The 220,012-nt window shown below is 63.1% G+C and carries 242 protein-coding genes, 2 tRNA genes and 1 riboswitch (2 of these 245 cut by a window edge); of the genes, 146 read left to right on the plus strand and 98 right to left on the minus strand.

What is annotated here, in order from left to right; genetic code table 11:
- The 3 genes in view from HJO_RS08870 to HJO_RS08880 are tightly spaced (at most 11 nt apart) and all read left to right on the plus strand, a layout consistent with a single transcriptional unit that may run on beyond the window.
- On the plus strand, positions 1-934 hold the 3' portion of the coding sequence (locus HJO_RS08870) for a phosphotransferase family protein (RefSeq protein ID WP_084141909.1). 140 nt of this gene lie to the left of the window's left edge; 934 of the gene's 1,074 nt are visible here — the last part of the coding sequence; its start codon lies beyond the left edge, outside the window; it ends in the stop codon at positions 932-934.
- Positions 931-2,634 carry a class I adenylate-forming enzyme family protein gene (locus HJO_RS08875; protein ID WP_035616294.1) on the plus strand — a complete coding sequence of 568 codons (1,704 nt, stop codon included), beginning with the start codon at positions 931-933 and terminating at the stop codon, positions 2,632-2,634. Before HJO_RS08870 ends, HJO_RS08875 begins: the two co-directional genes overlap by 4 nt.
- Positions 2,635-2,645: 11 nt before the next feature.
- Positions 2,646-3,050 (plus strand): nuclear transport factor 2 family protein, encoded by a 405-nt coding sequence (locus tag HJO_RS08880; RefSeq protein ID WP_162173808.1) that lies wholly within the window; start codon positions 2,646-2,648, stop codon positions 3,048-3,050.
- 35 nt (positions 3,051-3,085) lie between these two features.
- On the opposite strand, the gene HJO_RS08885 is transcribed toward HJO_RS08880, so the two are convergent.
- The 6 genes from HJO_RS08885 to HJO_RS08910 all read right to left on the minus strand — a co-directional run bounded on the left by HJO_RS08885 (position 3,086) and on the right by HJO_RS08910 (position 10,833).
- Positions 3,086-3,784: a GntR family transcriptional regulator gene (locus HJO_RS08885; RefSeq protein WP_051618447.1), complete on the minus strand. Its 699-nt coding sequence runs from the start codon at positions 3,782-3,784 to the stop codon at positions 3,086-3,088.
- 54 nt (positions 3,785-3,838) lie between these two features.
- A complete protein-coding gene (locus HJO_RS08890) occupies positions 3,839-4,597 on the minus strand; it encodes an SDR family NAD(P)-dependent oxidoreductase (RefSeq protein ID WP_035616298.1) in 759 nt (252 codons plus the stop codon).
- Positions 4,594-5,964: a spinster family MFS transporter gene (locus HJO_RS08895; protein ID WP_084141865.1), complete on the minus strand. Its 1,371-nt coding sequence runs from the start codon at positions 5,962-5,964 to the stop codon at positions 4,594-4,596. The genes HJO_RS08890 and HJO_RS08895 overlap by 4 nt, the downstream gene beginning before the upstream one ends.
- Entirely contained in the window at positions 5,945-8,362 is a 2,418-nt protein-coding gene (locus HJO_RS08900; protein ID WP_162173809.1) for a TonB-dependent receptor, read from the minus strand. The genes HJO_RS08895 and HJO_RS08900 overlap by 20 nt, the downstream gene beginning before the upstream one ends.
- A gap of 59 nt (positions 8,363-8,421) precedes the next feature.
- Complete coding sequence (locus tag HJO_RS08905; protein WP_035616304.1) at positions 8,422-9,267, minus strand: SDR family NAD(P)-dependent oxidoreductase; 846 nt, start codon at positions 9,265-9,267, stop codon at positions 8,422-8,424.
- A gap of 549 nt (positions 9,268-9,816) precedes the next feature.
- Positions 9,817-10,833, minus strand: a complete 1,017-nt coding sequence (locus HJO_RS08910; RefSeq protein WP_084141869.1) for an Lrp/AsnC family transcriptional regulator — start codon at positions 10,831-10,833, stop codon at positions 9,817-9,819.
- Positions 10,834-11,029: 196 nt separating this feature from the next.
- Between HJO_RS08910 and HJO_RS08915 the strand changes: the two genes are divergently transcribed.
- From HJO_RS08915 to HJO_RS08925, 3 genes are all read left to right on the plus strand, one after another.
- Entirely contained in the window at positions 11,030-12,781 is a 1,752-nt protein-coding gene (locus HJO_RS08915; RefSeq protein ID WP_051618448.1) for an N-acyl-D-amino-acid deacylase family protein, read from the plus strand.
- 68 nt (positions 12,782-12,849) lie between these two features.
- A complete protein-coding gene (locus HJO_RS08920) occupies positions 12,850-13,881 on the plus strand; it encodes a DUF7064 domain-containing protein (protein WP_035616309.1) in 1,032 nt (343 codons plus the stop codon).
- 37 nt (positions 13,882-13,918) lie between these two features.
- The gene (locus tag HJO_RS08925) at positions 13,919-15,031 is read left to right on the plus strand and encodes a phosphotransferase family protein (protein WP_035616312.1); all 1,113 of its coding nucleotides are present in this window, start codon (positions 13,919-13,921) and stop codon (positions 15,029-15,031) included.
- On the opposite strand, the gene HJO_RS08930 is transcribed toward HJO_RS08925, so the two are convergent.
- From HJO_RS08930 to HJO_RS08945, 4 genes are all read right to left on the minus strand, one after another.
- Complete coding sequence (locus HJO_RS08930) at positions 15,028-16,023, minus strand: DUF7064 domain-containing protein (RefSeq protein WP_035616315.1); 996 nt, start codon at positions 16,021-16,023, stop codon at positions 15,028-15,030. The genes HJO_RS08925 and HJO_RS08930 overlap by 4 nt on opposite strands.
- Entirely contained in the window at positions 16,020-17,111 is a 1,092-nt protein-coding gene (locus HJO_RS08935; protein ID WP_162173810.1) for a phosphotransferase family protein, read from the minus strand. Before HJO_RS08935 ends, HJO_RS08930 begins: the two co-directional genes overlap by 4 nt.
- Before the next feature lie 68 nt (positions 17,112-17,179).
- Complete coding sequence (locus HJO_RS08940; protein ID WP_035616319.1) at positions 17,180-19,282, minus strand: TonB-dependent receptor; 2,103 nt, start codon at positions 19,280-19,282, stop codon at positions 17,180-17,182.
- Positions 19,283-19,687: 405 nt separating this feature from the next.
- On the minus strand, positions 19,688-20,323 hold the full coding sequence (locus HJO_RS08945) for a porin family protein (protein WP_035616321.1): 636 nt from the start codon (positions 20,321-20,323) through the stop codon (positions 19,688-19,690).
- Positions 20,324-20,599: 276 nt separating this feature from the next.
- On the opposite strand from HJO_RS08945, the gene HJO_RS08950 reads away from it, so the two are divergent.
- From HJO_RS08950 to HJO_RS08990, 8 genes are all read left to right on the plus strand, one after another.
- Complete coding sequence (locus HJO_RS08950; protein ID WP_051618449.1) at positions 20,600-22,297, plus strand: putative bifunctional diguanylate cyclase/phosphodiesterase; 1,698 nt, start codon at positions 20,600-20,602, stop codon at positions 22,295-22,297.
- 53 nt (positions 22,298-22,350) lie between these two features.
- Complete coding sequence (locus tag HJO_RS08955) at positions 22,351-22,980, plus strand: phosphoribosylanthranilate isomerase (RefSeq protein ID WP_035616323.1); 630 nt, start codon at positions 22,351-22,353, stop codon at positions 22,978-22,980.
- Between the two features lie 45 nt (positions 22,981-23,025).
- The gene (gene trpB / locus HJO_RS08960) at positions 23,026-24,237 is read left to right on the plus strand and encodes a tryptophan synthase subunit beta (RefSeq protein WP_035616325.1); all 1,212 of its coding nucleotides are present in this window, start codon (positions 23,026-23,028) and stop codon (positions 24,235-24,237) included.
- Between the two features lie 403 nt (positions 24,238-24,640).
- Positions 24,641-24,961 (plus strand): divalent-cation tolerance protein CutA, encoded by a 321-nt coding sequence (gene cutA / locus HJO_RS08970; RefSeq protein WP_035616329.1) that lies wholly within the window; start codon positions 24,641-24,643, stop codon positions 24,959-24,961.
- Positions 24,961-25,788: a tryptophan synthase subunit alpha gene (trpA, locus tag HJO_RS08975; RefSeq protein ID WP_035616332.1), complete on the plus strand. Its 828-nt coding sequence runs from the start codon at positions 24,961-24,963 to the stop codon at positions 25,786-25,788. Before cutA ends, trpA begins: the two co-directional genes overlap by 1 nt.
- A 29-nt stretch (positions 25,789-25,817) precedes the next feature.
- The gene (locus HJO_RS08980) at positions 25,818-26,795 is read left to right on the plus strand and encodes an acetyl-CoA carboxylase carboxyltransferase subunit beta (protein ID WP_035616334.1); all 978 of its coding nucleotides are present in this window, start codon (positions 25,818-25,820) and stop codon (positions 26,793-26,795) included.
- Complete coding sequence (locus HJO_RS08985; protein WP_084141877.1) at positions 26,792-28,045, plus strand: bifunctional folylpolyglutamate synthase/dihydrofolate synthase; 1,254 nt, start codon at positions 26,792-26,794, stop codon at positions 28,043-28,045. The genes HJO_RS08980 and HJO_RS08985 overlap by 4 nt, the downstream gene beginning before the upstream one ends.
- Before the next feature lie 84 nt (positions 28,046-28,129).
- Positions 28,130-28,966, plus strand: coding sequence for an isocitrate lyase/PEP mutase family protein (locus HJO_RS08990; protein WP_035616336.1), 837 nt, complete (start codon positions 28,130-28,132; stop codon positions 28,964-28,966).
- Here the strand turns inward: HJO_RS08990 and HJO_RS18395 are convergent.
- Complete coding sequence (locus HJO_RS18395) at positions 28,963-29,130, minus strand: hypothetical protein (protein WP_156945529.1); 168 nt, start codon at positions 29,128-29,130, stop codon at positions 28,963-28,965. The two genes, HJO_RS08990 and HJO_RS18395, sit on opposite strands and share 4 nt — an antisense overlap.
- Before the next feature lie 264 nt (positions 29,131-29,394).
- On the opposite strand from HJO_RS18395, the gene HJO_RS08995 reads away from it, so the two are divergent.
- The 5 genes from HJO_RS08995 to HJO_RS09015 all read left to right on the plus strand — a co-directional run bounded on the left by HJO_RS08995 (position 29,395) and on the right by HJO_RS09015 (position 33,432).
- Positions 29,395-30,141, plus strand: coding sequence for an electron transfer flavoprotein subunit beta/FixA family protein (locus tag HJO_RS08995; protein ID WP_035616338.1), 747 nt, complete (start codon positions 29,395-29,397; stop codon positions 30,139-30,141).
- On the plus strand, positions 30,141-31,070 hold the full coding sequence (locus HJO_RS09000) for an electron transfer flavoprotein subunit alpha/FixB family protein (RefSeq protein WP_035616340.1): 930 nt from the start codon (positions 30,141-30,143) through the stop codon (positions 31,068-31,070). Before HJO_RS08995 ends, HJO_RS09000 begins: the two co-directional genes overlap by 1 nt.
- 204 nt (positions 31,071-31,274) lie before the next feature.
- Positions 31,275-32,153 carry a 3-hydroxybutyryl-CoA dehydrogenase gene (locus HJO_RS09005; protein ID WP_035616342.1) on the plus strand — a complete coding sequence of 293 codons (879 nt, stop codon included), beginning with the start codon at positions 31,275-31,277 and terminating at the stop codon, positions 32,151-32,153.
- A gap of 162 nt (positions 32,154-32,315) precedes the next feature.
- Positions 32,316-32,870, plus strand: coding sequence for a hypothetical protein (locus HJO_RS09010; RefSeq protein WP_156945531.1), 555 nt, complete (start codon positions 32,316-32,318; stop codon positions 32,868-32,870).
- Between the two features lie 79 nt (positions 32,871-32,949).
- Positions 32,950-33,432 (plus strand): thermonuclease family protein, encoded by a 483-nt coding sequence (locus HJO_RS09015; protein WP_156945533.1) that lies wholly within the window; start codon positions 32,950-32,952, stop codon positions 33,430-33,432.
- 2 nt (positions 33,433-33,434) lie between these two features.
- On the opposite strand, the gene HJO_RS09020 is transcribed toward HJO_RS09015, so the two are convergent.
- The gene (locus HJO_RS09020) at positions 33,435-34,112 is read right to left on the minus strand and encodes a Fe2+-dependent dioxygenase (protein WP_035616351.1); all 678 of its coding nucleotides are present in this window, start codon (positions 34,110-34,112) and stop codon (positions 33,435-33,437) included.
- A gap of 100 nt (positions 34,113-34,212) precedes the next feature.
- Between HJO_RS09020 and HJO_RS09025 the strand changes: the two genes are divergently transcribed.
- Positions 34,213-35,013 carry a hypothetical protein gene (locus HJO_RS09025; RefSeq protein ID WP_035616354.1) on the plus strand — a complete coding sequence of 267 codons (801 nt, stop codon included), beginning with the start codon at positions 34,213-34,215 and terminating at the stop codon, positions 35,011-35,013.
- Here the strand turns inward: HJO_RS09025 and HJO_RS09030 are convergent.
- Positions 34,996-35,601, minus strand: coding sequence for a TlpA family protein disulfide reductase (locus HJO_RS09030; protein ID WP_051618450.1), 606 nt, complete (start codon positions 35,599-35,601; stop codon positions 34,996-34,998). The genes HJO_RS09025 and HJO_RS09030 overlap by 18 nt on opposite strands.
- 39 nt (positions 35,602-35,640) lie before the next feature.
- Between HJO_RS09030 and argH the strand changes: the two genes are divergently transcribed.
- Genes argH through HJO_RS18400 form a run of 8 tightly spaced genes read left to right on the plus strand, consistent with a single transcriptional unit; the run spans position 35,641 to position 43,357 of the window.
- Positions 35,641-37,038, plus strand: a complete 1,398-nt coding sequence (gene argH / locus HJO_RS09035; protein WP_156945535.1) for an argininosuccinate lyase — start codon at positions 35,641-35,643, stop codon at positions 37,036-37,038.
- Positions 37,039-37,042: 4 nt separating this feature from the next.
- On the plus strand, positions 37,043-37,282 hold the full coding sequence (gene lptM / locus HJO_RS09040) for an LPS translocon maturation chaperone LptM (protein WP_035616359.1): 240 nt from the start codon (positions 37,043-37,045) through the stop codon (positions 37,280-37,282).
- Positions 37,283-37,284: 2 nt separating this feature from the next.
- A complete protein-coding gene (locus tag HJO_RS09045; protein ID WP_035616361.1) occupies positions 37,285-37,557 on the plus strand; it encodes a hypothetical protein in 273 nt (90 codons plus the stop codon).
- Between the two features lie 5 nt (positions 37,558-37,562).
- Positions 37,563-38,837, plus strand: a complete 1,275-nt coding sequence (gene lysA / locus HJO_RS09050; protein WP_035616363.1) for a diaminopimelate decarboxylase — start codon at positions 37,563-37,565, stop codon at positions 38,835-38,837.
- The gene (locus tag HJO_RS09055; RefSeq protein WP_156945536.1) at positions 38,816-41,572 is read left to right on the plus strand and encodes a DUF4175 domain-containing protein; all 2,757 of its coding nucleotides are present in this window, start codon (positions 38,816-38,818) and stop codon (positions 41,570-41,572) included. The genes lysA and HJO_RS09055 overlap by 22 nt, the downstream gene beginning before the upstream one ends.
- A gap of 50 nt (positions 41,573-41,622) precedes the next feature.
- A complete protein-coding gene (locus HJO_RS09060; protein ID WP_035616369.1) occupies positions 41,623-42,213 on the plus strand; it encodes a carboxymuconolactone decarboxylase family protein in 591 nt (196 codons plus the stop codon).
- Complete coding sequence (locus HJO_RS09065; protein WP_051618452.1) at positions 42,206-43,168, plus strand: MBL fold metallo-hydrolase; 963 nt, start codon at positions 42,206-42,208, stop codon at positions 43,166-43,168. Before HJO_RS09060 ends, HJO_RS09065 begins: the two co-directional genes overlap by 8 nt.
- A 45-nt stretch (positions 43,169-43,213) precedes the next feature.
- Complete coding sequence (locus HJO_RS18400; protein ID WP_206741834.1) at positions 43,214-43,357, plus strand: VOC family protein; 144 nt, start codon at positions 43,214-43,216, stop codon at positions 43,355-43,357.
- A 51-nt stretch (positions 43,358-43,408) separates the two neighbouring features.
- On the opposite strand, the gene HJO_RS18820 is transcribed toward HJO_RS18400, so the two are convergent.
- Together HJO_RS18820 and HJO_RS09075 are read right to left on the minus strand one after the other, a co-directional pair.
- The gene (locus HJO_RS18820) at positions 43,409-43,639 is read right to left on the minus strand and encodes a GDCCVxC domain-containing (seleno)protein (protein ID WP_084141881.1); all 231 of its coding nucleotides are present in this window, start codon (positions 43,637-43,639) and stop codon (positions 43,409-43,411) included.
- Positions 43,621-43,986 (minus strand): hypothetical protein, encoded by a 366-nt coding sequence (locus HJO_RS09075; protein WP_035616371.1) that lies wholly within the window; start codon positions 43,984-43,986, stop codon positions 43,621-43,623. The genes HJO_RS18820 and HJO_RS09075 overlap by 19 nt, the downstream gene beginning before the upstream one ends.
- A 6-nt stretch (positions 43,987-43,992) precedes the next feature.
- Between HJO_RS09075 and HJO_RS09080 the strand changes: the two genes are divergently transcribed.
- Positions 43,993-44,433 carry a MerR family transcriptional regulator gene (locus HJO_RS09080; protein ID WP_241764705.1) on the plus strand — a complete coding sequence of 147 codons (441 nt, stop codon included), beginning with the start codon at positions 43,993-43,995 and terminating at the stop codon, positions 44,431-44,433.
- Between the two features lie 61 nt (positions 44,434-44,494).
- Here HJO_RS09080 and HJO_RS09085 read toward each other — a convergent pair whose 3' ends face one another.
- From HJO_RS09085 to HJO_RS09105, 5 genes are all read right to left on the minus strand, one after another.
- The gene (locus HJO_RS09085) at positions 44,495-46,171 is read right to left on the minus strand and encodes a M20/M25/M40 family metallo-hydrolase (RefSeq protein WP_035616376.1); all 1,677 of its coding nucleotides are present in this window, start codon (positions 46,169-46,171) and stop codon (positions 44,495-44,497) included.
- A gap of 76 nt (positions 46,172-46,247) precedes the next feature.
- The gene (locus HJO_RS09090) at positions 46,248-46,820 is read right to left on the minus strand and encodes a cob(I)yrinic acid a,c-diamide adenosyltransferase (protein ID WP_035616378.1); all 573 of its coding nucleotides are present in this window, start codon (positions 46,818-46,820) and stop codon (positions 46,248-46,250) included.
- A 9-nt stretch (positions 46,821-46,829) separates the two neighbouring features.
- Positions 46,830-47,042 (minus strand): HIG1 domain-containing protein, encoded by a 213-nt coding sequence (locus HJO_RS09095; RefSeq protein WP_035616381.1) that lies wholly within the window; start codon positions 47,040-47,042, stop codon positions 46,830-46,832.
- 84 nt (positions 47,043-47,126) lie between these two features.
- Complete coding sequence (locus HJO_RS09100; RefSeq protein WP_035616383.1) at positions 47,127-47,435, minus strand: cell division protein ZapA; 309 nt, start codon at positions 47,433-47,435, stop codon at positions 47,127-47,129.
- A complete protein-coding gene (locus HJO_RS09105; RefSeq protein WP_051618453.1) occupies positions 47,436-47,759 on the minus strand; it encodes a DUF4164 family protein in 324 nt (107 codons plus the stop codon).
- Positions 47,760-47,859: 100 nt separating this feature from the next.
- On the opposite strand from HJO_RS09105, the gene tkt reads away from it, so the two are divergent.
- Positions 47,860-49,830, plus strand: coding sequence for a transketolase (gene tkt, locus HJO_RS09110; protein ID WP_035616384.1), 1,971 nt, complete (start codon positions 47,860-47,862; stop codon positions 49,828-49,830).
- A gap of 9 nt (positions 49,831-49,839) precedes the next feature.
- Here tkt and HJO_RS09115 read toward each other — a convergent pair whose 3' ends face one another.
- Both HJO_RS09115 and HJO_RS09120 read right to left on the minus strand, forming a co-directional pair.
- Positions 49,840-50,616 carry a hypothetical protein gene (locus HJO_RS09115; RefSeq protein ID WP_035616733.1) on the minus strand — a complete coding sequence of 259 codons (777 nt, stop codon included), beginning with the start codon at positions 50,614-50,616 and terminating at the stop codon, positions 49,840-49,842.
- A complete protein-coding gene (locus HJO_RS09120; protein WP_241764706.1) occupies positions 50,613-51,854 on the minus strand; it encodes an MFS transporter in 1,242 nt (413 codons plus the stop codon). Before HJO_RS09120 ends, HJO_RS09115 begins: the two co-directional genes overlap by 4 nt.
- A gap of 137 nt (positions 51,855-51,991) precedes the next feature.
- On the opposite strand from HJO_RS09120, the gene HJO_RS09125 reads away from it, so the two are divergent.
- Positions 51,992-52,669, plus strand: coding sequence for a nitroreductase (locus tag HJO_RS09125; RefSeq protein WP_035616385.1), 678 nt, complete (start codon positions 51,992-51,994; stop codon positions 52,667-52,669).
- Positions 52,670-52,748: 79 nt separating this feature from the next.
- Entirely contained in the window at positions 52,749-53,756 is a 1,008-nt protein-coding gene (locus tag HJO_RS09130) for an SDR family oxidoreductase (RefSeq protein ID WP_035616386.1), read from the plus strand.
- On the opposite strand, the gene HJO_RS09135 is transcribed toward HJO_RS09130, so the two are convergent.
- The gene (locus tag HJO_RS09135; RefSeq protein ID WP_035616389.1) at positions 53,753-54,583 is read right to left on the minus strand and encodes a class I SAM-dependent methyltransferase; all 831 of its coding nucleotides are present in this window, start codon (positions 54,581-54,583) and stop codon (positions 53,753-53,755) included. The genes HJO_RS09130 and HJO_RS09135 overlap by 4 nt on opposite strands.
- Positions 54,584-54,755: 172 nt before the next feature.
- Between HJO_RS09135 and HJO_RS09140 the strand changes: the two genes are divergently transcribed.
- The 3 genes from HJO_RS09140 to HJO_RS09150 all read left to right on the plus strand — a co-directional run bounded on the left by HJO_RS09140 (position 54,756) and on the right by HJO_RS09150 (position 56,276).
- A complete protein-coding gene (locus HJO_RS09140) occupies positions 54,756-55,241 on the plus strand; it encodes a flavodoxin family protein (RefSeq protein ID WP_035616392.1) in 486 nt (161 codons plus the stop codon).
- An 80-nt stretch (positions 55,242-55,321) separates the two neighbouring features.
- Positions 55,322-55,699: a hypothetical protein gene (locus HJO_RS09145; protein ID WP_156945540.1), complete on the plus strand. Its 378-nt coding sequence runs from the start codon at positions 55,322-55,324 to the stop codon at positions 55,697-55,699.
- 124 nt (positions 55,700-55,823) lie between these two features.
- Positions 55,824-56,276, plus strand: a complete 453-nt coding sequence (locus HJO_RS09150; RefSeq protein ID WP_241764707.1) for an ABA4-like family protein — start codon at positions 55,824-55,826, stop codon at positions 56,274-56,276.
- On the opposite strand, the gene HJO_RS09155 is transcribed toward HJO_RS09150, so the two are convergent.
- Positions 56,273-56,707, minus strand: coding sequence for a hypothetical protein (locus tag HJO_RS09155; RefSeq protein WP_035616395.1), 435 nt, complete (start codon positions 56,705-56,707; stop codon positions 56,273-56,275). The two genes, HJO_RS09150 and HJO_RS09155, sit on opposite strands and share 4 nt — an antisense overlap.
- A gap of 8 nt (positions 56,708-56,715) precedes the next feature.
- Positions 56,716-57,201: an MmcB family DNA repair protein gene (locus tag HJO_RS09160; protein WP_035616397.1), complete on the minus strand. Its 486-nt coding sequence runs from the start codon at positions 57,199-57,201 to the stop codon at positions 56,716-56,718.
- A gap of 195 nt (positions 57,202-57,396) precedes the next feature.
- On the opposite strand from HJO_RS09160, the gene HJO_RS09165 reads away from it, so the two are divergent.
- Complete coding sequence (locus HJO_RS09165; RefSeq protein ID WP_035616399.1) at positions 57,397-58,284, plus strand: RNA polymerase factor sigma-32; 888 nt, start codon at positions 57,397-57,399, stop codon at positions 58,282-58,284.
- A gap of 3 nt (positions 58,285-58,287) precedes the next feature.
- Here the strand turns inward: HJO_RS09165 and HJO_RS09170 are convergent, their stop codons facing one another.
- From HJO_RS09170 to HJO_RS17710, 3 genes are all read right to left on the minus strand, one after another.
- Positions 58,288-59,997: a DUF2207 domain-containing protein gene (locus HJO_RS09170; RefSeq protein WP_035616400.1), complete on the minus strand. Its 1,710-nt coding sequence runs from the start codon at positions 59,995-59,997 to the stop codon at positions 58,288-58,290.
- Positions 59,998-59,999: 2 nt separating this feature from the next.
- Positions 60,000-60,554 carry a LemA family protein gene (locus HJO_RS09175; RefSeq protein ID WP_156945578.1) on the minus strand — a complete coding sequence of 185 codons (555 nt, stop codon included), beginning with the start codon at positions 60,552-60,554 and terminating at the stop codon, positions 60,000-60,002.
- 66 nt (positions 60,555-60,620) lie between these two features.
- Positions 60,621-61,373, minus strand: coding sequence for a thermonuclease family protein (locus tag HJO_RS17710; RefSeq protein WP_051618455.1), 753 nt, complete (start codon positions 61,371-61,373; stop codon positions 60,621-60,623).
- A 143-nt stretch (positions 61,374-61,516) separates the two neighbouring features.
- On the opposite strand from HJO_RS17710, the gene HJO_RS09185 reads away from it, so the two are divergent.
- The 10 genes from HJO_RS09185 (at position 61,517) to HJO_RS09235 (ending at position 71,647) form a co-directional block, all read left to right on the plus strand.
- A tRNA-Arg gene (locus HJO_RS09185) sits at positions 61,517-61,593 on the plus strand.
- A gap of 286 nt (positions 61,594-61,879) precedes the next feature.
- Positions 61,880-61,966, plus strand: a tRNA-Leu gene (locus HJO_RS09190).
- Positions 61,967-62,161: 195 nt separating this feature from the next.
- The gene (locus tag HJO_RS09195) at positions 62,162-63,367 is read left to right on the plus strand and encodes a tyrosine-type recombinase/integrase (protein ID WP_035616403.1); all 1,206 of its coding nucleotides are present in this window, start codon (positions 62,162-62,164) and stop codon (positions 63,365-63,367) included.
- Positions 63,368-63,468: 101 nt separating this feature from the next.
- Positions 63,469-64,140, plus strand: a complete 672-nt coding sequence (locus tag HJO_RS17715; protein ID WP_051618456.1) for a hypothetical protein — start codon at positions 63,469-63,471, stop codon at positions 64,138-64,140.
- Positions 64,141-64,300: 160 nt separating this feature from the next.
- Complete coding sequence (locus HJO_RS09205; protein WP_035616405.1) at positions 64,301-64,504, plus strand: helix-turn-helix transcriptional regulator; 204 nt, start codon at positions 64,301-64,303, stop codon at positions 64,502-64,504.
- The gene (locus HJO_RS18950) at positions 64,494-64,970 is read left to right on the plus strand and encodes a helix-turn-helix domain-containing protein (protein WP_051618457.1); all 477 of its coding nucleotides are present in this window, start codon (positions 64,494-64,496) and stop codon (positions 64,968-64,970) included. The genes HJO_RS09205 and HJO_RS18950 overlap by 11 nt, the downstream gene beginning before the upstream one ends.
- Positions 64,971-64,973: 3 nt before the next feature.
- Entirely contained in the window at positions 64,974-66,077 is a 1,104-nt protein-coding gene (locus HJO_RS09215; RefSeq protein ID WP_035616407.1) for a site-specific integrase, read from the plus strand.
- A gap of 828 nt (positions 66,078-66,905) precedes the next feature.
- Complete coding sequence (locus tag HJO_RS09225; protein ID WP_162173811.1) at positions 66,906-67,151, plus strand: hypothetical protein; 246 nt, start codon at positions 66,906-66,908, stop codon at positions 67,149-67,151.
- Entirely contained in the window at positions 67,115-68,983 is a 1,869-nt protein-coding gene (locus HJO_RS09230) for a site-specific DNA-methyltransferase (RefSeq protein WP_206741835.1), read from the plus strand. The genes HJO_RS09225 and HJO_RS09230 overlap by 37 nt, the downstream gene beginning before the upstream one ends.
- A gap of 3 nt (positions 68,984-68,986) precedes the next feature.
- A complete protein-coding gene (locus tag HJO_RS09235; protein ID WP_035616415.1) occupies positions 68,987-71,647 on the plus strand; it encodes a DEAD/DEAH box helicase in 2,661 nt (886 codons plus the stop codon).
- A gap of 165 nt (positions 71,648-71,812) precedes the next feature.
- On the opposite strand, the gene HJO_RS17725 is transcribed toward HJO_RS09235, so the two are convergent.
- Genes HJO_RS17725 through HJO_RS09255 form a run of 3 tightly spaced genes read right to left on the minus strand, consistent with a single transcriptional unit; the run spans position 71,813 to position 73,482 of the window.
- Positions 71,813-72,457 carry a MotE family protein gene (locus HJO_RS17725; RefSeq protein ID WP_051618458.1) on the minus strand — a complete coding sequence of 215 codons (645 nt, stop codon included), beginning with the start codon at positions 72,455-72,457 and terminating at the stop codon, positions 71,813-71,815.
- 4 nt (positions 72,458-72,461) lie between these two features.
- Positions 72,462-72,953: a DUF6468 domain-containing protein gene (locus HJO_RS09250; RefSeq protein ID WP_035616421.1), complete on the minus strand. Its 492-nt coding sequence runs from the start codon at positions 72,951-72,953 to the stop codon at positions 72,462-72,464.
- Positions 72,954-72,957: 4 nt separating this feature from the next.
- On the minus strand, positions 72,958-73,482 hold the full coding sequence (locus HJO_RS09255; protein ID WP_035616423.1) for a flagellar basal body-associated FliL family protein: 525 nt from the start codon (positions 73,480-73,482) through the stop codon (positions 72,958-72,960).
- Positions 73,483-73,611: 129 nt separating this feature from the next.
- On the opposite strand from HJO_RS09255, the gene fliF reads away from it, so the two are divergent.
- Genes fliF through HJO_RS09280 form a run of 5 tightly spaced genes read left to right on the plus strand, consistent with a single transcriptional unit; the run spans position 73,612 to position 77,960 of the window.
- A complete protein-coding gene (fliF, locus tag HJO_RS09260) occupies positions 73,612-75,120 on the plus strand; it encodes a flagellar basal-body MS-ring/collar protein FliF (RefSeq protein WP_035616425.1) in 1,509 nt (502 codons plus the stop codon).
- Positions 75,113-75,757: a hypothetical protein gene (locus tag HJO_RS09265; protein ID WP_035616427.1), complete on the plus strand. Its 645-nt coding sequence runs from the start codon at positions 75,113-75,115 to the stop codon at positions 75,755-75,757. The genes fliF and HJO_RS09265 overlap by 8 nt, the downstream gene beginning before the upstream one ends.
- 4 nt (positions 75,758-75,761) lie before the next feature.
- On the plus strand, positions 75,762-76,085 hold the full coding sequence (locus HJO_RS09270; protein ID WP_051618459.1) for a FliM/FliN family flagellar motor switch protein: 324 nt from the start codon (positions 75,762-75,764) through the stop codon (positions 76,083-76,085).
- Complete coding sequence (locus HJO_RS09275) at positions 76,072-76,851, plus strand: flagellar type III secretion system pore protein FliP (RefSeq protein WP_035616430.1); 780 nt, start codon at positions 76,072-76,074, stop codon at positions 76,849-76,851. Before HJO_RS09270 ends, HJO_RS09275 begins: the two co-directional genes overlap by 14 nt.
- Entirely contained in the window at positions 76,848-77,960 is a 1,113-nt protein-coding gene (locus HJO_RS09280; RefSeq protein WP_035616431.1) for a FliG C-terminal domain-containing protein, read from the plus strand. Before HJO_RS09275 ends, HJO_RS09280 begins: the two co-directional genes overlap by 4 nt.
- Before the next feature lie 10 nt (positions 77,961-77,970).
- Here the strand turns inward: HJO_RS09280 and HJO_RS09285 are convergent, their stop codons facing one another.
- From HJO_RS09285 to HJO_RS09305, 5 genes are all read right to left on the minus strand, one after another.
- Positions 77,971-79,080: a flagellar basal body P-ring protein FlgI gene (locus HJO_RS09285; protein WP_035616434.1), complete on the minus strand. Its 1,110-nt coding sequence runs from the start codon at positions 79,078-79,080 to the stop codon at positions 77,971-77,973.
- 4 nt (positions 79,081-79,084) lie between these two features.
- Positions 79,085-80,062: a flagellin gene (locus HJO_RS09290; RefSeq protein ID WP_035616436.1), complete on the minus strand. Its 978-nt coding sequence runs from the start codon at positions 80,060-80,062 to the stop codon at positions 79,085-79,087.
- Positions 80,063-80,066: 4 nt separating this feature from the next.
- The gene (gene flgK / locus HJO_RS09295) at positions 80,067-81,515 is read right to left on the minus strand and encodes a flagellar hook-associated protein FlgK (protein ID WP_035616441.1); all 1,449 of its coding nucleotides are present in this window, start codon (positions 81,513-81,515) and stop codon (positions 80,067-80,069) included.
- 28 nt (positions 81,516-81,543) lie between these two features.
- The gene (locus HJO_RS09300; RefSeq protein WP_035616444.1) at positions 81,544-82,848 is read right to left on the minus strand and encodes a flagellar hook protein FlgE; all 1,305 of its coding nucleotides are present in this window, start codon (positions 82,846-82,848) and stop codon (positions 81,544-81,546) included.
- A gap of 80 nt (positions 82,849-82,928) precedes the next feature.
- A complete protein-coding gene (locus HJO_RS09305) occupies positions 82,929-83,753 on the minus strand; it encodes a flagellar motor protein MotB (protein WP_035616447.1) in 825 nt (274 codons plus the stop codon).
- Between the two features lie 155 nt (positions 83,754-83,908).
- Here HJO_RS09305 and HJO_RS09310 point away from each other — a divergent pair, with 155 nt between their 5' ends.
- Genes HJO_RS09310 through HJO_RS09345 form a run of 8 tightly spaced genes read left to right on the plus strand, consistent with a single transcriptional unit; the run spans position 83,909 to position 90,674 of the window.
- Positions 83,909-84,808: a FliM/FliN family flagellar motor C-terminal domain-containing protein gene (locus tag HJO_RS09310; RefSeq protein WP_156945542.1), complete on the plus strand. Its 900-nt coding sequence runs from the start codon at positions 83,909-83,911 to the stop codon at positions 84,806-84,808.
- A 41-nt stretch (positions 84,809-84,849) separates the two neighbouring features.
- Positions 84,850-85,716, plus strand: a complete 867-nt coding sequence (gene motA / locus HJO_RS09315; RefSeq protein WP_035616451.1) for a flagellar motor stator protein MotA — start codon at positions 84,850-84,852, stop codon at positions 85,714-85,716.
- On the plus strand, positions 85,713-87,479 hold the full coding sequence (locus HJO_RS09320) for a hypothetical protein (protein WP_035616453.1): 1,767 nt from the start codon (positions 85,713-85,715) through the stop codon (positions 87,477-87,479). The genes motA and HJO_RS09320 overlap by 4 nt, the downstream gene beginning before the upstream one ends.
- The gene (locus tag HJO_RS09325; protein WP_035616455.1) at positions 87,479-88,192 is read left to right on the plus strand and encodes a flagellar hook-basal body complex protein; all 714 of its coding nucleotides are present in this window, start codon (positions 87,479-87,481) and stop codon (positions 88,190-88,192) included. The genes HJO_RS09320 and HJO_RS09325 overlap by 1 nt, the downstream gene beginning before the upstream one ends.
- Positions 88,193-88,220: 28 nt before the next feature.
- On the plus strand, positions 88,221-89,006 hold the full coding sequence (gene flgG, locus HJO_RS09330) for a flagellar basal-body rod protein FlgG (RefSeq protein WP_035616457.1): 786 nt from the start codon (positions 88,221-88,223) through the stop codon (positions 89,004-89,006).
- A 4-nt stretch (positions 89,007-89,010) separates the two neighbouring features.
- Entirely contained in the window at positions 89,011-89,418 is a 408-nt protein-coding gene (gene flgA, locus HJO_RS09335; protein WP_035616460.1) for a flagellar basal body P-ring formation chaperone FlgA, read from the plus strand.
- Entirely contained in the window at positions 89,415-90,116 is a 702-nt protein-coding gene (locus HJO_RS09340; protein WP_241764708.1) for a flagellar basal body L-ring protein FlgH, read from the plus strand. The genes flgA and HJO_RS09340 overlap by 4 nt, the downstream gene beginning before the upstream one ends.
- A gap of 9 nt (positions 90,117-90,125) precedes the next feature.
- On the plus strand, positions 90,126-90,674 hold the full coding sequence (locus HJO_RS09345) for a flagellar basal body-associated FliL family protein (RefSeq protein WP_156945544.1): 549 nt from the start codon (positions 90,126-90,128) through the stop codon (positions 90,672-90,674).
- A 33-nt stretch (positions 90,675-90,707) separates the two neighbouring features.
- Here the strand turns inward: HJO_RS09345 and HJO_RS09350 are convergent, their stop codons facing one another.
- Together HJO_RS09350 and HJO_RS09355 are read right to left on the minus strand one after the other, a co-directional pair.
- Positions 90,708-91,388 carry a flagellar hook assembly protein FlgD gene (locus tag HJO_RS09350; protein ID WP_035616467.1) on the minus strand — a complete coding sequence of 227 codons (681 nt, stop codon included), beginning with the start codon at positions 91,386-91,388 and terminating at the stop codon, positions 90,708-90,710.
- An 11-nt stretch (positions 91,389-91,399) separates the two neighbouring features.
- Complete coding sequence (locus tag HJO_RS09355) at positions 91,400-92,896, minus strand: flagellar hook-length control protein FliK (protein WP_035616469.1); 1,497 nt, start codon at positions 92,894-92,896, stop codon at positions 91,400-91,402.
- 115 nt (positions 92,897-93,011) lie between these two features.
- On the opposite strand from HJO_RS09355, the gene HJO_RS18545 reads away from it, so the two are divergent.
- From HJO_RS18545 to HJO_RS09385, 6 genes are all read left to right on the plus strand, one after another.
- On the plus strand, positions 93,012-93,326 hold the full coding sequence (locus tag HJO_RS18545; RefSeq protein ID WP_035616470.1) for a hypothetical protein: 315 nt from the start codon (positions 93,012-93,014) through the stop codon (positions 93,324-93,326).
- Entirely contained in the window at positions 93,323-93,703 is a 381-nt protein-coding gene (locus HJO_RS09365) for a hypothetical protein (protein ID WP_035616472.1), read from the plus strand. Before HJO_RS18545 ends, HJO_RS09365 begins: the two co-directional genes overlap by 4 nt.
- Positions 93,704-93,848: 145 nt before the next feature.
- On the plus strand, positions 93,849-95,096 hold the full coding sequence (locus HJO_RS09370; protein WP_035616473.1) for a flagellin: 1,248 nt from the start codon (positions 93,849-93,851) through the stop codon (positions 95,094-95,096).
- A gap of 74 nt (positions 95,097-95,170) precedes the next feature.
- A complete protein-coding gene (gene flaF / locus HJO_RS09375) occupies positions 95,171-95,551 on the plus strand; it encodes a flagellar biosynthesis regulator FlaF (RefSeq protein ID WP_051618460.1) in 381 nt (126 codons plus the stop codon).
- The gene (gene flbT, locus HJO_RS09380; protein WP_035616475.1) at positions 95,551-95,985 is read left to right on the plus strand and encodes a flagellar biosynthesis repressor FlbT; all 435 of its coding nucleotides are present in this window, start codon (positions 95,551-95,553) and stop codon (positions 95,983-95,985) included. The genes flaF and flbT overlap by 1 nt, the downstream gene beginning before the upstream one ends.
- A 3-nt stretch (positions 95,986-95,988) precedes the next feature.
- Positions 95,989-96,822, plus strand: coding sequence for a DUF1217 domain-containing protein (locus tag HJO_RS09385; RefSeq protein ID WP_035616476.1), 834 nt, complete (start codon positions 95,989-95,991; stop codon positions 96,820-96,822).
- Here the strand turns inward: HJO_RS09385 and HJO_RS09390 are convergent, their stop codons facing one another.
- Positions 96,823-98,172: a FliI/YscN family ATPase gene (locus tag HJO_RS09390; protein WP_241764709.1), complete on the minus strand. Its 1,350-nt coding sequence runs from the start codon at positions 98,170-98,172 to the stop codon at positions 96,823-96,825.
- Between the two features lie 84 nt (positions 98,173-98,256).
- Between HJO_RS09390 and HJO_RS09395 the strand changes: the two genes are divergently transcribed.
- The 8 genes from HJO_RS09395 to HJO_RS09430 all read left to right on the plus strand — a co-directional run bounded on the left by HJO_RS09395 (position 98,257) and on the right by HJO_RS09430 (position 103,857).
- The gene (locus tag HJO_RS09395; protein ID WP_035616478.1) at positions 98,257-98,616 is read left to right on the plus strand and encodes a flagellar biosynthesis protein FlgB; all 360 of its coding nucleotides are present in this window, start codon (positions 98,257-98,259) and stop codon (positions 98,614-98,616) included.
- 12 nt (positions 98,617-98,628) lie between these two features.
- Complete coding sequence (locus HJO_RS09400) at positions 98,629-99,012, plus strand: flagellar basal body rod C-terminal domain-containing protein (RefSeq protein WP_035616480.1); 384 nt, start codon at positions 98,629-98,631, stop codon at positions 99,010-99,012.
- Between the two features lie 17 nt (positions 99,013-99,029).
- Entirely contained in the window at positions 99,030-99,326 is a 297-nt protein-coding gene (gene fliE / locus HJO_RS09405; protein WP_035616483.1) for a flagellar hook-basal body complex protein FliE, read from the plus strand.
- 16 nt (positions 99,327-99,342) lie between these two features.
- Positions 99,343-99,606 (plus strand): flagellar biosynthetic protein FliQ, encoded by a 264-nt coding sequence (locus HJO_RS09410; RefSeq protein WP_051618461.1) that lies wholly within the window; start codon positions 99,343-99,345, stop codon positions 99,604-99,606.
- Between the two features lie 67 nt (positions 99,607-99,673).
- Entirely contained in the window at positions 99,674-101,692 is a 2,019-nt protein-coding gene (locus HJO_RS09415; protein ID WP_035616745.1) for a flagellar biosynthesis protein FlhA, read from the plus strand.
- On the plus strand, positions 101,692-102,447 hold the full coding sequence (locus HJO_RS09420; protein WP_051618462.1) for a flagellar biosynthetic protein FliR: 756 nt from the start codon (positions 101,692-101,694) through the stop codon (positions 102,445-102,447). The genes HJO_RS09415 and HJO_RS09420 overlap by 1 nt, the downstream gene beginning before the upstream one ends.
- Positions 102,448-102,455: 8 nt before the next feature.
- A complete protein-coding gene (locus HJO_RS09425) occupies positions 102,456-103,529 on the plus strand; it encodes an EscU/YscU/HrcU family type III secretion system export apparatus switch protein (protein ID WP_035616485.1) in 1,074 nt (357 codons plus the stop codon).
- A gap of 7 nt (positions 103,530-103,536) precedes the next feature.
- Complete coding sequence (locus HJO_RS09430; RefSeq protein ID WP_035616486.1) at positions 103,537-103,857, plus strand: hypothetical protein; 321 nt, start codon at positions 103,537-103,539, stop codon at positions 103,855-103,857.
- Between the two features lie 29 nt (positions 103,858-103,886).
- On the opposite strand, the gene HJO_RS09435 is transcribed toward HJO_RS09430, so the two are convergent.
- Positions 103,887-104,948 carry a sensor domain-containing diguanylate cyclase gene (locus tag HJO_RS09435; protein ID WP_162173812.1) on the minus strand — a complete coding sequence of 354 codons (1,062 nt, stop codon included), beginning with the start codon at positions 104,946-104,948 and terminating at the stop codon, positions 103,887-103,889.
- Positions 104,949-105,407: 459 nt separating this feature from the next.
- On the opposite strand from HJO_RS09435, the gene bcsA reads away from it, so the two are divergent.
- The 4 genes from bcsA to HJO_RS09455 are packed head-to-tail and all read left to right on the plus strand — an operon-like array spanning position 105,408 to position 113,786.
- Entirely contained in the window at positions 105,408-107,606 is a 2,199-nt protein-coding gene (gene bcsA, locus HJO_RS09440) for a UDP-forming cellulose synthase catalytic subunit (protein WP_051618464.1), read from the plus strand.
- Complete coding sequence (locus HJO_RS09445; RefSeq protein ID WP_035616488.1) at positions 107,603-109,795, plus strand: cellulose biosynthesis cyclic di-GMP-binding regulatory protein BcsB; 2,193 nt, start codon at positions 107,603-107,605, stop codon at positions 109,793-109,795. The genes bcsA and HJO_RS09445 overlap by 4 nt, the downstream gene beginning before the upstream one ends.
- Positions 109,792-112,350 carry a cellulose synthase subunit BcsC-related outer membrane protein gene (locus tag HJO_RS09450; protein ID WP_035616489.1) on the plus strand — a complete coding sequence of 853 codons (2,559 nt, stop codon included), beginning with the start codon at positions 109,792-109,794 and terminating at the stop codon, positions 112,348-112,350. Before HJO_RS09445 ends, HJO_RS09450 begins: the two co-directional genes overlap by 4 nt.
- Complete coding sequence (locus tag HJO_RS09455; RefSeq protein ID WP_035616490.1) at positions 112,347-113,786, plus strand: PAS domain-containing protein; 1,440 nt, start codon at positions 112,347-112,349, stop codon at positions 113,784-113,786. The genes HJO_RS09450 and HJO_RS09455 overlap by 4 nt, the downstream gene beginning before the upstream one ends.
- Before the next feature lie 30 nt (positions 113,787-113,816).
- Here HJO_RS09455 and HJO_RS09460 read toward each other — a convergent pair whose 3' ends face one another.
- The gene (locus HJO_RS09460; RefSeq protein ID WP_051618465.1) at positions 113,817-114,437 is read right to left on the minus strand and encodes a sigma-70 family RNA polymerase sigma factor; all 621 of its coding nucleotides are present in this window, start codon (positions 114,435-114,437) and stop codon (positions 113,817-113,819) included.
- A gap of 237 nt (positions 114,438-114,674) precedes the next feature.
- Here HJO_RS09460 and HJO_RS09465 point away from each other — a divergent pair, with 237 nt between their 5' ends.
- The gene (locus tag HJO_RS09465) at positions 114,675-115,427 is read left to right on the plus strand and encodes a PhyR family response regulator anti-anti-sigma factor (RefSeq protein ID WP_162173813.1); all 753 of its coding nucleotides are present in this window, start codon (positions 114,675-114,677) and stop codon (positions 115,425-115,427) included.
- A gap of 201 nt (positions 115,428-115,628) precedes the next feature.
- The gene (locus tag HJO_RS09470; RefSeq protein WP_162173814.1) at positions 115,629-115,937 is read left to right on the plus strand and encodes a PilZ domain-containing protein; all 309 of its coding nucleotides are present in this window, start codon (positions 115,629-115,631) and stop codon (positions 115,935-115,937) included.
- 4 nt (positions 115,938-115,941) lie between these two features.
- Here the strand turns inward: HJO_RS09470 and cobB are convergent, their stop codons facing one another.
- Positions 115,942-116,667 carry a Sir2 family NAD+-dependent deacetylase gene (gene cobB, locus HJO_RS09475; protein WP_035616492.1) on the minus strand — a complete coding sequence of 242 codons (726 nt, stop codon included), beginning with the start codon at positions 116,665-116,667 and terminating at the stop codon, positions 115,942-115,944.
- A gap of 84 nt (positions 116,668-116,751) precedes the next feature.
- Here cobB and HJO_RS17730 point away from each other — a divergent pair, with 84 nt between their 5' ends.
- The 4 genes from HJO_RS17730 to HJO_RS18640 are packed head-to-tail and all read left to right on the plus strand — an operon-like array spanning position 116,752 to position 121,500.
- Positions 116,752-119,061 (plus strand): S8 family peptidase, encoded by a 2,310-nt coding sequence (locus HJO_RS17730; protein WP_051618467.1) that lies wholly within the window; start codon positions 116,752-116,754, stop codon positions 119,059-119,061.
- Between the two features lie 2 nt (positions 119,062-119,063).
- Positions 119,064-119,687, plus strand: a complete 624-nt coding sequence (locus HJO_RS09485) for a hypothetical protein (RefSeq protein WP_156945551.1) — start codon at positions 119,064-119,066, stop codon at positions 119,685-119,687.
- Complete coding sequence (locus HJO_RS09490) at positions 119,684-120,334, plus strand: hypothetical protein (protein ID WP_051618468.1); 651 nt, start codon at positions 119,684-119,686, stop codon at positions 120,332-120,334. The genes HJO_RS09485 and HJO_RS09490 overlap by 4 nt, the downstream gene beginning before the upstream one ends.
- Positions 120,331-121,500 carry a M23 family metallopeptidase gene (locus HJO_RS18640; RefSeq protein ID WP_051618469.1) on the plus strand — a complete coding sequence of 390 codons (1,170 nt, stop codon included), beginning with the start codon at positions 120,331-120,333 and terminating at the stop codon, positions 121,498-121,500. Before HJO_RS09490 ends, HJO_RS18640 begins: the two co-directional genes overlap by 4 nt.
- 1 nt (position 121,501) lies before the next feature.
- Here HJO_RS18640 and msrB read toward each other — a convergent pair whose 3' ends face one another.
- The 3 genes from msrB to HJO_RS09510 form a co-directional block, all read right to left on the minus strand.
- Entirely contained in the window at positions 121,502-122,017 is a 516-nt protein-coding gene (gene msrB / locus HJO_RS09500; protein WP_035616496.1) for a peptide-methionine (R)-S-oxide reductase MsrB, read from the minus strand.
- Between the two features lie 65 nt (positions 122,018-122,082).
- Positions 122,083-122,322 carry a DUF2164 domain-containing protein gene (locus HJO_RS09505; protein WP_035616497.1) on the minus strand — a complete coding sequence of 80 codons (240 nt, stop codon included), beginning with the start codon at positions 122,320-122,322 and terminating at the stop codon, positions 122,083-122,085.
- Positions 122,319-123,260, minus strand: a complete 942-nt coding sequence (locus HJO_RS09510) for a prephenate/arogenate dehydrogenase family protein (RefSeq protein ID WP_035616499.1) — start codon at positions 123,258-123,260, stop codon at positions 122,319-122,321. The genes HJO_RS09505 and HJO_RS09510 overlap by 4 nt, the downstream gene beginning before the upstream one ends.
- Positions 123,261-123,442: 182 nt before the next feature.
- On the opposite strand from HJO_RS09510, the gene HJO_RS09515 reads away from it, so the two are divergent.
- Positions 123,443-123,826, plus strand: a complete 384-nt coding sequence (locus tag HJO_RS09515; RefSeq protein ID WP_051618470.1) for a DUF983 domain-containing protein — start codon at positions 123,443-123,445, stop codon at positions 123,824-123,826.
- On the opposite strand, the gene HJO_RS09520 is transcribed toward HJO_RS09515, so the two are convergent.
- The 3 genes from HJO_RS09520 to HJO_RS09530 form a co-directional block, all read right to left on the minus strand.
- Positions 123,823-125,256: a putative bifunctional diguanylate cyclase/phosphodiesterase gene (locus HJO_RS09520; protein ID WP_051618471.1), complete on the minus strand. Its 1,434-nt coding sequence runs from the start codon at positions 125,254-125,256 to the stop codon at positions 123,823-123,825. The genes HJO_RS09515 and HJO_RS09520 overlap by 4 nt on opposite strands.
- Positions 125,257-125,430: 174 nt before the next feature.
- Positions 125,431-125,775: a P-II family nitrogen regulator gene (locus tag HJO_RS09525; protein WP_035616500.1), complete on the minus strand. Its 345-nt coding sequence runs from the start codon at positions 125,773-125,775 to the stop codon at positions 125,431-125,433.
- Between the two features lie 56 nt (positions 125,776-125,831).
- Positions 125,832-126,575: a class I SAM-dependent methyltransferase gene (locus tag HJO_RS09530; protein ID WP_035616501.1), complete on the minus strand. Its 744-nt coding sequence runs from the start codon at positions 126,573-126,575 to the stop codon at positions 125,832-125,834.
- Between the two features lie 62 nt (positions 126,576-126,637).
- Between HJO_RS09530 and gloB the strand changes: the two genes are divergently transcribed.
- Both gloB and HJO_RS09540 read left to right on the plus strand, forming a co-directional pair.
- Positions 126,638-127,399: a hydroxyacylglutathione hydrolase gene (gene gloB, locus HJO_RS09535; RefSeq protein WP_035616502.1), complete on the plus strand. Its 762-nt coding sequence runs from the start codon at positions 126,638-126,640 to the stop codon at positions 127,397-127,399.
- A complete protein-coding gene (locus HJO_RS09540; protein ID WP_035616503.1) occupies positions 127,399-127,845 on the plus strand; it encodes a cupin domain-containing protein in 447 nt (148 codons plus the stop codon). The genes gloB and HJO_RS09540 overlap by 1 nt, the downstream gene beginning before the upstream one ends.
- 281 nt (positions 127,846-128,126) lie before the next feature.
- Here the strand turns inward: HJO_RS09540 and phbB are convergent, their stop codons facing one another.
- Complete coding sequence (phbB, locus tag HJO_RS09545; protein WP_035616761.1) at positions 128,127-128,852, minus strand: acetoacetyl-CoA reductase; 726 nt, start codon at positions 128,850-128,852, stop codon at positions 128,127-128,129.
- Positions 128,853-129,003: 151 nt separating this feature from the next.
- Between phbB and phaR the strand changes: the two genes are divergently transcribed.
- Positions 129,004-129,576, plus strand: a complete 573-nt coding sequence (gene phaR / locus HJO_RS09550) for a polyhydroxyalkanoate synthesis repressor PhaR (protein ID WP_035616504.1) — start codon at positions 129,004-129,006, stop codon at positions 129,574-129,576.
- A 48-nt stretch (positions 129,577-129,624) separates the two neighbouring features.
- On the opposite strand, the gene HJO_RS09555 is transcribed toward phaR, so the two are convergent.
- From HJO_RS09555 to HJO_RS09565, 3 genes are all read right to left on the minus strand, one after another.
- On the minus strand, positions 129,625-129,885 hold the full coding sequence (locus HJO_RS09555; protein WP_035616505.1) for a hypothetical protein: 261 nt from the start codon (positions 129,883-129,885) through the stop codon (positions 129,625-129,627).
- Positions 129,886-130,037: 152 nt separating this feature from the next.
- On the minus strand, positions 130,038-130,616 hold the full coding sequence (locus HJO_RS09560) for a hypothetical protein (RefSeq protein WP_241764710.1): 579 nt from the start codon (positions 130,614-130,616) through the stop codon (positions 130,038-130,040).
- Positions 130,617-130,765: 149 nt separating this feature from the next.
- A complete protein-coding gene (locus HJO_RS09565; protein ID WP_241764711.1) occupies positions 130,766-131,497 on the minus strand; it encodes a glycosyltransferase family 2 protein in 732 nt (243 codons plus the stop codon).
- A gap of 155 nt (positions 131,498-131,652) precedes the next feature.
- Here HJO_RS09565 and HJO_RS18685 point away from each other — a divergent pair, with 155 nt between their 5' ends.
- Both HJO_RS18685 and HJO_RS09575 read left to right on the plus strand, forming a co-directional pair.
- Positions 131,653-133,728, plus strand: coding sequence for an ArnT family glycosyltransferase (locus tag HJO_RS18685; protein ID WP_035616506.1), 2,076 nt, complete (start codon positions 131,653-131,655; stop codon positions 133,726-133,728).
- Positions 133,729-133,782: 54 nt separating this feature from the next.
- Positions 133,783-135,099: an amidohydrolase gene (locus HJO_RS09575; protein WP_035616766.1), complete on the plus strand. Its 1,317-nt coding sequence runs from the start codon at positions 133,783-133,785 to the stop codon at positions 135,097-135,099.
- Here HJO_RS09575 and HJO_RS09580 read toward each other — a convergent pair.
- From HJO_RS09580 to HJO_RS09590, 3 genes are all read right to left on the minus strand, one after another.
- The gene (locus HJO_RS09580) at positions 135,096-137,336 is read right to left on the minus strand and encodes a TonB-dependent receptor (RefSeq protein WP_035616507.1); all 2,241 of its coding nucleotides are present in this window, start codon (positions 137,334-137,336) and stop codon (positions 135,096-135,098) included. The two genes, HJO_RS09575 and HJO_RS09580, sit on opposite strands and share 4 nt — an antisense overlap.
- A 104-nt stretch (positions 137,337-137,440) precedes the next feature.
- The gene (locus HJO_RS09585) at positions 137,441-138,013 is read right to left on the minus strand and encodes an ActR/PrrA/RegA family redox response regulator transcription factor (RefSeq protein WP_241764712.1); all 573 of its coding nucleotides are present in this window, start codon (positions 138,011-138,013) and stop codon (positions 137,441-137,443) included.
- Between the two features lie 17 nt (positions 138,014-138,030).
- Positions 138,031-139,431 (minus strand): ActS/PrrB/RegB family redox-sensitive histidine kinase, encoded by a 1,401-nt coding sequence (locus HJO_RS09590; RefSeq protein ID WP_035616508.1) that lies wholly within the window; start codon positions 139,429-139,431, stop codon positions 138,031-138,033.
- 62 nt (positions 139,432-139,493) lie between these two features.
- Between HJO_RS09590 and HJO_RS09595 the strand changes: the two genes are divergently transcribed.
- Positions 139,494-140,132, plus strand: a complete 639-nt coding sequence (locus HJO_RS09595) for an SCO family protein (RefSeq protein ID WP_035616509.1) — start codon at positions 139,494-139,496, stop codon at positions 140,130-140,132.
- 10 nt (positions 140,133-140,142) lie between these two features.
- Here the strand turns inward: HJO_RS09595 and HJO_RS09600 are convergent, their stop codons facing one another.
- The gene (locus HJO_RS09600) at positions 140,143-140,925 is read right to left on the minus strand and encodes a 3-hydroxybutyrate dehydrogenase (RefSeq protein WP_277813163.1); all 783 of its coding nucleotides are present in this window, start codon (positions 140,923-140,925) and stop codon (positions 140,143-140,145) included.
- A gap of 96 nt (positions 140,926-141,021) precedes the next feature.
- Here HJO_RS09600 and HJO_RS09605 point away from each other — a divergent pair, with 96 nt between their 5' ends.
- From HJO_RS09605 to HJO_RS09630, 6 genes are all read left to right on the plus strand, one after another.
- The gene (locus tag HJO_RS09605; RefSeq protein WP_035616511.1) at positions 141,022-141,453 is read left to right on the plus strand and encodes a DUF350 domain-containing protein; all 432 of its coding nucleotides are present in this window, start codon (positions 141,022-141,024) and stop codon (positions 141,451-141,453) included.
- 21 nt (positions 141,454-141,474) lie between these two features.
- Positions 141,475-142,296, plus strand: coding sequence for a S1 family peptidase (locus HJO_RS09610; protein ID WP_035616514.1), 822 nt, complete (start codon positions 141,475-141,477; stop codon positions 142,294-142,296).
- Complete coding sequence (pyrF, locus tag HJO_RS09615; RefSeq protein WP_051618473.1) at positions 142,293-143,204, plus strand: orotidine-5'-phosphate decarboxylase; 912 nt, start codon at positions 142,293-142,295, stop codon at positions 143,202-143,204. The genes HJO_RS09610 and pyrF overlap by 4 nt, the downstream gene beginning before the upstream one ends.
- A 103-nt stretch (positions 143,205-143,307) precedes the next feature.
- Positions 143,308-145,464 carry a PQQ-dependent dehydrogenase, methanol/ethanol family gene (locus tag HJO_RS09620; RefSeq protein WP_035616515.1) on the plus strand — a complete coding sequence of 719 codons (2,157 nt, stop codon included), beginning with the start codon at positions 143,308-143,310 and terminating at the stop codon, positions 145,462-145,464.
- A gap of 59 nt (positions 145,465-145,523) precedes the next feature.
- Entirely contained in the window at positions 145,524-146,063 is a 540-nt protein-coding gene (locus HJO_RS09625; RefSeq protein WP_035616516.1) for a tellurite resistance TerB family protein, read from the plus strand.
- Between the two features lie 63 nt (positions 146,064-146,126).
- Positions 146,127-146,951 (plus strand): hypothetical protein, encoded by an 825-nt coding sequence (locus HJO_RS09630; RefSeq protein ID WP_035616517.1) that lies wholly within the window; start codon positions 146,127-146,129, stop codon positions 146,949-146,951.
- Here the strand turns inward: HJO_RS09630 and HJO_RS09635 are convergent.
- Positions 146,935-147,615 carry a glutathione S-transferase gene (locus HJO_RS09635; RefSeq protein ID WP_035616518.1) on the minus strand — a complete coding sequence of 227 codons (681 nt, stop codon included), beginning with the start codon at positions 147,613-147,615 and terminating at the stop codon, positions 146,935-146,937. The genes HJO_RS09630 and HJO_RS09635 overlap by 17 nt on opposite strands.
- The gene (locus tag HJO_RS09640) at positions 147,612-147,908 is read right to left on the minus strand and encodes a YciI family protein (RefSeq protein WP_035616519.1); all 297 of its coding nucleotides are present in this window, start codon (positions 147,906-147,908) and stop codon (positions 147,612-147,614) included. Before HJO_RS09640 ends, HJO_RS09635 begins: the two co-directional genes overlap by 4 nt.
- 138 nt (positions 147,909-148,046) lie before the next feature.
- On the opposite strand from HJO_RS09640, the gene HJO_RS09645 reads away from it, so the two are divergent.
- Entirely contained in the window at positions 148,047-148,652 is a 606-nt protein-coding gene (locus HJO_RS09645; RefSeq protein ID WP_035616520.1) for a TetR/AcrR family transcriptional regulator, read from the plus strand.
- Positions 148,653-148,893: 241 nt separating this feature from the next.
- On the opposite strand, the gene tsaD is transcribed toward HJO_RS09645, so the two are convergent.
- Positions 148,894-150,000 (minus strand): tRNA (adenosine(37)-N6)-threonylcarbamoyltransferase complex transferase subunit TsaD, encoded by a 1,107-nt coding sequence (gene tsaD, locus HJO_RS09650; protein ID WP_035616769.1) that lies wholly within the window; start codon positions 149,998-150,000, stop codon positions 148,894-148,896.
- Positions 150,001-150,145: 145 nt separating this feature from the next.
- Here tsaD and HJO_RS18645 point away from each other — a divergent pair, with 145 nt between their 5' ends.
- On the plus strand, positions 150,146-150,721 hold the full coding sequence (locus tag HJO_RS18645; RefSeq protein WP_051618474.1) for a thermonuclease family protein: 576 nt from the start codon (positions 150,146-150,148) through the stop codon (positions 150,719-150,721).
- Between the two features lie 20 nt (positions 150,722-150,741).
- On the opposite strand, the gene lepA is transcribed toward HJO_RS18645, so the two are convergent.
- A complete protein-coding gene (lepA, locus tag HJO_RS09660) occupies positions 150,742-152,547 on the minus strand; it encodes a translation elongation factor 4 (protein WP_035616771.1) in 1,806 nt (601 codons plus the stop codon).
- A gap of 214 nt (positions 152,548-152,761) precedes the next feature.
- On the opposite strand from lepA, the gene HJO_RS09665 reads away from it, so the two are divergent.
- The 7 genes from HJO_RS09665 to HJO_RS09695 all read left to right on the plus strand — a co-directional run bounded on the left by HJO_RS09665 (position 152,762) and on the right by HJO_RS09695 (position 157,836).
- A complete protein-coding gene (locus tag HJO_RS09665) occupies positions 152,762-153,223 on the plus strand; it encodes a protease inhibitor I42 family protein (protein WP_035616521.1) in 462 nt (153 codons plus the stop codon).
- A 9-nt stretch (positions 153,224-153,232) separates the two neighbouring features.
- Positions 153,233-154,333, plus strand: coding sequence for an aromatic ring-hydroxylating oxygenase subunit alpha (locus HJO_RS09670; RefSeq protein ID WP_035616523.1), 1,101 nt, complete (start codon positions 153,233-153,235; stop codon positions 154,331-154,333).
- Between the two features lie 157 nt (positions 154,334-154,490).
- Positions 154,491-155,075, plus strand: coding sequence for a fasciclin domain-containing protein (locus HJO_RS09675; protein ID WP_051618475.1), 585 nt, complete (start codon positions 154,491-154,493; stop codon positions 155,073-155,075).
- 81 nt (positions 155,076-155,156) lie between these two features.
- Positions 155,157-155,660, plus strand: coding sequence for a crossover junction endodeoxyribonuclease RuvC (gene ruvC, locus HJO_RS09680; protein ID WP_035616524.1), 504 nt, complete (start codon positions 155,157-155,159; stop codon positions 155,658-155,660).
- A gap of 109 nt (positions 155,661-155,769) precedes the next feature.
- Complete coding sequence (gene ruvA, locus HJO_RS09685) at positions 155,770-156,393, plus strand: Holliday junction branch migration protein RuvA (protein WP_199285757.1); 624 nt, start codon at positions 155,770-155,772, stop codon at positions 156,391-156,393.
- Complete coding sequence (gene ruvB / locus HJO_RS09690) at positions 156,390-157,418, plus strand: Holliday junction branch migration DNA helicase RuvB (RefSeq protein WP_035616526.1); 1,029 nt, start codon at positions 156,390-156,392, stop codon at positions 157,416-157,418. The genes ruvA and ruvB overlap by 4 nt, the downstream gene beginning before the upstream one ends.
- A gap of 1 nt (position 157,419) precedes the next feature.
- Positions 157,420-157,836 (plus strand): GFA family protein, encoded by a 417-nt coding sequence (locus tag HJO_RS09695; RefSeq protein WP_035616528.1) that lies wholly within the window; start codon positions 157,420-157,422, stop codon positions 157,834-157,836.
- On the opposite strand, the gene HJO_RS09700 is transcribed toward HJO_RS09695, so the two are convergent.
- Positions 157,833-158,195 carry a DUF983 domain-containing protein gene (locus HJO_RS09700; RefSeq protein WP_241764714.1) on the minus strand — a complete coding sequence of 121 codons (363 nt, stop codon included), beginning with the start codon at positions 158,193-158,195 and terminating at the stop codon, positions 157,833-157,835. The genes HJO_RS09695 and HJO_RS09700 overlap by 4 nt on opposite strands.
- Positions 158,196-158,312: 117 nt before the next feature.
- On the opposite strand from HJO_RS09700, the gene HJO_RS09705 reads away from it, so the two are divergent.
- From HJO_RS09705 to HJO_RS09715, 3 genes are all read left to right on the plus strand, one after another.
- Positions 158,313-158,864, plus strand: coding sequence for a lipocalin family protein (locus tag HJO_RS09705; RefSeq protein ID WP_035616775.1), 552 nt, complete (start codon positions 158,313-158,315; stop codon positions 158,862-158,864).
- A 17-nt stretch (positions 158,865-158,881) separates the two neighbouring features.
- Complete coding sequence (locus HJO_RS09710; RefSeq protein ID WP_035616531.1) at positions 158,882-159,337, plus strand: YbgC/FadM family acyl-CoA thioesterase; 456 nt, start codon at positions 158,882-158,884, stop codon at positions 159,335-159,337.
- Positions 159,338-159,572: 235 nt separating this feature from the next.
- Positions 159,573-160,142, plus strand: coding sequence for a PadR family transcriptional regulator (locus HJO_RS09715; protein WP_162173815.1), 570 nt, complete (start codon positions 159,573-159,575; stop codon positions 160,140-160,142).
- A gap of 63 nt (positions 160,143-160,205) precedes the next feature.
- On the opposite strand, the gene HJO_RS09720 is transcribed toward HJO_RS09715, so the two are convergent.
- On the minus strand, positions 160,206-160,952 hold the full coding sequence (locus tag HJO_RS09720; protein ID WP_035616532.1) for an endonuclease/exonuclease/phosphatase family protein: 747 nt from the start codon (positions 160,950-160,952) through the stop codon (positions 160,206-160,208).
- Between the two features lie 61 nt (positions 160,953-161,013).
- On the opposite strand from HJO_RS09720, the gene cls reads away from it, so the two are divergent.
- The 9 genes from cls (at position 161,014) to ftsH (ending at position 171,140) form a co-directional block, all read left to right on the plus strand.
- Complete coding sequence (gene cls, locus HJO_RS09725) at positions 161,014-162,471, plus strand: cardiolipin synthase (RefSeq protein WP_035616533.1); 1,458 nt, start codon at positions 161,014-161,016, stop codon at positions 162,469-162,471.
- A gap of 222 nt (positions 162,472-162,693) precedes the next feature.
- Entirely contained in the window at positions 162,694-163,407 is a 714-nt protein-coding gene (locus HJO_RS09730) for a MotA/TolQ/ExbB proton channel family protein (protein ID WP_035616534.1), read from the plus strand.
- 3 nt (positions 163,408-163,410) lie between these two features.
- On the plus strand, positions 163,411-163,848 hold the full coding sequence (locus HJO_RS09735) for an ExbD/TolR family protein (protein ID WP_035616535.1): 438 nt from the start codon (positions 163,411-163,413) through the stop codon (positions 163,846-163,848).
- Positions 163,849-163,867: 19 nt separating this feature from the next.
- Positions 163,868-164,827, plus strand: coding sequence for a hypothetical protein (locus HJO_RS09740; RefSeq protein WP_035616536.1), 960 nt, complete (start codon positions 163,868-163,870; stop codon positions 164,825-164,827).
- A gap of 32 nt (positions 164,828-164,859) precedes the next feature.
- Positions 164,860-166,215, plus strand: a complete 1,356-nt coding sequence (gene tolB, locus HJO_RS09745; RefSeq protein ID WP_035616538.1) for a Tol-Pal system beta propeller repeat protein TolB — start codon at positions 164,860-164,862, stop codon at positions 166,213-166,215.
- A gap of 219 nt (positions 166,216-166,434) precedes the next feature.
- Positions 166,435-166,983: a peptidoglycan-associated lipoprotein Pal gene (pal, locus tag HJO_RS09750; RefSeq protein ID WP_035616539.1), complete on the plus strand. Its 549-nt coding sequence runs from the start codon at positions 166,435-166,437 to the stop codon at positions 166,981-166,983.
- 99 nt (positions 166,984-167,082) lie between these two features.
- The gene (gene ybgF, locus HJO_RS09755) at positions 167,083-168,102 is read left to right on the plus strand and encodes a tol-pal system protein YbgF (RefSeq protein ID WP_162173816.1); all 1,020 of its coding nucleotides are present in this window, start codon (positions 167,083-167,085) and stop codon (positions 168,100-168,102) included.
- Positions 168,090-169,124 (plus strand): tRNA lysidine(34) synthetase TilS, encoded by a 1,035-nt coding sequence (tilS, locus tag HJO_RS18205; RefSeq protein WP_162173817.1) that lies wholly within the window; start codon positions 168,090-168,092, stop codon positions 169,122-169,124. The genes ybgF and tilS overlap by 13 nt, the downstream gene beginning before the upstream one ends.
- A 93-nt stretch (positions 169,125-169,217) precedes the next feature.
- A complete protein-coding gene (gene ftsH, locus HJO_RS09765; RefSeq protein WP_035616541.1) occupies positions 169,218-171,140 on the plus strand; it encodes an ATP-dependent zinc metalloprotease FtsH in 1,923 nt (640 codons plus the stop codon).
- Between the two features lie 83 nt (positions 171,141-171,223).
- Here the strand turns inward: ftsH and HJO_RS09770 are convergent, their stop codons facing one another.
- The 4 genes from HJO_RS09770 to HJO_RS09785 form a co-directional block, all read right to left on the minus strand.
- Complete coding sequence (locus HJO_RS09770; protein ID WP_206741839.1) at positions 171,224-171,700, minus strand: DUF2721 domain-containing protein; 477 nt, start codon at positions 171,698-171,700, stop codon at positions 171,224-171,226.
- Positions 171,701-171,788: 88 nt separating this feature from the next.
- Complete coding sequence (locus HJO_RS09775) at positions 171,789-172,400, minus strand: glutathione S-transferase family protein (RefSeq protein WP_035616542.1); 612 nt, start codon at positions 172,398-172,400, stop codon at positions 171,789-171,791.
- A 53-nt stretch (positions 172,401-172,453) separates the two neighbouring features.
- Positions 172,454-172,933, minus strand: a complete 480-nt coding sequence (locus HJO_RS09780) for a DUF4262 domain-containing protein (protein ID WP_035616543.1) — start codon at positions 172,931-172,933, stop codon at positions 172,454-172,456.
- Positions 172,934-173,008: 75 nt separating this feature from the next.
- Positions 173,009-173,425: a VOC family protein gene (locus HJO_RS09785; RefSeq protein ID WP_035616544.1), complete on the minus strand. Its 417-nt coding sequence runs from the start codon at positions 173,423-173,425 to the stop codon at positions 173,009-173,011.
- A 239-nt stretch (positions 173,426-173,664) separates the two neighbouring features.
- On the opposite strand from HJO_RS09785, the gene HJO_RS09790 reads away from it, so the two are divergent.
- From HJO_RS09790 to HJO_RS09800, 3 genes are all read left to right on the plus strand, one after another.
- Positions 173,665-174,156 (plus strand): YybH family protein, encoded by a 492-nt coding sequence (locus HJO_RS09790; protein WP_035616546.1) that lies wholly within the window; start codon positions 173,665-173,667, stop codon positions 174,154-174,156.
- 326 nt (positions 174,157-174,482) lie between these two features.
- Positions 174,483-175,190 (plus strand): DUF5343 domain-containing protein, encoded by a 708-nt coding sequence (locus HJO_RS09795; protein ID WP_156945553.1) that lies wholly within the window; start codon positions 174,483-174,485, stop codon positions 175,188-175,190.
- 16 nt (positions 175,191-175,206) lie between these two features.
- Positions 175,207-175,776: a Swt1 family HEPN domain-containing protein gene (locus HJO_RS09800; protein ID WP_051618481.1), complete on the plus strand. Its 570-nt coding sequence runs from the start codon at positions 175,207-175,209 to the stop codon at positions 175,774-175,776.
- 279 nt (positions 175,777-176,055) lie between these two features.
- On the opposite strand, the gene HJO_RS17755 is transcribed toward HJO_RS09800, so the two are convergent.
- The 4 genes from HJO_RS17755 to HJO_RS09820 all read right to left on the minus strand — a co-directional run bounded on the left by HJO_RS17755 (position 176,056) and on the right by HJO_RS09820 (position 179,749).
- Positions 176,056-176,925 carry a type II toxin-antitoxin system death-on-curing family toxin gene (locus tag HJO_RS17755; protein WP_051618482.1) on the minus strand — a complete coding sequence of 290 codons (870 nt, stop codon included), beginning with the start codon at positions 176,923-176,925 and terminating at the stop codon, positions 176,056-176,058.
- Between the two features lie 48 nt (positions 176,926-176,973).
- Positions 176,974-178,947 carry a phosphomethylpyrimidine synthase ThiC gene (gene thiC, locus HJO_RS09810; protein ID WP_035616548.1) on the minus strand — a complete coding sequence of 658 codons (1,974 nt, stop codon included), beginning with the start codon at positions 178,945-178,947 and terminating at the stop codon, positions 176,974-176,976.
- On the minus strand, positions 178,944-179,366 hold the full coding sequence (locus tag HJO_RS09815) for a DUF1801 domain-containing protein (RefSeq protein ID WP_035616549.1): 423 nt from the start codon (positions 179,364-179,366) through the stop codon (positions 178,944-178,946). Before HJO_RS09815 ends, thiC begins: the two co-directional genes overlap by 4 nt.
- On the minus strand, positions 179,363-179,749 hold the full coding sequence (locus tag HJO_RS09820; protein WP_035616550.1) for an MmcQ/YjbR family DNA-binding protein: 387 nt from the start codon (positions 179,747-179,749) through the stop codon (positions 179,363-179,365). Before HJO_RS09820 ends, HJO_RS09815 begins: the two co-directional genes overlap by 4 nt.
- Positions 179,746-179,844: riboswitch (TPP riboswitch) on the minus strand. (Overlaps the previous gene by 4 nt.)
- A gap of 108 nt (positions 179,845-179,952) precedes the next feature.
- On the opposite strand from HJO_RS09820, the gene HJO_RS09825 reads away from it, so the two are divergent.
- The 3 genes from HJO_RS09825 (at position 179,953) to HJO_RS09835 (ending at position 181,717) form a co-directional block, all read left to right on the plus strand.
- Positions 179,953-180,309, plus strand: a complete 357-nt coding sequence (locus HJO_RS09825; RefSeq protein WP_035616551.1) for an ArsR/SmtB family transcription factor — start codon at positions 179,953-179,955, stop codon at positions 180,307-180,309.
- Complete coding sequence (locus HJO_RS09830; RefSeq protein ID WP_035616553.1) at positions 180,306-180,767, plus strand: SRPBCC domain-containing protein; 462 nt, start codon at positions 180,306-180,308, stop codon at positions 180,765-180,767. The genes HJO_RS09825 and HJO_RS09830 overlap by 4 nt, the downstream gene beginning before the upstream one ends.
- Before the next feature lie 116 nt (positions 180,768-180,883).
- Entirely contained in the window at positions 180,884-181,717 is an 834-nt protein-coding gene (locus HJO_RS09835; protein WP_051618483.1) for a hypothetical protein, read from the plus strand.
- A 4-nt stretch (positions 181,718-181,721) separates the two neighbouring features.
- Here the strand turns inward: HJO_RS09835 and HJO_RS09840 are convergent, their stop codons facing one another.
- From HJO_RS09840 to HJO_RS09850, 3 genes are read right to left on the minus strand one after another with little or no spacing between them, the layout of a single operon-like run.
- On the minus strand, positions 181,722-182,078 hold the full coding sequence (locus HJO_RS09840) for an ArsC/Spx/MgsR family protein (protein ID WP_035616555.1): 357 nt from the start codon (positions 182,076-182,078) through the stop codon (positions 181,722-181,724).
- Between the two features lie 29 nt (positions 182,079-182,107).
- The gene (locus tag HJO_RS09845) at positions 182,108-182,488 is read right to left on the minus strand and encodes a hypothetical protein (protein ID WP_035616556.1); all 381 of its coding nucleotides are present in this window, start codon (positions 182,486-182,488) and stop codon (positions 182,108-182,110) included.
- 59 nt (positions 182,489-182,547) lie between these two features.
- The gene (locus HJO_RS09850) at positions 182,548-183,333 is read right to left on the minus strand and encodes a phosphodiester glycosidase family protein (RefSeq protein WP_084141893.1); all 786 of its coding nucleotides are present in this window, start codon (positions 183,331-183,333) and stop codon (positions 182,548-182,550) included.
- A 204-nt stretch (positions 183,334-183,537) separates the two neighbouring features.
- Between HJO_RS09850 and HJO_RS09855 the strand changes: the two genes are divergently transcribed.
- The 3 genes from HJO_RS09855 (at position 183,538) to HJO_RS09865 (ending at position 187,864) form a co-directional block, all read left to right on the plus strand.
- The gene (locus HJO_RS09855) at positions 183,538-185,967 is read left to right on the plus strand and encodes a putative bifunctional diguanylate cyclase/phosphodiesterase (RefSeq protein ID WP_162173818.1); all 2,430 of its coding nucleotides are present in this window, start codon (positions 183,538-183,540) and stop codon (positions 185,965-185,967) included.
- A gap of 112 nt (positions 185,968-186,079) precedes the next feature.
- Complete coding sequence (locus tag HJO_RS09860; protein ID WP_035616557.1) at positions 186,080-186,259, plus strand: hypothetical protein; 180 nt, start codon at positions 186,080-186,082, stop codon at positions 186,257-186,259.
- Between the two features lie 114 nt (positions 186,260-186,373).
- Positions 186,374-187,864 (plus strand): tryptophan halogenase family protein, encoded by a 1,491-nt coding sequence (locus tag HJO_RS09865; protein WP_051618485.1) that lies wholly within the window; start codon positions 186,374-186,376, stop codon positions 187,862-187,864.
- Between the two features lie 23 nt (positions 187,865-187,887).
- Here the strand turns inward: HJO_RS09865 and rlmN are convergent, their stop codons facing one another.
- Positions 187,888-189,042 carry a dual-specificity RNA methyltransferase RlmN gene (rlmN, locus tag HJO_RS09870; protein ID WP_035616558.1) on the minus strand — a complete coding sequence of 385 codons (1,155 nt, stop codon included), beginning with the start codon at positions 189,040-189,042 and terminating at the stop codon, positions 187,888-187,890.
- 168 nt (positions 189,043-189,210) lie between these two features.
- Here rlmN and HJO_RS18825 point away from each other — a divergent pair, with 168 nt between their 5' ends.
- Positions 189,211-189,846, plus strand: a complete 636-nt coding sequence (locus tag HJO_RS18825) for a YiaD family glycine zipper/OmpA-like lipoprotein (protein ID WP_035616559.1) — start codon at positions 189,211-189,213, stop codon at positions 189,844-189,846.
- Between the two features lie 67 nt (positions 189,847-189,913).
- Here the strand turns inward: HJO_RS18825 and HJO_RS09880 are convergent, their stop codons facing one another.
- On the minus strand, positions 189,914-190,570 hold the full coding sequence (locus tag HJO_RS09880) for a DJ-1/PfpI family protein (protein ID WP_035616560.1): 657 nt from the start codon (positions 190,568-190,570) through the stop codon (positions 189,914-189,916).
- Positions 190,571-190,674: 104 nt separating this feature from the next.
- On the opposite strand from HJO_RS09880, the gene HJO_RS09885 reads away from it, so the two are divergent.
- The gene (locus HJO_RS09885; protein WP_051618486.1) at positions 190,675-191,307 is read left to right on the plus strand and encodes a 1-acyl-sn-glycerol-3-phosphate acyltransferase; all 633 of its coding nucleotides are present in this window, start codon (positions 190,675-190,677) and stop codon (positions 191,305-191,307) included.
- Here HJO_RS09885 and HJO_RS09890 read toward each other — a convergent pair.
- A complete protein-coding gene (locus HJO_RS09890) occupies positions 191,304-191,807 on the minus strand; it encodes an invasion associated locus B family protein (protein WP_035616787.1) in 504 nt (167 codons plus the stop codon). The two genes, HJO_RS09885 and HJO_RS09890, sit on opposite strands and share 4 nt — an antisense overlap.
- A gap of 183 nt (positions 191,808-191,990) precedes the next feature.
- Between HJO_RS09890 and HJO_RS09895 the strand changes: the two genes are divergently transcribed.
- Together HJO_RS09895 and HJO_RS17760 are read left to right on the plus strand one after the other, a co-directional pair.
- Positions 191,991-192,572, plus strand: coding sequence for a sigma-70 family RNA polymerase sigma factor (locus tag HJO_RS09895; protein WP_241764715.1), 582 nt, complete (start codon positions 191,991-191,993; stop codon positions 192,570-192,572).
- A 45-nt stretch (positions 192,573-192,617) separates the two neighbouring features.
- Positions 192,618-193,262, plus strand: a complete 645-nt coding sequence (locus tag HJO_RS17760) for a ChrR family anti-sigma-E factor (protein WP_162173819.1) — start codon at positions 192,618-192,620, stop codon at positions 193,260-193,262.
- A gap of 18 nt (positions 193,263-193,280) precedes the next feature.
- Here the strand turns inward: HJO_RS17760 and HJO_RS09905 are convergent, their stop codons facing one another.
- The 4 genes from HJO_RS09905 to HJO_RS09920 all read right to left on the minus strand — a co-directional run bounded on the left by HJO_RS09905 (position 193,281) and on the right by HJO_RS09920 (position 195,961).
- Positions 193,281-194,186: a sulfotransferase domain-containing protein gene (locus tag HJO_RS09905; protein ID WP_035616561.1), complete on the minus strand. Its 906-nt coding sequence runs from the start codon at positions 194,184-194,186 to the stop codon at positions 193,281-193,283.
- A gap of 71 nt (positions 194,187-194,257) precedes the next feature.
- Positions 194,258-194,770, minus strand: a complete 513-nt coding sequence (locus HJO_RS09910; protein WP_035616562.1) for an RNA methyltransferase — start codon at positions 194,768-194,770, stop codon at positions 194,258-194,260.
- Between the two features lies 1 nt (position 194,771).
- Entirely contained in the window at positions 194,772-195,092 is a 321-nt protein-coding gene (locus HJO_RS09915) for a hypothetical protein (RefSeq protein ID WP_035616563.1), read from the minus strand.
- Positions 195,089-195,961 carry an isoaspartyl peptidase/L-asparaginase family protein gene (locus HJO_RS09920; protein WP_035616564.1) on the minus strand — a complete coding sequence of 291 codons (873 nt, stop codon included), beginning with the start codon at positions 195,959-195,961 and terminating at the stop codon, positions 195,089-195,091. Before HJO_RS09920 ends, HJO_RS09915 begins: the two co-directional genes overlap by 4 nt.
- Before the next feature lie 90 nt (positions 195,962-196,051).
- Here HJO_RS09920 and HJO_RS09925 point away from each other — a divergent pair, with 90 nt between their 5' ends.
- Together HJO_RS09925 and HJO_RS09930 are read left to right on the plus strand one after the other, a co-directional pair.
- A complete protein-coding gene (locus HJO_RS09925; protein ID WP_035616565.1) occupies positions 196,052-197,044 on the plus strand; it encodes an NADPH:quinone oxidoreductase family protein in 993 nt (330 codons plus the stop codon).
- Between the two features lie 145 nt (positions 197,045-197,189).
- Complete coding sequence (locus tag HJO_RS09930; RefSeq protein WP_035616566.1) at positions 197,190-197,486, plus strand: PilZ domain-containing protein; 297 nt, start codon at positions 197,190-197,192, stop codon at positions 197,484-197,486.
- Between the two features lie 97 nt (positions 197,487-197,583).
- Here HJO_RS09930 and dnaK read toward each other — a convergent pair whose 3' ends face one another.
- A complete protein-coding gene (gene dnaK, locus HJO_RS09935; protein ID WP_035616567.1) occupies positions 197,584-199,491 on the minus strand; it encodes a molecular chaperone DnaK in 1,908 nt (635 codons plus the stop codon).
- A 342-nt stretch (positions 199,492-199,833) separates the two neighbouring features.
- Between dnaK and HJO_RS09940 the strand changes: the two genes are divergently transcribed.
- The 4 genes from HJO_RS09940 to HJO_RS09955 all read left to right on the plus strand — a co-directional run bounded on the left by HJO_RS09940 (position 199,834) and on the right by HJO_RS09955 (position 203,621).
- A complete protein-coding gene (locus tag HJO_RS09940) occupies positions 199,834-200,670 on the plus strand; it encodes a sterol desaturase family protein (RefSeq protein ID WP_035616568.1) in 837 nt (278 codons plus the stop codon).
- 96 nt (positions 200,671-200,766) lie between these two features.
- Positions 200,767-201,855 carry an aldo/keto reductase gene (locus HJO_RS09945; RefSeq protein ID WP_035616569.1) on the plus strand — a complete coding sequence of 363 codons (1,089 nt, stop codon included), beginning with the start codon at positions 200,767-200,769 and terminating at the stop codon, positions 201,853-201,855.
- 8 nt (positions 201,856-201,863) lie between these two features.
- Positions 201,864-202,688, plus strand: a complete 825-nt coding sequence (locus HJO_RS09950; RefSeq protein WP_035616571.1) for a protein phosphatase 2C domain-containing protein — start codon at positions 201,864-201,866, stop codon at positions 202,686-202,688.
- A gap of 90 nt (positions 202,689-202,778) precedes the next feature.
- Positions 202,779-203,621, plus strand: coding sequence for an SMP-30/gluconolactonase/LRE family protein (locus HJO_RS09955; protein ID WP_051618488.1), 843 nt, complete (start codon positions 202,779-202,781; stop codon positions 203,619-203,621).
- Between the two features lie 3 nt (positions 203,622-203,624).
- Here the strand turns inward: HJO_RS09955 and HJO_RS09960 are convergent, their stop codons facing one another.
- The 4 genes from HJO_RS09960 to HJO_RS09975 form a co-directional block, all read right to left on the minus strand.
- Positions 203,625-204,260 carry a nucleotide exchange factor GrpE gene (locus HJO_RS09960; protein WP_035616573.1) on the minus strand — a complete coding sequence of 212 codons (636 nt, stop codon included), beginning with the start codon at positions 204,258-204,260 and terminating at the stop codon, positions 203,625-203,627.
- The gene (gene hrcA, locus HJO_RS09965; RefSeq protein ID WP_241764716.1) at positions 204,260-205,318 is read right to left on the minus strand and encodes a heat-inducible transcriptional repressor HrcA; all 1,059 of its coding nucleotides are present in this window, start codon (positions 205,316-205,318) and stop codon (positions 204,260-204,262) included. Before hrcA ends, HJO_RS09960 begins: the two co-directional genes overlap by 1 nt.
- Before the next feature lie 72 nt (positions 205,319-205,390).
- Complete coding sequence (locus tag HJO_RS09970; RefSeq protein ID WP_035616574.1) at positions 205,391-206,104, minus strand: SdpI family protein; 714 nt, start codon at positions 206,102-206,104, stop codon at positions 205,391-205,393.
- Complete coding sequence (locus tag HJO_RS09975; protein ID WP_035616575.1) at positions 206,101-206,397, minus strand: metalloregulator ArsR/SmtB family transcription factor; 297 nt, start codon at positions 206,395-206,397, stop codon at positions 206,101-206,103. Before HJO_RS09975 ends, HJO_RS09970 begins: the two co-directional genes overlap by 4 nt.
- Before the next feature lie 137 nt (positions 206,398-206,534).
- Here HJO_RS09975 and rph point away from each other — a divergent pair, with 137 nt between their 5' ends.
- Complete coding sequence (rph, locus tag HJO_RS09980; RefSeq protein WP_156945555.1) at positions 206,535-207,260, plus strand: ribonuclease PH; 726 nt, start codon at positions 206,535-206,537, stop codon at positions 207,258-207,260.
- On the opposite strand, the gene HJO_RS09985 is transcribed toward rph, so the two are convergent.
- The 6 genes from HJO_RS09985 to HJO_RS10010 form a co-directional block, all read right to left on the minus strand.
- Entirely contained in the window at positions 207,257-207,697 is a 441-nt protein-coding gene (locus HJO_RS09985) for a group III truncated hemoglobin (protein WP_035616576.1), read from the minus strand. The two genes, rph and HJO_RS09985, sit on opposite strands and share 4 nt — an antisense overlap.
- Positions 207,694-208,137: an Rrf2 family transcriptional regulator gene (locus HJO_RS09990; protein ID WP_035616577.1), complete on the minus strand. Its 444-nt coding sequence runs from the start codon at positions 208,135-208,137 to the stop codon at positions 207,694-207,696. Before HJO_RS09990 ends, HJO_RS09985 begins: the two co-directional genes overlap by 4 nt.
- A 2-nt stretch (positions 208,138-208,139) precedes the next feature.
- Positions 208,140-208,421 carry a hypothetical protein gene (locus HJO_RS09995; RefSeq protein WP_035616578.1) on the minus strand — a complete coding sequence of 94 codons (282 nt, stop codon included), beginning with the start codon at positions 208,419-208,421 and terminating at the stop codon, positions 208,140-208,142.
- Positions 208,422-208,573: 152 nt separating this feature from the next.
- A complete protein-coding gene (locus HJO_RS10000) occupies positions 208,574-209,065 on the minus strand; it encodes a CreA family protein (protein WP_035616580.1) in 492 nt (163 codons plus the stop codon).
- 51 nt (positions 209,066-209,116) lie between these two features.
- A complete protein-coding gene (locus tag HJO_RS10005; protein WP_035616581.1) occupies positions 209,117-209,356 on the minus strand; it encodes a helix-turn-helix domain-containing protein in 240 nt (79 codons plus the stop codon).
- A gap of 11 nt (positions 209,357-209,367) precedes the next feature.
- A complete protein-coding gene (locus HJO_RS10010) occupies positions 209,368-209,889 on the minus strand; it encodes a DUF2975 domain-containing protein (RefSeq protein WP_241764717.1) in 522 nt (173 codons plus the stop codon).
- Between the two features lie 126 nt (positions 209,890-210,015).
- Here HJO_RS10010 and rdgB point away from each other — a divergent pair, with 126 nt between their 5' ends.
- Both rdgB and hemW read left to right on the plus strand, forming a co-directional pair.
- The gene (gene rdgB, locus HJO_RS10015) at positions 210,016-210,633 is read left to right on the plus strand and encodes an RdgB/HAM1 family non-canonical purine NTP pyrophosphatase (protein WP_035616583.1); all 618 of its coding nucleotides are present in this window, start codon (positions 210,016-210,018) and stop codon (positions 210,631-210,633) included.
- 2 nt (positions 210,634-210,635) lie between these two features.
- Entirely contained in the window at positions 210,636-211,802 is a 1,167-nt protein-coding gene (gene hemW, locus HJO_RS10020; protein WP_277813166.1) for a radical SAM family heme chaperone HemW, read from the plus strand.
- A 10-nt stretch (positions 211,803-211,812) separates the two neighbouring features.
- On the opposite strand, the gene HJO_RS10025 is transcribed toward hemW, so the two are convergent.
- Entirely contained in the window at positions 211,813-212,712 is a 900-nt protein-coding gene (locus HJO_RS10025; protein ID WP_035616586.1) for a tyrosine recombinase XerC, read from the minus strand.
- Between the two features lie 163 nt (positions 212,713-212,875).
- Here HJO_RS10025 and HJO_RS10030 point away from each other — a divergent pair, with 163 nt between their 5' ends.
- The 3 genes from HJO_RS10030 (at position 212,876) to HJO_RS10040 (ending at position 214,249) form a co-directional block, all read left to right on the plus strand.
- A complete protein-coding gene (locus HJO_RS10030; protein ID WP_035616587.1) occupies positions 212,876-213,295 on the plus strand; it encodes a VOC family protein in 420 nt (139 codons plus the stop codon).
- A 116-nt stretch (positions 213,296-213,411) separates the two neighbouring features.
- Complete coding sequence (locus HJO_RS10035; RefSeq protein ID WP_035616588.1) at positions 213,412-213,777, plus strand: ArsR/SmtB family transcription factor; 366 nt, start codon at positions 213,412-213,414, stop codon at positions 213,775-213,777.
- The gene (locus HJO_RS10040) at positions 213,752-214,249 is read left to right on the plus strand and encodes an SRPBCC family protein (RefSeq protein ID WP_035616589.1); all 498 of its coding nucleotides are present in this window, start codon (positions 213,752-213,754) and stop codon (positions 214,247-214,249) included. Before HJO_RS10035 ends, HJO_RS10040 begins: the two co-directional genes overlap by 26 nt.
- A 109-nt stretch (positions 214,250-214,358) precedes the next feature.
- On the opposite strand, the gene HJO_RS10045 is transcribed toward HJO_RS10040, so the two are convergent.
- From HJO_RS10045 to HJO_RS18210, 4 genes are all read right to left on the minus strand, one after another.
- Positions 214,359-214,832: a YcgN family cysteine cluster protein gene (locus tag HJO_RS10045; protein WP_241764719.1), complete on the minus strand. Its 474-nt coding sequence runs from the start codon at positions 214,830-214,832 to the stop codon at positions 214,359-214,361.
- Positions 214,811-215,110: a GNAT family N-acetyltransferase gene (locus HJO_RS10050; RefSeq protein ID WP_084141895.1), complete on the minus strand. Its 300-nt coding sequence runs from the start codon at positions 215,108-215,110 to the stop codon at positions 214,811-214,813. The genes HJO_RS10045 and HJO_RS10050 overlap by 22 nt, the downstream gene beginning before the upstream one ends.
- The gene (locus HJO_RS10055; RefSeq protein WP_035616591.1) at positions 215,089-215,376 is read right to left on the minus strand and encodes a GNAT family N-acetyltransferase; all 288 of its coding nucleotides are present in this window, start codon (positions 215,374-215,376) and stop codon (positions 215,089-215,091) included. Before HJO_RS10055 ends, HJO_RS10050 begins: the two co-directional genes overlap by 22 nt.
- A gap of 110 nt (positions 215,377-215,486) precedes the next feature.
- Positions 215,487-215,660 carry a CsbD family protein gene (locus tag HJO_RS18210; RefSeq protein WP_084141897.1) on the minus strand — a complete coding sequence of 58 codons (174 nt, stop codon included), beginning with the start codon at positions 215,658-215,660 and terminating at the stop codon, positions 215,487-215,489.
- 157 nt (positions 215,661-215,817) lie between these two features.
- Here HJO_RS18210 and HJO_RS10060 point away from each other — a divergent pair, with 157 nt between their 5' ends.
- The 4 genes from HJO_RS10060 to mnmC all read left to right on the plus strand — a co-directional run bounded on the left by HJO_RS10060 (position 215,818) and on the right by mnmC (position 219,722).
- Positions 215,818-216,189: a hypothetical protein gene (locus HJO_RS10060; RefSeq protein ID WP_035616593.1), complete on the plus strand. Its 372-nt coding sequence runs from the start codon at positions 215,818-215,820 to the stop codon at positions 216,187-216,189.
- 59 nt (positions 216,190-216,248) lie between these two features.
- Positions 216,249-217,328: a transporter gene (locus HJO_RS10065; RefSeq protein ID WP_035616594.1), complete on the plus strand. Its 1,080-nt coding sequence runs from the start codon at positions 216,249-216,251 to the stop codon at positions 217,326-217,328.
- Positions 217,329-217,425: 97 nt separating this feature from the next.
- Positions 217,426-217,815 (plus strand): C40 family peptidase, encoded by a 390-nt coding sequence (locus HJO_RS10070; protein ID WP_156945557.1) that lies wholly within the window; start codon positions 217,426-217,428, stop codon positions 217,813-217,815.
- A gap of 53 nt (positions 217,816-217,868) precedes the next feature.
- A complete protein-coding gene (gene mnmC, locus HJO_RS10075; RefSeq protein ID WP_035616596.1) occupies positions 217,869-219,722 on the plus strand; it encodes a bifunctional tRNA (5-methylaminomethyl-2-thiouridine)(34)-methyltransferase MnmC2/FAD-dependent 5-carboxymethylaminomethyl-2-thiouridine(34) oxidoreductase MnmC1 in 1,854 nt (617 codons plus the stop codon).
- Here mnmC and HJO_RS10080 read toward each other — a convergent pair.
- Both HJO_RS10080 and pspC read right to left on the minus strand, forming a co-directional pair.
- Positions 219,719-219,904 carry a hypothetical protein gene (locus HJO_RS10080; RefSeq protein WP_035616597.1) on the minus strand — a complete coding sequence of 62 codons (186 nt, stop codon included), beginning with the start codon at positions 219,902-219,904 and terminating at the stop codon, positions 219,719-219,721. The two genes, mnmC and HJO_RS10080, sit on opposite strands and share 4 nt — an antisense overlap.
- 46 nt (positions 219,905-219,950) lie before the next feature.
- Positions 219,951-220,012, minus strand: the 3' portion of a protein-coding gene (gene pspC, locus HJO_RS10085) for an envelope stress response membrane protein PspC (protein ID WP_035616598.1). It continues 370 nt past the right edge of the window; only the last 62 of its 432 coding nucleotides appear in the window; its start codon lies beyond the right edge, outside the window; it ends in the stop codon at positions 219,951-219,953.

Below are 220,012 nucleotides of genomic sequence, written 5' to 3' on the forward strand. Positions count from 1 at the left end.
AGGGGGCCAGTCCAACCCGACTTTCCGGCTCTCCACTGCGCACGGCGACTATGTTCTTCGGCGCAAGCCGCCGGGTGCCTTGTTGCGGTCGGCGCACGCCATCGAGCGGGAATATGAAGTCATGGCGGCGCTTGGCCCCAGGGGTTTCCCTGTTCCCCGCACCTTCGGTATCTGCCTGGATGAATCGGTTATCGGGTCGGCCTTCTATGTGATGGAGCTGGTCGAAGGCCGTATCCTGTGGGACCCCAAATTGCCCGGCATGGCGCCATCCGAACAGCGCGCCATCTATGATGCGCAGATTGATGCCCTTGCCGCACTTCACCGGATCGACCCGGAAACGGCCGGATTGTCGGACTTCGGCAAGCCGGGCAATTATTTCGCCCGGCAGGTTTTCCGCTGGACCAGTCAGTATCAGGCCTCCGAACCGGCAGATGACGAACACATGCAGCGTTTGATGGCCTGGCTGCCTGAAACGATGCCGCCCGAGGTGCCTGCCCGGATTGTCCATGGCGACTACCGTATAGACAACATGATCCTGAAGCCTGACCGGCCCGAGATTGCGGCCGTGCTGGACTGGGAATTGTCCACACTGGGCGATCCCATCGCTGATCTGACAAATTTCCTGATGATGTGGCGCATGCCTGCCGGCGAACGCACTGCGCTGCACGCGGTCGATTTCGATACGTCGGGCATTCCGACAATGGAGGAAGCACTCGACCGATACCTGGCGGCATCGGGCAGCGTGCTTGATCGACCGGTGGACTGGTACATTGCCTTCAACCTCTTCCGGCTCGCTGCCATCCTGCAGGGTGTGGCCGGTCGTGCGGCCAGGGGGCAGGCGAACAATGAGCGAGCCCTGGCGGCGCAGAGCCGGGTTGGGCCACTGGCGCGTGCCGCCTGGGAGAGCGCTCGCCGGGCTGGAGCACCGGCATGAACTGGCCAGTTTGCAGTATTGCCGAAGCCCGCGCCGCCCTGACGAAGACGGGCGCCCCTTTCGAGACGCGCGACGAAAAAATCGGCGACGATGTGTTGCGGACATACGTTCATGCCCCGTCGCATATAAGGCAGGTTCTCGATGACAGTCGTCGTTTCGCGGATCGCGATTTCCTTGTCTATGAAGGTGACCGCGTCACTTTCGAGGCTCATTGGCGTGCCGCCAATGCATTTGGCAGGGCGCTGGCCGAGCGTTACGGAATCGAGAAGGGTGACCGTGTGGCAGTGGCCATGCGGAATTTCCCGGAATGGCCGGCCTGTGCTTTTGGCGCATTGGCGATTGGTGCCATCCTCGTGCCGCTGAATGCGTGGGAAACAGGTGCGGGGCTGGCGCGCATGATCCGTGACAGCGGCGCGAAAGTGACGGTTGTTGACAGTGAACGCCTCGAGCGCCTGCAGGGCGAGGAGCATGGCTCGACCCTGATCACGGTCCGCGACGGCGGCGGGGATGACCGCTTCGAGCGGCTGGTCGGCCCGGTTGCCGAATGGTCAATGCTTCCGGACCGGCCCGCGCCCGACCGCACACTTGCCCCGGACGACCTCGCGACAATCGGGTTCACATCCGGCACGACGGGCGCGGCAAAGGGCGCGCTCGGCACGCATCGCGGCGCCATGACAAATCTCGTCAGCACGCAGTACCGCGCTGCGCGGGCGGCGTTGCGCAGAGGCGATTCCTGGCCGCCTGCTGCCGCGAAAGAGCAGCTGGTCGTGCTGCTGCCGCTGCCCTTCTTCCATGCGACGGGCATGCATTCCGGACTGGTTCCCGCTCTGGCGCGCGGCACGCGGCTTGTGGGGATGCACCGCTGGGACCTGGAAAAGGCGCTGGCACTGATTGAAGCGGAACGCGCCAACATTCTCGTGCTTGTGCCGACATTGGTCGAACAGCTGCTGCAACATGTGCCTGACGGGGGCATGGAGGGACTGGAGAGCGTGCACACCGTGACATATGGCGGGGCACCGGCCTCGGCCGATCTTGCCGCCGGCGTGCAGTCGCGCTTCCCGGGCGCGTCTCCGGCACAGGGGTACGGGGCGACAGAGGTGACGTCGCTGATTGCGTCGAACAGCCATGAAGACCTGATCGCACGCCCGGATAGCGTCGGCACGGTGGTGCCATGTTGCGATATCAGGATTGTTGACGACCACGGCAACGACGTCGCCACGGGCGCGCCTGGCGAACTCTGGGTCAGGGGGCCAAACGTGTTCCGAGGATACTGGGAACTTGAAGATGCAACGTCGGCAGTCAAGCAAGGCGCCTGGTATCGAACCGGCGATATCGTGACGATGGATGAGGAGGGGTTCATCTTCGTCAAGGATCGGAAGAAAGACATGGTGATCCGTGGCGGCGAGAACATCTACTGCGCCGAGGTGGAGCAGGCGATCGGTCGCATTTCGGGTGTCGTCGAATGCGCGGTATTCGGGTTGCCCGACAAGATCATGGGCGAGATTGTCGCTGCGACCGTGGTTGCACACACGCAAGCGGGCCTGACGGCGCAGGGCGTCCGGGACCGCCTCGCGGCCGACCTGGCCGCGTTCAAGGTGCCAACGGTCGTCTCCGTGGTCGACGCGCCTCTTCCACGCAACGCCGCAGGCAAGGTCCTGAAGCACAAACTTCGTGACGAAATGCAGGTTGAACAAGCATGACGGGAAGCAAGATGACCAATGTTGATGAAACGCCAGAGATGGCGGCGGGAAGGTTGCTGTTTGACACAGTCGAGAATGGAGACCTTGAGCAACTTCACGATATCTTCGCACCGGGTGCTGTGGTGTGGCACAATACGGACAATGCGTTGACGGACATTCCGACAACGATCCGCAACCTGGAAACCATTCGCGCCAGCGCGACCGAATTCCGGTATGAAGATATCCGGCGCAAGGCCACCGTCGATGGGTTCGTGCAGCAGCATACATTGGTTGTGAAAATGCCGGGCGGGCGCACCATTCACGACATGGGGTGCTGCATATGCACCGTCGTGGATGGCCGCATTACGCATATGGACGCCTATCACGACTCCGCGGCAACAGGCGCGATGGCCCACAAGGCTACTGACGAGGTGTGAGTTAGCCGGGGCAGGCACAAAGTGCAGGCGCCCGGCTAGTCGCTGGAGTCCTCGTCGTGGGTGTCCTCTTCCGGCTCGCTTCCGGACATCGTGGTTTTGCCTGCATTTTTCATCAAGGTATTCCGCGCCGAAAGAATGTGCGCTGTCATGATCGCACCCGACCAGTCCCGATCCTTTGCCTCGAGGGCGTTGGTCAATTCGATATGCTGTGCGGCCGACCGCCGAATCTGTTCAACCGAATAGGACCGGAACGTGTTGAGGACCAGAGGGACCTCGACGATGCTGCCGAGCAGGGTGCGTAGGCGTTCGTTCCCGCTCGCATCCAGTACCAGTTTGTGGAACTCGTCATTCAGCGCGGTAACCTGTTCCGGATCAGGTTTCTCCGTCAGCGTGATGGCCTGCATCTCGTCAGCGATCCGCCGCAATTCCTGGAGTTGCAGATCCGAGATCTGCGATGCCGCTTCGCGCGCGGCGAAGCTCTCGAGCAGGATACGGAGATCGTATATCTGTTCGATCTCGCGCTTGCTCCACGTCGCGACAAACGCGCCGCGATTGGGAATGAACTGGATCAGCGCTTCGGCGTGCAGGCGGCGCATCGCCTCTCGGACGGGCGTCCGACTCAAACCGGATTCTTCGGCCAGGGCCTGGGCGGTCAGGTGGGAACCCGGGGGATATTTCCCCTCGCGAATGCCGTCCCGAATTGTTTCGTAGGCGATGTCTACTGCTTTGACCAAGAGTCTCTGCCTTTGCGATTGCGTTCGTGCCTTGTCGGCGTCGATCCGGTTAATCTATTGAATCCACCACTCATGCTGTCCTCGCGGCACCCGGTAGGCACCGTCCAGCCGGATAACGCTCCCATTCAGCATCCGATTGCATCCGATATGCTCCACCATTTCAGCAAATTCAACTGCTTGGCCGGGCCGGTCGGGATAGACGACCTGTTCGCGCAGCCAATCTACCATGGGGCCGCGCGCTTTAGAGAACATCGGCGTTTCGAAAATTCCCGGCGCGACTGTCATCACCCGGATGCCGTATCGGGCAAATTCACGGGCGAGGGGAAGGGTCATGGCATTTATCCCTCCCTTGGCCGCAGCATAGGCCGCCGTGCCGATCTGGCCCTCCATGGCGACGATCGAGGACGTGTTGATGATCACGCCCCGTTCGCCCTGATCGTCAGCCTCGTTCTCCATCATCCGTCCGGCGGCCGCTCTGGCAAGATTGAAGCTGCCCAGGGTGTTGACTTCCAGGACGCGGCGAAAGGTTGCGCCGTCGACCCGTGAGTCCGGTCCGGCGCTCAACCCGGAGCCTCCGGTGCCCGTAGTGTTCAACACCAGGCGCAGTGGGCCCAATTGGTCTGCCAGGGCGTTCACCGCTTCTGTCACCTGCGGCTCGTCTGAGATATCCGCAGCGACGAAAGGGGCGTCGTCGCAAGGGTTCAGGTCCATGACCCCGACCTTCATCCCCTTCCGAACGAGATGGCGGACTGTTTCCGCTCCAAGACCCGACGACCCGCCCGCGACGATCGCGGCTGCTCCATTCAAGTTCATTCCGTTTCACCCTTTTCAGCAAGAGAGATCTGCCGCCGCAAACCAATGCTTGCAGCAAAGTAGCAGGCGGCCGACAGCAAGCCGGCCAACGGGGCGCACAGCAGGGCGGTCCGCAGGCCATCCGCTTCCCCCTGGATCGCGGCAAAATGATCGCTCAGGATCCCGATCAGGAATGGTCCCAGGCCAAGGCCGATGGCGCTGCTGACGAACAGGTTGATCGCCAGTGCGGTGGCGCGTGTCGGCGCTTCGGCAAGGCGTTGCAGGGCGAGGGTGCCCGGGCCGGCCCACAGGTTCGAGAAGAAGCCTGCAATGAAAAAGATGCAGAGCGATGCGCGCACGTCCGGAACCGAGAACATCGCAAAATAGCCGGCCGCACACAGCGCTGACCCGATGGCTGAAATGAAGACCAACCAACGTGCGTCGATGCTGCCGAGCCGATTACCGAGCTGTCCGCCGACGATTGCGCCGATTGCGCCTCCGGCGCCGCCCAGCAGGCCGAGGCCGAGACCGATTATGGCGATCGGCTCGAGACCGAGCGAGGTGCTCAGGGTCTCAAGCTGTGCCTTGTGGACACGCAGGTAGAATGATGCCGCAAAGGCCATGGATGCGTAGTTTGTGAAACTCAGCAGCCCGCAGCCCAGCATGACCAGCACGAACGGACGCCGGCTGAGCAAGCGGCCAAGGACGGTCTTCAGGGGAGGCGGGGCAGGGGGCGCCTCACGCCGGGACAGGCGTGGGTCGCGCAAGGTTCGAAGCACCAGTGCGCCAACCAGCAGACCGGGCACGCCAGCGGCCACAACTGTCCAGCGCCAACCGATTTGTGAGACAAGAAGCCCGCCGGCAACAAGGCCGAGGGCTGCCCCGACGGGTGCGCCGAGCCAGAAAATGGCGAGTGCACTGGAGCGCTTCTCGGGCGGAAACTCGTCGGCGATCAGGGATTGCGAAGGCGGGCCGCAACCCGCTTCGCCGACACCGACGCCAACGCGCATGGCCAGCAACTGCACGAAGTTGGTCGCCGCACCGCTCGCCGCAGTGAACGCGCTCCAGACAAGCACCGCAATCCCGATGACACGGACGCGATTGCCGCGATCTGCCACGCGCGCAATGGGAACGGCAACGACGGAATAGAGAAGCGCGAACGACAGGCCGGTCACCGCGCCGAGTTGCGCGTCGGAAAGGCCGAGATCCCGCTTGAGAGGCTCGGCGACGATGTTGATGATTTGCCGGTCCAGCAGGTTGAGCGCGTAGGCAGCAGCCAGCAGGCCCAGCATCCAGGTGCGATACGTGCCCTTGCCGGACATGTGAGGCGCCGCCGGGCTGGTTGGCCCGGCGGCGACAGGGTGGCTTTTAGCTTCCGAAGAAGACATTCAGCTTCACTCCCAGGGTCCGATTGGAGTCAAGCGCGGGTATGTTCGAATACCCCAGTGTAGACAGTGGATCCGTCCCGTAATTGCCCGAGTCAAAGGGTGTACGGAAAATACCGGCGACGAACTTCTCATCCAGAAGGTTCCGCCCGAACACGGCAATCCGCCAGGACTGGTCGTTGGGCATATAGCTAATCTGTCCGTTCAGAAGGCCATATCCCTCGTTGATCGCATTTGTGTCTGCGACAACGCCGTAGGTTTCCGAGCGATAGTTCCAGTCAGCATGGAAATCGAGCGTGCCCTGGGTTCCAACTGGAACGGAGTAGTCACCGCTAAGCGTGTAGGTCCATTCCGGGGAATAGATCTGAGGATAACCGCTTGCGTTGAACTGGGGTGGCGCATCGGCCGGCAGGCCCGGTTGGATGTAGTTACATTCTCCGATCGGGTTTGCCGGGTTCGTGTACTGATCGTAGCACTGCACGGCAAACTCGGTGAACTCGGTCGGAATGTAAGAGACGCTGGCTCCGAATTGCAGGTTCGGTGTGGCCTGCCATTGAGCATCTGCTTCGATGCCCTTGGTTTCCAGGCCACCAGCGTTGGTCGTCGTATAATAGTAGACCGGCGGTGTGCCGACCCGTTGCTGCCCCTGGAAATCATCGTAAGTCGTTTTGAAGACGTCGACATTCAGGTTGAGTGTGCCGTCGAGCAGCGTCGACTTGATGCCAGCCTCCCAGGACTTGGACGTTTCCGGGCGAACCAGTTCCTGCGGCCTGTTTGCCGGATAGGCGATCAGCGGGCCTTTGTATCCTCGGGCATAGCTCGAGTAGATGTTGATATTAGGCGTGACATAGTATTGCGCAGTGAGTTTGTAGGTAAATTCATCCGCACTGGTCGCCGCCGTTGTGGGGGTCGGCGGTGTGTCGGATGGATGGCAGTCACCGCCAAATGCGAAAGCCGTTGCGCACATGAACGGCAGGTCGAAATACCTGATCGTCTGCTCCACGTCGTCGCTCGTGTAACGGCCACCAGCGATCAGTGTAAGGCCCGGAGAAACTTCCGCTTCAAGCTGGCCGAAAATGGCCGTGCTCTCGGTTTCTGCCTGAACGTCGACAGCATAGCCGCTGGCCGCGCCTGGCCCGATCGCCACCGCTGAAAGAATAAAGGGGCTTTCGTCCGGCAGGAACGTCAGTTTGCCGCCGTTCGTGCCGCGCTGGAATGGCGTGGCGTGGTAATAATAAGCACCTAACGTGTAGTTGAATATGTTCCGTTCACCGTTGAGGCGCAGTTCCTGTGTAAACTGGTCGCCGCCCGAAGTGTTGTGGTTGTAGCTGTATACTTCAGTCGGTGTAGCGTCCGTGTCGACAGCGATCCGCTGTTCCAGGTCGCGATAGGCGGAGATGGAGGTTATCGTTCCGATCGGGGTGTCCCAATTGGCTTCCATTGAAAGGGATGTGTTGGTCTGGCGCGTGTAGTTCTTGCCGTCCCAGGCTCCTGCCATATTCTCCGGACCGGCTACGATGTCGAACGCGGCCAGTTCATCGCACGGCACAAAGCCGAGGAACCCGCTACCGCATTCACGCAACGTCCATGCGCCGTTCGCATCATCGATCAGGCGGCGGTATTCGCCGGTGAACAGCAGTGACAGCGAGTCGGTTGGCTCGACGAGCAACTTGCCCCGGAAGCCAAGGCGCTCATGGCTCCAGATGTCCTGATTGGTGAGGCGGTTCTCAACGAAACCGTCGCGCTGTTGGTAGACGCCGTTCACGCGCAGCGCGGCTTTCTGGCCCAAGGGGACATTGAGCGTGGCGGACGAGTTGGTCTCGTTGTCCGTACCGTAGGAAATTGCGGCTTCCAGAGTCGTTTCGTTCAGCTGCGGATTTTTCGTGATGATCTGAATAATACCGGCAGAGCTGTTTTTCCCGAAAAGCGTGCCCTGGGGCCCCTTGAGAACCTCGATCCGCTCAATGTCAGTCATCGTCTGGTAGCTTGGGCCGGCGAACGAGACTTCCGGAAGGCCCTGCACCACGCCGTCAATGACCAGTCCGACGGACTGTTCCGCGGTCATGAGAAGGGATTGCGTGCCAATGCCGCGGATATTGAAGCCGCCGCCGAAATTGGAGTTGAAATTGACGCCCGGAGACAGGTACTGGATGTCGGCGATCGCGGTGTAGTTCGAGTCAGCGAGCGCAGCTGCATCAATCACCGAAATCGCGATTGGCACGTCCTGCAGGCTTTCTTCGCGGCGCTGGGCCGTAACGGTGACTTTCTTGAGGTGGGTCGTCGCATCTTCAACGACTTCGTTTGTCTCGGCCTCGTTTGCGGCCTGGGCTTTCGCCTCTGTCGACAATACCAGCAGACTTACGCCTGCCAGCAGTAACGCTCTTTGATACCTGGTCTTCACTTTCTTCCTCCCATTGATTTTCTGATAGTCCGGCACGGGGTGCTGGCGTGTTTCAGGCGCTAGACCCGCATGCCTCCGTCCACGATTAGAGTCTGTCCGGTCATGAAGCTGGCATCGGAGCTGCCAAGAAACGCAGCAACGGAGGCCATCTCATCCGGTCTCGCCGCCCGTCCGAGCGGAATCCTCGCCGATATGAATTTCGCCATGATGTCTTCCGGCGAGGAATTCGGGTCCTGCTGCGCGAGCGTTTCGTAGCGCTGGCGAACGTAGGGTGTCAGGGTAATGCCGGGCGCGAAGGCGTTGACACGAATGCCGTCTCCCGCGACTTCGAGCGCCAGGCTGCGGGTCAGCGCGGTAATGCCGAACTTCGCTGTCGAATAGGCTGAAAGGCCCGCAACACCGTGGTAGGCGCTTGCCGAGGAGGTGCTTACAATTGCGCCCCCCGGTCTCTTTCGCATGATCGGGATCGCGTGTTTCGCGCACAGGTATACTGACGACAGGCTGATATTGAGTGTGTAGTCCCAGTCCGTCCGCGTCAGGTCCGTTACGGGCGTTTGCTCGACCGGGCCGGCGCCGGCACCGCCACCGGCATTTGCGAACAGGACATCAATACCGCCCAGTTCCCTGGATATTTGCACCATCGCCGCAGCGATTTCGGCTTCGTCGGTGACGTCGGCGCGGACAGCCAGTCCTGCCTCACCGACGTCGCTCAGGGATGCGGCGACCTCTTGCAGCGACTCAAAGCTTCCAAACCTGGCGTTCGGCACCGCGGGATCGTCACGGCAGATGTCGATGACAGCGACCCGTCCACCTTCGGAGGCAACGCGGCGGGCAATCGCCTCACCGATCCCTCCGATCCTGCCTGCTCCGGTAATGACGGCAACTTTCCCCTCGAAGCGTCGCATCAGATCCGCTCGATAGTCAGTGCGCTGCCTGTACGGGAGGCAGTCGATCGAACGGGTGCCTGCTTCGCCGTGATGGCGAGCGTTCCGAGGCGTTCGCGAGGAGGAAGGCAATTAACCTGCAGGGGCACGTTCAGTATCTCCCCGATGTCCGATTTGTTGAAAACAGAAGGCTTGTGGTTTCTCGTTGGAGCGACCCTACCCAATAGCCAAATTGCATGCAACATCAATTATCAATTTGGATACAATTTTCGATTTTGTGTGATAAAAATATAAAAAATCAAATAAAAACAAAGATTAAAAGAGCGGGTCCGAATTCAGGAACCTCACGGAAACTGAGATGAGGCGCCTGTATCGAATGCAATCGAGCAAAATTTCGAGGGTGGAACCTGCTTGGAATCCAGATCGCCATTCGCGCCGCCCGGCGCGATTGGCACGCATGGGTTGCGCCCCAAGGCGTGTGCTCTTTCGTGAAGTGTGGAGGTCGGATCGAATCCCCCGACCCAGCGGGCGGGCCTGGCGTCCAGTACCTGTCGGGCGGATCGCGTCCGTCTAGCGGATTCGCGCCAGGTCGTGACGGTGCAGGAAATTGTCGATCAACATCGTCACGCGGTACTGCTTGATCCCATCAAGCGTCGAAACAACCTCGTCGCAGAAATCGGCGATGGCCGCGCTGTCTTGCATTTGCACGAGCGCCCACAGGTCGTGGGCGCCCGTCATGGTTCCGACAAACGTAACCGCGTCGTGTGCTGTGAGGCGCTCAATCGCGTCTGCGCGACGGGTGGGCCGGCTGGCGATGCGCACAATGGCGATCGCCGCCTGGTTCAAGGATACCGGATCGCAGACGACACGAAGCTGCATCTGCTTGGTATCGTACATCTTCTTGATTCTCTGCCGCACGCTCCCCTCGGAAATGTCCAGCCTGCGCGCGATTTCCCGATTGCTGGTTCGTCCGTCTTCCAGGAGAATCCGCGTGATCTCGCCATACTTGGACTCCATCTGCTCCAGAGGGCGTGTTCGGAGTGACGTCGACAGCTCTCCGTACCCGCTTTCCATCTTTATGATGGTCATGCAGACGTTGCTCCGGATTCGTTCGATGCCGGGGATGCTGCCGATTTTCTCGAAGAGGATCGTGTTTAGGTGTGCCCGGTCCCTGGCGCGCACGTTCACCAGGATCTGCGGCGCCTCGATGCATCGCGATACGCTGATCGCTTCATCCAGCAGCGCGATCCTGGCGGCAATTCCGGCCGCATCGCCCACTGTATCGACGTCCGAAAGGCACATGAGCGTATAGCCGTCGGAGTAGACATCCCGCTGCGCCACAACGCGCATGATGTTATTGTCGGACATGTCCCGGATGCGCTGCGCGACAGTGGATTCCGAAACGCCGACCAGGGATGCGATCGCCTTGTTCGTCACCTGGGGGTCATTTTGCAGGGCCTTGATGATCCCGTGATCGATATCGTCCGGCTGTTTTACCAAAGCGCTCCCCTTATGGTTCCAAATCGCCGACCGGACGCCTGATGCGTGCCCGGAGGCTAGTTCTTGCGAGTTTCCAGTCGTTTTCATGACTGGATCGCTGGCGGCCGAATGTCCAGCACTATGGAGAATGCGTCACGATTCAAAGGGTATTTGAACGCAAAACGCCATTTCCCTTCCGCTTGGGGGGAAAATTGCGTCCAACTAGGCATTGCGTGAGTCGTATAATGCGTATATTGATGGCAAATAATAAACGCAAAATGCCAATCATTGCGGAGAAATTGCCATGCATACCAAGAAATTCGATACGATCATAAAAGGCGGAACCATCGTCGATGGAACGCGGTTCCCGCGATTTCGCGGCGACATAGGGATCGTTGGCGACGAGATCGTCGAGATTGGAAATCTTGCCGGCAGGGAGGCCGACACAACGATCGATGCGGCGGGCATGATCGTTGCGCCCGGGCATGTCGATTTGCACACGCACTATGATGCACAGATCTTCTGGGATCCGTATTGTTCGAATTCCGGAGAGAATGGCGTGACAACCGTGGTGACGGGAAACTGCGGATTTGGCTTTGCACCCTGCAAGCCGGAAGACCGGGAGCGATCGATGCTGATGATGGAGAACACCGAACAGGTTCCGATCAAGCAGCTGAAACTGGCCCTGCCCTGGACATGGGAGACCTATCCTGAATGGCTGGATGCGCTTCGGGCAGTTCCGAAGGGGATCAACCTTCTCATGTTCCTCCCCGTCAATCCGCTGTTGATCTACGTGATGGGGCTGGAGGCGGCAAAATCGCGACGCCCTACCGGCGAGGAACTCGCCGAGATGAAGCGTTTGATCCATGAGGCCATGGATGCAGGGGCGTGTGGCATCGGGATGTCCTATGTCGGGCATGCCAACAGCCACACCGACTATGACGGCACGCCCATGCCGTCCGATACGATGCACAAGGAGGATGCCACCGCGCTGGCGTCGGTCCTGGGCGAGCGTGACGAAGGGTTTATCCAGCTCCTGCCACAGCTCGGCATGACAAAGGACTTCGAACTGGCCGAACTGATGGCCGCAGCGTCCGGGCGGCCCATCGTCGTCAATGTGATCGCGCCGTCAACCATGATGCCTGACTTTCATTTGCCCCAGCTCGAATGGCTCGACGAGATGCGTGCGAAGGGCCATCAGATATTTGGCCAGGGGTTTCTTCATCGTGCCTGGTCCGAGTTCAATCTGCTTGAGGTCAACATCAATGACCACATTCCGACATGGCGGCGCCTCTCGGCTGTCCCCACGGTTGCGGAGAAGCTCGCGCTGATTGCCGATCCCGCGTTCCGCAAGGAAATGATCGAAACCTACGACCCCATGCAGACCGCGACAGGAAGCGGACCGCTGGAGCTGATCAAGGTTTCCGTCGTCAAAGGCTTCCCGGACCTTGAGCACTATGTTGGCCAAACCCTGGGAGAGATCGCCACGGCAGAAGGAAAGCATGTCGTCGAAGCGATGTTCGACATATCGATCGCAACGGAGGGCACGGCCGATTTCCGCACCATCGCGCCATCCGGCGATGATGCAACCCTCATGGCCACGGCGCTCAACCATCCCCTCGTGCTGGCCGGCACGTCGGATGGTGGCGCCCACAGCAAGTTCTACATTGGCGGACACTGGCCGACGGAACATATCAGCTGGCTGCACCGCGAGAGCGGGGTGATCAGCCTGGAAGACCTGCATGCGAAGATGTCGATGGATCCGGCGCGCGTGGCCGGAATTCCCGACCGGGGGGGCCTGCGCCCCGGCATGAAGGCCGACATCATAATCTACGACTATGACGAGCTTCGCGTGGCAGACGGCCCGTACGAACTGAAGTATGATCTTCCAGGGGGTGACTGGCGGCGATATCGCCAGTCTTTCGGTTACAAGTTCATACTGGTGAATGGCGTGGTGACGCACAAGGACGGACAGTCGACAGGCGCACATCCGGGTGGCTTTGTTCAGGTGACGCAGAACCGTCCCGAACTGCGCGTGCCCGTCGCTGCCGAATAGCATTGGATGATTCGCCGCGCGTCAGGCTGGCAATGGTCGGCCGATGCCCGCGTGCAGGGGAGGAATGAGTGTCGATCTATTCTGAAGTCGATTTTCCGCACAAGCCCGGTGCCCATCCGGACTGGCAGGAATCATGGGTGCTTATCTTTCGGGACCCACTCACCGGCGCCGTAGGCTTTCTCAGAACGGGCGCCTACGTCAATCAGGCTCTGACCCAGACCCATTGGGGCATGGCGCTTCCCGACGGAACGCGGTTCCGTCGGCATGTCCTGGACCGAAAGCTCGAGCCCGGTGATCTGACCGATACCACGATGAATTCCGGCAATATGCAGTTTTCCATTCCGAACATGGAATATTGCCGGTTCGAAGCCCAGGACGAGGATGCCGACGTCGATCTGAGAATCTATGACTGGTTTCCGTCACAGGACTGGGCGTTTGTTGGCGGCCCGCTTCATGGCAAGCTCCTGGCAGATGCCGGCCCGGCGGGGCAGGGGGATGTCGGTGCGACCGGCCACCCGGAAAGCGCCGGTCGCGTCGAGGGTCGCATCCGCATCGGTGACCGTGTCATCGAAATCGAGAACGGCATCGGGTATCGCGACCACGGGTATGGTCCGCGCGCCCACACGATATTTCGCGCCGCACGCTGGCACGCCGGGACGGTCGGCCCGAACCTGTCCTACTCCCTGATCAGCATGCTCGATAATGGCGGTGCATTCCACAAGTTCGGCTGGGTCATGCTGAATGGTAAAAGGGAAGTGGTCAAAGATCTCCACACCGTAAGCTGCACGCTTGCTGATGGCTGTTCCGTCATCGGCGGCTGGACGGTTGTCCAGCTCGAGAATGGCCAGACGCTTCGCATCAATGCCGAGACGGTCGATGGAGTCGTCACGTCGACCCACCTGAACAATGGCGGACCAGGGTCTTCCCCGGCCGGCATCGAGGCCTTGTCCATTCCGCGCTGGAACGGCCAGGCCGGCGTTTGCGATTTCAACATGATCGACAATGCGCATCGCGGTGAGCAGGAAGTGTCCCATACTTTCCTCGCCAACTGCCAGGACGGACTCAGTCAGCGGACATTCGATGCGTCCTGGATACGATAAGACACGCGCCAACAGCGCACCACAGAGAGGATTTACGATGGATGCGGAACAGCTTGGCAGTGACATTGTCCAGTCGCAGCGTGCAGCACGCTTTGCCGACACGACCGCCGATCAATGGGCCGAACGCCTGACGGCGTTGATAAAGGCGCAGCCCGGCACCAGTGGACCGGTTGCCGTGACAAATGTGCGGCCCGTCGGAACAGCCGCAGGTGGCTCCAACGGAACGATGTTGTTTGATGCCAGCTATAGCGAGAGTGGCGCCCGGCAGGACCGCGCGCTGGTCCTGCGGTTCCTCCCCGCTGAGGGCCTGTTTCACAAATATGACGTCGAGGGTCAGTACGCGCTTCAGCGCGAACTCGGGAAAGCGGGGTTCCCCGTCCCCGAGCAGCTGTGGCTGGATAGCGCGGGCGACCATCTCAAGGTGCCGGGCTATGTCATGGAGCAGGTGGCTGGTAACGGACCGCCCATGGTATGGAAGGCATCCGGCCTGATTGCCGAGGCGTCGCCGCCCAGCCGGCGAAAAATGACGACCTCGTACGTCGCGCACCTGGCAAAGTTGCACGCGATCGACTGGCAGGCTGCCGGGCTTGACTGGCTCGCCAATCGCGCGGCTGGAGCCAATCCTGTCGAGCGCGAAGCCAATTGGTATTGGGATGCGCTGAAATGGGCGGACTTTGAAGATACGGTCGCCATGTTCGCGCCGGTCCGCGACTGGCTGATCGCCAAGGAACCTGCGAATATCGACGTGGTGCTTTGCCATGGTGACATCAATCTCGGGAACTATCTTTTCAAGAATGATGCTGTCAGCGCGGTCCTCGATTGGGAAATGGCGTTCCTCGGGACGCCGGAATGCGACTTGGCGATGATAAATGTCGGAGACGCAGCCCTGCAGGGCCATGTGCCCACACCGGAAGGCGCGCTGACCAATGCCGAAATCTGCGCGGAGTATGAGCGCATAACCAACCGCAAGCTGCGACATATGGATTATTTCGAGCTATTCGGCAGCTACCGCGCGACGATTATCACCACGCTTGCCATGAAGCACTATCCGGCGGCCATGACGGATGCGATGCGTCCGCTCTACGAATCGACCCTGAAAATGTGTTTCGACCGGGCACGCGCTCTGGGCGCCGTAGCGGGAGAAGTCTAGAGATCGTAGTCGACGCTTCGGGAGAGTCCCTGGTCGACCGCGAGGAATGTAACATCGTCCTGGGTCGGAATGTAGGTGCCGCGGCCCGGATTGTTGCAGAATTCCAGGTCGGCAAAGCCGCGAAGGCCTGAGTGGGTGATCGTCGATATGTGATCCTGGGTCGCGCAGCCGATATCCCGCAGGGGTGTCAGGAAGCCCTGAACAGGCGTCGCATTCACCTCGATTTCGTCACCACGTTCCAATGTGAGGATGGCTCGTGCGGCGAGCGGCGTCAGGCCGTCATGGTCGGTTGTGGTGATGACGCGCAGTTTGCGCACGTCTTCCTGGACGCCATTGCGAACAACGAAACCGGCACACATGGCCGGGCCGTCCTTCACATCCAGCAGGAAACTCGCAAAGCTCAGTTCCGGGCCGACAGTTCCGGAGAACATGCGATAGCGATGCAGGCTGACGCGCGCATGATCGCGGATGCCCCAGGACCGGTCCCTGTGTGCCAGGGCCGACACGTCATGTGTTTCCTGTCCGATCCGAACGGTGCCGCGTATCCGGCCGGAGCACTCCAGGTGGCCCTGCGAGTTGATGCTCTGCATGAACTCGTCGGAATGGCCGGACATCGACCAGTCTCGCGGTTCGTAGAACGATTCGTGGAATTCGAGATCGAGTGAACAGTCCGGTGTCTCGGCGCCATAGCGCATCCGTCCTCCGCCTAACGATTCGACGACATGCCCGCCGACGGATTGCCCGTGTTCGCGCCGGTCGCCGGATCGAATGTCGAACTCGGTGGCGTCGCCATCACTCAGGACAAAACGTTCCGCGCCGCGCTTGAAGACAAAGAGAGTGGCCTGTCCCGTGCCCTGAGCCGGCTTTTGCCCGATGCGGTGAAACCCGCCTATTCCGGCTGCTTCATCATAGAACCAGTAGCAATCGCTTTCCTGCCAAAGCGCAGTGTCGACGGGTGTGTGAGGCCGGTCCCAGCTGTCGTCATAGGTCATGATGGCGCGCCTGTCCCTGCCACACCTGTTTCGGCGATGGTCCAGTAGAATTCGGCCATCGCTTCGTACTGGGCGACGACATCGTCCGGAAGGTACGTGCACATGGACCCCAGGCAGATGATGATCTGGTAGGCAGCCTGAACCCGGAAATACTCAAAGTGCCTGAGCGGGCGTCCGCCGACCTGCGCGTACAGGGCCAGCCATTCAGCCTGAGTGGGCGGTATAACCGGCAAGTGCTCGGCGAAGGGCAAGTGAGCCTCCATCGACAGGACCTGTATCGCCAGATCGAGCTCGGGACTGCCAATCGAACTCAACTCCCAGTCAAGAATGGCCGAGACCTCGCCATCGCGCAGCAGGTAGTTTCCGAGATTGGGGTCACCGTGCATCAGAACCGGCGACTCTTCGATGGGGGCGTTGGCGAGCAACCATTGGCGTATCGGAACCAGGCGGTCGGCGTCTTTCGGCTCGGCCCAGTCCCACGTTTTCCACCACCAGTTAATCAGCCGCTCCTGCGCCGTATCGCCCGCGGCATCCTTGACAAAGTCGCCGAGCCCGAGGGCCACGTGGTCCAGAGCGTGGATGGATTGCAGGGCCTTCAATATGTTCAGGTAGAGGGTGTTGCGTTCGTCATCACTGGCGTCCACCAACAGGCCGGACCCGAACAGTGATGTCGGGATCGTGTCCCCGTCTATGCACGCCATGACGAAACCCGCCACGCCGAGATCCTTCCCCGTTGCATCAAGTCCGTATACGGCTGGGATGGGCAGGCCAGTGCCGGACAGGCGCTCCAGGACGTCATACTGGCTCTTCAGATCATACTCGAAAAAGATCCGGTTCTCCGTTTGCGGGTCATACCTCAGGACGAGGCGTTTTGTTTCCCGCAGGCCGGCCCTGTCGATGTTTGCGGTAAACACAAGAATGCCCGATGAGGAGCCGGACTGTTCGGAGCCGGCCCCTGTGCCGGTAATCGTCACGTCCGCGCGGAACACCTTGCCCAGGAAAAGCGCCAGCCTGTCCAGGTCGATCCGGGCAAAGGAGGACTTTGCCACTGCAACGGCGCTTTCGACGGCATTGGCCGTGTCGCTCATGAAGGTCTCCATGGGGCCCCTTAGCAGGGGCCGCTCAATCCAGATTGCGGTTTGATGTCAGCGCATCGCTACCATTTCGCCGACAACTCAAGTCCCCAGCTTGCCGGGCGCGCATAATGCCCGTCCAGGCCATCAATCAACGAGATGATATTGGTGATGTAGCCTTCATCCGTGACATTCTTTGCATAGAAGCTGACCGTCAGCCGATCGTCGGCCAGTGGCAGCGACGCGTACAGGTTCACAACGCTGTAGCTGTCCTGCATATCGTCTGCCGCGTTCCTGGGACGATAGAAGACATCGTCTGACACAAACACTTCTGCGCGCAGCCTGGGATCACCGAACAGGGAACTGTTGACAGGCACAGTGTATTCCAGCGCGCCCGACAATGTGTATTCGGGGGCACGGTTGAGGGTATTTCCGGAAAAGTCGCTTCCCGCGCCGTCGATAAATGCATCATAGGTGGCATCCAGGAACGAAATGGCTGCCTCCGCCTGCAGGTTGTCGGTCACGGCAATTATTGCTTCCAGCTCAGCGCCCGTGATCGTGGAATCGGCTGCGTTCTCGACGAAACCTGTATTGTTCCTGATCTGCAGAACTTGGAGATTGGTATAGTCGTAGGTGAACGCGGATGCGGCCAGATAGAGGCGGCCATCGAAATACTGGCCCTTCATGCCGGCCTCGATGGACGTGACTTCCTCCGGTTCGAACGAGCCGCAGCCAGCCTGGTTGAACCCGCCGGATTTGAAGCCTTCCTGGTATTGCGCGTACAGCATCGTCGACTCAGCGACGTCCCATTCGATACCGGCCTTGGGTGTGGTGTCGTGAAAGGAGATGTCCGAAACCTGGTCGCCGCAAACGACAACGGTGTTGTCAAAGAACGTGACAGTCTGGCTCCCTTTTTTCTTTTCTTCGCTGTAGCGAAGCCCGCCCTTGAGGCGCACTGTGTCTGAAACGTTGAAGGTCACGTCGCCGAACAGGCCAAACGCCTCGAGGTCTTCGACCAGCTGGTTCACGGTGAACGAGATTTCGGGCGGCAGCATCAGGATCGCACTGTCACTGCCCGTGTCCACATCCGTGCGGGAAGAACTGTCTTCCTGCATCCAGAATGCGCCTACAATCCAGTCCAGACGCCCGCCTTCATTGCCGATCAGGTTGAATTCCTGCGACCAGGCTTCCGCATCTTCGGTCCGGCCACTGGTCAGGACATCCAGCGCCGTGACATCGCCGTCGAAAAAGTCGACACGGTCAAACGTGGTATAGCCTGTAATCGACCGCAGCGTGGCAAAGTCGGTTTTCCAGTCCAGCGTCAGGCCAGCGACATCCATCCCGATATCCGACCATGGCGTCCGGTTGTTGAGAATGTTGTTCGGGCGGTCATCGAAACCCGCCAGTCCCGCCAGGAAGCCCGGTCTGATCTTCTCAAAGCTCGGGCCGACACGGTCCTGGTCAATGGTCAGGAAAAAGATGTCCGATGTCAGGTTTTCCGTAATGTCCCAGCTGAGGTCGCCCTTGAGGGTCGTGGCCTCGAGCCCACCTTCGGTTTTGCCCGTCGTTCTGTTGTCGATATAGCCGTCATCTTCCTCATAGGCGATGGACAGGCGGCCCCGCACGGTGTCCGAGAATGGCCCGGACACGTATCCTCGCGCCAAGCGGCGTTCGAATGAACCCGCCCCGATTGTCGCCCCGGCTTCAAAAGCGTCCGTCGGCTTGTTTGTCGTGAAGTTGACGACGCCCCCCGTCGCGTTGCGCCCGTAGAGTGTGCCCTGCGGTCCGCGCAGCACTTCCACGCTGGCCAGGTCGGCCAGGCCGAGTGCAGCTGCGTTTGAACGGCCGAGGAATACGCCATTGAGGTGGACTGCAACAGCTGGTTCCGCGAACCCGGTCTCTACGTTCAGGCCAATACCGCGAATGGTAATCTGCGAGGCGCCGGCGACTTCGCCATATTCGACGTTGGGAACGCTGTTCGAGATGTCGGACATGTTCGCCAGATCACGGAATTCGAGTGCGTCACCGCCGATGACCGACACTGCCGCGCCAACATCGAGAAGGGATTGCTCCCGCTTCTGCGTCGACACCACGATCGTGCCGAGTTTCCGGACGCCGTCTTCCGGCGGGGCGTCCGTTTCAGATGACTGCGCATAGGCGGGCAATGCGCCAATGAGAAAGCTCACAAGGCATATGCCTTGTAGAAGGCGTTGTTTCATAATTTCCTCCCGATGGGTCTTTGCGACCTTCGATCTGTTATTCATGGCGCGCAGACCGTGGATCGTTCTGCAAACGCCGGGCATTCACCACAAAATTCCCGTTTTGGCCTGATCTCCATCCCCGCGTGGATTAGAAATCCACCAATAAAGGCGCAATATGTCAGTAGAAACCGGATACGGCAATATATCACGGGTAAAATACATTCATGTTGTGCGCATTATGCGGTTTTGGGGTGTCATCCGACACAACGCGAGCCTTGCTCATGCGGGCAGGTGCGCCCGACCGGAATGCGTTGCCGCCAGGTTTGCTGACACGAAAACGCCGGCCCCCTTGCGGGGACCGGCGGCTTCATTGTGGCGATCAGGGGCGGTCTAGAACTTGTAGCCAACCGCGATCGTGGCGGCGCCCGTGTCGGTGTCTTCGAAGTTGTAATAGGTATAGTCGCCGCGAAGCGTCCAGTTTTCGGTCATGTCAAAGCTGAGACCTGCCCCAAAGGCGGGGCCATCGGCCGAATCTTCGACCACGCCGAGCGGCGTGCCGCCGGGCGTGACGACCGTGGCGTCCACGTCAATATAGGCGTAACCGGCGCGGGCCGAGATATCGAGACGCTCGGTAATCGGCACGGTGGCGCGGCCATACAGGCCGACCAGGTAGTTCAGGCCGAGGTCGCCCGACCCGGCAATGACGTCATTGAGGTCGGTATCGTCATTGTCGTCGAGATTGAAGTCGTCCTCGTCGACATTGTAGTCGAACTCGCCGTCATCGATGCCGGTGGTCAGGTCGGCCTCGAGCGAAAACATCGGCGTGAACTGGTAGCCGGTACGCGCGGTGATCGCGTTTGTATCAACGCCGGAATCGGCGTCGTCAGGTTCGATGTTGAGATAGGTATAGCCGCCCTCGGCATAGAAGCCGGTGTCTTCAGCACCATAGGTCTGTGCGGCGGCCGGAGCGGCAAGGCCGAATGCAATGGCCAGCGCCGAGGAAGAAACGATCAATAGCTTGTTCATGGGAGGATCCTTGGTTTTGCTGTCCCGACCCGTTCGGGACGTGTGAGGCCAACGGCTGGCCTGACGGCCCCGTTCCCCTCCGGCGCACGCGCCGGGCCCGCCTGTTGCAATCAGGGCACAGGCGCCAGGTGCGCCATGCATCAATTTCCCGGTCTCACGGGCGATCACGCACCGGCGCCGCGCCCGGCCCCGCGCGGTTCCTGCAAATCTGCAGCAACTACTGCGAATTTGATCCTTCTGTTTAAACCACCTCTAAGAGGACGCGTGCGATTGAAAGTGGAAGCACTTGCCCCGGAGTCCGTCATCACCGCCCTTGTTGCCCCTTTCCTTGCAGCGGTTGACCGCTGGCTGAGCCGCCTTGCGCCGTCATGGGTGCGGATCGAGGTCCTGTTCCTGGCACTCGGGTGCCTGGTGACGCTCGTGGTCGGCTACCAGGTCGATCTCTTTGCCGCTTTCCTCGCCTTTTCCGGCCGTCACCCGGCCTGGAACCTCGACAAGTTCGCCGCCGTCGTGGTGACCCTGGCCCTGCAGGCGCTGGTGCTCGCCGCCTTCCGCTATCGCCAGATGCGGCGCGAATACGCCAAGCGCGTCGACGCCGAGCAGACCATGGCTGACCTGGCCCTCAAGGATTCCCTTACCGGCCTTGCCAACCGGCGCGCCTTCCACCAGCGGCTGGACGCACTCGTCAGTGCCGGCACCGGCTGCGCGCTGATGATGATCGACCTCGACCGGTTCAAGCCGGTCAACGATCTCTACGGCCATGATGCCGGCGATGAACTGCTGCGCCAGCTGTCCTCGCGCATCGGCGAGGCGGCCGGTGGGTTCGACTGCCTGGCCCGGCTTGGCGGCGATGAATTCGGTATCCTGCTGAGCGAGACCGACGAGATCGACGTGCTCAACCACAAGGCAGCCGCGATCCTCGAAATGATCGACAGGCCGGTCAATATCGGTGCGGCGAACTGCACTGTCGGCGCCAGTATCGGGATTGCCGTCGCGCAGGCGGGCATGGAGGTCAGCAGCGACCAGCTGGTCAAACGCGCAGACCTTGCGCTCTACGAAGCCAAGGATTCCGGCCGCGGCAAGTACCGCTACTTCCGCTCGCAGATGGCCGAGCCGCTGGCCAAGCGCTCGCGCCTTGAAGTCGACTTCCGCAATGCCCTCCTGCGCGGCGAGATCGAGCCTTATTACCAGCCGCTCATCAATCTCTCGACCGGCAATATCGAGGGTTACGAAATCCTCGCACGCTGGCAGCATCCCGAGCTTGGCATGATCCTGCCGGACGTCTTCGTCCAGATCGCCGAGGATACCGGCACGATCGGCGAAATGACCCTGCGCCTGCTGCGCCAGGCCTGCCTCGATTCCGACGAATGGCCGCACAGCCATTACCTCGCGCTCAACATCTCGCCGGTGCAGCTGCGCAATCGCGACCTCCGCGCAGACCTTTGCGACGTGTTGAAGGAAACCGGCTTCGAGGCCCACCGCCTGGAAATCGAAGTGACGGAAAACGCCCTGATCTACGATCTCGAAACCGCGCGCCTGATCCTCTGGGATCTCAAGATCGCCGGCATGACCATCGCGCTCGACGATTTCGGCACCGGCTATTCCAGCCTGCATCACCTGCGCAAGCTGCCCATCGACAAGCTCAAGATCGACCAGTCCTTCATCCGCACCATGTCGCACAGCGCCAAGAGCCGGAAGATCGTCAACGCCGTGATCGCGCTCGGCTCCAGCATGGGCCTTGCGACCACTGCCGAGGGCGTCGAGACCGAGGAATCGGCCCTGTGGCTGTCGCAGGCCGGCTGCACCAGCGCCCAGGGCTATTATTTCGGCCGGCCGCTGCCCTCGTCTGAGGCGTGGCTGCTCGACACGACCGAGCGCCAGCTGATGGCCCTGCGCCAATGGCTGAGTCCGACACGCGACTGGCGCGAGCAAGAAGAGGTCGTCCCCAGCCTGTTGCGGGTCATCAATGACTAGGCGGGCTCACGCTCCGGCTTGACGCCGGGCGCGCCATCGCTCACCTGCCCGCCATGACCAGCGTCAAGATCTGCGGCCTGACCGATCCGGACCTCGTGGGCTTTGTCGCGCGCGAAGGCGCCGACTGGATCGGCTTCAACTTTGCACCGGGCAGCCCGCGCCGCGTGACGCCGCAGGCGGCCGCCACACTGTTGATGCAGGTCGGCCGGGCGCGGCCCGTGGCGCTGCTGGTCGATCCGGACGATGCCGAGATCGACACGATCGCCGCGCTGGGCTTTCCCGTGCTCCAGCTGCACGGCGCCGAAACCCCCGGGCGCGTTGCGGCCATCAAGGCGCGCACGGGGCTCGAAATCTGGAAAGTGCTTGGCGTGGCGCAGCGCGCCGATCTGGATGGCGCCGCGGCCTACACGGCCGCCGACCGTCTCCTCATCGACGCCAAGCCGCCGGAAGGGGCCACCCGCGCCGGCGGTCACGGCCAGGTCTTCGACTGGACCATCCTCGACCACTGGACGGCGCCCGGGCCCTGGATGCTCGCTGGCGGGCTGACGCCGGGCAATGTCGCCGCGGCAATTGCTGCAACAGGTGCACCAGCCGTCGATGTCGCCTCTGGCGTCGAGCGGATACGGGGGTTAAAGGACAGGGATCTGGTGCGGGCCTTCATCCGTGCCGCAAAGCAGCCCTGAACGCGATCCGTCGCGCCCGGGGGATCCTGGATAGAGGCTTGAGACATGGACCTGCGCAATACCTGGGACAAATGGCCTGACGCGAACGGCCGGTTCGGCGAGTTCGGCGGACGCTATGTTGCCGAAACGCTGATGCCGCTGATCCTCGACCTCGAAAAGGAATACCGCGCGGCCAAGCTCGACCCGGCCTTCAAGGCGCAGATGGACGACATGTGGGCCCATTATGTCGGGCGCCCCTCGCCGCTCTATTTCGCCGAGCGCCTGACCGCGCATTTCGGCGGGGCCAAAATCTATTTCAAGCGCGACGAGCTGAACCATACCGGCGCGCACAAGATCAATAACTGCCTCGGCCAGGTCTTGCTCGCCATGCGCATGGGCAAGACGCGCATCATCGCCGAAACCGGCGCCGGCCAGCACGGCGTGGCCACGGCCACCATGTGTGCGCGCTTCGGCCTGAAATGCGTCGTCTTCATGGGCGAAATGGATGTCGAGCGCCAGAAGCCCAACGTGTTCCGCATGCGCCTGCTTGGCGCCGAGATCGTTCCGGTCTCCTCCGGCACCGGCACGCTGAAGGACGCGATGAACGAGGCCCTGCGCGACTGGGTGACGAATGTCGACGACACGTTCTACTGCATCGGCACGGCGGCGGGCCCGCACCCCTATCCGGAAATGGTCCGAGACTTCCAGAGCGTCATCGGCACCGAAGCGCGCGCGCAGATGCTGGAGCGCGAAGGCCGCCTGCCGGACGCCGTGATGGCCTGCATCGGTGGCGGCTCCAACGCGATCGGCCTGTTCCATCCCTTCATCAATGACGAAGGCGTGCGCCTGATCGGCGTCGAGGCCGCCGGCCACGGCATCGAGACCGGCGAGCATGCCGCGGCCCTGAACGGCGGCCGGCCCGGCATCCTGCATGGCAACCGCACCTACTTGCTGCAAACCGATGACGGCCAGATCCTCGACGCGCACTCGATTTCCGCCGGGCTCGACTATCCGGGCATCGGGCCGGAACATGCCTTCCTGCGCGATACCGGCCGGGCTGAGTATCTTTCTTGTACTGATGACGAGGCGCTGGCTGCATTCCAATTGTGTACCCGGCTCGAAGGCATCATCCCGGCGTTGGAGCCCGCTCACGCCATCGCGCGCCTCGGCGACGTGGTCGCGGGCATGGACAAGGATGGCCTGCTGATCATGAATCTCTGCGGCCGTGGCGACAAGGACGTGTTCAGCGTGGCGAAAGCGTTGGGAGTGGACATGTGAGGCTGCGACTAGGTGTAATCTTGTTAGCCGTCTGCTTCCTGCCGGAATTTGCAGGAGCAGAAAACGCGGCTGAAAATGCCGTCCGGTTCTCTCCGAGCGAGGGTTTCGCATTTCGTTCCCCGTGCCGGGCAGGGCGCTTCGACCCAAAATCGGGGCCTTCGGCGAGCCTATTCGACGGTTGCCTCCTGCGGACCGACGGAACGGCTGACGGCCTGGATGTGGAGTTCGAGCGTCTTATGGCTTTGGCCGACCCGGATCAGAACATGTGCGGCAGCAATATTGAGGCGAGCAGCCAACGCGGAGTGCTGTTTGACACGTCCGGTGTCTGTGGCACTCCGGAATCCGACGAAATAGATATGATCACCTTCAATCTCGATCGATCAACCAGTTGCGGATTCACACAATGACCAACCTCCTCCTCATCCGCATCACCTGCCCGTCGCGCCGCGTCGCCGAGGAAATCGCCGACGCCGCGCTCGAGCAGCGCCTCGCCGCCTGCGCCAATCTCGAAGGGCCGGTCACGTCGACCTATCGCTGGAAAGGTGTGGTCGAACACGCTTTCGAGTTCGTTCTCTGGATAAAGGCGCCGGACGCGCACTGGTCCGATATCGAAGCGCTGGTGAACACCCTCCACCCCTATGACGTGCCGGCGATTGTCGCCCTGCCATGCGCGCATGCCTCCAAGCCTTACGAGGCCTGGGTCAACGAAAATACGGACGCATAATGCCTACTTCCCGAATAACGGCGCGCTTTGACAAGGTTAAGGCGGAAAATCGCGCGGCGCTCGTCGCCTACCTGATGGCGGGCGATCCGGACCTTGAAACCAGCTATGCCTGCATGTGCGCCCTGCGCGACAAGGGTGCCGACATTATCGAGATCGGTGCCCCGTTCAGCGACCCGATGGCGGACGGCCCGGCCATCCAGCGCGCGGGCCTGCGCGCCCTTGCCCGCCACACCACGCTGATCGACGTGCTGGGCCTGGCTGCCCGCTTCCGCGAGACCGACCAGGAAACGCCCCTGATCCTGATGGGCTATGCCAATCCGGTCCATTCGCTGGGCTATGCCGCCTTCGCTGAAGCGGCCCACGCTGCCGGCATCGACGGCACCATCCTCGTCGACCTGCCACCCGAGGAAGACGCCGAGCTGCGCGCCGAATATGCCAAGCACGATATTTCCGTTATCCGCCTTGCCACCCCGACCACGCACGAGGCCCGCATGGCCAAGGTCGCCGATGGCGCCTCGGGCTTCATCTATTTCGTTGCTGTAACAGGCGTTACAGGGGCCGGCTCTGCCGACCCGAAAGCCATTGCCGGGAACGTCGATATGGTCCGCCGCGTATCGGGTTTGCCGGTCTGCGTCGGGTTTGGTGTGAAAAACGGCACCCAGGCTGCAGAAATGGCTAAAATTGCCGAGGGGGTTGTCGTAGGGTCTGCTTTCGTGGAGCATGCACAGTCAGCCCACGAATCGGGTGATTTTGCGGCCGCGCCGCGGGGAATGGGCGCGTTGGCAGGGGAACTGAGCGTGGCGATTGCAAGCGTCGCGAAACTGTAGGGACTGTTACAGTCTTAAGGAGTTGAGGCATGAACTGGATCACGAAGGTCACCCCGCCGGGCCTTAAGACCATGCTCGCCAAGAAGGAAACGCCTGACGACCTCTGGGTCAAATGCCCGGTGTCAGGCGAACTCGTCTACAAGACAGACCTTGAAGAGAACTGGTGGGTGACGCCCGCTGGCGCGCACATGCGCATCAGCCCGCGAACCCGCATGCGCCTCTTGTTCGACGAGGAGCGCTGGGAGCCGCTGGCCCTGCCGCCGGTCCAGATCGATCCTTTGAAATTCAAGGACGACAAGCCCTATCCGGCCCGCCTGAAGGCGGCCAAGGCCAAGATCGCCGCGCGCGAGAAGCGCGAGACCGAAGGCGGCGGCGCACCGCTGCTGCAGGATGACTGCATGGTCGCGGCCTATGGCAAGATCGGCGGCGTGCCGACCGTGCTGCTGGTGCAGGATTTCGATTTCATGGGCGGGTCGCTCGGCATGGCGGCGGGCGAAGGCTTCGTCACGGCTGCGCAGATGGCGCTCGCCCGCAAGGCGGCCTTTGTCGTCTGCACGGCGTCCGGTGGCGCGCGCATGCAGGAAGGCACGCTCAGCCTGATGCAGATGCCGCGCACGACCCTGGCAGTGAACGACCTGGCCGAGGCCAAGCTGCCTTATGTCGTCGTTCTCACCGATCCGACTTCGGGCGGCGTGTCGGCCTCCTATGCGATGCTCGGCGACGTGCACCTGGCCGAGCCCGGCGCGATGATCGCCTTCTCCGGCCCGCGCGTGATCGAACAGACCATCCGCGAAAGCCTGCCCAAGGGCTTCCAGCGGTCCGAGTTCCTGCGCGAGAAGGGACAGGTCGACATCGTCGTTGACCGGCGCAAGCTGAAGGACACGCTGTCGCGGGTCCTGTCCCATCTGTTGCCGAACTCCCGCCGCCGGGAAGACCTGCGCTCTGCGCCCCTCACCCAGCCGAAGACCCATGCGCCCAAGGCCGCGTCCAAAGGCAAGACTGCTTGATCGGAGACAGCGTGGCCGTTGCCGAAGCGCTCGCGCGGTTCGAGGGGCTCTATCCGGAAAAGATCGAACTGTCGCTCGGGCGGGTCGAGGCGGCGCTTGACGCGCTTGGCCGGCCGCAGGACCGTCTGCCGCCGGTGATCCATGTCGCCGGCACCAATGGCAAGGGATCCACCACCGCCTTCATGCGCGCCATGGCCGAGGCTGCCGGCCTGCGGGTCCATGTCTTCACCTCGCCCCACCTCGTCCGCTTCAACGAGCGGATCCGCCTGGCCGGCGAGATCGTCGATGACGCGCGCCTGGTCGCCTGGCTCGACCGCACGTACGCGGCCCTGACCGGCCTGCAGATCACCCATTTCGAGGCCACCACGGCGACCGCCCTCCTTGCCTTCAGCGAAGTGCCGGCCGACCTCCTCATTCTTGAAGTCGGGCTCGGCGGGCGCTTTGACGCCACCAATGTGATCGAGAACCCGGCGCTCTGCGTCATCACGCCGATCGACTTCGACCACAAGGCCTTCCTCGGCTCCGACATCCGCAAGATCGCGGGCGAGAAGGCCGGCATCATCCGGCCCGGCCGCCCCGTCCTGACGGCCATCCAGCGGCGGGTCTGCGACGAGGTCATCGCGAAGGAGGCCGAGCGGCAGGGCGCGCCGCTTTACCGGCTGAAAGCCCATTTCATCGACGCCATGCCGGCCGACATTTCCCTCATCGGCGAACACCAGCGCGGCAATGCGGCGCTCGCCGCCATCGCCATGCAGCTCTTCGGCGGATCCACGCTCGTCGACCAGGCCGCGATCTTCGAAGGCGCCCGCACCGCTGTCTGGCCCGCCCGGATGCAGCGGCTGCAGGCCGGCCCTGTCACCGCGCTGGCCCCGCAGGCCGAGGTCTGGCTCGATGGCGGGCACAATCCGCACGCCGCCCGCGCCATCGCCCGGCACCTGACCAGCCTGCCTGGCAAGACAGTCCTCGTCACGGCGATGCTGGCCTCCAAGGACGCGACCGGCTTCTTCCTGCCGTTCCGCCATCTCGACCCCGCCGTGTTCACGCTGCCCAACGCCCCCGGCCATCGCGGCGCCGAACCGCATGACCTTGCCGAGGCCGCGCGCACTGCAGGGCTGACGGTTACCACCTGCGCCAGTCTCGAAGCGGCTGTCACGGCCGCCGCCGCCACCGGTGCGGACCGCATCCTGATCTGCGGATCGCTCTACCTTTCCGGCGAAGTGCTGGCCAAGAACGAGGAAGCGCCCGCCTAGGCCCGCCCGTCATGCGCAGGAATCGGGTGGATTGCGTTCGCCGCTTCGTGCCAGCAAACTGGTGCGCAAACGGAGGGACGCAGCATGACGACGCAGAAAGACAAGGCTTTCGCCTTCAAGGCCCTGCACGACGGGCCGGACATGTTCGTGATTCCCAATCCCTGGGATGTCGGTTCGGCCCGCATCCTGTCCGGGCTGGGCTTCAAGGCGCTGGCCTCGACCAGTGCCGGCTTTGCCGCCAGTACCGGCGTTGCCGACTACCACATCACCCGCGACCTGAAGCTCGCCCATGTCCGCGCCCTCGCTGCGGCGACGCCGCTGCCGCTCAGTGCTGATCTCGAGAACGGTTTCGGCCACAGCCCGGCAACCTGCGCCGAGACGATCCGCCTCGGGGCCGAGGCCGGCCTTGTCGGCGGCTCGATCGAGGATTTCACCGGCGATGCCGCCAAGCCGCAATACGATATCGCCGCGGCAGCAGACCGTGTGCGCGCCGCTGTCGAGGCCGCCAATGCGCTGGATTTCCCGTTCCTTGTCACCGCCCGCGCCGAGAACTTCTTCACCGGCGTGCCAGACCTGGCCGACACGATTGCCCGCCTGCAGGCCTACCAGGAAGCCGGTGCGCACGTGCTCTATGCGCCGGGCTTGCGATCGATGGACGATATCAGGACCGTGGTCACCGCCGTCGACCGGCCGGTCAACGTGCTGATGGGGCCGCGCGCCGGCGGCTTCGTGCCGATGGCAGATCTGGCGGCCGCCGGCGTCAAGCGTGTCAGCATGGGCTTCGTGCTCGCCAGTGCGGCCTATGGCGCGCTGATCCGGGCGGGCGAGGAACTCATGGCCACGGGCACACTCGGCTTCCTCAAGGGCGCCGTGCCGGGCAAGACCCTCGCCGACCTGATGACAAAGGGCGCCGACAGCTAGCCGTCATCTGCCCCGACATCCTTCAGCAGGTGCGGCGGGAGCGTCGTCTGCAGGCGGGCGCGCACGCGCTGCCGGTCATGGTGGGCGTCTGGTGGACCCTTTGGCTTACGGGCAAAGGGCCAAAACCGGCTGGCGACCCGCGCCAGCACGATGTGAATGTTCATGTGAACCTGAAAGCTGGATGTGGAAACGGGGGCTGGACATGGCTCGGGTCTCCTTTCCTGGCTTCAAGGCCGCGGCGCACGCTGCGCCGGGTGAACGAAGATGTGGCATATAATGGATCGCGTCAGAGGGGAAGTGCGGTGGGAAAAACCGCGACCAACCGCGCCAAACTGACCTGAACGTCAACGTAAACCTTGCGTCTTTCGCGGCGGACGTTTAGTCACGCCGCAATATCTCAAACCCCTAGAACCCAAAGGGAGCACCGCATGAAGGTCCTCGTGCCCGTCAAACGCGTGATCGACTATAACGTGAAAGTTCGCGTCAAGCCGGACAAGTCCGGCGTCGACCTCGCCAATGTCAAAATGTCCATGAACCCGTTCGACGAGATTTCCGTCGAGGAAGCGGTCCGGATGAAGGAAGCCGGCACGGCGACCGAAGTGGTCGTTGTCTCGATCGGGCCCCAGCAGGCCCAGGAAACGCTGCGCACGGCGCTCGCCATGGGCGCAGACCGCGGCATCCTGATCAAGACAGATGTGGCCGTCGAGCCGCTGGCCGTGGCCAAGCTGCTCGCCAAGGTCGTTGCCGAAGAGAGCCCCGAACTGGTCCTGCTCGGCAAACAGGCGATTGATGACGATTCGAACCAGACCGGCCAGATGCTCGCCGCCCTGCTCGACTGGCCGCAAGGCACGTTCGCCTACAAGCTCGAAAAAGACGGCGACAAGCTGACGGTCACCCGCGAAGTCGACGGCGGCCTGCAGACGGTCTCCCTCGCCCTTCCGGCCATCGTGACGGTCGACCTGCGCCTCAACGAGCCGCGCTATGCATCGCTGCCGAACATCATGAAGGCGAAGAAGAAAGAGATCGTCGAGAAGTCGCCGGAAGACTATGGCGTCGACGTTTCGCCGCGCCTGACGATTGTCCAGGTCACCGAACCGCCGGTCCGTCAGGGCGGTGAGAAGGTCGAAGATGTCGCCACGCTGGTTGCCAAACTCAAAACTGCAGGAGCTGTGTAATGGCTGTCCTCGTAATTGCTGAACATCACCATGGCGGCCTGTCGGACGCGACCCACAAGGTCGTCACGGCGGCGTCGAAATTCGGCGGCGACGTCGATATCCTCGTGGCAGGTGAAAACGCCGGCGCAGTGGCCCCGGAAGCGGCCAAGGTGTCCGGTGTGCGCAAGGTGCTGAAGGCCGAAGGCGAGACCCTGCGCAAGCAGACCGCCGAAGCCATGGAAGCCCTCGTCGTGCCGCTGATGGCCAATTATGACGCCGTCTTCATCGCGGCCTCGACCACCGGCAAGAACTTCGCACCGCGCATCGCCGCCAAGCTCGACGTCATGCAGCTGTCCGAAATCGTCGAAGTCGTCGACCAGTCCACGTTCGTGCGCCCGATCTATGCCGGCAACGCGATCATGACGGTCAAATCCGCCGACGCCAAGAAGGTCATCACCGTGCGCGGCACGGCCTTCCCGGCCGCCGGCAATGACGGTTCGGCCTCGATCGAGGATGTTGCGGCGCCGTCCGGCCCGTTCAAGTCGGAATTCGTCTCGGAAGAAATGGTCAAGTCGGACCGTCCGGAACTCACCGGCGCCAAGCGCGTCGTGTCCGGCGGCCGGGCCCTCGGCTCGTCCGAGAAGTTCCAGGAATTCATCATCCCGCTGGCTGACAAGCTCGGCGCTGCCGTCGGTGCCTCGCGCGCTGCCGTCGATGCCGGCTATGCCCCGAACGACTACCAGGTCGGCCAGACCGGCAAGATCGTGGCACCGGAACTGTACATCGCCATCGGCATTTCCGGCGCGATCCAGCACCTTGCCGGCATGAAGGATTCCAAGATCATTGTTGCCATCAACAAGGACGAGGAAGCCCCGATCTTCCAGGTCGCCGATTACGGCCTCGTGGCGGACCTGTTCGTCGCCGTGCCGGAATTGACTGCTGCGCTCTAGGGCGCACCCGGCACCCGCAAAAGACAAACCCCCGGCCCCGTGGCCGGGGGTTTTTTCTTGCGCCCGGCCACCTGTGCCCCGCACGCCACACCCGGCGGAACTCGCAAACCGGAACCGATGGCAGCGCTTGATATTTGACGCACTGCACAATCAGGATATGAGCTAGATACAGAAGAACAAACTCAGGCCCGGGACACTTCCAGAATGGCAGAATTGAAAACAATCGGCGTGATTGGTGCGGGCCAGATGGGCAACGGCATTGCGCATGTTGCCGCGCTCGCCGGCTATGATGTCATCATGAGCGATATTTCCGATGACGCCCTCAGTCACGGCATCACCACGATCGAAGGCAACATGCGCCGCCAGGTGATGCGCGACATGATCACCGCCGACGACATGTCCGCCGCCCTGAAGCGGATTCGCACCACGTCCTCGATCAAGGCCCATGAAGCGGCCGACCTGGTCATCGAGGCAGCCACCGAAAAGCGCGAGATCAAGGAACAGATCTTCCGCTCGATCTGCGAGATTGTCCCGGCGCACACCTATCTTGCCACCAATACGTCCTCGATTTCCGTCACGCGCCTCGCTTCGGTCACCGACCGGCCGGACAAGTTCATCGGCATGCACTTCATGAACCCGGTGCCGCTGATGAAGCTGATGGAGGTCATCCGCGGCCTCGCCACCAGCCAGGACACGTACGAAACCGCCATCACCTTCGCCAAGCGCCTCGACAAGACCACGACCAATGCCGAAGACTACCCGGCCTTCATCGTCAACCGTATCCTGGTGCCGATGATCAACGAGGCGGTCTACACGCTGTATGAAGGCGTCGGCACCGTGGAATCCATCGACACCGCCATGCGCCTCGGCGCCAACCACCCGATGGGCCCGCTGACACTGGCAGACTTCATCGGCCTCGATACCTGCCTCTCGATCATGCAGGTCCTGCATGACGGCCTCGCCGACACCAAGTACCGGCCATGCCCGCTGCTGGTGAAATATGTCGAGGCCGGCTGGGTCGGCAAGAAGGTCGGCAAGGGCTTCTACGACTATTCCGGCGAACACCCCGTCCCGACACGCTAGGTCGCCCGCACCGGCGCTTTATCTCAACGCACTGGAAAGCCGACGACCCTTCGTCTGGCACCGCCAAACGATCTGCATTCCCTGTATCTGTTAGGGGGTAATACATATTGTTGGCGCCGTCTGGAGGGCGCTACGATCCTGCCAATCGAAAAAGGTACCCACGTGATCAATCCGAAAGTCAGAAGAACACTCGTCCAGGTCCATATGTATTTTGCCGCATTCATGGCGCCTGCCTTCCTGTTGGTCGCCCTGTCGGGCGGGCTTTACCTTCTGGGAAACAAGGGCGCTGTCCAAAGTGACCCCCTCACGCTGCCGGCGGGTTCGGCCCTGGATTTTCAGAGTGAAACGCTGGAAGCGGATATCCGGGCCTTGCTGGAATCGGCGGGTGTCGATCACACGTTCGAGTACGTGAAAGCGAAGGGGCAACAGGCCGAAACACGCCCGACATCCAGAACACATATTGAATTTTCGCAGTCTGGTCAGGGCCTTCAAGCCAAGGTCAACAAGCCGAACCTCCAATACGCGATGATGGAGCTTCACAAGGGGCACGGCCCGAAACTGTTCAAGCTGTACCAGATGCTTGTTGCCCTGGCATTGTTGGGTGTCGTGCTCGGCGGGCTGGCTGTCGGTCTTCTGGCGCAAGCCTATCGCCGAAAGGTCCTGGTCACATCTGCTGTTGGGCTTGCGGCGTTCCTGGCCCTGTCGTTGCTCGCTTGAAACCCGGCCCGCGGGCCAAACCTTAACCGCCGCTTAACCTCCCCGGCCCACCCTTGCCTCCTTGTTCGAGGAGGCCGTCATGGCGTTAAGACTTTCCGCGCCAGCCTGGCTGGTGTCCGCCCTTGTTCTAGCTGGAACCGGCGGAATCATCGCCCTTGCAGCGCACGCCGCGACCGAAGATTCCGGCGCCGTCTACTGGTCGGATGGCGACAGTGGCCGCCTGCCGGATGGCACCAAGTTCCGCCTGCACGATGTCGATTCCCCTGAAACCGGCAGCATGAAGCAGCGCGGCGGCGCGAAGTGTGAATCCGAACGCATCCAGGGCTATGAAGCCAAGGAAGCCGCTGTCGACCTGACCCGCGACCAGACCGTCAGGGTCTCGCAATCCTACGGGCCAGACCGCTATGGCCGGCTCGTCGTCGATCTCGAGATCGGTGGCCAGGATGTCGCCCGCACGCTGATCGAGGCCGGCACGCACAAGGCCTGGGACTATGACGGTGGCGAGAAAAAGCCTGACTGGTGCGGCCGCCAGGCCCGCGCGCCCGTGCCGATCCTGCCCTGACCTCAGCCTGCCGACCAGCGCCGCACGAGGTTCGAGATTACCTTGTCGAGTGCCAGGTGGTCCGGCGCATCCGGCGGCAGCTTTGCGCCCAGTGATGCCCTGATGTTTTCCAGTTCAAACAGGGTCGTGCGCGCCTGCGCGTCACGCACGCGGCTTTCGATCCAGCCGACACAGGCGAGCCGCTCGCCGCGCGTGACCGGCTTCACTTCGTGGATGTCGCCGGACGGGTATAGCACCAGGTCGCCGGCTGCAGGCTTGGCGGAATGGTTGCCGGAAACGCCCTCCACCACCAGATCGCCGCCGTCATAAGTTGCCGGGTCGCTCAGGAACAGCGTGAAGGACAGGTCCGTGCGCAGCCGGTCCGGCCCTTCGCCCATCAATGGATTGTCGACATGCCGGCCATACCGGCCGTCCGGGCCGGTCTTGCTCAGCATCAGGCGCGAGAATCGCGCCGGCTGGGCGGCGGCGACCAGCACAGGATGCGCCGAAAGCGTCGTCATCAGGAAGTCGTGCAGCGCCGCGCCTGGCCCCGACCGCAGGTTTGCCTGCAGGTTGCGCTTCACCGCCCGGGCCCGGCCACCAGCCGTGCGGGCGCCGTCCTGCCAGTCGAGGTCGCCGGTCTTCTTCAGGACCCGCGCAAGGTCACGCGCGTTGAGGACACTGGAAAGGGTCAGGAACATGGGGGTGTAAAAACTCGGATGCTGAATTTGAGAATGACTTGCAATCTCCAGCGTATCGGGCGTAGGAACGATGTGCAATCGAAACTCCGGAGGTGCGACAATGACCTACACTCCCAGACGCTGGATCGGCCTTGGCCTCGGCGCCGCCCTGCTCGGCACGACCAGCCTCGCCGCATGCGGCGGACCGACGGAACCGGTCCATGCCAACGCGCCGAAACCGGCCCCGGCAGCCACGCCGGCGGCCGTCTCGGGTGAAGGCGGTGAGGGCGGCGGCGAGAGCGGCATGGCCGCAATGGCGCATCCCGACATGCAGACCCTGCCGGTCGACAAGCGCATCGCCTTCATGTCCGGCCACGTCGCCGCGGGCCTCGCCCTTTACCGGGCCGGCGCGCCTGACCAGGCCGCCCGCCACCTCCTGCACCCGGTGTCCGAGACGCATGCCGCCGAACGCGCCGGCATCGACGCGCTCGGGTTCGACGGCCCGCTGTTCGTCAAGCTGTCTGAAGACCTCGCCGCCGGAAAATCCGCTGAAGAGGTCGAACCGGAACTCGCTGCCGCCGACGCCAATATCAAGCTGCTGCAGCAGAACGCCGCCTCCGACCCTGTCGGCCAGATCGATTTCCTGATGACCACCTGCATCAATGAATACAAGGTCGGCGTCGTCGACGGCGCGATTGTCGAGGCCGGTGAATACCAGGACGCTTACGGCTTTGCCGTCGTTGCCCGTGACATTGCCAAGCGGATGGACAATCCGGGCGCCGAACAGGCCCTGATGGAACTGGAACTGCTTGTGCGCATGTGGCCCAATAACGGCCCGCTCGCCGACTCGATCCCCGCCCCGGTCAGCGAGATCGCCGCCCAGGTGTCCCGTGTGAAGCTCGAACTATCCAGCCTTGGCTAGGGCGGCCTTCGCCAGGATCGCATCAATGAACCCGATCGCTTCCAGCGATGCCCAGTCGGCATCGCCCTCGAGGCGGGCAATCTCCTTGCCGTCCGGGCCGTAGAGGATGCTGGTCGGGAAGCCCTTCACGCCGGCATCATAGACGATCTCGTAGTTTTCCGGCGGTGCGATATGGAAGGAAATGTCCGACGCGCCCAGTTCGTTCAGGCGCTGGACCGCATAATCCTTGTCTTCGCTGGCATCGACACTGATCGCCACCACTTCGAACGCGTCACTGCCGCGGGCCTTCTGCAAGGCGCCCAGCGAGGGCATTTCCCGCTCGCATGGCGAACACCATGTGGCCCAGAAATTCACCAGCACGGTCTTGCCTTTCCACGCGTCCAGTGTGACGGGAGTGCCGTCGGCGGCAAACACGGGGGCGGTCGGCTCGGCGTCACCTGCCGTGGCAAAATTCAGCTTCGCCAATTCGCCCCTGGCATGGGCCTCGAGCGGATTGGACGCCGGCTTTCCGCCGGCTGCACTGAACGCCACATAGACAATTGCGACGAGGGCGACCAAGAAGAGGCCGATAAAAGCTAGGCGGGTCATCGGATAAGGGTCTCCTCGCGTCGGATAAAGGATATGGCAATGAACCAGGGCAAAGGCCAGACAATGTGGGGGGGACGCTTTGCCGCGACCCCGTCCGAGATCATGGACGAAATCAATTGCTCCCTCGATGTGGACCGCCGGATGGCCGAGGAAGACATTGCCGGATCGCGTGCCCACGCTGACATGCTGGCCGAACTGGGCATCATTTCCGCCGACGACAATGAGGCCATCCAGTCCGGTCTCGACGGCGTCCTCGGCGAGTTGCGCGATGGCAGTTTTCCGTTCCGGCGCGAGCTGGAAGACATTCACATGAACATCGAGGCGCGCCTGAAGGAGCTGATCGGCGAACCGGCCGGCCGCCTGCACACCGCCCGCTCGCGCAATGACCAGGTCGTCACCGACTTCCGCCTCTGGACGCGCAGCGCGCTGGATGGCGCCGGGGCGCTGCTCGCCGGCCTCCAGACCGCGCTGGTCACCCGCGCCGACGAAAACGACGCCACCATCATGCCGGGCTTCACCCACCTCCAGACCGCCCAGCCGGTCACCCTCGGCCACCATCTCCTCGCCTATGTCGAGATGGCCGGGCGCGACCGCTCGCGCCTCGCCGATTGCGCCGTGCGCCTCAATGAAAGCCCGCTCGGCGCTGCTGCGCTTGCCGGTACCGGCTTTCCCATCGACCGCGACATGACCGCCGAAGCCCTCGGCTTTTCCCGCCCGATGGCCAATTCCCTCGACGCCGTCGCCTCGCGCGATTTCGCCCTTGAAGCGCTTGCCGACCTGTCGATCGCCGCGACACACCTGTCCCGGCTCGCCGAGGAAATCGTGCTCTGGACCAGCCCGCAATTCGGCTTCGCCACGCTGACCGACGCCTGGTCGACCGGCAGTTCGATCATGCCGCAGAAGCGCAACCCGGATGCGGCCGAACTGGTGCGTGCCAAGGCCGCCCTGATTACGGCCAATTTCAGCGCGCTGCAGGGCGCGGTAAAGGCCCTTCCGCTCGCCTATGCCAAGGACCTTCAGGACGACAAGCGCCTCACGTTCGAAGCCTTCGACACGTTCAACCTGTGTGTCCGTGCCATGACCGGCATGATCGAGACGATCCGGTTCAGGCCCGACGCCATGCGCGCAGCCGCCGCAAAGGGTTTTTCCACGGCGACAGACCTTGCCGACTGGCTGGTGCGCGAACTCGGCCTGCCGTTCCGCGAGGCCCACCACGTGACCGGCACGCTGGTCGCCAAGGCCGAGGAACAGGCCTGCGACCTTGCCGACCTGTCGCTGGCCGACATGCAGGCGGAACATGCCGGCATCACCGCCGCCGTTTTCGATGTGCTGACAGTTGAGGCATCTGCCTCATCTCGGACATCATATGGCGGTACAAGCCCTGTTCGTGTTGCCGAACAGGTGGCACAGTGGAAACAGAGACTGCGACTGGAGTAGAGACATGAAACGCCCTCTTTTGCTTGTTGCGGCCCTGGTGGGTCTCAGCACTGTGTCGGCCTGCGGCCTGACCGGCGACCTCAAGCGCCCCGCACCCCTGTTCGGGCATCCCGGACAGGACGTCGAGCCGGCCGACCTGCCCCAGACCAAGGGGTCGGACCTGCCGCCGCTGCCGGAGCGCGAGCCTGCGGCAGATCCTGAATCTGCCGACGACGAGTTGCTCGGCGGCCCTTCGGGAGGCTGAACATGCTGCAATCCAACCTGACACGGCGTCGTCTGGCGCCACTTGGCGCGCTTGCCGCGGGCGTGCTCCTTGCCGCCTGCGCACCATCGCGCGCGCCTGGCGTCTACCTCGACCAGCAGGCCGCCACGCCGCCGCCCCCGGTTGTTGCGCCGGTCGATCCGGAAGCCCTCGCCCTCGCCGAGCTGGAGACCAATGAGCTCGGCGGCATCATTCCCGATGCGAAGCCCGTCATTCCCATCGAGAATGGCGCGCTTGGCGAAGTGGAACCGCAATAGCCCGGATGCACCATTTCAATTATCTCGACGGCCAGCTTCATTGCGAGAACGTCCCGCTCGACACCATCGCTGACGCTGTGGGCACGCCCTGCTATGTCTATTCCTCGGCGACGCTCGTGCGCCATGCCCGCGTGCTGGCCGAGGCCTTCCAGGGCCAGGACTGCCTGATCGCCTATTCGGTCAAGGCCAATGGCAACCTCGCCGTCCTGTCGACCCTTGCCCGCGAGGGCTGCGGTGCGGACGTGGTCAGCGGCGGGGAATTGCAGCGCGCCCTGAGGGCAGGCATCCCGGCAGGCCGGATCGTGTTTTCCGGGGTCGGCAAGACGGCGCCGGAAATGCAGCTGGCCCTCGAAACCGGCATCCACCAGTTCAACGTCGAAAGTGCCGGCGAATTGCGCCTCCTGTCCGGCGTGGCCGAACGCCTCGGCAAGACCGCGCCGATTGCCCTGCGGGTCAATCCGGACGTTGCCGCCGGCGGGCATCCGAACATTTCCACCGGCAAGAAGGGTGACAAGTTCGGTATCCCGTGGAGCGAGGCGGAAGACCTTTACGCCGAAGCCGCGCGCCTGCCCGGCATCGCGGTCGTCGGTGTCGACGTCCATATCGGCAGCCAGATCGGTGATCTCGTGCCGATGCGGGCGGCATTTGAGAAAATTGTCGGCCTCGCCCAGCGCCTGCGCACGGCCGGCCACAAGATCACCCGTATCGACGTCGGCGGCGGTCTCGGCATTCCCTACAAGGCCGGTGACGCCCCGGCCCCGCCTTCGGCCTATGCCGGCATGATCGCGGAGGTCATGGACGGTCTCGGCGTCCAGGTCATCCTCGAGCCTGGCCGCGTGATCGCGGGCAATGCCGGCGTGCTGCTTGCCACCGCGCTGTTCGAAAAGCCCGCGCCGGACCGGACATTCCTGATCCTCGATGCCGGCATGAACGACCTGATGCGCCCGGCGCTGTACGATGCCCACCACGACATCCTGCCGCTCCGGGAACCGTCGGAATCGACCCCCAACAAGCGCTATGACGTGGTCGGGCCGATCTGTGAATCCACCGACAAGTTCGCCGTCGGGCGCGACCTGCCGGAGATCGCGTCCGGCGACCGCGTCGCGTTCATGTCAGCCGGGGCCTATGGCGCCGTGCTGTCTTCGGCTTACAATGCAAGGCCGCTGGTGCCGGAAGTCCTGGTCAGCGGCGAAACGTTCGCTGTCGTGCGCAGACGGCCGACATTCGACGAGATGGTAGAGTTGGAAAAGGTTCCCGATTGGCTGACGCAGACGGAATGAAGGCGGTCAACGCCCGGGTTTCCGCGACATGGCGGAATCTGACCCTGCTCGCCCTGGGGCAGGCTTTCTGGCCCCTGTTCGTCTTTGTCTGCCTGTTCCTGTCCGCCGCGCTGGTCGGCCTTTTCGACCGGGTCGAGCCGGCCATCGGCGCCGTGATGACGCTGGTTGTCTTCGTCGGCTCTGCAATCCTTCTCTTCCGCGGCCTGCGCCGCTACCGCCCGCCGACCCGCGCGGAAGCGTCGGAGCGCCTCGACCGCCAGTCGGACCTGCGTCCACTGACTTCGCTTGCCGACCGTCCGGCCGATCCGACACGCGGCGCCCAGCGCCTGTGGGCCTCCCACCGCGCCCGCCTGATGGCGGAATTGAAAAATCTGCGCCCGCCATCGCTTTCCGCAGCCTGGAAGGCGCTCGACCCCTTCCTGCTCCGCGCCATTCTTCCCCTTGCCGTCGTTGCTTTCGCGGTGCTCGCGTCCAGCCAGGCGCCGGGCCGTGTCCTGCGCGCCCTGTCGCCTGATTATGGCGCCCTTGTCGGCGCCGATGACATGGTCGTCGAGGCCTGGATCACGCCACCCGAACATACCGGCCGGGCACCGATCTTCCTCAAGCCGGGCCTCGAAGGCGTGCGCGTACCGAAAGGGTCGGAAGTGACGCTGCGCACCGAAGCGCCGTCCGCGCCGCGTCTCGTCCTCAAGGGGAAAAAGCGCCACAGCCAGGCCTTTGTCGCGACACCCGACGGTGCCTACGAGGCCAAGGCGAAGGTCATGGAAGATACCCGTCTCTCGGTCGACTGGTGGGGTGAGCGGGCGGCCTGGAAACTGCTCGCCTCGCCGGATGACCCGCCAACCGCGCGATTCGTCGCGATACCCTCGATCGGCACGCAGGACCGGATCGAGTTCACCTGGGGCGCCACGGACGATTACGGCGTCAAGACGCTGGAACTGGCGATTTCCCTGCGCGAACCGAACCCCGCCGCGCCGGCCGCTGAAGATCGTGTCTCCGTGCCGCTGCCCGGTGTCACGCCGACGGAAGGGGCTGACACGGTCCAGCTTGACCTGACGCGCCACCGCTGGGCCGGCCTGCCGGTCAATGTCCGCCTGATCGCCACCGATGGCGCAGGCCAGGAGGGCACCAGCGAGACCGTGCCCTTCATCCTGCCGGAAAAGCTGTTCCTCGAGCCGGTTGCCCGGGTCGCCCAGGAAGTGCGCGTCACGGTCCTGCGCGAACCCCGCGAATATGCCGAGCAGCCGACCAACGAACAGGCCCTGCAGCAGGACGCGCTCAACACCAACGCCGCCAACCGGCTCGCAACGGCCCCGCCTGATGTCCAGAAGGCCGCCCTGATGCTCGATGCGGTCACCCTCCACGGCGAGCGCTACATGCCGGACATCGCCGCCTTCCTCACCTTCCGCACGGCTGAGGGCATCCTCAGGGCGGCGGGATCGAAAGCCGAGGCGGACGCCATTGATCCGCTGCTCTGGGCGCTCGCGCTCAAGTCGGAATATGGCAGCTCCGCTGATGCGCTGCGCCGCCTGGAAGCGGCCCGCCGCGCGCTGGAACAGGCGCTGCGCGACGGCGCCTCGGAAGAAGAAATCAAGCGGCGCATGGAAGCGTTCCGGGATGCGGCCAACAATTACCTCGCCGCCAAGATGGCCGAAGCAATGGCCAACGGGCTCGACGCGCCGCCCTCGAACGAGGATGGCCAGGCCGCTGCCGGCGGGCCGAACCTTGGCGGGCAGGATTTCGAGGACATGCTGCAGGCCCTGCAGGACCTGACCGAGACCGGCGCCACCGACCAGGCGCGCCAGTTGCTCTCTGACATCACCAACATGCTGCAGAACCTCGAATTCCAGAAAGGCAGCGGCTCCGGCAAGGGCATGCCCGGCATGCCGGGCCAGAATGCCGACAATGAAGACGAACCCCTGCCGCCGGAGGAACAGGAACTCACCGATGCAATGAAGCGCCTGTCCGACATCCTGCGCGAACAGCGCGAGCTGAACGATGACACGCTGGCCCAGGAGCGCGGCGAACGCCCCTCACAGGGCAGCGAACAGCCGGGTGAAGGCGCCGAACCGGGCGAGCAGGCCGGCACCCAGCCCGGTCAACAGCCGGGCGGGGCGGAACCAGGCGGCGACCAGCAGGCCGGCAATGGTTCGCAGCCCGGAGACACGCCCGGCGCCGGCGCAGGCGAGGGCGATCAGGCCGACACGGACCAGGCCGGCACCGGCCCGGGCTCGCGGCCATCGAACGAGACACTGGCCGAGCGCCAGGCCCGCCTTGGCGAACTGGTCGAGAAGTTCGCGCGCGAACAGGGCCTCGGCGAGACCGGCGTGCCCGGCGAGAATGCGCTTGAAGGCCATGTCGATTCCGATGCGCTGGCAGATATCCGCGACGCCCAGCGCCGCGCCCAGGGTGCACTCGAACAGGGCAACGAGCGCGCCGCCGCACGCGAGCAGGAACGCGCGACGCAGCTTCTCTCCGACCAGTCGAGCAGCCTCGCCAGCACACTTGATGCCATGCGCGAGGCGCGCACCGGAGACCGCAGCGCCGGCGACTCGACCGATCCGCTCGGCCGCAACGCCAATGGCGGCGGAAACAATGGCGACAATGTCAACATTCCGGACGCCGGCGAACGCCAGCGCGCCAAGGACATTCTCGACGAACTGCGCCGGCGCTACAATGATGCCGACGACGAGGAAGAGCGCGAATACCTGCGCCGCCTGCTCGAACGGTTCTAACTTGAACTATCACCCGTTCCCTGCCTTGATGGGGAAAACGGGAGACGCCAATGCGCAGGATCACCCCCGCCTCCGAGGAGGCCTTGGCATCGGTTGCGCCGATATTGTCGATGGCGGAAGCCGCCATGGGTTTTGTTCCGAACTCGATGAAAGTGATGGCCCGCCAGCCTGCCATGCTGCAGGGCTTTGCGGCGCTTGCCGGTGCCATCATGGGGCCGGGCAGTGCCATTCCGCGCGACCTGGTCCAGATGATCGCCAATGTGACGAGCCAGGCGTCCGGGTGCCGCTATTGCCAGGCCCATACGGCACATGGCGCCGAGCGCCAGATGGTGCCTGCAGACAAGATCGCGGCGCTCTGGGACTATGAAACCAGCGCCCTGTTCACGCCTGCCGAACGGGCGGCGCTATCCCTCGCACAGGCCGCCGGAAGTGTGCCGAACGAAACCACGGATGCGCATTTCGAGGCTTTGAAGCAGCATTTCAATGAAGACGAAATTGTCGGCATCGTCGGTGTGATCGCGCTGTTCGGTTTCCTCAACCGCTGGAACGACACCTTGGCCACCACGCTCGAAGACGGCCCGCTGGACTTTGCGCTGTCGCATCTCACTGCGAAGGGATGGGAGATTGGCAATCATGGCTGAGCGCTGGGAATTCACGCATGGCCTGAAGGATATCGGCAACCGCCTCTATGCCTGGCTGCAGCCGGACGGCGGCTGGGGCTGGTCGAATGCCGGCCTGATCACCGACGGCGACGAGTCGCTGCTTGTCGACACCCTGTTCGACATGAACCTGACTGCCGACATGCTGGCTGCCATGCAGGACGCCACCGGCCTGAAACCCCGCGACATCGCCACCATCGTCAACACGCATGCCAATGGCGACCATTGTCACGGCAATGGCTGCTGCCCGCAGGCCGAGATCATCGCGTCCGAGACGAGCTATCGGGAAATGGCCGAAGTGCCGCCCGCCATGCTGGCCCAGCTGAAGAAGGCCGGCGCCCAGCTCGGACCTGCCGGGGCCTATTTCGCCGACATTTTCGCGCCCTTCGATTTCGACGCCGTCGACGAACGCCTGCCGACGCGCACCTTTTCCGGCCAGCTCGACATTCGGGTCGGCGACAAGGCGGTGGAGCTGATCGAAGTCGGCCCGGCCCATACCGGCGGCGACGTCATCGTGCATGTGCCGGGCGACCGCGCCGTGTTCACAGGCGACATTCTCTTCATCGACGGCACGCCGCTGATGTGGGCCGGCCCCGTCGCCAACTGGATCCACGCCTGTGACCGGATTTGCGAGATGGATGTCGACGTCATCGTGCCGGGACATGGTCCGATCACGGACAAGGCAGGCGTGCAGCGCGTCGCCGCCTATCTCAAATTCGTTGATGCCGAAGCCCGCAAGCGCTTCGATGCCGGTCTCAGCGTCCGCGATGCCGTGCACGATATTGCCCTCGGCGACTATGCTGCCTGGGGCGACGCCGAACGCATCGCCGTCAATGTCGACAGTCTCTACCGGGAGTATCGCGCCGACGGCATGGTCACTCCCGTCATGGAGTTGTTCGCCCTGATGGCCGACACACGCGAGGCGATGCGGAAGTAGGGTGATGACGGCCCTGGCACGGAACTGCCCGGCATCTCGATCGGCGTGGACGATCTGGACGCCACCGTGGCGGCCGTTCGGGCGACGGGTGCAAAAGTGGTGTACAGGCCTGTCAGGGAAGCCTGGGAACTTCGCCGCTTCGACTTCCGCGACCCCGCCGGCAACCGTGTGAATGGCGTCGACAACTGAGAGCCCATGCCGCGCAGGATATCGCGCTGGGCGACTGAAAGCACAGCGTCTCTAGCCGCGGCAATCGTCTCCCAGCTGAATGGATGGGCATGCCACGTCGCCAAATGAACAGTAGACGCAACAGTCCCCGGGTTTTGGCTTGAGTAGGGCGCCGCACCCTTTGCAGTCATAGAAATACTGGCAGGCGTTCGTTGGCATGGCCTCCTTCGAACGATGCCCGCACTCAGGGCAGGTGAGTGTGGAGGCGGCAACAAACGAACCGTCTATCTCGGATTCAGCCAACGTAACATCTCCCCTTCATAGAGCGGCAGCATATGTGCTGCAGTGACCAAGACGATGCCGATGCCGAGCCAAACCAGTGTGCGTGGCTGCGGACGACCGCGTCGAAACGTGATGATTGTGGCGGCGACCAACAGTGCGACGGCGCCCCACTGAAACCAGCTCTGGTAGCGCGCCAGTACCGCCAGCCTGGATACGAGGGCCGTGCTCACGCCAATGTTCACGAGAACAATGGGCAGGACACAGCAGGATGCGCCGATCAATGACAGCAGGCTCGCGAAGACGCCGCCGCGTGCCAGCCATCTGGTCTTCGGATTCGGTGGTCCGGCTGGTTTGGTTTCGCTGGTCATGAAAACATGCTAAAACCTGTAGTCACTATAGGTGCAAGCATGACAGACATCACAATCGGGCGATTGAGTTCGGCGACCGGCGTCAAGGTCGAAACGATACGGTACTACGAGAAAATCGGGCTGATGCCGGACCCGCCTCGCACGGAGGGCGGACAGCGTGTCTACAGCCCGGACCATCAGGATAGGTTGGCGTTTATCAAACGCAGTCGTGATCTCGGATTTCCGATTACGGCCGTGCGTTCCTTGCTTGGCCTGAACGATGAACCGCCCTCGTGTGGAGAGGTTCAGGCGATCACCATGTCGCACCTGGAAACGATCAAGACGAAAATCGCGGACCTGAAGCGCCTGCAAAAGACGTTGAATGCGATCGTTTTGGACTGCGAAGACGGTGAATCGCCGGATTGTCCAATCATTCACGCGCTGTCGGCGACCGCATCAAGCAAATGACCCCCGCACGCCACGTCGGCTTGCATGCGATCATGCGCTTCGACTGTCTCCTGCGGTGCCGTCACTGCCGTGAGGCGGCACTCGCATCCCGCAATCCCTTGAATTCGGACGTCGCCTTCAATTCCGGCCATGCTGTCGAATTGCCGAGCTGCCGGGTCATGTCCAGGAACAGTTCGACATCCTGCGCGGCGCCGCGCAGGTCCCAATCGGCATCCCAGACGTCGTTCTGGTTGTGATAGCGGTTGTCGATATAGTCCTTGACCCAGGCGTCTCCTGCCTCGCGGCCGCCGTCCACCAGGTCAGAGCCACCGGCAATCCCCATGATCAGGAGAACCGGAACCCCGCGCCGGGCGAGCGAGAAATGGTCGGCGCGAAAGAACAGGCCGTTTTCCGGCAGGCCTTCCGGCGAGATGACCCGGCCCTGCGCGCCAGCGGTTTCCGCCAGCATCTCTTCCAGTTCGCTTTGCCCCTCTCCGACCTGGATCACGTCACGGGCGAGGCCGGCTGTCTGCAGGATGTCCAGCGTCAGGTTGGCGACGGTTGTTTCCAGCGGATAGATCGGGTCCTGCGCATAGGCCTCAGAGCCCAGCAAGCCGCTCTCCTCTGCCGTCCAGGCGGCAAAGACGACCGTGCGGTCCAGGCCAGGCCCGGCTTTCAGGTTGCGGGCGATTTCCATGATCCCGGCCAGCCCCAGTGCGTCATCATTGGCGCCCGGCCGGATGGTCCGGCCCGTGGCATCGGGCTCGCCGACGCCATAGGCATCCCAGTGGCCTGACAGCATGATGGTCTCATCGGGGCGTGCCTTGCCGGTGATCTTGCCGAGGACATTCTGGCTTTCGACGGTCTCGACCGACAGCGCCAGGTCCGCGTTGAAGCGGAGGTCGCCCAAGGTGAAGGCCGTGAAATCGCGTTGCCGCGCCGCCGTCCGCAGGGCGTCGAGATCATAGCCGGCCTGTTCGACCCATTGCCTGGCCATGTCTTCGTGCAACCAGCCCTGCAGGTCGACCGATGCTTTCGCGGAGCCCTTTCCGGCGACGGCATAGTTTTCACCCGGCGCCGAGGCGGCGACATTCCAGCCATAGCCGGCCGCCTTCGTTTCATGGATGACAAGCGCGGCAACGGCGCCGCGGCGGGCCGCTTCCTCGAACTTGTACGCCCAGCGACCGTAATACGTCATCCGCCGGCCACCGAACACGCCGCTGACAGGGTGATCCTCCGCGACACCGAAGTCCGGGTCGTTGACCAGGAACAGGGCGACCTTGCCCGTCAGGTCCACATCGCCGAAATCATCCCATTGCCGTTCCGGTGCGCTGACGCCGAAGCCAACGAACACGACCGGGGCGTCGTCCACCGTGATGACAGCGCGCGGGTTTGCGGAACTGATGTCGATATCGCGGCCCTGTTCCATCTCGATCGTGGTGCCGGCCTGGCTGACGTTCAGTGTGCGCGCTTCGGTGATGACCGAATGGTTGAGCGTCACCGGATCCGTCCACGCGCCATCGCGCCCGCCGGGTTCGAGGCCGAGGTCCGTGAAACGCTTGATCAGGTAATCGACTGTTTTGGTTTCCCCCTCGGTTCCGGGCGCGCGGCCCAGGAAGGCATCGGAGGCCAGCGTCCTGGCGGTTTCGGACATGTTCGCGGTGTCGATGGGCGACACATCGCCTGCGATGTCCGGGGTGTGCGCGCAGGCCAGCAGGACCATGCCCGCACTCACCGATGCCAGTATTGCCTTGATCATGTATATGTCCCTTGTTCTGCATGCCGTCGTCATCACCGAAAGCGGACGTGTTGGCCGACGGGCCGCGGGGGCCGTCCTACCTATTCGCGCCGGGCACCCATTTGATGTCATCAATTCCGTTATTGTTGGCCACCCGCCCGGCGACGAACAGCCAGTCCGACAGGCGGTTGGCATAGGCCAGCGCCTCGGGGCTCAGCGTCTCGTCGGGCGCGGCGAACAGTTCGGCGATCTGCCGTTCAGCCCGCCGGCACAGGGTGCGGGCGACATGCAGCTGCGCCGCCAGCGGGCTGCCGCCCGGCAGGATGAAACTGTCCAGCGGTGCGATATTCGCGTTCATCGTGTCGATCTCGGTCTCGAGGCGTTTCACCTGTGACTCGACAATGCGGAGCGGTGTCCATTCCAGCTTCTTGCCCCGGTCGGGCGTCGCCAGGTCTGCGCCAAGGTCGAACAGGTCGTTCTGCACCCGGCGCAGCGCCGCCAGCATGTCGCCCCCGGCATGCAGTGCCGCGACGCCGAGCGCCGCATTCACTTCGTCCACCGTGCCATAGGCGGCGACACGCGGATGCCACTTGTCCACCGGCTCGCCGGTTGACAGGCGGGTCTTGCCGGTGTCGCCGGCCTTTGTGTAAATCTTGTCGATCTTGACCATGAAGGCCCCCTAGAAGCCGATCTTGATGGCGCCGGCCAGGATGCCGATCACGACCAGGATCAGGATGGCGATGGCCTGCACGAAAATGCGCAGGCGCATAAGCTGGTTCGACCGGCTGGCCTGCTTGGCATCCGTCCGCGCAAGATTGGCGACGCCAAGTCCCAGCACCACGAGAAGCGCGGCCAGGGCGAGATAGAATGCGATGGAGAGGAAGCCTTGCATGGAATGTCTGCCTTTCCGGCTGGTTTGGCCCCCTTATGGGCCTAGCACGCTGGCGACGCCATGCGCAAAGGGTCGCGCCACCCGCTAGTGTCCGGCCTCGACACGCGCGGCGAGCGCCTCGATCCGGTCGGCTGCCTCGGAAATCACTGACGCGACCTTGCGTTCCAGTTCAGCCGTCCCCGGCACGGCGCGCCGCGACGCATCCAGCTCGTCGAGCAGGGCCAGTGCCGCGATCAGCAACAGGCGTTCCTCGCCAATATCGCCAACCGCCCCGGCAATCTGGTTGACCCGTGAATTCAGCTGTTCTGCCAGCAACTGGATACGGGTTTCCTGCCCTGGCGCGCAGGCGATGGAATAGGCGCGGCCGCGCAGGGTGATATCCGCTTTTGCCATCTATTCCGGCTCGTCCTGCAAATCCGCTTCCACCACAGGGGCGGGTGCCGCCGCCGTTTCGTCCTGCCCCAGCGCCGCGCGCACCTCGTCAATCGCCGCGCCAAGGGCCGCGCTGGCTTCGTCTGCCAGGGCCTGCAATTCCTCCTCGCGGGCGAGTGAAGCATCGAGTTCTTCGGCCATCCGGGCACGGTCCTCGACCAGGGCGGCCATCTCGGCGCGCGTCACCGCCGGGTCGCCTGTCCGCGACATCAGCGAGTCCAGCGCCCCTTCAAGGCGCTTCAGGGCGGCATCAAGCCGGGCAGCAGATGGATCAAGTTCAGTCATTTCCCCAATGAACTAACGGCATTGGTTCGATCCGCCAAGCGGCTTGACGTCGCTTCGGGAGTCTGGCCTACGACGATTGAAGATTTTTGGAGATAGCAGAATGGCTGTGACGAACCGGGATATGGCGAATGCCGTGCGTGCCCTGTCGATGGATGCGGTTGAGGCGGCCAAGTCCGGCCATGTCGGCCTGCCGCTTGGAATGGCGGATGCCGCGACAGTTCTCTTCCGTAAATTCCTGAAATACGACCCGGCAAATCCGGCCTGGCCAGACCGTGACCGTTTCGTCCTGTCGGCCGGCCACGGTTCGATGCTGATCTATTCGCTGCTCCACCTGACCGGTTACAAGTCCGTCAGCCGCGACGATATCCGCAATTTCCGCCAGCTGGGTGCCAACACGCCCGGCCACCCGGAGAATTTCGTCACCGCCGGTGTCGAGACCACGACCGGCCCGCTCGGCCAGGGCATTGCCACCGCTGTCGGCATGGCAATCGCCGAACGCCACCTGAATGCCCGCTTCGGTGACGACCTCGTCAACCACAAGACCTATGTCATCGCCGGCGACGGCTGTCTCATGGAGGGCATCAGCCAGGAGGCCATCACGCTTGCCGGCCACCTCAAGCTCAACCGCCTGATCGTCCTCTTCGATGACAACCAGGTCACCATCGACGGCAATATCGGCCTGTCCGACAATACTGCCCAATGCGCCCGTTTCGAAGCCTCCGGCTGGGCCACCCGCAAGGTCGACGGCCATGACGAGAAAGACATCGCGTCTGCGCTCAAATGGGCCCAGAACCAGAAGAAGCCCACCTTCCTCGCCGTGAAGACGATCATCGGTTATGGCGCGCCAAAGCTCGCCGGCACCGGCAAGGCGCATGGCGGCCCCTATGGCCCCGAGGAAATCGCCGGCATCCGCGAGAATATCGGCTGGCCGCACGAGCCCTTCGAAGTGCCCGCCGCCATCGAGGACGCCTGGGCCAAGGCCGGCACGCGCGGCAAGCCCGACCATGATGCCTGGAAGAAGCGCCTGGCCGCCTCCCCGCAAAAGGGCGAGTTCAATGCGGCGATCGCCGGCAGCCTGCCGAAAAACCTCGGCAAGGCGATCATCAAGCACAAGCAGGCCGTCGCCGCTGGCGGCGAGACCAAGGCAACCCGTCAGTGGAGCGGCGCCGCGCTGGAAGTGATCACCGGCCTCGTCCCGGAAATGGTCGGCGGCTCGGCAGACCTCACGGGTTCGAACAATACCCAGACCTCGCACACAACGGCCCTCACCCCCACCAGCTGGGGCGGACGCTACATCCATTACGGCGTGCGCGAACATGCGATGGCGGCCGCCATGAACGGCATGGCCCTGCACGGCGGGATCATTCCCTATTCGGGCACCTTCCTTGTGTTCGCAGACTACAGCCGCGCCGCGATCCGCATCGGCGCCCTGATGGGCACGCGCGTCATCCATGTGATGACCCATGATTCCATCGGCCTCGGCGAAGATGGCCCCACCCACCAGCCGGTCGAACAGGTCGCCAGCCTGCGGGCCATGCCGAACATGCATGTCTTCCGCCCGGCCGACGGTGTCGAAACGGCCGAATGCTGGGAACTCGCGCTCGAGAATGAAGACGGCCCCGCCGTCATGGCGCTCACCCGCCAGGGCGTGAAACCGGCCCGCACCACGCATACGGACGAAAACCTCTGCGCCAAGGGTGGCTATGTCCTGTCAGACTGCAAGGGCAAGGCCCAGGCGGTCATCATCGCCACCGGGTCTGAAGTCGAGGTCGCCCTCGCCGCGCAGGACCAGCTGGCAAAGGACGGCGTGAAAACCCGCGTCGTCTCGATGCCCTGCATGGAACTGTTCGAGGCGCAGGACGCGAAATACCAGCAGGCCACCCTCGGCGGCGACGTGCCGCGCGTGGCGGTCGAGGCTGGCGTCCGCTTCGGCTGGGACCGCTGGATCGGCCATGATGGCGGCTTTGTCGGCATGACCGGCTTCGGTGCCAGCGCCCCGGCCAAGGAGCTTTTCAAGCATTTCGGCATCACGGCAGACGCTGTCGCCGCCGCCGTCAAGGCACGGGTCTAGGCCCGCCCTTCACACCGGCCGCCGTAACCGGTCCACGGCAATCGCTGTGCCGGGCCGTCTGTGTCCGGCCAGCAGGCGCTCGGTCAGCCGCTGGTAATGCAGGATGAAATCGGCGACCCAGTCGCGCCTCGCCGCGTCCAGCGTGCCGGGCGCGAGGCCCCGTGTGGTTTCTTCCTGTTCCATCCGCCAGTCATGCACCGTCGCAAAGCCGGGTGCGTCGAGATAGATGAACGCATCCGCCATGTCCCAGAGGCGCGCATAGGGCCCGGCCAGCTCAGCCTCCTGATAAGCCCGCCATGTGCCGTCCGGATCTTCCGCCTCCACCGCGTTGAGCGGCGGCGCTCCAGCCGCTGCCGGGTCTGCCGCCACGCCCAATAGCCAGCCCTCCACGAAGATCACGCGCGGCGCGCCCCGCACCACGGTCCAGTCCGCCGGCGCCCGCCTGTCATCGGCGCGCTTGTCAAAGGCGGGTATGCGCGTGCTGTCACCCGGCCCGGCCGCCATCAGGCGCGCCAGCGTGTCCGTCAGCAGGGTCATGTCATGCGTGCCCGGCGGCCCGCGCGTGGCGAACAGGGGATGCACGTCGCGGGCAAGCGCCTCCCGCTCAGTGCGTGTGAGGTAAAAGTCATCCAGCGCCAGGGCGACGGATCCCGGGATGGCGGCCGTCAGCGTGGTCATCGCGGTCGATTTGCCGACACCCTGCGGCCCGGCAATGAAGATGAGCCGCGCGCCTGCGTCGACCGCCTCGGTGGCAACCGCCAGCAACCGGTCCGCCAGCGCCGTCACGCCACCCGCCCACCATCCTTCACCCGCAGGCTGACCAGGCACAGCGTCCACAGGCATATCCCCATCCCCAGTGCCAGCACGGCATTGCCGTGCCATCCGGCCAGGTCATAGGCCGTCGTCCCTGCCCAGCTCGCCGCCCCGGCGCCGAGGAACATGATCACGATGTAGACCGTCATCAGGCGCGTGCGGATGTCCGACGCCTTGCTCAGGAAGGTCATGCGCGTGGTGATGTCGATCAGCGGCCCGCCGATATTCATGATCACGATCGGGATCATCAACAGCCACAGGCTGTTGCCGAAGAAGAACAGCAGCGTCACGCCCAGCAGCTGTGTCGACGCCACTGTCAGGCGCGCCCGTTTCGGGCCCACCTTGTCGGCCCACGCGCCAAGGCGCGGCGTCGTCACCAGGTTGATGATCGAAAAGATCGCGAGATAGCCGACCACGTCGACGCCATAGCCCATTTCGGGACTGGTCAGGTGCAGGCCGAGGCCCAGCCAGATCGACAGGAATATCCCGAAGCTCAGCGCCTGGATCGCGCCCGACAGCAGGATTTCCGGATAATTGCGCACGATCGGAACGATTGACGCGATCAGCCCGACATAGGAGCGTCCGGCCGGTGCGTCCGCGCCCTCCCGCCGCTTCTCCAGGATCAGGGGCAGGGCAAAGCTCACCGCCAGCATCAGGCCCGTGGCGGCGAAATAGACCGCGCGCCAGCCGAAATGCTCCGCGATCACGCCGGCCCCGGCGCGCGCCACCAGGATGCCGGCAATGATGCCGGTCGCGATGATGGCCGTCGCCCGGCCCAGGTCGCCCGGCGCCACGCGCTTCGACACATAGGCCGGCAACAGGTAGGGCGCGATGGTGAAGAAGCCGAGCAGCGTCGAGCCGGTCACGAACAGCCAATAGTCCTGCGCAAAGGTCATCAGGGCGATCGACAGGAACTGCGCCGCCACGAAGATCGAGACCAGCTTGCGGTTGCTCACCCAGTCGCCCAGCGGCAGCAGCAGCAGGATGCCCAGCGCCAGCGCGATCTGGTTGAGCGCCGGCACCAGGCCGATCATCGATTCGCTGACACCGAAATGTTTCGCCACCAGCGAGATGATCGGGTGGATGTAATAGGCATTCGCCGTCACCACGGCCGTCGCGGCTGCCAGGATGTAAAGGTCACGGTCGGACATGTAGGCCGGCGCGGGGGCGTCAGGCGGGGGCATGTCCTTGCGCGGCGGGCCAATATCCATGCCCTGACCCAGCCCCAATGCGCCAGCGAAGGCAAGCCTTGACCATGAGGCAGGTGCGGCAAAGGGCAGAACCTGTTTGGAACCCGGCCGGAAGGCGGCTAGGAAACCCGCAAAACAGCGAAAAAGGAGAAGCAATCGTGGAATTCGAAGACGTGGTCATGGGCCGGCGCAGCATTCGCGGCTACCAGAAGAAACCCGTTCCCAAGGCACTGATCCGGGACGTCCTCGAACTGGCCATGCGCGCGCCCACGTCGCTGAACACCCAGCCGTGGAATTTCTACGTTGTCGCCGGCGACGTGCTCGACCGTATCCGCAAGGGCAATGTCGAACGCAACCTTGCCGGTGTGCCGCACTCGCGCGAGTTCCGCATGGGGCCCGACTATGCCGGCGTCCACCGCGAACGCCAGATCGGCATCGCCATCCAGCTGTTCCAGGCCATGGGCATCGAGCGCCACGACAAGGAGGCGCGCCAGGACTGGGTGCTGCGCGGCTTCCGCCAGTTCGACGCGCCGGTCTCCATCGTCATCACCTATGACAAGGCGATCCAGGGCAGCGACATCGCCCCGTTCGATTGCGGCGGCGTCGTCAACTGCCTCGTCAATGCGGCCTGGTCGAAGGGCCTCGGCTGCGTGATCAACTCGCAGGGCATCATGCAGTCGCCGGTCGTGCGCGAACATGCCGGCATTCCCGACGACCAGGTCATCCAGACCTGCGTTGCCATGGGCTGGCCCGATGACAGCTTTCCCGCCAACGCCGTCGTCTCGACCCGCAAATCGGTCGATGAAGCCGCGACCTTTGTCGGTTTCGACGATTGACCTGCCAAAGCCGATAGTCCGCCCTGCGTGACCTGCGGGTCACGCGCTGTTACGTTGCCACAAACACCGGAGCCCCCTCATGTCGAACAAACTGGAACTCAACCGCCGTCACCTGATGATGGGCGCCGGCCTGGCAGCGACGGCCTTTGCCGCCGGTGCAACGCAGGCCCATGCCGAAACCGGCACCACCGCGCCGGACCTGACCGGCAAGTCCATCCTGATCACCGGCTGCTCGTCCGGCTTTGGCCGCCTTGGTGCAGAACATTATGCCCGCCTCGGCGCGAAAGTGTTCGCGACCATGCGCAACCTGCCGCGGCCGGAGGCCGACGAACTGACGGCCCTCGCCGCCAGCGATAATCTCGATATCACCGTGATCGAAATCGACGTCACCTCGGACGAGCAGGTCGAGGCTGGCGTTGCCGAGGCGCTCAGTGCCGCCGGTGGCGCGATTGATGTCCTCATCAACAATGCGGGCATTGCCTTTGCCGGGCCGATCGAAGTGCAGGACATGGCTGCCACGCAGCTGATCTTCGACACCAATGTCTTCGGGCCCCAGCGCATGATCCGCGCGGTGCTTCCCGCCATGCGCGCCGCCGGCAGCGGGCAGGTCTTCAATATCGCCTCCCAGCTCGGCCGCGTCATCGTTCCGGGCTACGCGCACTACTCACCGACCAAGTTCGCCCTCGAGGCGCTCAGCGAACAGCTCGCCTATGAGACAGTCACGCAGGGCATCGACGTGACGATCATCGAGCCCGGCGGCTATCCGACCGAAATCTGGGAAAACCAGGTCGCCCTGTCCGCCGCGCTCAAGGCCCGGCTGCCGGAAGAATTGCTGACCGCCTATCCGAACATGACGGCCCAGATGGGCGTCGAGAACGGCGGCGGCGGCGGGGATACCGACCCGATGGACATTCCGCGCAACATTGCCGGGATCATCGCCATGCCCGCCGGCACACGCCCCCTGCGCCGCGCCGTGCATCCGGTGTCCCGCCCGCAGGAAGCCATCAATGCGGTGTCGGCCCAGCAACAGCTGGCCATGCTCGGCAATTCGCCCTACGGCCCGCTGGTCAAGGCCGTGCTCGACTAGGCCTGCGCGCGGATCATCCAGCACGCTGCATTGAAGCGCACCTCGTCGCCGTGCACATAAGGCGCGAAGGCGGCCCGCGCGGTTTCGATCACGCGGGCCCTTGTCGCGTCATCCACGTCCTGCAGCGCCGCGCCGACCGGCCCGCGCTGGATCAGGAACCCGTCAATCGCCGCCGCCGGCATGGTGCAGGCAAAGTCCACAGGCACGAATGCGATTCCGGTCCATCCGCTGTCAGCCAGGATGCGGCGGGTGCGGTCTGCATCCGCCAGCCCGAATTGCCCGGGCACGTCCTCCTCGCGGGCAGGCATGTCCGGCAGCAGGGGGGCCGCCGCCCGCTCGGCCGTCGTCATGAAGGGATTGTCCGCCATGCTGCGCCAGGCGATGCAGCGCAGGCGCCCGCCGGCTGCGCAGGCCCGTCTCAGGTTGCTGAAGGCGGCGACCGGATCGTCAAAGAACATGATCCCGAACCGCGACACGATCGTGTCGTATTGCCCTGGCGCGAAGGCATGGGTCTGGGCATCGGCGCGAATGAACTGCGCTGTCGCGCCTGCATCCTTCGCGCGGGCCCGGGCGAGCGCCAGCATGGGCTCTGATATGTCGAGGCCCGTGCAGGCGGCGCTGTCGCCCAGCGCGCGCGAGATCGCCAGCGTTGTGGCGCCGGTGCCGCACCCGACATCCAGCACATTGCGGGCCGGGGCTTCCGTCACCGTCTCGACGATCCGCTCCGCAACGGGGGCAAACATGCCGTCCAGCATGGCCTGCCCCTTCACCCAGCCTTCGGCCGCCGGACCGTTCCAGAATCTCGCCTGTGCTTCATTGATCGTCATGGCCGTCTCCCCGGGCGTGAATGCCCGTTTCCGAACCGCACTCTGCCACGCCAGGCCAGCCCGAGGTCAAGCCCGTGCCGGATTTTGACGGGGCTCGCGGCCAGGGTGGGCGAACCGGGCAAGGCCATCTCCCGGCTGGCAAGCGGACGGATTTGCCCCTATGAGGCTGGGCATGGCGCAGCTCCTCATCGTCTGGCATTCCCGCACCGGCGGCACCCTGCAAATGGCAGAAGCCGCTGCCGATGCGGCGCGTGCCGAGACCGAAACCGTCCTGAAGCGCGCTGACGAAGCGACAACCTTCGACGTCTTCTCCGCCGACGGCTATCTTTTCGCGGCCCCGGAAAACCTCGCGGCCGTGTCCGGCGAGATGAAGGAATTCTTCGACCGGTGCTATTACCCGCTGCTCGGGCGCATCGAGGGGCGACCCTATGCCCAGATGGTCTGTGCCGGTTCCGACGGCGAGAATGCCGCCCGCCAGATGCGCCGCATCGCGACCGGCTGGCGCCTGAAGGAAGTCCAGCCGCCCCTCATCATCTGCACGCATGCGCAGACCCCGGAAGCCATCCTCGCGGTGAAGACCATCACTCCCCGCGACATTGCCCGCTGCCGCGATGTCGGCACGGCCCTCGGCGCCGGCCTCGCGATGGGCGTTTTCTGAAGGCCCTGCGCCCCGTCTCCCCCGGACAATCGCCCGCAACCCGCCGCCGCCACAGGCCGCGTCGCAATCGTATCCCACACTTGCGCCAGCCGATTATACTTGCGGGCATGAACCCGCTCTACGCTCCGTTATATGCCCATGTCATGGTCCTGTTCTGGCCGTGGCTGTGGTGGCAGTTGCACGTGATCGAGCGCTGGCGCCGGCAAACCGGGCGCGGCCTGCTGATCGCTGTCGATCAATGGGGCAATGTCCATGTCCGCTTTGTGGAAGACGCTCCGTGTGCGGCGTCCGGGGCCGCTCGTGCGCCGGTCTCCCGCCGGCTCGCGCTTGCGCTGGGCGACGCGGTCGCCCCGCTCTGGGCCATGCTCGCGCCGCGTGCGGATCGGGCTGCCCATCCGGCCAGCGGTCCCGCGTGTCGCCGGGAATGCGGCTATCTCTGCCCCGCCCCCGAAACCTGACCGTCGGCCAGTCCCTGCCAATCCAGTCCGTCTCCCAAGCGCCCTCGCAGGCGCCGCACGCGCAGGCGCAAAGGCTTGCGCTGCGGTCGCCGCCACGTCACGGTAACAAAAAAGGGGGAGGCACATGATGACTTACGAGACTCTGTTTTCGCTGATCAATCTCAGCGTGCTGCCGGCCTGGCTCCTGCTGGCCATCCTGCCGCGCGCCGGCCTCACCAGGACGATTGTCCATTCCGGTCTCTATCCGCTCGCGCTCGGCCTGTTCTATGTCGTCACCATGTCGATGACGCTGTTCTTCGGCATGGGGGCAGAGGGTGGCGGGTTCGGCAGCGCCGCCGGCGTCTCGCAGATCTTCTCCCACCCGCTCGGCATCCTGGTCGGCTGGTCGCACTACCTCGTGTTCGATCTCTTCGTCGGCAGCTGGCAGGCGCGTGACGCCCAGCGCCGCGGCTTGCCCCACTTGGCGCTGGTGCCCTGCCTGTTCTTCACGCTGATGTTGGGCCCGGTCGGGCTCCTGCTCTACCTGATCGTCCGCAAGCTGGCCGGCAAGGGGGGCTGGAGCCTCGTCGAGGCCTAGGCCTCGGGCGGGGTCTCGAACAGGTCCATCTGGCGCGGGTCGACAAACCGCTTGCGCGACGGTTTCGTCCGCCCCGAGCGGAAATACAGGTCGTCCGTATGGTCGTCGCCCTCTGGCGCCGGTTTCGCGGCCTTTGCCGGTGCCGGCTTCTTCGCCTTCGCCGCCTTCACCAGCCGCCAGAAGGTCACCGCCAGCACCGGCGCGCCCTTGTCGTCCTCGTAGCGCTGCAGGAAGCCGTGCGCGACACCGCCGGAATTGGCCGCCATCTGCTCGGTCGCATCGGCATCGCTCAGGCTCAGCCATTCGGTGTGCAGCGACTCGACCACCAGGGCTCCGGCCAGCTCCTCGGCCTCGGCGCGCGTACGGGCGGCTTTCACGCCGGGTTTCAGCGCGTCCTTGACCGTTGCGGCGAGGGGATAGGCTTGGCTCATCAGCGCGCTCAGGTAGGCGACAGCGGCCCCGGCGTCCAGCCCGTATCCTGGCTTGCCTGCAATCGTCCCGCTGCCAGCCGCGCCAGCCGCAGGGTCACCGCCTTGCGCCGCGCCCCGGCCAGCTTGTCCAGCGGTGCCTCGCGGATCACCGCCGCGCCGAAGGCATCGGCAATGATCAGGCCCGCCTCTTCGGGGATCAGGGCCTGCGGGAAATCCTCGCCCACGGCGAAGTAGAACCGGTCGCAGAAGGGCATGTATTCGGGCCATTTGGAATCCGACCGGAAATCGGCGACCGACGACTTGATCTCCACCATCGCCACTTCGCCAGCCGGCCCCAGCGCGGCAATGTCGGCCCGCCGGTTATTGGCCAGCGTCATTTCCGTCACGCCGAAATAGCCGAGCCCCGCCAGCAGGCGCAGCGTGCCGCGCGCAATCTCGCCCGCGCGGGTCTGTGGCAGGTCGGCAGGGAGGGCGCGTATATCACCGTCCGGCATGGGATCAGGGCTTTCCGTTCTGGAATTGTTCCTGTGCAACCCTAAGCCCGCCGCCCGCAGCCGGTCAAGCCGCCGGGCCGGCCGCAATGCCCTTCACCGAAATGTTAACGCCGCGAGTGGTCCAATTCGGGGCCTGAGTACGTAGAAACATCACACAGGCGGGCGCCCGCCTGCCTCGCTCAGGAGACCGGCAACATGGCAAGTGCCTATGATTTCAATGGTCCGGCCGACCGCAGGTTCGTCAAGGCCGCGATGAAAACGCCAATGCTGGAGCCGGACCGCGAGTTCGACCTCGCCCGCCGCTGGCGCGAGGACAAAGACGAATCCGCCCTGCATGAACTCACAACCGCCTATATGCGCCTCGTCGTCGCGATGGCGGCGCGCTTCCGCCATTATGGCCTGCCGATGTCCGATCTCATTTCCGAGGGCTGTGTCGGCCTGATGCAGGCGGCTGGCCGGTTCGAGCCGGCTCGCGAAGTGCGCTTCTCGACCTATGCCAGCTGGTGGATCCGCGCGGCCATCCAGGACTATGTCCTGCGCAACTGGTCGATCGTGCGCACCGGCACCACGGCGGCCCAGAAATCCCTGTTCTTCAACCTGCGCCGCCTGCGCGCCCAGATCGACGATACCGGCGACGGCGTCATGACGCGGGACAACAAGGCCTGGATCGCCGACCATCTCGGCGTGCCCCTGCGCGATGTCGAAAACATGGCGTCGCGCCTGTCAGCGGCCGACCGTTCTCTGAATGCGCCGCTGTCGGTCGACGGGGATGGCGAATGGCAGGACCTGATCGTCGACACGTCCGCTATCCCGGAAGACCAGGTCATGGCCCGCCGCGACGATACACGCCGCAAGCAATGGATTGCCGACGCGCTGAAGGCGCTGAACGAGCGTGAGACGCACATCATCCGCCAGCGCCGCCTCTGCGAGGAAACCGTCACGCTGGAACGGCTGGGCGACGAACTCGGGATTTCCAAGGAGCGCGTCCGCCAGATCGAGCACCAGGCCCTCGGCAAGCTGCGCCGCGCGCTGGAACAGATCGTCGGGGATCCGGCTGCGTCGGGCCTGATCCCGAACGCCTGATTGCTACCAGCCGCCGCCGCCGCCGCCTCCGCCGCCACCACCGGAAAAGCCGCCGCCGCCCGATCCGGACGAACTGGAACTCTGCGGCAGGGCCGTCGTGACACCCGAACTCATGCTGTCCACCATGCCGCTGGTCATCCGCCCGACATCGCGGAATCCGTCGGACGCCATATTGGTCCAGACCGGGTTGTAGGCCGCTGCCTCATCCGGGATCAGCCGTTCGAAATGCTTGGTCCACGGCTTCTCGACACCCAGCGCCACGGCATAGGGCAGGAAGGTCTCGTAGCGCTCTGTCGTCATCGGCGGCGGCGCCTCGCTGCCCACCTTGACGGCGTTCAGCTGCAGCTTCTCGGCCGTCTCCATGTACAGTCGGAACCCTTCGATCTCGGTGCGCACATCCTGGCCGAGCCTGGTCGGCGCCGGCATCAAATACATGAACCAGCCATTGAGCACGGCCAGCGCCAGCAGCACGCCGGTATGCCACCAGGACCAGTTGGTCGCCTGCGTGATGGCCAGGGCAATCGCCCCGCCCGTCAGGGCCACAGCGGCCACCGTATAGAGCGCATTCCACCTGAAATACTTGCGGCCATACTTGCGGCCCAGCGCCGTGCGGAAACTGGCATAGGCGGCCGTGAAGGCTGCGTTGTACTTGTCGCCCAGCGTGAACGTGTCCCGGCCGCCGAACACGCCCTGCTCCAGCGCCAGGTCTTCGGCCGTGAACTGGCCCGGCGTGCTGGCCGCGTCGGCGCGAACCAGCCGTGTTTCCTTTTTCTTCTTGCCGGCATCAATCCGTATCTGCCCCTTGACGGCCAGGTTCATCAGCGTCGCGATCAGCGCCTTGTGGCCGGAAACGCTGCGATAATAGATGTGATGTACTGCGGCCGGGGAATAGCCTTCCGGCGGTGCGTAGCGCGGGAAGACAGGCCCCTTCGCGGGGTCCCGGCCGACGCGATCGAAGCTGCGCCAGTAGAAGGTGAACACGCCCAGCAGCGAGACGAGCAGGATCGCCAGCGAACCGTTGCGCTGCCACCAGCGCCGGGTCCTGTCGGCGCTCGACGGCGGATCGATCAGGCCCTTGGCCAGGCTGACCACGATGGACAGCCCTTCTTCGCGCTCCAGCGTGCGGGTCGTCCGGAAGACCAGCTGGTCCCCTTCACGCCGGTAGGAATAGTCGCTGCCGGTTTCACCCTGGCCGCCGGTAAAGGCGATCGAATCGGTCACCCGCCCGCCCGGCGGCAGGATCACGGTGGCCGTCGCTTCCTCGATCGGGAAGGCCCAGTAATTGCCGGTGGCGTTCCAGTAGACCTCGTCATGATCCTCGAAATAGCGGACCTGGTTGCGCACCCGGTAGGTAATGTCATAGCGGTGAGCGCCGTTCTCCAGGTACACGCTGGCAGACCCGATGCGCACGCGCACGGCATTGTCCACGACGCTTTCCTCATAGGGTTCCGGGGCGCCGTCGCGCTGGACGCTCAGGATCTTGTAGTCGAAGGGCAGGCGGTTGGCGCCGTCCATGTAATAGCGAGGCAGGTCCCGGAAGATGCCGCGCTGGATCTGGTTGTCCTCGGACGTGACGGCGATCGACTCGGTGACGACGATATCGCCGTTGGTCTCGACATGGAGCGTGACATCGAACCGGTCGATCCGTTCCGCCGCGCTGGCGGCCATGACCAGGGTGAGCGCTGCAAGCGCGAGGACAAGGCGGCGGATCATGATCAGGTTCCCTTGAAGTCCACGGAAGGCAGGGCCCGGTCAGCGGTCTCGATCTCGAAGAAATCCCGTTGGCGAAATCCGAACAGGCTGGCCACCAGATTGGCCGGGAAGCTTTCCACAGTGGTGTTCAGTTCGCGCACGGCGCCATTGAAGAACCGCCGCGCCATCTCGATCTTGGTTTCGGTGTCCGACAGTTCGGTCTGCAGCTCGAGGAAGTTCCGGCTCGCCTTGAGGTCCGGATAGGCTTCGGCAACCGCCATCAGGCGTGCCACCGGCTGCGACAGCGCCGTTTCCGTCTTGCCGCGCTCGGTCGTATTGTCACCGGCGGCCAGCGCCGCCGAGCGCTTGGCCACGACATCCTCGAACAGGGACTTCTCGTGCGCCGCGTAACCGCGCACCGATTCCACAAGGCGCGGGATCAGGTCTGACCGGCGCTTCAGCTGGACATCGATATCGGCCCAGCCATTTTTCACCATCTGGCGCTTGTGGACCAGCCGGTTGAAGATCAGCACCAGGCCAACCAGCATGAATGCGGCCAGTGCGATCAGGAATAGTATTATGCCGATCATCGTGTTCCTCCCGGTGAACCTGCCTTGCCTGTATCGGGCAAAGCGGCGGAATTGTCACTCGCCCGCCAGGCGCGAGACATTCAGCGGATGCGAAATCTCCATGCGCCCGTCGCGGACATAGCCGCGCGCCAGCAGGCCCGTCCCGGCCGGTGTCTGGCAGAGCGCGGCAGCCGCGCGCTCGATCTCGAGGACCAGCGCCGACCCGGCCAGCGTCAGGTCACACGCGGTCCCCGGCGCATCGCTGCGCTCCCGGCGCGCGACATGGCCCTCGACCAGCTGGAACCGCTCGAATGGCTCCGGCAGGTCATCCGCAGCGGGAATGCGATAGGCCCGCTCGCCCCAGAGGCCGGTCCTGGCGGCCCGTGCCTTCGCCTCCAGCGGCACCAGCGGCGCATTGGCCCCGGCAGTATCGGGATACACCCGCACCCGCGCCCCGCCTCGCGCCACCATCTCCCGGTTCAGCCACAGGTCCGGCCCCAGCGCGTCCGTCGTCACCACTTGCGCCAGCGCCCGGTCATAGCGGTCGCGCGTCAGGCCGGCATAGTGCAGCTGCACCTCCCGCCCCAGCGCCATGTCTTCCAGCAAGCGCCGGGATTCCTTGAAGTAGGGCGCACCCTCCCGCTCCTTGTAAGGCCCGGCAGGTGCCTCGATGCCGACCAGGCGCACGCTCTGCCCGGTGTCCAGCACCAGTGCGTCGCCATCGATCACCCGGACGACGCGGCCGCGCTCGCCCGGTGCCGTGCCCTCCAGCGGATCGGGCGCGCTGCAGGCGGTCGCCAGGCAGAACGCGGCCAAGGCAAGATACATCCCCCGTCCCACGTCCCTGCCACTCCCCTGCAACCCCTGCTACTCCGCCCGGGCCGGCCCCGGTCCAGGCACGCTGCCACACCGGCGCACGCCGCGCAAAGGGCTTCAAACCCGCGCCGCTTTGCCCTATAGGCAGACCCGATGATCCCGTAGCTCAGCAGGATAGAGCAACAGATTCCTAATCTGTAGGTCGCGCGTTCGAATCGCGCCGGGATCACCAATAATTTCAAGATACTGTGGAGGTTTCATCTGCGTGGACGCCGGCGCGTACGGTTCGTCGCCAGAGCGGACAACTCACATGAGCGCCCTGTTCGGCACGGGTTCGGAGCCCCGGGCAGCGAGTGCCCGCGCCCAGTATGAAACGGGCGAAACATGCCGGGCAAGTGTGCTGACCTGATCAAATTGCGCCGGGGTGGTCATAAGGCGGTGCTGACCTGTTGTGCGTCGCGGCGTTTTCCCGTTGACGTTTTCCGGCCCGGGTTATAAGTCCCCCCTTCCAAACCCGTGCCCAGATGGCGGAATTGGTAGACGCGCTACGTTCAGGTCGTAGTGATCGCAAGGTCGTGGAGGTTCGAGTCCTCTTCTGGGCACCATTAGCTTCTCCGAGACAGTCCGAGAAACTCCAAAAACCACTGAAAAACATAGAGTTTTTGGCCAGAAAGGCCGAATTGTTGTCCGATATGGGTTGGGGGTATGTGCCTGCATCCGGCTTTATTGGGGGTAGATTCGGGGGTATGGTGGCATTTTCGCCCCTCAAATTGACAAGCCGATACCCCCAAAAGCCCACGATGCCTCTTACCGACACGCGATTGCGCCAACTCAAATCAGACGCCAAGCCGTACAAGGTTTCGGACGGTGGCGGGCTGTATGTCCTGGTGAACGCCAACGGATCAAAGCTGTGGCGGCTCAAGTATCGGTTCAATGGCAAGGAAAAGGTGCTGTCGTTTGGCTCCTACCCCGAAACCACACTTGCGCGGGCGAGAGAACGGCGAAGTGACGCCAAGACGTTGTTGGCCGACGGCATAGATCCCGCCGCGCATGCCAAAGCCGAAAAGGAAGAAGACGAGGCTTTGAACGAACACACGTTCGCGCTTATCGCCGCCGAACTTATGGAAAAGCTGCGCAAGGAAGGCAAAGCCGAAACCACGCTTCACAAGAAGCAATGGCTTCTGGACAAGGCGAACGATGATTTTGGAAGCCTGCCGATCCGCCTGCTGACACCAGCCACTGTTCTGGAAACCGTTCGGAAGGTGGAGGCGCTTGGCAATTATGAAAGCGCCAAAAGGCTGCGCTCTACCATTGGTCAGGTTTGCCGCTATGCCGTCGCCACAGCGCGCGCTGACAATGACCCGACCTATGCGCTGCGTGGTGCGCTGATCGCGCCGAAGGTGACGCACATGGCGGCAGCAACCACCCGTGATGAGTTTGCGGAAGTTGTGCAGGCGGTTTGGGAATACGATGGCGGTGCGCCGTCCACCCGCGCGGCCCTGAAACTGATGGCCTTGCTCTATACCCGCCCCGGCGAATTACGGCTGGCGCTTTGGGAAGAGTTTGACCTGGAGGCTGCGACCTGGACTATTCCGGCCAGCCGCACGAAGATGCGCCGCGAGCATGTCAAACACGTCGCCCCGCTGGCCGTCCAAATCTTGCGAGATCTTCGCCGCGAAACGGGAAGCAATTATCGCGTATTTCCGTCTTCTATCGCGCGAGACAAACCGATCAGCGAGAACACGTTGAATCAGGCTTTACGGCGCATGGGGTTTGAGAAGGATCAACACACGTCGCACGGGTTTCGCGCCAGCGCGTCCACCCTGCTGAATGAAAGCGGACTATGGGACAAAGACGCAATCGAAGCCGAACTTGCCCACGTCGGCGCTGACCAAGTGCGGCGCGCGTATCATCGCGCGCTATACTGGGACGAACGTGTGAAGATGGCGGAGTGGTGGGCCAGCGAGATCCAGCAAATGCTAAATGGTAACCGGGGTCTAGGTTGAACCTGAAGGCATTGCCCATCATCGACGATCCACCAAGAATTGCCACCTAAAGGAGAATCGCTATTTCTAACGCTTTCCGATGCAGAAAACGTTCAAGATAGATGCGCGACTCTAATTATGATTATGACGTGTCGCCTTGGTGGCGGCTGACGGACAAGTTGAGCGTTGTAGAAGCAAGTTTGCTTGTACTGGGCATTGAGCCACAAGGCCTCGCCGAATACATCGAAAACCATGAAGCCCACCAACGCCCCAAAGGATATGCAGCGGTCAAAGCAGGAATAGTCGCCGGCCTTCAGAACGAAACGCTGAAGGGACATCTGAGCTTTGTTCAATACCAAGAGCACGGTGGCGGGTGGGAGACTGATTATACTCGCCACGATCTAAGTGCATCGGCGGTCGAGGTCGACAGTCTGATCAATTGGCTGACATCCCGGGGAGTATCAGAAGGCTACTTTTTCTCAACTGACAATTCGAAGGGTGGGCTACGTGATGCGTCGCATCCACGCTACGCACCAAAACTGGCCGCTGCGGTTCGGGCATGGGAATCCTTTGACGAATCATCTTCGGCACCGGGAACCGCAAAGCAAAGGCTGGCAAAGTGGTTGAGGTTGCACGCAGCCGAGTACGGTTTGACGGATGACGATGGAAAATCGAGGGAGTCTGTCATTGAGCAACTGGCTACGATTGCGAATTGGGCCACCAAGGGGGGCGCTCCGAAAGCGGAATCCCCAGAACCCTTTGATAATGACCTTGATGATAAAATCCCATTTTAACTGGGTGCTATGAACATCTTGCGGGGAACCTCCACGAGGTCTTGCGTTTTCGATGGTTAGGTTAGCCGCAAAATTCAGCCGACCTTTTTGAAACCTCCCCTCCTATTATCCGCCACCTACAAGCCGGATGTTTTCGTCTCCAAACCGATGGAGATGAACCATGTCGAACCAATCCGCGCTACCCGTTACCGGCTTCCTGCGTATCAGGCAGATACTCGCCCCGACTGGGCCTATCCCCGTCAGCAAATCGACCTGGTGGGCTGGCGTAAAGGATGGGCGGTTTCCCAAGCCGCTCAAACTCGGCAAGCGCGTCACCGTCTGGCGCGCTGAAGACATTCGCGCGCTGATCGAAAATGGCGCGTAGGCCGAACTGGCGCGCGATCCGAATCCATCGCAGCTATTCAGTTGATGAGGCGGCCCGCGCACTTGGGGTTGCCAAGGTGACTGTAAGGCGATGGATCGCGTCGGGTGGCCTTCCCGTCATTGACGATTGCAAGCCAACGCTGATCCTGGGCGCTGAGCTGTCTGCCTTTGTCAAAGGAAAGCGCGCCCCGAGGCACAAGCTCCGCCTTGATCAGTGTTACTGCATGCGATGCCACGCACCGAAAGGCGCCGCGCTTTGCGAAGCGGAATTGATCCCGGCCAAGGGCGCGAGCGCGATGGTTCGAATGCTTTGTGAGACATGCGCGGCGGTGATGCACAAGCGTGTCAGCTGGAAGCAGGTTTCGCAGCTATCCGCCCTTGTCAGACTTTCAGGGGCGCAGCGCGTCAAACACCTAGGTGAGACCACTCAGCCCTGCGTGAATGATCACTGCCAGAAGGAGGTTTGAAGAATGAAAAAAGCGCACCCCAAAAATGAGCGGATCAAGCGGAAATATCTGCAATGGCTGGAGACCGCCAAGGGCATGACGCCCGCCACGGCCGATCAAGTTGCCGGCGCTATTTCCGCCTTCGAGAAATCGACGAATGGCAAGGACTTCGCCGCCTTCCATATTGAACAGCCACAGAAGTTTCAGCGCGACCTGAAGGCGGCAATCAATGCGAAGACTGGCAAGCCATTAGCCAAATCCACGATCCGCTCGCGGCTGATGGCCGTGAAGGCGTTCTTCAAGTGGCTGGCAGATCAGCAGGGTTACAAGAGCCGGATCAGCCATTCTGATTGCGAGTATTTCAACGTGACCGCCAATGATCGCCGGATTGCCACCGCGCGGCGCGAGCGGCCTGTGCCGAGCGTCGAACAGCTGCACCACGTCATTGCCGCCGCTCCGCATGAAACCGCTATCCAGAAGCGTGATCGCGCCTTAATCGCCTTTACCCTGCTGACAGGCATGCGTGACGCGGCGATTGCATCCTTGCCTTTGGGCAAGGTGAACTTGGAGCGCCGCGAAGTGTTCCAAGATGCGCGCCTGGTGAAGACGAAGAACGCCAAGACCATGACGACCTATTTCTTCCCTGTGGGCGGCGAAGCGGAGGCGATTTTCATTGACTGGGTAAGGTTCCTGCGTGACGAACTGCTGTTTGCGGACGCTGACCCGTTGTTTCCCAAAACTGAGACGGGCGTAAACGAAGCTGGGTTTCTTGGGCCTATCGGCCTGTCGCGGCTGTACTGGAGAAGCGCTGACGCAATCAGACGAATCTTTCGCGAGCGGTTTGAAGCGGCTGGGTTGCCGTATTTCCACCCGCACAGCCTGCGCCATACGCTTATGCAAGTAGCATTCCGCAAGAATCTCGACCCGGAAGCCCTAAAGGCCTGGAGTCAGAACTTGGCGCATGAAAATCTCGCCACTAGCCTCAACTCATACGGTAAGATTCAGGATCAGCGCACGGCGGAGATCATGGCGGGTCTTGCTTTGGCTGACGTTGAAGGAGCCAGTTCCAGACTACCGCCAGAAGTGCTTGAATGGATGGCGAAAGAACTGAGCCAGCGGAAAATCTAAGTTTGGAACGCGCCAACCTTGCCGTTTTCAAGATTAGGCAACTTTTCGCCAATTGAGTGAATGTTGGAAGTGAGAGGGTGGCAGGCAAACCGAAGTTAAACGGTATAGCAACAGAGATTTTTAATCTTTGCGTCTTCACGGTTGCGCTCGCAGAGCCCTGAAAAGGTTCTCGCTATTTGAAGGACAGCAAAAAATGATGCGTAATGTAACTATTTCGATCGTATTAATTGGCCTTACTGGCTGCGCGTCAACAGAGCAGGCAAAGTCGCAAGTGGAGCCAGAAGTCCAAATTGCAAGCCAAGAGGAAATCGACGGCGCTACTCAAGGCGTTCTCAACTGCGCGAGGGCGGCAATTCATCTATATGACGACAAAGTCTCCCCCGCGGACACTGTAGGGCGAGCGATTTCTGGTCACTGCCGACAGGAGATTACCACATTGATAGCCGCCTCGACGAAGGGAATGGATAGATACACTCGATCTGGGTTCTTGGAGGCATTTGACGCAGAGGAAATCTTTACCAGTCTAGTATTGCAGGCGCGGGCCCGGCGCTGACCGCACACCACTCGGATCCACCCAACCCTGAACGCTAATATGCGGCGTCCCGAGCGGCGACCGCGGAGAGAACCCTAGAGCCCGGCCCGCATAATGAACCGCAGAAAGATAAGCACTTGACCATGGCGATTAGAGAACTGCCCGGGACGTGACCACCGACTTGCTTGATACGAGACTACTGGAGCGACGCAGCCGGGATTCGGCGTATTTTCCGCGAACGCTTTGAAGCGGCGGGCCTGCCCTATTTCAACCCGCATACCGTTCGCAAGACGCTGATGCAGGTTGCCTTTCGCAAGCAGTTGGACCCCGAAGCGCTGAAAGCGTGGAGCCAAAATCTGGGCCATGAAGACCTGGCAACCAGTTTGAATGGCTATGGCACGGTTCAGGATCAACGGACTTCTGAGATTATGGCGGGCCTTGCGGCAACGGAATCAGAGGAAAACGGCGCTGATGCAAACGGAGATCTGCCGCCAGAAATGCTCGCATGGATGGAAGAGCAGGTGCGCCGGCGAAAGGGCTAGGCTGTGAATACGCTACTTGGGGCGTTGCGGCGCATTCGCCTTTCCTGCACTACGGTAACGGCAAATGGAATCAGATAGGGGCAGGTATGCCGACACTGGACTGGATCGGGAAGCAGGCGGTTGTGAACCATCACCGCGAGGTGCCTTACCGGCTGGTGCATTGCGATTCGGATCTGTCAGCGGGTGACCCGGACGCGGGCAATCTTCTGGTGCAGGGAGACAATCTGGAGGCCCTGCGCGCGCTGCTGCCTTACTATGCGGGCAAGGTGAAGTGCATCTACATTGATCCGCCTTACAACACCGGCAATGAGGGCTGGGTTTACAACGACAATGTGAACTCCCCGGAGATCAAGGCTTGGCTGGGCAATGTTGTGGGCAAGGAAGCGGAAGACCTATCACGCCATGATAAATGGCTGTGCATGATGTATCCGCGCTTGCGGCTACTGCGAGAGTTTTTGAGAGACGATGGAGTTATGTTCGCTTCGATAGATGCGAACGAAGTTGCTCACTTCGAAGTGCTGCTTAGAGAAACGTTTTCAAATTTTGAGATCATCTCGATTCCTATCGTGAACAATATGAAAGGGCGCAATGATCGTGATTATATTGCAACCTGCCACGAGTATTTGGTTTTGGTTGCGCGCCACAATTTTGTTTCCCACGGCATTCCATTGAGCCAGAAGCAGCTGAAGGAATTTAAGTACACGGACGAACAAGGCTATTTGTTTGCATCTCGTGACCTTAGAAAGCGTGGTGGTGCAGATACGCGTGATGAGAGACCCCAACTATGGTTTCCAATCTATAAGTCACCCGAAAGTGATGAGTTGTCGCTTGAAGCCCAAGAGGGGTGGATAGAAATCTATCCGATGAAGAAGGACGGGACAGAGGGCGCATGGCGATGGGGAAAGTCACGCGTTGCTAAGTATCTGAGCACACTCATTCCATCGTACGCAAAGGCGAACGAAAAATGGAATGTTTCCTATCGCGTTTATTTAGACTCTGAACGAGAAGACGAGTTATTTGACGATGACCCGGAAGACTTCACCGAGGACTATGACGATGAATCGGGAGAAGCAATTGAAAGGACGACCAAGCCAAAGTCATTTTGGTGGGGACCTGAACTCTCAACTGATAACGCTGGAAAGGAACTGAAATCCATTTTTGATGGAAAGAAGCCGTTCGAATACCCAAAGTCTGTTTCATTAATTCAAAAAATCTTGAGTATGACGGGTGGTAAAGATGATCTGATCATGGACTCGTTTGCAGGATCAGGCACCACGGGCCATGCCGTCCTGGACTTAAACAATCAAGATGGCGGCAGTCGCCGCTTCATCCTTGTCGAAATGGATCAAGCCATATCGGAGGAGGTAACCGCCGAACGAATGCGCCGGGTGATCAACGGCTTCGACAAGAATGGAAACGCAGCGACGCCTGTTGAGGGCCTTGGCAGCGGCTTCCGTTTCTGCCGTCTCGGCGTCCCGCTCTTCGATGAGTTTGGCGATGTGGCGCGCGAGGTGACGTTCCCGGACCTTGCCGCACACATCTTCTTTTCTGAAACCGGCGTTCCCATTCCGCACCGTGCGCAGAGCGACTTTCTCGGCGTGTTTCAGGATCGCGCCGTCTATCTTCTGTTTGACGCAGCCCACGCCGAAACACCGCGCGAGGCAGCCGGGAATGTTCTCACGCCGGACCGACTGGACGCCCTGCCGCCCGTACCGGAAGCCTTTGACGGAACGCGCGTCATCTATGCCGAAGGCTGCACGGTTTCGGCGGCGCGCCTGAAGCGCGCTGGCGCCGTGTTCAAGCAAATCCCCTATCAGATCGATGGGGTATAGCGCATGGCGGCGGTGAACTTTGAACTGCGCAGCTACCAGAGCGATGCGCTGAATGCCTTTGGCGACTACCTGCGAAAGGTGCCGAATCTCGGCGCACGCACGGCGTTTATGGCGCAGGCCAACCTGCTCTACACGCCTGCGCCCTTCCTCAACGAGGAGGCACCGTATGTGTGCATCCGCATCCCCACGGGCGGCGGCAAGACCATCGTGGCTGCGCATGCTGTGGGTGTGGCGGCAGCGGCCTACCTGCAAGCCGAGAATCCCATGGTGCTCTGGCTGGCGCCGTCCAAGGCCATCCTGGACCAGACGCTAAAGGCGCTGCGCAACCTGGAGCATCCCTATCGCGCCGCTCTGGCAGCCGACTTTGGCCGCAACCTAACTGTGCTGACGGTCGATGAGGCCTTGTCGCTCTCGCGGCCTGATGCGTCCGGCGGCGCGTGCATCATCGTGGCCACGATTCAGTCCTTCAAGATCGAAGACAAGGACACCGACGCGCGCCGGGTTTACCGTGACGCCGGATCGCTGATGGATCATTTCAGCGGGCTGACGGATACTCAGATTGCACGGCTGGACAAGGTGGAAGGCACGCACCGCCCGGTAGCGTCCCTCGCCAACGTGCTGAAGCTGCATCGCCCGATGGTTATTGTGGATGAGGCGCACAACAATCAGACGCCCTTGTCATTCGATACGCTTAGCCGGTTTGATCCGTCGCTGATCCTTGAATTGACCGCGACACCGCAGACAAAGAGTGACCCGACGAAAGAGCTCTATCCATCGAATGTGCTCTACCATGTCTCGGCGGCGGAGCTGAAAGTTGCCGAAATGATCAAATTGCCGATCCGTCTGCAGACGGATGCGGATTGGAAAAAGGTCATCGGGCAGGCGCTGGACTGCCGTGAAGCTTTGGAGCTGGAGGCCAAGGCGGAAGAGGCGGAGACGGGAGAGTATATTCGCCCGATCATCCTGTTTCAGGCGCAATCAAAATCGAAGACAGACCCGGACCGGCTGACGATAGAAGCCGTCGCGCAATACCTGACCGATGAAATGCGGATCCCGCGCACGCAGATCGCTTTGCATGGTGGTGGGCACAGGGAGCTGGATGGCCTGGACGACATTGCGTCCAAGACGTGTGAGGTGCGCCATGTCATCACCATTCAGGCCTTGCGCGAGGGATGGGATTGTCCGTTTGCTTATGTCCTGTGTTCCGTCGGCGAGCTGAAGTCTCCTACGGCCGTTGAGCAGATCCTTGGCCGCGTGCTGCGCATGCCAAGCGCACGCCGCAAGAGCCGCGATACTCTGAATCGCGCATATGCATTTGTGGCGTCTAAAAACTTCAATGATACGGCGGGGAATCTGAAAGACGGTCTTGTAGTTGGTGCGGGCTTTGACCGCCTGGAAGCCGAAGAACTGGTGAAGGCCCATAGCGGTTTTCAATTCTCAGAAGATCGTAGCGACTATCAGCATGAGTCTGATGCAATCGAAGATACGCCCGACTCCAAGCTCGCAGACGTGATTAACGCCATACAGAAGCTACCGCCATCGATTAGGGCCAAGGTGAAATTTGACACTGAAAGCCGAAAATTGAAGGTCACAGGCGTTGTCTCCAGAGATCAGCGAAACACAATGCTGATGGCCTTCCACAAGGTGCCCGGCGCAGAAAAGGCCGTTGAGAGCCTGTTTATTCGCAGTAACCGCATACAGGCGAGCGAACTTCCCCAAGGCGATAAGGTGCCCTTTATTGTGCCGCAGCTTTGCATTTACAGCCAAGGCGAGCTGGAGCTACTGACCCGGGACCATTTCCTGGACCTGCCCTGGAATCTCGCCAATTGCGACCCGGCAAACTTCGTGGACCGCTACAGGATCAAGGACGCCTCTACCGTTGGGCTGATCGACACAAGCAATGAGGGACGGATGACCGTTGCGTTTGTCGGTGACGTTCAAGAACAGCTTTCCATGCTGGTGCATGAGCCCGCGTGGACGTTGCCGCGTCTGGTAAACTGGATTGATCGCGGGATACCCCACCCTGACGTAACCAAGCCTGCCGCCAAGGTGTTCATTAGCAAAGCTCTTGAAGGGCTTATGCAGCGCAAGAACTATGCGCTTGATGAACTGGCGCGCTATCGCGCGGAGATCCGGCGCGCCCTGAAGGAGGAGATAGATAAGCTGCGCAAGGAGCGCGAAGCCGGAAGTTATGACGCGCTGTTTGCCGCTGATGCGCAGACGTTCGAGACCGCCGCCGATAATGCCATCGTGTTTGACGATCAGAGCTACGCCTACAACCAGCCGTATCGCGGCGGACACAGGTTCCAGAAGCACTACTTCAAGGAAATCGGCGACCTGAATGAAAGGGGCGAAGAGTTCCAGTGTGCTCAATACCTGGATAATCACAAAGACGTTCGCTATTGGGTGCGCAACGTGGATCGCAAGCCGAACGCATTCTGGCTGCAGTTGCCGAGCGGCAAGTTCTACCCCGACTTCGTAGCACTTCTAACAGATGGCCGGATTATGGCTGTCGAATACAAGGGCGCGCACCTCATGGAAGAATCCCGCGACAAGCTTAGAATTGGCGAGCTATGGGCCGATGCAAGTGCTGGAAATTGCCTCTTTGTCATGCCTACGGATAGAAATTTCACGGTCATCGACGACGCGATCAAAGGCGTGTGACCTAGCCTAAGAAAATCCATTTGGGGGTATAATTGGGGGTATCAAACAAGAATATATTTTTATTATGCAATAAATACAGGCTATTATGACGAGCCTTCGATGCCTCTTCTGGCGCCAACGGTTTGATTTCATTCGGTTGAATTCAAGTCCGATTCCTCGGCGCAGTCAGTTCGGCGGGGCCGTGGGGGTTGCGGAATTGCGCACGTCCTCGTTCAGTTCCGCCAGCTTGACGCTGACCGCATAGGCCTTGCGTGTTTCCATGTTCGCCAGAATCAGGCCGGCCTGTTCACTCCGCATCAGGCGCAGGAAGCTGCCGGCGAAATCGGGATCCATCTGGTTGAAGATCGCCGCGGCCTGGTCAGGCTTCATGGTGCCATACATCCGCGCGAGGTGGACGAGGTCGTCGTCAGATACCGTCTGCATTTCCTGCCAGCGGGCGTCGAGGGACGCCTGCAGCGCTTCGAGTTCTGCCGACCGGTTCTCGAGGTCCTGCTGGCGCGCCTGCAGCGTCAGTTCCAGCTCGCGCAGGTCTTCTTCCTGCGTCGTGATTTTTTCCTGGTCTTTTGCGAGCAGGGCGGCTGTCTCAGCGGTGAAGCAGACCTGGTCGATCGCCTGCACGGCCGGGGCCGGCGAGGCCGCGGCCTCGGGGTCTGCAGCGGTGGTCGCGGTAGCAGACGCGGCAGAGGCCGTTGCCTCTGTCGATTCGGCCGTGGCGAGGTTGTTCGGCAGGAACCGCACCGCCGCGCCGACCGTGAACAGGAAGCCAAGCGTGATCAGGACGTAGGAGCTTCTTTTGTCGAGGGCTTTCATGGCGCTAACCTGAACGCTGGGAGACGGCTTTTCGCTGCTCCGGTACAGGTGGCTGGCCTTGCGCGCCAGCACCGCCTGCCTCCGCAAGGTCGCGCAGCTGCTGCATCATGTTGGTCATGTCCATGACGCGGGTCTTCGACTGGTCGAGGATGATGCGCATCATGATGCCGAGTTCGGTCTGGGTCGCCGTGACCTGGTCGACCGCGTTCTGCTGGGTTGTCTCCAACTCTGCCTTGAGAGTCTCGAGCCGCTTGCACATCTGGTTGGCCTCATCCAGCTGTCGCTGCAGGCGTGTCGCCATTTCACCGACATGCGAGCGGGTTTCCTGGGTCGAACTGGACATCGCGGAGATTGATTTGGACATGGCCATGATCGTCGCCCCGAGGCCGTCCTTGGTGTTCTGCAGGGCTTTCAGGCGCCGATTCAGCACGAAGCAGTAGGCGCAGGCCGCAAGCGACACCAGGACAATGACGATATCTGTCGGTTCAAAATTCATCGTGTCATCTCAACAGAAATTCGGTGATCAGGACGCCGTCCGAGACGTCGCCGCCCAGCACGAGTTGCGAGCGTCGTCCCAATTGTTCGCGCATCAGGGAGTAGAAGCCGGGATTCTCGAAGTCGCTCACTTCGACGGAGCGAAGGTAGTTGGTATAGGCGTCGATCAACACGGGCTCCGCTTTTTCGACAGTGGCGACATTGCTCTTGTCGCTGATGACGGCAACCTTCAATTTAAGGTAGCGTGTCGCGGGTGCGCTCCCGATCGTTATCAGGATGTCTCGCAACTCCACATAAGCTTGATTCGGTTCGATGCGTGAACCGGTGTCGACAAGCAATTGCGGCGTCACGCACGCTGCGCTGTCCGGCACTGATGCCGGCGACAGGAAATACACGGTTGCAAATGAGCTCACCAATGCGCCTGCAGCGAGGATTGCGATTGCAGCCATGCCGCCACTGGCCTTGGAAGGCTCTGGCGCGCCATCCTTGGCGGGCGCCTTGCCGCCTTTCCCAGCATTCTTCTCAGACATCCGAATCCAACCCGACACTAAAGCCCACGCACCAGTTAAACAAATCTTCAGGTAAAGGAACCGTTAACAATTACCCGGATAAAATTAACCATTGCTGTAATGTTGGGCTAAAATTGGAATCGGCGGGTCATGAGTTTCATTGGTACACTGAAAGCGCTGCCTTTGCCGCGGCAATTGATGCTTGCCGGGGCCGTACTGGGCGTCGTGCTGGTCATGACATTCATGGTGCGCGGGGTCGTGCAACAGCCGATGGCCCTGCTCTATTCGGGGCTTGAGCCGGCGAGCACGGGCGAAGTCATCGAAGAACTCGACAAGCGCGGCACGCGCTATGAGATTCGCGGCGATGCCATCTTCATTCCCGCCAACGAGCGCGACGGCGTGCGGTTCGCGCTCGCCAGTTCCGGCCTGCCGCAGCAATCGGTTCAGGGCTATGAACTGCTCGACGAGGTCAACGGTTTCTCGGTGACATCGGAAATGTACAACGCGGCCTATTGGCGCGCGAAGGAGGGCGAGCTTACCCGCACAATCCTGGCCATTCCGGGCATCAAGTCGGTTCGGGTGCATATCGGGGCAAGCCTGCGGTCAGGGTTCGCACGATCGGACCCGAAGCAGACTGCGTCGGTGTCGCTGTCGACAACCCGGGACCTGACCGGCAACCAGGCTGAAGCGATCCAGTATCTCGTCGCCCTGGCGGTTTCCGGTCTGAGCCCCGATGAAGTCGCGGTGATTGATTCGACCAAGGGCATCCTGGCCGGTCCGGGTGTCGAATCGGCAAACCAGGCAGGTTCCACCGCCGAAACCCAGGAAGGCGCGCTGGAACAGAAGATCCGCCGTTTGCTGGAAGCCCGGGTTGGTCCCGGCAATTCACGCGTTTCGGTGACAATGGATGTCAGCCACGAGCGGCTGCGCACAACCGCAGTGTCCTACGATCCGGACTCGCGGGTGGTTCGCAACCGGTCCAGCGGCGATGTCAGCGAATCCAGCGGTGGAAGTACTGCCGGCATCACGGCGGCCAGCAACCTGCCCCAGACAGCCGGCGAGGCGAATGGCCAGTCCACCACCAGCACGACCCGGAATTCCTCGGAAACCGTTTCCTATGAAATCAACGAAGTGCGCACGGAGAGCGAGCGCATGCCAGGGGCAGTCGAGCGCATCTCGGTGGCTGTGCTCCTGAACGACCAGGTGCTGGGTATCGACCCGGCTGCGGCCGATGCCGGCGCCCTCACCGAACAGATGGCCGAAGACTTCAAGCAGTTGATCGCATCGGCTGCCGGTCTCGACACCAGTCGCGGGGACGACCTGACGGTCGAATTCATGCCGTTCCAGATTGCCGTTGCCGGTGACATGGTTGAAGCACCCGGCGTGATCGCCCAGTTGCTGGAACGCTATCTCTGGTCGGGTGTGAAGGTGATTGTCCTTGGCATCGTGGTCATCGTCCTGGCATTTGGCGTAATCCGTCCACTGTTGAACCAGAAGCCGGAAGTCCAGAGCGCCACGGGCGCCGACGGCCAGCAATATGCTGTCGGCGCTGATCCGTTCCTGTCCCTGAAAGACTTCACGATGGATCGACAGGATGATGCGGCAGCCATCCTGCAGGAATGGCTGAATGAAGACAGGAAGGCGGCCGTGAATGAGTGATTCATTCCTGTCGAGCCTGCCCCGGTTTGATCGCGTTGGCGCGCCGATGGCCGTCGACAAGCGCAGGCTGCTGCTCGGCAAGGGGCCTGCGCCCGTCGAGACGGCAACCGACGAAGAGCCGGAAGAAGAAGCGCCCGCGCCGGACGATCATGCCGCGCCGACCGGCATCGGTGAATACACGGCCGAGCAGGCCTTTTCCGGGTCTGTTGCGCGCGTTCCCGAGTTTGAAGAAATCGAGATATTGCTGAAGGTCCTGTCAGACACGATCGACAAGGTGGAACAGCAATCACGCGATCACACCGTCCAGGTCATCCAGGCCATGGCGTCGCGCCTGTTTCCGGAACTCGCGCGCCAGTTTCTGGCCGAGGAAATCGGCCGCCACCTGCCAATCATGATTCCGGCGTCGGTCCAGGGCGTGGAAATCCATGCGCAGCCGGAGATGGCTGACAAACTCCAGAAGGTGATCGATCATTCCGTGTCGCTCGCCGAACGGTGTTCCTTTGTGCCGGTTACCGACCCGGACGATGCGCAGGTCCGCATTTCATGGGGGTCAGGCGGGCTGACATTCGATTTCGACAGACTGATGCAGGCCTGCCTTGCTCAACTGAATTCAACTCAAGCCACGATTGACGAGTAACCCAATGGCAAATCCTGAAGAATCCCTCCCACCGACCGTCGAGGTCGACCGCCGCGAACCGTCCGGTTCAAACAAGTATCGCCGGTCGATCTTTTCCGTGCCGGTCACGGTGACCGTATCGATCGGACAGGCCCGGCTCAGCGTTTCGGAAATCCTCGAACTGCGGACGGAATCGGTTGTTCCGCTGACTTCGCGCATCGACGACCCGGTCGACCTGACGATCGACAACAAGGTGATTGCACGGGGCGAGTTGGTGGAAACCGACGACGGATGCCTCGGTGTCAAGATCACGGAGATTCCGGAGCAAGCACAAGATGCGATTGGGTAAGATAGCCGGCGCCAGCCGCTCCTTTGCTATCCTGACCCTCGTCGCAGTATGCATGGCATCTGCGGCGCACGCCCAGGGCGTGCCTGCTGAACAACTCCCCGGCGGCCTCGACAGCGTGCTGAACGGATCCGGCGGCGGCCTCAGCCGCTCGACCATCCAGCTGTTCCTGCTCGTATCTGTCCTCAGCCTGGTGCCGGCCATCGCCATGATGGTGACGTGCCTGCCATTCATGGTCATCGTCTTTTCCTTCATGCGCCAGGCGATCGGCGTGCCGCAGGCGCCGCCAAACATGATGATCATGGCGCTGGCAATGTTCCTGACCTTCTTCGTCATGGAGCCGGTCTTCATGGACGCCTGGAACTCGGGCATTTCACCTTACATGGACGGTGTCCTGAGCGAAGAGCAGGCCTGGTCGCTGACCACAGAGCCGTTCAGGACATTCATGACCGCGCGAACCGAACCGGAAGCTATTGCCGTGCTCGGAGACGCCGTCAACCGCCCGGTCGCTGAAGGCGATACGCCGGGCTTCTCGCTGCTGGCGACGGCTTTCATGCTGTCGGAAATCAAACACGCTTTCCAGATCGGATTCGTGATCTTCCTGCCCTTCATGGTAATCGACCTGGTCGTGTCGTCCGTCCTCATGGCAGTTGGCATGATGATGGTGCCGCCGACCGTTGTGTCACTCCCCTTCAAGCTCGGCTTTTTCGTGCTGGCTGACGGGTGGCTGAAAATTACCGAGGCAGTGCTCAGAGGATATGCAACATGAACGCGATACCGAAACCCGAGCTTGGCCCGAAACTGGTGCCACAGCGAACCGACACACCGCCGGAACGGGCTCCAAGGGTGTCGTCAATCACGCCGTCGCAACGCGCCGCGGTGATTATCGCCATTCTCGGCGAAGCGGCAGCCAAACCGATCGTCGACAAGCTCGATGACAGCGCCCTGGCCAAGGTGGCCATCGCCCTGGAGGACCTGTCATTCGTCGCACGCGACGAGATGGTCGATATCGCGATCGATTTCCTCTCGCGCCTGCGTGACACCAATGGTGCCCTGCGCGGCGGCAAGGGCAAGGCGCGCGAAGTGCTCGCGAACGTCCTCGACCCGGCGCGCCTGATCGCGATCCTTGGCGAGCAATCGACAAATGCGGCCGCGCCGAAAACGGCGGACGGCCCCTGGACGCGGCTCGAGCAGCGTGACCCGGCACAGATCGCCCAGTATCTCAACGGCCTGTCACCGAACATCATCGCACTGATCCTGCGCAAGCTGAACGTCACGGTCGCGTCGAGCATCCTCGGCCAGATGGACAGTTCCAAGCTTGAGCCGGCAATGGGCTTCCTCGTCGAAGGTCGCAAGCCGGATCCGGGTATCGACCTCGTGCTGGCGCGAATGATCGAGATGGAATTCCTCAACGTCGTCCAGGTCGACAGCGGGGTTGATGCCGAGACTCTCGAAGCGGTCGGAGAATTGTTGAGCCTCATCCCGTCAGACCGGCGCGACAGCCTGGTCAAGTTCCTCGCGACTCAGCACGAAGACAAGCTCGCCGGCATCCAGAAATCGCTGTTCACGATCGAGGGCCTGCCGGAGCTTCTGTCTAAGCGCGCCGTGCCGATCGTTTTCCGCGAAATGCCCGAGGAGATGACGCTGAAGCTGCTGGACAGCCTGAAGAGCGCCTTTCCGGAAGTCTTCGAGTACCTGCTGGCAAACGTCTCGTCGCGCCTGGCCGACAAGCTTCGCGATGACCTGTCGGATTTCGAAAGCCTGCCGCCAGAGCAGGGCGAAACGATCCAGCGGGAATTCCTGACATTCCTGATGACGATGAAGCGCAACGGGCTCATCGAGATCGACAAGCCCGGATCAACGCCGGCCAGCGCCTGAACGCCGTAACCTAACGAACGACGAGTTCGGCGTGTATCGCCCCGGCGGCTTTCATCGCGCGGATGATGTCGGCCATTTCCTGCGGTGACACCCCAAGGGCATTGAGGCCGCCGATGAGTTCCGACAGGGAGACATTCTGCTCGAGCATGGCGATGTGGCCGCTGCCGGTCTGACCGATCGATATCTGTGAGCGGGGCAGGACGACGGTGTCGCCTGAAGAGAACGGATTGGGCTGTGACACGACCGGTGATTCTGAAATCTTGATCGAGATATTGCCCTGGGCGATCGCAACTTTCGAGATCGTGACATCTTCGCCCAGAACGATCGTGCCGGACTTCTCGTCGATCACGATCCGTGCCGGCGTCGCAACGGTCACCGGAAGGTTCTCGATGCTGGCCAGCACGCGCGAAGGGGATTCTGAAATTGTTGTCAGGTCGAGTTCGATGGTGCCGGGATCGCGCATGAAGGCGATGCGTTGTCCCAGGGCCCCATTGATCGTGTCTTCGATGCGGGCGGCCGTCGTGAAGTCAGGGTTGCGCAGTGCCAGCGTGACGGACTCGCGCTGATTGAACTCGTATTTGATCTCGCGTTCGATATGGGCGCCATTGGGCACGCCCCCTGTCGTCGGTGAGCCGCGCATCTCGCGCGCACCGTCGGCCTTCACGTCCAGGCCGCTGACCACGATGCTGCCTTGTGCGACGGCGTAGATCTCGTTGTCGGCACCTTTCATGGGCGTCAGGATCAGTGTCCCGCCCTCGAGACTGTCAGCGTCGCCTATCGAGGCCACGGTCACGTCGATTGTCGAGCCATTGCGCGCGAATGAGGGCAGCGTTGCCGTCACCAGGACTGCCGCAACGTTCTTCGGCTTGATGTCTTCGCCCTGAACGTTCACGCCGAGGCGTTCGAGCATGTAGGACAATGAATCCTCGGTGAAGGGCGAGTTCTTGACCGAATCGCCGGTGCCATTGAGGCCCACCACGATCCCGTAGCCGACAAGGTCGTTGTCCCGGACGCCCTCGACATTCACGATATCGCGGATGCGTGGTTGCGCGGAGACTGGCGCGGGCAGGGCGAATACCGCAACCGAAACGAGGGCGAGAACGAGAGCGGAAAATTTCATGTCACTACCTTAGGAAATTCAGCAAGCTGAGATTCGCCAGACGCGAGGTCAGCAAGTAGGACGCCTCCAGGTTGCTCTGGAGTTCGCGCAGTTCGGATGCGGCCTCGTACTGGTCGCGTGCCGTCAATTCATTGAAGTTCGCTGTCAGCACGGTCTCTTCGAGATCGAGCGACTCTTTCGTACGGGCAATGCCGGCTTGCGAGATGCCGACTTCGGCGCGCAGGTTTGTCAGGCCGGTCTGGCCGGCCGACAGGGTTTCCGCGGCCGTATGGACGGTCGGGCTGTCGCCGGCGAGCAGTGTCAGGTTTTCACTGGGCGCCGACAGCGCCATGACGGTCAGGCCGCGCACGATGTTGATGATGCTGGCATGCGAGCCGGGGGTCGCATCGGCATCTGATACCGTGTCCGTGCCGGAATAGATGTTCTGGCGCCAGCCGCCACCGGGCGTGTTGAAATAGGTGTCGAGGTCGGCCTCGAACGTGGCGGCATCCGGCGCAGCGGCAGCCAGGCTTCGGACGTCGTCGATCAGGTCGGAGACATTTCCGAAGGGCGGCGTTGCTGTTGCGTCACCGGCGAACAGGTAGCGATCGCCATAACGTGCGTTGAGGGCCGCGAAGGATTCCTCGAGGGCGCCCAGGGCGTCCCGGGCCGTCGCGGTCTTCGATGCCTGGTCGCTTGAGCCCAAGGCAGCCTGCATGCGTGCGGAGAGGCCGTTGGCCCGTTCCTGGACCAGAGTCAGGCTGCGTTCGGCGACATCCAGCCGGCCTTCACGAATTGTCAGGTGGACACGGTCCTGGGCGATGTCATCGAGGGCCTTCTTGCCCAGCATGGCTTGGCTGATACGGCCGGACAGATGCGCTGTCAGATCTGCGTACCGTCCGGTCACCGCTTCCTTGGATGTATTGCCGACCTGCTCGCGCAGCGCCTTGATCTCATGGCTTAGGCCCGACGTCAGCAGGCTCGAGGGGAGCGGAATGCGCATGAACTCAGATCTCCATCAGCCGGTCGATCATCTGACTGGCAACTTCAATGACTCGGGCGTTCGCCGCGTAGGATTGCTCGATCAGCAGGAGGTCCTGCATCTGGGCATCGATGTCGACGCCGCTGGCCTCCTGCTCGGCGTCCAGCAGCATGGTGTGCTGAGTCGACGTCGAGGACAGGACGCTTTCATTGTTGACCCGTTGCTGACCCGCGAGAGAGGCAAACTGGGCGACCATACCGGTGGAGGAAAAGGCTCCCTGGATTCCACTGGCATTGACCGGGCGCACCGAGGTGATCGCATTGTACATGCCGTCGAGGATTGTCGAATCACTGGCCAGGCCCTGCGTCGCCGCACCCAGACCGTCCCGCAGCCGCCAGGTGGCGCCGCCCTGTGCGGGGTCGATGGCTGCGTTGATGGCGATACGCCCTGCCAGGCCGGGCGGGTTGGTCACGTCGGGGTCGACGAAGATGCCCGGGTCACCGGGGGTCTTGGTCGGGTCGATCGAGTCATTCGACAGGCGGGAGACGAGATCGCCCGCCAATGTGTCGAGCTGTGCGCTGAAATTGGGGATGTCCTGGTCGCGCAAGGTGAACAGCGCGCCAAACAGGCCGCTCGAAACCGCGCCATAGGAGGACGATCCCGGTGTCAGGTCGATGCCGTCAACCGACAAGCCCGACAATGTCCCGCTCGCGATGCTTTCATTGGGGCCGAAGGCATAGGATGGGTTGAATTCGACCTGCCGGGCCTTGCCGGCAAGCAGGAACACGCCTTCCGGCGTCATCACGTCGATCGTGCCGCTCTCGCGGGGGACAGCCTGGACGGGAAGGTATTCCGAGATGGTGTCGAGCAGGCGCTGACGCTCATCGATCAGCCCGGCCGCTTCGCTGGAGGTCCGGTTGATGGATGCGATACGGCCGTTGATCGCCTCAATGCCCTTCAGGGCGCTGTTGACGACATCGCGTCCCCGCACGATCTCCTGGTCTGCGGCATAGCGCAGGTCCGAGGCGAGTTGCGACAGGCCGTGGAATTCATTGACGATGGACTTGGCGGCATTCAGGACGGCCGACGCGTCCGTACTCGATTCCGGCGACAGGGCGAGGCTTGATAGCGACGATTCAAAGTCTGCAAACGTCTTGAACAGGCCGTTGCCTTCCGCCGAATTGCCAACGCGGGCCGATATGGTCCGCCACGTCGATGTCAGCATGTCTGCCTGGGCGAGATCACTGGTCAGGCTGCGGCGTTCATTGGTTATGGCGTCGTTTTGCGAGCGACCGATGCCCACGGAGCGGACACCGGCCGAGTTTCCGGCGAGGACATTCTCCGCCAGCAGGACGGAGCGGCTGACATAGCCGGGCGTCGATGCGTTGGCGACGTTGGCCGCAACGATGTCGGCCCTCAGATCTGCGATCTGAAGGCCGGACCGGGCTGTATGTATGGCACTGGACAGGGTCACTTGGCCGACCGCCTTTCAGCGCTGGAGATTAACGCTTGAGGTTCGTTGTTTCCTGAAGCATCTCGTCCACTGTCTGGACGATCTTGGCGTTCGAGGAATAGGCGCGCTGGGTCTCGATGAGATCAGTGAGCTCAGCCGCGATGTCCGTTGTCGACTCCATCAGGGAGTATCCGGAGATACCGCCGACAGGACCCGTGCCAGCATCCCAGAGGTACAGGCTGCCGCTTGCGGCGGAGACCGAGAATGCCTGCGCATCACGCGCCGTCAGGCCGTTCATGTTTGGCACGTCACCGACGGGAATCTGGTACATCGTGCGCCGTTGACCGGTATCGTATACCGCCTGCATGAAACCGTTATCGTCGATTTCAACGCCGGCCAGTTTGCCAATCGGCGCACCGTCCTTGGTCACGGCTGTTGGCGAGAACGAGCTTGCCAGCTGGGTGATACCGGTCGTGTCATTGGGCCGGCCGACAAAGACTTCGACAGGGCCGTGCGGAAGGGTAAGGGACATGATCCCGGTCGCGGCGTCATAGGTTGCACCGCCGCCAGCTGAGGCGGTGTTGATGCGACCGGCAGAAGCGCCCGTGCCGTTGAACGTCAGGTCCATGTTGCCGATCGACACGGCCGGATCGCCGGCGCTGTCGAAGACTTCCACATGCCATGCGTTGCTCGCACCCGAACCCGGAACGGTCGGCGTGAATTGCAGGGTCAGGGAGTTGGCGCGGCCGAGGCTGTCGAAATACTCGATCGGCAGGTTGTAGTCATTGGCAGCGGCGCCGGCCACGGTTGCGTCGGCCGGCAGGTTGATACCAAGGCCAACCGTTGTCGTTGGCGTGGCTGTGGACTGAACCTGCGAGACATTAACCGGCTGGAGGTTGATGCCGCTATTGCGGCTGACATTGCCGATCTGGCCGGATGCGTCTGCGGGCCAGCCGAGAAGGAACAGGCCGCTCTGCGTGCGCAGGTTGCCATTTTCATCGGCGAAAAAGCCGCCTGTCGGCAGCAACATCATGTTGCGGTCCGATGGAGTCGCATTAAGGCCGCTCTGGTCGGTGACTGGAAAGAGACCGCGTCCTGAGACGGCGATATCGGTCGAGTTGCCTGTAGAGATGAGCGAGCCCGTCGAAGCAATGTCCTTGAACGTGTTCACGCGGACGCCGCCGGCGGCATATGAACCTGAGCTCTGGTTTATCACCATGCTGGAAAAGTCGACCTGGCTGCGTTTGTAGCCGCTGGTCGAGGAATTCGCGATATTGTCAGAAATCGTGGAAAGGCGTGTGGCGTTGACATTCAACCCCATGACGCCTGCGTTCAGCGATGATGAGATGCTCATTTCGGTTGCTCCTGCAAGGTATTACAGGAGAGCGTAGAACGCGTTGGTTAATGAGCTGATAACTCATTGGTCCACGGAAATTAACGAGTTAGTATCGTTATTGATATCCGGCGGTTCTGCGCCGCAGACCGGTCGCCTTCGATCAGCGGGTCGGTGTCGGCCTTGCCGGACACTTCAAGAATGCGCGCTGGTTCCATGCCGCTGTTCAGGAGCAGCTTGCGGGCCGCGTTGGCCCGGTCGGACGAGAGATTCCAGTTATCGTATGCGGCGCCATTGCGATAGCTGAGGCTGTCGGTGTGGCCAACGATCTTGATGTCGTTCTCGAAATTCCTGAACGAGCCGGCAACGAGGCCAAGCATGTCGGTCAGCAGCGTGGATGGCACGCTTTGTCCGACAGGAAACAGCGGTGCCTCGTCTGAATCGGTAATCTCCAGCACGATGCCTTCCGGCGACATCTTGATCATCATGTGTTCGGACAGTTGCCGGCCATCATCCTTCATGGACTGCTTGAGCGTTTCGAGTTCTGCGGCGATCGCCTGCTTTTCATGGGCGTCAGCGTCACTATCACTGTCTTTCGGGTAGGCGACCGTCTTTTCGTGCGACGCGCCGGTGCCCATCTTCGCATAAGTCTGCTCGCTCATGATCGACGGCCCGTTAAGGGCGTCTGACCCACCGCCTGATATCCGCGAAATCGGAATGGTCGGGCTGAAATAGTCCGCGATGCCCTTGCGTTGTTCCTCTGTCGTTGCGTTGAGCAACCACATGAGCAGGAAGAAGGCCATCATGGCGGTCACAAAGTCTGCGTACGCCACTTTCCAGGCGCCACCATGATGGCCATCAGACTTGTACACGCGTTTGCGCTTGATGATGATCGGCTGAACCGATCCCACCTGTTGAATTCTCATTTGTCCGGACGCGTTTTCCATAAGGCATTGGTACCAGATAGCCATGAAGGATCATTGTTCCACGGGCGCTACAGTTTGGGGTTGTCTGTTAATCCTTTCTCAATGGATGCCGCGCCAAGTGTGAGAGTTAACAAGGCTTCAATCAGGGGTGAGTCGTGTCCACGGTTCTGCGTAGGAAAATCGATGCTGCGGCTGGAGTTCCGCCAACGATTGTGCAGATGCACGCGTTCTGGGAGCAGCTTGTCACCAGCACGCGGACATGGGCAGCAGAGACACTCGGCACCAAGTGCGAGCCCGTCGTTGCCAGCCGCAGGGTCGTCAGCGGCAGCCAGTCCGAAGGAATTCGGGACAATCAGTTTACCGTGTTTTTTGGCGCCGAAGTGTCACCAGGGCTCAGCGCTGTCATGATTGACGAGCGCATTGCGGTTCGATGCGGAACGGTCCGCCTGCACCAGAGTGCGGACAGCCTCGCCGACGCATCGCCGCTTTTCCTGAAACTGCTTTGCGAGCAGCCGGTCATCGCGCTCTGGAACCGCATCGGCAAGGGCCTCACCGAACACAAGGTGGATGTCCTGAAAACCGCGCAGTCCGACGCGTCCGCAACGGCCGGAAAGTTCGATGCCAACAGCCGTTACCTCCAGGTCATCGTGAACATCACGTTGGGCGAAGAGGCCTCGCCCATTACCTTCATGTTCCATCTCGACTACATGCAGCGCTACGCGCGCCGCCACGTCCAGAACATTGTCGATCGCAAGAAGCACGCCTGCCAGAACAGCCCCAAATCGCTGAGTGACAGTGTCCGTGCATCAGCTGTGGCGCTCGATGCCGTGCTTGAACGCGTGTCCCTGACGATCGGCGAATGTTCGCGCCTTCAGGTCGGAACCGTTATTCCGCTGGCAAATGCAGATGCCGGGAAGCTGTCGCTGAGCGCCGAAACGATCAATGGCAGCGTGGATATCGGGGTCGGGGAGCTGGGCGTCTGGAAGCGGCAGCGTGCTTTGAAACTGCACCAGCCAATCCCGGAAAGCTTTGCACGGGACTTGGTGGATTTATGACATCGCTCTGCATGTCGCGTACGGAATAAGGGAGTTCTTGGGTGAATACGATACTTGGATTGTTCATCACCGTGGCCATGGTCTTCGGGGGATACCTCCTGGCCGGTGGCAAGATGGAGATCATCACCCATGCATTGCCGTTTGAAGGCATGATGATCGGTGGGGCGGCGCTCGGCGCGTTCCTTGCCGGCAATGACATGAACACTATCAAGCATACCGGCGGCGACATGAAGGCCGTGTTCACTGGCGCGAAATGGAAGAAGACCGACTATCAGGACCTGCTGTGTCTGATGCATGAACTGCTCAACCTGATGAAGCAGAACCCGGTCGATGTCGAAGTCCATATCGAAGCGCCCCACGAGTCGAGCATATTCGCCAAGTATCCGCGGATCCTGAAGGATCACTCGGCGATTGAGCTGATTTGCGACACCATCCGCTCAATGATCATGAACTTCGACAATGTGCATCAGGTCGAAGAACTGATGCAGAAGCAGCTGGACCAGCTGGCCGAAGACAAGCTGCACGGGTCGCATGCGCTGCAGAACATGGCAGATGCGCTGCCGGCGCTCGGCATCGTGGCGGCCGTTCTCGGCGTTATCAAGACGATGGCTTCGATCGACAAGCCGCCGGAAATCCTTGGCGGCATGATTGGCGGCGCGCTGGTCGGCACCTTCCTCGGCGTCTTCCTGGCGTACGGGGTCGTCGGCCCGTTTGCCAAGAAAGTGAAAGATATCAGGATCGAAGAGCATTCCTTCTACTCGATGATCGGCGAAATTCTCGTATCCAACCTTCATCTCAACCCCGTCAATATCTGTGTCGAGGTCGCGCGGCGTCATGCGCCGTCCCGCGTGCGGCCAACCTATGACGAAGTCGAGCAGGCCATTCGGGAGATGAGACGAGCGGCATGACACGCCTTCCCTGCATCCTGCTCTTGAGTCTCTGCCTGGTCCCCCAGGGCCTGGCGCTTGAGCCGGACCCGGCGGCCCCCGGCCAGGCCGGCCGGCATTCGGACCTTTCGAAAGAGCTTGATGCATTTGTGCAGGGTGCGATCGAGGAGGGCATCCTGACGCCCGTCGGCCCCGCCGGTGACGCGTCGGCGACAGACATGCCGGCGGTCGGGTCTCTCGCACCCGCCAGCAAGGCGCATGACGCGCCCCGCGCCGGACCGGCGAAAGTCACGGCAGATCGCGCCTGCGAACGGCCCTACGACCTCGATTTTGCGGCGTACCGTGCATTCAGCCGGTATCAGGATCTCTACGCGGTCAATGTGGCGCTGAGCAGTGCTGCGGGCGCCTCCGCCATCCGCGACGCAGTCATTGAACTCGTCAAGGCCGATATCGCCCTCGGCCTCTATTCCGAAGCGCTGATGGCCTCCCGCCAGATTCCGGGGCCGGACGTTGTCGTCTATCAGAAACTCGCTGTCCTGATGCAGAATCGGCAACCGCCAGACGTGCCGTATTTCATGCAACTGGCATCCTGCCATGAGGAAGCCGGCCTGTGGCTGTCAGTCGCGCAGCTTGCGGCCGGACAGGACGCAGGCGTTGCCCGGTTGCAGAATCATTTGACGGGCTTCCGCCAGTTGCCGCTGGGGCTTCGCACCGACTTTGCCGCGATCAGTGTGGCAGAGCTGCACCGTCACGGTGAAAAAGCGCTCGCGCAAAAGCTCGTTGCCTCCTTCACCGAAGACGAATTGCGCCAGTCCCGGCCGCTGCAGTTTGCCAACACCCTGATCGAACTCGAACGAGGTAATCCCGAAGCCGAAAAAGCCATGCTGGGCTTCCTGTCCCAGCCGCGGTTCCAGGAAGAGGCGCTCGCCGTCATCCTGCGCCGGGACCAGCCCCTGGCCGACGGGTACAATGAGATCCTGCTTGGCGACCTGATGCAGAAGTTCGGCACCACGGATGACCGGGAGCTTGCTTCCAGCCTCAAATTTGCGCTCAGGGAACTGAGCGCGCATTCGCGTTACACGCCGCTGATGGACCTCGCCCGCAAGCCGGCGCTGCAGAACTCGATCGCCCAGGAAGAGATCAAGCGCTACCTGGTCGCGAGCCTCGAGCGCGATCTCGCGAGTGAAGAGCCGTTGCGGAACCTTGCCGCGATTGGCGCCCTGGCAGCCGGCACAAGCCTCCTTGATGGCCACCCCAAACGTGCCGGACTTTACAATTCGGCTTCAGGGCTTGCGATCCGTTTCGGGTTCGGCTCCCTCGCCGCAGAGCTTGCTCGCAAGATCGAGGCTGACGAGATGGTCGCCCGCGAGATCGCGGCCCTGGCATTCCAGCAGGACGACCACGCGACGGTCTACGCGATTTCCAAGTCGCATCCACGGGACGAACAGGTGAACCTGATTGCGGCCCGGTGCGCGATCCAGGACAATAATGTCCGCCTGCTGGATGTGCTGGTCGATCGCTTGACGTTGAACCCGCAAACGATCCTTGCGCTCATCGAGCAGGATGCCCTGTCCGGCAAATGGATTGTCCCGACGCGGGTCTACCAGGCTGCGGATCGCCTGTCCGGCATCGATCACGCCAAACGGGTCAAACGGGTCTCAACACTGAGGACGGCTGCGCAAAAGCAGCAGTCCAGCCAGATGGGCCCTCCAGTGTCTGATGCGGGAGCATTCCAGGAGCCCGAACAGATTGCCTCAACAACTTCGCCTCAGGAGCTCCACTGATGTCGAACGCTGTCTATGCTTCACTCGCCCGCCAACACGGCCTGGTTCAGGAAATGCAGGTCGTTTCCAACAATCTCGCGAATGCCAGCACCACGGGATACAAGTCTGACCGCGCCATATTCGCGGAATTCCTGACCGGTGCCAGCGCCAGCGGCACGCCGCTGTCGATGGGCGGTCTGGCGGGCCATGCCTTCGAAATGGAGCAGGGCGCCTTCAAGCTGACAGGCAGCCAGTTCGATGTGGCGGTGCAGGGTGAGGGGTATTTCATCGTCGAGACCGGGCAGGGCGTCCGTCTGACGCGGGCCGGGCATTTCCAGATGGCGGGCGACGGCACGCTGGTCGACATGAACGGCAGCAAGGTGCTCGGAAACGGCGGTGCACCGATCTCGATCCCGCCCGAAGCATCGCAGGTCTCGATCGGATCTGACGGAACGATTTCGGTCGACGGTCAGGAAATCGACCGCCTCGGCGTGGTGCTTCCCGAAGGCGACATGCTGCGTGATTCAAACACCTATTTTTCCGCGCCCGGCGGCTACGGCGCCGCGACCGAATCGTCGGTCGTCCAGGGAGCGCTGGAACAATCCAACGTATCGCCCGTGCTCGAGGTCGCCCGAATGATCGAAGTGCAGCGTGCCTATGAAGCCGGCCAGACTTTGCTGGAACGAGAAGACCAACGCATTGGTCAGCTCATATCGACCGTCCGCGAAAGATAGCGGCGGTAATTGAAGGAAGGAGTCCTACATGAAGTCCTTGCAGATCGCCGCGACGGGGATGGCAGCGCAACAGATGCGCGTCGATGTCATCTCCAACAACATCGCCAACATGAGCACCGCAGCCTACCGGCCGCGGGTCGCCGAGTTTTCAGACCTGATGTACCAGCAGTACCTGACACCCGGTACGATTGCGTCCCAGGTGGGCACCGTTGTGCCTGCGGGGATCCAGCTGGGTACGGGCGTGCGTCCGTCAACCGTGTCCATGGAAATCACGCAGGGTTCGCTCCGCGAAACAGGTTCCGAACTGGACGTCGCCATCGACGGGTCGGGCTTTCTTGAAGTCACCCTGCCGTCCGGCGACCCTGCCTATACGCGTGACGGCAAGCTGAACCGCAGCCCCGAGGGCGAGATTGTCACAATGGATGGCAATCCCCTGGCCGACGGCATCATCATCCCGGAGGATGCGTCACATATTTCCATCAGCCGCGATGGCGAAGTCGTTGCCTATTTCGACAATGCCACCGAAGGCCAGGCCATCGGCACGATCTCCCTGACCCGCTTCGTCAACGAAAAGGGCCTGGAAGCAATCGGGGACAACATGTTCCGCGAGACCGAAGCGTCCGGCGCGCCAACACAGCTGGTGGCAGGCACTGAAGGGGCGGGCTTCCTCCGTCAGGGTTTCCTCGAAGAATCCGGTGTCGATGTGGTGAAGGAAATCTCCGATCTCATCGAAGCCCAGCGCGGTTACGAGCTGAACTCGAAAGTCATCACGGCGTCAGACGAAATGCTCGCCGCAACCACCCGGTTGAGATAGTGCCATGATATCTCTCATCGCTCTTGGGATAGGTGCGTGCGCAGTGTTTGCCGACGCATCGTCGCTCGTCGCCGCAGAGGTCATTCGCGCAGGTGACCGCATCTCTCCGGCCAATGCCGTGACTGACGCCGGTACGGCAATCGATCAGGATGATCCCCTGATCGGCCGCGAGGTGCGTCGCACGATCTATGAAGGCCAGCCGGTCACGGCTGACAATACGCGCCCGGCAATGCTGGTGAAGCGTAATCAGATTGTTTCGATCAAGTACATCAAGGGCGGCCTGGAAATAACCACGACCGGCCGTGCAATGGGCGAGGCCGGGCTGAACGAGTCCGTCAGTGTGCTCAACCAGCAATCGCGCCAGATGGTGCAAGGGATCGTTCAGCCAGACGGATGGGTGCTCGCACAATGAAGATGCTATTCTCGACTGCTATTCTCGCGACGGCCATCACGGCCTGTGCCAGCACGCCTCACGAAACGGCGGCCGTTGAAGATGATTTCTATGCGAACTGGGCCGAGTCCGTTGCCCTGGAGAACGTCAGCGACGAGCCCAACCCCTCCCTCTGGGCGACCTCACCCAACGCGCTGCTCAGCATGCGGCGCGCGAAGGAGGTGGGAGACCTGCTGACAGTGGTTGTCGAAATGGACGACCAGGCCAGTCTCAAGTCGTCCCTCTCGCGTAGCCGCGGGTCCAGCGAAGACCTCAGCGTCGACGCCCTGTTCGGCCTGCCGAATATCGTCAATCGCGCCTTGCCGGGCAGCGCCAGTGTTTCACCGGCCGTCGACTATCAGCGAAATTCGAACCTGAACGGTACCGGTGCGGTCAACCGCGCCGAGAAGATTGCCTTCACGCTCGCCGCCCGTGTCGTGGGCCTTGAGCCGAACGGCAACCTGATCATTCACGGGTACCAGCAGACGCGCGTTGGCGCTGAAGTGCGATACCTCAGCGTTGCTGGCGTCATCCGTGCGCAGGACATTACGCGGACCAATACAGTAACCTACGAAAAGATCGCGGACGCGCAATTGTCCTACGTAAATGAAGGCGACACGACTGGTGCGAATGGCCGCAAGGCGATTCCGAAGTTCCTGGACAAGGTCATGCCGTTCTAGGTGCTCAACATGAAGAACATCATTTCCGCCGTTGTCGTCGTCCTCTGCATTGTTGCGGGAGGGATCGGTGGCCACTTCCTCAAGAGCGGCGGTGGCGGCGCATCCGGCCCTGCCGCGCATGCTGAAGATGCCGCCGATGATGGGCATGGCAAGTCTGAAGAATCCGGACACGCCAAGCCTGAAAAGGCGAAATCGGGCCATGGCGACGATTCGAGCGACGAGATATCGCTGTCGGGTGTGGACTATTTCAAGTTCAGCCGTGAATTCGTCGTGCCGATCATGCGCGACAACAAGGTCGTCAGCCTGGTGATCCTGAACATCAATCTCGAAGTCGATTCGAGCCTGTCCCGCAAGCTCTTCTCGATGGAACCGAAGATCCGGGACAATATCATGACCACGCTGGTCGAGTTGAGCAATGACGGGCGAACGCTCGAATCCGTCGCGAACCTGGAGAACTATGAATCGATCCGCTCAACGGTCCTGATGAATCTCCAGAAGGTCGCACCGGCCGGAATCCGCAACGTCCTTATCGTGGACATGGCCAAGCAGGACCTTTAGCGGGGCACGCCCTCGCCGCGTCCATCCGCCAGCCTAGTCCTCAACCTTGCGGGCATTGTTCAGGCCTGTGGTCAACTTGGACGCCGTTCCCAGAACCAGCGCGCCGTTTTCATTGCCGATGTCGGTAACCGTCGTGATGACCCGCGGTGCGGCGGTGCCGATATATTGATCGCCGCGGAACAGGTCGATGCCGAACTCGTACAGGCCTTCGGGCACGATCTGGTTGCCGGATGAGTCCAGTCCGTCCCATGTGTAGGACTCGTCAGCCGGATCAAGCTCCTCCGACCAGACGGCATTTCCGGTATTGTCCTTCACCGTGAGGGTGGCGCGGTCGACGCCTTCCGGCATGTCGACAGAGAACTGGACCGGCGAGGCAGAGTACGGAACCCACGATGATTCGACCGATACGGTCTGGCCCAGCCATTCGCTCGCAATGAACGCGTGAAGGTCGCCCATCAATGTCGCGATCGTCTCAAGGCTGGTGTTCGATTTGACCTGCTGCTCAAGCGACGAGAAGGTCGCCAGCTGTTCGACAAACTGTGTCGAATCGAGGGGCGACAACGGATCCTGGTTGCGCAGCTGCGCCGTGAGCAGCTTGAGGAACGTGTTGAATTCCTCACCGACATCGGGTTTCGAAGAGGCTGCTGCGGCGGCTGCCGCCGAGGCGGCTGCTGCACTGGACTGGGTGTCTGTGGCGCTCGAGATCGTGGTCATGGAATTCGCCTTCAAAGCTTGATGTTGAGTCCGCCGCCCGTTGACGAAAGGCGAGAGGTGTTGCTCGCCGCCACGATCGCCGGTTTGACGACGATGGTGTCGGGAGAGGGGTGATGGAGCGCCGGAGCGCCGCTGCCAGGCTGGTTGTTCTGGTCCTGCTGGTGCGGCAGGTTTTGCTGGAAGCTCATGTTCTGGCCGCTGAGGCCCTGGCGTTCCAGCGCCTGCACCAGTTCAAAATGCATCATGCGCAGGTGCCGCATCGCTTCGGGATTGTCGCCGGTGACGGTGACGTGCTGCAGCCCGTGGGCGTCAAACTTGAAATCAATCGACACGCGCCCGAGTTCAGGCGGATCGAGCTGTACCGTGATCCGGTCCTTGCGATCTTCAGGCGCCGCGAGTGAGTCAGAGATGATGTCGACGACTTGCGCGGGCGTTGCCGATACCAGGCTTTGCGTCGGCGTCATCGCGACAGGTGCGGCGTTCGCGCCGACAGGTGTCGATACGGGGCCCGGCAATGCGGACGTGGCGGTCTGGACAGGCGCATCGGTGCCCTGCGTGCCATGATGTTTCGGTGCCGCTTCGACAAGCTCGTCAAAGGCCGACGGGGCTGCTGCCAGTGCGGCGGTCGATTCGCCGTCATCAATCCTGACACCATGCGGCGCGCCCTTCATGGGTGCCCTGCCGCTGTCGTGCCCTGCAGACGGGCCGGTGCCAGGCGCTGGCCTTGCAGCGGGACGTCCGGAGACAGCGTTGCTGGCGGTCACGCCAGCCGTTGCGGTCGCGGCGGTGCGGTCTGCCTGAGCGTGCGGGTTGCCCACAACGGCAATGCCCGATGTCGCGGTTGTTGTTGAATCGGAGTCGGACAAGGCCGCCGGGTCGGTCGCCGGTGGTGAATCAGGTGTCCTGACTGACGCTGCGTCAGGCGCGGACCGGGCGAGTGTCGTGTCGGGCTGCGCTGGCACCGGTGTGGAGGCATCCACTTGCGGCGCGTCTTTTGCGGGGCTTTCGGCCGGCAAGTCGGTGGATTCCGCCGGCACCACGGTCGCAGCGGGCGTAATGGCCTGCGCCGGGTCCGACCGCGCCACGATGCCGGTCGTGCCCGCATCCACGCGTGTGCCGGACGCGGCATCCGGGCCTGTTCCGGCGGCTGGTTCCGTCGGTAGGGCAGGGACAGGCAGATTTGGCTCGGCTGAGATCAGCGAGGCGTCGGGCAGGGCCACCGCGATCGGTTCGGATGCAATGGCGGTGGCGTCTGCCTCATCGCCGGCGGGTGTCACTTCGGCGGGCTCCGGCGCCTGTGGCATCAACGCGGCGGTCGCTGCGAGTGTACCCGTATCGCTCAGGTCTGCCTTATCCGGGTCTTCTGTCGGGGGCTGGCCCTGACCGGCCTTCAGCAGGCTGGCGGCGAAGTCGGCTTTCCTGCCGATGCCCGCGGGCGCGCGCACTGTCGCGTCGGTCGCCTTCAACGTCGGGCGACTGGCGAAATCGGCTTCAAAGGTAAATGTCATTCGGTGTCCACAACGGGTTCTGTTAACCAAATTAAAACCAAGCCGCGTAAAAAGTGCGTTAATATTTTCAGTGATCCGGGTAACTATTTTCCCGCGTCCAGTTGCGGAGTGTCGAATGCCAGACCCGGTATCCCTTGCCTCCATCGGTGCGCCAGCCCGCGCGCTGCCCGATCGTTCGAGTGCTGACATACAGCGCCAGGAAGCCACCGATATCGGCAAGCGATTCGAACAGATGCTGTGGGCCGATATGCTGTCGCATGCCGGGCTCGAGAAAGCGCTCTCGCAAGGCGGCGGCGAGGCCGCATCGGCCTTCTCGAGATATGTGGTCGAAGCGGTCGCCAAGGATCTCGCCGAGACCCACCCGCTTGGCCTGACGGATTCCATGAACCTGGGCCCGTCTGCAGGACCTGCAGCAGAGGACGCATCATGACCGGGAATGTCTTCAATATACAGGCAGAGCGCCTGGTACGCATCCTTGCAAGTGAGAAGGAACTGCTGCTGACCGGCCGCGCCCGCGAGGCTGTGGCCCTGATGGAAGAGAAGCTGGGGGCGCTCCAGGAACTCGAAACGGCACTCGATGATCCTGAACTGAATGCGATGGCGACAGACCACCGCCAGCAGATCCAGACGATCGTGGCACTGGCAAAAGAAAACGCGATTCACTTCGAGGCGATCCGCAACGGACTGCGCCACGCGATAGACCGGCTCGAGTCACTTCACGGCAATGCCTATGTCGGTTCCTACGGTCAGGACGGCGGTAAAATTCCTTTTACGGACGTTACCGGACAGTTTCAAAGAAAAGCCTGATTAGTTAACCCTATGTACATAATGGATGCCTAAGGATCACTACAGCAACCAAGATTGGTTGGCGGTTTTTCCCGCTGTCAGGACGACGCATGTTTGATTTGGTCCACGGCTAAGGTCGTGGAAGAAAATTCAGAGGTACCAAACAGTGTCTAGCATTCTCACAAATAACAGCGCCATGGTCGCACTCGACACCCTGCGCAACATCAACAAGAATCTTGCGACCGTTCAGAGCGAGATTTCGACCGGCAAGAAAATTTCTTCTGCCAAAGACAACGCCGCCATCTGGGCCATCTCCACGGTCATGTCGACGGATGTTGAAAGCTTCAAGACGATTTCCGAATCGCTGAACCTCGGCTCTTCCACTGTTGGCGTGGCACGCGCCGGCGCTGAAGACGTTGTGGCCCGCCTTCAGGACATGAAAAGCCTGATCGTGTCAGCTCAGCAGAGCAACGTTGACCGCACGAAGATCCAGACCGAGATTGAAAACCTGACGAGCAACATCACGACGACTGTCGGTGGTGCGCAGTTCAACGGTCTCAACCTGCTCGACGGCAGCTCGACGGCAGACGTCGACGTCCTGGCATCGCTCGATCGCTCGTCTTCGGGCACTGTTGCCGCTTCCTATATCAGCGTTGCACGCGCAGACCTGTCGCTGAACAGCGCGGCATCGGCTGCAACGTTCGGCTCCACGGGTGTGACCGATACGTCGATCATCAACAACGGCGGCGTCAACGCCGGTACGGCAGCTACGGTTGCTACCGCAGGTTCGCAGGCAATCACCATCGCGACTGTCGCCGATGGCTACAGCTACCGCCTCGTTCTTGACGACTCCGCTGATGCGAACAGCATTGGCCAGCGCACGTTCGAATATGTTGCCGGAACCGATGACAGCGCCAACTCGGTCGCTGCCAACCTTGCCAACCAGCTGTCGGTCTTCCTTTCTGCAACCGGTGACACGAACTACTCGGTTTCACGTACGGATGATGTCATCACCATCACCAACAATTCCGGTGCTGATCTCGACATCACGGCTGAATCGGCAAACGACGGTACAGCTGGCGTCAGCGCTGGTGGCCTCGGTAATCTGGCCGCTATCGACGTGACGACGGATGCTGGTGCTGCTGCTGCCCTGACATCGATCGAAGGCCTGCTGCAGACTGCAATCGACGCAGCTGCTTCGTTCGGTTCGTCGCAAAAGCGTATCGAAAACCAGAGCGAATTCGTTTCGAAGCTGGTCGACTCGATGACAACCGGTATCGGTGGTCTGACGGACGCCGACATGGAAGCGGCATCTGCCCGCCTCCAGGCCCTGCAAGTCCAGCAGCAGCTTGGTGTTCAGGCTCTGTCGATTGCCAACCAGTCGCCGCAGTCGCTGCTGTCGCTGTTCCGCTAGTAGACAAATGGCCCGGGCGCTTTCTGCGCCCGGGCTTCTTACCTTAAAGTCCTTGGGAGGACGCTTTGCAAAACTTGGCTTTCAAGGCCTACGGCGAGGTTCAACAACGCACCGCCGGTGAAAAAGAGATCGAATACGCTCTCTTTCAGCAAATTACCGAAGCTCTTGAAGACGTATCCGAACCGGACACCGTATCGCCCGGCACCTGGGGCGACGCCATTTATCGCAATCAGCAATTGTGGACCCTTCTCGCAACCGACCTTATGAGCGACGCAAATGCGCTGCCGGCTGAAACCAGGCAGCAGCTGCTGGGCATTGCCCAATTCGTGCGGCAATACAGCATGCGTGTGCTCGCTGGCGAAGGCGACATCTCCGAACTTATCGAAGTTAACCGGACCATCATGGCCGGACTCTCGGGCGCGGGCGCGCCCACCCCCAACGGAGAAAGTTCCTGATGTCAGGATTGGTACTGAAAATCGGACCCGGCGAGCGGTTCATCGTCAATGGCGCAGTTCTCGAAAACGGAGACAAGCCCGCCCGGATACGCATTACCGAAGGTGACGTTCGCGTGCTGCGATGCCGCGATGCCCTCAGGCCCGAAGAAGTCAACACGCCCGTCAAGCAGATCTATTACGCTGTCCAGCTTCTCATCACCGGCGATCTCGAAGAAGACGGCACACTGCCGGCAATCGATGCCGAATGCGCCAAGCTGCTCGACGTGTTCGAGTCGATCGATGCAGACCTGATCCCGACACTGCGCTCGATGGTGAGCCGCGGAAACTATTACTCGGCGCTCTGCCACCTGCGCCAGATCCTCGCGATCGAAGACGAATTGCTGACGCGGTTCGCCAAGCCGGTCACGCGGGAACCTGCGACGAAGGTTGCCTGACCGATGTTCCAGCCCGTCATTCCCCTGACTGGCAACAGCGGCTGGAAGTTTCTGGAGGCGACCTATGACCGCCAGCTGGAAAGCCACTCCAAGTCTCCGCAGGTGCGCCTTGATCGCGATTACCTGACCGAGAAGTTCTCCGAACCGGTCGCGGTCGAAGACCTGCTGAAGGACAAACGCCTCCTGCGCGTCGCCTTGACGGCATTCGACCTTGGCGGCGAGGAATGGAAGGGTGGGTTCATCCGGAAGGTTCTCGAAGAGGTGGTCGACCCCGAGAGCAGTTTCCTCGCACGGCTCAACAATCCCAAGTATACGCAGTTTGCGGAGGCGCTTGCGCCCAAGGACGGCGTGATTTCACTCACGCCGGCGAACCTCGCAAAGATGGCAACCGATTTCGAAACGGCATCTTTCGAATCTGCGGTCGGCGAGGTCGATGACGACATGCGCCTCAGCCTGAACTACAAATCCGAGATCGGCACCATTCTCGGCAACGGGTCCAGCGACAATGCAATCCTCTATCGCATGCTCGGCGACGTCCCGATGCGGACTGTCCTTGAAGGTGCGATGAACCTGCCATCCGACATCCGCAACCTGCCGATCGAGCGGCAGGCGGAAATATTGAAGGGGCGGCTGCAGAGCACGTTGGGGATCCAGAAGCTGACCGACCTGAAATCGCCTGAAATGGTTGAGAAGGTCATCCAGCGCTACCACGCCATGCAGGCCATTTCGCAATCCATCAATGCAACGTCGCCCGGCGCGGCCGCGCTTACCCTGCTCAACAATGCTGTCGGCTTTGGCGCCCAAGCCAGCCAGAACCTGTTCCTCAGCATCCTTTGATCAGCTGACGGACGGAGCGTCGGCCACAGGCTGCGTACCGGAATCCACGTCTTGTTGCAGGATTTCACGAAGCGCGTCGAAGGCCGCATCCATGCCGCCGGAATTCCGCGTCCCGGCAAACCGGTCGAGGTGGGCAAACAGGGCAATCGCCCGGTCGGCGTCCACATCCTTGCCGAATTCGTAGAGGTTCGCGCGCAGCATCGGCGCGATCTCTTCGTACAGCGCGAACATGCGGCGCCCTTCGCGTATCAGCGCGTTCTCCTCTTCCGTCGCGGCGTGCGGCAAGGCGCGTGACACGCTGCGCAAGATGTCGATGGCCGGATAGCGGCCCCGCTCGGCAATGTCGCGCGACAGGATGACGTGGCCGTCCAGAATTCCGCGGATCATGTCGGCCACAGGTTCCTCCATGTCCGACCCAGCCACCAGAACCGAATAGATCGCCGTCACATCGCCCTTGCTGCCGACACCGGGTCCGGCTCTTTCGGCCAGTTCGGCAATGACCCGGACGGTCGATGGCGGAAAGGCATTCAGCGCGGGCGTTTCACCAGCGAGCAGGGCGGTCTCGCGGTGGGCCTCGGCGAACCGTGTGATCGAATCGAACAGGAGGAGGACGTTCTTGCCTTCATCGCGAAAGTGCTCGACCGCCGCCATGGCGCAATAGGCGGCCCGCTTCTTGGCGCCGGGCGGTTCGCTCGCTGTCGCCGCGACGACGACTGTCTTCGAGAGGATCGACTGGGGCAGGACGTTTCGCACGAAGTCGTTCACTTCCCGGCTGCGTTCGCCGATCAGGGCAATCACCACCCTGTCGGCATCCATGCCCGCTGCAAGCGACCCGAGGAATGTCGATTTGCCAACGCCGGATCCGGCAAACAGGCCCAGCCGCTGGCCGCGGCAGATCGGCAGCATCGTGTCGGTCACCATCCAGCCGGATGCCAGGCGCGGCCCGATGCCCCTGCGGGCATGGGCCGGCAGGGGTGCGGCGTGCAGCCGGCGCTTGGTTGCGTGAGTCGCTTCGACCGCGTTTTCGCCGCTGGTGATGTCGCCGCGATAGTTAACGATCTGTCCCAGCCAATGATCGCCAGGTTCGATCCTGGCCTCCTGTTCGATCTGGACAGGGTCGCCGATCCGTATCGCGTCGCAAGGCGAAAACAGCAGGGCGGTCACGCTGTCCCCCGACACGCTCAGGATCTCTCCGAGAACCGTAAAACCCGGTTTTTCTATGATTATTTCATTCCCGACGCCTGCAAGCTCGCTGATGCCGGCAATCTTGATCACGCCCGGCGCGACATCGGTCACCGTGCCCCAGAGCCTGAACAGCCTGAGTGAGGAGGAGGAGACCGCCATCGGCATGGAGCAAACCTTCATACGAAATTAACGCTTTCTTTAACATAAGTTACCAAATGTTGTGATGCGGTTAACCAAAGTGAATCGGCCATGATTTCCGAACTCCCAATGTTTCAGATTCTCGGCGCCATGGCGCGCCATGCTGCCGAGAGCCAGAAGGTGAGCGCGACCAATATCGCGCATGCCAACCAGCCCGGCTACAAGGCGGCCGAGGTGGAATCATTCGAACAGTTCATGGCGCGCGCCGCGTCGGGCACCGCGCCCGAAGGCCTGATGGCGGCGTTCAAGAGCGAAGAGGCCAACGCGCCCGCCGCGCCGAACGGAAACACGGTCAACCTCGAGCACGAATTGCTCAGTTCGGCCGACGCCATGAGCCAGCACCAGCTGGCACTGACAGTTTACACGAAATCTCTGGACCTGTTGCGCACCGCAATGGGCAAGAGAAGCTAAGGGGCAGCCAGGATGAACCCTCTCAAGGCGATCATGCAGCAGGCATCTTCGGGGATGCAGCTTGAGTCCCGGCGGATCACCGTCGCGGCCGAAAACATCTCCAACGTCGACACCCCCGGCTATCACAAGAAAATGATTGCCGTTGAATCGGCGCTGACGCCCGGCCAGCAATTCTCGGTGACCAAGGAAATGCTTGACCAGAGCCCTGGCGAGCGCAGCTACAACCCATCGCACCCGATGGCCGACCAGGACGGCTATGTCACGATGTCGAACGTATCGCTCGTCATGGAGATGGCAGACCTGCGCGAAGCCAACCGGTCCTATGAAGCCAACCTCAACGCGTTCCAGCAGGCGCGGTCCATGTACAGTTCGCTGCTCGATATCTTGCGTCGCTAGGGAGGCGAAGTGAATTCATGTCCACTGTAAGTTTCAACGCCTATACCGCGCTCAACACGACGCGGCCCACGGATAACACGCAGGCCACCGGCAAGGCGGCAGCCGACACGAATCCCATTGCCGAGGGCGTCTCCGATTTCCGTGCCGCGATGCAACAGGCTGAAAAGACGACGATGGAAACGGTCGTTTCCGGCGCTGACCCGCACGCCATGGTGGCCGCGCTGGCCAATGCCGAACTCATGCTGGATGCCGCCGTGACCATCCGCGACAAGGTCGTCGAAGCCTATCAGGAATTGCTGCGAATGCCCGTCTAGGGTCCGGGAGAGCGTGATGTCTGAGGCCGAAATCTTCGAAATCCTGCGCGCCCACATATGGGGCGCAACCATGATGGCGATGCCTATCCTCGCCTGCACGCTGATCGTTGGCTTCGCCATCGGCCTGCTGCAGGCCCTCACGTCGATCCAGGAAATCACGCTCACCTTCATCCCCAAAGTGCTGGTGGTCGTGATCGTGTTCTTTCTCTCGCTCGGATACATGACCAGGATCTGCATCGACCTGTTCAACGATTCGGTATTGCCGCTCATTGCCCGATAGGTCTCCCGTGCAGTCATCAAATTCCTTTGGTCTGGCCCGGCCGACTTCCTTGCTGGCCATTGGCCTCATGGTTGTCATCCTGGTGATGATCCTGCCGGTGCCGTCATGGGTGATGGATATCGGCCTGACACTGTCATTCGCCTTTGCGATCCTGATCTTCGCGACGGCCGTGTTTATCGAACGTCCGCTGGATTTCTCCTCCTTTCCCAGTGTCCTGCTGGCATCCCTGATCCTGCGGCTGGCGCTCAACGTCTCTTCGACGAAGCTGATCATCGGTGAAGGCCATACCGGCACGCACGCGGCCGGCAAGGTCATCGAGGGCTTCGCCATGTTCATCATGGGCGGAAACCTGTTTGTCGGGCTCGTCGTCTTCAGCGTGCTGGTGATCGTGAACTTCATGGTCATCACCAAGGGTGCCGGCCGCATGGCGGAAGTCGGTGCACGGTTTGCGCTCGACGCCATGCCCGGCAAGCAGCTCGCAATCGACTCCGACCTGGCGGTCGGCGCAATCACGCACGAGGAAGCCAAGAAGCGCCGTCAGCGCGAACAGGAAGAGGCGTCCTTTCTCGGCTCCCTCGATGGTGCCTCCAAATTCGTCAAGGGCGACGCCATTGCCGGCCTGCTGATCACCGCTCTGAACCTGCTTGCCGGGATCGGCATCGGCCTGACGGTGCATCACCTCAGCTTCGCCGAGGCGCTCAGCAATTATTCCATCCTGACTGTCGGTGATGGCCTGGTCTCCCAGGTTCCCGCCGTGATCGTCTCGGTCGCTTCCGCCCTGCTGCTGTCCAAGGGCCGCGAAGAAGGCGCGATCGACCTTGCCCTTGTCGCGCAACTCGGCAGCAACGTTGCCGCGCTGATGATCGTTGCCGGCATCCTGTTTGTCTTCGCGCTCTTCCCGGGCCTTCCCTTCGTGCCCTTCATCATGGCGTCAGGCGGCTTTGCGACGGCCGCCGTTATTGTCAGGCGCCGCAGCCGCGCGAAAGAAACGGAGCAGGAAGAGGTCGACGAACTGGACGTGCCGGCACCTCTGAAATTCGGTGATTCGATTTCCGCCGACGAAATCCACCTCGAAGTCTCGCCTGACCTCGTGAACCTCGTCCTCGTCGGCGAGAATGGCTTTGAGAGCCGGATCCACAAGATCCGCCGGTACATCGCCGAGGAATACGGATTTGTCCTGCCGCCAATCCGGATGACCGACAATCCGACGCTGAAGCGGAACGAATACCGTATCCGCATCCAGGGCGTGCGTATCGATACCGGCCTGTTGCGCCCGGGTTCCATCCTTGCGCTCATGGAAGACGACCAGCTGCCTCACCTGCAGGGCGAAAAGGTCAAGGAACCGGTCTACAAGGCGGCCGCACGCTGGCTGCCGAACAGCAAGAAGCAGGAACTCGCTGCCAGTGGCGTGCCGGTCGTCGAACCGATCGAAGTCCTGGCCACGCACATGCTTGAAGTGATCCAGTCCAACTTCTCGCTGATCTTCACGCGCATGGTGATGCTCGACACGCTGGACGCGCTGACAACCGTCACGGACAGCGACCGTGCTGCCGCCAACCGGCGCTTCCTCGATGAATACATTCCCGGCAAGGTCAGCCCGGAACTGTTGCTGTCCGTCATCAGGCTGCTGCTCGAAGAGCGCGTCTCAATTCGCAACCTGTTCCTGATCATCGAGACGATGGCCGAAGTGAAGGCAACCTCGTCCGGCCTGCAACGCACGGTCGAGCTCGTCCGCCAGCGTCTCGCCTTCCAGATTGTCGACCGCCTGCAGGACGACCAGGGCCGCCTGCCGCTGGTCCAGCTGTCCACTGCATGGGAACAGCGGTTCTCCCAATACGAGGTCAATGGCGAGAACGGTTCCAGCGACATCGCCCTGCCGCCCGAAATGTTCGGCGAACTGACCAGCGAAGTGCAGTCGAAGCTGAACGAAGCGGCGAAAAAGGGCGTGATCGCGTCCATCGCAACATCGTCGCGGCGACGCCGCTTCCTGCAAACCGTGCTTGTCAGCAAAGGCATCCGCAATTCCGTCCTGGCCTATGAGGAAATCAGCGCGAAGACCAAGCCGTATATTATCGGCGTTGTCTGATGGACCAGTTGGCAACCCTGTCCGGGCCGCTGGCGTCCTGGCTCGCGTTGTTCATCGTGGTTGTCGCACGGCTGTCCTTTGTCGTCGTCTTCATGCCGGGCATCGGAGAACAGGTCATTCCGATCCAGATGCGCCTGCTTGTGCTGCTTGCGCTTTCGGTGACGCTCGCCTCGACAGGCGTTGTCGCCGTTCCGTCACTGTATCCGCTTTCCGGCTATGCAGCGGTCCTGGCCAGCGAGGTCACGATCGGGTTCTTCCTCGGGGCGCTCTTGCGCGTATCTGTCTGGATGTTGAGCATCGCCGGGACAATCATCTCCCAGTCGATCGGCCTGTCGCAACTGCTGGGCGTGGCGCTCGAACACGAAGCGCAGGCAATGACGGCGAACCTGCTGTCGATGGCCGGCGCGGCGATTCTCCTGTCGGCGGACTTCCATCTCAACGCGGTCGCATCCCTGATGCGCCTTTACGAAGATATTCCGGTCGGCGCCCTGGCATCGCTCGATATCGAGATGATCATACAGCGCAGCTTCTCGGCTGTCGGCTTTGCCGTCCTGCTGGCCTGGCCCTTTGTTGCCGTGAACCTTCTCTACAATATCTGTCTCGGCTTCATCAACAAGGCGCTGCCCCAGCTGATGGTGGCCTTCGTCGGTGCGCCGCTGCTCATCGGCGGGGGCATGATCCTGCTCGGGCTGTCGGTCACCGGCGTGCTGATGGTCTGGAAGGACCGCGTCCTCCAGGTTGTCGGATGGATGTGAGGTAGGGCATGGCCGATCAGGAACCAGACAGTGGCGAAAAGGAATTTGATGCCACCGACGCCAAGCAAACCCAGGCGCGCGAGGACGGCAACGTCCCCCAGTCGAAGGAGGCGAATGCGCTGGCGCTGATCGTCGGCATCCTGTGTGCCGGCGGCGCCCTCCAGATGACGGTCGGGCGGACCCTGTTCAATGACTTCTCGTCGCTGCTCTATCATGCCGATTCATTTGCGGGCGACGTTTTCGGCGGTGGCGGCGGCCAGACGCAGCAACTGCTTTTCGGCCTGCTCGTCCAGATCGGCCTGCTGTTCCTGATACTGGCTGCCGTGGTTGTGGTTTCGCTCGTCATCCAGCGCGCCATTTCATTCTCGTTCAAGAAGATCGCCCTCGACATGAAGAAGCTTTCACCGGTCGAGAATCTCAAGAAGCGCTACGGCCCGAGGGGGATTACCGACTTCCTGAAAGACATGGTGAAGCTGGGCTTTGCCGTCGGCATCGCGATCATTTTCCTCGCGGCGCTGGCCAGGGAATATTATGCCAGCAGCGCCATCGAGATGGGGCATTTCGCCGGCTTCACGTTCAGCCAGGCAATGAAGCTGATCCTCTGGTTCCTGGCCTTCCAGGTCGTGCTCGCCGCGATCGATCTTCCCCTCCAGAGACGTCTTCACGACAACCGGCTCAAGATGTCCCGGGAGGAAATGAAGAAGGAGATGAAGCAGAGCGAAGGCGACCCGCAGCTCAAACAGTCACGGCGCCAGGCGGCCTCCCGCATAACGCGCGGCCAGATGATGCAGAACGTGCCGACAGCGACTGTCGTCATGGTGAACCCGCAACACTATGCCGTCGCCCTGAAATGGGATCCGGACGACGACAAGGCGCCGGTCTGTGTCGCCAAGGGCATGGATCATATCGCCGCCAAGATCCGCGAGATCGCAATTGCCAGCAATGTTCCGATCTATCGCGACCCGCCATCCACCCGGTCGATCTATCGCCTGGTCGAAGTCGACGAGGAGATTCACCCGGAGCATTTCGCTGCCGTGGCGGCGGCGATCAACTTCGTCGATCGCATCCGCAAGCATATGTGAGGTTCCCATGGCTGCCGGCAAGCACACACTCCAGAAGATTGTCTCCCTGAAACGCCAGAAGGCCGAGCAGGATTTCCAGGCCGTGCAGCAGGAGCTGGATCGCGTGCGCGAAGCCGCCGAGGAGATCACATCCACGCTGCGGGCGCTCGACGGCCAGACAGACGGTGCCGACACGCTGATCCTGGCCCATCGCCACGGTCATGTCCGCAAGCTGATCAGTGACCTGGATGCGCAGCGCGCAGCGATCGCCGGCAAGGAAGCCGAACTGCTCGCCGCGCGGGAAGTCCTGAAGCGGGCGTTTGATTCCGAAGAACGGCTGAAGGACTAGCCTGTCTGGCGATGCAGCGGAGCAGGCCCCTAAACGGCCGCCGCGCCACGCAGGACCCAGTTCTCCGATGGGTCGAGCGCTGGCCGGATCACCTTGTACGGCGCCACGTTGACCCGGTCCCTGCCATCACGCTTGGCCTGGTAGACGGCCTTGTCGGCCCGTTCGAGCGCGGGGCCGATGTCGATATCGTCATACCCCGGATTGCTGATGCCGATACTGATCGAAATATTGAATGCGCCGTGCGGGCTGGGAAAGGACTGGCGCTTGACCGCCTTGCGCAACCGGTCTGCCAGCACCGCTGCCTTGGACGTGCAGGTCTCGGGCAGGACGATGGCGAACTCCTCACCGCCAAGGCGGCCGAGCAGGTCCTCGTCCCGGATATTCTCGGAAATGGTCCTGATCATGCCTTTCAGGACGGCATCGCCGACCGCGTGCCCATGGATGTCGTTGACCTGCTTGAAGTGGTCGATGTCGAGCATCAGGGCTGACAGCTCCAGCCCGTGCCGCCGGGACCGCATGACCTCGCGTTCGGCAAACTGGTAGAACGCCCGGCGGTTCAGCGTCTTGGTCAGGGGGTCGGTCATCGCCATGTCGAACAGGGTGCACTTGTCCTGTTCGGAATCGATCAGGTCGCGCACGGCATACCGGCCTGCGCTGCGCAGGCAGATGTCCTGGCTGACCAGTTCGGCAAAGCTTTCGAGCAGGGTCTGGTCACCCGCTGTAAAGTCACGCGCCACCCGGTCGGCAAGGCAGAGCGTGCCGAACCGCTTGCCCTCCGGATCGCGCAGCGGGGCGCCGGCAAAGAAGGCGACATGGGGCGAGCGGATGACGGCCTGCTCACCGGAAAAGAAGCTGTCGTCACGAACGTCGCGCACAATGAACGGCGTGTCGGAAAGGTGGGCGTGGGCGCAAAACGTCTGCAGCCGGTCAAAATCGGCGGGCGCCACGCCCTGCACACAATGGTACCAGCTGCGGTAACGCTCGTTCAGCGCAGCGATGACAATCGGCATGTCGAACACGAGCGCAGCTGTCTGTGCGAACTGGTCGGCATCATACATCTCCGAACCGTTCAGGATTTGGTACCGGTACAATACATCGGTCTTCTGCTTTTCAAAGCGCGGTCTCGGATATGAATTGAATGGCAATTATTGTCCCCCGACAGATCTCTTGCCTGTCTGGGTAATAGAAAAAACTTTCGTGAAGGTTAGTTTATCGAATTTCCGAAAAACCTGTAATATCAAATACTTGTGATAGTGCTATCAGCGTCCGATCTGTTTCCCTCTACCGTGGAATCTTGTGCGCACCCTGATTGATTTCTGCGGTGCGTGGTCCCGGCGCACCGGATGATTGCGCCCGCGTCACGCGATCCGGGGCAGGGGCCGCCAGGCCCCAAACAGTTAACCGGTGATGCGAATCCGTTTACTTGGTTTATATAAGTAAAGCTGAATTTAACACATTCCTTGGTTTATCAATAGTTGCGTCTTAGCGATGAATTCATGTTGTGATGGCAAGTCTATATTTCGAATAACCGAATATAGAAAATCCACCTCATGGAACACGCAGCAACATCATCGGAAAGCAAGGGCCCGGCGTCCCGGTTCGCCCCCCTGCGCACGGTGAGCGCGGTGCTTGTCCTGTCCTGTGTCGCGGTCCTGGCCGGCGCGCCGACGCCCGACCAGGTGCAGATCCTCCTGGCGGTCCTTACGGTCTCCACCTTCTTCCTGATGGGCTGGCTGCGCCCCTCGGGCGGGCCGTTCCGCAGCTTCGTGTCGCTCCTGATCGTGTTTACCAGCACGCGCTACATGATCTGGCGGGTCACCGAGACGATGCCCTCCGACTCGCCCCTGTCGATCGTCGGCGGCGTGTTCCTGCTGGGCGCGGAAAGCTACGGCTATGTGCTGCTCCTGCTGTCCACCTTCCTTTCGGTTGATGTCTACAAGCGCGCCCCGCGCCCGGCACCGCTTGCGCCTGCCGCTTGTCCCACCGTCGACATCCTGATCCCGAGCTATAACGAGCCTGACGAACTGCTCGAAGTCACGCTGACCGCTGCCCTCAACGTCAACTATCCTGACGGGCGCAGCAACGTGTACCTGCTCGACGACGGCGGCACGGTCGCCAAGCGCAACAATGCAGATCCCGTCAAGGCCGCCGAAGCGCAGGACCGCTTCGAGCGCCTGCAGGAAATGTGTGCCCGCCTCGGCGCGCACTACCTCACCCGCGAGAAGAACGATCACGCCAAGGCAGGCAACATCAACGCGGCCCTGACATCGACATCCGGCGAACTCATCCTGATCCTCGACGCCGACCATGTCCCGTCAAACGACATCCTGACCCGCACGGTCGGGTATTTCGTCGAAGACCCGAAGCTCTTCCTCGTCCAGACTCCGCACTTCTTCCTCAATCCCGATCCGCTCGAACGCAATCTCGGCACGTTCAAGAACATGCCGAGCGAGAACGAGATGTTCTATTCGGTGATCCAGCGTGGCCTCGACGGGCTCAATGCGTCCTTCTTCTGCGGTTCGGCGGCAGTGCTGCGGCGCGAACTGATCATGGAGATAGGAGGCATCCAGGGAGACACGATTACAGAGGATGCCGAGACGGCGCTCGAACTCCATTCAAGGGGGTATCGAAGTGCCTATGTCGATCGCCCCATGGTAGCCGGATTGTCGCCCGAGACCTTCTCGGGCTTCATCGTACAAAGAATGCGGTGGACCCAGGGCATGGTCCAGATCTTCCTGCTGAAGAATCCGCTGCTCAAGAAGGGTCTGACCTTTGCCCAGCGGGTCGGCTATTTCAATTCCTGCTTCTACTGGTTCTTCCCGCTGGCGCGCATGGCCTTCATCCTCGGCCCGCTGCTCTATCTCCTGTTCGGCATCCAGGTCTATGTCGGCACCCTGTCAGACTTCCTGATGTACGGCCTGCCGCACATTGTCGGCGCCCTGATGCTGTCATCCATGCTGTATGGCCATACCCGCTGGGCCTTCGCGTCCGAGCTCTACGAGGTCATCCAGTCGATCCATTGTTCCGGCGCGATTCTCACGGTCCTGCGCAACCCGCGCTCGCCGAGTTTCGCGGTTACGCCGAAGGGCGAAAACCTCGACGAGAACTTCGTCTCGCCGCTCGCGCGGCCTTTCTACATCCTGATACTGATTGTCTGCATTGGTGAAGTCGCGGGCATTGCGCGCTGGTTCCTCGATCCGGTTGGCGCCGGCGTGATCTCCGTCCTCCTGTTCTGGAACACGTTCCACCTTCTCCTGCTCGTTTCTGCCCTTGGCGTGCTCTATGAGCGCTCGCAGCAGCGCGTGTTCCCGCGCTTCCAGACCAGCCGCGACATCACGCTCAACCATCTCGGCACGCCGATGCCCGGTCACATGACAGACGTGTCGATCACCGGCATGGGTGCAACCGTGCCCACATCCTCCGGCAGGCGGTTCGAGGTCGGCGACGTGGTCCAGGCCGATGCCCGCGACCTTGGCGCGGCAGCGGCCTCCTCGCTCGACCTCAAGGTCCTCTCCGCGCAGGACACGCCCGAGGGGCAGAAGCTGGGCCTCAGCTTCCTCATCGAGACGCAGGACCAATGGACCGCCGTTGTCGCGCTCATGTACGCGCGCAGCGAGAACTGGAAGACGTTCCGCGACGACCGCGCCACATCCGAAAACATGATGTCCAAGATCGGCGGGCTGGTTCGTTCCAGCCTCAGCCACGCCATGACCCACATTCAAGCTGTATCCCGGGAAGCCCGCACATGAACAAGCTCGCCAGATCAACCGCCCTTGCACTCGTCTTTGCGATTGCCTCCTTCACCCGGCCTGCCACCGCGCAGGTGCAGCCGGAAGACGCCGCCTATGACGTCTATGCCCGCTACCGCGATGACCCGGCAATCACCACGCAACAGGTTGAACCGGGCCTGTGGCGCGCGCACCTGCCGCTGGCCATGCTGCGGTCGGAGCAGGGGCCGATCCGGCTCGACGGTGCGGAAGACACGGCCCGCATGGGCTTTGCCCTGGCGCCCCAGGCAGATGTCCAGTCAGCCCGCCTGGTGCTGCGCCATGTCAGCGGCCGCGGCCAGGCAAAGGCCGACCCGCAGCTGCGCCTGACAGTCAATGACCGCTTCGTCGGCCAGCTCGCCGGCGTCACGACGAACGCTGCCGGGGTGAATGAAGTGGTGCTCGACCCATCCGTTCTGATGACCGGCTTCAACACGCTCGGCATCGATGCCGTGCAGCGCTACACCTATGATTGCCAGGACCCCGACGCGCCCGAACTCTGGACCGACATCGACACAACCCGGTCCTATGTCGAAGTCACCTATACGCGCCACCCGTTCGCCGGGTCGCTCGCCGACCTGGGTGCGCTCGTGACGGCCGGTGTCGGCGGTGTCGATCATCTCGGCATTGTCACCGGTGATGGCGCCATGACGCCGGACAGGCTCCGCTGGGGTGCCCTGTCGGCACAGGCCGTCAGCAACCGGCTCGGCTATCGCCTGCCGGATATTGCGCCGCTGGCTCCAGGTGCGCTCACGACAGACGCCGCAGGCATGGACATTGTCGCTGTCGGCACCGTCGCAGAGCTCGGGGGCCTCGTGCCGCCTGAAGCATCGGCGCTTTCGGGCGACGAGGCCTGGCTGTCGATTGCGCCGTCTCCGGCAGATCCGACCCATTTCATGATCATTGCGTCCGGCCTGACGCCGGCCGGTGTCGAAGGCGCCGTGCGCGCGCTCGCACAGGACAATTTCCCGCTGTCCGATTCGGACGCGCTCCTCCTGTCGGGCGCGGACCTTCCGTCCGGCGCGGTCGTCGCCCGGAAGCGCCCGATCGAGGCTGGCGCAAAGTACACGTTCAGCAATCTCGGCCTCGCCGACACTTCCCTGTTCGGCAAGGACCACGGTTCTGTCGAGCTTGACTTCGACCTGCCTGCCGACCTGCGTTTCCGGACAGCCGGCGAGGCGGTCTTTTCGCTCGACTTTGCCTATGGCGCAGGGCTGCGGGATGATTCCGTCGTCAATATCGTGGTCAATGGAGAGTTCCAGCGAGCCATCCGCCTGACCAATCCCGATGGCGAAGTGATGCCCGGCTACCAGATCGGCATTCCAACCAGCGCCCTGCGCCCTGGCCACAACACTGTCGCGTTCGAAGTCGAACTGTCGACCGAAAGCGAGGGCCTGTGCTCGACGCGGAGCATGCGCCATCTCGCCTTTGTCCTGAAGGACACCTCCACGCTGACCCTTCCGGAGGCTGACGCCTACGTCGAATTGCCGAACCTCGCGCTGCTGGCCGAAACCGGCTTTCCCTATACCGGCCTCGGCGCTGACGGGTTCGCCATCCGGGCCGGCGATACGCAGCCTGAAACAGCGGCGGCTGTGTGGACGCTCGCCGCACGCCTCGGCCAGATGCACGGCACGGTGTTCACCGGCGTGGATTTCGGATTCGGGCTGGACCTCGGCGACCAGGACACGCTGGTTGTCGGCACCCGCACGGCGCTCGCCGGCTTCATGCCAGCCAGTATCAGCTTTTCCGGCGACGCTGGCACGGTTGACGGCGGCACCTTTTCCCGTGACTTCAAATCGGTTGATCTCGGCGACAATGGCCTGCTGATCGAAGGCCAGTCACCGAGCTTTGCCGGGCGCCTCGTTACGGTCATGACGGCTGAAACCGAACAGCGTCTCCTGTCATCGGCGAAGTCCCTGGTCCAGCCGAGCCACTGGAGCCAGCTCGAGGGCGGCGCAGCCGTCTGGCGCGACAATGCCGCGACGGTCGTGACCCAGGCGCCCGCCACCCGCTTTGCTGTCGGCACGATGGACCCCGACGAGCGGGCCCGGATGAAGAGCGCCCAGTCGCCGTGGCGCTGGATTCTCACCATTGCCGGCATCCTGTTCGCGCTCGCTTCGGTGCTTGCCCTGATCGCGCGCTACATGCGGGACCGGATGAACGAGAGTTGATCCGCACACCGCTCCTCCTTCGCGCCCTTGCCCTCAGCGCAGTGATCGGCCCGGTATCCGGGGCGGCGCTGTCGGCTGCCGGCGATGTGCCGGAAGGGGCAAGGCGGGAAGGCGTCTACACGATCGGCATTCCGCGCGCAGAGGCAGTCCGCACGATGGACCGGGTGGCCGAGGTGCAGGCTGCGACGAGCCCCTCGGGGGCAGACGTGCGGAACATCTGGAAACTCGGCGCCGACGGACACTGGTCTGAAGCGGCGAGCGGCCTGAAAGCGCGGCGCCAGGCCTATCCCGGCTGGAAGGCCCCCGCAGACCTGGCCGTCTTCATCGCCGAAGGGCAACGGGACGCAGCGCTCCGCCACGCGCTCGAACAGGAAGACTGGGCCGCCACGCTCGCTGCGCTCGGGCCACCGGTGCCGGGCCGCTGCGAGGCGCCGTTCCGCGTCTGGGCGCGCATCACAGCGCTGGCGGGCCTGCAGGATCGCCAGCAACTGGATGCCGCCTATGCCGGCGCTGTCGCCACTTGCCGGGACACCGCCCTTGTCGCCGGCCTGCTGGCCCGTGCGCCAGCGGACCTCGACACCGACGGCCTTGAGCGCCTGGCCTCCCTCCCTATCCTCACCGGCCACGCGGATCCTACCATCCGGGCCGCCCGCCGCACTCTCGCCGCCGAAGCCCGCTATCGCCGGTTCGCGGCAGACCTCGCCGCCGGCAATGTCGACGCCGCGCTGGCCCTGGCACGCGGGTCTGACGATCCGCGCCTGCTGGGACAGGCGGGCTGGCAAGTTCTCGCCACCGATGCGCCGGGCGCCGCGGACTTCTTTGAACGCGCGCTCGGTCAGGCTGAGACCAGCGACCTTCGCCGTGGCCTGGTCCTCGCGATCCTCCGCACCGGCGATCTCGACCGGGCGGAAACGGCGATCCACCAGGCCAACGCGCCGGCCGACCTTGCAGACCTTGCCGGCCAGGTCGCCCTCGGCCGTGCCGCCGCCGCCCGCGCCGCAGGCCAATGGGACGTGGCTCTCCAGGCCGCCGTCCGTGCTGCCGCGCTGAACCCGGCTCTCGCACCGGATGCCGATGCCCTTGTCGGCGGCGCACTGCTTGACCAGGCGGCGGGGGCCTATCAGACGGGCGACTATGTCCTTGCCCGCCGGCTCGCCCTGGCGGCCGCTTCGCACGATGCCACCCGCCGCGCCGGTCGCATGCGTGCAGCCTGGGCCGATCTTCAGCTCGGCGCCCATTCTGCCGCCGCATCGGAATTCAGCGCGCTCTACCTCGCTGCACCGGACGAGGAATCCGCCGAAGGCTTCGCGCTCGCCGCCGAAAAGACCGGTGACCTTGATTCGGCCGCCGCCATCGCCCGGGCGATTGGCGGGCCGCTCGGCCACAAGGTCCAGGCGCTCTACGCAGACGCCGCTTTCCGTGAAGGTGACTACCTCACCGCCCGGTCGCGCGCGCCGGACCGCTATGAAACACTCGACGGCATTGACCGGGCCTGGGTCAGGCAGGCGGTCACCGGGCGCAGGCAGGGCGGCACGCGCGGTGAAAACCGCCTGACAGGGCTGGTCTCGGTCACCTCGGTCGGGACGTCTGCCGGCCGGATGCGGTTCGAAGGAGGCGTCGCCGTATATGCTATCGATCCCGGCCAGTCGAACCGCGCCGACATCCGCCCTTCGCGCGAAACCGTCGCGGCCCCGTATCTGGCCGTCAGCCGGGAAGGCGACACATCGCTCAGCGCCCGCATCGGGTTCAGTCCGCTCGGCGGGCCGGCCAGCGCGCGCATTGTCGGGGAAGTTGCCGTCGCCCATGCGCTTGGAAAGGGTGAAGGCGAGGCCCGTGTCTTTGCCCGGCCGAAGACGGACAGCACGCTCTCCCTCGTCGGCCAGCATGACGCTGCTACCGGCCAGGCCTTCGGCCGCGTCGTCGAAACCGGCGCCGCCCTGCGCGCCCGGATGCCCGTCAGCCTCAACGATGCCGTCCAGGCGGACCTCGAAGTCACGACCCTTGATGGTGAACAGGTGGAAGGCAATTCCAGGATCGGCGCAGGCGTATCGGCCTCCCGGACGCTCGCGCGTGACGGCTTTGCCTATATCGCGACTGGCCCGTTCTACCAGTTCCAGTCCTATGACCGGAACACCAACTTCCATACTTTCGGGCATGGCGGCTATTTCAGCCCGCAGGCGTTCCACCGGGTCGGCTGGTCCGTGAACGCACAGACAGACCCGCTGAAAAAGTGGATCGTCAAGGCTGACCTTGCGGTCGCCTACGAGTCTGTCAGGGAAGACGCCGCGCCGCTCCTGCCGCGTGACCCCGCACCGCAGCCGCTGGTCGGCGGCGGCAATGGCTCCGGTGTCGCCGGCGCGCTCGAAATCAGCGCAGCCCGCCGCCTTGGCCGGGAATTCATCCTGTCCGGCGCGGCATCGGCGATCGCGTCGGAAGCCTATGACGATGTCCGGCTGGGCATTGCCCTCACGTGGATTCCGGGGGGCCGCGCAGGCCTCGTCCGGGCCGACCTGCCAACCGACCCCTTCAACCCAGCGTCCTGGATTCAGCCATGACTGACACTACGACCACCCAAGCTGCCGGCCGCCTGCGCCAGCCAGACCGCCTGATCAGGCGGCTGGAACGCAGTGATGCCTTCCTGATGCGCGCGATCCAGGCCGCTGCCCTGATCGGCTGCATCCTCGGTGTGATGATCTATGCCTGGCAAGCCATCGCCTCGGACATTGACGACCGCCAGCACGCGCTCAACCAGGCAGCCTCCGCCGGGCAGGTCGCAGCCGAGGCTGAACTGGCACGGATCAATTCCGTGCTGGTCGAAATTACCCCGCTGCTCACCACGGCGCTTGCCCCGGACGCCACTGCCGCGACCCGGCGGGACGTCCACGCCGCTCTTGGCGAGCGCCTGACATCCGGGCCGGTCATGGCGATCGCCACGTTCGGGACGGGGGCTTCCGTCACGGCTGTATTCGGAGACCTGCCTGCCGATGCCTCTGGCGCACTCTCGGCGGCCCGGTCCAGCAAACGCGCAGGCCGCGAACTGATGCCACTGGAACTGGTGCCCCTCGCGCACGGACGCATTGCCAATTATCGCGCGCTCACGCTCGGCGATGGCCGCGTGGTGCAGGTGGCGCTCGTGCTGCGCACCAGCAGTTTTTCCCCGGCGCTGGACATTGGCGCGGCCGCTGGTGATCGCTGGCGCGCAGCCCTGCTCAACCGCGACGGCGACGTCATCAAGACGGCGCCGGACGCCACCGGCATCCTGCTGCCCCAGGATACCGATCTCGCCGCCGTGGCTCTCGGCTGGGCGCCGCTGCATGCTGACGAAGCCTCCGCCCGCGACCGCACATCAGGCCGCCAGGGTGGCACATTCCTCGAAGCGCGCTCCGTCGCCGGCGACCAATTGCAGGTCGTGTATATCGGCCAGGCACGGTCGGCCTTCGCGGTCCTCGCCTCGCACCGGTACGAATTCATGGCGCTGTTCGGCGCATCCATGCTGGGCATCCTTCTCGCCGTCTCGATCATCCAGAACGAGTGGCAGCGCCAGGACAAGGACACCCGCAATGCGGACCTCGCCGCCGCGCGCGCCGACATCACCTGCGACCTGCTGTCAGCGGGCGTGATCGACTGGTCGGTGCAGGATGCAACCGTCAGCTATTCCGACGGCTGGGCAGACATGTTCGCGCAGGGCGACGAGCCGCGCTCGGAGCAGATTTTCGACTGGGTGTCACGCATCCATCCCGAAGACCGCCTGGCGGCCCGCGAAGCCTACCAGCGCGTGCTTGACGGGGCCGACGTTGAACTCGTTCACAGGATCCGGATCCGTCTGGCGACCGGCCTGTGGGTGCGGGTCATCGAGCGCGGCCGGGCGCTGATCGATGCCAACGGGCAGATTGTCCGGATTGTGCTGGTCCAGACGGCTGAACCGTCTGACGGGCGCGAGTTGCGTGATTTCGTCGGTGCGGCTGTCAAAAAGACAAGCCGCACGGCGTGATGCACCGCCGGCGCGCGGCGCCGGCGTGCCCTACGCGACGCGCCCTGGCGAGTCTGCCAGCCGCTCGATATAGGCGATCATCCCGTCGAGGTCTCCCGTCCAGCCAGCGCCTTCGCTGGGCTGCGGCTGTCCGCGCCCCATGCCGGCTTGCGTCATCTGGTGAACCACCGCGTCGCGGGCGCGGCTCACCCGGCTCTTGATCGTGCCATCGGAACAATCGCAGATCTCGCCGGCTTCCTGGTAGGTGAAACCTGCGGCAACCACCAGGAGCAGCGCGTCGCGCTGTTGCGGGGGCAGGGCGTCGATTGCGCGCTGCATGATCCGGAAATCGGACTTGGATTCCAGGCATTCGGGCGCGACCAGCACCTGTTCGGCATGGTCCGGCTCAAGCGGGGTCGAGCGCCAGGCGCGGCGTGAATACTGGTAGAACTCGTTGCGAAGGATCCGGAACAGCCAAGGGCGCATGGCGGCGCCGGTGCGGAAGGAATCGATCGCAGACCAGGCTTTCAGGCAGGTGTCCTGCACGAGGTCGTCTGCGAGGTCGGTATGCCGGCACAGGCCGCGGGCAAAGGCCCTCAGCTCCGGAATCAGCCGTTCTAGTTCGTCTGCGAAGGCCAGCCCCGACAGCGAAGGACCGTGATCGGTCATCATGTCCACCTCCTCTGCCGGGTGCAAGCTGTGGTCTATCGTGCCGTCTTTGCCGACTTACACATGAAAACCTCGCCTTTGGTTCTCGTCGGCCTATGTCTTCATTTCCCACGCAGATTGCGCCCGGATCGGAAACGGCACTGTGGACGATGATTGTTAACTATCTCTCTCCGCCGTAAGGGAGATTGTCCTGATTTAAGGCATTGGACCCAAGCATGGGCAAGAATGGAGGTATCAATCATGTTGTCAGACCTGCTTGAAACCCAACTGCCCTACTTGCGCAGGTATGCGCGGGCTGTAACGGGCGCAAGGGACCTGGGCGACCAGCTTGTATCCGCGATGATCGAAGCCCGGCTGCTGGGCGCTGGTGACATCAGCACCCAGGAATTCTCGCGAATCACCCTGTTTCAGGCGCTCGACGACACGGTCGTTGAACGCATGCCGGCTGCTACGACAGGTTACGAAACAGCCGACCCCCTCGGGCGGATGGCGATACTGCCGCGCCGGGCCCTGATGCTCAGGTCGGTCGAAGGGTTCACGCGGGCCGAGACGGCTGCAATTCTCGGGCTCGACGAGGCCGAGGTCGATGCCGCACTGGCCGATGCCGAGGCCGCCATAACGCAGGCCCTCGTCACGAATATCCTCATCATCGAGGACGAACCGATGATCGCGGCACACCTTGCGGAGATCGTCCGCGATCTCGGCCACAGTGCGGTCGGCATCGCGAACACGTACGACCAGGCGGTGGACCTCGCCGCGAACCAGTCATTTGGCCTGGTGCTGGCAGACATCCATCTCGCCGACGGCTCGTCAGGCATCGACGCGGTCAACAAGATCCGGCTGAACGCCGATGTGCCTGTCATCTACATCACGGCCTACCCGGAAAAACTCTGCACCGGCACGGGCGACGAGCCCGTCTTCCTGATCCCCAAGCCCTTCGAGGCGGACCTGATCAAGGCGGTCATCAGCCAGGCACTGCTCGGGCGTCATTAGCCAAAAAAGTGCCGGCGCCCCAAAGGGGAACCGGCACCAAGTCGCTGATGGTGAAGCACGTTACCTGCATCGGAAGTCCTATGCGCGGCAGGACGTAACCGTTCCATAATATCTGGTGCGCGGCAAAGCAGCCGGTACGGAACGAAATCGGCGCGTCCTGCATAGGGTTAAAGTCACCTGCTACTGACTCCGGAGATGCTGTTGCAACGCCACATGCCCGCCCTGAAGGACACCGTGCCGGCCCCTCGCCCGGCCGGCGATTGCCGTGCCTACCAGCGCATGCGCTCAACCCGCCGCGGAACGCTGTACAGCATGGCGGGCGCGCCCGTGTCCCCGGCCCGCCTGCACGACATGTCTGCCGCCGGGGCGTGTATCGAAGTCGATCCCGGCATCGCGCTGCCGGCGCGGTTCACCCTGCGCGTCGCCGACCGGGCCGGGCAGGGCGACACCGATGTTGCCTGTCACCTCGTCTGGCAGCACGAGGCTCTGGCCGGCATCCGCTTCTTCTAGGCGCTCACAGCGTCGCCATCACCTCGTCCACCCAGGCCGGAACCACTTCGCTGGCCGGCCCATAGCGGGTGTCTTGGAACAGGCTTGCCCCCTCCGACGGTTCGAGGTTGAGTTCCACCGTCCGGGCGCCGGCCATCCGTGCCATGCGCACATAGCCCGCCGCCGGGTAGACATTGCCACTGGTCCCGATCGACACGAACAGGCTGGCCTTGTCGATGGCGCGTTCGATTTCGTCCATATGCAGCGGCATTTCCCCGAACCACACGACATGCGGCCGCATCAGCCCCGTCGCCTCGCAGCACGGGCAGGGTGTCGCCGTACTGATATCGCCGGGCCAGCGCACCACGGCATTGCAGCCACCGCACCGCACTTTCAGCAATTCGCCATGCATGTGCAGCACATTCTGGCTGCCGGCGGCTTGGTGCAGGTTGTCGACATTCTGGGTGATCAGCGTGAAGCTGTGCCCAGCCGCCTGCAGCGCCGCTTCCAGCCGCGCCAGCGCCAGGTGTGCGGCATTCGGTTCGGACTCTTTCAGCTGTGCACGGCGGGCATTGTAGAAGCCCTGCACGAAATCGGGATTGCGCGCGAAGCCTTCCGGCGTGGCAAGGTCTTCCAGCGGATGCTTGGTCCAGATGCCGTCGACATCCCGAAACGTGCCCAGCCCGCTTTCCGCTGAAATCCCTGCGCCGGTCAGGACGACGACGGCGCGGGCCGCGTTAGCGTTGGACATGCAGGTCACCTCGTCATAATCTAAACACAGGGTTAATCTAGGGGGGCTGGGCGCACCTTGGCAATTGTAAGGGGATAATCTGACATGCTGCGGAACCTGACTTCAACTACGAAACGGGTCGCCCTTGGCGCCGCCATGGCCAGCCTGCTGGTATTGGCGGCCTGCGACCAGCAATCCACCCGGATCGAGCACGCCCGGGACCTCGCCGACGCCACACTCGACCAGATCAGCGGCCGGGCAGTGGTCGAACCGGAAGGCGACGCCACCCTGTTGGCCGCCTCCGTTGTCGACCGGGCGATCGCCGGCACCCTGCGCAATGACATGCCTGTCGAAGTGGCATCTGAAAAGTCCCGGTTTGCAGTGGGGTCGATCATCGCCAAGCCGAAAGACATCCAGCCGATGATGTTTGACGAAGAAGACGCGCTGATGATGGATGAAGACGAGCTGTTCGAAGAGGTCGAACCGGATATCGCGGTCGAAGAAAGCTTCGCGGCTGCCCCGGGTGCAGCGCCGCCGCCGCCGCCCGTAGCCGCGCCGTCGTCGCCAATGGCCATGGAGATTGAGCCGGCCCGCATCATGCCCCGGGTGAAACTGGACCCGAGCGCCCCCCAGGAATCCCGCGACGAGATCGACAAGGCCTATCGTGACCTTGAGCGCACGGCCAGGTCAGAGCCGTCGGCCAAGGCGCGCACGCGCAGCCTGGAGCCGCGCTCGATGGAAGCTGTCCCGCAGGAAAGACGGCTCGCGGCCAAGAAGCTGGCGCGCCGGTCGGTCATCTCGACCGACGCGATCGTCCGCCAGCGTGATGCCAACACGGTGATGCTGGATACATTGTCGAAATACGGCATGGACGGCCAGGTTGCGCTGTCGCGCGAAGGCCAGATGGTCATACAGATCGGGTCCGATGGCGCCGATCCGACCCAGTTCAGCCCCGAAGACGCAAGCGCGCGGCCGCAGAATTTCCTCGCGGTCGATTCAGGTGCCGGGTGCCCGGACTCGACCGACCTCGTCACCGTCCAGTCGAACGCGGCCCTGGCAACCGAGTGCATCGTGAAAGACCTGCGGGCCTCCGGCCAGTTTGAATATGTCGAGAAGGACTACATCTTCGAGAACCAGTTCGTGCGTCGCCCCCGGCCGACGGATCCGGGCACCACGCCCGGCACAACGCCGACCCCCGGCACCGACCCGGCCACGCCGCCCGTGACCCTGACCGAGATCACGCCCAATGACCCGCTCTGGAGCCTGCAATGGAATTTCCAGAACAATGGCGACGGCGAAGGCAAGTCCGGTGGCGGTGCCAGCTTCCAGGAATTCTGGACGCGTCAGGCCAATGAAGGTTCGCCGGACGTCGTCGTGGCGGTCGTCGATACCGGCCTCCAGATGCAGCATCCCGATATCAAGGACTCGCCGAACGTGGCCAGCGGCTGGGACATGGTCTCCGATCCCCGCATGGGCAATGACGGCGATGGTCGTGATGGCGATGCCAATGATCCGGGTGATCTCTGCGATCCATCCGACCCGTTTGCCGCCGACTCGTTCCACGGAACCCACGTCGCTGGCACGATCGGTGCCGGCGCATCGAACAATGGCACCGGCGTCGCCGGTGGCGCATGGAACGTCAAGATCGTGCCGGTCCGCGCCCTCGGCAAATGCGGGGGCCGCCTGTCAGACATCAATGACGCCATTCGCTGGGCCGGCGGCCTGATTCCGGGCGAAGACGCCATGGGCAACGAAATCTGGAACGACAACCCGGCCGACATCATCAACCTGTCGATCGGCCTGTTCGAATTCTGCCCGGCCTCCCTCCAGGATGCGATCAACGCCGTAACGGAACGCGGCGTACTGGTTGTGGCCGCGGCAGGAAATGCAAGGGTTTCAACGCAGTACTATGCCCCTGGCGGGTGCCAGAACGTCATCTCCGTGGCCGCTGGTGATGCCCGCGGGCAGATCGCGCCCTACTCCAATTTCGGTCCCGAAGTGGATGTCCTGGCGCCGGGGGGAGACCTGACCCGCGATGACAATGGCGATGGCCGTCCCGATGGCATCCTGTCCACCAAGGCCTCGACCAATTGCTATGATCCGGTGACGGGTGAAGGCGTCGAGAACTGCTTTTATGCATACGAGCAGGGCACCAGCATGGCGGCACCGCATGTCTCAGCCGCCCTCGCATTGCTCAAGGCGCGCTCACCCGAAGCCACCGGCGCGGAGCTGACCGCGACATTGCTGGCGGCCCTGGATGCGCGCGAGCCGATGCAATGCGCCGGCTCCTGCGCCCTGTATCCGGGCACCGAACCGATCCCCGGCAGTGCCGACATGTGCGCCCGCCCCTGTGGCGGCGGCCTGCTCAACCTGGCGAACGTACCGCCCCTGAGTACGGGCGGAGGTGGCCGCTAGGCATGGCAGGCTTTCGCCCCCCCTTCCATTTCGGCGGCCCGATGGGCCTGGCAGGATTGACCATGCTGGCCGGCGCCACCGGCCTGTTTGTCCTGGCCGGTTCGCCGCCGGAGGAAGCCGGGTCTGCGGTGGCCCTGTCAGGCGTCGCCATGGAACGGACCGAGCCACGCCCGGATGAACGGGTTGATCGCGGTCCTGCGGTGGTGACGCCCGCGCCGCCCGCAGCGGTGACATTGCCCGACATGCCGGTTGAGCCGATCGTCCGGCCGGAACAGGCGCTGCCGAACGTGATCACCGCGCAGGCAAACGGCGCGGAAGTGACATTCGTGGTGCGCATCAAGGGCTCGGCGGAAATCGACGAGGCCAGCCGGTCATTCCGCAAGGATCCGGCCGCCGCCGAGGAAGCCTATGCCGCCTTTGTCCGGCGCAATCCCGAACTGTCGGATTTCAGCCTCGTCGGGGCCAGCTATTCCGGCGAGATAAAACTGTCCTACACGATGCCACCCGGACAGGAACCGACCCGCACGGCCATTCGTGACATCCAGGACAGGCTGATGTCCGTCGAGGGCGTCGCCTATGCCGATCCTGACTATATTGCCCATCCTGGAAAGGAGGACCTCAAATGATCTCTCCCCGTATTGTGGCCATCATGGCCGTGGCGGCGTTTGCCCTGTCAGGCTGTGACCGCCTGAAGGCCCCCGACACCGCGCCCGAAACCGTGACACCGCAGGCTGAAACGCCGCCGGCAGCGCCCCCCGCCGCCGAACCGGATGCGGCTGAACTGACACTCCGTCCTGAAGCCGTCTCGAAGACCGCGACAATCGACTGGGAGGCCGCCCGGCGCGATCTTGCCGCCATACCGAGCGACGAGCGCACCGAAGGCAGCTTCCAGGTCCAGTCCGGCGAATCCGGTGCCCCGGTGCCCGTCCTGCTGCCCACCGGCATCGTCGTGCCGCAGGGCGCTGAATCCGGCGTCCGCTTCCAGCCAATGAGCGACGGCTATTTCGCCACCTATCCGGGCATCGACTATGACATCGTCGTCAATGGCACGAACGAAGTCATCGGCGCCCGCGAATCCGGCGACGGTCCGGGCGACACGGAGTTGAACTATATCGCCACCATGTCTGGTGCCCAGGTTGCCTTTTCGCGCTATGGCGCCGACTACCTCGTCGAATTCGAGTGCAAGCATGTCGAGGGCGACACGGCCGATTGTATCGACGAGCCGACGGCCGTCGAGATTACCCGAAAGCTGGTTATCGCGGGGACACGATGATGCAGAGAACGGCCTGGATTGCGCTGTCGGCGCTGGCGCTTGTCGGACTGACGGCGTGTGATTTCATCCGGTTCCCGGGCGATGGCGGCCCGCCGCCAGCGACCCCCGAGCCCGGCCCCGCCGTGCCGCCCGGCGCGCCCGGACCGCCCCCACCCGGTACACCTGTCGACAATCCCTATGGGGACGCTGGCGATACCACGCCCGACGACACGACGCCCGGCGATACGGTCCCCGGCGATACCGCAGACACACCGACACCCGATCCCGTGACGGACACGCCTGACGAGACCACGCCGGACACGAGCGTCGACGTGCCGCCTGAAACCGATGACACCGGCGTTCCCCCCGCAGACGACACCGCGTCCGAGCCTGAGACGCCCCCCACGGACACGGGCGATACGCCCACCGATCCGGTCACGCCGCCCGCACCCGAACCGGAACCCGTGTTCAGCTATTTTGCCCCCGGCATGCTGCTGCCAGGAACCGGGCAGGGCGACATCGACCAGATCATCCATGCGCCCGACATGGTCTTCCCCATCGCTTCAGCCCCGGCCTACCTGCAGTCGCAGGTGTTCACGTTCGGCGGCGGTGTCGGGGGCGGCGACCAGTGCGACGCGCGCAATTACGCCTATCCCTGGCGCGACAATTTCTGCGAAACCCGCAGCGCCAACCGGGGGTCGCCATTCTGTCCGGCCCAGAAGATTCACCAGGGCCAGGACATCCGCGTCGGCACGCCCGCCCAGTGCAACACGATGCGCTCCACTGCCCGGGCCGATCGTGCGCTCCAGGAAGTGGTCGCGGTTGAAGACGGCATCATCTCGAATGTCGGATCGTATTCGATCAGCCTTCGCGCCGGTGGCCGGATCTACAAGTACCTGCACCTCAACATGGCGAAACTGAAAGTGGCGACCGGCGACGCCGTCACGGCTGGCCAGTCGCTCGGCTATGTCTCGAATGATTTCGGCGGCTCTGCGACGACCTTCCACCTGCACTTCGAAATCGTCCAGAACACGGCCGAAAACGGCTGGGTTCACGTCCCGCCCTACCTGTCACTCGTGAAGGCCTATGAACGGCGCGAGAACGGCCCCGGCGAGGAAGTCGAGCAGAATGTCGCCGTGGCATCAGCGCCGATCGTCATTCCGGAAGGCATGCTGATCGTCGAATAGGTCAGGCCGGCTTGAACGTCAGGGCCAGGCCATTGTTGCACCAGCGCTGGCCGGTGGGCGCAGGGCCATCATTGAACCGGTGCCCCTGGTGGCCGAGACAGCGGGCGCAATGATACTCCAGACGCGTGTAGAACAGCCTGTTGTCGGGCTTCATGCCCATCGCGCCGGGAATGGCATCCCAGAAGCTGGGCCAGCCGGTGCCGCTGTCGAATTTGCGGTCCGAATCGAACAGGGCCAGGTCGCAGCCGGCGCAATGAAAGGTGCCCGCGCGCTTTTCATCATTGAGCGGCGAGCTGAAGGCGCGCTCCGTATGCTCGTGGCGCAGCACGCGATAAGCCTCCGTCGGGAGGCGCTCTTGCCATTCAGCATCGGTCAGCTTGCGCCATGTCGTGTCGGCATAGGGGTCTGTGGACGCGTCGCCGTCCACCTTGTCGGCGCTGGCAGGCGAGCAGGCGGCGATGGCCAGCGTTGCGGCGCCGCCAAGCAGCAGCGATCTGCGTGAGAATGTGTGCATCATGTGTCTCATACGCAGCAATCTAGCGTACGGTTTGATGAAGCGACATGCACAAGGACGTGAGCGGCTCAGACGTCCTCGTCGACCCAGACTTCACCATCAAGGTCATCCAGCTTGCCCTGGAGGTGTGCCCGCACGTCCTGGACGGCCTGGTTGTAGACGGCCGGGCCCATCGTCTTCAGCATCAGGTCGATGATTTCCTCGGCGCGAAACCCGCTCAGTTCCTCGTCGAATTCCGTCCGGAACTTCTGTTGCACCAGCCGGGCGAGGCCGGAGCGGCGTTCGGGGCTGAGGGTGACGTCCTTCATTCCGTGTCGGGCTCCACATTCGGGTTACGGCCGAAGTTGATGGCGCCGGAATCCTGCCCCGCATCGATGATCGCCTTGCGGATCGTCCGGGCGCGCGTGAATTCCCGCATCAGCATGTCGCCGTCGCCCCAGCGGATCGCCCGTTGCAGGGCTGCCAGGTCTTCCGAAAACCGCCCGAGGCATTCCAGCACGGCGTCCTTGTTGGTCAGGAACACGTCGCGCCACATCACGGGGTCTGACGCGGCAATCCGCGTGAAGTCTCGAAAGCCGCCGGCCGAATACTTGACGACTTCGCCCTGCTCGACCGTCTCCATGTCGAAGGCTGTGGCGACAATGTTGAACGCGATCAGGTGGGGCAGGTGGCTGGTGATCGCCAGCACCCTGTCATGGCGCGCAACGTCCATCGTTTCGACCTTGGCCCCCAGCCTTTGCCAGAACAGGGTCAGGCGCTCGACCGCCGCGAGGTAATCTGCGGACGTATCATCGCTCGGTGTCAGGATGTGCCAGGCATCGCGGAACAATGTCGCAAAGCCGGCGTCCGGCCCGGATTGTTCCGTGCCGGCGATCGGGTGGCCGGGGATCAGGTGGATGCGTCCGTCACCGGCCGCTGTCAGCGCTGCGGCAGCCTCCCCCTTCACCGATCCGACATCGGTGAGGATCGTGCCGGATGTCATGGCCGGCACCACGTTGGCGGCGACCGTGGCCAGGGCGCCGACGGGCACGCAGAGGAAAACGCAATCGGCTTCCGCAACCGCCGCCTCCAGCGTATCGGTCACCTCACCCAGCCCGATCGTGCGCGCACGGGTTCGCACATCCGCATCCATGTCATAGAGCACCACGCTGCCGGCAGCGCCGTATTCTGCCGCTGCCCGGGCGATCGAGGCACCGATCAGGCCTGCGCCAATGATGGCGATCTTGGAAAAGACGGGATCTGGCATTGAGGACACTCTTCTGCGGGCAATTGGCGCTGCCTCTGGTGTGCAAAGCGCGCCCGAAGGTCAAGCCCGCCGCGCGTTTAATCCCGCGCGTGCGGTCCGGTTCAATTGACGCAGCGACGGTTTGGCACCTCCCGTTCGGGACGCCGGCGACCTATCTGGACCCCTCAAACGCGGAGACTCCAATGTCCTCACCGACCCCGATCCTGTCCGGACTTCGCCAGCGCTGCGGGCAGTGCGGAAGCGGCAAGCTGTTTTCGGGCTACCTGAAGCTCAATCCGGCCTGCCCGGCCTGTGACCGCGACATGCGCGCCGCCGATACGGCCGACGGGCCGGCCTTCTTTGTCGGCTTCGGCGTGCTGGTTCTGCTGGCGCCGTTCCTGTTCCTGCTGCCGATGAGTTCGCTGCCGATCGCCATGAAGGCGCTGGCCTTTGTCGCGCTCTGCGCTGCCATTATCGGCCTGTGCGTCCTGTTGCTGCCGGTTGCAAAGGCCGTGCTGCTGAACCTGCAGCTGCACCATGATGCCGAACAGGCCAGTTTCGGCGCGCGGGACGACCTGGCCGACTAGTTGGCGGCGCGGCCCCAGCCGGCGGTGCGCAATGTGCTGCCAAGCAGTTCCGACGGGCGTGTCACGGAGTGCAGCTTGTCGGCGGCGTCCGGGCGGCCCAGCGCATAGCCCTGCAGGAAATCGCAGGACAACAGCTGCAGGATCGCGGCCTGGTCCTCGGTCTCCACGCCTTCGGCGACAACCTTCATGTTCAGGCTGTGGCCGAGCGCGATGATGGATTTCAGGAGCTGGCGGCCGGTCGGGCCGAATTCGAGCTGCTGGATGAAGGCGCGGTCGATCTTCAGGCCATCGAACTCGAACTGCTGCAGGTAGCTGAGCGAGGAATAGCCGGTGCCGAAATCGTCCAGCATGACCAGCACGCCCATGTCGCGCAGGCGCTTCATTGTCCGCTGGGCTTCGTCCGTATGCGAGATCAGCACGCCTTCGGTGATCTCGATGTGCAGCAGCGACGGGTCGACGCCGTGGCGTTCGAGCGCGGCTTCGACGCTGTCGGCGAACCCGTCGACACGGAACTGGATCGGCGAAACGTTGACGGCAATCGGGATGGTGCGCTGGCGCTTGATTTCGAGCATGGCCTGGTCGAGTGCCCATTCGCCCAGCCGCGAGATGAGGCCGGTTTCTTCCGCGATCGGGATGAAAATGCCGGGTGATCCGGCCTGGCCTTCCTTGCCCGGCCAGCGCATCAGCGCTTCGGCGCTCATCACCTTGCCGGTGCGGGCGCAGACGAGCGGCTGGTAGACCAGCTTCAGCTGGTTCTCGCTGAGGGCGCGATCGAGCTCCAGGCTGATCGTGTGCCGCAAGCGCAGCGTTTCATCCATTGTCGGCGAATAGACATGGAAGCGGTTCTGCTTGTCGCTCTTGGCAACATACATCGCCACGTCGGCGCGCCGCAGCAGTTCGGAGGCGTCCGTGCCCTTGCCCGGCGATGGCGCGATGCCGATGCTGGCCCCGACGGAGATCAGGTCCTCGTGCACCCGGAACGGCGTTTTCATCATGTCGTCGATGTGGCGCGCCGTATCCTTGGCCAGCGTGTCCGCCGATGGCCGCGTGATCAACGCGGCGAACTCGTCGCCACCGAGGCGGGCGAGCAGGTCTTCCGGGTGCAGGCAGGTGCCAATGCGCGAGGCGACGGATTTCAGCAATTCGTCGCCTGTCTCGTGGCCCAGCGTGTCGTTGACGACCTTGAACCCGTCGAGGTCGATCAGCAGCAGGGCCGGCTCAGGCCCGTCCGCCTTCAGGGCGTCGGCCAGGTGCTCCTGCAGCTTTGTCCGGTTCGGCAGGTCGGTCAGCGTGTCGGTTGTCGCCAGTCTCGCAAACCGGCCGAGCAGCGTGCGCAGGTCGGCGGACTGCATCGACACCTGCCAGACCAGGACGGCCCCCAGCAATGCGAGCGAAACGTTCGAAATGACGATCCCCGTGAGCAGGCTCATGAGATCACCGTTGTCGGCTGGACGTTGGACTGTCGCTGCATCGGAACCCGCCCCGAGAATTGCTGTTGTTGCAGCAGGCGTACACAATCGGGGTTCAGGAAGGGTTCGGGCGATCAGTCAAACCTTCCCGGCGCCATTAACGCCGGGTTTGTCATTCCGTGAGGGAAGGGTGGCTCAGCCGGTGACGGCCTGCTCGTCCCGTTCGCCGGTGCGAATGCGAATGATCGAATCGACCGTGTGGATGAAAATCTTGCCGTCGCCGATCGTGCCGGTATTGGCGGCGGCGATGATGGCGTCGGCAAACCGGTCGGCCGCATCGTCGGAACAGGCCACTTCCACGCGCACTTTGGGCAGCAGGCGCACCTCGTATTCGGCGCCGCGGTAAACTTCCGTCTTGCCCTGCTGGCGGCCATAGCCGCGCACTTCCGTCACGGTCAGGCCCGTGGCTCCGGCCTCGGACAGTGCGTCGATCACGGCGTCGAGGCGGCTCGGTTTGAAAATGGCGGTGACGAGTTTCATGGCGGGTCGATCCGGAAATTGTTGCAATTGCGAACGTACCGATGGTGCCGCCCGCGTCAATGCTTTTCGCGGCGATTGCTGGTTGCCGGCCTGGCAATCCGCACCCGGTCAGTCACGGGGGCAACTGCGCCGCCGCCGGACGAGGCGTAAAGACGTTTGACGGCTTCAGCCAGCACCACACCGCCGAGGCCCGGCGCGATCCGTCGACCGATGGCGTCCCAGCCTTCTGCGGCGGACGTGACGATCCCCGCCGGGATGGGCGGCATGTACAGCGCGCTCGAGCTGGCCGTGACCTGGAACAGCCCGATCGACAGCAGGTTCATCAGCTGCGCGCGGCTCCAGGGCCGGCCCTGCCCGAACGGCGTGCGCGTTGCGCGCGACCACAGGCCTGCCCGGTTCGATGCGGCCAGCACGATGCGGCCTTCAGGCGCCGTCACGCGCCAGATTTCGCGCAGGTAGGCGCGCGGGTCGCCGGTCTCTTCCAGGCCGTGCAGCACGATCACCCGGTCGAACATGCCGTCCGGGAAGGGCAGGCGCAGGTCTCCCACCGAGACGGCGGCATTGCCGCGCCCGGCCGGGTTCCAGTTGACCGGGCCATGGTCAAACGGCACGGCGGCGACATTGCGGCTCGGATGGCTGCCGAATGCTTCCAGCACCGGCACGGCATAGCCCAGCCCCAGCAGTGACAGGCCGTTGGCGTCGCCCCACAGGTCCGTCAGCTTGGCCGACAGCACGCGCGCGGCGGCGATCCCCAGTGGGGAAGCATAGAATCGCTGCAGGGTGACGGCATCCTGACGCATCGTTTTCCTTGTGCTAGGTCCTTGGAGACAAAGTCATTTCACGCCTGCCGGAGGTCCGCCAGATGTTCCAGATACACCAGTTTCCCTGCCTGAACGATAATTACGGCTTTCTCGCGCATGATTCTACTTCGGGTGAAACGGCTGCCATCGATACGCCCGATGCGCAGAAATACCTCGCCGAGGCCGCTGCCAGGGGCTGGACCATTACCCAGATCTGGAACACGCACTGGCATCCCGATCATGCTGGCGGCAACCTCGCCATCAAGGAAGCGACAGGCTGCACGATCACCGGCCCGGCCGGCGAGGCGGCGAAGATTCCCGGACTCGACCGCGCGGTCAGCACCGGCGACACGGCCAGCCTTGGTGCCATCACCGCCCATGTCATCGACGTGCCGGGCCATACGCTCGGCCATATCGCCTATCATGTGCCGTCCGAATCCATCGCCTTTGTCGGCGATGCCGTCTTCGCACTCGGCTGCGGGCGCGTGTTCGAAGGCGACCCGGAAATGATGTGGGACAGCCTCTCGCGCCTCAAGGCGCTGCCCCCGGAAACCGCGCTTTATTGCGCGCATGAATATACCGCCTCGAATGCGAAATTCGCCGTTACGGTCGATCCCGGCAACGCGGCGCTTGCCGCCTATGTCAACGAGATCAAAGACAAGCGCGCCCGCAATGAGTGGACGGTTCCGACCGGCCTCGCGCGCGAACTGGCCACCAACCCCTTCCTGCGGGCCGATGATCCTGCGCTGCAGGCCGCGATGGGCCACCCCGGAGACCCGGTCGCCACGTTCGCAGAAATCCGCGGGCGCAAGGACCGGTTCTGATGAGCGCGATCTCCGGTGACCTTGGCGCCAACGAGATCATCCGCCTGCTCGGCCTGAAGCCGCATCCCGAAGGCGGCCATTATGCCGAGACGTTCCGCGCCCCGGCAATGCACGGCTATCGCCCCACATCCACCGCCATCTATTTCCTGCTGCAGGCCGATGAAGTGTCCGCCTGGCACCGTGTCGACGCCGACGAATGCTGGTTCTGGCATGCCGGCGGTCCGCTCGTCCTGACCGTGTCGCCGCCGGACGGGAAGGGCGCCGAAGCATTCCAGCTGGGGCCGGACCTGCGTGCCGACCAGCGGCCGCAGGTGGTCGTGCCGGCGCATCACTGGCAGGCGGCCGAGACGCTGGGCGCCTGGACACTGGTCAGCTGCACGGTCGCGCCGGGCTTCGAATTCAAGGGGTTCGAGCTTGCCGCGCCGGACTGGCGGCCCAAGCCCTGAAGGCTTGTCCCCCGCAAATCGCCTCGCAAGCGCCCGCGCGCCGGGAAGCGCGCACAATCGTATCCGACAGCGCCGGACCTGGCGTATCCTGTGCCGGTCCCGCCCAGTTCCCGCTGGCGGGACAGCGCGGGAGACGGAGCAAGGGTTCGCGACCTTGCTGCAATCCTGGACTACCAGACTGAAAACGCGTACCCGGCCCTTCGCCTCCCGCGTCTTTCCAAAGAAAAACCGGACGGCGCTGGGCCGGTCCGGTTCTTCGGTTTGCCTGCAATGTGTGAAGGTCAGCCCGCGATGTATTGCGCGCCGTTCACCGTCATGGTCGCGCCGGTGATGAATGCGGCCTCGTCGCTCGAGAGGTAGGCGCACATCGAGGCGATCTCCTCGGCCTTGCCAAGCCGGCCGACCGGGATCGAGGCGATGATGCTTTCCAGGACCTTCTCCGGCACGGCCTGGACCATCTCGGTGTCGATGTAGCCGGGGCAGACCACGTTCACGGTGATGCCCTTCTTGGCGCCTTCCTGGGCCAGCGCCTTGGTGAAGCCGATCAGGCCGGCCTTGGCGGCGGAATAGTTCGCCTGCCCGAACTGGCCCTTCTGGCCATTGATCGACGAGATGTTGATGACGCGGCCGAAACCGCGCTCGCGCATGCCTTCCCAGACCTGGCGCGTCACGTTGAACGCCGATGTCAGGTCGATGTCGATGACCTGCTGCCATTGGTCGAGGCTCATCTTGTGGAAGGGGGCATCGCGCGTCACGCCGGCATTGTTGACGACAATGTCGATCGGCCCGAGATCGGCTTCGATGGCGGCGAGGCCCTTTCCGACGGCGTCATAGTCCGACACGTCGAACTTGTAGCATTTGATGCCGGTCTCTTTCTCGCACTGCTTCGCGGCTTCGTCATTGCCCCCGTAATTGGCGGCAACCTTGTAGCCCTTCGCTTTCATCATCTCGCTGATGGCACGCCCGATTCCTCGCGTCCCTCCTGTGACCAGAACTGTTTTTGTCATGCCTGTTTTCCTCTCGGCGTGTTGGTTGCCCCGTTGGTAGCCTTCCTCAGCCCCGAACATCAATAGCGCATTGGTTGCACGCAAAATCTGTGCAAACATTGCTGCATAGCACAATAATTGCTTCTCCCTTTCGGAGAACAGAGGGCAGGACATGGCTAAGACAAACGGATCGTCCCAGACGATCATCATCAAGAAATACGCGAACAGGCGTCTCTACGACACGTCGACCTCATCCTATGTCACGCTCGACCATCTGTCGGAACTTGTCCGCGAGGGCCGTGATTTTGAAGTCAGGGACGCCAAGACAGGCGACGACCTGACCCGCCAGGTCCTCACACAAATCATTTTCGAGCAGGAAACAAAGGGCGAAGGCGCCCTTCCGCTGAATTTCCTGCGCCAGCTGATCGGCTTCTATGGCGGCGGCGCGCAGACCTTCCTGCCCGCCTTTCTCGACATGTCGATGAACAGTTTTGCCGACACGCAAAAGGAATGGCGCAAGGCGGCCAATCCGATGTCAGCCTTCGAGAAACAGGCCAAGCGCAACATGGCGATGTTCGAACAGGGCATGAAAATGTTCATGCCGACGCTCTACAAGGCGTCCCAAACCGAGAAATCGACGCCCAGCAATCCGATCCTCGACTTCCAGGCCGAAGCCCTCGCGGCCATGCAGGCCCAGATGCAGGCCATCCAGGACCAGCTCGCCGACCTCACGAAAAAGGACTAGGCCGGGGGCGCCCTGCCGGCCGCCTCTGACGCCCCTTTCAGGGGGGCGTCACTCCTCATCGCGATCCTCGGGATCCGTCTTCGCCGCTGCCGGCGCGTCTGTATAGGTGGCCGGTTCCGGTGCAGGGCCGAGAATGACCGGTGCATCCTCCCCCTTGCAGTGATCGACCTGCGGGTCCTTTTCGGGGGCGTGCGGGCCTTCACCCGGAAGCATGTGTTGCTGCCGGTGGCGCGCAGCCGTTTCGATCTGCTCGGCTTCCTCGCGTGATGTATTGGGCCGGGCTTCCTGCGGAAGTGTTGTCCTTGTCATGGCATGTCTCCTGAACGCCTGACCAACGAATCGCCGCCGCGATCGTTCCGAAGCCTGCCGGGCAGGGATGGCGGGGTGCGGCGCCGCCCCGAACGAAAACGGCCCGCCCCGAAGGGCAGGCCGTCTGGTCTTCAGGACAAGGGGAGTGGGGTTCAGATGTCGCCCGCGACACCAAAGTCACGCCGGGCCGACACAATGGTCACCACCACACCCGCCAGCACGTCCAGCAATGTCATCGACATCAGGATGAAGAAGGTCGAGGTCGCGAAGTTCGGCAACAGCAGGAACTGGATCAGGCAGACGATGAACAGGATCATCGAGATCGCGTGATTGACGATGGTCGATGTGCCGGTGCTCGTCGATTTAAGGATTTCGAGGAACAGGAACACGATCGCCAGCAGCAGGATGGCGTCCCCCTTGGTCAGCACCCAGTCGACCCCGGAAATCATCGGCAGGCCCATGAACTCGCCATTCAGCAGGCCCAGGATCGGGGCTGATGTCGCCCGGACGATCTGGCCCGATGCATCAATGGTTTCAACCGCACCGCCGAAGCCGAGCGCGAGAAGGTTGTACAGCGCCACCGGTATCACCAGCAGCGGAAAGATTCCGAAAATTGCGCGCATCAGGTTCCCCTTTTTGTTCGACTCGTCAGAAGCGTGGTTCTCCCGCTCCTTGCGCTCTCTCTTGGCGATCGCCGCCCCCGCTAGCGCGATCTTGGTATTCTTGCTCATTTCCTATACCCGTCGCTCGCCAGAGTTAACACAAGGTTTACCGTATTGCTCGGGCCGATGCGAGCGGATTTCCCGCATGCGTGCGGGGACAGGGGGAAGACCCGCAGGAATCGCTGTGAACACTGGAGATTTGGGCGCGCTGCCCGGGGCTAGATTTCGTCCGCGCCGCCGGGGTCGCGCCGGCGCCGGATCAGCCACATCACACCGCGCAGGTCCGAGAAGGCGTCGTTGAGGCGGCCGAAATTGGTATAGCTGGACGTACCGGCCCCGCGTGGACGGTGGTTCACATCGCGAAATTCCACCTTGTACCCTTCGGCCTTCATCATGGCCGGCATGTACCGGTGCATGTGATCGAAATAGGGCAGTGCCAGATAGGCGTCGCGGTTCATCACCTTGGTGCCACAGCCGGTATCGTCGCAGTCATCCTTCAGCATCCACTGGCGGATATTGTTGGCAAAGCGCGAACCGAAGCGCTTCCAGGCCGTGTCCTTGCGGCTGGCGCGCCGGCCCATGACCATTTTCAGTTCGGCCGGTGCATCGGCGCGGACCAGCTGGCGGTAAAGGTCCGGCAGGTCGGCCGGGTCATTCTGGCCGTCGCCGTCGATCGTGCCGACAACCGGCGCGCGCGCCGCGATGATGCCAGACCGGATCGCGCGGCTCTGGCCGGCATTCTTGCGGTGGCCCAGTACGCGCAGCATCGGGAACCTGGTCTTCAGGTCGGCCAGCACCGCCCGCGTGTCATCGGTCGAGGCATCGTCCACGAACACCATTTCATAGGCGCGTCCGTCATGGGCCCGCGCAATCTCTTCGACCAGTGCCTGCACGTTGCCGGCCTCGTTGTGCACGGGCACGACAATCGAGAATTCTAGGGAATGGGCCAATTCGGTCAGCCTTCGAGCTTGCAGGTTCAATACGCCAAGCCTCATAACGAGGCAGGCCTGTAAAAGCGAGACCCTACGCGCACCCGCGCCTTGCGCGCGGCGGTGTGCCCAAAACCTGAAGACGCCGCGCGCGCAAGCCGCTAGAAGGCACAGCCATGACACTTCTCGACCGCCTCTCGACTGGCTGGAAAGCCTGGGTCCTCCTGTTCGTGATCACGTTCGGGGCCGCCGCGCCCGGCGTGTTCAACCTGCCTGCGCTCGACCGCGACGAAAGCCGCTTCGCGCAGGCCTCCAAGCAGATGCTGGAATCAGGCGACTATATCCGCCTGCGCTACCAGGACGAGCTGCGCAACAAGAAGCCGGCCGGCATCCACTGGCTGCAGGCCGGATCGACCGCCCTGTTCACCGGCGCAGAGGCCAAGCAGATCTGGACCTATCGCGTGCCCAGCTGGCTCGGCGCGGCCCTCGCCACGCTCGCCTGTTTCTGGTGCGGCATCCCCCTGATCGGGCGACGGGCGAGTTTCGTCGGTGCCGCGCTGTTCGGGGCAACACTGCTGCTGACCAGCGAGGCGCACATTTCCAAGACTGACGGCGTGCTCGTCTTCCTCACGACGCTCAGTATCGGCGCACTGGCGCGGCTCTACATGCGTCAGGACCAGTCGAAACGCATGGCGCTGCTGTTCTGGACGGCGATGGGCCTTGTCTTTCTCATCAAGGGCCCCGTCGGCCCGATGGTCGCGGCCTATGCCGGGATCGGTGCCTGGGTGTGGACCAAGGCGGCCGGCGGCAAGGGCGGTGACTGGTGGAAGGTCCTCATCTGGTGGCCCGGCCCGCTGATCTTCGTCGCGCTGGTCTTGCCCTGGTTCCTCTGGATCCAGGCCGCGACCGGCGGCGAATACATCAAGGGTGCTGTCGGCAAGGACCTGAAGGACAAGTTCACCGGTGCCTCCGAAGGGCATGGCGGCTGGCCGTTCTACCACCTCACCCACCTGCCGGCCTGGTTCTTCCCGGCGACGCTGATGCTGGTGCCCGGCTGCATGGCGGCATGGAAGCGCCTCAAACCGCGCGGCGCCCTCGGCTGGAAATGGCTGCGCGTCTCGGCCGCCATCGCTGCCATCGTGTTTGCCGGCCTTGCCGTGCTGCTGTTCGCACTGCCCCTGTTGCCGCAGCCACAGGGCACCGGCCTCATGGCGAAGTCGCTCGGCACGCTCTCCACCCTCAAGACCCTGCCAGCCTTCCCGGCGGTCCTGCTGGCCGTTTTCTGGTACATGTCCGGGCGCGCCGACTGGAAGGCGCGCTGGCCCATCGGCATTGACGGCCTGACCGACGAGACCCGCGCCATCCGCTTCATCGTGGCGTGGGCGGCGCTTACCTTCGTCTTCTTCGAACTGATGCCGACCCTGCTCAGCCACTATATCCTGCCGGCCTATCCGGCGATGGGCCTGCTCTGCGGTTATGCTGCCGTCCAGATGATCGACGGCGTACGCATGCCGGTCAGCCGCTGGATCTCCATCGTCCTGTTTGCGATCGGCGCCATCCTCCTGCTCGCCGTCTCGTTTCCGGGTGTCGCGATCTGGTTCATGGAAGAAACGGCGGGCGACTTCACGACAGTCGCCTCAAGCCAGGTGCTTGACGCCTGGACCGCCTATCGCAGTTTCCCGCTCTGGCTCTGGTGGACCGGTTTCGCGCTGGCCGGCTTTGCGATCATCGAATTTGCCCGCCGCAATGACGGGCTCGCCATCCTGCTCGCCATCACGGCCAGCCTCGCCATCGGCTGGCATATCCGCATCTTCATGCTGCCCAGCCAGGTCTGGCTGCAGCCGACCGAGACGGCCCGCGCGGCGCTCGAGGACGTGTGCGGTGTCCCGGGCGATGACGCCGCCTGCAATGCGCCCACCCCGCAGCGCATCCTCGCGCTCGGCTATGCCGAGCCGAGCTATGTCCTTACCCTCGGCACGCAGAACCTGCACCCGCCGGAAACCCCGCTCGACCTGCCCGAAGACAGGGCGATGTACCCGGTTGTCTATCTCGTGAATTTCGAGGACCGCAAGGCCGACCCGGCTATCGTTGACGAAGTGGCCAGGCTGCGCGCCCAGGCCGGCCGGATGGACCTTTGCGTCACGGAATCGTCGCCGCACTATGCGCTGAACTATTCGAACGGTGACCCGGTGAATTTCCGCGCCATCCGTTTCGATACCGGCGCGTGTCCCGGCGAAGGGGCCGATCAGTGATTTACAGGACCCATCCCACCGCCTAGCCTTGTCCCCATGCAGGGGAGAGACATCATGAACATGAAATCGATCGCTGCGGCCGTATCGATCATCGCGCTTGGAATTGTGCCGGGCGCCGGCGCAGACGAAATGCTGCGGTCCGACATCGCGTCCGACTATGACTCGCACCTCGGGGCGCTGTTCACCTGGTTCCACACCCATCCGGAACTCTCCTTCCGCGAGACCAATACGTCGAAGATGCTGGCGAAAGAGATCGGGGCCTTTGGCTTTGATGTCACCGAAGGCGTCGGCGGAACGGGCGTCGTCGCCGTGATGAAGAACGGGGACGGGCCCACTGTCCTGATGCGCGCCGACATGGATGGCCTGCCGCTGAAGGAAGACAGCGGGCTGCCCTATGCCTCGACCGTCACGCAGGTCGACATCGACGGCGTTGAAAAGCCGGTGATGCATGCCTGCGGGCACGATGTGCACATTACCTCCCTTGTCGGCGCGGCGAAACAGCTGGCTGCCCGCAAGGACGAATGGTCCGGCACACTTGTTCTCGTGGGCCAACCGGCTGAAGAACGTATCGGCGGCGCCCGCGCCATGATCGAAGACGGATTGTATACCCGCTTTCCCAAGCCGGATTACGCCATCGCCTTCCATGTTGCGGCCAACGTGCCGACAGGGCGCATCGAGCTGCCGCTCGACATCGTGGCGTCCAGCTCCGACAGCGTGGACATTCTTGTCCACGGCGTTGGCACGCATGGCGCCTATCCGCACATGGGCATAGACCCGGTGCTCGTGGCGTCGCAGATCGTCGTGTCATTGCAGTCGGTCGTGTCGCGCTCGATCGCGCCGCTGGATCCCGGCGTCATCACGGTCGGCGCATTCCATGGCGGGGCCAAGCACAACATCATTGGCGACAAGGTCGAGATGCAGCTGACCGTCCGCTCCGACGACCCCGAGGTGCGCACACAATTGCTTGACGGCATCGACCGGGTCGCCCGGGGCGTTGCCATCTCGATGAACGTGCCGGAAGACCTGATGCCGGAAGTCGTGCGCTCCCAAACGGAATCGACGCCGCCCACGATCAACGACACGGACACGGCCCAGCGCCTGCGCGATGCGTTCACGGCCTCACTGCCGGAAGGCACGCTGTTCGAACAGCCACGCGGCGGCATGGGCGCCGAAGACTTCGCCTATTTCGTCACGCCCGAAACCGGCGTCAAAGGCGTCTATTTCAATGTCGGTGGCACACCGGAAGCCGATGTGAACACCGCGCCGTCGCACCATTCGCCCTTCTTCAAGATCGACCCTGAGCCTTCCGTCAAGCTCGGCACGGAAGCGATGGTCGTCGGCGCAATGGCCCTGATGAAGCCGACAAGCTAGAAGCTGTAATCCAGCCGCACGCCAAAGGTGCGCGGGTCTGACCGGAACGTGTTGTAGCCGATGAAGCCATAGCCCGAGAGGGCATAGTCTTCATCGGTCAGGTTGCGCCCCCATATCGTGACGCCGAGACCCGTGTCTGCGAACTGGAATGCCGCCTCGGCCTGCAGCGTGGTGAATCCGGCCTGCATCCGTGCATCAAGGCCCTCCGGGTCGAGATAATAGTCGCCGCGATATTTCGCATGCACGGCGAGGCTCGCGTCCACGCCCGGCGTCAGCGCGACCTCATACCGCCCGCCCAGCGTGGCTGACACATCCGGCGCAAAGGGCAGGGGATTGCCGTCAAACGCTGCAGCATTGCCACCAATATTGGTTGTCTGATCGATCGCGGTATCCAGCACGGTCAGCCCGGCATCGAGGGTCAGGCCATCAGCCGGCTGCCAGGTCATCTCGGCTTCGGCACCGTACACGGTGGCCGCATCAAGATTCGACAGCGAGTTCGACGTGATGCTGGAACCGTCCGGCAAGGGAAAGTTCACGAAGATGCGCGCCTGCGGGGCGTCATAATCCTGCCAGAACGCTGCCAGGCTCCAGCTCAGCGTGTCCGTGGGCCGGGCCTTGTAGCCAAGCTCATACGCCGTCACGGATTCAGCATCGAACAGGCCCTCGTCGGTGAAATGCGTGACGTTGTTCTGGACCTCGCCATTGAACCCGCCCGACTTGTAGCTGTTCGAGACGGACGCATAGGCCCGCCCCGGCCCGACATCATAGGACAGGGCCGCATTGCCACTGAGGCGTGTCTCGTCGATCTCGTTCGATCCGACAGCGAGGCCCAGCCCGCCGACATTGTTGTAGCCGACCGTGCCGTCATCAAACACGTGCCGTCCGCTGCCATGGCCTTCGATCCGCTCGTCGGTCACGCGCAGGCCCAGGGTCGCCGTCATGCGGTCTGTCAGGTCGAATTCATTATACGTGAAGGCGGCAAGCGCCGTGCGCGACTGGTTGATGTCGGTGACCAGCGACATTGCGGTTCCGGGCGATACGGGCGTCGGGCCGGCCCGGCTTCCCGCACCGACATAGGGACAGGTGCCCAGCAGGGTTTGCGGGTCCAGAACGCCGCACCAGATCGTATAGGTCTGGCTGAAATCATCGACCGATCCGCTGAGGCCGAACAGTGTGTGCCCGCCGGCCCAGTCCGTCTGCAGGCGGATTTCCTGCGAATATTGCCGGAATGACCGGTCATAGGCGAGATTGGCATTGAAATCCGGGTTGCCGAACAGGGCCACGGCGCCGTCAAAGTCAAAGCCGTATTGCTGTGCATAGCCTTCAAAGGCGGTCAGGGAGGTCAGGTCCCAGCGCCCGACAGGGCGGCTGTACTCGGCGGATACGCCATAGAAGGCATTATCCGTGTCCTGCAGGCCGTCACCGGCAACTGCAATCTCGTGGTCGCCCAGGTCCAGGCTGTCATTGCGCGGCGCGGCATTGATGCCGTTGTCTTCTTCATAGTGCGTGCGCACCAGAAGTTCGCCGCCACCGGCATTCTCCCAGCGCAGGCCCAGGCGCAGGCCGAACTCGTCACGCACGCCGCCCGCGTCCTCAGGGCCAGCTGTATTGTCCAGCGCCGCATCACGCGCCAGGTACCGCCCGGCCAGGCGATAGCTGAACCCGTTGTCCAATGCGGTGCCGTAGGCGCCGCCAAGGTCGACGCGGTTGAAATTGCCATAACCGGCGCGAACGTACCGTGTCTGGTCGTTGCCGGGTTTTGCGGTAATGAAATTGATCGCCCCGCCTGAGGCATTGCGGCCATACAGCGTGCCCTGCGGGCCTTTCAGCACCTCGATCCGTTCAAGGTCATACAGCATCAGGCCGGTCTGGACATTTGTCGCCAGGTAGACGCCATCGGCATAGACGGCCGCGGCTGTGGGAGTCAGTGCCTGATGGTCCACTGCGCCGATGCCACGGATCTGGAAGGCCACCTGCGTGCCATTGGCCACGGCGGCATCAACGCCGGTCAGCAGGTCGGTAATGTCTTCCGCCCCGAGAAAGGCATCCGCCAGCTTGAGCGCATCGGTGCCGATCACGCTGACGGACATCGGGATGTCGGCGAGCGGCGCAGCGCCCGGCGTTGCAGTTGTGACGACTGGGTCGAGGCGCCGGGGCGCGTCGCCTGTTTCAGCGAACGCCGGGGCGACAAATGAGGCAATCAGCAGCGAGGCGGGGAGGACGCGTATGGATTTCATCCGCCGCGCTTAGGCGAGGTGAAATCCCATTGCAACTGTTGCATTTGTTACAGATAAAGTGACGCCCCAGTCACGTTTTTGCGCGCGGGCCGTGGGGCGGCACGTTAGCGTGGTGCCCGCTTGGCCAGGATGCGCTGCAGTGTCCGCCGGTGCATGTTGAGTCGCCGTGCGGTTTCCGAAACATTGTGGTTGCACAGCTCGTACACGCGCTGGATGTGTTCCCAGCGGACCCGGTCTGCCGACATCGGATTTTCCGGTGGTGCGGGCTTTTCGTCTTTCGAGGCGGTCAGGGCGCGGATGATGTCATCGACATCCGCCGGCTTGGAAAGATAGTCGACTGCGCCGGCCTTCACGGCGGCGACGGCCGTTGCGATCGCGCCATATCCGGTCAGGATAACCGCGCGGGCCTCCGGCCGGTGCTTCTGCAACACGTCCACGACGTCCAGTCCGCTGCCGTCTTCCAGGCGCAGGTCCAGCACGGCATAGGCCGGCGGGTTCAGGCGGGCAATGTCCTTGCCCTCGCTGACGGTGGATACCGCCGAAACGATGAATCCGCGCTGGGCCAGGGCGCGCGACAGGCGCTGCACGAAGGGTCCATCATCATCCATCACGAGGCAGGACCGGTCGTCCACCTCCTTGAGGCTGTCATGCATGTTTACGGTTATCGGGCGGTCCATTGCCGCGTTCCTTCTGGCTACTCGGTTTCAATATAGGGCTTTTGCACGCCTTGCGACAGTATTGAAGCCTCCAGCGCTGCCCGCGGCCACAGCGCCTGCACGATGGCGCCGGTTTTCGGCAAGGGGCGGTTGCGTGTGGCGATTCGTCCGCCAGTGCGTTCAATCAGGGTTTTTGCGATGAAAAAGCCAAGCCCCATGTCGCCGCCGCCCAGCTGGGCCTCGCTGCGTTGCGAAACATAGGGCTCGCCGAGCTTGGGCATGACTTCCGCCGCAAAGCCGGGCCCGTCATCGGAGATCGTGATCAGGATCTGGTCGTCGGTCCAGCTCGCCACGGCGTCGACACGGCTTGCGGCAAAACTGACCGCGTTCTCGATGAAGGCGCCCAGCGCGTGAAGGATTTCCGGGCTGCGATTGAGAACCGGGGCCTTGGCTTCGCCGCGCTCGCCGGCAATGGCCCGGACGGTCAGGTCCACGCCGAGCCCCTTGAAAGGCGCCGCTGCCTCTTCGACCAGCGCGTCGAGCGGCATCAGCGCGTGGACCATGTCGGTCGCCTCGCGGGCTTCGCGGATCGTGGCCAGGATGGTGCGGCACCTGTCGGCCTGTTCGGCGATGAGGCGCACGTCCTCCATGTGCGGATCGTCAGGGGAGAGTTCCCCGAGCAATTCCTTCGAAACGAGATGGATCGTGGCCAGCGGCGTGCCCAGTTCGTGAGTTGTCATGGCCGACATGGCGCCGAGGGCCGACAGCTTCTGCTCGCGGGCCATGACGACGCTTGCCGCATCCAGCGCCCGGACCAGCCGTGCCTCGTCCTGGCTGACCCTGACTGCCGACAGGGAGAAGAACACGACGCCGACCGCCAGCGCCGTGAGCTGGCCCCACTGGAACAGCGGCGGCAGGCTGATCGGGTTGGTGTCGATCCAGGGCAGGGGCAGCGACGCGACCGACATCAGCGCCGCGAGGACCAGGGCGAGCACCGCGATCAGCGTGGCCCGTGCTGGCTGCAGGCTGAGCGCGGCAATCGTGACCGGCGCCAGCAGCAGGAGCAGGAAGGGGTTCGACAATCCGCCCGTCGCGGCGATCAGTGCCGCCAGCTGCACGGTGTCGAAGGCCAGCTGCAATGTCGCCTCCCAGCCCCGGGTCAGGCGCTGGCTCTGGAAGGCAAAGGCCAGGAGGACATTCAGCCAGGCCGAGGATGCGATGATTGCAAGGCAGAGCGCCAGTTGCATCTGGAAGCCGAACACCATGGTGACGAACACGACCGCTGCCGTCTGGCCTGCAACGGCCAGCCAGCGCAGCGTGATGAAGGTGCGCAGCCGCGTGCGACCGAGGGCCGACTGCGCCGAGCCGAGCCCCTCCGGTGCCAATATGAACAGGGCTTCGTCCAGCCCGGAACGGGAATCGGCGGTAAGATCATCCATGATCCGCTTATGCGTCAGCGTGACGCTTGCGCCAAGCGCGGCGTTGGCGTCATAACCGCGCCATGACCCTCCCTTATCGCACCCTCATCGCTGCGTTCGGCGCCCTTGCCGCCACCGCCTGCTCACCCGCCCCTTCGGACACCGCCTCCACCGCGCCGAAAGCCACGTCCGGCGGCATGCAGTCGGGCTGCCTCAGCCGCGCCTATCCGGAAATCGGCGGGCCGATCTCGCTGGTCAATGAAAAGGGCGAAGCGGTCACGCAAGACACGTTCAAGGGACATCCGGCCCTGATCTATTTCGGGTTTACCTATTGCCCGGATGTCTGCCCGATGACGCTGGTCTCCGTCGCGCGCGCCTACAAGATGCTGCCCGAGGGCATGACACCGCCGCAAACGCTGCTGATTTCCATCGATCCGGAGCGCGACACGCCCGAAAAACTCGCCGAATACATAACGACGTCTGCGTTCCCGGAGAATCTCACCGGCCTGACCGGCACGCCGGACCAGGTCCGTGCGGCAACGGAGGCTTTCGTGGCCGACTTTTCCAGGGTCGACGATCCGAACAGTTCGGCCGGCTACACGATGGACCATACCAGCCTGCTCTATCTCATGGACAGCGACTGGAACCTCAAGACCTTCTTCACCCATGAAGACACCAGCGAAACGATCGCCGCGTGCCTCGCTGACGTGCTGGAAGAGTAGCGCCGGCGGCCTATTCGGCGGTCCAGCCGCCATCGATCGACAGTTCCGCGCCATTGATCTGGTCGGCGTCCGGCGAGCACAGGAATGCGGCAAAACCCGCAATCTGTTCGACGGTCACGAATTCCTTGGTCGGCTGCGCCTCGAGGATCACGTCCTCGATGACCTGTTCCCGCGTCAGGCCACGCGCCTTGGCAGTATCGGCAATCTGGCCATCGACCAGTGGTGTATGGACATAGCCCGGGCAGATCAGGTTGCACCGCACGCCGTGCTTGGCGCCTTCCAGCGCGGTCACCTTCGTCAGGCCGGCGAGGCCGTGCTTGGCGGTGACATAGGCAGACTTGAACGGCGAGGCGACCTTGGCATGGGCGCTGCCGGTGTTCAGGATGCGGCCCCAGCGCTTTTCCTTCATGCCGGGCAGGGCCAGGCGCGTGGTATGGAAGGCGGCCGTCAGGTTCAGGGCGATGATCAGGTCCCATTTGGCAACGGGGAAGTCCTCGATCGGGGCAACGAACTGGACGCCGGCATTGTTGACCAGGATGTCGGCGCCGCCAAAGTCGCTGGCGACATAGTCCATCATCTCCGCGATCGCCTCGGGCTTGGTCAGGTCGGCGCCCGAATAGCCGACTTTCACGCCATGATCCTTGGCCAGGCCGGCGCGCTGGGCTTCGATTTCGCCGGCATCGCCAAAGCCGTTGAGGACGACGTTGCACCCTTCGCGCGCAAACCGGGTTGCAATCGCCTGGCCAATGCCACTGGTGGATCCGGTGACGAGTGCAGTTTTTCCGCTCAGCATGATTAAGTCTCCTTGAGGCGCGCGCGCGCTGTGTTTAGGGATAGATGCGGCCTCGGGAGGGCCTTGGGTGTGACCTGCAGCAAATAGGGTTGATCAATGGACGGTGAAATTGGCGCTTTCGTGGAAGCATTTCCGCGCTTCCTGTTGTGGACAACCTCTGCAGGCGTGATGTTGCTCGTTGCAAGCACTATCTATGTACTGCTGACGCCATGGAAAGAGCTCGCTCTCGTCAAAGGTGGGAATGCTTCGGCAGGCCTCGCCCTGGCGGGCGCGATCACGGGACTTGCGATTCCCATTGCATCGACGTTGGCATCGAGTGTTTCACTGATTGATCTGTTGATCTGGGGCGTCATTGCGCTTCTACTTCAATTGATTGTTTACAGGCTGGTAGACGTGGTGCTGCGTGATATTCCACAACGGATCGAAGACGATCAGGCCGGAGCGGCCATTGTGCTTATCGCAGCGAAGCTTTCTTCGGCAATCATTCTTGCAGCCGGGTTATGGGACCCCGCGCTGCAGAGGTTCTAGGTAACAGGAGCTGCGCCTCATATGAGATCGTTCGACTGGGTCGTCTATGTACTCGTCTTCGCTGTTCTCGTCGGCACACTCTTTGCGAATGACAAGGACGCCGACGCGCCGGAACCGCCGCCGACACTGCTGGAATCCGACGGCCCCACCCTGCCGCCGCCGTCCATTCTCGACGAACAGGTCCTGGTCCAGGTCGACGCGCCGAAAGACGGCATCGGCACCGCTTTTGCCATCAATGACAAGGGCGACTGGATCACCGCACGCCACGTTGTCGATGGCTGCCGCAATGTCGGCCTCCTCGTGGCACCGGGCCAGTATGTGCCGGTCGACCGGGTGCGCGTCGATCCGGATCACGATCTCGCCCTGATCTCGACCGGGCGCAGCCCCAGCCCGGTGAAGCTGGACCTGGTTTCGCCGCTGAAGATCGGCGCTGAAGGCTACCATGTCGGGTACCCGCAGGGCCGGCCGGGCGAAGTGGCAACACGCCTGATGTCACGTTCCAAGCTGATCACGCGCGGACGCCGCGACGGCACCGAACCGATCCTGGCCTGGGCCGAGATCGGCCGCACGCGCGGGCTGGACGGCTCGCTGGGCGGCATTTCCGGCGGGCCGGTGTTTGACAAGGATGGCGGCGTGCGTGGCGTGATCGTCGCGGAGAGCCCGCGGCGCGGTCGCATCTACACGGCCGCCCCGTCTTCGGTGGAAGCCTTCCTGACCAGCCTCGATATCCTGCCGGTCGACGGACCGCATGATGCGTTTACCGTCAGCACCTATGGCCCGCAATCGGACAATGCCCGCCGTCGCTTGCAGGTCGTCAAGGTGGCCTGCCAGGTGCAGCCATGAGTGATTTTGCCAGCCGGATGACCGGGTCCGCCCGGCGGCTGGGGCCCTTGTGTGTCGGCATCGACCCTCATCCGGGGCGGATCCCGGACCTGTTCGGCGGCGATACGCCGGATGGGATCAGCCGGTGGGGCAGGGGGGTGGTCGCCGCAGCGGCGGGGCGGGCCGGAATCGTCAAGCCGCAGGTCGGCCTGTTCGAGCGCCACGGGCCCGAAGGCATGCGCGCCCTGCAGGACGTGTGCGCCGCAGCGCGCGAAGCCGGCCTGCTGGTGATCGCCGATGCCAAGCGTGGCGATATCGGATCGACAGCCGAAGGCTATGCCCGCGCCTATCTCGGCGTGGACGCGCCGTTCGCCTGCGATGCCGTGACGGTGAACCCCTATATGGGGATCGACACGCTGGAGCCGTTCCTGCGCGAGGCCGAAGCGAACGGCAAGGGCGTCATCGTGCTCGCCCGGACGTCGAATCCGGGCTCAGCGGATTTCCAGGCGAAGGATATGGGCGGTGCCCCGCTTTATGCGCGCGTGGTGCAGGCACTGGCGCCTGCCATTGCACGCCTCATGGGCCCGTCGGGATGGTCGTCGCTGATGCTGGTCGCAGGCGCCACCGGCCCTGACGAGGCCCGCGAGTTGAGGGCGCTGGCGCCAGGTGCGCCTTTCCTGGTGCCGGGATACGGCGCGCAAGGCAGCGGTGCCAGGGATGCGCTGGCCGGCTTTGTCCGACGCGGCAACCGCCTTGAGGGCGGCGTGGTGAATGCGTCCCGGTCGGTCACCTTCCCGGCATCGGCCGATGCGGCGGGTGACATGGCCGCATGGACCAGCGCCATCCGTGCAGCAATCGATGCAGCCCAGGCCGATCTTGTCGCCCTCAGCGGGGCGACAGAAAACGCCGGCAGCGTGATTGGCGGCTGACCTTGGGAAACGCCTCGACAAACGGGTTTGAGGTATTAGCATGTTTCGCAATCACAGAAGCGGCCTCTGACCGCTCGCCACCATCCAAGGGGAGACAGCGGCCATGGCTTATTGGCGTTCATTACTCATCGCAGGCAGCGCCGTGGCGCTCATCTCGGGTTGCGCGCCCAAGCCGACCGAAAAAGCTGATGAACCGCCGGCGCCGCGCGCCTTCGCGGATGTCGATACGGCCCGCATTGCAACGGCCAGCGGCGGCGCCGAATGGCTGACCTATGGCGGGACATATGACGAGCAGCGCTATTCCAGCCTGACCGGCGTCAACACCGAAAACGTGTCGCGCCTCGGCGTGGCCTGGACCTACGACCTGGCGACAAATCGCGGCGTTGAGGCCACCCCGATCGTTGTCGACGGCGTGATGTATGTCACCTCTGCCTGGTCGGTCGTTTACGCGCTCGACGCAAAGACCGGCGAAGAAATCTGGACCTATGACCCCGACGCAAACCGGGCCGTGGGCGTGAACGCCTGCTGCGATGTCGTGAACCGCGGTGTCGCGGTCTATGGCGGCAAGGTCTTTGTCGGCGTGATCGACGGGCGGCTCGAAGCGCTGGACGCCAAGACCGGCGCGCGGATCTGGAGCACGGTCACGGTTGACCAGGCCAAGCCCTATACGATCACCGGCGCACCGCGCGTGGTGAATGGCAAGGTCCTGATCGGCAATGGCGGGGCCGAGTTCGGCGTGCGCGGCTACCTGACCGCCTATGATGCCGATACCGGCAAGAAGCTCTGGCGCTTCTACACCGTGCCCAACCCGAAGAAGCAGCCCGACCATGAAATCTCCGACTCGGCTTTCGAGTCGGTCGGGAACGTGACGTGGGGCGACGAGGGTGCCTGGGTGACGGATGGCGGCGGCGGCACGGTCTGGGATTCCATCGTCTATGACGACGTCAACGACCAGATCATTTTCGGTGTCGGCAATGGCTCGCCCTGGAACCGCACGTTCCGCGACCCGTCCGGCGGCGACAACCTGTTCCTGTCATCGATCGTGGCGGTCGATGCGAATACCGGTGCCTACAAGTGGCACTTCCAGACGACGCCCGGCGACAACTGGGATTATACCGCGACACAATCAATCATCCTGGCTGACCTGCCGGTGGGTGAAGATGGCGCCCCCCGCCGCGTCGCCATGCAGGCGCCGAAGAACGGCTTCTTCTATGTGCTGGATGCGGCCACAGGCGAGTTCCTGTCCGGCGATGCCTTTGGCCCGATGAACTGGGCGACCGGGCTCGACGAGGCCGGCCGGCCGATCGAGGTTGCGGCGGCCCGTTATGGCAAGGTGCCTCACCAGCAGCTGCCCGGCCCGCTCGGTGCACACAATTGGCAACCGATGGCCTTCAGCCCCGATACGGGCCTTGCCTACATCCCGGCCCAGGAAATCCCGCAAGCCTATGTCGAGGACCCACGCTTTGCCTCGAAGGCCACTGGCTGGAATACCGGCGCCGATTTCTCGTCGGGTATCCCGCCGATCGCGCCGCCCGATGTTGCCAAGTTCCTGCGCTCGACCCTGAAGGGACGCCTGATTGCCTGGGACCCGGTGGCGCGCGAGCCGCGCTGGACGGTCGAGCATGAGAATGCCTGGAATGGCGGCGTGCTGGCAACGGCCGGCAACCTGGTCTTCCAGGGCAAGCTGAGCGGTGACTTTGTCGCCTATAACGCCCTCACCGGCGAGAAGCTGTGGAGCCAGAACGTCAAGTCGGGCGCGGCGGCCGGTCCTGGCACATACATGATTGACGGCGAGCAATACGTCACCATCACGACCGGCTGGGGCAGTGCCTTCGCGCTGGTCGCCGGTTACGCCTATGACGAGACCGTGCCGTCGACGGTCGGAAAAGTGGTGACGTTCAAGGTCGGCGGAAACGGCCTGATCGCGGATGCCGATTTCCCGGCCATCGAGCGCACCCCCAAGGCCGATGCCTTTGGCGACGAGACCCTGCTCGCCTCGGGAGCGGTCCTCTTTTCGCGCAATTGCATGGTCTGCCACGGCGCGCTGGCGAAAAGCTCCGGCGTGCTGCCTGACCTCCGCTGGTCGGCGATCACCGGCAATGCCGAAGCCTGGCGCGGGGTCGTGATCGACGGCAACCTTTCGGCAAACGGCATGGTGTCCTTTTCAGACTATGTGACACCGGACGACGCCGAGGCCATCCGTGCCTATGTGCTGGCACAGGCCCACGCCAACGCCGACACACCGGATGACGAGCAGTAAGTCTCCCAGCCGGCGCGATTGATGTGGCGCGTCCCTTTGGGGCGCGCTACACTTTTTCCATGCAGTACCTGCTTGGCATCCTGATCATCGTCGCGGCGACCGGCCTCTGGTCGTGGCGGCTGCGCATGGCGCGCGACCGGGCGCGCGCGGCCGCCGACATGGCGCGCGCGGCGGCGAACCTGCCGCACAAGCTGGCTTTCCGCTACAAGGCCGGGCGCAACGGCCTGACCCGGATCGAGGACCCGCGCGAAGCGGCGGCCATCATGATGATGGAAGTCGCGCGGGCGCGCGGTGGCCCGCTGACGCAAAAGCAGAGCGATGCGATCGATGAGGAGATCATGCGGCATTTCGGCTTCTCGCCCAGCGACGCGAATGAGCTGACCGCGCACGCGGCCTGGGTTACCAATCACGCGCCGCTGCCGGAGCAGACGATGCGCAGCCTCAGCCAGCTGATCCTGTCAGACCGCAATCTCGGTTCGAAGGAGATCATCGACCTGGACAGCATGCTTGTCGCTGTGTCCGAAGCCGAGGGCGTGCCGACGCGCGACCAGCTCTCGCTGCTGCAGGTGTATCGTGATCGGGCGGGGCTGAAGACGTGAGGCCAGCTGCCTGCCAGATCCGGTGCCTTGCGCTTCGCCCGAACCGGCATTAGGGCCACGCGGATGGCCCAGCTTCCCCCCGCTGCATACCGGTCGCGCGTGCGCGCCGACAACTGGCACAATTACTCCGTGCTGCGGCACCGTGCGTTTGATGGCATGCTGGTGACCTCGAAGAATTCCGGTACGCACTGGCTGAAATACATGCTGGCGGTCGCGCTGGCAGAATCCTACGGGATCGAACGGCCGAAATATTTTTCGGAGAACGCGGTGCGGCCCTATATCGGCTGGCCGAAGGACAAGGCGACTTTCCCGCAACTGCCGCGCCTGGCATTCAGCCATACCATTCCGCACCGCCTGGCCGACTGGTCATGGGCGCGCGAGCTGGCGGGCCTGCCGCCCTATGTGCTGGCGGTGCGCCACCCGATGGCCATTCTCGCGAGCCACCATGCCAAATGGGAATATGACATCCAGGTCGACTGGCTGACCTATCTGAAGGGCGATCCGGCCGGCAAGGCCTATCGCTGTGACATTTACTGGCTGGCCCGGTTCTGGAACCGCTGGGGCGAGATCAAGGCCGACGCGAAGGACATGGTCCTGACGGTGCATTACGAAGACACCCTGCGCGATGCCCGCGCTATCCTGGAGGCGGTGGCCAGGCAATGGTCACTGGCCCTCACGCCGGCGGCGATCGACGCGGCACTGGCGGCGGGCACGAAGGCCGAAATGGCCAAGCATGTCGATCCGGACGCCGAACCGAACGTGCTGCAGAACCGCAAGACCGCGCTGTCAGACCTGTTCTCCGGCGAGGCGCTGGACCTTTACCGCCAGCAGGCCAGAGCCCTGTTCCGGCACGATCTGGGCTATGACCTGTTCAGCCTTCCGGCTTGAGATAGCCGCTTGAACGCCCGTCGGGGCCGTAGCGGATCCACCACGGTTCGGCGGCGGCCTCTGCCTCCAGTTTCAGGAAGACGGGGTCTGCGAGGACGGCGTCGGCATAGGCCTGTGCGGGGGCGCTGAGGGGGAGGGAATAGGTGCGGAAGCGGGTAACGACCGGGGCGTAGAAGGCATCGGCCGCGCTCCATTTTCCGAACAGGAAAGGCCCGCTCTTGCCGAACCGGTCGCGCAGGCCGGTCCACAGTGAGTCGATGCGGGCGATGTCGGCGGCGAGCGCCGGCGTCATGTCAGGGGCTGCGTGGCGCGCGCGGATGTCCATCGGGCAGGCAGCGCGCAGCGCGGCAAAGCCCGCATGCATTTCGCAGGCAGCAGCGCGGGCGACGGAGCGGGCCGTGGGGTCTTCCGGCCAGACCGCGCCGGGCCCGGCCCATTCGGCGATCCATTCGGTGATGGCGAGGCTTTCCCAGATCGTCTCGCCATTCCAGATCAGCAGCGGCACACGCGCTGTCGGGCTGATCTCCTGCAGTTTCGCGGAGGTTTCCGGGAAATCGAGCGGGATTATCACCTCTTCCACCGGCAGGCCGACATGACGGGCGACGAGCAGCGGGCGGATCGACCAGCTGGAATAGTTCAGGTTACCGAGGACGAACTGGTTCATGCCGGCTTCCCATCGCCGATCGACCAGCGGGTCTCATGGATGTCGACGCGGCCGAAGACACCGGCCTGGTTGTACGGGTCCCTGGCGGAAAGGGCGCGGACGTCTTCAAGGCTGTCTGCTTCGACAATGAAGAGCGAGCCGACCATGGCACCGTCGGCGCTGATCAGGGGGCCGGCCATGCGCACCGTGCTGCCGAGGCCGGCGGCCCATGCGAGGTGGGCCGGGCGGGTCTGGGCGCGCAACGCGGCGCCGCCGTCTTCCTTGTCGAGGCAATGCAGGCTGTAGAGTGGCATGGGTGGTCCTTCCGGGGCAGGTTCGTGCTAAACAGGCTATGGCACAAGCCTCGCGCACTGCCTACTCGCTCGCCGGAACGTGAAAATGCACAATGAATAAATCATTGATCCTTCAGGAATTAGTAGTAAGGTTTGCGCATGAATGACACCACAGATACCCGCCGCCAGATCCTGGATGCCGCGATGGAACGCATCCATCACTATGGCTACGGCAAGACCACGATGTCCGAGATTGCCCGCGACTGTAATATGTCGGCCGGCAACATCTATCGGTTCTTCGCCTCCAAGATCGACATCGCCGAAGCCATGGCGCGCAAGTTCAACGCCAAGGTCTTTGAAGACTACGCGGCGATTGCGCGAAAGAAAACAACGGCCTCGGCGCGCCTGAGGGAGTTCTTCGAAATGAGCCTCGAGCGGACATTCACCGCGATAGAGGAAGATGCCAAGATCCTTGAAGTCGCCAATGTCCTAAAGACGGAACGCCCGCTCTACTTCAACGAACAGATGGCGCAGGAACGCGTGTACCTGGTGCAAATACTGAACGATGGCGTACAGACAGGCGAGTTCCGCCCGCTCGACCGGCCCGAGGAAACTGCTGAATTCATGCAGGCTGCCCTGATGAAATTCCGGTTCCCGCAGCTGTTCTCGGCCCTGTCCCTGCCCAAGCTGCAGCGGGAATTGAGCGGCGTGCTGGATATCCTGCTGGCTGCCCTTTCATGCGGGGCCTGCATACCGGATCGATGACAAAATCTAAACTCTGAATAATATTGAAATCGTTCATTGATTATTATTCAGGACCTGCTATATGAGGGTCATGGAAGACTATGGTGCCTTCCAGAAGATGTGACCAAGAGCCCTCAAATGACCCTCTCGAAAACTGAAACACGCCAATCGTTTTTTGCCCTGATCGCTGCCATCCCGTTTTCCGTAGCGCTCATCGCAGCCACGTTCGCCCTCGCCGAATTTGCGGTGTAGTGACGACCGATCAGGCCTTGGCGCCCCGGCGCCCCGTGGCATAAGCCGGATCACGCGTCGCTGACGCTTCATCCAGCGGCCACCGGGGTCTCGCCCCGGCGCCAAGGTCCCCGATCCCCTCGATCCCGCCAGCGGCCAGTCGCTCGGCTCCGACGAGGGCGATCATCGCGGCATTGTCCGTACAGTGCCGCAAGGGCGGCGCGACAAGCCGCCCGCCGAATGCCGCCGCTTCCGCTTCGAGCGCCGTGCGAACAGCCTGGTTGGAGGCAACACCCCCGGCCACGACGAAGCGGATCTCTTCCCCCTCACCCGGATCAAACCCCTCGAGTGCCCGGCGCGCCCTGCCGGCCAGCACGTCGCAGACGGCTGCCTGGAAACTGGCGCAGAGGTTTGCGAGGCGCGTGTCGGTCAATGGCGCTTCGGCGGCGGCGCGCGACACGGCGGTCTTGAGGCCGGCAAAACTCATGTCCAGGCCGGGCCGGTTCATCAGCGGGCGGGGAAAACTGAACGCCTTCGGATCGCCCTCCCTGGCCAGCCGCTCAACGGCCGGGCCACCGGGGAAGCCGAGGCCGAGCACCTTGGCCGTCTTGTCGAAGGCCTCGCCCACGGCATCGTCGATGGTGGTGCCGAGCCGGCGATAGTCGCCCAGCCCGCGCACCTCGAGGAACTGGCAATGCCCGCCGGACACCAGCAGCAGGAGGTAAGGGAAGGGGCAGTCATTGCCGAGCCGGGGGCTGAGCGCGTGGCCTTCCAGATGGTTGACCGCGATGAAGGGCTTGCCGGCCGCCTGCGCGATGGCCTTGCCGGTCATCATGCCGACCAGCACGCCGCCGATCAGGCCGGGGCCGGACGTGGCGGCGACGCCGTCGAGGCCAGCATAGGAAAGCCCGGCCTGCTTCATGGCGGCGGCGACCGTCCTGTCGGCAATCTCGGCATGCGCCCGTGCAGCAATCTCCGGCACGACGCCCTGATAGGGGGCGTGTTCCTCCAGTTGCGTGTGGATCACGTCCGCCAGCAGCGTCGCGCGCCCGTCCTCGAGGCGCAGCACGGCCGCAGCCGTCTCGTCGCAGGAGGATTCAATGCCGAGGATTGTGAGCGCACGGGTCATCGGGGGCATATAGACCCGCCAGGCAAAAGGGAGAAGGCCGCTATTCAGCATTAAGCGACCCCGACACGAATCTTCAAAATTCGATCATTTCAAAAAACCACATCTGAAGTCTCTTCTGAGACTCTTCCGGCCAGATTTCCGGAGGCCGGTGCGGATGGGCCGCAAAGACAATGTCATCGAATTCAGCCGGGCTGCCGCCACGCGGCGCCACCGGCGGACCATAACGCGCTACCGCCTTGGCTGGCGGCCCCGGTTCCGCATCCTGAGTCGGCAGAAACTGGCGGCCCTGTTTTGCCTCGCCATTCTGGCGGGTACGGTCTCGGTCATGCACACCGATCGTCCGTTGTGGGACCAACCGGCGCCTGAAAGGCCCATGACGAGCGCGCGTTCCGGTTCTGATCGTGTGTACGTAAGCTGGGTTGACGGTGACAGCGGTGAAATCAATGGCGCGCGGTTCCGGTTGCATGGCGTGGATGCACCGGAAGGGAGTCTCTCGCGGGCCCGCTGCAATCGCGAGCGTCAGCTGGCGGATGAGGCGCGCAGGGCAGTGCGCGCGCTGACTCAAGGGGGCGGTGTCACCATCCGGCGCTCTCACGGCTTTGACCGTTACGGTCGCGAACTGGTGGACCTTTCGGTTAATGGACGTGATGTCGCCCAAAGCCTGATGGCCCGGGGGTACCTGAAGCGCTGGCGCTATGGCATCGAAAGCAAGCCAAACTGGTGCGGTTGACGCCCTGCGCCGACTGTTGATCAGTCCCCGTCCATCCTGAGCGCCGCGACGAAGGCTTCCTGCGGGATTTCGACCTTGCCGAACTGGCGCATGCGCTTCTTGCCGGCAACCTGCTTGTCGAGCAGCTTGCGCTTGCGGCTGGCGTCGCCGCCATAGCATTTGGCGGTCACGTCCTTGCGCAGGGCACTGAGGGTTTCGCGGGCGATGACCTTGCCGCCGATCGCGGCCTGGATCGGGATCTTGAACATCTGCCGGGGGATCAGGTCCTTCAGGCGTTCGCACATCTGGCGGCCACGGCTCTCGGCCCGGTCGCGGTGGACCAGCATGGCCAGCGCGTCGACCGGCTCGTCATTGACCAGCACCTGCAGCTTCACGAGGTTTTCGGCGCGGTGGCCGATGATCGTGTAGTCGAAGCTGGCATAGCCGCGGCTGATGGATTTCAGGCGGTCGTAGAAATCGAAGACGACTTCGTTGAGCGGCAGTTCGTATTTCACCATCGCGCGCCCGCCGACATAGGAGAGCTCTTTCTGGACGCCGCGCCGGTCCTGGCAGAGTTTCAGGATGCCACCGAGATATTCGTCCGGCGTGTAGATGGTCGCGTCGATCCACGGCTCGCGGATTTCCTTGATGCGCACGACATCCGGCATGTCGGCCGGGTTGTGCAGCTCGGTCTCGGTGCCGTCGGTCATGGTGAGTTCGTAGACCACTGACGGCGCAGTCGCGATCAGGTCGAGGTCAAATTCGCGGCTGAGGCGTTCCTGGATGATCTCGAGGTGCAGCAGGCCGAGGAAGCCACACCGGAAGCCCATGCCGAGGGCGGCAGAGGTTTCCATTTCCCAGGTGAAGCTGGCATCGTTGAGGCGCAGCTTGCCCATCGCGGCGCGCAGGTCGTCGAAGTCTCCGGCGTCCATCGGGAAGAGGCCGCAGAAGACGACCGGCTGGACTTCCTTGTAGCCCGGCAGGGCCTTGTCGCAGGGGCGCTTGTCCTCGGTGATCGTGTCGCCGACAGCTGTCTCGCCGACTTCCTTGATCGAGGCGACGAAATACCCGACCTCGCCCGGGCCGAGCGCGTCGGTCTCGGTGAGCTTCGGATTGAACGTGCCGACCTTGTCGATCTCGTAGACGCCGCCGGTGCGCATCATGCGGATCGACTGTTTCCGGCGCAGGACGCCGTCATGGATGCGGACGATGACGACGACGCCGAGATAGGGGTCGTAATAGGCATCGACGAGCGCGGCCTTGAGGGGCGCGCTGGCGTCGCCGCCGCGTGGGGGCGGCAGGCGCGTGACAATGGCTTCGAGGACGTCGGGGATGCCGAGGCCGGTCTTGGCCGAAGTCAGCACCGCGTCGGAGGCATCAAGGCCGATAATGTCCTCGATCTGTTCCTTGACCCGGTCGATGTCGGCGGCGGGCAGGTCGACCTTGTTGAGGACCGGCACGATCTCGTGGTTCTGGTCGATGGCCTGGTAGACATTGGCGAGGGTCTGCGCCTCGACCCCCTGGCTGGCGTCGACGATCAGCAGCGAGCCTTCGCAGGCAGCCAGGCACCGGCTGACTTCATAGGCAAAGTCGACATGGCCGGGCGTGTCCATCAGGTTCAGCGTGTAGGTTTCGCCATCCGCCGCCGTATAGGCGAGGCGAACGGTCTGGGCCTTGATCGTGATGCCGCGCTCTTTCTCGATATCCATCGAATCGAGCACCTGTTCACTCATTTCGCGGTCGGTCAGGCCGCCGCACGCCTGGATGAGGCGGTCGGCCAGCGTCGACTTGCCGTGATCGATATGGGCAATGATCGAGAAATTGCGGATTTTTTCACGTGGTGTCATGGCCCGCATATAGCGAGGGATGGCGGGCGCGCCTAGCAGCTTTCGCTGCTTTCAGGTGCGGGCCGGGCGGGGGACGCTTGCCACGCGCCTGCATGGCGTGTTTACGGATGTCCCGGCCAATGGTGCTAAACGACGCGGTGTGCATTCCCGTTTTGAACTGTAAGCGTCTATACATGCACACTCCACGGCTCGAATCGCCTGAAGGGACCACATCATGGCGCGCACCCGGAACCTGTTCGCAAGCTGTGGCCTGGCGGCCGCGTGCCTTGGCCTTGCTGCCTGTGAGCCGTCGCCACGGCTGCCCGCAGAGGCGCCAGTGATGCAGGCCGACGGTGTGACCCATGCCGGCGCGGACCAGAATGGCGGGGCCGTGACGCTGCAGGCCGACGGGGTGTTGCGCGTCGAACTCGAAACCATTCCGACTGCAGGCTATATCTGGGAAGTGGTCAGCCAGCCGGCATTCCTGGAACTGGTCGACGAAGCGACGCGGCCGACCGACCCGGAATTCCAGAACCAGGAGGGTGTCACTGGCGGCAATCATTTCATGGCGTTCGACTTCCAGGCCGTGGCCGCCGGCACCGGCCGGATCGAGATGGTCGAGCATCGGCCCTGGGAAGAGAACGTGCAGCCAAGCGGCACCTGGCATATCGACGTGACGGCCCAGGCTGCGCCATAAGACAAGTTCATGGCTGACACGCAAACCCCCTCTCCTCCAAAGGCCGGCATCACCGAAGACGGCTACCTGACCGACAGCTGGTATCTCGCCGCTGCGTCGAGCGAGCTGAAGGCAGGCCGCCAGCACCGGATCATGGTCCTGGGCGAGCCGGTCGTGATCGGGCGCACGCCTGCGGGCGAGGCGTTCGCGCTGCGCGACATCTGTCCGCACCGCCTGGTGCCGCTGTCAGCCGGGCGCCAGCTGGAGACGGACGGCGAGTGGACGCTGCAATGCCCCTATCATGGCTGGCGCTTCGGCACGGATGGCGGTTGCCGCCTGATGCCGAGCCTGACGGCCGACAGCACCTATGAATCGGGCCGCGTGAAGGTGCGCCAGTATCCGCTGCACGAGGCCAACGGCGCGGTCTATCTCTATGTCGCGCACAATCCCCGCCTTGATGCGCCGCCCGCCGTGCCGCCGCCGGAATTCGGCCCGCTGCCGGACAAGCCGGGCTTCGTGATCCATGACGTGTTCAACGCGCACATGGATGATGCCGTTGTCGGCCTGATGGACCCCGCGCACGTGCCTTTCGTGCATAATCAGTGGTGGTGGCGCCCGCCATCGGTGGGCCTGAAGCTGAAAGAGAAGCAGTTCATCCCGACCGAGCGCGGCTGGGCCATCGACCGGCACGCACCAAGCTCCAATTCGAAGCTGTACCGCTGGGTGTTCGGCGACAATGTCGAAACCGAGATCCGGTTCCAGCTGCCGGGCTTTCGCTGGGAGATCATCTCGAACGAGAAGATGCGTGTCCTGACGCTGACCTGCCTGACGCCGGAAGGGCCCAAGCGCACGCGCATCACGCAGTTCACGTGGTGGACCGGTGCGCCGCTGCTGAACCTGGCCGTGCCGATTGCCATTCCGATGGCACGGAAATTCCTGCGCCAGGACGGTGACATGGTCGACCTGCAGAACATGGGGCTCGCCCACCAGAAGGCGATGCTGTGGATCGATGATATCGACGTGCAGGCCAAATGGTACCAGCGCCTGAAGCGCGAATGGACCGAGGCCCGCAGCGAAGGCCGCGACTTCGCCAACCCGATCGAGCCGCGCGTCCTGAAATGGATGAGCTGAGGCCGTCTGGCCCTGCTTGACCATGGCAGGCGTTTCGATCCGGCCGCGCGGGAACGATTTTCCATGGCCGGGCGTTAGCCATTGGATTGCCCGTCATCCGGCGGGTCCTGCACATTCGCTTGCCCGCCATGACCCCTCCAACCATGAGGCCTGACTGATGAAACCGCTTTTCCTGACCGCCCTGGCCGCCAGTGCCCTGATGCTGGCTGCCTGTTCCCCGAAACCCGACGCACCGTCCGACAGGATGGCCAACCCGGCCGCAGAGACCGGCATGCCCGGCGCTGAAACGGTGCCGCCAGCCATGACGGAAACAGTCGAGCTGCCGACAGTGACCGACATTCTCGGCTCAAGCCCGGATTTCACGATTCTGGTGTCAGCAATCGATGCAGCGGGCATGACGAACACCCTGTCCGGCGACGGCCCGTTCACCGTGTTTGCGCCCACCAATGAAGCCTTTGACGGTTTGCCTGACGGCCTGCTGGACGAGCTGATGAAGCCGGAAAACAAGGACAAGCTGAGCCTGTTCGTCGGCTATCACGTGCTGAACGGCAAGATCATGTCGAAGGACCTGATCGGCAAGGCCGAGGCCGTGCCCTCGATCAACAATCGCGACATGCTGATCGATGCGACCGGCGACGAGATCATGGTCAACACGGCCAGCGTCTCCATGGCCGACATCGCGGCGGGGAATGGCGTTGTACACGTGATCGACCAGGTCCTGGTGCCGCGATTCGAGGAATAGGCCGCCACTGCCCGGCCAAACCGGAACAAATGGGGAAAATGCAAGCTGTCATTAACTTCGCTGCCTGATAGGGTAGGCGACATGACAGCAACGATTCGCATTCTCGGTGTCGACCCGGGCCTCCGCCATACCGGCTGGGGCGTGGTGGAGCAGACCGGCGCGCGCCTGGCGCATGTGGCGCATGGCGTGATCTCGGTCGATCCGGGCCTGGAAATGGCCGCGCGCCTCGCGGGGATTTTCACCGCCATTACCGAGATTGCACGCCTGCACGCGCCGCATGCGGCCGGAATCGAGGAAACGCTGGTCAATGCCAATCCGCGCTCGGCGCTGAAGCTGGGCCAGGCACGTGGTGCCGCGATGGCGGCCCTGTCGCTGGCCAGCCTGCCGGTCGCCGAATTTGCCCCGCGCAAGATAAAGCTGTCCGTGGTCGGCACCGGCACGGCGGACAAGACCCAGGTGATGTTCATGGTGAAACGCCTGTTGCCGCGCGCCGGCGAGATGAAGGAAGACGCCGCCGATGCGCTGGCCTGCGCCATTTGTGCGGCCCATCACCTGCCTCTGGAGATGAAGCGGGGCGCGGCATGATACGAGCCTGTGTTTCGCCCGGCTCGTCCTTCGACTTCGCTCAGGATGAGCCTCGGATCAGCGCTCATCCTGAGCGACGTCGAAGGATAAGCGCGGGGAGGTCAGAGCCATGATTATCGGCCGCCTGACCGGGACGATCGCGGCCATGGGCCTCGATCACGTGCTGATTGACGTGAATGGCGTCGGCTATGTCTGCCAGGCGGGGACGCGGCTGCTGAGCCGGGTCCATGCCGGAGAAACAGCCGTCCTGCATGTCGAGACCAAGGTGAGCGAAGCGGCGATCGTGCTCTACGCCTTCGGGACAGACGAGGAGCGGGCCTGGTTCGTGCGCCTGCAGGATGTGCACGGCGTGGCGGGCAAGGCGGCGATGGCCATTCTCGATGCGCTGACACCGGCGGAAATCATGGACGCGATTGCCCTGGGCGATGCCCGCGTGCTGGAGCGCGCCAAGGGCGTCGGCAAGAAACTCGCCGAGCGGATCGTGCTGGACCTCGGTGGCAAGGCGCCGCCAATGGGCCGGTTCGGCAAGTTCGATGCGGCCAATGCGGCAGGCATGGCGAGTGCGCCGGCTGTGGCCACGACAGGGCCGCGCTCGGAAGCGATTTCGGCCCTGGTGAACCTTGGATATGGCCAGAGCGACGCGGCCCGCGCGGTGGCGGCGGCCGTTTCGACGGCTGGCGACACGGATGTCGGCCCGCTGGTCAAGGCGGCGCTGAAGGAACTTAGCCGGTGAGCCGCGAAGGCGAGCTCTCCGATCCGAATTCGCAAGGCGGCGATGCGCTGGACCGCGCGCTGCGGCCGCAGACGTTCGAAGACTATGTCGGCCAGCGCAAGGCCAAGTCGAACCTGAAAGTCTATGTCGACGCGGCGCGGGGGCGCAGCGAGGCGCTGGACCATGTTCTGCTGTTCGGCCCGCCGGGGCTTGGCAAGACAACGCTGGCGCAGATCCTGGCGCGGGAAATGGGTGTCGGCTTCCGGGCAACGTCCGGCCCGGTGATCGCCAAGGCAGGCGACCTGGCGGCGATCCTGACCAATCTCGAGCCGAACGACGTGTTGTTCATTGACGAAATCCACCGCCTGCCGGCGATCGTGGAAGAGATCCTCTATCCGGCGATGGAGGACTATGCCCTCGATATCGTGATCGGGGAGGGGCCGTCGGCACGCTCGGTGCGGCTGGACCTGTCGCCGTTCACGCTGGTCGGTGCGACAACGCGGGCGGGCCTGCTGGCAACGCCGCTGCGCGACCGGTTCGGGATACCGCTGCGGCTGGAATTCTACGAGCCGGAGGAACTGGCGCGGATCGTCATGGCGGCGGCGCGGAAACTCGGTGCGGCGATTACCGAGGATGGCGCAGTCGAGATTGCCGGGCGGGCGCGGGGCACGCCGCGGATCGCGCTGCGCCTGTTGCGCCGCGTGCGGGATTTTGCCGAGGCCGAGGGCGCGAAGATCGACAAGGCGGCTGCGGCGCGGGCGCTGAAGCGGCTGGAGATCGACGAGGACGGCCTTGATGCGCTCGACCGGCGCTACCTGCATGCGCTGGTGAAGACCTATGCCGGCGGGCCGGTGGGGGTGGAGACGCTGGCGGCGGCGCTGTCAGAGGCGCGCGATGCCGTGGAAGACGTGATCGAACCTTACCTGATGCAGAAGGGCTATGTCGCCCGCACGCCGCGCGGCCGCACGGCGGCGCCGCTGGCCTATGAGCGGCTTGGGCTTCCGGCGCCGGGCGGGCAGCAGAGCGGGTTGTTCGGGGAGAAGTGAGATGGCGGACGCGGTAACGGGAAGCTGCTTTTGCGGGGCAGTCGCCTACGCGGCCGATGGCCTGGGGCCGATTGGCCATTGCCATTGCAGGACGTGCCAGAAGACCCATTCGGCGGCCTTTGCCACAACGGCGCGGACTGCGCGGTCCGGCTTTCGCTGGACCCGGGGCGCGGACATTGTCGCCGGTATTGAATCCACGCCCGGGAAAACACGGCATTTCTGCCCGAAATGCGGGACACACCTGATGGCGCACTGGCATGACCAGGACCAGCTGATCCTGCGCGTCGCCAGCATCGATTCCCCGCTGCCCTCAAGGCCCGTGGTCCATATATGGACCAGCCACAAGGCTGCTTTCTTTGACTTCGACGATGGCCTGCCGCAATGGCCCGAAGGGGTTCCGCCGCCAGCGAACGCCTAGGTCTGGTTGTTCTTCTGCAGGCGCCAGAGGATGCCGATGAAGACGCCCTTGACGCGGGGCAGCATCAGGAGGACGGCGCCGATCGCGCCGATGCCGAGGATCGGCAAGGCCAGCCACAGGGGCACGGACGGCGTCATCGACACCAGGAAGGTGATCGCGGCGAGGAACGGCCCGAGGATCAGAACGGTAAACCAGGGCGGGCCGTCATCGGCGGGTATCTCGCCGGTCGGCTCGCCGCAATGGGTGCAGACGGGGGCCTGTTTGATGAGGCCCTCAAACAGGCGGCCTTCGCCACAGGCCGGGCACCGACCGCGCAGGCCGCGCAGGATAGCCGTCAACATCGGGCGGGAAGATGGCATCATGAGCCTCGTGGGGGTTGGTTGTTCCCCTGCTTCGCATGGGAAGTGGCGCATGGCCAGAACCGGTTGAAACCGAAAGGCCGGTCCGTGCGTATAGAGCCGCAGGAGGATGTCTTCATGAAACCACTCGGCTTTGCCGCTCTCGTCGCGACCATCGCATTGTCAGCCTGCACCAGCCAGCCGGATTACCGCGCCGCTGAAACGGCCCCGCCCACCGTTCCGCAGGTCGACCTGACGCGATATGCCGGTCTCTGGTACGAGATTGCCCGCTATCCCAATGGCTTTGAGAAAGACTGCGCCGGCGTGACTGCGGAATATGTCCAGCGCGACGATGGCCGGATCGATGTGATCAATACCTGCCACAAGGGCAGCGTCGATGGCCCGGTCAAGGTTGCCAACGGCGTGGCGCGGGTGATGGAGCAGTCGGGCAATGCGCGCCTGAAGGTAAAATTCGCACCGTCATGGGTGCCGTTCGCCTGGGGTGACTACTGGATCCTGCACCTGGAACCGGACTATTCGGCCGCCCTGGTGGGTGATCCGAGCGGGAAGTACCTGTGGATACTCGCGCGGGACAAGGTTCTCGAGGATGAAACGCTGACGCGGATCAAGACCCGGGCCGAGGCGCTTGGCTATGAGACCGCGCCGTTGGAGATGACGGATCAGGGGTGATCTGCTAGGCGGATTTCATGACCCAGCCGCCGCTTGATGACCGCCACTTCGATTCCGATCGCCAGCACTGGATCACGGTGCGTGTCTATTACGAGGACACCGATTTTACCGGCATGGTCTACCATGCCAACTACCTGCGCTTCTTCGAGCGGGGCCGGTCGGACCATTTGCGCGATGCGGGGATTTCCCACCAGTCGCTGCTGGACCGCGAGGACCCCGCGGCCTTCACGCTGACCAATGTGAATGTGACCTACAAACGCCCCGCCAAGGTAGACGACCTGCTGCACATCCGCACGCGCTACCTGGGCATGGACGGGCCGCGCATCCGGTTCTCGCAGGCCTGCCTGCGGGACGGGCAAATCGTTGCGGAGGCCGAGATCACGGCCGTGATGATCCATGCTGACGGGCGCCTGCGCCGCCCGATCCGTGAAGTGGCCGAGCATCTGGAAGCCTTTGTCTACAAGGCGAAATAGCCCTGTAATTGCTAGAATATTTCTGAAAATCGCCTGCCGGCAGGGATGCTGGCGGGCTTTTTTCATGCCTGCGCCTTGCATTTAGATATATCTAAAACTATCTTTCAATCAGATATATCTAAAAGGAGTATCGATGAAACACCAGGAACCCGATGACAGGCCTGTCCTGTCTGGCGAACTTTTGGACAATGACGACACATTCGGCCGCCACAGGCGCCGTGGGAAAGGACACAACATGCACAGAAGCAACAAAGAGGCGCGCCATGCGCGCTGGCACATGAAAATGGCAATGGGCGGCGGACACCGTCACGGGCGGGGAGGGCATGGCGGCGGCGGACGTCGCGGTGGCCGGCCGCTGGGACACGGCGACCTTCGCGTCCTGATCCTCAGCCTGATCAGCGAGACGCCGCGCCACGGCTATGACCTGATCCAGGAAATCGAGACCCGCACCGGCGGCACCTACAAGCCGAGCCCGGGCGTCATGTACCCGGCACTGGAAATCATCCAGGACCTTGGCTGGGCCGAAGTGCGCACCGAGGACGGCAAGAAAATCTTCCACATCACGGAAGACGGCAAGGCCGAGCTTGAGCGCGAAGCGGAAACCGTAGACGCCATTCATGCGCGTCTGGCCGACCTGTTGCGCGCCGAGGAAGACGTCGACCCGACGGATGTGCGCACGGCCATGCACCGGCTGCGCCATACGATCATCAAGACGGTACGCCACAAGCTGACGGACGAGGCGCGCCAGCGCCGGATTGTCGAAATCCTGACCGCGGCGAAGGACGAGATCGCCTCGCTCGACTGATCTTGAGGGCCGGAAAACGAATGTGCGGGGCGCCTGAGGGTGCCCCGCATGTGATTCCGGGGGTCAGAACCTGATTTCGGCCGAGACGGGCAGGTGATCGGACAGTTGCAGTGCAAGGCTGCGGCGATGATCGAGGGTCACGCTGTCAGAATAGACGATATGGTCGAGGTCGCGCTGCGGACGCCATGACGGAAAGGTCGGGATCTGCGGATGGTTGGCGATCTGGGCGCTGTTCGCCTCGGCAAACGCCTCCAGATGAGTGGAACTGTTCGTACAGTTGAAGTCTCCGACGACCAGGAACGGGTTTTTCCGGGGCAGGTGCTGGCCGATCGCCTGGAGCTGCTGGGACTGGTCATCCCGGCCCAGGCTGAGGTGCAGGTTGGCGACCGAAATCCCCTGTCCCACCTGCACATTGGCGATGAGACAGCCGCGGCCCTTCACGCGCCCGGGAAGCTTGAAATCATGGATGTCGGACAGGGCGTACCGACTGAGAATGGCGTTGCCATGCAGGGAGATGCCCGGAATGGCCCGGTTCTGCTGGACCGCGACATGGCTGTGACCGGACAGGGTGGCGATCTGTTCGGCCTGGCTGGTAAAACCGGACCGTCGGCCCCCCAGGTCCACCTCCTGCAGGCACACGACATCATAGGTCCTGACGATTTCCGCGATTTTTTCCAGCGTGGAGCGCTTGGCGCTGGTATTGAATACCTGATGATGCGCGCGCGTCAGGTATTGCGAATACTTCGTCGTGCCGATCGCGGCCTGGATATTCCAGGTCAGGATCTGGAGAGACTGGCTCTTCCTGCTCATCGAACGGCCGGAACATGCGGTTCCACCCGGCGTTGGGCGGGACTAACTGAAAGGGACTGCGTTGCTTCCAAGTTCACTTCTCTTTGCGCTCCATATCGCGATCGCCGTCGCCCTGACTTTCCGGTTGCTGTACCGCAAGCTGGCCGTCAGCACGACGCTGGCCTGGATCATCATCCTGTACTCCCTGCCTTATATAGGGATCTTTTTGTACTTCCTGTTCGGCGACCACCGGATGGGTCGCAAGCGCCTCGGCCAGGGTGACTGGATCCGGCAGTTCTACCTGCGCCGTTATGGCGTCGAGGAAGAGCCGTTGCTGGACGTGACGCTCGAGGCCAACGAAACCCTGCGCGCGCTCAGCCTGGGCGTGGCGACACATACCGGCTTTCCCGTCACCCACGACAACCGGCTGGAACTGCTGGAAGATGCCGGCGACATTCTTGACCGGATCGTTGCCGATATCGACCAGGCAACCAAGACCTGTTTCCTCGAATTCTACATTGTCGAACCGAAAGGCCGGGTCACCGCGGTGATGGAGGCCCTGGTGCGGGCGGCCCAGCGCGGCGTCGACTGCAACCTCCTGGCCGACAGTTTCGGCAGCAAGGCGCTGTTCCGGTCCAGCTGGCTGCAGCGCCTCAGGACCGCCGGTGTCGATGTCGAAGCCTCGCTGCCGGTCGGCCTGATCAAGTCGCTGTCGCAGCGCACCGACCTGCGCAACCACCGCAAGCTGATAACGATCGACCAGACGATCGGCTATATCGGCAGCGCCAACCTGGTGGACCCTAAAGTCTTCAAGAAAGACAAGGCAGTCGGCCAATGGGTCGATACCATGTTCCGGCTGGAGGGGCGCATCGTCGATTCGCTCGGCTGCGTGTTCAATGCCGACTATATCTTTGATTGTGTCGGACTGGACGTCGACCGGGCGGCCCTGCGTGACCTGCCGACCGACCGTCCGGTCGTGGCGCCTGCCGGCAACGTGGCCCTGCAGCTGTTGCCGTCCGGGCCGGAGACCCGCGACAGCCCGATCCATGAATGGGTCGTCTCGGCGATCTTTGCCGCGCATCGGCGCGTGTCGATCATCACGCCGTATTTCATTCCGGACGAGACGCTGACGCTGGCCCTGAAGGCGGCCCGCAAGCGCGGTGTCGCGGTCGACGTGATCGTACCGGAAAAGATCGATTCAAAACTCGCCCAATATGCCAGCGAGTCGGTGTTCGAGGAGTTGCTGCAGGCCGACATTCGCATTGCCCGCTATACGGATGGCCTTCTGCACACCAAATGCGTGCTGATCGACGACACGATCGCGATGGTCGGCACGGTCAACATGGATACGCGCAGTTTCTACCTGAACCTGGAGCTCACCCTGATCGTCTATGACGGGGGCGTCTCGCGCCAGCTCGAACAGATGCGGGAAAGGTATCTGGCGAAATGTACCTATATCGACCCGGAAGAATGGGCCGCGCGATCGAACTGGCAGCAGATGAAGGAGAACATTCTCCGCCTCGCCGCTCCGGTTCTCTAGGGGCGCCCCGAAGGGTTGCCAAGATGCAATGAAACGGCAAACGCCCACCAATCCTTAACCAAAACACCTTAGCGGTTAACCCAGCTGCGGAAACTCTCGGGTGTGCCGTGTTTCCGCCAGATTTGGTGGTGAAACAGGGGCGGAGCCGGGGCCTTGTGCCGCTGGCAATGACTCATGTGCGGTGTGCAACGCGCCCGCAGACTTCAAGGAGCGGCATATCTCATGGAATCCGAAGCGATAGGCACGGCGGCCAGCAATAGCGATTTTTCCCTGGTTTCTCTGGTATTCGACGCCGATCCCGTCGTGAAACTGGTGCTCCTGTTCCTGCTCGGCGCATCGGTCTGGTCGTGGATGGTCATCGGCGAAAAGCTGTTTTCGCTCGGCAGTGCGCGCAAGAAGGCGCGCCAGTTCGAGCAGGCTTTCTGGAGCGGACGGACAGAGGAATTCGACATGCGGCCGGGCCAGGTGCCGGGCGATGCAGCCGGACGCGTGTTCGCCTCGGCAGCGCGCGAATGGTCTGACGCCCGTCGCGGCGCCCACCAGACCGGCGAAGCAGCCGCGCTCGTCAACCGGGCCGAGCGCTCCATGCGTGCGGCGGTCGACCGTGAACTCGGCAAGGCCGGCAGCGGTCTCGGCGTTCTGGCGACCATCGGGTCCGCCTCTCCGTTCATCGGCCTGTTCGGCACCGTCTGGGGCATCATGAACGCCTTCCTGAACATCGCCGCGCAGCAGGACACGAGCCTGGGCACAGTTGCCGGCCCGATCGCGGAGGCGCTGTTTGCCACCGGCATGGGCCTGGTTGCGGCCATCCCGGCCGTCATCTTCTACAACAAGTTCACCGGCGACCTGACCAAGCTGGGCGACCAGCTCGACACGTTCTCGCAGGATGTCCTGGTGCGCCTGTCGCGCCGCGCCTCAGACGCGTCGAGGGACTAGGCCATGGGACTCATTCTCGGATCCGGTGGCAAGGGCGGGCGGCGCGGACGGCGCGCCCTCAATGCCGAAATCAACGTCACACCCTTTGTCGACGTCATGCTCGTGCTGCTGATCGTGTTCATGATCACGGCGCCCCTCCTGGTGCGGGGCGAGGATGTCGCGCTGCCGAAGACGCGCTCCGGCCCGATCAAGACCGAACCGAACGATGCGCCGCTGGCCATCACGGTGCAGGCCGATGGCACGATCTTTGTTCAGAATACGGAAGTCTCGATCGACGAACTCGGCGCGAAACTGGCGGCGATCATCGGTGAGGGCTATGAACAGCAGATGTACCTGCGCGCCGACGCCAGCGTGCCGTATGGCCGTATCATGGACGTGACCGCAGAAGTGCGCGCCGCCGGGTACACCCGCCTCGCATTCGTCACCGAACAGAAGAAATAGCAGGGCACCCCCCAGACTCATGATTCGCGGTTTCACCATTTCAACGATCGTCCATGCCAGTGTCCTGGCCATGGCGGTCCTGTCATGGCCGCACCAGAAGTCGGAGTGCGACAAGGCGATCGAAAAGCTGGAGCGCGAGCAGCCGGGCCTCGACGCGGTCGACATCCTGATGCGCCTGCCGCAATGCGCGAGCGCCATCGACGTGCCGATCGACTTTGTCGATATCGGCCTCGTGACCGACATTGCGCCGATCACGAAGGCCGAGCCGGAACCCGAGGCCGAACCCGTCCCGGAAGAGGCGCCTGACGAAGAGGCAGACCCGGCGGACGAGGAAAACTTGACCCCGGAAGAAGTTGACGCAAACGATACGCGCGCTGAGGAACCGAGCGAAGACGACATCGTTGTAGAAGACGACAAGGCCGAGCCGGAACCGAAGCCCGAGCCGGAGAAGGAACCGGAAAAGAAGAAGCCGGAGCCGAGGAAAGAGGAAAAGCTGGTCGAGAAAACCAAACCCAAGGCCGAGTCCGATGATCTCGATTTCCTCAATGACTTCGAGGATGTCCTGAAGACCAAGGCCCAGAACCAGCGCAAGGCCCCGCCGCCGGCAGAGCCGCCGCGGATCCAGAAGCCGGTTCTGACCGATGCGCAGGAGCCGCGCCGGGGCGCAGGCAACCGCACAGGCAACACCGCGTCGTTGCAGGCTGCGGTGCGCCGGCAGATCGGCTATTGCTGGAACGGGGTCGACGACCTGCCCAAGGAAGACCAGATCAATGTTGTCGTGCGCCTGAAGCTGGCCCGCGATGGCACCCTGTCCAATTCGGCCGAACTGATCACGCCGAAGTCGCGCCCGATCGGGCGTTCGGGCATCCCGGTGGACCTGGCCCTGAGGGCGGTGCGCAAGTGTGCCCCATACAAATTGCCTGCAGACGACTATGACCAGTGGCAAGAAATCGATGTGACCATCGGGCCGGAAAATTGACCGTCCCCGCCAACTTCAAGGAGATCCGCCCAATGAAACGTATCCTGACAGCGCTGGCGACAGCGTTCCTGCTAGCGACAGGCCTTGCCCTTCCGTCCGCCGCGCAGTTGCAGGTGCGGGTCACGGAAGGCAATTTCACGCCCGTGCCGCTCGCCATTCCCGACTTCCAGATCAGTGGCACCGATGCGGCCATGGCCAAGCAGATCAGCGATGTCGTGCGGGCCGACCTCTCGTCGACCGGCCTGTTCGAGATGCAGAACCCGTCTTCCTTCATCCAGAAGGACCTGGCGATCGACGTTCAGCCGCGCTTTGCGGACTGGAAGATCATCAATACCGATGGCCTGGTTGTCGGCGCCTATGAGGAACTGCCCGACGGCAAGATCGCCGTCTCGTTCCGCCTCTGGGACGTCTATGCAGGCGAAGTGATGCGCATCAACGGCCAGCCCGGCCGGCGCCTGACCACGACGCCGGACAACTGGCGCCGCATCGCCCACAAGATTGCCGATTCGATCTATACGCGCCTGACCGGCGAGGATCCGTATTTCGATACGCGGATCGTCTATATCGCCGAGACAGGCCCCAAGCTGGCACGCGTCAAGCGGCTCGCGATCATGGATTCCGACGGCGCCAACCAGCAATACCTGACGCCGGGCCGCAACACGGTTCTGACACCGCGCTTCTCGCCCTCGGCGCAGGAAATCACCTACATGTCCTATGAAGGTGGCAAGCCGCGGATCTACCTCTTCAATATCGAGACCGGCCGCCAGGAACTGCTCGGCAATTTCCCGGGCATGACCTTTGCGCCGCGCTTCTCGCGCGACGGGGAAAGCGTGCTGCTGACGCAGGCCCAGCGCGGCAATTCCGACATCTACATCATGAACCTGCGAACCCGTGAATCGCGCCGGCTGACCGACCATCCGGCGATCGACACGTCGCCCTCGATGTCGCCTGACGGCAAATCCATCGCGTTCACGTCTGACCGCGGTGGCAGCCCCCAGATCTATGTCATGAATGTCGATGGCAGCCCGCGCACCTGCCCGTCGGGCGGGCGCGATTCGGCCTGCCGGATCACGTTTGGCCGGGGCAATTACTCGACGCCCGTCTGGAGCCCGCGCGGCGATCTCGTGGCCTTCACCAAGCAGGCCGGCGGCAAGTTCTATATCGGCGTCATCGGCACGGACGGAAAAGGCGAACGCCTGCTCACGGAAGCCTATCTCGACGAGGGCCCGGATTGGTCGCCCAACGGCCGTGTGATCGTCTATTTCCGCGAATCACGCCCGGGCGATGGCCCGCAACTGATGTCGGTTGACCTGTCCGGACGCAACGAACGCCGGTTGCCGACTCAAACCGATGCCTCGGATCCGGCCTGGTCGCCGATTCTGCAGTAACAAAAGCAGGCAACTGCCCGGGATTGCCTCCCGGGCAGTTGCTTTCAGGAGACAGGACGATAAAATCATGCGAAACGGTGCGCGGTTCAGTCACCGCCCGATTGTCGCCTGATTTCCGCCCGAATATGGAAGCACTCAGCGCTAGTCGTAACCACGTTGACAAAACGCCCGCCGTAAGGCGTCAATATCGCTCTAAGGACATCCAGGGGAGTCTTAGTAATGAAATCATCTCTTAAACTTACTGCTGCCGCTGCCGTGCTGCTTTCGCTCGGCGCCTGTGCTTCGAAGCCGAAGCCGGTTGTGGATACGACGCCTGTTGAAGTCGTTGACACGACTCCGACCGTCACAGAGCCCGTCGAAACAGAAACTGTCGCTCCGGTTGCAACCGGCCCGGCAGCAGGCTCGCTCGAAGACTTCCGTGTAAACGTCGGCGAGCGCGTCTATTATGACCTCGACAGCTACCGCCTTGATGCCGACGATCAGGAAATCCTGAAGCGTCAGGCAGCATGGCTGTCGTCCTATCCCGGCGTTCGCATCCTTGTTGCAGGCAACTGTGACGAGCGCGGCACGCGCGAATACAACCTTGCCCTCGGTGAGCGTCGTGCTTCCGTGGTCAAGGACTATCTGATCAGCCTCGGCGTTGACCCGTCGCGGATCGACACGATCTCCTACGGCAAGGAACGCCCGATCGCTGCTGGCAGCGACGAGCAGTCCTGGGCGCTGAACCGTAACGGTTTCACGCAGATCGTTTCCGGCACGAACAGCTAAGCCTGACTGCCGTATCTACCTGATAATTGCAGCCGGGCGCCTTAATTTGGCCCCGGCTGTTTTTATATGGTCGCCCCAAAACGAGTGGAGATTTTCCTGATGTTCAGAGCCCCGGCCATCGCCCTCGCCAGCCTGGTATTGCTCACCGCGCCGGCCATCGCCCAGCGCGGCGCGCCGATATCGCAGGGCGTGACCAGCTCTGATCTGGCCAGCCAGGTGACACAGGTGCGCCAGCAGAACGCCGACCTGAAAGTCCAGGTCAACAACCTGCTCGGCGATATCATGACGCTCACGGGCCGGGTCGAAACAATGGAATTTGCCTTGTCGCAGGCCCGCGACAAGAATGATGCGCTGCAGCGCGACAATGAATCCCTCTCCGATTCCCTCAAATCCCTGGAGGACCGGCTCGATGCCCAGTCTCGCCAGCTTGCTGCGCTGGAGGCACGGCTGGCTGCAGATCCGTCGTTGTCCTACATCGACCCGGATGCCGAATTGCCTGTCGATGACGAGGGCGCCTATCTGTCCAGCCCTGCCGGTGCATCCGGTCGGAGCGACAATCTGGCCTCTGGCCCGACGCGCCTCGTGACACCGACGACCGAACCGTCCGCCACAGATGTTGCCAACAGTGCGTCGCGCGCGATGGAGCCATCCAGTCCAATGAATGCCTCCGCAGACGGAGCGCCGCTGCCGACCGGATCGCTCGGCACCATTTCCGCCAGCGCCCTGCCGGGGGAGGCCGGTCCGCTGTTCGCAGAGGCCAAGTCCAAGCTGATCCGGTTTGACTATGCTGGCGCCGAAGCGGCATTCCGGGCCTTCATCGACAAGTTCGGTGACGATCCGCAGGCTGGCGAGGCCCATTACTGGCTGGGCGAAGCACTGTACCAGCAGAAGGCCTTTGCCGATAGCGGCGCGGCCTACACGACCATGATCCGGTCTTTCCCCAACGATCCGCGTGCGCCCGAAGCGCTGGTCAAGCTGGCCCGCGCAATGCGGCTTGTCGGCGACAAGGAAAAAGCCTGCCTTGCCCTGGATACGCTGCCGAAGCGCTATCCGAACGCGTCCGGCGTGACGCGGGACCTGTCGGCGGTCGAACGGACCAAGTCCGGGTGCGACAACTAGAGGCGCCGCCCGCAGACCTGGCGCCATTCGACACGCTTTGCGGCGCGGCCACTGGCCCGATCGGGATTGCTGTTTCCGGCGGTGGCGATTCCCTGGCCCTTCTTCACCTTGCAAACGACTGGGCGCGCGATCGCGGCCGCCAGCTGGCGGCCTTCACGTTCGACCACGGGCTGCGCCCTGAGTCCCGCAGCGAGGCGCAGGGCGTGGCAGACGCCTGCGCGCGCCTCGGTGTCGATCACGCCATCCTCGACTGGGCGACGCCGGAAGGGCGTCAGGCGCCGGCCCGCCGGGCGCGGCATGCAGCGCTTGCCGAAGCCATCCGGGCGCGCGGCGGGGCTATGCTGCTGATGGGGCATACGGCGGATGACCAGGCCGAGACATTCCTGATGCGCGCGCGGCGGGGCTCGACCTGGTACGGACTGGCCGCCATGCAGGCGCAGGCGCTGTCACCCGTCTGGCCGGAAGGCCACGGCGTAAGGATCGGCCGCCCGCTGCTGTCTGCGCGCCGGGCGGACCTGCGCGCCCTGCTGCGGGCGAGAGGCGTGCACTGGGTTGATGATCCATCGAACCAGAATCCGGCCTTTGAACGGGTGCGCGTGCGCCGCCTGCTCGACGCCTCGCCCCGGCTTGCGGCCCGTGTCCGGCACTGCCTGGAAGGCGTCACGCAGGTGCGGGCAATCGAGGATGGATTGACCGGCAAGTGGCTGCGCACCCGGGTCAGGATGGACGCTGACGGCCGCATCGAGGCAGATATTGCGGGCCTCGAACCGGAATGCGTCGCGCGCCGGGCCGGCCTGCTGATCCAGGTCGCCGCCGGGCGTGATGCGCGGCCAAGGTGGGATAAGCTGCAACTCATTGCACACCGTCTGTGCGCCGATCGGGCGTTCGCAGGGGCGACACTCGGCGGAAGCCGCATCAAGCGGCGCGGTAAAACTGTAGTGTTTACAGCGGAATACGAGTCCGATCCCCTGGCGGGAAAGCGACTGGATGCGCTCAGGAACCTGCTCAGCGGCAAGCCGTGACAATTGCGCCATGTTAAGTGGAAAGGAGTCGTTTTTGTGTAAGCGCGCTCCTATGTTACAGATCAACACCTCTTCCAACCTGAGAGACCGCATATGAACGTCCGCAATCTTGCCATCTGGGGCGCCATCGCCTTGCTCGTTATCGGCATGGCTGTTGCCATGGGCGGTTCTTCCGAAGCCGATCACGCGACCAAGGCGAAGCTGTCGGAAATCTACCAGCTGATCGATTCCGGTCAGGTGACCGAAGCGACGCTGGGCGACCAGCAGATTGTCGTGAAAACGGCCGATAACCGCACGCTGGTCAGCGAATTGCGCGGACTCGACATGGAAACCCAGGGCGTGCTCGTGAAGGAAGGCGTCCCGTTCACGGTTGATGCCGACAGCGGCCGCAACAATTTTGCCTCGCTGCTTTTCTCGATCCTGCCAATCCTGCTGATTGTCGGGTTTGTCTTCTTCATGATGCGCCAGATGCAGGGTGGCGGTGGCCGCGGAGCGATGAGCTTCGGCAAGTCGCGCGCCCGCCTGCTGACCGAAAAGCATGGCCGCGTCACCTTTGACGACGTCGCCGGCGTGGACGAGGCTAAGGAAGAATTGCAGGAGATCGTCGAATTCCTGCAGGATCCGTCCAAGTTCCAGCGCCTCGGCGGCAAGATCCCGAAAGGCGCGCTGCTGGTTGGCCCTCCGGGAACGGGCAAGACGCTCCTGGCCCGCGCTGTTGCCGGCGAGGCCGGTGTGCCCTTCTTCACGATTTCCGGGTCCGACTTTGTCGAAATGTTCGTCGGCGTCGGTGCCAGCCGCGTGCGCGACATGTTCGAACAGGCCAAGCGTTCGGCGCCCTGCATCATCTTCATTGATGAAATCGATGCGGTTGGCCGTTCGCGTGGTGCCGGCCTTGGTGGCGGCAATGACGAACGCGAACAGACGCTGAACCAGTTGCTGGTCGAGATGGACGGCTTCGAGGCCAACGAGGGCATCATCCTCGTGGCCGCAACGAACCGGCCTGACGTGCTGGACCCTGCGCTGCTGCGGCCCGGTCGTTTTGACCGCCAGATCACTGTCGGCAACCCCGACATCATCGGCCGTGAGAAAATCCTGCGCGTTCACATGCGCAATGTGCCGCTGGCCAAGGATGTCGACACCAAGACCATCGCACGCGGTACGCCCGGCTTCTCCGGGGCCGACCTTGCGAACCTCGTCAACGAGGCGGCCCTCCTGGCTGCCCGTCGCGGCAAGCGCGTGGTCGCCATGGCCGAGTTCGAGGATGCGAAAGACAAGGTCCTGATGGGGCCGGAGCGCCGCTCCATGGTCATGTCCGAAAAAGAGAAAGAACTGACCGCCTGGCACGAAGCCGGCCACGCCATCGTCGCGATGAAGGTGCCGTCGGCCGACCCGGTGCACAAGGCCACGATCATTCCACGCGGCCGCGCCCTCGGCATGGTCATGCAGCTGCCGGAAGACGACAAGCTGTCAATGTCGAAGATCGAGATGACGAGCCGCCTGGCCATCATGATGGGTGGACGCGTCGCCGAGGAACTGAAATTCGGCCACGACAATGTCACGGCGGGTGCAGCGTCCGACATCCAGCAGGCCACGCGCCTTGCGCGCGCCATGGTCACGCGCTGGGGTTTTGCCGACGATATCGGTCCGGTGGACTATGGCTCCGACCAGGGCGACGTGTTCCTCGGCCAGCAGCTGATGCAGTCCAGCCACGTGTCGGAAGAAACCTCGCGCAAGATCGAGGAAGAAGTCCGCAAGCTGATCCAGACCGGCATGGACGAAGCCCGCCGCATCATGACGGAAACCCGTCACGAATGGGAAGCCATAGCCCTCGGCCTGCTCGAGTACGAAACCCTGTCGGGCGACGAGATCGCTGAATTGCTGAAAGGCAACAAGCCGACCCGGCCGGATCTTGACGACGACAATACCGGCCCGGCCTCCGCCGTGCCCGTGATCGGCAAGCGCCGCAAGCCGAGCGGCGAAGCCGGCCTCGGCGACCCGGAGCCGAACCCCGCCTAGAGCGAGGGGGAAAGTGGGATTGAATTGGAGCGCAGCCTGTCCGGGCTGCGCTCCGTGCTTTTGGGGAGGGTGTTTCCCGGCGGTCAGCCGTCGCCGATGGGGCGCTTGATCATGTCGCCGGCCTTGGATGCCAGCAGGTGCGGCGTGACACGCAGGGTGCGGGTGGCGATCGAGACTTCGAGCAGGAAGGCGATCAGTCCGGCGATCAGCGCCGCCATCGACGCGACAAAAAGCGTGGCGATGATGTTCGACAGGTCCATTTCGGTGAGTTGCCCCACGAACAGCGTCACGACGACGAGACAGATCAGCAGGGCTGACAGCGTCGACAGGATGATCGCGCCGTTGATGAACTTGATCCGCTTGTCGATGGCGGCCAGTTCAGGGACATGGCGATGCCTGACCGACGGGTCGAGTTCCGTCATGAAGCCTTCCACCTTGCGCCAGCGATCGACAACGCGGGTCAGGCGGTTGGCCATGACGTTCAGCAGCGCGCCAATGCCTGCCAGCAGGAAGAATGGCGCAATGGCGAGTTGGATGATGTGGGCGATGTCGGCAGGCATGTTGATCGGCATGCGCTGCAGGATTGGCGTGCCCGCGCCGCCGCGTCAACCCGCAGGGCCCCTTGCGGTGCGGTCGTGATGTGCTGGGTCAGGCTTTGGCGCTGGGGCGGGCGGTGACGGCCTGGTGCCAGCGGTCGAGGTGGGTCAGCGCGGCGTCCGGCGGCACACCGACCAAGCCGGCGCCGAAGTCGACCGTGGCAAGCGCAACAGCGTCTGCCACCGTATAGGTGTCGCCGGCGATGAACGCATGGCGTGCCAGTTGGTCGTTGAGCAGCTTGTAGCCCATCGCCGTGCGGACGCGGTTTTGCGCGGCGGCCTCGGGGATCTGCTGGATCAGTTTGGCCGTCAGCGGATGGCCATGCACCCAGACCATGCCGATCGGCACCATCAGGTTCAGCTCCACGCGGCGCAGCCACATGTCCACGATGGCCTTTTCCTTCGCGCCGGTGCCGAACAAGGGCGGATCAGGATGCAGTTCCTCGAAATAGCGGCAGATCGCGACGCTTTCGGAAATGCAGGAGCCGTCATCGAGTTCGAGGACCGGGATGCCGCCGGTCGGGTTCTTCTCCAGGAAATCCGGCTGGCGGTTGCGCCGGGCGAGAATGTCCACGGTCTCGGTCGGCACATGCAGGCCTTTTTCGGCGAGATAGATGCGCACGCGGCGGGGATTGGGCCCGGAGGGGTAATCGTAAAGGATCATGCCGCAACGCTAGCCCGCACCGGCAGGCGGGGGAAGGGCCGATCCGGCCGGTATCAGGCCCAGAGCCTTGGCTGGGCGTCGATCACGGCCTGGGCACAGCCCTCGTCCCACGGGAACAGGCCGTCGATCTGGCCCGGCCAGACGAGCTGGATGATGCCGGGATGGCCCTTGTTGCCGCGATGCTTCCAGTACCAGTTGGCCCAGGTGACATAATCGGTGAACAGGTCGGCATGGTCGGCCTTCTTGGCGATGCAGTCATGCCCGTCGACCAGGCCCTGCCAGCGCTGTTCGCCTTCCACCTTCCGGCCTGCCTTGATCTGGCGGAACACGTCCGACAGCATGTCGTGCATGACATCACGGTGGAGGCCGAAGACGATGAATTCCGGCGCGTTCAGGGTTTCGGTGAAACCGATCGAATAGGTGAAGTTGGGGCGCGCCAGTTCCGGATCGAACACATGCATGCTCTGCCAGCCGTGCGCGTCGATATTGTCGAGCAGGCGGTGTTCGGTGGCGGTGAGTTCCGGCGCGTCCATGACACGATGTGGCGGCGCGCCGCGCGACAGGTCAAGATTGCCAGGCCGACATGACGCAGATGTAAGGGAAGCGCCTCAGCGCGCGAACAGCTGGCCGATATCAGCAAAGGCCTTCAGCTCGATGGCATTGCCGGAGGGGTCGGCAAAGAACATGGTCGCCTGCTCGCCCGGCTGGCCGGCAAAGCGGACATAGGGCTGAATCAGGAAATCCACTTTGCCTTCAAGGCGCTGGGCCATTGCCCGCCAGTCGTCCATCGGCAGGACGAGGCCGAAATGGCGGACCGGAACACCTTGCCCGTCAACCGCGCTGGTGCCCGTGGCGCCGCACTGGTCTGGCGCCAGGTGCGCGACGATCTGGTGGCCGCGGAAATCAAAGTCCACCCAGGCGTCGGAACTGCGCCCCTCGGCGCAGCCGAGCAGGCCACCATAGAAGGCGCGCGCGGCGGCGAGGTCGTGGACCGGGAAGGCGAGATGGAAGGGGGACAGCGGCATGGGCGGGCCTCGAAAGCGGGGGAGGGGAGAGGTCCCATCCTAGGCCGGCGGCGGCAAAGCGCAATCGCCGGCCGGGGCCGGCCGCGCCCGCAGGCGGTGCACGGACAGGTGCACGTACAAAGCACGAAACCTGCACGCAGGCGGCACGAACGGCGCGCGCGATGCACGGACGCGGAAGCGTTTGACAGCGGCGCGGCCCTGGCGGAAGGTTTTTTCTTCAGAAACCGGAGGGGGACGTGATGATGAAATATGCGACGGGAATGACAGGCGCGCTGGCGGCCATGACACTGGCAGGCTGTGTGGCGGTGGATGTCACGGATTCGACGCCGGATGCGCCAGCGGCGATGACGGCCGCCGAGGCGCGCGCGATTGTCGAGGCGCGCAACGGGGATTTCGAGAAACTGTTTGCTGCCGATGATGCGGCCGGGCTGGCGACGCAGATGTACACTGCGGGTGGCCGCCTTGTGCCGCCGGACGCGCCGGACATGGTGGGGCCGGAGGCGATTGCCGCCTACTGGACAGGCGCCCTCGGCGTGATCGAGACAGTGGACCTGGCAACCGTCGAGGCCGTGCCGGCGGGCGCGGGCCATATCGCCGAGCGCACGCATGTCACGCTGTATGGCGCCGACGGCAGCGTCATGGGCGCCGGCAAGGCCGTGATCCTCTGGACGCAGGAAGACGGCACCTGGAAAATGCAATGGGACAGCTGGAACAACGGCCCGGTGGAGTAGGGCGGCGTAGGGTGCATCAAGCGAAGCGCAATGCACCCTGGCGCGTGCAAAACGGTGCATTGCGGCCTGCGGCCTTAATGCACCCTGCGATTGCTGGCCGGGATTTCGTCGATAGGGCGGGCTTCGGCGGGGTAGGGTGCATTAACGTAATGTTGAAATTCACCTGCGCGTGGAAAGCCAGCGCATTGCGCTGTGCATAGTGCACCCTACGCTCGCTGAGGTTGCGCCGAACTCGACCGAAAGTATTCCCCTAATATGAGAGTAGCGTTGACATTTATTCGTTTGGGTTGAGCATCCGGTCCATGAGGCAAGGAGACTTATTTGAGATGTCGGTTGATGATGATGGAGAAAATACGGACGACAACAAGGACAAAACCCGGAGAAAGCTGGGCGGAGACCTTACGTATAACTCAACCCCGGGAGGTCTAGAGCGAACTCTTCAAGGCATCATTCGGGCCCAAAAACCCCCAAAAGTAGATACGAGCTACATTCAAACGGTCTTGGGTGTAAAAGGTGGTACCGGATCAGCCCAAGTTGGTACGCTCAAGAAATTGGGATTGATAGATCAATCTAGCTCGCCGACGGAGTTGTATGATCAGTTTAGAAGTGATCGGCAACGTAGCAAGGCCGCATTTCAGATGCTCAACAATGGATACCAATCGCTTTTCGGGGTTAGCTCCCAAATTCATCGAGCTCCAGAAACGGAAGTCGAAGATGTTATTGCGCAAGTAACAGGTCTGGATAAGGATGATGCGCTGATTAGAACAATCTACGCATGCTTTGATAAAGTCCGCAGCTTCATCAATCCGTCGGACAATGTCTACGAGGACGAAGCAGAGGAGAAAGAAAAGGAGTCGCCCGCCAAGGAAAAAAAAGAAAACGAAGGTCGCTTATCGCAGGAAAAAATTGGTTCCTCGCAAGCGATTGGACTTACTTACTCCATAAATATCGTTCTGCCTCAAAGCGGCAACATCGACACATACAACATGATCTTCAGAAGCCTGCGGGAGAACATTCTTGACTGGCAGAAATAGGGACATCCGTGACTTCATGTTCAACGGATTTGCTTTGCAAAAGAGTATCGACCTGATCGAAGATATTGAGAGGAATGAGTTGGAATCTCCGCTTGGGTCGGTGGATGAAATTGTTGCCCCATTTCTGGACGACTTTCCAGACTATGTGAAACGACGCGCCAAGCAGATGGCGCGCTACTACGAAATTTTTTATCTTCTTGAGGATAAGCTGAGATCGATAATTATCGACACAATGTATGATGAGTATAAAGATGATTGGTGGGATTTGCACGTCCCCGACGACGTCAAATCATATGTAAAGAACCTCCAAAACAAGGAGGGTGATCTGGGGGTATCACTTCGATCAAAGCGAGATATCGATTTCACAACTTTTGGGCATCTTGTCGATATCATAAGATCTAACAAGGATGTTGTTGGTGTACGATTTACTTCTGTAAATGCGCTCCAAAGGATATTGGCTGTTCTCAATAACGTCCGTGGACCAATTGCGCACAATACAGTTCTGGCGCCAGACGAGGTGGCTAGACTATATGTAGCTATACGAGATCTGTTCCGCCTTATCAGGCGGACTTACACTCCCGCCTAGGTTGCTGCGTGTAATGTCTCGTATCACTCACCGGTCTCGATTCTGGCGGCTGTAGTCTATGACACAAGCCGGGGGCGGAGGAGCGTGTTGGGGGCGGATAGCCCTCAGGCGGCTTCAGGATGAAGTCAAAGAGATTATGGTGGACGCGGGTGCAAATAATGGCGATTGTTTCGCCATCTGCGTCAGTCAGGCATGGCGCACAAGAGCAGTTGCCATGGATCGTGCCGCGCAGGGTTGCGCTGTCCTTCAGGCTGGCTCGAATTCGTATCGGAGCGTGATTTATCTATCAGCGAGATTTCGAAGATTTTCGTGGTACTCAGCAAGCAGAGAAGTCATATCATCGACCCCAGTGTAGAATGATTTGGAGTCAAACCCATTCAAGTGATCCAATTTTGCATGCTTGCGAACAGACTTGAGTGCCTTAATATTGACCTCAGTGCCCCAGCCGGGAAACCCGATCTGCAGTACGAACTTTCTGACGGTCCCTTTCGAGAACAACTTTTTCTTGATGCGATACATTTTGATATGGTTGTTGCTGGGATCGTCCAAAACGTAGTCGTGCTGCAGCAGTATCTTATTCAGGTCGCGGTAGGTGATCACGTATTCGCGATGGTCGGTTTTGCGGCTACTCTTTTTCAGTTCGAATGAGATATACCTGACCATAGCGTCGTTTTCGTGGTGCTTAGAGCATAAGTCTTTGTATCGACGGCTGTTGCCAAATTTGCGCTCTGCGATCTGCACCATGAAGTCCTCGAGTTCCTTTTTGGAGATGGTCGGCACATACGATTTTTGCGCTAAGAAATACAGGCATGACAGCAATGCTGTTCGCTTGTTGGCGTCGTAGAACGGATGGTCTCGAATTAGCCCGAAAACCAATGTGGCACATAGATCAAAAGTGTCGTTCCACTTATATTTCAGCCCTAAGCTCGTGTGTTGGCGACTGAGAGCTGAATGAAGCAGATTCAAATCCTTGGGGCCGATTCCACCAATGCCTTCGCCTTCAAGAAAGAAGTAATTTGCGATCATAAAGTGCGCTCTCAGAACATCCGATATTCCTAAACAGCCTCTAATTTGATAGGGATCGTCCGCCCCGATCTTCTCGAGCCAACGATCATATTCGGTCTGAATTTCATCTTCGAGTGCAAACATCCTTTGGTTGTGGACGGCCCTAACTTAAAAAACAATTTACCCTTTGCTCTAATCAATCGCCTCGCGCTTCTCGCCGCTCTCCGAGAGATAAATCTCCCCGCCCTTGTCCATGAATTCCTTGCTCTTCTCCGCCATGCCGGCGCGTGCGGCGGCGGCTTGTTTTTCCATGTCGGCTTTCTCGTTGTCGGACATGCCGGCGGCGTATTCGCGGACTTCCGCGGTGATCTTCATGCTGCAGAATTTCGGGCCGCACATGGAGCAGAAATGGGCGACCTTGTGGGCGTCCTTCGGCAGGGTCTGGTCGTGGAAGTCGCGCGCGGTTTCGGGGTCCAGTGACAGGTTGAACTGGTCTTCCCAGCGGAAATCAAACCGGGCGCGCGAGACGGCATCGTCGCGCAGGTGGGCGGTCGGGTGGCCCTTGGCGAGGTCTGCCGCGTGGGCGGCCAGCTTGTAGGTGATGACGCCAACCTTGACGTCGTCGCGGTCCGGCAGGCCGAGATGCTCCTTGGGCGTCACATAGCAGAGCATGGCGGTGCCGAACCAGCCGATCATCGCGGCGCCGATGCCGCTGGTGATGTGGTCATAGCCGGGGGCGATGTCGGTGGTGAGGGGGCCGAGCGTGTAGAACGGCGCCTCGCCGCATTCGCGCAGCTGCTTGTCCATGTTGATCTTGATCTTGTGCATCGGCACGTGGCCGGGCCCTTCGATCATGACCTGGCAGCCCTTGGCCCAGGCAATCTTGGTCAGCTCGCCCAGGGTTTCAAGCTCGGCGAACTGGGCCGCGTCATTGGCGTCTGCCGTGGCGCCGGGGCGCAGGCCGTCGCCGAGCGAGAAGGAGACATCATAGGTGCGCATGATGTCGCAGATCTCCTCGAAATGGGTGTAGAGGAAGCTCTCCTTATGGTGGGCGAGCATCCATTTCGCCATGATCGAGCCACCGCGCGAGACGATGCCGGTGACGCGGTTGGCGGTGAGGTGGATATAGGCGAGGCGCACGCCGGCATGGATGGTGAAATAGTCGACGCCCTGTTCGGCCTGCTCGATCAGCGTGTCGCGGAAGATTTCCCATGTCAGGTCCTCGGCGACGCCATTGACCTTTTCCAGCGCCTGGTAGATCGGCACGGTGCCGATCGGGACGGGGCTGTTGCGGATGATCCATTCGCGCGTGTTGTGAATGTTGCGGCCGGTGGACAGGTCCATGACATTGTCGGCGCCCCAGCGGATCGCCCAGACCATCTTGTCGACTTCTTCCTCCACGCTTGAGGTGACGGCGCTGTTGCCGATATTGGCGTTGATCTTGACCAGGAAGTTGCGGCCGATGATCTGCGGTTCCAGCTCGGCATGGTTGATGTTGGCGGGGATGATGGCGCGGCCGGCAGCAATCTCGTCACGGACGAATTCCGGCGTGATGTATTCCGGGATGTGGGCGCCGAAGGACTGGCCGTCGGCAATGGTGGCGGCGGCGTCTTCATGGGCGGCGGCGCGGCCGAGGTTTTCGCGCGTGGCGACGTAGATCATTTCCTTGGTGACGATGCCGGCGCGGGCGTATTCGTACTGGGTGAGCAGGTCCTGCCCGTGGTCCCAGGTCGGGTCCATGTCCATGCTGCAGGGCGACGAGCTGCATTCCACGGCGGCGGGGGCGGCCGGCTTGCGGCGCAGCGGCTTGTGGCGGACGGGGAACTGGCGGGCGAGGTACTTGCCCTCGGCGCCGCCATTGTCTTCCGGCTTCACGTCGCGGCCTTCATATTCCTCGACATTGCCGCGCTCGAGCACCCAGTCGCGGCGGTCGCGGGCAAGGCCCTGTTCGACATGGATGGTGACCGACGGGTCTGTATAGGGGCCGGACGTGTCATAGACGGGCACGGGCGGCTCGCCGGCGCTGGGATGAAGGTCGATCTCGCGATGCGGCACGGCGAGGTCCGGCGCCTGTGGCGGATGGGTGTAGACCTTGCGGCTGGCAGGCAGCGGCCCCGTGGTGACCTTGGGGGTTTCGAAGGCGGACTGGTCGGCGGGCTTGTTCATTTGGCTTGCTTTCTTGAATGGTAAGTGAGGGCCATTGCGATGCAATGGGCGAGTTCGGCGCGCGGAAGGGGCGCGGTGATGTCGAGGTCGATGGCGCGGGTGCCGGAAAAGGCGAGCGTGCCGGAATAGAGATCGCGCCATTCATTCACCAGCGTGGTGGAACAATGGACGAGGAGTTGGGCGGTGGTCGGCGTGGCGGGCTTCCAGCCGATGCGGATCGTGGTGCCGGATTTGGTGGCATTGGTGAGGAAGGCGGGCTCGCCCCATTTCAAGGTTTCGGTGAGCGGGCCGACTCCGGGTGTTTTCGCCGCCGTGGCAAGGATGAGCGCGCGCAGCTTGCCGAGATAAGCGCGCGGGGCGGCGGGCAGCGTGTCGAAGGCGGCCTTCGCATCGGGCGCGGCGAGGGTGGCCCGGCTCATGACGGGAACCCGTTGGGGACGGCGGGGTCGAGGCCGAGTTCCTTTTGCAGCTTCCTGGTGAGGCCGGCGGCGACGAGGCGGTAGCTGTCGCGCAGGTAGGTGAGGAGTTCGGCGTCAGACATGGTCTCGGCGCTGGTGCGCTGGATCCATTTCATGCCGCGCGAGGCAAGGTGCGGCGCGCCGCGGCAGCCGGGTTGCTCTTTCAGGATATGGAAGGCGATCGGCGTGACCTTGAACGAGACGCCGGTGATCTTGCCGTTGTCGTCGCCTGCGATGGCGTAGACCTTGCCGCCGATCTTCCAGACATGGCTGCCGCCCCACTGGCAGACATAGGTCGAGTGGGGGAGCGATTTGCAGAAGGTTGTGAACGCATCGAGCGTCATGGCATCGCCTCCGTCCCTCGCGCCGGTATGAGCCGGATCAGGTTCAAAGGGTAAATCTCAGCCCGGCCCCATGCCGGACACCCCTCGGATAAACAGAGAATAGGCCGTTTGAACGCCAAATGAAAGAGGCGCGGGCGGAGACAATACAAAGGCAATTGCCTAAGTGTATTGACAGGGCATGCCGGCGTCTAATAGATAGGCGAATGCCTAAGTATCATTCGCCGGACCCCATCGCCCTTGACCGCGGCTTTCAGGCGCTCGCCGATGCGACACGGCGTGGCGTGATTGCGCAGTTGAGCCTCGGCGAAGCAAGCATTGCCGAACTGGCCGGCCCCTATGACATGGCGCTGCCGAGCTTTCTGCAGCATGTGCGCGTGCTGGAATCAGCGGGCCTTGTGTCGACGCGCAAGGAAGGCCGGGTGCGGCGGTGCCGGCTGGAGACCGCCCGGCTTGCCGAACTCGACGCCTGGATCACCCGCTACCAGCAGGCATGGGCCGCGCGCCTCGACCGGCTGGGAGATTTTCTCGATGCGACCGACACAAAAGGAAACCCGACATGAGCCATGAAACGATCCGCCACCCGACCGTGACCATCGAAAAGGCCTACGCGGCCAGTCCGGCGCGCGTGTTCGGCGCCTGGGCGGACCCGGAGATGCGCCGCATCTGGGGGTCGCCATCCGACGAGATCGACCTGCGCATAGATGCCGCCGACTTTTCTGTGGGCGGAGAAGATGTCAGCACGTGCATGATGGGCGACGACGCCATCGCCATCGTGCGGGGGCGCTACCACGACATCGTGACCGACCGGCGCATCGTCTATACCGAAATCATATCATCCATGGACGCGATCGAGGGCGCCTGCCTGGTATCGGCCGAATTCCAGTCCGAGGCACAGGGAACGCGGCTTGTGCTGACCCTGCAGACTGCGGCCCTCGACGGGGCAGACCTGCTGGAGGGCGTGCAGGAGGGCTGGGAAAGCGCCTTGCTGCGCCTTGGCGACATGATGAAGCCCAGTTAGGCCGCGCGCCGGCGTGCGCACTGGTTAACACCGCGCGCAGTGCTGTTAACCAAATCCTGACACCTGATGACCATCAAGGGCACTATCCGATTCCAGAACGGAGGGAGGTGACGATCATGGCTGATGGATCTGCGCATGCACCGCTGCATGTACCGATAGCTGCGGACGACCTGAAACCGCGCATGGAAACGCCCGTGAAGACGAAGAAATTCAAGGTGGATTTCTGGGCCACCGATTTCAACACGGCTGAAATCGGCATCATGAAGCGCACCCAGAACGAAGCCGCGTCCAACCAGTTCACCAAGGACATGGAGATTTTCGGGCAGACGGTGGTGAACGGCAAGCGCGAGTCGCTGATCGCGTACCGGCATGGCATGTGGAAGCGGAACCGGGATTTCAAACGCCGGCTGGTGATCAAGCTGTTCTCCGAGGACCTGCACTGGCGCGGCACGGTCGAGATGCTGGTCGGGCGGTCGATGCAATTGTCGCTGGCGGCCGGGGGGCTGGCGGTGCCGGCCTATTCGATCAACCTGGGCCGGCATGACCAGTTGGTGCAGCTGGAACGGTCAGCGCATCATTGGCCGTTCTTCCCCGAGAAATACTCTTTCTTCCTGCAGACGAAGAACGGGCCGCGCTTCTACACGCTGCGCCGGAACATCGTCTGTATCGGCGCCGATTACACGCTGTGCGACCAGAAGGGCCGCAAGATCGGCCAGCTCGACAGCCGGGTGATCAATCTTGGCGGGGCCTGGAAGGTGACGCTGGACAGCGCGCACGCGAATGCCCGGCTGGAAACCGTGCTGGAACTGTTCTGCGCGGTGCTGAAATTCAATGGCGCGGCGCGGCGCCATGTCCGCCAGCTGGCGGAAAAGGTGCGCGGTGGCCGGCTGAAGCCGGAACTCGATCACCAGGAAGAGGCCCTCTACACGAATCCGCGCCGTCGGCGCTGAGCCGTCAGGCCTTGAGCGCCTGCTCGGTGCCCTTGTCCCAGCCGACGAGGATGTCGGCGCCGGTATCGATGACAGGGCGCTTGATCAGGGCGGGATTGGCGATCAGCAGGGCGGCGGCGCCGTCGCCGAGGGCGCCTGCCTGTTGCGCGGTGGTCAGGCCGCGCCAGGTGGTCGAGCGGCGATTCACCAGCTTTTCCGCGCCGACGGCCTTCAGCCAGGCCGGCACGCGGGCCGGCAGGTCGGCTTCGGCGCGAATGTCCACGAAGGCGACATCATGGCCAGCCGTGGTGAGCGCGGCCAGGGCCTTGCGGCAGGTGTCGCAATTCTTCAGGCCGTAGAGCGTGAGGGGCGGTATCGACATCGGTCTTCCTTCGGTCTGCTGCAGCCAGCCTATAGGATACCGAGCACGGCAATGGCCAGACCGAAGGCCATCGTGGCGAGGCCGATGCCACGCACATGATCTTCTTCCGGCAGCAACCAGCGGCCAAGCGCGAAGACCGGTTTCGGCCAGGCCAGGAGCAGCAGGCTTTCGACCACCATGCCGCCGGCCAGGACGGTGCCGATCGATCGTGTGACGGTGGTAAAGTCATTGACCAGGGCGAGCAGGCCGGCACTGATGAAGAACATCAGGGCACCGGTCACATAGGTCAGCGCGGGGCCCGTCTCGAGGGCTTCGAGCACGGTCGCCGCGCGGCCCGGTTCGATCACCATGCCGAGGCCGGCCGCCAGGGCATAGGTTCCAAAGATAACGCAAACGGTATCGGCCAGCATGCCGTGAACTCCTGTCTGGCCCCCGCCTTTTTATAGCAGCCCAAGATGAACGCCGCCTGTCAAGGTGTGGCGGGGTCTGGAATGACGGCGCCGACGATCGGCCCCATGTCGAGTCCGCCCTCGTTGCGCGACAGGTCCGGCGCATAGAGTTTCGAGACGACACCGTCGAGATAGAGCGCATCCGGGGTGTGCAGTTCATCGCGGAACAGGCTGGCGAAACTGTGGAAGTTCACGGGCAACTCGCTGATGGCGAAATAGACGCGCGTGCCGTCGGCGCTGACGCCGACGCCGTTGCGCCGCTTCCGGCTGGGGCCGTCCTCGTTGAAATCGGGGTGCAGCGCGCCATTGATGACCAGCATCGGGCCGGACTGGGTGGCATAGCGCGGCGGGGCGGTGGCGAACCGGGTTTCGTAGACATGCGTTTCGGTCACGCCGGCCTTGCCTGCATCCAGCCAGAACACGCCGTTCGGCAGCATGCCGAAATTGCCCGGACCGGCTGACCGGATGAGCGGTGCTGCCTGCTCGCCATTCTCGACATACAGCCCGACGGCGCGGCGGTCGTCATGGTACATGCCCGCATTCATCGCGAAGGCCAGCGTCTTGCCTTCGCTGGAAAGTTGCGCGGCGAGGCGGTCGAACTGGCCATAGGGACTGCCATCCGGATGGGTGAGGAACAGGCGCAGGTCCGTGTCGGCCACGTCGAAGGCACAGACCGTATAGGGCGCGCCGTCATATTCCAGCGGGGTGCAGGCGTGCACGGGGGCCGGCCTGCACGCACCCAGCAGCAGCGCCGCAAGGGCGGCAATGACGAGGCCACGGGGGCGGGAGGGGAGTCGGCGGGGCATGCCGGAACCCTAGACACGCTTCGTGGCGAATTCCAGTCACGCTCATCGGGCCTGCCAGCGTTAATGAACCGTATCGAATCCTTGTGAAAGCCGATGGATATTGCCCGTTCAACTTAAGCGAATATTTTCTTCGACCCAGTAACCATAATGCCGCTGCTCACGCCCAACTTGGTCGGCAGCCAGCGCATTTTAGGAGTAAATGCCGTGAAACTGAATCTGGCGACGATCCGTGCGCATATCACCGGGCGTATAGAGATACCTGCAGAACATGCCGATTACATTCGCGGCATGCAGATGCATACGTTCCGGTCACTCCTGCCGTTCGGCCTGATTGCCAGCTCTGCCAACGCCGCCATCCTGATCGTCTATTTCGCCTTTCGTTCACCGTCCGCCGGATTGTGGGTGTGGACAGGCATCATGGTCTGCATGGCCCTGTTGGGCGTGCGGGCGAGCCTGCATGCGTCACGGGACCAGCAGGCGCCAAGGCCCCGTCCCGCGCGGTCAATGCGCCGGTCGATCAACGAATCCGCCATGCTTGGCACGGCGTGGGCCATCTGCCCGATTCTCCTCATCCCCATCTCGCAAGGCTTCGACCTGGCCATCGTGCTGTGGATCAGCTCCGGCATGGTGACCGGGGCGGCCTACATGCTGTCGACACTGCCCCGGGCCGCAATCCCATTTGTCGCGACGCTCGTGCTGGGCATGGCGATTGGCGTGCTTCGCTCGGGTGTTGGCGCACCGCAACTGGCATCGCTTGTCGTGCTGGCCGGTTTCACCGTGGTCATGATCCGGTCGATGTTCTGGAATTATTCGAATTATGTCCGGTCGTGGCTGCAGCAGGCGAAGCTGGCGGAGCAGGCCGACCAGCTGGCAAGGAAGACGGATGTCATCAGCCTGCTGCTGAACGAATTCGAACAGGCAGCATCCGATACGCTCTGGGAGGCGGACGCCCGCCATCGCCTGATCAGGCCATCCGAAGTTCTGGCCGAACGCACGAACATTTCGGTCGAAGACCTCGACCGGCAGCACCTGGCGGCCTTTTTCGATGCCACGAACATGGAAGGCCGGGATGAGATGGAGCGTCTCCACGATGCCCTGCGCGTGAATGGCGAGATTCACAATATCTGCCTTCCGGTGCGCCGCACAGACCGGACAGAATGGTGGCGGATGTCGGCCAAGCCGACATTCGGTGACGATGGCAGGTTCGAAGGTTATCGCGGCGTTGCATCCGACATCACGGACAAATACCTGGCCCAGAAGCAGGTTTATCACCTCGCGCATTTCGATGCCCTGACCAGCGTGCCCAAGCGGGACATGCTGCTCAAGGCGATCAACACGGCTGTCAGCGAGACGAAGGGAACCACGTCACGCTTCGCCGTGCTTGCGGTCGACATTGATCGCTTCAAGACCATCAATGACGTCTTTGGTCACACGGTTGGTGACGCGTACCTGATCGAAGTAGCCGACCGTCTGCGCGACATCATTGGGCCGGATGATGTTGTGTCCCGGTTCGGGGGTGACGAATTCGTGATCCTGCAGCGCGACGTGACCGGCCGCAACGACGCGATGGAGCTGGCTGCGGCGATCAGGACAGCGCTGGCCGAGCCCGTCGAGATTGACGGCACGCAGGCCCAGTCCAGTGTCAGCATCGGCGTCTCGATCTTCCCCGACCATGCGGCCCTGCCTGTGGACCTGCTGAAATATGCCGACCAGGCGCTGCTTGCGTCCAAGGCCGCCGGACGTGACACGGTGCGGGTTTTCGAGTCGAACATGAATGATGATGCCAGCGAGCGCATCGCGCTGGAAACTGACCTGCGCAACGCGCTCGCCGGTAACGAGCTGAGCCTCAATTTCCAACCGATCGTGCACGCCAAATCGGGGCGGTTCGGATCTTTCGAGGCGCTGATCCGGTGGCACCATCCGACGCGCGGCTCGGTGGGCCCCGACATATTCGTGCCGATCCTGGAACAGGCCGGCATGATCACGACGGTCGGTGACTGGATCATCCGCGAAGCCCTGCGCGAAGCGGCGACGTGGGACGAGACGACCCGGATTTCGATTAACCTGTCCCCGTTGCAGGTGCGGAACCGCTCGCTTGTGGCAACCGTCGCCCATGCGCTGGCCCAGACGGGTGTGGATCCGAAGCGGGTTGAATTCGAGATCACCGAGACGGCCCTGTTCGACGATACCGAAGAAAGCCTCAGCACGCTGCACGGGCTGCACAGCCTGGGCGTTTCGATTTCGCTGGATGATTTCGGAACGGGGTTTTCCTCGCTCAGCCTGCTCAGGATATTCCCGTTCGACAAGATCAAGATCGACAAGTCCTTTATCGACCGGATGGAAACCAGCGAGGAATGCCTGGCGATCGTCCGGGCGGTGATCGGCCTTGCCAGCAGCCTCGGCATGCGGACCACCGCCGAAGGCATCGAAACGGCAAGCCAGGCCGAGCGCCTGAAAAAGGAAGGCTGTTCCGAATTGCAGGGCTTCTATTTCGGCCGTCCGCAGCTGCCCGGCGATCTCGTGAAAGAGGGCCTGCTGAGGAAAGCTGCTGCGACGGCGACACGCCAGGACGATGTGGCCGCATCGGCACCGGGGCGGCAGCCAGGCGCAGCCCGGATGAAACGGGTTGTCTGAGCGGCCTCCGGCGGCGATTTCCACAGCATATTGATCGCCGGGCGGGTCGGTCTGGTCTAGGCTGGGCGCAGGCTGCCTGACCGGGGCAGGCCCGCAAGCGAGGGAGGCCGCCATGGCCGAGAAATTCGAACGCCACCGCCAGGCATGGACCAGCGCCGAAATTCAGAAACTGCACCTGCTGGCAACCAAGGGCATGAGCCTGAAGGCGATCAGCAAGGCGATGACACGCAGCGAGGAGTCGATCCAGACGCGCGCCAAGATCGACAAGCTGAAAATATCGAGAATGCGCTAGGCGACGAAGAGGCCAGTCTGGCATCGCGCCGGGGCGGGCTTTCACCGCCTGCAATTGACCCCGCTGGGGATCGCGTCAAGACTGCCCGTCAAACGCCGTTGCAGAGGGTAGGGCATGGTCAAGTCAATTGTGGTCGTAGGGGGCGGCAGCGCCGGCTGGATTACCGCCAACCTGCTGAATGCGCATTGTCGGCGCGCGGGCCGCCAGACGCAGATCACCCTTGTCGAATCGCCTGACATTCCCACGATCGGTGTCGGCGAGGCGACCGTGCCGTCGATCCGGCGCACGTTGAGCGATATCGGCCTGCCGGAGCAGGAGTTGCTGATATCTGCCGAGGCGACCTTCAAGACGCTGATCCGGTACAAGAACTGGAACCTGGGTGACAGTTACGATCACCCGTTCGACCGGCGCCGGCGCCCGCTGACCGATGGCGCCGTGCGTCGCTGGACAGCGCAGAACAATCTGCCTTTCGACCGGAGCTTTTCGGCCCTCAGCCAGTTGGCCGACAACCACATCTCGCCGAAGTCGCCCCGCCAGCCGCAATACCAGGGAGCGTTTCCCTATGCCTATCACCTCGACGCCATCAAGCTGGCCAACCGGCTCGCCAGTTTCGGCCGTGAGCGGGGAATCCAGCACAAGCTCTGCAAGGTGACTGACGTGAAGGTGTCGCCGGAGGGGTTGATCTCGGCGGTCCACACAGACCAGGGCGAGGCCCTGACGGCTGACCTCTACGTCGACTGCACCGGCTTCCGCGCGGCGCTGCTGGGCGGGGGCCTCGGCGTGAAGATGAAATCCTTCGCCAAGCATCTCCTGTGCAACCGGGCGGTCACGATGCGCATTCCCTATGAGGTCTACAAGCCCGAGCGGATCGTCACCTATACGCAGGCCATTGCGCGCGATCACGGCTGGCAATGGGACATCAACCTGCAGACCCGGCGCGGCATCGGTTATGTCTATTCCAGCGATTTCCTGAGCGAGGATGCGGCCGAGACGGCCCTGCGCCAGAATGAAGGCCCGCACAGTGACGGGCTTGAAGCGCGGCACATCCGCTTTACCAGCGGCAAGCGGCTGGTCAGCTGGAAAGGCAATTGCGTCGCCGTGGGACTGGCCGACGGATTCCTGGAGCCGCTGGAATCGTCCGGCCTCTACCTGGTCGAATTTGCCGGGCGGGCGATCGCGACCATGCTGGACGATTTCGCCACCGCGCCGCAGGCCACGGCACGCTATTACAACCGCATTGTCGACGAACTCTATGACGAGATTCTCGGCTTCCTGAACCTGCACTATGTCACGTCAAAGCGGCGGGACACGCCATTCTGGCAGGCCGTCACGGCGGATGACGCCATCCTGGACGATCTGCGCGACCGGCTGGAATTGTGGAAGCGGCGCTCGCCCACCGAATTCGACTTTCCGGGGGCGGACAGGTTGTTTGCCCAGGACAGCTATGAATTCATCCTGCATGGCATGAAATATGTCGATGGCCCGGTCTCGGGCGCGCCGGCGGTGCCGGACATGAGCGCGCTGATCAGCAAGAGCCGAAGTGAGCTGCCGGACCATGAGGCGATCCTGGCGCTTGTCCAGCGCGCGGCGGCAGCGCGCGCCTAGGGCGCCGGCCTGCCTGTTGGCGATTATTCGATTCCCAGCGCTTCGCGGCGTTTCTCGGCGGCGGATTTCTTGACGCTTTCGGACCGCAGCTGGCCGCAGGCAGCGAAGATGTCCCGGCCCCGCGGGGTGCGGATGGGGCTGGCATAGCCGGCCCGGTTCACGATCTCGGCAAATGCCTCGATGGTGTCCCAGTCGGAACATTCATACGGGCTGCCGGGCCAGGGGTTGAACGGGATGAGGTTCAGCTTGGCGGGCAGGCCCTTCAGCAGGCGGACGAGGTCGCGTGCTTCGGCCGGCGTGTCGTTGATGCCTTTCAGCATGACATATTCGAACGTGACCCGGCGCGAATTGCCGAGGCCCGGATAGGCGCGGATCGCCTCGAACAGCGTCTGCAGGTCGTACTTGCGGTTGATCGGCACCAGCTCGTTGCGCAGGTCATTATTGGTCGCGTGGAGCGATATGGCGAGCATGGCATTGGTGCGCGCCCCGAGTTCGGGGATCTTCGGCGCGACACCGGCGGTCGAGACCGTGATGCGGCGCCGGCCGATGGAGAGACCATCGCCGTCGGAAATCATGTCGATGGCGTCGGCAACATTGTCGAGATTGTAGAGCGGCTCGCCCATGCCCATGAAGACGATATTGGTCAGGCGGCGGTCTTCGGCCGAGGACGGCCATTCACCGAGGGCGTCGCGTGCGATCATCACCTGGGCCGTGATTTCCTGGGCCGTCAGGTTGCGAACCAGCGCCTGCGTGCCGGTATGGCAGAAGGTGCAGTTCAGTGTGCAGCCGACCTGGCTGGAGACGCAGAGCGCGCCACCATTCATGCCGACATCGGGAATATAGACGCTCTCGCCTTCGACGCCGGGCGCAAACCGCGTCAGCCATTTCTGTGTGCCATCGCGGGACACCTGGTGATCGGCGATTTCCGGGCGGTCGAGCGTGAAACGCTCGGCGAGTTCGGCGCGCAGCTCCTTGCCGATATCGGTCATGCCTTCGAACCCGGTGGCACCGAAGAACTGGTTCCAGCGTCGCACCTGCTTGGCCCGCATGCCGGCCTGTTTCGGCGCAAGGCCGAGGGCTTCCAGCTCCGCCTTGAGGGCGGGCAATGGCATGCCGGACAGGGATTTCGGGCCCTGGGGCTGGTCGGGGCGGCGCGAGAGGTCGAGTGATATTGTCATGAAATTGCGCTATAGCATGGCCATGGCAGGTCATAAACTGCCGGTGGCAGGGGATTATGGACTCGATTTAATGTGCCAGCCTTTAATTTGCCACAGCTGCAACCGAAAGCCCCGTTCACGCGTATATACGTATTCAACGGGGCTTTGCCCACTATCCGGAGGAACTCCATGAGACATCTCATTCTTGGCGCCGTCGCGCTTGCTCTTATCCCGACCGCCTGTGAAACCGGCCCAAGCAACCGCGTCCTGATGACCGGTGCTGCTGGCGCCATCGCCGGTGCCGGTCTCGGCACGCTGGCTGGCGGCGACGACAAGCGCAACGCAGCGATCGGCGCTGCCGTGGGTGCCATCGCAGGGGCTTCCGCAGGCGTCTACATGGACAAGCAGGAGCGCGAACTGCGCGCCGCAACCGCCGGCACGGGCATCGAAGTCGCTCGCAATGGCGACCAGATCGCCCTCACCATGCCGTCGAACGTGACGTTCAACGTGAACAGCGCGGAAATCCTTCCCGGTTTCTACGCATCGCTGAACGACGTCTCGACCACGCTGGTCAACTATCCGTCCACGGCTGTCGATATTATCGGCCATGCCAGCTCGGACGGTGACGACGCCTACAACCAGACCCTGTCTGAAAAGCGCGCCAATTCGGTGAAATCCTACCTGATCAACCAGGGTGTGACGCCGGTTCGCCTGCAGGCCTATGGCATGGGTGAAACCCAGCCGATCGCCGACAATGCGACCGAGGCTGGCCGCCGCGCCAACCGCCGCGTCGAAATCATCCTGACCCCGATCACCGAAAGCTGATCGCCGTTCCAGGCAATTGATGAATGACGCCCGTCAGCTTCGCGCTGGCGGGCGTTTTTCGTTTGGCTCAGGCAGTGACCGCAGCACGCATCGCGGCGACCGGATCGGCGTAGCGCGTGTTCATCACCGTCACGAGCTTGTCATTGGCGAGTGCCGGCGTGCCGGACCGGGTCGGCGGATCGGGGTCGTATTCGATCGCGAGCTGGATACCTTCGGCCACCTGCTGGCCGGCGAGGTCGGCGATGATGGCAAAGGCGAAATCGATGCCTGCCGTGACGCCGCCGCCGGTCCAGGTGTTGCCGTCCTTCGCCCAGCGGCCCGGCGCATGGGTTGCCCCGACCAGCGGCAGGAGTGAGGCATAGGCCCAGTGGGTCGTCGCCCGCTTGCCCTTGAGGAGGCCCGCCGCGCCCAGCAGGAACGCGCCGGTGCAGACCGAGGTGACATGCGTGGCGGCGGCCCCGGCGGCGCGGATGAAGTCCAGCGTTTCGGCGTCGCGAATGGCATCCACCACGCCGAAGCCGCCCGGCACGACAATCATGTCCAGCGGCGGTGCTTCGGCAAATGTCCCTGTCGGCACCAGCGACAGGCCGCAATCGCTCGGCACGGGCGCTGGCGACTTTGCCAGGATGTGCGTGGTCGCGCCCGGCATGCGGTGGAGGACCTGCAACGGGCCAGTGAAATCGAGCTGGGTGACATTCGGGAACAGGATGAAACCGATTTGCATGGGCCGGGCCTTCCGTGACCTGCGAACGGCGTTCATAGCCGGTTTTGAACGGGCCAGCCAGATTCGCTCTGGTCAATCTGCCCTGAAATGTGGAACGTGTCGCGATGTCGATTCCTGATCCCCTGACAGCAGGCCGCGCAAGGCGTTTCGGACAACCCTCGCGCTATCGCGGCATGGGGTCGGAACTGGTGCACTGGTTCTGCGGCACCTATCTGCGCCTCGCGGGATGGCGCCTGCCAGACGACTGGCCGCCGGACCCGAAGATGGTGATCCTGGCGGCTCCGCACACGTCGAACTGGGACGGGGTCAACATGCTGGCAGTTGCCGGCTGGTACCGCGTGAAGCTCAGCTACATGGGCAAGAAGTCGCTGACGACCGGCCCGTTCGGCTGGCTGGTGAAGCGCTCGGGCTGTGTCCCGGTCGAACGGTCGAAATCGCGGGATGTCGTCAGCCAGATGGCGGCGGCGTTTGAGGCGGCTGACAGCCTGTTCCTGGCGATTGCCCCGGAAGGCACCCGCGAGCGCAATGCAGACTGGAAGAGCGGCTATTACCATATCGCCCATTCGGCCGGTGTGCCGCTGCTGATGTCCGTGCTCGATTATGGCAGCCGCACGGTGCGCCTGGCGGGCCCGGTGCGCACCAGCGGTGATTTTGCAACCGACCTGCCGCAGATTCTCGCCCCTTATCGCAAGGCCGAAGGCCTGAACAAGGACCAGTTCGTCCTGCCGGATGCCTAGCGGCAGGCGGCGGCGGCCTTGTCGATGGCGGCAGCCGATCCCTTCAGCGAGAAATGGTAGGCAACCGCCGTATTGCGGGCGGAGACGGCCTCGACACGCAGTTCCGAGCCCTTCTTGAGGGCCTCGACTATGCGCCGGTCATCGTCATCGTCGGCAAACGCTTCCTGGCCGACACCAAACAGTGTCCAGGACGAGCGGCCGACACTCGCCTTCGGGGCGAGTTGCTCGCGCAGGTCAAACCCGACCTTCAGGCTTGGCTGGTTGCGGGCGCGGCCGGATTTCCAGCTCGACACGTAGAACCAGACTTCGCCATGATCGGCCGAGCGGGGCGCCTTGTCGGTGGCGCTGGTGGCTGCATAGCAGATCGTGTCATTGCCGGACTGTTCGGTGAACACGGACCAGTCATTGTAGCGCCCGACGGCGGTCGGGGCGGCGCTGGCGCACGGGACGGCGATTGCCGCCAGCAGCGCCGGAATCAGGAGGCGATTGAGACGAATCATATATTGCATCATATCAGAAATTGAATCCCCGCTACGTGTTCAACCCGTCAACTATGCCATCAGAGTTAAGGCCAAACTACGACGAGAGCGCCACTGGCACCCGTGACGTGAATTTAATCGCACTGGTTGCGCCGCGATAGTGCACAGAAGATACTGGGCAACCGGAACCGAAGGACAGGCCTGTTGAGCGATGCAAGTGTCCGCACCGTCGATACGCAGCAGCGTGAGCACCATGCCGACTGCATGGCGCGCATCGCATCCGACCAGTGCCGTGACGCCTTCGGGGACCTCTTTGCCTTCTATGCGCCGCGCCTGAAAGGCTACATGATGCGCCTCGGCGCGAGCGATTCCGAAGCAGAGGAACTGGCGCAGGAAGTGATGGTCACGGTCTGGCGCAAGGCCGGCATGTATGATCGCAAGAAGGCATCCGTCTCGACCTGGATATTCCGGGTCGCCCGCAACCGCCGCATCGATGCCCAGCGCCGGACGACCCGGCCGGCCCTCGAGCCCGACGAGCCCATGCTGCGCCCGCCCGAGGCCGAACAGCCGGACATGGTGGTCTCGCGCGGCCAGATGGAGGAACGTGTTCGTGCCGAACTGGCCAACCTGCCGGAAGCGCAGTTGAAACTGCTGCAGGCCGCCTTTTACGATGGCCTGTCGCACTCCGAGATCGCCGCGGCTTTCGATTTGCCGTTGGGTACCGTAAAAAGCCGCATACGGCTTGCGTTTGAGCGCCTGAGAGGAGGGCTGGACAATGAATTCTGACCTGACCTTCCCGGCCACGGGGGCCGTTCGATGAGCAGCAATGCCATGCCACGTTACAGCGAGTTCTACAGCGCCTATGCCGCGGGCCGCCTCGATCCGGGGTTTGCACTCCTTGTCGAGACACAGGGCGCGCTGCGGGCCGATGTCCGCGAGGCCGTTGCGGCAAGCGAGTCAATCGCTGGTGCGCTGCTGGAGACCAGTGACGTCGTTGAACTGACACCCGGCGCGGCAGACAGGGCGCTGGCGCTGATCGATGCGCTCGCCCCGGACACGCCTTCTGCGCCGCCGCCGCAGGCCCTGGACGACGGGCTTGAAATCCTGCCGGACCAGCTGCGCGACTTTGCCCTGGCGGCTGCCGCTGCCCGGGGCTGGAAGATGGCCGCGCCCGGCATTCGCCGCCTGTCGCTGGACGTTGGCAGCGAAGCCGAGGTCGAATTGTACAAGATCCAGCCCGGCGCCGCCGTGCCGCGCCACACCCATGCCGGCAGCGAATACACGCTGGTGGTGACGGGCGGCTTCAGCGATGCGTCCGGCAATTATGGCCCCGGCGACCTTGCCGTGAAGGGGCCGGACGATACGCACCAGCCGATCGGCGATCCGGGTGAGGTTTGCTATGCGCTTGCGGTACGCGATGGCGGGTTGCGGTTTACCGGTGTCATGGGCGTGATCCAGCGGCTGCTGGGCGCCTGAGGCCCAACCGCTGGCGGTTCAGGCCCGCTCTCCCGATTGCAGCCAGTGCGCGCAGGCCTCGCCGAGTTCCGCCTTTGCCCGGGCTTCGTAGCGGGCGCTCTCGTCGGCTGTCAGCGTGTCTTTCCAGCGCCCGTTGACGCCCTTGTTGATGAAGACTTCGGCGCCGGCATCCCAGAAGGCGCCGCCGAGGGGCACGCTTTTCGTGGCGTGCGCCTTCATCCAGTCAAACGAGCAATATTCGACAATCGTGTCCCAGCGGGTTTCGTCGATCTCGATATCGAGAAAGGCGGCAATCTTCCGCATCTCGCCCGGCATGTCGCGTTTCAGGTCCGCGAAGTGGATCATCATGACATTCGGCAGGTCGCGGACTGCCCACCAGCTGCGGACATTTTCCCAGAACGCCCAGAACGGATAGCCGTCCCGGTCCATCCAGTCATGCCAGTACTGGCGGATGTCTGCAGGCGGCGGGTCAATCGGCGGACCGACACGGCCCGGCGTATTGTTGAGGGCGTCGTACCAGAGATCGTTGGCGTTGGCGTGGTGGTTGTAGAGGCTCCAGACGACATCCCGGCCATCGCGGCCGATATAGATGTACTTGGCCTGGGGCGAGAAGACGAGCGCGTCGACGGGCAGGTGGGTTTTCAGGAACCGGCGATGTGTTTGCGCTTCGACTTCGGGCAGCTTCACCTGTTTCGGCGGCACGCGCAGGTCGAGCCAGGGTGACATTTCGGCGACCGCCAGTTCCGGGTCGCCGCCGAACATCATCTGGGCGATCATCTGCTGGGTCCAGCTGGTGCCGGCCTTGCCATAGGTCGCGATGATGATGTCGTCGTCGCGGAACCTGAAATCGTCCCAGATCGTGGAATCGAGGTGATGACTGTGAAGGTCGCGCGCCTTTACCGGCCAGTTGATTTCACCTTGCATAGTCCGACCCCTCAAGAATTCGCACTTAAGGCGTATCACAAGATATTTAGCCTGTCGCGGGTAATCCAGGTCTAGCCGCGGCGCTGCTTGGCGGTCTTGCCGTCACCGCCGACACCGCCGGGCATGATCGGGCGCGGGGCATAGCCGCCCATCGAGAGATGGCGGTCGTACATGACCATCGCGCCGGCGAGGCTGACATTGATGCAGAACTTGGTCGGTATCTTCACGACATGGGCGCAGCGCGACAGAATCTCGTCTGACAGGTTGCCCTTCTCGGGCCCGAGAATGTAGGCGGCCTGCGGCGGATGGCGGAACGTGGGCAGCATCACCGCGTCGTCGGTGAGTTCGATGCCGACAAGCTGGCAGCCCCTGGGCATCTGCATCTCGTCGACCGAATCCCATTGGTAATACGGAATCTGCCCGGCGGACTTTGATGTATCGGCCTGGTAGGCGTCGCGCAGGCGGTGCTCGGCATCGATCGAGAACACGTAGCTGGCGCCAAACGCATTGGCGGTGCGCATCAGGGCGCCGAGATTCATCGGCTTGGAAATGCGCTCCGAACCGATCGAGAAATAACCGCGCATGTCAGATCACTCCGAAGGCAAACCGTCCGGCGACGAGTACAAGCAGGACGACGAGTGGGGCCAGAAGGCAGGTGCGCCGGGCGAGGCGCAGCTGCGAGAGGGGCTTGGGATAGGTGCGCGCGAGGTGCAGTGCGGCCTCGCTGGCAGGGGAGGGGCCGGCGGCTTCGACGACGGCCAGCCGGTAGGCCGTGTCGCCGGGCAGGCCGCCGGACTGGGCCGCCAGCGCCCGGCGCAGGGCAACCGAGATCACCATCCGCATCTGGACGGCGAGGATGAAGGCAAAGAGCACGAGGCCGATCAGGATCCAGAACAGGGCTGTCACAGGAATGTCGCCACCTCGAACCGGCCTTCGGAATCGGTCATGCCGCGCTTCATGCCGCCTGAATTGAAGAAGGCGGCCATGTCGCCATTCGCCGAGACCGCGATGATGCCGCCTTCACCGCCGAGGCGTTTGACGTCGTCGAGCGCCCCCTGCACGGCCGGCACGAGGGCGGTGCCGCCATAACGGATGCGGGCCGAAACGTCGGCGGCGGCATTGGCACGGATGAAATACTCTCCAAGCCCGGTGCAGGAGATGGCACAGCGCTCGTCGGCCCAGGTGCCGGCCCCGATCACCGGGGTGTCGCCAAGGCGGCCCGGCGTCTTGTTCATCACGCCGGCCGTGGAGGTCGCAGCAGCCATGTCGCCATAGCGGTCGAGGGCGACCGCGCCGACCGTGCCGATGTCCGGTGCGCCGATCTGGCGGGTGCGCTCGTCAATCGGGGTGTAGTAGGTGTCCGGGTCGCTCACCGTGGCGAGCCCGGCCGCTTCGGCCAGGCGGCGGGCGCCATCCGCCGCGATCAGCACGTTTGGCGTGCGGTCCATCACGAGGCGGGCTGCGGCGACCGGGCTGCGGATGCCCTGCACGGCGCCGACAGCGCCGGCATTGCGGGTGCGCCCGTCCATGATGGCGGCGTCGAGCTCGAATTCACCCGCCAGGTTCGGTGCAGCCCCCTTGCCGGCGAGGTAGAGGCCGGAGGCCTCCATGGCGGCCACGAGGGCCTCGACCACGTCAACGGCCGCATCGCCTTTGCCGAGGCGCTTGGCGCCATCCTTCAGCAGGCCCGTGATATGTTTTTCCTGCGCCGAATAGTCCTGGCCGAAAATCGGCCCGGCTCCGCCATGCAGGACAAGCGCCCATTTGTTCGCCATAGTGGCCGTCTCCCCTACGTCACGCTTGGATTATGCCTGCCACACCGCTACCGTCTGGCAACAGAAACAACAAGGTAAGGAAGCCAGAACATGAAGGCTGTACTGTCGAAAGAAGTGGGCGGGCCCGACATGCTCGTGGTCGAGGATGTGGCCATGCCGGAAGCCGGCAAGAACCAGGTCCTGATCGAGGTGAAGGCGTGCGGGGTGAACTTTCCCGACGTGCTGATGATCCAGGATCTCTACCAGTTCAAGCCGCCGCGGCCGTTCAGCCCGGGCGGCGAGGTTGCCGGTATCGTCAAGGCCGTCGGCGAGGGGGTGACCCATGTGAAGCCCGGCGACCGGGTCCTCGGCTCGACCGGCAGCGGCGGTATGGCCGAATATGCCGTTGCGGCGGCCCACGGCGTGATGAAGATCCCCGATGCGATGCCGTTCGACGAGGCATCCGCCTTCATCCTGACCTATGGAACGAGCTATTATGCCCTGAAGGACCGGGCCGATCCGAAACCGGGCGAAACCCTGCTGGTGCTGGGCGCGGCGGGCGGTGTCGGCATTGCGGCCGTGGAACTCGGCAAGGCGATGGGCCTGACCGTGATTGCGGCCTGCTCGACGCAGGAAAAGGTCGACTTCTGCCTGTCCAAGGGCGCCGACAAGGGCCTGATCTATCCGACAGGCAGCCTCGACCGGGCCCAGCAGAAGCAGCTGTCCGAAGACATCAAGGAAGCCGGCGGCGGCGGTGTCGACATCATCTATGACGCTGTCGGCGGTGACTATGCCGAGCCTTCCGTGCGGGCAATGAACTGGGAAGGGCGCTATCTCGTGATCGGTTTCCCGGCCGGCATCCCGAAAATCCCGCTGAACCTGACCCTGCTGAAAAGCTGCGACATTCGCGGCGTGTTCTGGGGCGCGGCCGTGGCGCGCAACCCGAAGGGCCATGCCGCCAATTGCGCCGACATGTTCAAGCTGTACGCCGAAGGCAAGATCCGCCCGCACATCTCGAGTTCCTACCCGATCGCCCAGGCGGCAGACGCGATCCGCGAGCTGATGGACCGCAAGGCGATGGGCAAGGTCGTGGTGACGATGTAGCTGGCACCTGCCCCTGCGCCGGTGCGTGCGAGGGCCTGAATGGCTGTGACCGGACCCCCATTCAGGCCTGCCCGGCCGGTTGTGGGGACAGGCGGTAACTGCGTTCGGCGCGGAACGGATCCATTGAGGCGCGCGTAAGTGGCCTATGGACCAAGTCATGAATGCCTTACCGAGCGAACCGCCGCATGTGGATCGCGATTCGTTTCGCCGCCGCACGCTGAAAGGCGGGCGCATCGAGCTGAGCAATCACGCGAGCACCTTTGATGTGACGATCCGCGACATGTCGCTGTCGGGCGCGCTTCTGGTGCTCAAGGATGTCTGGGTGCCGCCGGAGTATTTCGGGCTCCTGGTGGCGCACCCGAACAGCAGGCAGTCCCAACGCCATGCCTGCCAGAAGGTCTGGCAGAAGGGCACGCTGCTTGGCGTGCGGTTCCTGCCTTAGCGGCTGGGTGTCGCGCACATGTCCTGATTCCCCGAGTCAAAAGGAAACCCGCCGGATTGCTCCGGCGGGTTTCTCGATTCTGGGAGGAATCTGAAGGTTACGCGCTCTTGGCGTCGTCGACTTCTTCGAAGTCCGCATCGACAACATCGTCGCTGTCAGCGGACGCATCAGCCGCGGCGTCGGTATGAGCCTCGGCCTCTTGCTGGTTGGCGTAGATGGCTTCGCCAAGTTTCATTGCGGCAGTCATCAGGGCCTGATGCTTGGCCTGGATGTCACCGACATTGTCGCCTTCGCGGGCTGTCTTGAGTTCCGCCACGGCCTTCTCGATTTCGGCTTTCACCTCGTCAGAGACCTTGTCGCCATGTTCCTCGACCTGCTTTTCGGTCTGGTGGATCAGGGCTTCGGAATTGTTCTTGGCTTCGACCAGTTCACGGCGCGCCTTGTCGGCGCCGGCATTGGCTTCGGCATCGGCCATCATTTTCTTGATGTCCTCGTCCGTCAGGCCGCCATCAGCCTGGATGGTGATGGCCTGTTCCTTGCCGGTGGCCTTGTCCTTGGCCGAGACCGACACGATGCCGTTGGCGTCGATGTCGAACGTGACCTCGATCTGCGGCAGGCCACGCGGGGCCGGCGGGATGCCTTCGAGGTTGAACTGGCCGAGCTGCTTGTTGTCGGCCGCCATTTCACGTTCGCCCTGGGCAACCTTGATCGTCACGGCACCCTGATTGTCGTCAGCGGTCGAGAAGATCTGGCTTTTCTTGGTCGGGATCGTCGTGTTGCGGTCGATGAGACGTGTGAACACGCCGCCCAGCGTTTCAATGCCGAGCGAGAGCGGGGTCACGTCGAGCAGGACCACGTCTTTCACGTCGCCTTGCAGCACGCCGCCCTGGATCGCCGCGCCGAGGGCAACGACTTCATCCGGGTTCACGCCCTTGTGCGGCTCGCGGTTGAAGAACTTCTTCACCGCTTCCTGCACGGCGGGCATGCGGGTCATGCCGCCAACGAGGACGACTTCGTCAATGTCGGCAGCCGTCTTGCCGGCGTCTTTCAGGGCTTTCTTGCACGGTTCGATGGTGCGCTTGACGAGGTCGTCGACAAGGCTTTCGAGCTTGGCGCGTGTCAGCTTGATGTTGAGGTGTTTCGGGCCGGTGGCGTCAGCCGTGATGAAGGGCAGGTTCACTTCGTACTGATTGGCAGACGAAAGTTCCTTCTTGGCCTTCTCGGCTTCTTCCTTGAGGCGCTGCAGGGCGAGCTTGTCGGTCTTCAGGTCGATGCCCTGGTCCTTCTTGAACTCGCCTGCGAGGAAATCGACGATGCGAAGGTCAAAGTCTTCACCACCGAGGAATGTGTCGCCATTGGTCGACAGGACTTCGAACACGCCGTCACCGATTTCGAGCAGCGAGACGTCGAATGTACCCCCACCAAGGTCATACACGGCGATCGTCTTGTTCTCGCCCTTGTCCAGGCCATAGGCGAGGGCAGCGGCTGTCGGCTCGTTGATGATGCGCAGCACTTCGAGACCGGCAATCTTGCCGGCATCCTTGGTGGCCTGGCGCTGGGCGTCGTTGAAATAGGCTGGAACGGTAATGACGGCCTGCGTGACCGGCGTGCCGAGATAGTCCTCAGCGGTTTCCTTCATCTTGGTGAGAATGAAGGCGGAAATTTCCTGCGGGGAATAGTCAGTGTCGCGGCCCTTGACCCAGGCGTCGCCTGCCTTGCCCTCGACGATGCCGAAGGGCGACATGGCCTTGTCTTTCTGGGCGGTCGGGTCGTTGTACGTCCGGCCGATCAGGCGCTTGATCGCATAATAGGTGAAATCGGGGTTGGTGACGGCCTGGCGCTTGGCCGGCTGGCCGATCAGGCGTTCGCCGCTTTCCGTGAAGGCGACGACGGACGGCGTGGTGCGCTGGCCCTCGGCGTTCTCGATGACTTTCGCTGTGCCGCCTTCCATGACGGCGACGCAGGAGTTCGTGGTCCCAAGGTCGATACCGATAATTTTGCTCATGTCTTCTGTCTCTCTTTATTTAGCCGCCACGGGCCAGGTTTGGTTCGGTCTGCTCAGCAGCCCCGGAAGCCAGTGGCTCTCAAGGGTTCATATGAGACGGCGAGGACGGAGTTTAAAGCCGCTCACCTGTTCTGGGTGCGATATGGTGAGCCGATCCCTGCGCTCAAGGGGTAATGCGTCGCTTTTACACGGGTTTAACCTGTATCAAGTGTGGGTCCGTGCGCCAGTCCCCGATTGCTGTTGTCATTGGCTGGATAGGCCCGCCCTGCCGCGTTTAAGCATTTATTACGTCTGAACTGATACACAACCGGCATAAAAAGAAGAATACCGGAGTGTGGTGAGATGGACGGGATGATGGCCAGCCTGGCAATCGAGGCGGCGACTTATGTCGTATTGATGGTCGTGTTCACGCTGCTGGCTTTCGTGTCGCGCGGGCGTGACGCCTTCAAATGGAGCCCCGAATTGCGCCAAAGCGCGCTCACCAACGTGCTGATGCTGCATATTGGCGGCCTGAACGGCGTTCTCTACCTCCTGACAATCGTACCCCTCATTTCACTTTACCACACGGTCGGCCTGCCGGTCCTGCCGGAAACGGCGTGGACCCACGTGCCATTCGTGCTGAAGGCGCTGGTGGCACTGCTGGTCTACGATTTCAGCATGTACTGGGTGCACCGCTGGCTGCACACGAGCTGGCTGTGGCCCGCCCATGCCGTTCATCATTCCGATCCCGAGCTGCACTTCCTGTCCTGGTCGCGCGGCCATTTCATCGAACAGTTCGTGATCGCCGCCTGCATGGTGTTCAGCTCGACCTGGCTCGGTTTCGGTATCCGCGAAATCTTCGGCCTGGCGCTGCTCCAGGGCCTGCACCAGCATTATGTCCATGCACGGCTTGACTGGAATCACGGCTTCCTGCGCCATGTGATCGTCTCGCCACAACTGCACCGCTGGCATCATGCCGAGGTGGAAGCGGCATATGACAAGAATTTCGCGTCGATCTTTCCCTTCTTCGACCTGATGTTCGGCACGTACTACAATCCAGGCTCCGCCATCGCCGTGCCGACCGGCATTGGCAACAATCCCGACAACAATGTCATTGCCTTGATCCTGCACCCGTTCCGCGAATGGGGCCGCATGCTGGCCGAGCGCAAGCGCGTTTCCGCGGCGGCCGAAACGGCCTGACTCCAGGCGGCCCGGTCGAATCCGGCCGGGCGCTGGTTGCTCACCCTTGATGGCGAACCTATCTGCGCTGCAGGCAGCAGCAGGGAAGGCGGCCCCATGATCTATACAAAACTCGGACGCACGGGACTGGTCGTCTCGCGCATCTGCCTCGGCACGATGACGTTCGGCGGCGAAGGCGGTATCTGGAAATTCGTCGGCGAGCAGAAGCAGGACGAAGCCGACACGCTGGTCAGGACGGCATTTGATGCCGGGGTGAACTTCTTCGACACGGCCGATGTCTATTCTGCCGGCGTGTCAGAGCGCATGCTGGGCCAGGCCATCCGCAACAATAACCTGCCGCGCGACGAAATCGTCGTTGCCACCAAGGTGTTCGGCCGGGTCTCCATGGTGGTGCCGGATGATGGATCCGACGTGGAAAAGGCCGAAGCGGAGCGCCGTGAAAAGCAGGCCCGCAACATTTCGGGCCTGTCACGCAAGCATATCATGGACGGTGTGGACGCCAGTCTCGACCGGCTCGGCCTCGACTATATCGATCTCTACCAGGTCCACGGCACAGACCCGCTGACGCCAATCGAGGAAACGGTCGAGGCGCTCGATGCGGTCGTCCGTTCCGGCAAGGTGCGTTATGTCGGCTTGTGCAACATGCCCGCCTGGCTGATCATGAAGGCCATCGCCTATGCCGACAAGCGCGGCCTTGCCCGCTTCGAAAGCTGCCAGATGTATTATTCCATCGCGGGCCGCGACCTGGAACGCGAGGTCGTGCCGCTGGCGAACGACCAGCGCCTCGCCATACTGCCCTGGAGCCCGCTGGCCGGCGGGTTCCTGTCAGGCAAGTTCAGCCGCGACGGTGCAGGCCCGAACGATGCCCGCCGTACGGTCTTCGACTTCCCGCCGGTGGACAAGGACAAGGGCTTCGACATCATCGACGCCATGCGGCCGATCGCCGACGCGCGGGGTGTCAGCGTTGCCCAGGTCGCGCTCGCGTGGCTGCTGCACCAGCGCCACGTCACCAGTGTCATCATCGGTGCCCGCACGGCGGCGCAGCTGACCGACAACCTGGACAGCATCAATGTGAAACTGACTGCCGAGGACCTCGCCGGTCTCGACGCGCTGTCAGCCCTGAAGCCGGAATATCCAGGCTGGATGCTGGACCGCCAGGGCATGGACCGGCGCGGTCAGGTCTGAGGCCAGCCATGCGCATCGACATCCTCGAAACCGTCAATGATCCGGGCACGCCCGGCAAGACCGGTGACGACCGTGTCGGTTTCGATGCCGCCGCCGGCACGGCCTGGGCGCTGGACGGGGCGACCGACGTCACCGACCTGCGCCCGTTCCCGCAGGCCGAGAGCGGCGCGGCCTGGATGGCCACTGCCCTCAGCGACCGCCTGATGACACCGCCGGCGCCGGGCGTGTCACCCGCCGCCTATTTCGCTGCGGTGCTTGCGGATGTCCGGGCCAGCGCCGAAGCCGCGACGCGCATCCCGCTGGCGACGCTGCCGGGCGAGGCGCGCCCGATTGCTTCGGGCATGTGGATGCACCAGTCCGGCGACCGGGCCGTATTCGCCTGGATGGGCGACTGCATGGCGCTGCTCCAGCGCGGCCGCCGGGTTACCCTGATCGGCTCACCCGGCAAGGCGGAGGATGAAACCGTGACGGCGCGCCGCCTGCTCGCCGTTTCGCCGGAACAGCGGCTCGCCCAGCTGCAGGCAGACCGGCGCCGCTCCAACGGGAACCGCACCTGTTTCGGGCTGGACCCGGCTGCCGCCGCCAATCTCCAGACGGAACAGCTGGTTCTCGAACCGGGCGATACGGTCTGCCTGATGAGCGACGGGCTCTACCGCCTCATCGCGCCCTATGCGACGCATACGCCCAAAACATTCATGCACCTCGCCACGGACACGGGCCTCATCGGCGCCATTGCCGCGCTGAGGGCGTTCGAGCGTGCGCCTGGCCGGGACGTGCCGCGGATCAAGGCGCGCGATGATGCCTGCGGTGTGTTGCTCCGTATGGCCCCTTAGCATCCGGGGCTGGTCCCCGCCGGGCAAGATCGGCATAGTGGCCTGACCCGCCGCAGAGACGGCGGACCAAGCCATTCAGGGAGATGACTGATGCTGGAACACCTGCCCCTTCCCGCACTATTGCTGTTGGCCGCCTGTTCCGGAGCGCCGGTCCAGCAGGCCGCGGCGCCGACGCTCGAAAAGCTCTGGGTGGCGTCCGACTTCGCGGCGCCGGAGAGTATCGTTCAGGCGCCGGATGGTAATTACCTGGTCTCGAATGTCGGCATTGACGAAGGCGACGAAAAGAATGGCGACGGGTTCATCACGAAAATTTCCGCCGATGGCGACCTGATCGAGAAATACTGGGCCGCGAAGCTGAACGGCCCGAAGGGGCTCGCGATCAAGGATGGCACCCTTTATGCCGCTGACATTGATGCGGTGATGCTGATTGATGCCGAAGCGGGCGGGCTGGGCACGAAAATCCCCGTCGACGGCGCAACCTTCCTGAACGATGTCACCGTGTGGGGCGACGCGGTCTATGTGTCGGATTCCGGCACGGGGCGCATCCATCGCATTGCGGATGGCGCCGCAACGGTCTGGCTGGAGGACGCACGTTTCGGTGGCATCAACGGCCTGCTCGGGGATGGCGACCGGATGCTGGTCTCGACCATGGGTACAGGCTCGCTGTACAGCGTCACCGCCGACGGAAAGGTCACCGAGATCGCGACCGGCATGCCTGACGCCGACGGCATTGGCCTGGTGGCCGGTGGTGGCTATCTCGTCACCAGCTGGCCGGGCCAGATCCACTATGTCAGCGAGGACGGCACCGTTACCACGCTGGTCGATACGACATCCGAGGGCATCCTGCAGAATGACCTGACCCGGTTCGACGATATCTTCATCGTCCCGAACTGGGCGCCCGGAACGCTCACAGCGTGGAAAGTGGTGCGTTAGCGCCTAGTTCGCGGCCCCGGCACTGACCGACACCATGGCAGCGCGCAGGGTGCGGTCGCCGATCTTCCAGCCGGGCTGGAAGAGCGAGGCGATCGTGCCGGCAGGCTGGTCCGACGGCACCTGGGCGACTGCCTGGTGCAGGTTCGGGTCGAAGGTCGAGCCAGGCGAGGCATCGATCGGCTTCACGCCGTGACGGCCGAGCGCGGTTTCAAGTTCCTTGGCGGTCATCTCGATGCCGCTGAGCAGGTTGTTGCCGGCGTCAGACAGGTTGGCGCGGTCGTCGTCCGGCAGGGCCGCAAGGGCGCGGGCCAGGTTGTCGGACACGCTGAGCAGGTCACCCGCGAAGCGCTCGATGGCATAGACACGGGCTTCTGACACCTGCCGCTCTGCGCGTTTGCGCGTATTGTCGAGGTCGGCCAGCGTGCGCAGCAATTGTTCGCGCAGCTCTTCCTTCTCGATTTTCAGCCGCATGGCTTCCTGTTCCGGCGTCATCGCAGCGTCAGCCTCGGCTTCCATGCCTTCGGCTGCAGCCGCGCGGGCTGCGTTCTTCAGGAGATCGTCGGCGGCCGCCTTGAGGTCGGCCTTGGACGCGTTCTGATCAATGTCGGCGGCTTCGCCGGGTTTGGTTTCGTCGCTCATCATTTCCCATCCTTTGCGCGTCGGGCGGCGAGGATTTCGCCGATCACCTTCGCGGTATAGTCCACCATCGGTATCACCCGGGCATAATTCAGGCGTGTCGGCCCGATCACGCCCAGTGCGCCGATGACATGCTTTGACCCGCCCATATAGGGGGCCACGATCACACTTGAACCCGATAACGGGAAAAGCTGGTTTTCCGCGCCGATGAACAGGCGCACGCCATCGGCTTCGCGTGTCGTATCGAGGATATCGAGTAGGGACTGCTGGCGTTCAAGTTCATTGAACAGTTGACGCACACGGTCGAGATCGCCGGCGACCTTCGCATCCTCGAGCAGGTTTGCCCGGCCACGCACGATCAGCGAGCGGCCCCGGCCCGGCGCATCGCCGCTCCACTGGGCCAGGCCCGCCTCGACAAGCGAGGATGCCGCTGCATCCAGCGCGGCGCGGCGCGAGCTGATCTCCTCACGTACATCGACCGCCGCTTCAGCCAGCGTGCGGCCCTTCATGCGGGTCGACAGGTAGTTTCCGGCCTCGATCAGGGTCGTGACGGGCAGGCCGTCGGGAACCTTGACCAGCCGGTTCTCGACGTCGCCGTCCTCGGTGACCAGGACGCAGAGGGCCTCGCCGCCAGCCAGCGGGATGAATTCGACGTGCCTTACGGCCGTATCGCGGGTCGGTGAGGCCACGAGGCCCGCCCCGCCGGTCAGGCCGGACAGGATGCCGGACGCTTCACCGAGGATGGCTTCCAGGTCGCTGCCCGCCCCGCGCAGCCGTTCGTCGATCTCGCGCTTGTCGGCGCCGGACGGCTCGCCGATTTCGAGGAAGCCGTCGACAAACAGGCGCAGGCCCTTGTGGGTCGGGGCGCGGCCAGCCGAAATGTGCGGCGCATCCAGCAGGCCCAGGTCGGTCAGGTCGGCCATGACATTGCGGATCGAGGCCGGCGAGAGGGCGATCACGCCCTTCGACAGCGTGCGCGATCCCACCGGGTCTCCGGTCGTCAGATAGCCTTCGACGATCTCCTTGAAGATGTCGCGTGAGCGCTGGTCAAGGCGCTGCATCAGGGATTTGCTGTCAGGTGTCAGGACCATGTCTATTGATTAGGGGCGCGGTGGCGCTGGCACAATAGGGGTTCAGCCAGTCCGGCCCGTGCCATTGTCACGGTCGTCTGCGCTGCGCCAGGCGAAATAGGAGTAGATCACGCTGACCAGGGCCGCCGTCATGGAGAGCGCTACGAGCGGCACGACCGGCCAGATTCCGTCCAGCACGAAGGCGCCGAGGAAGCCCAGCAGGCCCGCCCCGATGAACAGGCGCCCGGCGAGGCGGTGGGTTTTCTCCCATGCGATATCGGACGATAGCGTCCATGGCGTACGCACGCCGAGGATGAAACTGGGGCGCGTTTTCGGCAGGTAATTGCCCATTGCGACAAACAGCAGCGCGCAGGCGGCGATGATGCCCCGCACGATGCCCGGCCCGGCCGGCGTGCCATTGACGGCATTGACGAGGATCATGCACGACCCGACCGTGGCCAGCGCCAGCACGATCATCACGCCGACCCAGACGGCGACATAGGCCTTGCGGCCCGCGTCAATGTTCGTCCCGCGCGGATCGAGCGAGGGCGCGATGGCCAGGATCACCGTGACAATCGCCGAGATGGCAGGAAGGGATGAGAAGATCAGGATGGCCTCAAACCGTGAGGCGTAGCGGTTCGGCGTGCCCTCCATGTCGAAATGGACCGGGACCGGTCCGTCCTTCGGCAGCGCGTCGACCATCCAGACGACCGCGCCCACCATGATCGCGATCATCAGCGCGGACCAGATCAGCCCGGTACGGATATAGGGTTTCATTCTGCGGCCTCCTTCAGTTCGTCGTCGCCATTGTCGCTGCCGATCAGGCCGAGCAGGGCCGTGGCGGCATCTTCAAGCACGCTTGTGTTCACGCGGTAGAGGATCTGGTTGCCGTGGCGCTCTGCCGTGATCAGGTCAGCCGCCTTCAGCACGGCAAGGTGCCGGCTCATGGTCGGCCAGCTCGATTCGAACTCCGCCGCGAGATCGCCTGCAAGCCGCGGCCCCTTGCGCAGGAGGGCGAGCACCTGGCGGCGCGCCGGATGAGCCAGAGCCTTGAAGATAGAGTTTCGCATGATCGCTAATTAGTCTTTTCGCTAATTAGAGTCAACGCGGCTCGGGCCGACCCGTGCCGAACGATCCTGATGCCCGTGCGGTGTAGACAGGGGCGACAAAACCCGCGATCAGGCGGGGCAGAAAAGAGGACCCAGTCATGACCCAGCTTATCCGCCCATCCGGACGCACCTTCGACCAGTTGCGTGAGATAACGCTTGAGACAAACGTGACCCGCTATGCCGAAGGCTCGTGCCTCGCCAAGTTCGGCAACACGCATGTCCTGTGCACGGCCAGTTGGGAAAAGAGCGTGCCGGGCTGGATGAAGGGCAAGGGCGCCGGATGGGTCACGGCTGAATACGGCATGCTGCCTCGCGCCACGCATACACGCGGTCGGCGCGAAGCCGCGGCTGGCAAGCAATCCGGCCGCACGCAGGAAATCCAGCGCCTGATCGGACGCAGCCTGCGCTCGGTGGTCGACCTGGCCGCGCTGGGCGAAAACCAGGTGACGATCGACTGTGACGTCCTGCAGGCCGATGGCGGCACGCGCACGGCCTCGATCACCGGCGGTTTCGTGGCGCTCGCGCTGGCCTGCCGCTATCTCAAGGCCGAAGGCGTCATCAAGGCGGACCCGATCCTGAAACAGGCCGCTGCGATATCGGTCGGCGTCTTCCAGGACCATCCGGTTCTGGACGTCGACTATCCCGAAGATTCGCGCGGGGAAGCGGACATGAATGTGGTGATGAGTTCAGATGGCGGCTTCATCGAAGTGCAAGGCACCGGCGAAGAGCGTCCGCTGACGCGCAAGGAACTCGACGAAATGCTGCGCCTCGCGGAAATGGGCTGCAACAACCTGTTCGCCGCACAGCGCGCCGCGCTCGGCTAGGCGCGGGGCAGGGTCGGCAGGCCGAACATGGCCATCTGCAGGCTTCTGGCGATGCGTTCTGCCCGCTCCATGAAATAGTACACGACCTCGACATTGGGCGCCGTGTCTTCCAGCGTTTGCCGGAACAGGCCGAGCCATATCTGGAAGTCGGACGGGTCAACGCCGGTCAGCTTCGTGTGCGCGGGCACCGGCTTGCCGTTATAGCGCCCGGCATTCATGGCGACCGAGGCCCAGAAGTCCTTCATGCGGGCGAGGTGCGGGCCCCAATTGTCGCCGATCTCGGCGTTGAAGATCGGGCCCAGCGTCTCGTCGGCACGGACGCGGGCATAAAACGTCTCGATCAGGTCTGAAATGTAGGCGTCATCAATGCCCATGCGATCGGCATTGAGCTGAATTTCGCGGCGGCGTTCTTCGGCGCTGCGCAGGACATGGTTCATGCGGCTTCTCCAATATCGAGCAGCCCGTGCAGCGGCGCATTGCCGTCGACAAGGTCTGCGATGGACCGGGAATCGAGGGCGCGGAAAAAGGCGTCCTGTGCTTCGGCGAGCGCGCCGCGCAGGCGGCAGGCTGGCGTGATCAGGCAGCCGCCCGCCCCGCCGGGAAAGCATGACACCAACGCGGCATTGCCTTCCATCTTGCGCACGACGTCGCCGACGAAGATGTCAGAGGGCGCGCGCGCCAGGCTGAGGCCGCCATTGCGGCCACGCTCGGACGAGATGAATCCCTCGCGGCTGAGAGTCTGCGCGACTTTCATCAAATGGTTCTTCGACATGCCGAAAACGTCCGAAATCTGGCCGATGGTGACGCGCCGATCCCGGTTCACGGCAAGATGCATCAGCGTCCGCAACGCGAAGTCCGTCTGCATGTTCAACCGCATGACTAGGATTCTTCGTCCGAATGATGCGTGTCCCAGACAATTTCGTGGGCACCTTCGTCAAAGCCGTTCCGCCGGCCCAGGATCAGGACCGTGGACAGGACGCCGGTAACGAGGAAGGACACGGCAGTCCCGGCGAGCAGGGCCGTCCAGCCATTGCCCGACATGTCGCTGCCCATCGCGGACCGGCTGAACAGCCAGACCAGTCCCATCACTGCGCCCGTGGCGACGACGGCACCGATGGCAAGGCCACCGATAAGCTTGGCTGCAAAACTGGGCTTGGACATGGTCAGCTCCTTTGTGTGCGCCGCGCAGGATGTGGCAGGCGATCACCGGGCCAATCTAGGGATGCCCGGTGGCAGGGTCAATTAAAGATGCATTTCATATGCATGTTATAAATTGCCGCACCCGGGATCGCGCCATATGCCCTCGGCGAAGCCTATTCGGTCGGCTTGCCGCCGTCCCATGTCACCTCGTGTCCATACAGCGGCACGGTCGAGAGGCTCATCTTGGCCGAACCGTTTGTGATCTTCCGGCTGAAGGAAACGTACATCAGGCTGTCGCTGTCGCCATCATAGATGCGCCGCACGGCCAGCTGCTTGAAGATCAGGCTCTGGTTCTGGTCGAAGACCTCCTCGCCGGACTTGTCAAGATCGATACCGTGGATCGTGACAGGGCCGGTCTGCAGGCAGGAGATCGAGGAATTGGACGGGTTCTCGAACCAGTTGCCCTTGCCGACCCGGTCCCAGAAGCCCCGGTCGAAATAGGAGAGGTGGCAGATCACGCCCTCGACCTTGGGATCCGTCAATGACTTGATCTTGATCTCGTTGCCGACCCAGTCATTCTTGAATTCGCCGACTTCCTTGTCGCCGCCGCCGCAGGCAGCAAGCACGCAAAGGCCGACAGCGAGAAGTATCGTGTGAGGTTTCATGATGTGCCTACGTGGCGGCGGCCTGCTTGTTCCGGCAGGAAGGGAGAGTGCCTATTCGGCCGCCACGCGTTTTCGCCCCTCTTCGCCTTCCTCGTCGAACACCAGCAGGTCGCCCGGCTGGCAATCGAGTTCGCGGCAGAGCGCTTCAAGGGTCGAGAACCGGACGGCCTTGGCCTTGCCGGTTTTCAGGATCGACAGGTTCGCGAGCGTCACGCCAACGCGCTCCGACAATTCTGTCAGAGACATGCGACGATCCAGCAGGACGCGATCGAGGGTTACACGAATGGACATCTTCTACCCTCCTATATGGTCATTTTTTCTTCGTCGCGAAGGCGGGTGCCTTCACGGAAGACTTGCGACAGGATGAACAGGGCCGCGACAGACGCCCAGGCGATCAGGTCGATATTGAAACCGACCCTGGCTTGCTCGTAGCTGAGGCCGAGAACGAGGCCGACGCCGATCCGCAGCAGCTGGGTGACGGCAATCGCCGTCGCGATGCGCGTCAGGCGCATCGCATTCTCCGGCACGAAGGGGTCGCCCTCGGCCAGCGTCGCCAGAATCCGGCGCAGCTGGATGCAGACATAGATGATCGCCGGAATGACGACGAGGCCGCCGATCAGGCCGGCAATCAGTGCCGGCAGGCTGCCGGTTTCGTCGGAAATGGAGATGCTCGTCCCGTTGATCGAGCCGCCATTCGAATTTGCATAGATCGCAGCGCCGACGCTGAGCAGGAAGATCACACCGATGATCGCTGTCATCCACATCACGATCGTGACAAGCACCGTCATGATGGCGGCCATCGAGTTTCTTGCCTGTTTGCTCATGCCTGTCTCTTCACCGTATTGAACTCATGGTCTAATGCGTAGGGTCGCTTATCGCAAAACCGCACACCTTTACCGTTAAACGATATACACATTTGTAGCTAAAGCAAGAATGGAACCATTGCAGAAATGGGTGAAGAAATTACAGTTCGTACGTTGGAGCCAGGAAAACTGGTCGCTGCAACCCATAACAAGGGCAAGGTTTCAGAACTTCGCGACCTTTTCGAACCGCTTGGATTCATAGTGGTTTCTGCGCTCGACCTTGATCTCGACGAACCCGAGGAGACTGAATCCACCTTTGCCGGCAATGCTCTGCTCAAGGCGCGCGCAGCGGTCGAGGCGACCGGCGCACCGGCACTTTCGGACGATAGCGGCCTCGCCGTGACCGCCCTGGGCGGCGCGCCAGGCATCTATTCGGCCCGCTGGGCCGGCGAACCACGCGATTTCTACCGCGCCATGGAGAAGGTCGAGGCCGAATTGAAAGATATCGGCGCGGTCGACCGGTCGGCAAAATTCGTCTGCGCCCTGGCCGTCGCCTGGCCGGACGGGAGCGAAGCGGTTTTCGAGGGTGAGGTGCATGGCCAGCTGGTCTGGCCGCCCCGTGGCGACAGGGGGTTCGGCTATGACCCGATGTTCGTGGCCGATGGCGAGACGATCACGTTCGGCGAGATGGACCCGGCCCGCAAGCATGCGATGAGCCACCGCGCCGCCGCGGTTGCCAAGCTGAAGGCGGCCCTGCTCTCGTGACCGTGGCGCTCGCCCCCTTCGGTCCACATTTTGGATTCGGGATCTACATCCATTGGCCGTACTGTAGCCGTATCTGCCCCTACTGCGACTTCAATGTGTACGCAGCCAAGGATCGCGACACCGATCCGCTCGTGGCCGCCATCGAGAAGGATATCGGGTTGCACCGCGCCCGCCTGCCGGAACATGGCGCCCTGGACACAGTCTATTTCGGTGGCGGCACGCCATCGCTGCTGCAACCGGCCGAGATCGCGCGCCTGCTGGAGGCGGCCCGGACCAGTTTCGGCCTGAAACCGGACGCCGAGGTCACGCTGGAGGCCAATCCGAACGACATTCTCACTGCCGACCTGCGCGGTCTTGCGGCGGCTGGCGTCAACCGCCTGTCGATCGGAGTGCAGTCCCTGCGCGACAACGCGCTCGCCTTTCTCGGCCGCGACCATGACGCCATTGCCGCCCGCGCCGCCGTCGAGCGGGCCATCAAAGTGTTCCCGAACATCTCGGTCGATCTCATCTATGCCCGGCCCAGCCAGTCGCCTGACGAATGGGCGGACGAACTGGCCGATGTGCTGGCGCTCGGCGCGCCGCACCTGTCGCTTTACGAGCTGACGATCGAGCAGCGCACGGCTTTCGGCAAATCGGTCGAGCGCGGCGACCTCATCCCGATGGACCCGGACGCCCAGGCCGATCTCTATGAACTGACCCAGTCCATCGCCGACAGCGCGGGCCTGCCCGCCTATGAAATCTCGAACCATGCAATGTCGGCCGCCTACCGGTCGCGTCACAATTCCATCTACTGGAATGGCGGCGACTGGATCGGCGTCGGGCCGGGCGCGCATGGCCGCCTGACGGTTGCCGGGCGGCGCTATGCCAGCGAGGCGCAGCGCCAGCCTGCCGCCTATATCGCGAATGTCCAGGCGCTCGGTTCGGGCTGGGGAGAGGCCTCTGCGCTCTACCCGCTGGATGTCGCGCGCGAACTGCTCGCCATGGGCCTGCGCGTCGCCGAAGGGATCGATCTTGGCCGGATCGAGGCCCTGTCGGGCAAGCCGGTGCCGCGCGACAAGATCGCGGTGTTCGAGGAAGAGAACTGGGCCCGGCTGGATGGCACGCGTCTCTGGCTGACCCCGCGCGGGCGCCTGCTCGCCGATGCGCTGACGGCCGAACTCGCGCCCTGATTTACCCTGGCTATGCCCGTGGGTGCGCGGCGGCGTGCACGTCGCGCAACCGGCTGGCATCGACACCGGTATAGACCTGCGTGGTCGACAGCGAGGCGTGCCCGAGCAGCGTCTGGATCGCCCGCAGGTCTGCGCCGGCCGCCAGCAGGTGCGTGGCAAAGGCATGGCGCAGGGCATGCGGCGTGGCAGTGTCCGGCAGGCCCAGCACGCCGCGCAGTTTCTGCACGAGGCCCTGGATGATGCGCGGGTTCAGCGGCCCCCCCTTGGCGCCGCGAAACAGCGGGCTGGAGGCCGTTAGCGCATAGGGACAGAGCGCCGCATAGGCATCCACCGCCTCGCGCACGGCCGGGATCATCGGCACGATGCGCACCTTGCCGCCCTTGCCGGTGATCCGCAGGCGTTCCGGCAAGGGCAGGTCCGCGCCGGTCAGGCCCAGCGCTTCGGAAATGCGCAGGCCCCCGCCATAAAGCAGGCTCAGCACGGCAGCGTCGCGCGCGCCGATCCAGGTCTCGCTGTCGGGGTCGGTCTCGGCCTCGAAGATCATGTCCTTGGCCGCTTCGATGGAGACAGGCCGGGGCAGGCGGGCCTTGCGTCGCGGGCCCTGCAGGTAGGCAATCTCGGCATTCTCGACATTGTGCGCCCGGCCCAGCCAGCGATACAGCGCCTTGATCGACGACATCAGCCGGGCAATCGAGGCATCCGACAGGCCGTCGCGGCGCCGCTGGGCCAGGTGCGCGCGGATATCCCGCGCCTTCAGCCGCCCCAGCACGTTCGGCGTCGGCTCCTCGCCGAGGTGCACACGCAGGAAATTGAAGAAACCGGACAGGTCGGAGCCATAAGCCTCGACTGTCTTCGCTGCCATCCGGCGCTCGTCCTGCAGGTGCGAGAGAAAGGCGGCGAGGGTTTCCATGCCGCGACTGTGGCAGGGCGCGATTAAGGATGGGTTTCGCGCCCTTGCGGCGACCGGATCGTGCGCGGCCGTGATCCGGCCCGGAAGTTTTCCGGCGGTGCCCTTTCCTGACCGCCCCCAAAGCCCCTATCTAGTTACAAACGAAACTGAACAGGAGTGATCCATGTCTGCTATTGTACACCTTGCCATTCCGGCGGGCGATCTCGGCAAAACCGTGAAATTCTACACCGATGTTCTCGGTTGCACGCTTGGCAATGGCGAAGCGGGGCGGTGGGTCGATGTCAATTTCTGGGGTAATGAACTGACGTTGCACCAGAGCGAGGAGAAGCTGCCGGTCGTTCGCCATGATGTGGAAATGGGCGCGGTGCTCGTGCCCCATTTCGGGGTTCATCTCACCCAGGCAGACTTTGACGCCGTCAAGGACCGCATCGCCGCCGCCGGCCTCTCCTATATCGACGAGCCCTATCGCCGCTTCAAAGGCGACAAGTACGAACAGGAGACATTCTTCATAGCCGATCCGAACAACAACGTGCTCGAGATCAAGTCGATGGTGAACCCCGACATGCTGTTTCCGGACGCCTGATGAAGCGGCCGTAGCGAGCACTGTCCCGCCATCTCAGGGCCGCCACGGCCCCAAACAGTTACCCATTTGACTAACAATCATTGACGCACGGCCAGCTGGCTCCTACAGTGAGTCACATGGCTAACAATCAACTTGCGCTCGATCGTGTTTTTCATGCCCTCGCGGACCCCACACGCCGTACGATCGTGATGCGTCTCAGCGCGGAGCCGTCTGCCGTCGGCGATCTGTTCCAGCCGATGCCGATGGCCTTGCCGACACTGCTCAAGCACATCCGTGTGCTCGAGGACTGTGGATTGGTGACCACCCGAAAGGTCGGACGGGAACGGATTTGTGAAATGCGGCCAGAAGCATTGCGCGAGACGGATGCCTGGCTCTCACAACAACGATCCGTATGGGAGGCAAGGCTCGACCGGATGGAGGCTCACGTCCTTGGCTTGCAGGAGAAAGAGAACAAGAATGACAAACGCAAGAAACGAAAATAATCCCCTGGAGACATGGGCACTTGATCGCGAGATCGTTCTGTCACGCGTCGTCGCCGCACCGCGCGATCTGGTCTTCAAGGCATGGACTGATCCGCAACACCTTCCGCTATGGTTTGGCCCCAAAGGCTTCAGGATCGAAACCGAGGAGATCGATATCCGTGTCGGCGGTCAGTGGCGCTTTGTCCTGTTCGGACCAGATGGCACGCGCTGGGACAGTCGCATGGTCTTCCTGAAGATCGATCCCCCGCGCCTGCTCCAGTTCGACCATGGGTCCGATGTGGACAATGATCCAGGCCGGTTCAGGACCAGTGTTACATTCGACGAACAGACCAATGGCAAGACCGTCGTCACCTTGCGCCAGTTGCACCCGACCAAAGCACAGCGCGACGCGGGTATCGGTTTTGGGGCTGTCGAGTTCGGCTACGAGACACTGGAAAAGCTTGCGCGGCACCTCGATGCTGAAATGGGCTGATTGAGGTCGGTTGGACCATGGTCACTGGAGCGCAGCCTTCGCGCCGCAACTGAAGCCCGACGCAAACGCGGTTTAGCTTGCTGATGCCGGGACTGTCGCTTCTTGGTGCCTATCGGTCATTCCCGTCGTCTTCCCAGTCGACGATGAAGTCTTCCATGTCGTCCTCGAACACGGTGTCTTCGGAAACCGTCCGCCCCCGCACGGAATGGCCTTCGGTGTGCACGCGCTCGCGGTCACCGCAGACCAGGTGGTGCCAGTCGGGCAGGGGCTTGCCTTCATGGATCAGCCGGTAGGCACAGGTGCTTGGCATCCATGGCAGCTCTTCAATGCCGGCCGGGGTCAGCTTGACGCAATCGGGCACCTTTTGCTTGCGGTTGGCATAGTCCGAACACTGGCACGTTCCGGCGTCCAGCAGCGTGCAGTGCAGTTTCGTATAGGCGATCTCGCCGGTGTCTTCGTCTTCCAGTTTCAGCAGGCAGCACTTGGCGCACCCGTCGCAGAGGGATTCCCATTGCTCGGAATCCATCTTGTCGAGCGGGATGGTTTTCCAGAACGGCTCGGTCATGCCAGGTGCGGCGCCCATTCGGCGTTCTTGTCCATCAGCGCCGAGGCGAACCAGCACTCGGACGAGACCTTGTCGCCGGCGGCAATCGCGTCGCCGACCGCGCGCTTGACCAGCTTGCGGCCCAGGCCGCGCCGCCCCACGCTGTCGGGCACGATCGTGTGGGTGATATGCATCCGCCCGGCCGCAGGCCGCTCATAGGTGAGATAGGCTTCGACGCCGTCGACGACGAGACTGTAGCGTCGCTTTTCGGCGTCGTGCGTGATGGCCGGTTCGCTCATGCCAGCACGTCCTGCCATTCGGTGTGCTTGTTGATCTGCGCTTTTGCGAACGGGCAGAGCGGGATGATCTTCACGCCATTCCTGCGCGCGTCTTCCACGGCGCGCTTGACCAGCGCAACGCCCACGCCCTTGCCGCCCAGTTCCTTGGGAACAGCGGTATGGTCAATGATGATCCGGCTCGTTCCCGCCTTGGAGAATGTCATCTCCGCTTCGTGGCCTTCGACCACGGCGACATAGCGTCCACCCGTGGCCCCGTCTTCCAGCTTGATCTCGATATCACTCATGTTTTCTGGCTCCTCTGTTTGATTATAGAGACAAAAGACGCAGCGCGCCGCAAGAAAAAGCCGCCCGACGCGGGGCGGCCTTTGGAAGGTATACTGGTCTGCCCGCAGGCTTACTTTTTCTTGAACGCGTCTTTCACGTCGCCGGCAGTATCGCGGATCTTGCCTTCCGCCTTGTCGGCCTTGCCCTTCATTTCGAGCGACTTGTCACCAGCCAGTTTGCCGGCTGTTTCCTTGATATTGCCTTCAGCGGTCTTCGCTGCGCCCTTGATATGTTCCTTGTCCATGTCGGGTGTCCTTCTGTTGCGCCGCAGGAGTGCGACTGCCAGACCAACGCGCCGGCCCGAAATCGGTTGGATTAAATCTCGGTGAGCCTTGCGATTCCGGCCGGATGCGACACAGCGCCCACTTCCCCACGGCGTCGAGACGGGGTGAAGACCCTGCATGCACCGACTGGCCCGCCTCTCCCGGCACCTCCTGCTGCTCCTTGCCTTCGTCGCCTATGCGGCAAACGGCATGCAGACGCACCTGCGCCTGCAGCCTGGCGAGACGGTTTCCGTGCTGCTTTGCGGCAACGGGGGAGGGGATTCAGTTGACCTGACATTCGGCGACGGCCCGGCAGAGGCCGACACGAAAGCCTGTTGCGGGGCCTGCCTCATCGCAGCGCCGGTGTTGCCGCAAGTGCCGCACCTGACGCATCCTGTGCGCGGCATCCTGCCCACCTGGACCGCCGCCTTCGCCCCGCCTGTCTGGCCGGGGTCACCGCTATGGCCCGGCGCGCCGCCGCAAGGGCCGCCACTCGCTCGCAAGGCTTGAATTCACCTTTTTCCGCTCCGGCCAACGCGCCCGGGCAAGATCAATTTGCGAGATACACAATGAAACGTTTCACCCTGATCGCGGGGGCCGCGCTGTGCGCTGCCTCGTTCAATTCCGCGTCTGCCCATGAGGGCGACGGCGGCAAGGTTGCCTATGCTTCCGACCATGCGCCGATCGGCGTCATGGCCGACCACCGCCACAAGCAGGGCGAGTGGATGCTGTCCTATCGCTGGATGTACATGGACATGGATGGCAGCCGTGATGGCACCGACAGCATCTCTCCTGACGAGACGGCCACCACGGTCGCCAACCCCTACGCCCCGCCTGCCACGCTGCGGGTGGTGCCGCTGCGCATGCCGATGCAGATGCACATGGTCGGCGGCATGTACGGCCTGACCGATCGCATCACGCTGATGGCGATGGGCAACTATCTCACCGAGGAAATGGACCATGTCACCTTCCAGGGCATGATGGGCACCACGCGCCTCGGCGAATTCACGACCGAAAGCTCCGGCATCGGCGACACGACGGTTGGCCTGATCTATGGACTCGACAGTGGAAGCGACCCGCATACCCAGGTCAATCTCGGCCTTGCCTTGTCTTTGCCGACAGGCTCGATCACCGAATCCGACCAGGTCCTCACACCGATGGGCACGACGCCCAGCCTGCGCATGCCTTACCCGATGCAGCACGGCTCCGGCACGTTCGACTTCAAGCCGTCGCTGACCGCACGCACGCGCCATGGCAAGTGGACACTGGGCGGGCAGGGTGCCGCCACGATCCGCATTGATGACAATGACGAAGGCTACTCGCTGGGCGACGTGGTCGAGGCGACCGGATGGGTTGCCTACGAGCCGCGCCCGTTTGTCTCCATCTCCGGTCGTCTCAAGGCGAAGAGCACCGGCAAGGTCGACGGCAGCGATCCGCTCGTGCGTGCGCCGGTCCAGACTGCGGACCCGGACAATCATGGCGGCGAAACGCTGGAAGCCCTGTTCGGGGTGAACCTTGCAGGCCAGACTGGCTGGATGACCGGCCACCGGCTTTCGGCGGAGGTGGGCCTGCCGCTCTACCGCGACCTCAACGGGCCGCAGCTGGAGACCGATTTCACCTTCACGCTCGGCTGGCAGAAATCCTTCTAGGGAACCTTGATCCGGGCGGCCCTTTCGTCGGTCGCCCGGATTTCCCCAGGCCTTGAAATCATTGGCCAGAACGGGGCAAATCAGCTAGGCTCATCGCATGAGCAAAGACCCTTACATGGACCGGCAATTTCATCCCGGCGATGTCGTCTCGATCCGCTTTGGCGGCGTGCTGCGCCATTATGGTGTCGTCACTTCAGGCGGCAGGGTGATTTCCAATTCGCGCAAGCACGAGGGCGTCACGGAACAGTCGCTCGCAGACTTTGCCGATGGCCGCCCGATCAAGCTGCACACCGGGGCAAGCGACGCGCATCATCTCGAAGTCGAGGCCCGTGCCCGCCGCGCGCTCGGCGCGTCCTACCGGCTCGCCGGCTCCAATTGCGGCGACTTTGTCGGCCATGTCCACAAGCGCAAACCCACGGTCACGCAAGTCGGCCGCGCCGCCGTCATGGCGCTTGGCGACCTGATCGGAAATTCGCGCCGGCGCTGACGCCCGGCGCGTGACCCTATGCAACCAGCGGCTCTGCCACTAGTTGCCTATGAATGACCCGCCTGCTGACCCATCCGGACATTGACTGGCGCGACGACGGCACGCCCGTCGCGCGTGGCCATGACGATGTCTATTTCACCGCAGGCGACGGCCTCGCTGAATCCCGTGCTGTCTTCCTCGCCGGCTGCGGCCTGCCGGACGCATGGGCCGGCCGCGATACGTTCACCGTGGCCGAGACCGGCTTCGGCACCGGGCTCAATTTCCTCGCCCTCTGGCAGCTCTGGGAAATGCACCGGCCCGCCCCGGCAGCCTGGCTGCACTTTGTCAGTTTCGAGGCCTATCCGCTGGCTATCGAGGACGCGGCCCAGGCGCTCGGCAACTGGCCGGAACTCGAGGAACTGGCGGGGCTGCTCGTGGCGCGCTGGCCGGCGCCGGTCAAGGGCGTCCGCCGCATGGTCTGGCCGGACGCCGGCATCAGCCTGACCCTGCATCTCGGCGACATACGGGAAACACTGCCCGCTTCCCGCTTCCGGGCCGATGCCTGGTTCCTCGACGGGTTCAGCCCGGCAAAGAACGAGGACATGTGGGCAGCAGGCCTCTACCCGGAACTCGCCAGCCATTCGGCGCCCGGCGCGCGCCTCGGCACGTTCACGGTCGCTGGCGCCGTCCGCCGGGGCCTGGCCGAGGCCGGGTTCGAGGTCACCCGCCAGCCCGGCCATGGCCGCAAGCGCGAACGGCTCGAAGCCACCCTTACGACGCCCACGCCACCCCTGCCTGACCCCTACGCCCTCACCCCCGCCACCCCAGCCGCGCGCCGTGTCGCCATCATCGGCGCAGGCATTGCCGGGGCAGGGGCGGCGCGTGCGCTGGTCGATGCCGGCGCCGAGGTTACCGTGTTCGACAGGGCGCCTGCGCCCGCCACCGGTGCCAGTGGCAACCGGCTGGCCCTGCTGATGCCCCGGCTGGACGCCGCCGACACGGTGCAGGCCCGCCTCCTGGTCGATGCCTATCTTGCGGCCCGCGCCACCTATGACTCCCTGCCGGGCGTCACCCTCACCGACGTGCGCCAGGTGCCGAAAGACCCGGCCGACGCGGCCCGTTTCGCCAAGGTGCTCGCCGACCCGCCCTTGCCGCTGGAAGACCTCGAAGCCCTGCGTGACGGCGGCCTCCTGCACAAGAACGCGATGATCCTGCGCCCGGCAGAGCTGGTTCCGGCCCTGCTTGCCGGCGCAGACCTGCGCCTCGGCACGGACGCTCACCTCGACCTTGCCGCAAGAACCGTGAACGGCGAGCCGTTCGACGCGATCATCCTCGCCACGGCGATGGCGACTGCGGCGATCCTGCCCTGGCTCGGGCTTGAGGCCCGGCTCGGACAGGTCGAGTGGGTTGGTGCGGCCGGGGTGACCCCACCGGATGTCATTGCCAGTGGAAGTTACGCGATTGCCGACGGGCCGGACCGGCTGTGGGGCGCAACGTTCGAACCGTTCGATGGCGAGATGCCAGAGCCGTCAGACCGCGCCCGGCAGGACAATGCGGACGCGCTCGCCCGGCTTTCACCGTGGTGGATCCGTGACACGCGCGACCACGCCCCGGTTTCGCGCGCCAGCCTGCGCGCCACGACACCGGACCGCCTGCCGCTGGTCGGCGCGGTACCTGACGAACCGGCGGCGCGGGCCGTGTTCGACGGCGTAAAAAAAGGACGCCCGGCTGATGCGGACGCCCCTGTCTGGCCGGGCATTTTCATGGTGAACGGGTTGGGTGCGCGTGGCTTCACCTGGGGGCCCTGGGCTGGCGGTATTCTGGCCGCCCTGGTCCTTGGCGGACCGGCCCCGGCGGAGGCGAGCGCGCTGCAGGCGGTCAGCCCGATGCGCCTCGTCCTGCGCGCCCTGAAACGGTCGGGCGGCTAGGCTGCCCGCATCATCGACAGCTGGATGCCGCCATTTTCGTGCGGTGCGAGCGTCATTTGCAGGCCGCCCATCTCGACGGCCATGCCGCCCTGGTAGGTCGCCACGATGGCGGCCGCGATCAGCAGGAGGGCAGCGATGCCGCCCAGCAGCCAATTGTTGTAGATCAGGCTCCCCTTGCTCATTTTTCCGGTCCTTTGTCGGGGTTGGAGGTTTGCAGTCAGTTGGTGTCTAGTTGCCGCTCTCGAGGTCGCGGAATTCCTTGCGCAGGCGCCATTCGTCGGAGGTCACTT

The organism is Hyphomonas johnsonii MHS-2, assembly GCF_000685275.1.
In the GTDB taxonomy this organism is placed as follows: Bacteria; Pseudomonadota; Alphaproteobacteria; order Caulobacterales; family Hyphomonadaceae; genus Hyphomonas; species Hyphomonas johnsonii.

Coding starts and splice junctions, on each gene's coding strand:
- HJO_RS08875 (WP_035616294.1), top strand. CDS start 931: ATGAACTGGCCAGTTTGCAGTATTGCCGAAGCCCGCGCCGCCCTGACG.
- HJO_RS08880 (WP_162173808.1), top strand. CDS start 2,646: ATGACCAATGTTGATGAAACGCCAGAGATGGCGGCGGGAAGGTTGCTG.
- HJO_RS08890 (WP_035616298.1), bottom strand. CDS start 4,597: ATGAACTTGAATGGAGCAGCCGCGATCGTCGCGGGCGGGTCGTCGGGT.
- HJO_RS08895 (WP_084141865.1), bottom strand. CDS start 5,964: ATGTCTTCTTCGGAAGCTAAAAGCCACCCTGTCGCCGCCGGGCCAACC.
- HJO_RS08905 (WP_035616304.1), bottom strand. CDS start 9,267: ATGCGACGCTTCGAGGGGAAAGTTGCCGTCATTACCGGAGCAGGCAGG.
- HJO_RS08910 (WP_084141869.1), bottom strand. CDS start 10,833: ATGAAAACGACTGGAAACTCGCAAGAACTAGCCTCCGGGCACGCATCA.
- HJO_RS08915 (WP_051618448.1), top strand. CDS start 11,030: ATGCATACCAAGAAATTCGATACGATCATAAAAGGCGGAACCATCGTC.
- HJO_RS08925 (WP_035616312.1), top strand. CDS start 13,919: ATGGATGCGGAACAGCTTGGCAGTGACATTGTCCAGTCGCAGCGTGCA.
- HJO_RS08930 (WP_035616315.1), bottom strand. CDS start 16,023: ATGACCTATGACGACAGCTGGGACCGGCCTCACACACCCGTCGACACT.
- HJO_RS08935 (WP_162173810.1), bottom strand. CDS start 17,111: ATGAGCGACACGGCCAATGCCGTCGAAAGCGCCGTTGCAGTGGCAAAG.
- HJO_RS08945 (WP_035616321.1), bottom strand. CDS start 20,323: ATGAACAAGCTATTGATCGTTTCTTCCTCGGCGCTGGCCATTGCATTC.
- HJO_RS08955 (WP_035616323.1), top strand. CDS start 22,351: ATGACCAGCGTCAAGATCTGCGGCCTGACCGATCCGGACCTCGTGGGC.
- trpB (WP_035616325.1), top strand. CDS start 23,026: ATGGACCTGCGCAATACCTGGGACAAATGGCCTGACGCGAACGGCCGG.
- cutA (WP_035616329.1), top strand. CDS start 24,641: ATGACCAACCTCCTCCTCATCCGCATCACCTGCCCGTCGCGCCGCGTC.
- trpA (WP_035616332.1), top strand. CDS start 24,961: ATGCCTACTTCCCGAATAACGGCGCGCTTTGACAAGGTTAAGGCGGAA.
- HJO_RS08980 (WP_035616334.1), top strand. CDS start 25,818: ATGAACTGGATCACGAAGGTCACCCCGCCGGGCCTTAAGACCATGCTC.
- HJO_RS08990 (WP_035616336.1), top strand. CDS start 28,130: ATGACGACGCAGAAAGACAAGGCTTTCGCCTTCAAGGCCCTGCACGAC.
- HJO_RS18395 (WP_156945529.1), bottom strand. CDS start 29,130: ATGAACATTCACATCGTGCTGGCGCGGGTCGCCAGCCGGTTTTGGCCC.
- HJO_RS08995 (WP_035616338.1), top strand. CDS start 29,395: ATGAAGGTCCTCGTGCCCGTCAAACGCGTGATCGACTATAACGTGAAA.
- HJO_RS09000 (WP_035616340.1), top strand. CDS start 30,141: ATGGCTGTCCTCGTAATTGCTGAACATCACCATGGCGGCCTGTCGGAC.
- HJO_RS09005 (WP_035616342.1), top strand. CDS start 31,275: ATGGCAGAATTGAAAACAATCGGCGTGATTGGTGCGGGCCAGATGGGC.
- HJO_RS09015 (WP_156945533.1), top strand. CDS start 32,950: ATGGCGTTAAGACTTTCCGCGCCAGCCTGGCTGGTGTCCGCCCTTGTT.
- HJO_RS09020 (WP_035616351.1), bottom strand. CDS start 34,112: ATGTTCCTGACCCTTTCCAGTGTCCTCAACGCGCGTGACCTTGCGCGG.
- HJO_RS09025 (WP_035616354.1), top strand. CDS start 34,213: ATGACCTACACTCCCAGACGCTGGATCGGCCTTGGCCTCGGCGCCGCC.
- HJO_RS09030 (WP_051618450.1), bottom strand. CDS start 35,601: ATGACCCGCCTAGCTTTTATCGGCCTCTTCTTGGTCGCCCTCGTCGCA.
- argH (WP_156945535.1), top strand. CDS start 35,641: ATGAACCAGGGCAAAGGCCAGACAATGTGGGGGGGACGCTTTGCCGCG.
- lptM (WP_035616359.1), top strand. CDS start 37,043: ATGAAACGCCCTCTTTTGCTTGTTGCGGCCCTGGTGGGTCTCAGCACT.
- HJO_RS09045 (WP_035616361.1), top strand. CDS start 37,285: ATGCTGCAATCCAACCTGACACGGCGTCGTCTGGCGCCACTTGGCGCG.
- lysA (WP_035616363.1), top strand. CDS start 37,563: ATGCACCATTTCAATTATCTCGACGGCCAGCTTCATTGCGAGAACGTC.
- HJO_RS09060 (WP_035616369.1), top strand. CDS start 41,623: ATGCGCAGGATCACCCCCGCCTCCGAGGAGGCCTTGGCATCGGTTGCG.
- HJO_RS09065 (WP_051618452.1), top strand. CDS start 42,206: ATGGCTGAGCGCTGGGAATTCACGCATGGCCTGAAGGATATCGGCAAC.
- HJO_RS09075 (WP_035616371.1), bottom strand. CDS start 43,986: ATGACCAGCGAAACCAAACCAGCCGGACCACCGAATCCGAAGACCAGA.
- HJO_RS09080 (WP_241764705.1), top strand. CDS start 43,993: ATGCTAAAACCTGTAGTCACTATAGGTGCAAGCATGACAGACATCACA.
- HJO_RS09085 (WP_035616376.1), bottom strand. CDS start 46,171: ATGATCAAGGCAATACTGGCATCGGTGAGTGCGGGCATGGTCCTGCTG.
- HJO_RS09090 (WP_035616378.1), bottom strand. CDS start 46,820: ATGGTCAAGATCGACAAGATTTACACAAAGGCCGGCGACACCGGCAAG.
- HJO_RS09095 (WP_035616381.1), bottom strand. CDS start 47,042: ATGCAAGGCTTCCTCTCCATCGCATTCTATCTCGCCCTGGCCGCGCTT.
- HJO_RS09100 (WP_035616383.1), bottom strand. CDS start 47,435: ATGGCAAAAGCGGATATCACCCTGCGCGGCCGCGCCTATTCCATCGCC.
- HJO_RS09105 (WP_051618453.1), bottom strand. CDS start 47,759: ATGACTGAACTTGATCCATCTGCTGCCCGGCTTGATGCCGCCCTGAAG.
- tkt (WP_035616384.1), top strand. CDS start 47,860: ATGGCTGTGACGAACCGGGATATGGCGAATGCCGTGCGTGCCCTGTCG.
- HJO_RS09120 (WP_241764706.1), bottom strand. CDS start 51,854: ATGGATATTGGCCCGCCGCGCAAGGACATGCCCCCGCCTGACGCCCCC.
- HJO_RS09130 (WP_035616386.1), top strand. CDS start 52,749: ATGTCGAACAAACTGGAACTCAACCGCCGTCACCTGATGATGGGCGCC.
- HJO_RS09135 (WP_035616389.1), bottom strand. CDS start 54,583: ATGACGATCAATGAAGCACAGGCGAGATTCTGGAACGGTCCGGCGGCC.
- HJO_RS09140 (WP_035616392.1), top strand. CDS start 54,756: ATGGCGCAGCTCCTCATCGTCTGGCATTCCCGCACCGGCGGCACCCTG.
- HJO_RS09150 (WP_241764707.1), top strand. CDS start 55,824: ATGATGACTTACGAGACTCTGTTTTCGCTGATCAATCTCAGCGTGCTG.
- HJO_RS09155 (WP_035616395.1), bottom strand. CDS start 56,707: ATGAGCCAAGCCTATCCCCTCGCCGCAACGGTCAAGGACGCGCTGAAA.
- HJO_RS09160 (WP_035616397.1), bottom strand. CDS start 57,201: ATGCCGGACGGTGATATACGCGCCCTCCCTGCCGACCTGCCACAGACC.
- HJO_RS09165 (WP_035616399.1), top strand. CDS start 57,397: ATGGCAAGTGCCTATGATTTCAATGGTCCGGCCGACCGCAGGTTCGTC.
- HJO_RS09170 (WP_035616400.1), bottom strand. CDS start 59,997: ATGATCCGCCGCCTTGTCCTCGCGCTTGCAGCGCTCACCCTGGTCATG.
- HJO_RS17710 (WP_051618455.1), bottom strand. CDS start 61,373: ATGTATCTTGCCTTGGCCGCGTTCTGCCTGGCGACCGCCTGCAGCGCG.
- HJO_RS09195 (WP_035616403.1), top strand. CDS start 62,162: ATGCCTCTTACCGACACGCGATTGCGCCAACTCAAATCAGACGCCAAG.
- HJO_RS17715 (WP_051618456.1), top strand. CDS start 63,469: ATGCGCGACTCTAATTATGATTATGACGTGTCGCCTTGGTGGCGGCTG.
- HJO_RS09205 (WP_035616405.1), top strand. CDS start 64,301: ATGTCGAACCAATCCGCGCTACCCGTTACCGGCTTCCTGCGTATCAGG.
- HJO_RS18950 (WP_051618457.1), top strand. CDS start 64,494: ATGGCGCGTAGGCCGAACTGGCGCGCGATCCGAATCCATCGCAGCTAT.
- HJO_RS09215 (WP_035616407.1), top strand. CDS start 64,974: ATGAAAAAAGCGCACCCCAAAAATGAGCGGATCAAGCGGAAATATCTG.
- HJO_RS09225 (WP_162173811.1), top strand. CDS start 66,906: ATGCAGGTTGCCTTTCGCAAGCAGTTGGACCCCGAAGCGCTGAAAGCG.
- HJO_RS09230 (WP_206741835.1), top strand. CDS start 67,115: ATGGATGGAAGAGCAGGTGCGCCGGCGAAAGGGCTAGGCTGTGAATAC.
- HJO_RS09235 (WP_035616415.1), top strand. CDS start 68,987: ATGGCGGCGGTGAACTTTGAACTGCGCAGCTACCAGAGCGATGCGCTG.
- HJO_RS17725 (WP_051618458.1), bottom strand. CDS start 72,457: ATGAAAGCCCTCGACAAAAGAAGCTCCTACGTCCTGATCACGCTTGGC.
- HJO_RS09250 (WP_035616421.1), bottom strand. CDS start 72,953: ATGAATTTTGAACCGACAGATATCGTCATTGTCCTGGTGTCGCTTGCG.
- HJO_RS09255 (WP_035616423.1), bottom strand. CDS start 73,482: ATGTCTGAGAAGAATGCTGGGAAAGGCGGCAAGGCGCCCGCCAAGGAT.
- fliF (WP_035616425.1), top strand. CDS start 73,612: ATGAGTTTCATTGGTACACTGAAAGCGCTGCCTTTGCCGCGGCAATTG.
- HJO_RS09265 (WP_035616427.1), top strand. CDS start 75,113: ATGAGTGATTCATTCCTGTCGAGCCTGCCCCGGTTTGATCGCGTTGGC.
- HJO_RS09270 (WP_051618459.1), top strand. CDS start 75,762: ATGGCAAATCCTGAAGAATCCCTCCCACCGACCGTCGAGGTCGACCGC.
- HJO_RS09275 (WP_035616430.1), top strand. CDS start 76,072: ATGCGATTGGGTAAGATAGCCGGCGCCAGCCGCTCCTTTGCTATCCTG.
- HJO_RS09280 (WP_035616431.1), top strand. CDS start 76,848: ATGAACGCGATACCGAAACCCGAGCTTGGCCCGAAACTGGTGCCACAG.
- HJO_RS09285 (WP_035616434.1), bottom strand. CDS start 79,080: ATGAAATTTTCCGCTCTCGTTCTCGCCCTCGTTTCGGTTGCGGTATTC.
- HJO_RS09290 (WP_035616436.1), bottom strand. CDS start 80,062: ATGCGCATTCCGCTCCCCTCGAGCCTGCTGACGTCGGGCCTAAGCCAT.
- HJO_RS09300 (WP_035616444.1), bottom strand. CDS start 82,848: ATGAGCATCTCATCATCGCTGAACGCAGGCGTCATGGGGTTGAATGTC.
- HJO_RS09305 (WP_035616447.1), bottom strand. CDS start 83,753: ATGAGAATTCAACAGGTGGGATCGGTTCAGCCGATCATCATCAAGCGC.
- HJO_RS09320 (WP_035616453.1), top strand. CDS start 85,713: ATGACACGCCTTCCCTGCATCCTGCTCTTGAGTCTCTGCCTGGTCCCC.
- HJO_RS09325 (WP_035616455.1), top strand. CDS start 87,479: ATGTCGAACGCTGTCTATGCTTCACTCGCCCGCCAACACGGCCTGGTT.
- flgG (WP_035616457.1), top strand. CDS start 88,221: ATGAAGTCCTTGCAGATCGCCGCGACGGGGATGGCAGCGCAACAGATG.
- flgA (WP_035616460.1), top strand. CDS start 89,011: ATGATATCTCTCATCGCTCTTGGGATAGGTGCGTGCGCAGTGTTTGCC.
- HJO_RS09340 (WP_241764708.1), top strand. CDS start 89,415: ATGAAGATGCTATTCTCGACTGCTATTCTCGCGACGGCCATCACGGCC.
- HJO_RS09345 (WP_156945544.1), top strand. CDS start 90,126: ATGAAGAACATCATTTCCGCCGTTGTCGTCGTCCTCTGCATTGTTGCG.
- HJO_RS09350 (WP_035616467.1), bottom strand. CDS start 91,388: ATGACCACGATCTCGAGCGCCACAGACACCCAGTCCAGTGCAGCAGCC.
- HJO_RS09355 (WP_035616469.1), bottom strand. CDS start 92,896: ATGACATTTACCTTTGAAGCCGATTTCGCCAGTCGCCCGACGTTGAAG.
- HJO_RS18545 (WP_035616470.1), top strand. CDS start 93,012: ATGCCAGACCCGGTATCCCTTGCCTCCATCGGTGCGCCAGCCCGCGCG.
- HJO_RS09365 (WP_035616472.1), top strand. CDS start 93,323: ATGACCGGGAATGTCTTCAATATACAGGCAGAGCGCCTGGTACGCATC.
- flbT (WP_035616475.1), top strand. CDS start 95,551: ATGTCAGGATTGGTACTGAAAATCGGACCCGGCGAGCGGTTCATCGTC.
- HJO_RS09385 (WP_035616476.1), top strand. CDS start 95,989: ATGTTCCAGCCCGTCATTCCCCTGACTGGCAACAGCGGCTGGAAGTTT.
- HJO_RS09390 (WP_241764709.1), bottom strand. CDS start 98,172: ATGCCGATGGCGGTCTCCTCCTCCTCACTCAGGCTGTTCAGGCTCTGG.
- HJO_RS09395 (WP_035616478.1), top strand. CDS start 98,257: ATGATTTCCGAACTCCCAATGTTTCAGATTCTCGGCGCCATGGCGCGC.
- HJO_RS09400 (WP_035616480.1), top strand. CDS start 98,629: ATGAACCCTCTCAAGGCGATCATGCAGCAGGCATCTTCGGGGATGCAG.
- fliE (WP_035616483.1), top strand. CDS start 99,030: ATGTCCACTGTAAGTTTCAACGCCTATACCGCGCTCAACACGACGCGG.
- HJO_RS09410 (WP_051618461.1), top strand. CDS start 99,343: ATGTCTGAGGCCGAAATCTTCGAAATCCTGCGCGCCCACATATGGGGC.
- HJO_RS09415 (WP_035616745.1), top strand. CDS start 99,674: ATGGTTGTCATCCTGGTGATGATCCTGCCGGTGCCGTCATGGGTGATG.
- HJO_RS09420 (WP_051618462.1), top strand. CDS start 101,692: ATGGACCAGTTGGCAACCCTGTCCGGGCCGCTGGCGTCCTGGCTCGCG.
- HJO_RS09425 (WP_035616485.1), top strand. CDS start 102,456: ATGGCCGATCAGGAACCAGACAGTGGCGAAAAGGAATTTGATGCCACC.
- HJO_RS09430 (WP_035616486.1), top strand. CDS start 103,537: ATGGCTGCCGGCAAGCACACACTCCAGAAGATTGTCTCCCTGAAACGC.
- bcsA (WP_051618464.1), top strand. CDS start 105,408: ATGGAACACGCAGCAACATCATCGGAAAGCAAGGGCCCGGCGTCCCGG.
- HJO_RS09445 (WP_035616488.1), top strand. CDS start 107,603: ATGAACAAGCTCGCCAGATCAACCGCCCTTGCACTCGTCTTTGCGATT.
- HJO_RS09455 (WP_035616490.1), top strand. CDS start 112,347: ATGACTGACACTACGACCACCCAAGCTGCCGGCCGCCTGCGCCAGCCA.
- HJO_RS09460 (WP_051618465.1), bottom strand. CDS start 114,437: ATGATGACCGATCACGGTCCTTCGCTGTCGGGGCTGGCCTTCGCAGAC.
- HJO_RS09465 (WP_162173813.1), top strand. CDS start 114,675: ATGTTGTCAGACCTGCTTGAAACCCAACTGCCCTACTTGCGCAGGTAT.
- cobB (WP_035616492.1), bottom strand. CDS start 116,667: ATGTCCAACGCTAACGCGGCCCGCGCCGTCGTCGTCCTGACCGGCGCA.
- HJO_RS17730 (WP_051618467.1), top strand. CDS start 116,752: ATGCTGCGGAACCTGACTTCAACTACGAAACGGGTCGCCCTTGGCGCC.
- HJO_RS09485 (WP_156945551.1), top strand. CDS start 119,064: ATGGCAGGCTTTCGCCCCCCCTTCCATTTCGGCGGCCCGATGGGCCTG.
- HJO_RS09490 (WP_051618468.1), top strand. CDS start 119,684: ATGATCTCTCCCCGTATTGTGGCCATCATGGCCGTGGCGGCGTTTGCC.
- HJO_RS18640 (WP_051618469.1), top strand. CDS start 120,331: ATGATGCAGAGAACGGCCTGGATTGCGCTGTCGGCGCTGGCGCTTGTC.
- msrB (WP_035616496.1), bottom strand. CDS start 122,017: ATGATGCACACATTCTCACGCAGATCGCTGCTGCTTGGCGGCGCCGCA.
- HJO_RS09505 (WP_035616497.1), bottom strand. CDS start 122,322: ATGAAGGACGTCACCCTCAGCCCCGAACGCCGCTCCGGCCTCGCCCGG.
- HJO_RS09510 (WP_035616499.1), bottom strand. CDS start 123,260: ATGCCAGATCCCGTCTTTTCCAAGATCGCCATCATTGGCGCAGGCCTG.
- HJO_RS09515 (WP_051618470.1), top strand. CDS start 123,443: ATGTCCTCACCGACCCCGATCCTGTCCGGACTTCGCCAGCGCTGCGGG.
- HJO_RS09520 (WP_051618471.1), bottom strand. CDS start 125,256: ATGAGCCTGCTCACGGGGATCGTCATTTCGAACGTTTCGCTCGCATTG.
- HJO_RS09525 (WP_035616500.1), bottom strand. CDS start 125,775: ATGAAACTCGTCACCGCCATTTTCAAACCGAGCCGCCTCGACGCCGTG.
- HJO_RS09530 (WP_035616501.1), bottom strand. CDS start 126,575: ATGCGTCAGGATGCCGTCACCCTGCAGCGATTCTATGCTTCCCCACTG.
- gloB (WP_035616502.1), top strand. CDS start 126,638: ATGTTCCAGATACACCAGTTTCCCTGCCTGAACGATAATTACGGCTTT.
- HJO_RS09540 (WP_035616503.1), top strand. CDS start 127,399: ATGAGCGCGATCTCCGGTGACCTTGGCGCCAACGAGATCATCCGCCTG.
- phbB (WP_035616761.1), bottom strand. CDS start 128,852: ATGACAAAAACAGTTCTGGTCACAGGAGGGACGCGAGGAATCGGGCGT.
- phaR (WP_035616504.1), top strand. CDS start 129,004: ATGGCTAAGACAAACGGATCGTCCCAGACGATCATCATCAAGAAATAC.
- HJO_RS09555 (WP_035616505.1), bottom strand. CDS start 129,885: ATGACAAGGACAACACTTCCGCAGGAAGCCCGGCCCAATACATCACGC.
- HJO_RS09560 (WP_241764710.1), bottom strand. CDS start 130,616: ATGAGCAAGAATACCAAGATCGCGCTAGCGGGGGCGGCGATCGCCAAG.
- HJO_RS18685 (WP_035616506.1), top strand. CDS start 131,653: ATGACACTTCTCGACCGCCTCTCGACTGGCTGGAAAGCCTGGGTCCTC.
- HJO_RS09575 (WP_035616766.1), top strand. CDS start 133,783: ATGAACATGAAATCGATCGCTGCGGCCGTATCGATCATCGCGCTTGGA.
- HJO_RS09580 (WP_035616507.1), bottom strand. CDS start 137,336: ATGAAATCCATACGCGTCCTCCCCGCCTCGCTGCTGATTGCCTCATTT.
- HJO_RS09585 (WP_241764712.1), bottom strand. CDS start 138,013: ATGGACCGCCCGATAACCGTAAACATGCATGACAGCCTCAAGGAGGTG.
- HJO_RS09590 (WP_035616508.1), bottom strand. CDS start 139,431: ATGGATGATCTTACCGCCGATTCCCGTTCCGGGCTGGACGAAGCCCTG.
- HJO_RS09595 (WP_035616509.1), top strand. CDS start 139,494: ATGACCCTCCCTTATCGCACCCTCATCGCTGCGTTCGGCGCCCTTGCC.
- HJO_RS09600 (WP_277813163.1), bottom strand. CDS start 140,925: ATGCTGAGCGGAAAAACTGCACTCGTCACCGGATCCACCAGTGGCATT.
- HJO_RS09605 (WP_035616511.1), top strand. CDS start 141,022: ATGGACGGTGAAATTGGCGCTTTCGTGGAAGCATTTCCGCGCTTCCTG.
- HJO_RS09610 (WP_035616514.1), top strand. CDS start 141,475: ATGAGATCGTTCGACTGGGTCGTCTATGTACTCGTCTTCGCTGTTCTC.
- pyrF (WP_051618473.1), top strand. CDS start 142,293: ATGAGTGATTTTGCCAGCCGGATGACCGGGTCCGCCCGGCGGCTGGGG.
- HJO_RS09620 (WP_035616515.1), top strand. CDS start 143,308: ATGGCTTATTGGCGTTCATTACTCATCGCAGGCAGCGCCGTGGCGCTC.
- HJO_RS09625 (WP_035616516.1), top strand. CDS start 145,524: ATGCAGTACCTGCTTGGCATCCTGATCATCGTCGCGGCGACCGGCCTC.
- HJO_RS09630 (WP_035616517.1), top strand. CDS start 146,127: ATGGCCCAGCTTCCCCCCGCTGCATACCGGTCGCGCGTGCGCGCCGAC.
- HJO_RS09635 (WP_035616518.1), bottom strand. CDS start 147,615: ATGAACCAGTTCGTCCTCGGTAACCTGAACTATTCCAGCTGGTCGATC.
- HJO_RS09640 (WP_035616519.1), bottom strand. CDS start 147,908: ATGCCACTCTACAGCCTGCATTGCCTCGACAAGGAAGACGGCGGCGCC.
- HJO_RS09645 (WP_035616520.1), top strand. CDS start 148,047: ATGAATGACACCACAGATACCCGCCGCCAGATCCTGGATGCCGCGATG.
- tsaD (WP_035616769.1), bottom strand. CDS start 150,000: ATGCCCCCGATGACCCGTGCGCTCACAATCCTCGGCATTGAATCCTCC.
- HJO_RS18645 (WP_051618474.1), top strand. CDS start 150,146: ATGGGCCGCAAAGACAATGTCATCGAATTCAGCCGGGCTGCCGCCACG.
- lepA (WP_035616771.1), bottom strand. CDS start 152,547: ATGACACCACGTGAAAAAATCCGCAATTTCTCGATCATTGCCCATATC.
- HJO_RS09665 (WP_035616521.1), top strand. CDS start 152,762: ATGGCGCGCACCCGGAACCTGTTCGCAAGCTGTGGCCTGGCGGCCGCG.
- HJO_RS09670 (WP_035616523.1), top strand. CDS start 153,233: ATGGCTGACACGCAAACCCCCTCTCCTCCAAAGGCCGGCATCACCGAA.
- HJO_RS09675 (WP_051618475.1), top strand. CDS start 154,491: ATGAAACCGCTTTTCCTGACCGCCCTGGCCGCCAGTGCCCTGATGCTG.
- ruvC (WP_035616524.1), top strand. CDS start 155,157: ATGACAGCAACGATTCGCATTCTCGGTGTCGACCCGGGCCTCCGCCAT.
- ruvA (WP_199285757.1), top strand. CDS start 155,770: ATGATTATCGGCCGCCTGACCGGGACGATCGCGGCCATGGGCCTCGAT.
- HJO_RS09695 (WP_035616528.1), top strand. CDS start 157,420: ATGGCGGACGCGGTAACGGGAAGCTGCTTTTGCGGGGCAGTCGCCTAC.
- HJO_RS09700 (WP_241764714.1), bottom strand. CDS start 158,195: ATGCCATCTTCCCGCCCGATGTTGACGGCTATCCTGCGCGGCCTGCGC.
- HJO_RS09705 (WP_035616775.1), top strand. CDS start 158,313: ATGAAACCACTCGGCTTTGCCGCTCTCGTCGCGACCATCGCATTGTCA.
- HJO_RS09710 (WP_035616531.1), top strand. CDS start 158,882: ATGACCCAGCCGCCGCTTGATGACCGCCACTTCGATTCCGATCGCCAG.
- HJO_RS09715 (WP_162173815.1), top strand. CDS start 159,573: ATGCACAGAAGCAACAAAGAGGCGCGCCATGCGCGCTGGCACATGAAA.
- HJO_RS09720 (WP_035616532.1), bottom strand. CDS start 160,952: ATGAGCAGGAAGAGCCAGTCTCTCCAGATCCTGACCTGGAATATCCAG.
- HJO_RS09730 (WP_035616534.1), top strand. CDS start 162,694: ATGGAATCCGAAGCGATAGGCACGGCGGCCAGCAATAGCGATTTTTCC.
- HJO_RS09735 (WP_035616535.1), top strand. CDS start 163,411: ATGGGACTCATTCTCGGATCCGGTGGCAAGGGCGGGCGGCGCGGACGG.
- HJO_RS09740 (WP_035616536.1), top strand. CDS start 163,868: ATGATTCGCGGTTTCACCATTTCAACGATCGTCCATGCCAGTGTCCTG.
- tolB (WP_035616538.1), top strand. CDS start 164,860: ATGAAACGTATCCTGACAGCGCTGGCGACAGCGTTCCTGCTAGCGACA.
- pal (WP_035616539.1), top strand. CDS start 166,435: ATGAAATCATCTCTTAAACTTACTGCTGCCGCTGCCGTGCTGCTTTCG.
- ybgF (WP_162173816.1), top strand. CDS start 167,083: ATGTTCAGAGCCCCGGCCATCGCCCTCGCCAGCCTGGTATTGCTCACC.
- ftsH (WP_035616541.1), top strand. CDS start 169,218: ATGAACGTCCGCAATCTTGCCATCTGGGGCGCCATCGCCTTGCTCGTT.
- HJO_RS09770 (WP_206741839.1), bottom strand. CDS start 171,700: ATGCCTGCCGACATCGCCCACATCATCCAACTCGCCATTGCGCCATTC.
- HJO_RS09775 (WP_035616542.1), bottom strand. CDS start 172,400: ATGATCCTTTACGATTACCCCTCCGGGCCCAATCCCCGCCGCGTGCGC.
- HJO_RS09780 (WP_035616543.1), bottom strand. CDS start 172,933: ATGGACGCGCCGGAACTCACCGCCACCGAACACCGCCTGCTCGACAAT.
- HJO_RS09785 (WP_035616544.1), bottom strand. CDS start 173,425: ATGCCGCTGTCCCCCTTCCATCTCGCCTTCCCGGTCCACGACCTCGCC.
- HJO_RS09790 (WP_035616546.1), top strand. CDS start 173,665: ATGATGAAATATGCGACGGGAATGACAGGCGCGCTGGCGGCCATGACA.
- HJO_RS09795 (WP_156945553.1), top strand. CDS start 174,483: ATGTCGGTTGATGATGATGGAGAAAATACGGACGACAACAAGGACAAA.
- HJO_RS09800 (WP_051618481.1), top strand. CDS start 175,207: ATGTTCAACGGATTTGCTTTGCAAAAGAGTATCGACCTGATCGAAGAT.
- HJO_RS17755 (WP_051618482.1), bottom strand. CDS start 176,925: ATGTTTGCACTCGAAGATGAAATTCAGACCGAATATGATCGTTGGCTC.
- thiC (WP_035616548.1), bottom strand. CDS start 178,947: ATGAACAAGCCCGCCGACCAGTCCGCCTTCGAAACCCCCAAGGTCACC.
- HJO_RS09815 (WP_035616549.1), bottom strand. CDS start 179,366: ATGAGCCGGGCCACCCTCGCCGCGCCCGATGCGAAGGCCGCCTTCGAC.
- HJO_RS09820 (WP_035616550.1), bottom strand. CDS start 179,749: ATGACGCTCGATGCGTTCACAACCTTCTGCAAATCGCTCCCCCACTCG.
- HJO_RS09825 (WP_035616551.1), top strand. CDS start 179,953: ATGCCTAAGTATCATTCGCCGGACCCCATCGCCCTTGACCGCGGCTTT.
- HJO_RS09830 (WP_035616553.1), top strand. CDS start 180,306: ATGAGCCATGAAACGATCCGCCACCCGACCGTGACCATCGAAAAGGCC.
- HJO_RS09835 (WP_051618483.1), top strand. CDS start 180,884: ATGGCTGATGGATCTGCGCATGCACCGCTGCATGTACCGATAGCTGCG.
- HJO_RS09840 (WP_035616555.1), bottom strand. CDS start 182,078: ATGTCGATACCGCCCCTCACGCTCTACGGCCTGAAGAATTGCGACACC.
- HJO_RS09845 (WP_035616556.1), bottom strand. CDS start 182,488: ATGCTGGCCGATACCGTTTGCGTTATCTTTGGAACCTATGCCCTGGCG.
- HJO_RS09850 (WP_084141893.1), bottom strand. CDS start 183,333: ATGCCCCGCCGACTCCCCTCCCGCCCCCGTGGCCTCGTCATTGCCGCC.
- HJO_RS09860 (WP_035616557.1), top strand. CDS start 186,080: ATGGCCGAGAAATTCGAACGCCACCGCCAGGCATGGACCAGCGCCGAA.
- HJO_RS09865 (WP_051618485.1), top strand. CDS start 186,374: ATGGTCAAGTCAATTGTGGTCGTAGGGGGCGGCAGCGCCGGCTGGATT.
- rlmN (WP_035616558.1), bottom strand. CDS start 189,042: ATGACAATATCACTCGACCTCTCGCGCCGCCCCGACCAGCCCCAGGGC.
- HJO_RS18825 (WP_035616559.1), top strand. CDS start 189,211: ATGAGACATCTCATTCTTGGCGCCGTCGCGCTTGCTCTTATCCCGACC.
- HJO_RS09880 (WP_035616560.1), bottom strand. CDS start 190,570: ATGCAAATCGGTTTCATCCTGTTCCCGAATGTCACCCAGCTCGATTTC.
- HJO_RS09885 (WP_051618486.1), top strand. CDS start 190,675: ATGTCGATTCCTGATCCCCTGACAGCAGGCCGCGCAAGGCGTTTCGGA.
- HJO_RS09890 (WP_035616787.1), bottom strand. CDS start 191,807: ATGATTCGTCTCAATCGCCTCCTGATTCCGGCGCTGCTGGCGGCAATC.
- HJO_RS17760 (WP_162173819.1), top strand. CDS start 192,618: ATGCCACGTTACAGCGAGTTCTACAGCGCCTATGCCGCGGGCCGCCTC.
- HJO_RS09905 (WP_035616561.1), bottom strand. CDS start 194,186: ATGCAAGGTGAAATCAACTGGCCGGTAAAGGCGCGCGACCTTCACAGT.
- HJO_RS09910 (WP_035616562.1), bottom strand. CDS start 194,770: ATGCGCGGTTATTTCTCGATCGGTTCGGAGCGCATTTCCAAGCCGATG.
- HJO_RS09920 (WP_035616564.1), bottom strand. CDS start 195,961: ATGGCGAACAAATGGGCGCTTGTCCTGCATGGCGGAGCCGGGCCGATT.
- HJO_RS09925 (WP_035616565.1), top strand. CDS start 196,052: ATGAAGGCTGTACTGTCGAAAGAAGTGGGCGGGCCCGACATGCTCGTG.
- HJO_RS09930 (WP_035616566.1), top strand. CDS start 197,190: ATGGACCAAGTCATGAATGCCTTACCGAGCGAACCGCCGCATGTGGAT.
- dnaK (WP_035616567.1), bottom strand. CDS start 199,491: ATGAGCAAAATTATCGGTATCGACCTTGGGACCACGAACTCCTGCGTC.
- HJO_RS09940 (WP_035616568.1), top strand. CDS start 199,834: ATGGACGGGATGATGGCCAGCCTGGCAATCGAGGCGGCGACTTATGTC.
- HJO_RS09945 (WP_035616569.1), top strand. CDS start 200,767: ATGATCTATACAAAACTCGGACGCACGGGACTGGTCGTCTCGCGCATC.
- HJO_RS09950 (WP_035616571.1), top strand. CDS start 201,864: ATGCGCATCGACATCCTCGAAACCGTCAATGATCCGGGCACGCCCGGC.
- HJO_RS09955 (WP_051618488.1), top strand. CDS start 202,779: ATGCTGGAACACCTGCCCCTTCCCGCACTATTGCTGTTGGCCGCCTGT.
- HJO_RS09960 (WP_035616573.1), bottom strand. CDS start 204,260: ATGAGCGACGAAACCAAACCCGGCGAAGCCGCCGACATTGATCAGAAC.
- hrcA (WP_241764716.1), bottom strand. CDS start 205,318: ATGCAGCGCCTTGACCAGCGCTCACGCGACATCTTCAAGGAGATCGTC.
- HJO_RS09970 (WP_035616574.1), bottom strand. CDS start 206,104: ATGAAACCCTATATCCGTACCGGGCTGATCTGGTCCGCGCTGATGATC.
- HJO_RS09975 (WP_035616575.1), bottom strand. CDS start 206,397: ATGCGAAACTCTATCTTCAAGGCTCTGGCTCATCCGGCGCGCCGCCAG.
- rph (WP_156945555.1), top strand. CDS start 206,535: ATGACCCAGCTTATCCGCCCATCCGGACGCACCTTCGACCAGTTGCGT.
- HJO_RS09985 (WP_035616576.1), bottom strand. CDS start 207,697: ATGAACCATGTCCTGCGCAGCGCCGAAGAACGCCGCCGCGAAATTCAG.
- HJO_RS09990 (WP_035616577.1), bottom strand. CDS start 208,137: ATGCGGTTGAACATGCAGACGGACTTCGCGTTGCGGACGCTGATGCAT.
- HJO_RS09995 (WP_035616578.1), bottom strand. CDS start 208,421: ATGTCCAAGCCCAGTTTTGCAGCCAAGCTTATCGGTGGCCTTGCCATC.
- HJO_RS10000 (WP_035616580.1), bottom strand. CDS start 209,065: ATGAAACCTCACACGATACTTCTCGCTGTCGGCCTTTGCGTGCTTGCT.
- HJO_RS10005 (WP_035616581.1), bottom strand. CDS start 209,356: ATGTCCATTCGTGTAACCCTCGATCGCGTCCTGCTGGATCGTCGCATG.
- HJO_RS10010 (WP_241764717.1), bottom strand. CDS start 209,889: ATGAGCAAACAGGCAAGAAACTCGATGGCCGCCATCATGACGGTGCTT.
- rdgB (WP_035616583.1), top strand. CDS start 210,016: ATGGGTGAAGAAATTACAGTTCGTACGTTGGAGCCAGGAAAACTGGTC.
- HJO_RS10025 (WP_035616586.1), bottom strand. CDS start 212,712: ATGGAAACCCTCGCCGCCTTTCTCTCGCACCTGCAGGACGAGCGCCGG.
- HJO_RS10030 (WP_035616587.1), top strand. CDS start 212,876: ATGTCTGCTATTGTACACCTTGCCATTCCGGCGGGCGATCTCGGCAAA.
- HJO_RS10035 (WP_035616588.1), top strand. CDS start 213,412: ATGGCTAACAATCAACTTGCGCTCGATCGTGTTTTTCATGCCCTCGCG.
- HJO_RS10040 (WP_035616589.1), top strand. CDS start 213,752: ATGACAAACGCAAGAAACGAAAATAATCCCCTGGAGACATGGGCACTT.
- HJO_RS10045 (WP_241764719.1), bottom strand. CDS start 214,832: ATGGGCGCCGCACCTGGCATGACCGAGCCGTTCTGGAAAACCATCCCG.
- HJO_RS10050 (WP_084141895.1), bottom strand. CDS start 215,110: ATGGCAGGACGTGCTGGCATGAGCGAACCGGCCATCACGCACGACGCC.
- HJO_RS10055 (WP_035616591.1), bottom strand. CDS start 215,376: ATGAGTGATATCGAGATCAAGCTGGAAGACGGGGCCACGGGTGGACGC.
- HJO_RS18210 (WP_084141897.1), bottom strand. CDS start 215,660: ATGGACAAGGAACATATCAAGGGCGCAGCGAAGACCGCTGAAGGCAAT.
- HJO_RS10060 (WP_035616593.1), top strand. CDS start 215,818: ATGCACCGACTGGCCCGCCTCTCCCGGCACCTCCTGCTGCTCCTTGCC.
- HJO_RS10065 (WP_035616594.1), top strand. CDS start 216,249: ATGAAACGTTTCACCCTGATCGCGGGGGCCGCGCTGTGCGCTGCCTCG.
- HJO_RS10070 (WP_156945557.1), top strand. CDS start 217,426: ATGAGCAAAGACCCTTACATGGACCGGCAATTTCATCCCGGCGATGTC.
- mnmC (WP_035616596.1), top strand. CDS start 217,869: ATGACCCGCCTGCTGACCCATCCGGACATTGACTGGCGCGACGACGGC.
- HJO_RS10080 (WP_035616597.1), bottom strand. CDS start 219,904: ATGAGCAAGGGGAGCCTGATCTACAACAATTGGCTGCTGGGCGGCATC.